Here is a 230,686-nt window from a genome sequence, read left to right on the forward strand (position 1 = left end):
ATAATCTTCAAACTATCGCAAGTCTTCTTAGAATTCAGATAAGAAGACTTGAATCTGAAAGTGCAAAATTAGCACTCCAGGAAAGTATAAACAGAATAAATAGTATTGCCTATGTGCATGAATCTCTCTCAAAATTTGAAGAAGATAGAGTAGATATAGTTGAAGTTGCTGAAAAACTTCTTAATGCTTTTAAGCAGACTTATGAGCATCTTCCATGTAAGTTTAATTTTTATAAAAATAGAAAGAGTGTCTTCTTATCCTCAAAAAAAGCCACTTCAGTAAGCTTAATCATGAATGAACTTTTACAAAATGCAACAAAGCATGGAGCTTACGAAGATGTAGAAACTGAGATTAATTTACACCTTTACCAGGAAAATCAGGATATAATAATGATAGTAGAAAATAAAGTCTTAAAGGATAAAAATGTTTCTTTTGATATATCCTTTACTAAAGGTAGTTTAGGATTTCAACTGATACAGATGCTCACCGAAGAAATAAAAGGTAAAATTGATATAGAAAGAAAATTAGACAGTTTAAGTGTGAAAATAAGATTTCCAAAGGGAGAAGAAGATGCCTAAATATCACATTATTACTTATGGTTGTCAGATGAATAAGTCAGACTCAGAAAAAGTAGCAGGAATTCTTGAGAGTCTTGGGTATATTCCATCGGAAAAGATGGAGGAAGCGGACCTTATTTTATTAAATACATGCTCTGTAAGAGAAAGGGCGGAAGAAAAGGTATTTGGAAAGCTTGGGGAGTTGAGAAAGTTAAAGAAGAAGAATCAGAAACTTTTGATAGGTATATTTGGTTGTATGGCTCAAAGGATGAAAGAGGAACTTATTGAAAAATTTCCTCATGTAGATTTTGTGCTTGGAAGTTATAAGTTTACAGAACTTCCTAAGGTTTTGGAGAGTTTAAATGATAATAATAAAAAGATTGTACTTGCAGAAGATAATCCAAAGCCTGAAGAAGTAGATTTTAGAATTATAAGGCGGGAAAATAAATTCCAGGCATGGATACCTATAATTTATGGATGCAATAATTTTTGTACTTATTGTATTGTTCCCTATTTGCGTGGGAAAGAAAAGAGTAGAGATCCTCAAGAGATAATAAAAGAAATAGAACACTTAGCAAATCAAGGTGTAGTCGAGGTTACATTACTTGGGCAAAATGTGGATTCCTATGGTAAAGATCTTGGAAATGTGGATCTTGCTGATTTGCTTGTAGAGATTCATAAAATTCCAGGTATTAAAAGGATAAGATTTCTAACTTCTCACCCAAGGGATGTTTCAGACAAACTAATTAATGTAGTTGCAACTCATCCAAAGATATGTCCTCATTGGCATCTTCCTCTACAGGCAGGGTCTGATAGGATTTTGAGAAGAATGGGAAGAGGATATACTTACAACGAATATAAGGCTTTGATTGAGAAAATAAGAGCTAAGATTCCTAGAGCTTCTTTCTCTACGGATATTATTGTGGGATTTCCAGGTGAGGAAGAGGAGGATTTTCTTGCTACAAGGAGAGCTTTAGAGGAGATAAAATTTGATACAGTAAACCTTGCTATATATTCAAAAAGACCTGGAACTCCTGCTGCAAGTTATGATGATCCTGTCCCTTATGAAACTAAAAAGAAGTGGTTTGATGAACTTGAAAATTTGCAAAGAAAAATCATATATGAGAGAAATCTTTCTATGATAGGGAAGGAAGAATTGGTACTCGCTGAGGGGGTTAATCCTAAAAATCCTAAGGAACTTTCTGGGAGAACAGAAAATTACAGATTGGTGTTTTTTGAGGCAGATAGAAAATTAATAGGCAAGTTTTTGCTTGTTAGAATCATCGAAGCGAGACTTTGGTCATTAAGGGGAGAAGCTATAAGAGAGGTTGACCTGTAATATGGAGAATATGACTCCTTTATATAGGCAATATAAGTCCATAAAAGATCAATTTTCCGACGCTATTCTTCTTTTTAGGTTGGGAGATTTTTATGAGGCTTTTGAAGAAGATGCAAAGATAATCTCTCAAGAGCTTGATATTGTGTTAACTTCCAAAGAGATTGGTAAGGGCAAAAGAATCCCTATGGCTGGGGTTCCCTATCATTCCTTGGATAGCTATTTGTCTAAATTAGTACAAAAGAAGTATAAGGTGGCAATTTGCGAACAAGTCGAAGATCCAGCATTAGCAAAAGGTCTTGTGAGAAGAGAAGTAGTAAGAGTCATTACACCAGGGACTTTAGTAGAGGATACATTACTTGAGGATAAAAACAACAATTTCCTTTCTTCAATTTATGCTTTGAATAGAGAATATTTAGCTCTTGCTACTATTGATGTCTCTACGGGGGAGTTTTTTGCTACTGAATGGAGAGGAAAGGATGCAGAGGAAATAATTTATTCTGAATTGGTTAGGTTAAAGCCTAAGGAGATAATATTACCCTTTTCATTAAAAGATCTTCTCTCAGAGTTATTAAGTGATCTAAAAAGAGAGGTAGATCCCAAAATTACTCTTTTAGAAGATAGTTATTTTGAGCCTTCAGATCATCAAATTAGTTATTCTGAACCAGAAGAGAACTATCCTCTTGCTGAGAAGTCTATAAATGGGGTTTTAAGCTACATAAAAGAAGTAATGTTTACTATTCCTACCCACATTGAGAGGGTAGAATTTTATAAACCTCAGCAATATTTGATCCTTGATAGTACTGCAATAAAACATTTAGAGCTTCTTGAGACAGTAAGAGAAGGACAAAGAAGAGGAAGTCTAATATGGGTACTTGATAAGACTTTGACTTCCATGGGAGCAAGACTTCTAAAAAAATGGCTCTTGCAACCTCTTTTAAATGTGAATGCCATAAAAAAGAGGCAAGAAGCTATAAAGGAGTTCTTAGACAAGGATCCTTGGAGAAGAGAAATGGAAGAGATACTAAAAGAGATGCCAGATCTTGAGAGGATAAACTCAAGAATAAATTATAATACTGCGACTCCAAAGGAATTAATATATCTAAGACAAGCTTTATCTTTTTTACCCTTATTGAGAAAGTCCCTTGAAAAAGCAGAGTCCAACAGATTGAAGGAGCTGAAAGAAAACTTACCTAATCTTGAACCTTTATACGAAGAGCTTGATAGAGCTCTTGTAGAAAGTCCTCCTTCTCATATCAAAGATGGAGGATATATAAAAGATGGTTATGATCCAAATCTTGATGAGCTGAGGAAACTTCTAAGAGAAAGTAAAGATTGGCTAATTAACCTTGAGAACCGAGAAAGAGAAAGAACGGGTATAAAATCTCTCAAGATTGGATATAATCAAGTTTTTGGCTATTACATAGAGGTAACAAAGGCGAATTTAAATTTGGTTCCTTCGGATTATATAAGAAAGCAGACCCTAGTCAATGCAGAAAGATTTATTACGCCAGAGTTAAAAGAGTGGGAGAATAAAATCCTTCATGCGGAGGATAATATTAAAAAAATAGAAGAAGAACTCTTTCAAAATCTAAGAAAGAAGGTTATTAAACATTCTAAGGACATTACCACTTTTGCTCAGACCATCGCGGAGATTGATGTGTATATATCTCTTGCTAAGGCAGCAAGGGAGTATAATTATGTGTGTCCTCAAATTACTAATGATTATGAGGTAATAATAAGAGAGGGAAGACATCCAGTAATTGAAAGAATGCTTCCTCCAGGAACTTTTGTACCTAACGATGCTTATCTTAACAAAGACAAGTTTATTGATCTAATAACAGGACCTAATATGGCTGGAAAGTCCACCTATATAAGACAGATTGCTTTAATCATTATCCTTGCTCAAATGGGTTCTTTTATTCCGGCCAAAGAGGCAAAAATTGGAGTGGTAGACAGGATCTTTACAAGAATAGGAGCATGGGATGATATATCCTCTGGGGAAAGCACTTTCCTTGTGGAGATGAAGGAGGTTGGAAACATACTTTCTCATGCTACAGAAAGAAGTTTAATAATTCTTGATGAAGTGGGTAGAGGAACCAGCACCTACGATGGAATAAGTATTGCATGGGCTATAGTGGAGTATATCCATAACAAAATAAAGGCTAAAACTCTTTTTGCTACTCACTATCATGAACTTACAGAGCTTGAAAAAGAGCTAAAACATCTTAAAAATCTTAGCGTAGCAGTACAGGAAAAAGGTAAAGACATAATCTTTTTACACAAAATAGCGGAAAAACCAGCTGATAAAAGCTATGGAATCTACGTAGCTCAACTTGCAGACCTACCGAAAGAGGTCATTGAGAGAGCAGAAAAGATTTTGTTTGAACTTGAAAAGGGAAGGGAAATTAAGAAGAAAGAAATTGTACAACTTCCGCTGTTCTCAGAGATTACTGATTCTAAGCTTGAAAAATTAAAAAATGAAATTCTATCTTTAAATACTAATGAGCTTACTCCAATCCAGGCTCTTTTAAAAATCCATGAATGGAAGGAACTTATAAAGTAAATCATGGGAAAAGTAATCTTATTGCCTGAAGAAATAAGAAATAAGATAGCTGCAGGAGAAGTAATAGAAAGACCTGTATCTGTGGTTAAGGAACTTGTTGAAAACTCTATTGATGCAGGAGCTAAAAGGATTACTGTGGAATTTATAAATGGTGGAGAGACCTTGATATCAGTTATAGACGATGGTGAGGGAATGACAAAAGAAGATGCTATTCTTGCCTTGAATAGGTTTGCTACAAGCAAAATTAAGACAGAAGAAGATCTATATAATATAAAAACCCTTGGTTTTAGAGGAGAAGCCCTTGCAAGTATAGCAAGTGTATCTAAAGTGGAGGTAAGATCAAAGACTGAAACAGAGGATGGAGTTTTTATAAAAGTTGAAGGAGGAGTCATTCAGGAAATAAATCTTTGGCAAGGTTCAAAAGGGACGGTAATTAAAGTTTTTGATCTTTTCTATAATGTGCCTGCAAGGAGAAAGTTTTTAAAAAGTAAAACCACTGAGACAAATTTAATTGTGGATTTCGTAAAAAGAATTGCTATGGCCTATCCTGAGATCTCTTTTCAACTTATTCAAGATGGAAAAAATAAATTTATAACATCGGGAAACGGTAAGTTAGAAGATGTAGTTTCACTACTTTTTGATATAGAGATTCATAACAATTTAATATTTTTACAAAGAAAAGAAGGAAATTACATTATAGAGGGATTTATAAGTAAGCCTGGAAAGCTTATTTCTTTAAAGTCTCAGGATTATTTTTATGTAAATAGAAGGTGGGTTAGAAATAATATTATTCTTCAAGCTATAAAAGAAGGATATAAAAATAGACTTCTTGAGGGTTATTTTCCTTTTTCTATAGTTTTCTTAACCCTTCCATACCATGAGGTTGATGTTAATGTGCATCCTACAAAAAGAGAAATAAAGTTTGAAAAAGAAAAAGAAGTATACGAATTCGTGTCGAAAGCTATAAAAGAGGCATTGGATAGTGAAGATAAAAGATTTTTTAGTGGGGTAAAAGCATTAGAGGGCAAAGAACATAAGAATCATGTTGGGATAAAAACAGAAAAAGAGCTTCTTTCTTTGCCCATGGAATTTGAGCATAAGTCAGAAAATAAACTCTCTGAGGATATAAGTGAATACATCTCTTTAAAGTCAGGATTTAGGATTGTAGGACAAATATTTGACAATTATATAATTGTGGAGACAAAGGATAGGGTTTATATAATAGACCAGCATGCAGCTCATGAGAGAATTAGATACGAAGAGTTGAAGAAAGAGTTAAGTTTAGGGTACCTTCAAAATGTAGAGATCCTTTTCCCCTTAGTTATTGAGGTTTCGGAAGAAGAAAAAGAATTATTAAATAAGCACAAAGATCTGCTGGAAAAGTTTGCTTTCTCATGGGAAGATTTTGGGCCTTATCATATAAGAATTATAAGAGTACCTTACGAGTTTTTGAAATTTGATTCTAAGTCTATAGAAAACCTCTTTCAAGAGATAATATCTGATATAAGTGAGAAAGATCTCTCTAAGTTGGAAGACAAAATAATTAAGAGTATGGCATGTCATAGTGCTATAAGGAGTGGAAATATTCTTGTAAGAGAAGAGATGGAAGTGTTAATAAACTTAATATTTGAAAGAAAGATTCCTTTAACTTGTCCTCATGGAAGACCTTACATATGGGAAATTAGTAAGGAAGAGTTAGAGAGGTACTTCCATAGAAGATGAAGATACCATTAGCGGTTATTCTTGGGCCAACAGGAACTGGAAAAACTAAGCTTTCTCTTGAGCTTGCTAAATATCTTCCTGTGGAAATTGTTTCTGTAGACTCCATGCAAATTTATCAAGGAATGGATATTGGAACCGCAAAACCTTCCTTAGAAGATAGAGAAAAAGTTCCTCATCATTTAATAGATATTGTTCTTCCAGATTATTTCTTCACGGTGGCAGAATTCAGAGAGAGGGCCCTAAAAGTTATAGAAGAAATATATGCGAGAAGAAGATTTCCTCTCCTTGTGGGGGGCACACCTCTTTATTATAAAGTACTATTTGGAGAATTTTCTATTCCTCACGTTCCTCCTGATCTTGAATTTAGAAGGAAAATGAAAGAACTTGCAGAAAAAGAAGGAGAATATAAATTATATGAAGAATTAAAAAAAATAGATCCAAAAACTGCATCTAAAATTCATCCAAGGGATTTAAAAAGAATAATTAGAGCTCTTGAAGTCTATTATAAAGTAGGGAAACCAATAAGTGAGCTCGCTGGTGAGAAAAAAGAAGATAGATTTTACATTTCTAAGATAGGTCTTTATATGCCGAGAGATTTACACTATAGGATTTTAGAAGAAAGAGTTGATAAAATGATTGAGCAAGGGTTGGTTGATGAGGTTAGAAATCTTTACTTGAAAGGTATCAACGAAAATTTTGTCTCTATGCAAGGAATAGGATATAAAGAGATATTAAGGTATTTAAGAGGAGAACTTACTCTTGAGGAGAGTATAAATCTTATAAAGAAGAGAACCAAGGAGTTTGTAAAGAGGCAATATACATGGTTCAAAAAATACAAAGATATTCATTGGTTTGATGTCTCTCAATATTCTCTTTCACAACTTGCTAAATTAGTTTATAATACCATAATAAATGATTGGGAGAACCAAGGTTATAAATATCAAAATCGGGAAGGAGTGAATTATTTTAATGATTAAAAAGGCAAAAAGAATTGAAAATCTTCCTCCTTATCTATTTGCCCGTATAGATCAGCTAAAAGAAGAGGCTATAAATAGAGGTATAGATGTGATTAGTCTTGGGATTGGTGATCCTGATCAGCCTACACCGATGCCTATAGTACAAAAATTATGTGAGGAGGCCTTAAATCCTGCTAATCATAGATATCCATCCTACGAAGGCCTTTTGGAGTATCGTCAGGCGGTAGCAAACTGGTATAAATATAGATTTAACGTAGATCTTGATCCTAAAAAGGAAGTATTGTCTCTTATAGGATCCAAAGAAGGATTAGTACATATGATATGGGGCCTTGTGGATAGAGGAGATATAGTTCTGTGTCCAGATCCTGGATATCCTGTGTACAGAATTTCTACTCTTCTTGCTGAAGGAGAACCTTATTCTATTCCCCTTAAAATTGAGAATAAATTTCTTCCAAAGTGGGAAGATATTCCGACCGAGATTGCTAAAAAAGCTAAAGTTATGTTTTTGAACTATCCTAGTAATCCCACGGGTGCAGTTATAGACAAAAAAGGATTAGAAGAAGCTGTAAAATTTGCCAAAGAATACGATATTATTATTTTATATGATAATGCCTATTCAGAAATAACTTTTGACGGCTTTGTGGCTCCTTCTATTCTTGAAATTGATGGTGCTAAGGATATTGCTATAGAATTTAACTCTTTGTCAAAGACTTTTAATATGACTGGGTGGAGAATAGGCTATGCAGTGGGAAATGCAGATTTGATCTCTGTACTCTCAACAGTGAAAACCAATGTGGATTCAGGGGTTTTTCAAGCAATCCAATATGCTGCTATTGAGGCTTTAAATAATTTAAGAGATTTTTCAAAAGAAAGTGTGAAAATTTATCAAAGAAGAAGGGACATGGTACTTGATGCCTTCAAAGGTATGGGAGTTGAGATATTACCTCCCAAGGGTACTTTTTATGTATGGGTATCTGTTCCAGAAGGATTCACTTCTACAGATTTTGCAGCGTTTCTCTTGGAGGAGATTGGAGTGCTGGTGGTACCTGGAATTGGTTATGGTGATTATGGAGAAGGATATATAAGAATTTCTACAACTATAAGTGAGGATCGATTAATAGAGGCATTGAAAAGAGTTAAAGAATTTTTTGGGAGGGATGATTGGAAATCGAAAAAGCCATCCTTGTTGCTAAAATAAGCGATTTAGAAGAATTAGAGGAACTTAAACTACTCTCTAAAACTGCTGGTGTAAAAGTACAGAATGTATTACTTTTTGGAGGAGAGCCTGATCCTGCCTCCTTTTTGAGAAGTGGCAAATTAGAAGAATTGAAATATTTGGTAATGGAACAAAGAGCTGACTTAGTTATATTTAACAATGACCTGAGTCCTGTTCAACTTAGGAACATAGAAAAAGAGATACCTGCGAGGATAGTAGATAGAACTATGTTAATCCTTGATATTTTTGCTCAGCATGCAAGAAGCAAAGAAGGTAAAATCCAGGTTGAGCTTGCCCAATTGGAATATTTGCTTCCTAGGCTTACGGGAAGAGGGGAGACTCTCTCAAGACTTGGAGGAGGAATAGGTACAAGAGGTCCAGGAGAGACTAAGCTTGAGATTGATAGAAGAAAAATAAGAAAAAGAATACATACTCTCAAAAAGGAACTTGAAGAGATAAAAAGAGAACGAGAGGTCCAGAGAAAACAACGATTAAATCTTCCTCAGATAGCTCTTGTAGGTTATACTAATGCAGGAAAGTCAACATTATTTAATCTATTGACAGGAGCAAATGTCAGGGCTGAAGATTTACTTTTTGCTACTTTAGATCCCACAGTAAGAAAGGTTAATTTTAAAAATAATTGGGAAGTTTTGATATCTGACACTGTGGGATTTATAAGAAACTTGCCTGAAGAGCTATTAACTGCTTTTAGAGCAACTCTTGAGGAAATATACTACGTGGATCTCATATTGCATGTAATAGATATATCAGACAAAGACTTTAGAAAACAGATTGAGGTGGTGGAGTCTATATTAGAGGATATGGGTATAGAAGATAAAACTATAATTAGAGTATACAACAAAATTGATCTCTTAAGTAAAGAAGAGGTTAGATATTTAAAGCAGGAATTAGATTATAAACCTTCAGTTTTTATCTCAGCAAAGGAAGGAATAGGGATAGAAAAACTTAAAGATCTAATTGTTAATGAACTTTTAAAGGGAGTGAGAAGATATAAAATCAACATTCCATATAATAAGTTTAATTTGTTTCAAAAATATAGGGGAAAATTGTACATTGAGGAGGAAAATTATAAAGAAAATTTTGTGGAGATTAAAGCTCGGGTTCCTAAGGAATATAAAAAACTGCTTGATGAACTAAGATGATAATAATTTATACATAACTATTCCATTTTCTAACATGTAATCGTTGTTGAAAAATATATAAACTTTATCTGCGTTTAATTTTTTTATTCTCTCAACATATTCCCTTAACTCATCCTCATTATATTTATAGGAATACCATCTATCTTTTCCATGAAATCTTATATAGGCTTTTTTTGTAGTCACAATAATTTTGTCGGGGAGTTTTGGTGCACTTACTGAGACAAAAGTTATATTATTCTCTTTCATTTTTTCTAAAATGCTCTCATAAAACCAATCAGCCCTTCTTGGTTCAAAAGCAAATTTATCTCCTAGCTGAGTGAATCTGTGAAAATCTATTAACTTTGAGATATTTTCTGAGCTCATACTTGGAGGAATTTGAAAGAGATAAAGTTCTATAAAGGGTTCTAAGGTTTTGAAGAGATTATAAAATCTTATCCAATTTTCTTTGGCATCCTCATTAAACTTATAAAGATGAGTTATAGATCTATGTACCTTTATTACAAATCTTAACTTATTTCCATATTTGACCCATCTCAAAATGGTTTTTTCTCGAGGAAAGTGATAAAAACTGCTATTTACTTCGATAGCATTAAATGGTGTGTTTTCTATATACCACCCTAAGTCCCTTTTAGGATTCCAGCTATAGCTCCACCCAGAAGTACCTATAAAAATCTCCATGATTTTATTATATACTATAATTGACTTTTTAAAATAATTGTTTTATACTATCATGAATTTTCAGCAATAACTGTATTTGTACCTTCATAACTTTTATTCTTTCCTAAATATGTTTGTTTATTAAAACTTTTAAGAAATCTTTTCCAAAAAGGAGGTTAAATAAAGGGATGTCTTATGAGGATTTAGTACTCAAAACCAGAGCAGAATTAGTAGAAATTGCCAGAGAACTAAAAATACCTGGGTATTATCGTATGACAAAGGAGGAAATGATTGAAGCAATTAGCAGGAAATTAGAGGAGGGAGAGGTGGATTTAGAATCACCTAAGAGTGAGGTTTCTTCTTTACTTACTATAGAAAAAGGTGCTGGAATAAAAGGACTAGAGATTGAAGAGAAAAAAGAAGAGAAGGAGGAGAAAGAGGAAAAGCAAGAGCAAAAGGATAAAGTTATTATTGATGGCTTTGAATGCATATATAGGGAAGGTTATTTAGAGATAACAGAAGATGGCTATGGGTTTATTAGGAAAAATTTTAAGCCAAGTGATGAAGATGTATATATATCAGCCTCTCAGATTAAGAAGTTTGGTCTAAGATATGGAGATCTGATTGGAGGAATGGTTCGTCCACCGAAGGAAAATGAGAGATGGTATGCTATTCTAAGAATTGATACTGTAAATGGAAGAGACTTAATGCATTCAAGGCAAAGACCCAAATTTGATGATTTAATTCCTTTCCATCCTACTGAAAGATTAAAGCTTGAAACCACTCCTGATGAGGTAGACACAAGATTAATAGATCTTCTTGCCCCTATAGGAAAAGGGCAAAGAGGATTAATTGTTTCTCCTCCTAAAGCTGGTAAAACTACACTGCTTAAGAAAATAGCGAATGGTATATCTGCAAATCATAAAGAAGTAAAATTGTTTATTCTTCTAATAGATGAAAGACCAGAAGAAGTAACAGACTTTAGAAGATCAGTTCAGGGAGAAGTTATTGGTTCTACTTTTGATGAACCGCCTGAGAGGCATATACAGGTAGCAAAACTTGTTCTTGAAAGAGCAAAAAGACTTGTGGAATATGGAGAACATGTGGTGATTCTGCTTGATAGTATCACAAGACTCGCAAGAGCTTATAACTGGGCTGTACCATCCAGTGGTAGAACTCTTTCAGGTGGAGTTGAGCTTGCTGCATTGCACCATGCAAAAGAATTTTTTGGGGCTGCACGTAATATTGAGGGGGGCGGTAGTTTAACCATTCTTGCTACTGCTTTAATAGAGACTGGTAGTAGAATGGATGATGTGATTTTTGAGGAGTTCAAGGGAACAGGAAATATGGAACTGGTTTTAGACAGAAAACTTGCTGATAGAAGAATTTTCCCAGCGATAAGTATATCAAGATCTGGTACTAGAAAAGAAGAGTTACTGTATCCAGAGGACCAGTTGAAGAAAATTTGGTTCTTAAGAAGGACCTTGATAGGACAAGAAGAAGGTGAAGCTATTGAGGGATTAAAGAGGATGTTGAGGGAGACAAGAAATAACGAAGAGTTCTTGAGGGTTATTGATGGTATAATTAAGAAAGGTAATACTATTAGAAGATAATTTTTAGATATTTGGGTAATGAGGTAAGAAAAAGTGAAGAAGATAGTAGTTGGTATTTCGTTTAGTCTTTTGTTAATATTTGTTATTTTTTTATTGTTCTTTTTTCCTTTTAAAACCAAGGTAGTACTCTATACCTATGATTCTAATAATCAGAGTTTAAGAAGAACCGATTCTGAGATTGAAGTAAGTTTGGCGGAAAGGTTGGTTTTTAAAAATAATCTTTATAAAAAAGTTATTTTAAAACTAATTGAAGAATCAGATAGTAATAAAGATCATTTCCCAATACCTAAAGGTACAAGGCTTTTGAGTGTGAGTTTAAAAGATGAAGTAGCGTATGTTAATTTTTCGGAAGAGTTTAAGAGAAATCATCCAGGCGGAAGCTTAGGAGAGATTTTAACGATTTATAGTATTGTAGATACATTGACTGAATTTCCTGAAATCAAAAAAGTTCAAATACTTATTGGGGGAGCAGTGGTTGAAACTCTTGCTGGACATATTGATCTTACTTCTCCCCTAGAACGAGATTTGTCAATGGTTAAGTGAAGATGAAGATTGGTATAATATCAGATGTACACAGTAATCTTCCTGCTTTGGAAAAGGTATATAAAAATCTCGAAAGGGAGGTTGATGAAATATACTTTCTTGGAGATATAGTTGGATATGGGCCTTTTCCTAACGAGTGTATGGATTATTTAAAAAAATTTAGGCATAAGGTAATTGGCAATCATGATGCAGCTACAGTAGGAATGAGAGGATATGATGATTTCAACGAATATGCCAGATTTGCTATTGATTGGACTAAGGAAAACATATCTAAAGAAAATATTGAGAAATTAAAGAATTTACCTCAAATTGAAGAATTGGAAGATTCTTATCTTGTTCATGGAAGTTTGAGGGATCCTTTGGATGAGTATCTGATTAATTATTATTCTGTTTTTGCAAATTTTGAGTTGATGAACAAAAATATTGCCTTTTTTGGCCATACTCATCTTACAGGGGTTTTTATTTTTTCTGAAAAGGATAAAGAAATTTATTACGTAAGCTTTGTAAATGGAGGTGAATTAAAAATAGAGAGAGGTTATAAGTACTTGATAAATCCTGGGAGTGTTGGGCAGCCAAGAGATGGTAACTGGAAATCAAGTTATGCAGTTTATGATACAAGATTAAAGGTGATAGAATTTTATAGAGTAGAATATAATTTGGAGAACTTACAAAAGTATATGAAAATGCTGGGATTTCCTAAATATTTATGGGAAAGGTTACAGTATGGGAGGTGAATTTATGAGGATTTTAGTGATGAGCGACACTCATGGTGATACTACCTTTTGGGAATACATAAAGGAACTCCTGGAAAAGAGTGATTATGTAATTCATGCGGGAGATGTCCTTTATCATGGCCCAAGAAACCCTCTTCCTGCTGGATATAATCCTCCCAAACTTGCTGAACTGATAAATAATTCTAAACCCTTTTTTATTGCTAAAGGAAATTGTGATGCTGATGTGGATCAATTGGTTTTAAACTATCCTATAGCTTCTCCATATGTATTTCTTCATTTTGAACCATTCAAGATCTTGGTGACCCATGGGGAAGATAAAAGGGAAGAAGATTTATGGGATATGGCAGAAAAATATAATGTGGATATTTTGATCTTTGGACATATACATACTCCTATTTTAAAGAAAGAGAATAATAGAATAATATTGAATCCAGGCAGTCCCTCTCTTTCTAAGACCCCTAATAAGACTGTAGCTCTACTACAAGATAATAAGATAGCAATTATTGATATAACTGATAAGACAGAGCTCTATTCTTTAGAAGTATAGATAAATTATTGATATCTCTTGACTTAAGAAAAATTTTTTTATAATATTATCTTAGCTATCGGGGCATGGCGCAGTTGGTTTAGCGCGCCTGGTTTGGGACCAGGAGGTCGCTGGTTCAAGTCCAGCTGCCCCGACCAGGTAAAAATGAAAGAGCGGGAGTAGCTCAGGGGTAGAGCATCAGCCTTCCAAGCTGAGGGCCGCGGGTTCAAATCCCGTCTCCCGCTCCAAAATTTTAAATAGTTAGAATATTAGTGGGCCACGCGCCCATAGCTCAGGTGGACAGAGCGGCAGACTTCGAATCTGCAAGTCGGGGGTTCAAGTCCTCCTGGGCGCGCCAGAAATTGAGATATGGGATAAAGATGGTGAACGTAGCTCAGTATGGCAGAGCGCTGGGTTGTGGCCCCAGTGGTCGCGGGTTCAAATCCCGCCGTTCACCCCAAATATAGAAAAAGCGCCCGTAGCTCAGTAGGATAGAGCAACGGACTTCTAATCCGTGGGTCGGGGGTTCGAATCCCTCCGGGCGCGCCATTCTTGGGCCGTTAGCTCAACTGGCAGAGCACCTGACTCTTAATCAGGGGGTTGCAGGTTCGACTCCTGCACGGCTCACCAGTTGTGCGAGGGTGGCGGAATGGCAGACGCGCTAGACTTAGGATCTAGTGGGAGTTCCCGTGTGGGTTCAAATCCCACCCCTCGCACCAAACAACAAGAAAAATTAAGGTGCGGGAGTAGCTCAGGGGTAGAGCGTCTCCTTGCCAAGGAGAAGGCCGCGGGTTCAAATCCCGTCTCCCGCTCCAAAATTTTATATAGAGATTTAGAGACCTCAGATTCATATCTGAGGTATTATTTTGTTATAGGGAGGTTAGATTAATGCCAATTAATGAATCAAGTGTCAAATATGATATAGAAAAACTACAGGGTAGCAGAATTAAGGTAAATGTAGAAGTAGATGCAAGGGAAAGAGAAGAAAGTTTAGAAAGAGCGTATAAAAGTTTGGTAAAAAGGTATCAGGTTCCTGGTTTTAGGAAGGGTTATACCCCTCGTCCTGTTCTTGAAAGGTATTTAGGAATTGAGGCTTTTGAAGATGAGGCAATAAGAATAGTCGCAAGGGAAGTTTTAAATATGATTCTTCAAAATGAGAATTTTACACCCCTTCAGGATCCTTATTTTGACTTACTGCCTCAGGAATGGAAGGAAAATGAGAACTTAAAATTTTCTTTTGTGATTGAAGTGCCACCTGAATTTAAACTTGGAGATTATAAAGGATTTGGATTAAAAAAAGAAAAGGTTGAGGTCTCAGAGGAAGAAATTAACAGGGTTATAGAGCAGATTGAACTTCAGCTTAGTAAATTAAATACTGTGGAAGAAGGAAGTATAGAAAAAGGAGATGTGGTTTATCTTGAAAGGGAGAGGGAGGATGGTAGTCAGCTTCCTCCTTTATGGTTTACTCTTAATGGGCAGATGTTACCAGAGTTAGAAGAAAAATTAATTGGAATGAAGCCTGGAGAGGAGAAAGTTATAGAGATATCTTTTCCTGAAGATTTTTATGAAAAGGAACTTGCAGGTCAAAGTTTACCTTTGAAGTGGAAAGTAAAGAAGATCTGGAGGTATGAGAAACCAGATCAGGAAATATTTCTCCAAAAAGTAAATGCAAGTTCTATAGAAGAATTTAGAGAGAAGGTAAGAGAGAGTATTAAAGAGGAAAGAGAAAAATTAGAGGAAGATAAACTTTTTTCACAGATTTTGGATAAAATATTAGAAAACACAGAGCTGGATCCTCCGTTAAGTTATGTTCATTATCTTGCAGAAAACATCTTAAGGGAATTCTTGACCGAACTTAACAAAAAAGGAGTACAGTTAGAAGATTATCTTTCTCAAAGGGGAATTAGTAAGGATGAGTTTGTGAACAATGTAATTGAAGATGCAAGAAAAAGAATTAAAATAGAGATGATCCTTGACAAGATTGCTGAAATTGAGAATATTAATATTTCCGATGAGGAAATTAATAATGTTATAAAAGAGATTGCTGAAAATGAGGGTAAAGAGTTTAAAGAAATTAAAAGGGAATTAGAGAGGGAAGGTACAATAAACACATTAAAAAGAAATCTACTTAGAGAAAAAGTAAGAGAATTTTTAATAAAAGAAAATGTTGTAGAGGAGGAATGATAGAATGTTAGTTCCAATTGTAATTGAGCAGACACCAAGGGGCGAAAGAGCCTATGATATATATTCTCGTCTTTTAAAGAGTAGAATAGTCTTTTTAGGTACCACTATTAATGATGAAGTAGCAAATTTAATTGTTGCTCAACTTTTATTTTTAGAGTCAGAAGATCCAGAAAAGGACATATACCTTTATATAAATAGTCCTGGCGGAGAGGTTTCTGCAGGTCTTGCTATATACGACACTATAAGACATATAAAGCCTAAAGTAGCTACAGTATGTGTAGGACAAGCTGCTAGTATGGCTGCAATTTTGCTTGCTGCAGGAGATAAAGGTAAACGATATGCACTACCCCATTCAAGAGTAATGATTCATCAACCCCTTGGAGGGGCATATGGTCCTGCAGCTGACATAGAAATTCATACACGAGAAATTTTAAAAATTAAGAGAGTTTTAAATGAAATTTTAGCATACCATACTGGTCAGCCCATAGAGAAGATTGAAAAAGATACCGATAGAGATTTCTTCATGTCTGCTTATGAGGCTAAAGAGTATGGAATTGTTGACGAGGTTTTAGAGAGTAAGAAAGAATAGGAGACAAAATATGAGCGATAAAAATATTCGTTGTTCCTTTTGTGGAAGGACTCAGAAAGAGGTTAAAAAATTAATTGCAGGTCCAGGAGTATACATTTGTGATGAATGCGTGAAGTTAGCCTATGATATTATAGAAGAAGAGGATAGTGAAGAAATAGAAGAGGAAAATCAAGAATTTGTTTTACCAAAGCCTCATGAGATAAAAAATTTCCTTGATCAGTATGTTATAGGACAAGAAAGGGCGAAAAAGATCTTATCTGTTGCTGTTTATAATCATTACAAAAGGATATTTATGAGATCAAAGATAACAGAAGATGTAGAAATACAAAAAAGTAATGTTTTGCTTATTGGGCCTACCGGTGTTGGAAAGACCTTATTGGCAGAAACTCTTGCAAAATTCCTTAAAGTACCCTTTGCTATAGCTGACGCCACTACATTAACCGAGGCTGGTTATGTTGGTGAAGATGTAGAAAATATTCTTCTGAGATTAATTCAAAATGCAGATTGGGATATTAAAAGAGCCGAAAAAGGTATTGTTTATATAGATGAGATTGATAAGATCTCAAGGAAATCTGAAAATCCATCAATAACGAGAGATGTTTCAGGAGAAGGAGTTCAACAAGCTCTTTTAAGAATAGTAGAGGGTACTATTGCTAATGTTCCTCCTCAAGGAGGAAGGAAGCATCCTTATCAAGAATTTATTCAAATAAATACTAAGGACATATTATTTATAGCTGGAGGATCTTTTGAAGGAATAGAAAAAATCGTAGAAAAAAGATTAGATGTATCAAATATTGGGTTTGGGGCCCAAATAGAACCTAAAAATCGTAAGTCATTAACTCAAATATTAAATCATATTATACCTGAAGACCTCATTAAGTTTGGGATGATCCCTGAGTTTGTAGGAAGATTTCCTGTAGTTGCTGTCTTAGAGCCTTTAAGTGAGGAGGCTCTTTTAAAAATTTTAACTGAGCCTAAAAATGCCCTTGTAAAGCAATATAAAGCTTTGTTATCTATGGAGGGTGTAGAAATTAATTTTACTGATGAAGCTTTAAAAGCTATAGTAAAGGAAGCTATAGATAAGGCTACAGGAGCAAGAGGACTTAGAGCAGTTATGGAAGAACTGATGTTAGATTTAATGTATGAACTTCCCAATCTTGGTATTAAAAAATTTACAGTAACTCCAGAATTAGTTTATAATCGTAATAAAATTTCTCAAGATTTATTAAAAAAGCTTGCTGGATAGGGGGATTGTAGATAATGAAGGAAAACATTCCATCGGTTTATTCTTTTAACGAGGTGGAGGAAAAGTGGTATAAATATTGGCTTGAGAAGGATTATTTCCATGCTGAAGTAGATAGAAGTAAAAAAAACTATTCTATTGTCTTACCTCCTCCTAATATAACTGGATCTCTTCATATGGGACATGCTCTCAATGCTACTATACAGGATATTCTTATAAGATGGAGAAGAATGCAAGGATTTAATGCTTTATGGATACCTGGAACAGACCATGCTGGTATAGCAACCCAAATGGTGGTAGAGAGGGAACTTTTGAAAGAGGGCAAAACAAGGTGGGATCTTGGTAGGGAGAAATTTTTAGAGAGGGTATGGCAATGGAAGGAGAATTATGGCAATACCATTGTAGAGCAGTTGAAAAAACTTGGAGTTTCTTGTGATTGGAAGAGATTTAGATTCACTATGGATGAGGTCTATTCTAGAGCCGTTATAAAAGCTTTTGTGGAATTATATAAAAAAGGATATATTTATAAAGGGGAAAGAATTATTAATTGGTGTCCTCGTTGTAAGACTGCTCTTTCTGATCTTGAGGTAAGATATGTGGAAGAAAACTCTTTTCTTTGGTATATAAAATATCCTTTATATCAAGAGGATGGGTATATTGTTATAGCTACTGCAAGACCTGAAACTATGCTTGGAGATACGGCTGTAGCAGTGAATCCTGAAGACGAAAGATATAAGGCTTTAATAGGTAAAAAAGTGGTGTTACCTCTTGTAGGGAGAATAATTCCTATAATTGCTGATGAAACTGTGGATCCATCTTTTGGTACAGGAGCTTTAAAAGTTACACCCGCTCACGATATAGATGACTTTGAGATTGGAAAGAAACATAATTTAGAATTTATATCAGTCATAGATGAAAATGGAATAATGAGTGAAAATGCAGGAAAATATAAGGGATTAAGTGTTTTGGAGTGTAGGAAAAAGATTGAGGAAGATTTAGAAAAAGAGGGATACCTTTTGAAAAAAGAGCCTTATTTACATGATCTTGCTACTTGTGATAGATGTGGAACTCCCATTGAGCCTTTAATCTCAGAACAATGGTTTATGAGAATGGAAAATCTTGCAAAACCTGCTATTGAAGTAGTAGAAAAAGGGGAAGTTAAATTTATACCTGATCGTTGGAAAAAGGTTTATTTTGATTGGATGTATAATATAAAAGATTGGTGCTTATCAAGACAACTTTGGTGGGGACATAGAATACCAGCTTGGTACTGTGAAAACTGTGGTCATGTTAATGTAGAAGAGCAAAAACCAGAGAAGTGTGAGAGATGTGGGTCCGAAAACTTAAGGCAGGATGAGGATGTGTTAGATACATGGTTTAGCTCTGCACTCTGGCCTCTTGGAACTTTGGGATGGCCTGAAGATACGGAAGATCTAAATTATTTTTATCCCACTTCAGTCTTAAGTACTGCAAGGGATATCATTAATCTATGGGTTGCGAGAATGATTATGATGGGACTTGAGTTTAGGAAAGAGGTACCTTTTTATTATGTTTATGTGCATCCTACAGTTCTTACAAGAGAAGGCAAGAGAATGAGTAAATCTAAGGGGACAGGTGTTGATCCCTTAGAGCTTATAAATAAATATGGTGCTGATGTGACAAGGTTTGGACTTGCGATTCAATGTACTGAAATGCAAGATCTGCGTTTCCATGAGGAAAACTTTGAGAATACGAAGAACTTTACAAATAAAATATGGAATGCAGCAAGGTTTGTAATTTCAAATTTGGACTTTAATATAGACTATAATGAGGTAGACCTTACTAAACATTCTTTATCTTTGAGTGACAAATGGATATTGAGTAGACTTCAAAAGACAGTTTATGAAGTTACTGATCATCTTGAAAATTTCAGATTTAGTGAGTATGTCAAGACGATTTACACCTTTTTCTGGTCAGAATTTTGCGATTGGTACATCGAACTTTCAAAACCAAGGCTTTCTAATACTGAAGATCCAGAAAGCAGACTTATAGCTCAGGTTATCCTCTGGAAGGTATTAAAAGAGAGCATGCAACTTTTGCATCCTGTGATGCCTTTTATAACTGAGGAGATATGGCAAAAATTACCATCAACTCATGAAAGCATTATGATTTCAAAATGGCCAGAAGTAAATGAATTATTTATAGATGAAGAGGCTGAAAAAGATATGGAATTTATAATGGAATCTATAAGAAGCATAAGAGCAATAAGGTCAGAATTTAATATATTACCTAATGAAGTTATTAATGTAGAGTTTCTTACTCCCAATAAATATAAGGAAATTCTCCTTCAAGGATATTCTGGATATTTCTATACCTTAGCTAAGGCGAAACTTTCAACTATTTTGGAGAAGAGAAACCTAAAACATGTGGCTCATAAAATTGTTGAAGATGTGAATTTTTATGTCAATTTAGAGGGCTTAATTGACATAAGCAAAGAAAGAGAAAAAGTAAAAAAGGAGTTAGAGGAACTTTATCTATTAATAGATAAAGTAGAAAAGCGCTTATCTAATAAAGATTTTATAGAAAAAGCTCCACCTGAGGTTGTGGAGAAAGAAAAAGAGAAATTAGAAAGTCTTAAGAAAAAAGTTGAATTTTTGCAGGAAAGATATAGAATCTTAAAGTAAGGTAGAATAGGAGGTTTATATGAAGATACTTAGTTTTAAAGGTGGTGTACATCCTCCTGAGAAAAAAGAGCTTTCTAAAGATAGTCCTATTTCTAAATTGCCTCTTCCTGAAAGACTAATAATTTTTACTTGGCAACATACAGGAGCCTCTAATGATCCTTTAGTAAAGGTAAAAGATTATGTATATAAAGGTCAAAAAATAGGTGACAAACAAGCTTATGTATCAGCTCCTATTCATGCTCCTACCTCAGGCACTGTTAAGAGGATAGGACTCTATCCTCATCCAACGGGTAAGCAAATGGTAGGAATAGAGATAGAACCTGACGGAAAAGATGAAGTTTATCCTGATCTTCCTCCTTCAGTGAATTGGCAAAATCTTTCTCCTGAGGAGATTAAAAGTAGGATTAGAGAAGCTGGTATTGTCGGTCTTGGAGGAGCTGCTTTTCCTACTCATGTAAAAATTTCGCCTCCTCCTGAAAAGAAGATAGACACTGTTATTTTAAATGGTGCCGAATGTGAGCCTTATCTAACTATTGACTATAGGTTGATGTTAGAAAAGCCAGAATTAATAATCGAGGGATTACATATATTAATGTATGTGCTTGGAGTGAAAAGAGGAATTATAGGTATCGAGGATAATAAGAAAGATGCGGTGGAAGTTTTGAAGAAATATGCTGACAGTGACATTGAAATAGTTACTTTACCTACTAAATATCCTCAGGGTTCTGAAAAGCACCTTATAAAGGCAGTGTTGGGAAGAGAGGTTCCATCGGGTGGGCTTCCAATGGACGTGGGGGTTGTGGTAAACAATGTGGGAACAGCAGTGGCTATAGCTGAGCATTTTAGGACAGGTCTTCCTTTAATATCAAGGGGGGTTACGGTAACAGGTGAGGGAGTTAATTCTTCAAAAAATTTAGAAGTTTTAATAGGTACACCTGTAATAAAGCTTATAGAATATGTGGGAGGATTTAAAGGTAAGCCTGGTAAGATTTTGTTTGGGGGACCGATGATGGGAGTTGCAATATATGATTTAAACACGCCAATAGTTAAGGGTACTTCTGGGGTAGTGGTATTTCCCGAAGATAAAGTTGAATATTATGATCCAATTCCTTGTGTAAGATGTGGAAAGTGTCTTGAGGTATGTCCAATGGGACTTATGCCAACCACATTGGCAAGATATGTAAAGAAGGGTAAATTAGTTGAGGCGGAAGAGTTAGGAATCTTAGATTGTATTGAGTGTGGTTCCTGTAATTACATTTGTCCATCAAGAAGGCCTCTTCTTCAATGGATTAGGGTAGGGAAAACTGACATCTTAGCAAGGAGAAGAAAGTAAAAGGAGGAGAACTATTTATGGAGTTAGAAAATGAAAAACTGATTGTTTCCTCATCTCCTCATATTTTTACAACAGAAGATACCTCCTATGCAATGAGACAGGTTATTCTTGCTCTTCTACCTGCTACTTTAGCAGGTATATATTTTTTTGGGTTTTATGCCCTTATAGTAATACTTGTTAGTGTTGTTTCTTCAGTTCTGTGGGAGGCTCTTGCTCTGTATATTAGAAGAAAACCTTTAAGTATTCTTAAAGACTACAGTGCTGTAGTAACTGGACTTTTGTTAGCATTAATCTTACCTCCTAATGTACCTTTTTGGATTCCTATTATTGGAACGGGTGTTGCCATTTTACTTGCTAAGCAGGTCTTTGGGGGAATTGGAGAGAACTTTTTAAATCCCGCTCTTGTAGGAAGAGCTTTTCTTTTATCTTCTTATCCTCAGATTATGACTTCCTGGGTTAAACCAATAGGCGGATTAGGCTTTATGTCTAACCTTTCTACTGCAACTCCTCTGGCTATAGAAAAACTCAAACTTACAGGATACTCTTTACCAAGTTATTGGGATCTTTTTATAGGAAATAGAGCAGGATGTATTGGAGAAACATCAATTCTTCTTTTGCTTTTAGGTGGTTTATGGCTGATCTATAAAAATATTATTGATTGGAAGATTCCAGTTTCCTTTATTTTAACAGTGTTTATTATGTCTTTTTTATTAGGAAAAGACCCGATTTTTCAAATACTTTCTGGAGGACTTTTCTTAGGAGCATTCTTTATGGCTACTGATTGGGTAACTACACCTCTTACTTCTAAGGGAAGATTGATCTTTGGTATAGGAGCAGGGTTGTTTACCATAGTTATAAGATTTTGGGGTGCTTATCCGGAAGGTGTCTCTTATGGAATTCTTGTTATGAATGCTTTAACTCCTTTGATTGATAATCTTGTAAAGCCTCATAGATTTGGAGAGGTGAAAAAATGAAAAACATTTTGAGATATGGTTTAACTTTAATGCTCATATGTGCCATAGCTGCAGGTGTTCTTGCCTATACTTATGAGAATACTCAAAAGGTCATAGAACTTAATAAAGCAAAAGAGAGAAATTTATTGCTCAAAGAGCTTCTCCCTGAAGCAATTGAGTTTGTACCTTTGTCAAATAAACCAAAGAATATTGATCCTTTGGTTAATATAAATGAAATATACATAGGGAAGAGGGATGGAAAAGAGGTAGGGAAAGTTTGGGAGGTAAGCACTAAAGGATATAGTAGTGATATAGTACTACTTGTTGCAGTGAATGACAAGGGAGTGATAGAAAAAGTAAAAGTGGTATCTCAACAGGAAACTCCAGGACTTGGTACAGAGGTTACTAAGGATAATTTTTTAGGACAATTTATAGGGAAAAAAGAACCAAATTTGGAGGCTAAAAAAAATATCACGCCTGTTTCTGGAGCAACTATCTCTTCCTCTGCGGTAGTTAGAGCAATTAATGAGGTTTTGAAACATAACAGAATTTAAGGGGGTTAAAATATGAGAAATTTCTTTAAGTATGTAGTAAATGGTATTTTCAAAGAAAATCCTGTTCTTATATTGATGATAGGTTTGTGTTCAGTGCTTGCTGTTTCTACCAGTGTGGAAAACGCTATTGGAATGGGTCTTGCTTTTTCTTTTGTGATGATCTTTTCTAATCTTTTTGTTTCTTTGCTAAGACCTATAACCCCAAACGAGATAAGAATACCTATTTTTATCATTGTAATTGGTACTTTTACTACAATCGTAGATTTAGTTATCTCTGCATATTTCCCAGAACTATATAAAGCGTTAGGTATATTCATACCTTTAATTGTGGTGAATTGCATTATTATTGGAAGAGCAGAGGCTTTTGCATATAGGCATAGTGTTTTAGAATCTGTTGCCGACGGAATTGGTATAAGTTTAGGTTATATCTGGGCTATAGTAGCCCTTGGATTGATTAGGGAATTTTTGGGAAATGGTACTATTTTAGGTAAAGTAATATTTAGTGGTTTTGATCCAGCCAAAGTATTTACAATGCCCCCTGGTGCTTTTTGGGGAATAGGCTTACTAATAGGGTTACTAAAATGGTTTGAGAAGAGAGTAAGTAGGAGGTAATTATAACTATGAATATAATTGGAAAACTCTTTATGCTTTTTATTTCTGCCTCCTTAATAAACAATATTGTCTTTATGAGATTTTTAGCCTTATGTCCCTTTGTAGGTATGAGTACTCAAATTGAGACCTCAATAGGTATGGGTGCAGCTGTTACTTTTGTTATGGTGATGGCTTCAGTGGTTACCTTTTTCATTTATTATTATATATTGGTACCTTTAAATTTATTATTCTTGAGAACTATTTCTTTTATTCTTGTTATTGCAGTGTTGGTTCAGTTAGTGGAAATGGTTATAAAAAAGTTCTTATCGAGCTTATATAAGGCTATGGGAATATACTTACCATTGATAACTACTAACTGTGCTATTCTTGGTGTTACTCTTTTGAATATAAACTATGGTCATAACTTAATAGAAGCAATTGTATATTCATTAGGAGTCTCTTTGGGATTTACAATTGCTTTAATTTTACTTGCAAGTATTAGAGACAGATTATCTTATTCGGAAATACCTGAGTTTTGGAAAGGATATCCTATAGTTTTCATTTCTGCTGGACTTCTTGCTCTTATTTTCTTAGGATTTCAAGGATTAGCCCATTAAGGAGGATTAAACTTATGGGATTAGTACTTATTTCAGTAATAGTATTAGGGGCTATAGGGCTCTTGTTTGGAATAGGACTTGCTATTGCAGGAGAAAAGTTCAAGGTAGAGGTAGATCCTCGAATTACTGAAATTTTAAATGTGCTTCCAGGGGCTAATTGTGGTGCTTGTGGTTATCCTGGCTGTGAGGGTTTTGCAAAGGCAGTTGTAGAGGGAAGAGCTCCGTATACTGGTTGTGTAGTAGGGGGAGAAAAAGTTGCTAAAAATATAGCTAAGATCTTAGGAGTAGATGAAAATATAACAATGGTTAAAAGTGTAGCTTTTCTTACTTGTCAGGGAGGAAAAGGAATAGCTCAAGAGAAATATGTTTATAAAGGTGTGGATACCTGTAAAGCTGCAAATCTGGTTCAGGGTGGATATAAGGGTTGTCCTACAGGATGTTTAGGATTTGGAGATTGTGTTAAGGCATGCCCATTTGATGCAATTCATATGGGTGAAGATGGACTTCCTAAGATAGATATGGAGAAGTGTACTGGATGCGGTTTATGTGTAAAAGCATGTCCAAGGGGGATTTTAACCCTTCTTCCTGTTGATATACCTCTTCTTTTGGGATGCAAAACGGAACTTCCAGGTCCTGAGGCAAGAAGAGTATGTTCTAAAGCATGTATAGGTTGTGGGATTTGTGAGAAAGTATGCCCTAAGGGTGCTATAAAGATGGATGGAAGATTTCCTGTGATTGATTATAATCTTTGTGATGGTTGTGGAATTTGTGTAGAGAAATGTCCAACCAAAGCTCTCATTTTGCTAAAGAAATAAAAATATTAATTTCTTTTTTATTTATAGGAGCTTTATTTTTTCTCTTTATAAGAAACTTTGATGAAAGTAGAGAATATTATAGAAATGGAATCTTAATGGATACCTTTATAGAGGTTAGGATATGGGGAAGGGATGGTGAGAGGGCTTTAAATGAGTGTTGGGAGAATTTAGAATATCTGGCTAAGCTTTTGGATAGATTTAGCAATAATAGTGATATTTATAGAATAAATTCAAAGGCGGGAAGTTGGGTAAAAGTAGCAGAAGATACTCTTGAGATTATAAATAAAGCAATATATTACGCAAAAATGACTGATGGATATTTTGATCCTACAATTGCTCCTCTCTTAAAATTATGGGGATTTTATGACAAAAGATATAGGATACCTACGGAGGATGAAGTAAAGAGAGAATTAAGAAAAGTAGATTTTCGAAGGATTCAGATAAGAGAAAAGATGGTTTTTATTCCTAAGGGTATGGAGATTGATCTTGGGGGAATAGCAAAAGGATACATTTTAGATAGGTTATTATCCTCTCTGAAAAGGTATAAGATAGAAAGAGCCTTATTAAATATAGGTGGGCAAATTGGAGTATATGGTAAACCTAAGGATGGAAATGAATGGGAGATAAGAATTAGAAATCCTCGTAAGTTAGATGATTATATAGGATTAGTTTATATTAATAAAGGTTCTGTGGCTACTTCTGGAGATTATGAGAGATATTTTATAAGAGATGGAATAAGGTATTGCCATTTAATTGATCCTAAAACAGGATATCCTGTAAGAGAGGTTATGAGTGTGAGTATAATAAGTGAAAATGCTACTAAAGCTGATGCTTTATCTACTGCCTTCTTTGTTATGGGAGCAAAAGCTATATCTTATTGGGAAAAATTTACGGATTTAGGGGTTGTTATTGTCTTTAGTGATGGGAAAATCTGGTATTCTCCTAATATACATTTTGTGAAAAATGAAGATTACAAATATTAGGAAAAATAAGATATATTATATTTCTCTATTGGGCTTATTACTGTCTCTCGCCTGTACTCTTTATTATTTAGAGAGTCTATTTATAACTCCCTTTTTTCCTCTTCCAGGGGGCAAAGTAGGCATTGCAAATATAATTTCTCTTATTGCCATATATATGTTAGGTTTGAAAGAAGCTCTTGTTATAACTATATTTAGAGTTATTATAGTAAACATTATACTAGGAGGATTTTTGAATATATCTTTCTATTTAGGGTTTTTTGGGGGAATAGCAAGTACATTGGTTATGGGGGCGTTAGCAAAATCTAACATCAGTTTAATTTCTAACAGTATAATAGGAGCTCTGACTCATAATTTTGTACAGCTTCTTATAGTTATGTTTTTTGTTTTTCATTCTGCAATTTTGTATTATGCACCTTTTTTAATAATTTTCGGAATTATTACGGGGTTTTTCAATGGAGTGGTAGGGGGGTATGTATTAAGATTTATTAAAAAATACTCTGGGGGTGAATTATGAGAAGAAACAAGACTTCTACAAGAATGTTTATTCTCTTACTAATTTTAGGATTCTTGGTAGGAGGAGTTTTGGCTGAGGCATTATCAGATAAGCTTGAAATTTTAAAAAAAGGTATAAATATTGGTTTTTCTCCTATTAATCTTGATTTTTATTTTTTTGTTTTTACCTTAGGCTTTGATTTAAGATTAAACCTGGGAAGTGTAATAGGAGTCTTAATTGTATTGCTTTTCTATAAGATATAGAGGTATAATTTATACATGTCAGGGGCTAAAGAGTTTTGGGAAGGAATAAAGAGTAAGGGGATATTTTTATATTTAGGGTTTATAATTTTATATGTTGTATTTTTTGCCATTGTGATTTTTATTACTGCTATGAATGGTTCTTTAAATATGTGGATTGAGAAGATTAAGATTTATGCTTTTATAAACTCAAAAACCCCTGACTCTCAAATATTAAAGCTCATTGATGACTTAAAAAATAACTTTCATATAAAGGAAATAAACTATATTACTCAAAAAGATGCATGGGAAAAATTAAAAGAGATTATTGGAAGAGAGAATGATATATTTGCCTGGGGATCACCTGATAATTTGCCTAAGGCCTTGGAAATAACTCCTTTAATTCTCGACAATATTGAAAATATATTGAGTTTTGTTATGAACTACAACTTTGTGGAGGAAGTAAGGTATTCTGAAGATATGGTGAATCAATGGCATAAGCTTAATAATCTTATAAACTGCATCAAAAAACTATTTATATATCTAGGAAGTTTTGCCTTTTTGATAATCTCTGTAGAACTTCTTGCTCACGCTCATTTGGCCTTTCCAAACTTTTCAGTACCTTCTCAAATATGGGAGAATATCTTTGTGACCTTTACGTCGTCGGTCATAGCCTTTTTGTTAATCTTCTTAATCTCCTCCTCTATTAAAAGCTACATAATTGTATATTTACCTTATTTTGAATTTATATTTGACCTAAGACATTCTCTTGTTTGGGTTTTGTATTTTATACTTTCAAGTATTATTGTGAGTTTTACTTCTGCACTAATAAGTTTTCAGAGACTAAGATGAGAAGATTTGTAATCATAATATTAATATTATCCTTGATGTTAGTTTCAATTTATGGTGCCGATACGTCCTCTATAATTCTTCAAAAGCAAAAAGAATTACAACAAAAACAAAAACAAATCCAATCTCTTAAGCAGCAGATCAAAAATTTAGAGTCTGTAGAAGTTAATATTGTTCGTGAAATAACTAAAATTGATCAGGATCTTGATAGGGCAGAGAGAGAATTAAATGTTGCCGAGTCAAGATTAAGAGAGGCACAAGCAAAATTAACAGTGTTATCTACTCAATTGAGTATACTTCAGAGAAATTTGAAGTATAGGAGTTTAAACTTTAAAGAAAATCTTGGTGATTCTTATAAATTATTGCAAATTAATAATTCTTTCAGCTTGATATTTTTAAATGATGCTTTTTTTCAAATAGCAGTACCTTATTATTTAAAGACTCTTATGAAACTTGAAGCAGGAAGATTAAATAATTTAAATACTCAATGTAAAGATATACAACAGACAAAGAAAAGATGGGAGGAAGAGGAAAAAAGGGTTGAGGCTTTGGTTAAAAGCATAGCTGAAAAGAAAGCTTATATAGAGAAAAAGAAAAAAGAAAAATTGGCATACTTGGAGAAGGTTAGAACTCAAAAGAGATACCAACAACAAGTAGTAGCGACCCTTGAAAGGGAATCCAAAGAGATAGAGCAAATGATTAGAAGATTAGCCTCATCAAATATTCAGAAAGCCCAAAAAGGTAAACTTTCTTGGCCAGTTATCGGAGGTATTACTTCAGGATTTGGAATGAGAAGGCATCCTCTTTTAGGTGGTGCACCTCTCTTTCATACTGGGATTGACATAAGCGCATCTTATGGAACTCCTATTAGGGCTGCGGCTTCTGGGAGAGTTATTTTTGCAGGTTGGTATGGTGGATATGGAAATATGATTATAATTGATCATGGAGGAAAAATTTCAACTGTTTATGGACATCTTTCTAAAATTGTGGTAAAAGTAGGAGAAGAGATTGCAGAAGGTGATGTGATAGGCTATGTGGGATCAACGGGTCTTAGTACTGGACCTCATTTACATTTTGAAGTAAGAATAAACGGGGATCCTGTGGATCCTTTAACTTGGTTAAAATAGAAGGAGGATAAGATGAGAATAAAAATAAGAGTTTGGCTTTTACTTTCAGTTGTGATAATTGGAATAGGAGTATTTCTTTTACCAAAGTTTACCATTGCAAAGGATTCCTTAGAGGATATTATTTCCAGTGTAAAAGTATACATAGAGGCACTATATTATGTGAGAAATGCTTATATTGAAAAGAATTTAGATAACAAAAAATTAGAGTATGAATCCATTAGGGGAATGGTAAAGGCTCTTGATGATCCATATACAGAGTTCTTTGATCCAAAGTCTTTTAAGACTTTTACTGAGGACATGCAGGGAGTATTTGGAGGGGTAGGGATAAGATTGGAGTCAAAGGATGGTAAGATTCTTGTGGTTTCTCCTATAGAAAATACTCCGGCCCATAGAGCAGGGATAAAGCCAGGAGATCAGATTGTTGAGGTAGATGGACAGTCTGTTATCAATAAGCCTTTAGATGTGGTTGTCTCTTTGATTAGGGGAGAAATTGGAAAGGAAGTAAAAATTAAGATCTATAGGGAATCTGAAAAAAAATATTATGAATATACTTTGAAAAGGGAATTGATCGAGGTTCCTGTTGTTGAATATAAAACTTTAAAGAATAATATTGGTTATATTAAGTTTTATGAATTTACTCAAAATTCTCCCCAAAAGATTATAGACGCGTTAAAGAAATTAGAAAAAAGTTCTGGGTTAATACTTGATTTGAGAAACAATCCTGGTGGAGATTTAAGATCTGCAGTCATGATCGCCAGTATGTTTATCTCTGACAATGATCAGGTAAAAACCGTTATAAAGAATGGAGAAACAAAGACATTCACTACTAAAGGTGTAGTAGTATATAGAATGGATAGGAATCAGAACTTATATGGAGAAAAAGTTGTTAAGGGATTATATAGATGGAATAAGCCTCTTGTAGTACTTGTGAATAGGTATTCTGCGAGTGCATCTGAGATACTTTCGGGAGCGCTAAAAGATTATGGAAAAGGAATTCTTTTAGGAGAAAAAACCTTTGGAAAAGGCGTGGTTCAAACTATATTTACTCTCTCTGATGGTTCTGCCCTTAAGCTGACTACTGAAAAATATCTGCTTCCATCTGGTAAAGATATTAATAAAGAGGGGATTCAACCTGATGTAATAGTAGAAATGGCACCAGAAAATGTAGGGAAGGATAATGATATACAATTAGAGAAGGCTATTGAAGTACTTTTAAAACAACTATCGAAATTGAAGGAAAAGGAAAAATTGGTTTTAAATAAAAAATAAATGTTTGAGAAGAAAGAAAAATTTCTTTTGGTTATTTTTGTTGTAATTTTAGTAGGGGTTTTATTTTCTATGGTCTCTAATTTAAGTGGTGGTAATAATATTGATGTAGACAAAAACGAATTTATTATTGTTCACATAACAGGAGAGGTAAAAAATCCAGGAGTTTATAAATTGGAAGAGGGGGCAAGGGTGATTGATGCTATTAATTTGGCAGGTGGATCTTTGCCCTCTGCTGATTTGGATAAAGTTAATCTTGCAGATTTCTTAAGAGATGGTTCTAAAATTTATATACCTTCAAAATTAGAAAATTCAGAGAATGAGCTAAAATCTCAAGCGATTTTAAGTACAAGAAAGATAGATACTTCTAAAAGTGATAAGGTCAATATAAATACCGCCAGTAAAGAAGAGTTAGAATCTCTTCCGGGGATTGGCCCTACTTTAGCCCAAAGAATTATTGAATATAGAGAGGAGAATGGTCCTTTTGGTTCTGCTGAAGATTTGTTAAATGTAAAAGGAATTGGAGAAAAAAAGCTTGAGAGAATAAGAGATCAAATTACGTGGTGATTCTTTGAAATTTCCTTATTCTTTTTATTTTCTAATTTTCTATATATTGGGAATTATATTTGCCAAAATTAATCTGAGTTTTGTTTATTTCTTTTTATTTTTACTCCTTTTAGTTTTTGTAATTAACAGAAAATCCAAGATTTATTTTTACATAACTTTAATATTCTTGTTTTTACTTGGATTTTATTTATACAGAATCAGCTTTCCCCAATTTGAAGTTTATAGTAATGCTAAGCTTAAAAGCTTAACTGGAATAGTAGAAGACTCTTTTGAGGGGAAAGATTTCAATAGTTATGTGATTAAAATAGAGGGATTTAAAGAGAAGGGAAAACTCAATATTAAAAATAGGAAGTTTGAAATAGGAGATAAAATACTATTAGAGGGAGTAGGGTTATATCCATTGAATCAAGGGAATTTATATTCTCTGTGGGATGAAGATATCCTTTATCTTATTAAAGCTGAGAAAATTTATTTAATTAAAAGAGGCTATAAGAATTCTTTAGAAAGAATTAGGAATAATTTAAGAAATAGAATAAGTAACGTATATTCAGTTTTTGAGGATTATAAAGAACAATTTTTACTAGCAATAGTTATGGGAGAGAGAAGAGGTCTCTCAGAAGATGTAAAAAATCTTTTTGTAAATACAGGGACCTCCCATTTACTTGCTATTTCAGGACTTCATCTTTCTTTTCTCATAAATATTTTCAGTGCTTTAATTCCTCTTCGTAGAATTCTTGTCAGAATTGTTATTCTTCCTCTTTTGGTATTTTATGGATGGATAATAGGAGATAATCCTCCTGTGTGGAGAGTCATAGGACAATATGTTTTTATACTTCTTGCCTTTCTTTTAAGAAGGGAAGAGGATAATTTAAATGCTATTTTTTGGGTCGCTTTTGTTAATCTTGTTATTTCCCCTTTAAAATTGTTTAACGTAAGTTTTCAGCTTTCCTATTTAGCAATGCTAGGGCTTTTGTATAAGCCTAATTTTTCTAAATTCTTGCCGGCTTATCTCCAAGAAATTTGGGAAAGTTCTTTTTGGCTCATGATATTTTTAGCTCCTTTAAATATCTATTATTTTGGTAGCTTAAAGCCTATAAGTATTATTGCTAATTTTTTTGCCATACCTATTTTTAGCTTAGTCCTTTTCTTCTCTTTCCTCTATTTAATAGGCTTCTCTTTGCCTATGGGTTTTATTTTTGAAAAAATTCTATCTAAGTTGATTGATATTTTATTTGAGAGTTTGCAATTGATTGGAGAACATTATAAAATAAGCTTGTTAATTAGTGTATCTCTTATTTTGCTTCCTGTTATATTAAGGAAAAGAGAAGAAAATGAACTACTGGGAGTTTAAACATTCAATTAAAGAAAAAAAGTTTTCTCCTGTATACCTATTTACAGGAGAGGAAAAGTTTCTCATGGAAGAAGCTCTTGAGGAACTTAAGAAAGCAAGATTTAAGAATGCAAATTACGTGGCTTTTTTTGCCGATGAGATTAGTTGGGATAATCTTGTTCCTTATTTGGAATCACCCTCTCTTTTAGGGGATCAATTAATAGTAATAAGGCACGCTCAAGAGTTGAAAGATCAAAATATGCCTAAAAAACTTGATTTGCTATTTAAGAGATTAACTAATACTTGTATTGTTTTTATGGCTAATGCTGAGGAAGAAAAGGCTAAGAGAATGAGCTATGCTAAATATATTCCTCCTGAGGGATTAGTGGAATTTACAAAATTTAGAGCTGATGCTTTAAGAAGATGGATTAAAGAAAAGTTTCAGGAAAAGGGTAAGTCTATAGATGAAGAAAGTATATATTTCCTTTCTATTAACTATGCCGATAAAATAGGTATTTTAATGCAGGAGATAGAGAAAATTTGTGCCTTTGTAGGAGAAAGGAATGAGGTTACTATAGAGGATCTGAAAAAAGTCTTAGCCACACAGGAAGTTGCCTTTTATACCTTCTTGGATGCTCTACTTAGGAGAGATTTTCTTATTGCCTTCTCAGGAATAGATGCTTTGTGGAGTGAAGGAGTTTATCCTCAAGTTATACTTGAAATAGTTATAAAACAGATAAGACAACTTCTTAGGATAAATGCTCTTCTTAAGGATGGGTACTCATCTGATGAAATAAAGGAAAAGTTGGGTTTACATCCTTTTGTAGTTAAAAAATCTATAGAAGCGTTAACAAAGTACACTGCCGCAGAACTTATGGAGATTTATTTCCTTCTGCGGCAGGTTGATATGGACTATAAAACTACAAGTAAGGATCAAAGAATACTAATAGAAAAAGTTATACTTAAATTAGGAAGAAAGGTTAGCTGAAAGTTTTTGATTAAGTAATTTCATGAGTTTTGATTTTTTCCTTGCTGCTGTGTTTTTGTGCAAAGTACCCTTTTGTGCTGCTTTATCAATAGCACTTATTACTTCGGGAAGTATTTTCTTTGCTTCTTCAATATTGTTTTCGTTTAAGAACTTTAGAAACTGTTTAGTGTAGAACTTGATTTTACCTAATCTAACCCTGTTTCTGATTCTATTTCTTTCGCTAATTTTAATTCTTTTAATTGCTGATTTTGTATTTGCCATCTTTTATTTCCCTCTCCTTTATTTTAAAATTTTTTATGGTTTTATTTTTGACAGACTGAATTATAGCATAAAATTTCGTAAAACAAAAGATTAGGTAAAATGTTATATAATTTAAGATATAGAAAAAGGGAGGAAGGAAATACCGATGAAAGACACATCTAAAATAAGGAATTTCAGTATTATTGCTCATGTAGACCATGGAAAATCTACTTTAGCAGACAGGCTTTTGGAATACACTGGAACAGTAGAAAAAAGAAAAATGAAAGATCAAATTCTTGATACCCTTGATGTGGAGAGAGAAAGAGGAATAACCGTGAAAGCCCAAGCAGTTAGGCTTTTATATAACTCAAAGTCTGGAGAAACTTATGAACTAAATTTGATTGATACTCCTGGACATGTGGATTTTACCTATGAGGTTTCAAGAAGTCTTGCTGCTTGTGAGGGTGCCATATTAGTAGTAGATGCCTCACAAGGTATTGAAGCACAAACTATAAACAATTTACTTCTTGCCCTTGAAAATAATTTGGTCATTATACCTGTAATAAATAAAATTGATCTTCCTAATGCAGAACCCGATAGAGTTGCTAAGGAGATTGAAGAATTATTAGGAAAGGATTATATAGGTGAGACTTTTTTTGTGAGTGCAAAGGAAGGGTGGGGTATAGAGGAACTTTTAGAGGGTATAGTTAAATATATTCCATCTCCTAAAGGTCATCCCTCAGATCCTCTTCAAGCTTTAATCTTTGATGCAAAATACGACTCTTATAGAGGAGTAATAGTTTATGTAAGGATATTTGAGGGAGAAGTAAAAATCGGAGATAAGATTAAACTTATGTCTACGGGAAGTGAATATGAGGTTCAGGAATTGGGAATTTTTTCTCCTGAGATGAAACCTGTAGAAAGTTTAGTAGCTGGAGAGGTGGGATATATAGTAGCAAACATTAAAGAAATTTCGGAGGCAAGGGTAGGGGACACTATAACTTTATCAGAAAGACCAGCTAAGGAGCCTCTTCCAGGTTATAGAAAGCTGCAACCTATGGTTTTTTGTGGAATTTATCCCATTGAAAACGAGGATTATGATAAATTAAGAGATGCTCTTCAAAAGCTAAGCTTAAATGATGCATCTTTATATTATGAGCCTGAAACTTCTCCTGCTTTAGGGTTTGGTTTTCGTTGTGGCTTTTTAGGCTTGTTACACCTTGAAATTGTGCAAGAAAGATTGGAGAAAGAATTTGATTTAAATATAATTACTACAGTACCTTCAGTAGCATATGAGGTCATAACCAAGAAAGGAGAAAGAAAAATGATTCAAAATCCTTTAGAATTGCCACCACCTTATGAAATTGAGGAGTTTAGAGAGCCTTTTGTTCTTGCGAGTATTGTAACTCCTAATGAATATGTAGGAGGAATAATGGAACTTATTGATAGGAGACGGGGAATTTTTAAAAATATGGAGTACTTAACTCCTACCCGAGTACTTATTACGGCAGAGCTCCCTCTTTCAGAGATAATTACTGACTTTTTTGATATGTTAAAGTCTATAACCAGAGGTTACGGATCTATGAATTATGAATTTATTGGTTATAGACCAGAAAATCTTGTAAAGCTTGATGTCTTTATAAATGGAAAACCAGTAGATGCTCTTTCTATTATTGTACACAGGAATAAAGCTTATGAAGAAGCAAGAAAGTTGGTTCAAAAACTTAAGAATGTTATTCCAAGACAACTTTTTGAGGTTGTGATTCAAGCTGGTATAGGAAGTAAGATTATAGCAAGAGAAGAGATAAAGCCTTTGAAGAAAAATGTTCTTCAAAAATGTTATGGTGGAGATGTTACAAGAAAGAAAAAACTTCTTGAGAAGCAGAAAGAAGGGAAAAAAAGGATGAAGAAGATAGGACATGTGGAAATCCCACAAGAAGCTTTTTGGACTGTACTAAAGAGGGATTAGGTCAATGAGAAAGTACCGAATTTTGATCACTAACGATGATGGAATAAACTCTCCTGCTCTGAAAATAATGGGGAATAAACTTAGTATATTTGGGGAGATTTACATTATTGTGCCTGAAAGAGAAAGAAGTGGAGGAAGTCATGCTATAACCCTTCACAAACCTTTAAGAATAAACGAAATTAATTGGTCTCTTGAAAAAGTTAAAGTATGGAGTACTAATGGAAATCCTGCTGACTGTGTACTTTTAGGACTTTATGCTATATTAGCTCAAAAACCAGATTTAGTTATTTCAGGCATAAATAGGGGATATAACTTAGGAAACGATATAATCTATTCAGGTACTGTTTCTGGAGCGAGAGAGGCTTCTTTAAATGGCATTCCCGCTATAGCTATATCGGTGTATCAGGATGGAAAGGAAGAAGATTTTGAAAAAGCCACCGATTTATTAATCAGCTTATTTGATAAATTTTTGAAAATTATTCCCGAAGGAACCTTTTTGAATATAAATATACCCCCTAATGCTAAAATAACAGACATTTGTCTTACTTACCAAGGAAAGTTTCACTACAGGAATATAGTTGAAAAAAGGCTTGATCCAAGAAATAAAGAATATTTTTGGTTGCATGGATATGTTGAGGAAAACGGAGAGGAAGGATCTGATATATGGGCTATCAAAAATGGAAAGATTTCCATAACTCCTCTTCAATCAGATATGACCAATTATTCTCTTCTTAACGCTTTAAAATCTTATGATCTCCTCTAATCCTATTGGCATATATATTCATATACCCTTCTGTGTGAGAAAATGTCCATATTGTGATTTTGTGTCCTTTAGATATTCTAAAGAGGAGGAGGAGAGGTATATAAGTCATCTTTTAAGAGAGATAGATATGAAATCAAAAGGAGAGACAATTGATACCATATATTTGGGGGGAGGTACACCTTCTATTCTTTCTTTGAAAGGTTTAGAAAAGATTTTTGAGTTTATACAAGAAAAGTTTAAGTTAAGTAAAGGTGTTGAAATTTCTATGGAGGTTAATCCTGGAACAGTAGATAGAGAAAAAATAAAAGTATGGAAAGAACTTGGTATTAATAGGATAAGTATAGGGGCCCAATCTTTTATTGAAAAAGAGCTTAAAATTCTTGGTAGGATACATGATACGGATGATATCTATAAAACATTCCATATGCTTAGAGAGGCTGATTTTAAAAATATAAATATAGACCTAATTTATTCTCTTCCCTTTCAAGAACAAGAAGATTTTTATTTTTCCTTAAAGGAGGCTGTAAAATTAAATCCAGAACATATCTCTATCTATAATCTTATGATCGAGGAAGGAACACTATTTTATAAGATGTATTTAGAGTCCAAAATAAAACTTCCTGATAGTGATATGGAAGCAGAAATGTTTTCCTTTGCTATGAATTATCTTAAAGATAATGGCTTTATTCATTATGAGATATCAAATTTCTCTAAGAATGAAAATTATAAGTGCAAGCATAACCTTAAATACTGGAATCAGGAGAAATATTATGGCTTTGGGGTTTCTGCTTATTCTTATGATCCACCGGTTAGATATGGAAATTGTAGAAATCTTTATGTATACTATGGAAAAATAAAAAAAGGAATTCTTCCTATTGAAGAAAGAGAATTTTTGACTGGCGACAAACTTGCGAAGGATTTTCTTTTTTTAAGATTAAGGCTTATGGAAGGGATTTCAAAAAAGGAGTTTGAAAATAGATTTGATAAAAGGATAGAATATTTTATGAAAAATTATTCTGTTTTTTTAGAAAATGGGTTAATTAAAGAAGAAGGTGATAGGGTAGCTTTGACAGAAAAGGGAATTCTTCTTGCTAATGAGATTTTTCAAGATATCCTTTAAGGAGGATGAGAGTATATGAAGACTGTAAGAGTATTAATAGCAGAGGATGAACCCATAGTTAGAATGGATTTGAAAGAACTTTTAGAAAGTCAAGGATATGAGGTAATTGGGGAAGCCTCGGATGGAAAAATAGCAATAGAGCTTGCAAGAAAGTTAAAACCCGATGTGATTATAATGGATATAAGAATGCCAAATTTGGATGGCATTGAGGCAGCAAAGATTTTGACCCAAGAAGAAATAGCACCAATTATTTTCTTAACCGCTTATTCTGATAGGGAGCTTGTAGAAAAGGCAAAAGAGGTAGGGGTAGTTGCCTATATTGTGAAACCTTTTAAGGAATCTGATTTATTTCCTGCTATAGAGATTGCTATTGCAAGATTTAAAGAATTTCAGCTTTTAAGAAAAGAAGTAGAAGATCTTAAAGATGCTTTAGAAACAAGAAAATTAGTAGATAGAGCTAAAGGTATTCTTATGGATAGGGAAGGTTTAAAAGAGCATGAAGCATTCAGATTAATTCAAAAAGCAAGTATGGATAAACGTAAGCCTATGAAAGAAATTGCTCAAGCTATTATATTAGCATACGAATTGAAGGATAAGAAAGAAAAATGAATGTTTTTTTTGCATTTCTTTTATCCTTAGTAATATCTGTTTTACTTACTCCTTGGGTTAAAAAGATTGCTTATCAAGTAGGAGCGGTAGATATTCCTAATGATAGAAAAGTACACTTAAAGCCTATACCCAGAATTGGTGGGGTGGCATTTTTCTTGAGCATTTTAGTAGTAAATGTAATATTTAATAAATCCCCTGTAGTAGAAAAAATAATATTTGGCGGACTTTTAGTTTTTCTTGTAGGACTTCTGGATGATTTTGTAGAGTTAAAGCCTAAACCTAAATTTTGGTTAACCTTTTTAGCAGTCTTAATAGCTGTGATATTGGGAGTAAGAGTAGAAATTTGGAGAGTACCTTATACTAAGATAATAATTAAAGGTTTTTGGGCTGATGTAATAACTTTTGTATGGCTTTTAGGAATCACCAACGCTATGAATTTTATAGATGGTCTTGATGGGCTTGCTGGTGGTGTTTCTGTTATTTCTTCCTTTTCTCTTCTTATAATATCACTTATTTTAGGAAGAATTGAAATGGCTCTACTTCTTTCCAGTATCTTAGGGGCTGTGTTAGGTTTTCTGTTTTATAATTTTCCTCCGGCTTCCATTTTTATGGGAGATTCGGGAGCAATGTTTTTAGGATTTATTTTAGGGGCTATTTCTGTAATTGGGGTACTAAAAATTAGTACAGTTATTAACTTATTTTTCCCAATTATTGTTCTTGGTTTTCCAGTCCTTGATACTGCCTTTTCTATTATAAGAAGAATACTCGAAGGAAGAGCTCCATGGAGATATGATAAAGATCATATTCATCATAGGTTTTTGAGACTTGGTATGTCTACAGAACAAAGTATAGCATTTATTTACTTAATCACTATTTGTATGGCTCTTCTTGCAGTTATAATTTCCTTATTGCAAGATCCATATATTTCTGCTATTTTACTTTTTGGTACTCTGTTCTTAATCATATTTATTCTTAAAAAACTTGGAGTATTAGAGGTTAGGAAAAATGGAAAAGTATGATGTAATTGTGGTTGGCGGAGGACATGCTGGATGTGAGGCTGCCTATGCAGCCTCTCGTCTTGGTGTAAGAGTATTGTTGATTACCATGAATTATGATACCGTAGGTTGGCTTCCTTGTAATCCTGCTATGGGAGGACCAGGAAAAGGGCATCTCATTATGGAAATCGATGCTCTTGGAGGACTTACAGGAAGAATCACCAATAGGAGCATGATTCAAGTTAAGATGCTAAACACATCTAAAGGGCCTGCTGTGAGGGCTCTAAGAGCTCAAGTTGATAAATGGATTTATCCTGCCAAGATGAGGGAATTTCTTGAATCTATTAAAAATTTAGAGATCTATCAAGGAGAGGTAGTAGATCTAATTGTAGAGGACAACGAGGTAAAGGGAGTAATTTTATCCACAAAAAAAGAGTTTTATGCAGAAAGAGTAGTTATAACTCCTGGTACTTTTATGAACGGTGTTATCCACATAAGTACCTGGTCAAAACCTGCTGGTAGAATGAACGAATTTCCCTCGGTGGGGCTTTCTGATGCCTTGAGAAGATTGGGGCTCGAGGTAGGAAGATTTAATACAGGAACAACCCCGAGGGTTGATAAGCGAACTATAGATTTTAGTAAAACTATAATCCAGCCTGGTGATGAGGAACTTCACTCCTTCTCTTTTTGGGAGGAACCAGAACCAAGAGAACAAGTGCCTTCATATCTTACAAGAACTACTCAAAAAACTAAGGAAATTGTTCTCGCTAATATTCATCTAACAGCTTCCAGAATTGGCGGAATGGTGAAAAAAGGGCCAAGATATTGTCCTTCGATAGAAGAGAAATATATATGGTTTCCTGATCATGAAACTCATCAAGTATTCCTTGAACCTGAAGGAAGAAATTCTGTGGAAATATATGTGCAAGGTATATATACAAGCCTTCCTGAGGAAATTCAGATACAGATTTTAAGGAGTATTCCAGGTCTTGAAGAGGTGGAGTTGATAAGACCTGGGTATGCTATTGCTTATGATATGGTTTATCCTCATCAACTGAAATTCACTCTTGAAACTAAGAAAATTAAAGGTTTGTATCTTGCTGGTCAAATAAATGGAACTACAGGATATGAAGAAGCTGCTGCTCAAGGACTTGTTGCAGGTGCAAACGCAGCTTTAAGTCTTATCGGTAAAGAGCCTTTAATAATAAGGAGGGATGAAGGATATATTGGAGTCTTGATAGATGATCTTGTTACAAAAGGGGTAGATGAACCTTATAGGATTTTAACTTCAAGAGCAGAATACAGGATATTACTAAGAGCTGATAATGCAGACCAAAGACTTACTCCTAAGGCGTATAAATTAGGGCTTATATCGGAGGATATGTGGAAGATGTTCCAAGAGAAAATGGAGAGAATAAAATATGAAAAAAAACGCCTTGAAAGAGTTTCAGTACAACCCGAAGAGATAAATGGAATCCTTTTAGAAAAAGGAACTAGTCCTATTGTCCAACCTATTCCTTTAGTACGAATCATAAAAAGACCGGAAATAACATATGATGATTTGGAAAGAATAGGTTTGGCAGGGGATCTTCCTAAAAAGTGGAGGGATACCGTGGAAACGGATATTAAGTATGAAGGATATATTAAAAAGGAATTAGATAAGGTTAAAGAATTTCAGGAGTACGAAAGTTTAGAAATCCCTCACGATATAGATTATGGAAAGATACCTCACTTGTCTCGTGAGGGAAGAGAGAAACTTGAGAAAGTTAGACCTTATACCTTTGGACAAGCTATGAGAATTACAGGTGTTAATGCAGGTGATTTGACAGTATTACTCTATTACCTTAGGGAGAAATATGGAAGAAAATAAAGATTGGCGGGACATATATTTTAGTAGAGATTATTACTTGTACCTTGCAAAGCATCTAACTCCCGAGAGAACTCGTAAAGAAGTTGACTTTCTCGAGTCTACTCTTGCTATTAAGCGAGGTTATCTTATTTTGGATCTTGGCTGCGGCTTTGGTAGGCATACTCTTGAACTTGGAAAGAGAGGATATAGAGCTATAGGAATAGATAGATCCGAAGACTTAATTGAAATTGCAAAAGAGGAAGCAAAAAAAGAGAAGGTATTTAATGTAGAGTTTTATATAATGGAATATAAAGATATAGAGAAATTAGGATATAAGTTTGATGTGGTTTTTTCTCTATATACTAGTTTTGGTCTTTCTACCTATGAGGAAGATAAAGAAGCTATAGAGAAAGTTTATAATATCCTTAAAAAGGGAGGTAAATTTCTGATAGATATTGAAAACAGAGATGCCTTGTTAAGGTACTTTATTCCATATTCATGGGATATCTTGAATGATTATATTTTACTAACAGAGCATCATTTTGAACCCGAATCTGGCTACTATATATCTAATAGACTTGTTTTTGATCTAAAGAACAACACTAAGAAGGAGTTTGTAAGAAAAATATACTTGTATACCCCGAGTGAAATAGCTCATATTTTAGAAGAAAAAGGATTTACAATAGAGAAGTTTATAGGAGATTATGACGGGAAAAGATTTCATATAGGGTCAAGACGTCTGATTGTGGTAGGAACAAAAAAATAAGGGGGAAATTTATTTTTCCCCCTCTGATTCGCTGGAGCTTTTAGATTCTGAATTTTTTCTTTTATAATCTGTAGTATAGAAGCCTGATCCTTTGAATACTATTCCCACAGGGGAGAATACTTTTCTGAGATTTCCTCCACACTTTACACAGGTTTTGGGTAATTCTTCACCAATATTAGTCATAATCTCGTATCTTTCGTGGCAGTTTTCACACTCAAATTCATATATTGGCATATTTCCCACCTCCTTCTTTGTTTTCCTTCATATTTTTTAATCTTTTATAATTTTATTGTCAAGAAGCCTTGTTTTAGGTTAAAATGTATTAGTGTGAAACTATTAATGTTTTAGAGGTGTGAATAAAGATGAAGGTAGAAACAAAAAGGTTACTTTTTTTGTCTCTTTATTTAATTTTGTTATTATACGTTGGGGGCTGTATAAGACCTATTCAGGTTTTTCCACAAAGTACAACCATAAATGGAGTTACTATAAATGTTGAAATAATAAGAGACTTTAAATGGTACAGTCTATCTCAAGATATAATGGTTTTAAATTTAGAGGTAATAAACAATTCTAACGAAGGTATTTGGATTTATCCCTTAGGTAAATCAGTGATCATATCTGCTAATGGAAGACAGTACATGCCTATAAGGGAGTTTTATTATCAATCTACAGGAGCGCCAAAAGTTTCCTTTGAAGTTTCTTTTAAGAGCAATGAACCACCAAGTTTTTCTCTCTTGCTGAGTAGCAATGATGAAGAAAAAAAGATTAATGAACTTATAAAAACATACGAACTCTTAAAATTTAAAGATGGTAAGGTATTTCCTGGTGCAAGGGTCAGTGGAATTTTAGCTTTTTATACTCCTTATGTTAAGTATCCTCTAAGATTTATAATACCTGAGGTTTTCTGGGAAAATTCACTTCAAAAATATGATTTTGAATTTATTATAGGAAGATGAGGAGGTAATTATGCGTAAGGCTGTAGGAGTGGATCTTGGAGGAACTAAAATTAATGTACTTCTTGTTAACGAGAAGGGAGAGGTTTTAGGTAGGGATAAACAGCCTACTGAGGCGGATAGGGGAAAAGATTATGTTATAAATAAGATTAAGGATATGATTCATAATGTATTACAGCAAGGTAGAGTGAGTGAAAAGGATATTGAAGGAATAGGAATTGGTTTTCCAGGTCTTATGGATAGAGAAAAGAAATCTACTTTGTATGCTCCTAATCTGGGGGATGAATGGAAGAAAGAAGTTTTTCTGGGAAGAGAATTAGAAGAATATTTTAATGTTCCTACTTATTTAGAGAATGATGTTAACCTTATTGCTTGGGCAGAATGGCTCGTGGGGGCAGGGAGAGGTACAAAAACTATGATCTGTGTAGCTCTTGGAACAGGCATAGGCTCAGGTATCGTACTTAATGGGAAATTATGGATTGGAGCTCATGGGATGGCGGGTGAGTTTGGGCATATCACAGTACTCCCTGACGGACCTATTTGTGGGTGTGGAAATAGAGGGTGTATAGAAGCTATAGCCTCTGGAACAGGCATAGAAAAATATGCAAGAAGTATTCTCCCTCAACATACTGATAGTTTAATATGGGGCCTTTGCAATGGTAATCTTGAAGAGGTAACAGTTAAGACTATTTATCAGGCGGCAGAGCAGGGAGATAAATTGGCTATTGATATTTTCAATCACGCAGGGTATTATTTAGGAATTGCTCTTGCTAATTACGTGCATATTGTAGATCCAGAGAAGATTGTAATTGGTGGAGGAGTTGCAAATGTAAGGGAATATATAGGAAAGCCCATGAGAGAAGAGTTTTATAGGAGGGTTTTGCCAAGTTTTAGGGATAAAGTTACTTTTTCATGGGCAGAGCTTGGAGAAGATGCAGGTGGTATTGGAGCAGCATTATTAGCTTTGTATAGGTGATAAATCTAAGATGACTATACCTAATATAATTACTTTGATAAGATTGGTTATAATACCGTTTTATACGTATTTCTTACTTACTCAAAAACTTTTTATAGCAGCAATTCTCTATGGGATTGCTGCTATAAGTGATATTTTGGATGGTTATTTAGCAAGAAAGTTAAACCAAACGTCAGAACTTGGCAAAATTATTGATCCAATAGCAGATAAGCTTATTGTTATAATAAGCTTAGTATATTTAGGGTACAAAAATATTCTTCCCCTATGGGGAGTACTGATCCTTCTTACTAAAGAATTTTTAATGCTTTTAGTTGGTCTTTTCTTCTTAATAAAGAAGGTGGAGATTATCTCATCTAAAATATACGGTAAATTGGCAATGGTATTAATATCCATATCCATACTAATGGCTCTTTTAAGTATCCCTTTTCAAAATGTTGTATTTCTAATAGGTTTAGTAATTTCTTTGATAGCTGGAATTGATTACTTGTTTTTTTATTTGAACAACCTAAAAGCTAATAAAATCTGATAGTATCAATTATCAGTTTGCCCTTTACTCCCATTTGATTTAGCCCTACAACATAAATACTTTCCAATTTTATTGGAAACACGGGTGAGACAAGCACTTTACTTGTTAAGGGTTTTAAATCTTTTAAGTCTCTTTCTACAACAGTCCATTTAGGAAAATCAAAACTTGAGGTATTTGTTATATCTATAACCCAGGGTTGATTATCGTTATCATAAAATAAAGCTCTAATCCAGCCCTCACCACTTCCTTTTAGGGAAATAGAGAATTTTGTTATATTTTGTGGTACTAAAATGTTTAGTTCCAAATATATAAAGGAATTATTTGTCTGCGAAGAATAGGTAACTGAGATGGCGCTATTTCCGGAATAAGAATCGCTGGTTAGGGTATAAGTGGTAGAACTTATATCATAATTTTTACCTTTTATAATCCAATTTTTATCAATCTCAAAGTCCTCAAAGATTATATTCTTTTTATCAAATATTTCAATGGGAACAGAAACCCATAGATTATTAAAAGTATATTCTAAGTTGGTCTTTCCAACATTTATGGCAGTAAATTTTTCTCTGTTTTTTATAAAAAATTTTGGGTCAAATTTTAAATTCTCAATAGGAAGTTCTATTTTTCTATTGAAGTTATCTACCACGTACACTTTAGGGATAAAAGTATCTCCAAGAAAGAATTGATCTCTTCCTGTATTGATTTCTAAATTTACAAAATCCCATACGAATATTTTTTTTGTAGTAGTTAACCCATTTAAGTTCAAGGTTAATAGGCTTTCTCCTAAATCTATTCCCTCTAAGGTCATATTACTTATGTCAAAATTTAATATAGGGTTTGAAAAAGTCCAAGTTAGCATAGAAGTATCAATAGGGTAAGGGTGATAATTTTCATCCTGAAGTAGTAGTTCTACTTTTATCTTATCCCCTTTTTTGATATAAATATCATCATTTTCTGTAAAAGCTAAGTATTTAGGCTGTGTATAAGGATAGACATTTCTAATCCCTAAGGCTACAGGTATTGGTCTTTCTATTTCTTGATTCATCAATTTTCCCCATATTAACTTCTGACTTGATCCTCCGCCGTCCATATTTATAGCATCAGAAATCCCCATTTCCTTAAGAATTTCACATGACTCTTTAAGGGTTACACCTATGGAGCTTTCTTTTCTTCCCTCAATAACAATAAAATAAATACTATTTTCTTTTGTACCTATGATGGTCCTTGGGTGTCTTGAATTTACAATATTGTCATCAAAAGGTAATTCCTCAGTCTTTCCAAGTACTATTTCTTTGTTCTTGAGCAATATTGGTCCTCCGCCTATGGCTTCTTTTAAGGGTATTTGGGGAGTGCATTCACTGATGATTTCAAGTTTTTTTCCTACAGAAAATAGGGGAAGATATTTTAAAGAGGTACCTCCAAGAGATATAATACATGTATTTTCTTTTATAGGAGTTCTTTTAACCCCATAGTAGATATTTGTTATTACTCCACTTGTTTTACCTAAGGAGGGAATCTTATCTTCAAGGGCTACCTCGATATCAACTCCAGCCGAGGCATTTTCTCTAATTTGAGTCTCTTTTCCAAAATATCTTGTAAATATATTTATACCGTCTATACCCCTTGGAGAATTAATAGCGTTTATAGGAATTATATTCTCATCAACTTTTATCTTTAAATTAATGTTAAATATATCAATTATAGGTTTATTATCAAAGGTCAAACCAAAGATTCCTCTTTTTATAGGAAGGTGTATTAATTCTCCGTTTTTAATTACTAATCCTACAGGTTCAAAGGTTTTTGGATCAAAAAAATTACCATTTATTATAAGATCGTAGTTTTTATATTTGAGAATCTCAGATAATCTGTTTTGAGATATAATTGTTTCTATCTCCAAAAGGGGATCCATATCTACCTTAGTTATATGGTAGACTAATTTATCCCTTACCACCTTTTCGTAAGTAGCGTTAGGGGCTATATTGAATTTCTCGACAGTAAAAGATGGAGAGATAAACAATAATAGGCATATAAAGAATACAAGTTTAAACATTATCTTCCTCATATTAGAAATTATACTTTTAAAAGTTATTCTTGACAAAAATTTTTATGTACTATATAATTTTACCACTTTAAATTATTAAATAGATAAAGGAAAATGAAAAGAGAGAGTCTAGAAAAGATTATAAGAAGAAGACTTGAGCTTTGGGGTTATAATGAAATAAGAATACCCATCTTATATGAAGATATTTGGGGAAAGGAAAACCTTATTTATTTTGAGAAAAATGGAAAGTTTTTAGCCTTAAGACCTGAAATTACTCGAGAGATATTAAAGTCTATAAGATATGACAAGATTCCTAAGAGAATGTTTTATATGGGACCAATTTTTAAATTAAATGGGAGAGAAGTAGAAGAGAATTACCAGATTGGTTGGGAGCTGATCTATAAACCGTCGCTTTGGAGAGATGTGGAAGTCCTTCTTATTATCAAGGAGGTTTTTGAGGATATAGGAGTAGATGATTACATTATTGAGCTTGGAAATACTAAAATTTGGGATTTTATTTTGAGGTTTATAAAGGATGAGGAGAAAGTAAAATCTCTAAGAGAATTTCTTGTTAAGAGAGATTATGTATCTTTTTTAGATAAATCAGATCTATCCAATTCTGAGCTTAAAAGTGAGATTTTGAACCTCTTTTATTATGACAGTTGTGATGAAGATTGTGTTTTTTTAAACTCTTCTCTTAGAGATGAGATTAATTTTTTGAATAGTTTTAAAAAGCTTCTCGTTAAATTAGGATTTAAAGAAGATAAACTCATAGTTAACCCTGCTTTAATGAGACCTTACGAATACTATGATGGGATTATTTTTGAAGTCTATTTGAAAAACTCTAAAACATCTTTAGGTGGTGGAGGAAGTTATATTGAAAGGAATAAATATAACGAACTTCTATATGGATTTGGGTTTGCTTTTGTAGAAGAAAAACTATTGGAGTTAGTTAATGGAACTTTTTTGGAGGAAAATATAAGGTATTTTGTTTATCCTGAGGAACAATTTATAAGGATCTATGAGGATATGCGCAAGGAAAGAGAAAAAGGTATAATTTCTGTATTCATTCCTAAGGATGAGGGAGTGTTAGAATGATAAGGGTTGCAATACCTACAGGAAGAATGCTTGAACAGGCATTAGATTTTTTAAGAAATTTTGATGATAGACTTCTTGATGAAGAAAAGGGGCGTAAGTTGAGGATACATGGGGAAAGATTTGAGGTATTCCTCGCCAAACCTTGGGATCTTCCCTTGTATGTTGAGGAAAGAGTAGTAGATCTTGGAATTATTGGAAGGGATGTAATTTGGGAACAAGAAAAAAATGTGGTTAATTTGATCTCTCTTCCTTTTGGTTATTGTAAAATGGTTATAGCAGGTTATCCTTATGTTTCTCTTAAAGGAAATGGAAAGGAGATTAGAATTGCTACTAAGTATGAAAATATTACTAAGAAACTTCTTGAAAACAGATGGGGTAAAATTAAGATTATTAAACTTAACGGTTCCGTAGAACTTGGTCCTATTTTAAATATATCAGATCTTATTGTAGATATAGTGGAGACGGGGAAGACATTAAGGGATAATGGACTTGAAGTTAAAGAAGTATTGTTTGAGTCTTCTGCGTGTTTAATATCGAACGTGGTAAGTTTTGCATATCTTCGGAAAGAAATTTTGAGTTTTGTAAAAGAGGTGAGAAAATTAAATGATAAATGTAATTAAGGGACTGGATTTTAATTTAAAACTTTTGAGAATGGAGGAGTCAAAAGTTAAAGAAGTAGAAAAAGAGGTAGATTTTATTGTAGAAGAGATTAGGACCAAAGGAGATTTAGCTCTTCATAATTTCTCTTTAAAATTTGATAACTACGATTCTAAAAAATATGGGTTCAAAATAAGTGTCCCGGAAATTGATTTATCTAATGATTTTGCTACAGCAATTAAGGTAATGATTGAAAGGGTTAAAAATTATTATATCCATGAATATAAAAATTCATGGTTTTATAAAGATGGGGAAAGTATTTTAGGGCAGCTAATTGTGCCTGTGGACAGTGTGCTTCTTTATGTTCCAGGTGGAAAGGCTTCTTATCCTTCTACAGTAGTTATGGGGCTTATTCCTGCTATGATTGCTGGAGTCAAAAATTTATATGTAACGACACCCCCTTCTAAAAGAGAGGATAGAAACTTATTATATACTTTAAGACTTCTTGGCATAAAGGAGTTATATGTTCTTGGCGGAGCTCATGCTATTTCAGCTTTTGCTTATGGTACAGAGTCTATTCCTAAGGTGGATATGATTATTGGACCTGGAAACTTATATGTGGCCCTTGCTAAGAAGAGGGTTTTTGGAGATGTAAATATTGACGGGATATTTGGTCCCAGTGAGATTTTAGTGTGGATTAATTATAGAGGTAAAGATCTAAATCTGAGAAAAATAGTGTGTGATTTTTTGGCTCAGTTAGAACACTCTCCTTATGATAGGGGGTGGATGATCTTACCTGAAGAATTACTTGATAAAGTAATGGGCTTAATTAAAGAGGAAGTTGAAGGATCGGGAAGAGGTGATATTTTGAAAGAAGCAATAAAAAATTCCTTTCTGATAATTGAAGAGGATGAGGAAAGAGCTATCAATTTAATAAATCAAATTGCCCCAGAGCATCTTGAGATTATTGATTTTTCAGGGGAGAGACATATCCCATATATCAAAAATGCTGGAGCCATATTTATAAACCATTCCTCCATATTTGGAGATTTTATTGCAGGGCCGAGTCATATTTTACCTACAGGCGGATCTGCAAAGTTTTCGTCAGGGCTTTCTGTTAATTCTTTTTTAAAGAGAATAAGCTTTGTAAAGCTTAGTGCAAAAGAGCAAAAAATACTTGCGGAATACGGAAGTATCATAGCAAGAGAGGAAGGTTTCTATATGCATGAAAAGAGTTTAAGAAACTATAAGGAGGAGTGAAGAAATTGAATATAGAAAAACTCTTGAAAAGTAATTATGTAGGGTATAAGGCTAATGTTCCTGATTTGCCTATTAAGCTTTCAAGAAATGAGAATCCTTATGATATCCCTAAGGAGATAAAGGAAGAGATTCTTAATGAATTATTAAACACTCCTTGGAATAGGTATCCGGATGGGCAGTCTTTAAGATTAAGAAATAAATTAGCAGAATTTCTAAATTTATCTGCAGAAAATATTTTGGTGGGTACTGGTTCTGGAGAACTGATTCAACTGGTTTTTAATGGATTCCTTGAAGAAGGAGATAGAGTTATATTGCCTGTACCTACTTTTCCTCTTTACGAGAAACTTTTACAGCAAAGAAAAATAGAGATAATAAAGGTTTTTCTGAATAAAGAAGATTTTTCTTTAAATTTTGATTTGCTAAAAAATTATTTCCAATATAACCCTAAAATTCTTGTGATTACTAATCCTAACAATCCTACCGGAAATTTTTTGTTAAAAAAGGAAGATTTTGAGAAGATTAAAGATTTTCCAGGAATTATATTAATAGATGAAGCCTATTATGAATTTTCTGGCTTAACTTTTTTGTCTCACACAGAAACATTTCCTAATGTGATTATTTTAAGGACCTTTTCTAAGGCTTTTTCTGGCGCAGGTATAAGGTTAGGATATTTGATTTCTAATTCCAAAATTGTTGGGTATTTGAACAATTTCAAGCTACCTTATAATGTGAATGTTTTTACACAGATAGCAGGGGAAAGGTTAATTGAAAAATGGGATTTGTTAAAAAATAGAATAGAAATTATTAAAAGAGAAAGGGATAGAGTGTTTGAAGAGATGCAAAGACTTAAAGACATAAAAGTTTATCCTTCTGAAACAAATTTTATTTTGTTTAGGTCTAAAAAGATATATGAAATATTGAAAAAATGCGAAGAAGAAGGAATAGCTCTAAGAGATTTTAGTAAAGAACCCCTTCTTGAAAATTGTCTAAGAGTATCCATTGGGGATAGAAGGGAAAACGATATTTTCATAAGAGTATTAAAAGAGGTGTGTATATGAGAAAATCGGAGATTGAGAGGGAAACAAAAGAGACTTATGTGAAAATATTATTGAACCTTGATGGAAGTGGATCTTTTTTAGGAGATTTTCCTGTCCCTTATTATAAACACCTATTTTCTGCGTTTTGCTTTTATGCAGAATGGGATGTGGAGATAATGGCTAAGGGAGATGTTGAGGTAGATCCTCATCATCTCATAGAGGATACAGGTATAGTGTGGGGAAAGGCGTTTTATAGCGCAGTTTCTAATTCTAATTTTTTGCGATTTTCGAGTAAAATTGTTCCTATGGATGAAGCCCTAGTTATGGCAGTAGTAGATATAAGTGGAAGGCCTTATTTGGAGATAAGAGATGACAAGGGGATTTTAAATGGAAGACTTATAAAGGAGTTTTTGAGAGGATTTGTAAATAATTCTCAGATAACCTTACATATATGGTTGCTCTCAGGAGAAAATTTACATCATATTGAGGAGGCTATTTTTAAAGCTTTGGGTCTTGCTTTAGGGGAAGCTTCAAAAGAGGTACCTAATCTTAAGTCTACAAAGGGGAAGATATGGTGAAAGCACTTATTGTGGATTATGCTGCAGGAAATTTATTCAGTATAATTAAGGCTTTTAAATATATTGGTATTGATCCTATAGTAAGTAATAATCCTAAAGACTGGGAAAAGGCAGATCTTCTTGTGTTTCCTGGACAGGGAAATTTCTCACAGGCAATGCTAAACTTAAGAAATGAAGAAAAGGATGCAATTTTTAGGGAACTCTTGAGAAAGAAACCTTTTCTTGGAATATGTCTTGGTATGCAAATACTTTTTGAGGAAAGCGAAGAAGCACCAGGTGTTCCTGGTTTTGGATTATTTAAAGGTAAGGTTAAGAAAATTCCAGTGAATAAGATTCCTCATCTTGGTTGGAATGAGGTAGATTTAAAAAGAGAGAGTACCTTTTTCAAAAACATCCCTAATAGATCTTTCTTTTATTTTGTCCATTCTTACTATGTGGATACAAAAGAGGATATTATTTATGGATTTACCGAGTATGGGATAGCTTTTCCATCCTTTATTGTAAAGGATAACATCATTGGGGTACAATTTCATCCAGAAAAAAGTAGTGATAAGGGAGTAAAGTTTTTGAGTAATGTACTGGAGGAAATCCAAAAATGTTAATTATTCCTGCTATTGATATTTATAAATCTAAAGTAGTGAGAATGGAGACTGGTAAAAAAGAAAAGATTATTCTTGAATTTGATAATCCAATAGATCTTGCTAAATATTGGGAAAAGAAAGGAGCAAAAGCTCTGCATCTTATTGATCTTCAGAGTGCCATTGATGGAATCGATGAGAACAAAAATATAATAAGAGAGATAATAAAAAATGTTTCAATTCCTGTGGAGGTAGGTGGGGGATATAGAGATAAGGAAAAAATTGAAGAGGCTATAAATTGGGGAGTATGGAGGGTGATTGTAAGTAGTATTTTAGAAAAAGATTTAGGTTATCTTTCTGATCTTTTCTCAAAATACAAAGAGAAAATAATTCCAAGCATAGATTGGTATGATGGAAGAGTAGGGATCAAGGGATGGCAGGATTTTGTAGAATGGAGAAATATTAAAGATAAACTTGACCTTCTTAGAGTAAAGGAAGTAATTTTTACAGATATATCCCGGGATGGTACCTTAAGAGGGATAAATGTGGAAAATATTAAGACTTTTTTGAGGCTTCATGATTATGATATTTGGATAGCGGGGGGAATATCTTCTATAGAAGATATAATTAAGATTAAAAATATCTGGAAAGAAACAGAAAGGATAAAAGGGGTAATAATAGGAAGAGCTCTTTTGGAAGGGAGAATTAACTGGGAGGAGGCAGAGGATATTATAAATGCTGGCTAAAAGAATAATTCCCTGTCTTGATACTATTGGGAAGAAGGTAGTAAAGGGGACAAGTTTCATAAATGTAAGAGTGGTGGGTGATGCTAAAGAACTTGCAAGAAGATACGAAAAAGAGGGAGCAGATGAGATAGTACTTCTTGATATAACTGCTAGTGAAGAGGGAAGAAGTACTTTTGTGGATGTGGTTACCGATGTTGCATCAGAGCTTTTTGTTCCTTTGACAGTAGGTGGTGGAATAAAAAACATAGAGGATGTAAGGAGACTTCTAAAGGCAGGAGCTGATAAAGTTTCTATAAATACCTCGGCTGTAGAGAATCCCGATCTAATAAATCAGATTGCTTCAGAGTTTGGGAGTCAATGTCTTGTAGTAGCCATTGATGTAAAAAGGAGAGGGAAAAAATCTTGGGAAGTATATATAAAAGGTGGGAAAGTCCCTACTGGGATTGATTTTAAAGATTGGGTAATTGAGGTAGAGAAGAGAGGAGCTGGTGAAATTCTTTTAACTAGTATAGATGCAGATGGACATCTTTCTGGATACGATTATGAGCTTCTTGAATATGCTTTAAGTTATTCAAATCTTCCATTAATAGCTTCTGGTGGTGCGGGATCTTTGGAGGATTTATATAAAGCATTAAAAATTGGTGTCGATGCAGTTCTTGCTGCCTCAATTTTTCATTTTGGCACTTATTCTATTCCTGAAGTTAAAAGATATTTAAGGGAGAAGGGAATATGGGTGAGATTAGATTAGAAATTAATGAGTTGATTGAAGATCTAAAATTTGATGAAAAAGGACTTATTCCTGTGATTGTGCAGGATTACAAGACAGGAAAAGTATTAATGCATGCTTATATGAATGAGGAGGCTTTAAAGAAAACCATAGAAACAGGAGAAGCTTGGTATTATAGTAGAAGTAGAAGAACCTTGTGGCATAAGGGGGAAACCTCTGGTAATTATCAAAAAGTGGTAGATATAGCAGTAGATTGTGATAAAGATACTTTACTCCTTCTTGTGGAACAGATAGGCGTTGCTTGTCATACTGGAAATTTTAGCTGTTTCTATAGATCTTTGAAAGGAGGAGCAAGTTTTATCTTTCACCTTGAAAATCTTTTAAGAGAAAGGAAAAAAACTCTTCCTGAAAATTCTTATTCAGCAAAACTTTTTAGAGAGGGAAAAGAAAAAATCCTGCAAAAATTAGGGGAAGAGTCTATTGAGACTATAATTGCTGGAATGAACGGGAAAAAGGATGAATTCATATACGAAGCTTCAGATTTATTATTTCATTTTCTTGTTTCTCTTATAGAGGAAAATGTGGAATTTAGGGAGATTATTGAAGAGTTAATTAGGAGACATAAATAACTATTATTGGGTGTAGGTTAGAGTATAGGTTTCTGTTTGAGTCTCTTCTTTTTGAGTTTGTTCCTGAGGGATAGGTTGAGACTCTATGAGAAAGTCAAAATCTCTTGGTGGTATATTTTTCAAAGCATTTTGCATGAATTCCTTCCAAGTCATAGCGGGCAGTAATCCTCCAGGAACCTTGTTAGTTGGGGTATAATCGTCATTACCCATCCAAATTCCAGCGCAAAGATCAGGAGTAAAACCAATAAACCAAGCATCTCTGTAATCATCCGTAGTTCCTGTTTTACCTGCAGCAGGCCTTCCAATATTCGCTCTGGTTCCAGTACCATTAGTGATCACTCTTTTCATCATTTTAACAAGAGTTGCTATCACATCCTTCTCTATTACTGGGGTAAGTTCTGGGGCACTGTTATATAAAATATTTCCCTTTGAATCTTCAACCCTTAAAATAGCTATTGGGGTTATCCTGTTCCCACCATTTGCAAATCCAGAATAGGCTCTTACCAATTCATATAAGGTAACTCCAGAAGTGCCAAGGGCAAGAGCAAGACTTGGTTCGAGGGGACTTTCTATACCAAGTTTTCTTGCATTTCTTATTACATCTCCAACGCCTACTTCTTCCAGCAAGAGAATAGTAGCTAGATTGTATGAATTTTCTAAAGCTTCCTGGAGGGTGATTGTTCCATGTAATTTTCCATCATAATTCTTAGGCTTCCATATTTTCTTGTTAAAAGTGTAAGTTACCTCTTTTTCTTCAATAAGATCATATGGTTTAAATCCCTTTTGTATAGCGGTGAGATATACAAAAGGTTTAAAAGCAGAACCAGGTTGTCTTACAGCCATAGATACCCTATCAAATTGACTTTTCGAGTAGTCTATCCCTCCAACCCATGCCTTTATGTATCCTGTGTTAGGATCAATAGCAAGCAATGCACCTTGACTTACTTTATACTTTTTACCATATTGTTCAATGATCTTTTTAAGAGAGGCTTCTGCGTAGCTTTGGAGATTCGTATCCAAGGTAGTGTAGACCTTAAGTCCACCGCTATACACCATATCTTTTCCAAATTTGTTTATTAGCTCTTTTAGGACATAATCAAAAAAATAAGGAGCAATATTTTTTGCCTGAGGAGAATCATCATCTCTCTTAATTATTCCTAAAGGTGCTTTGATTGACTTTTCATAATCGGCCTGGTTTATATAACCCTCTTGATACAGTTTCTCAATTACTATATTTCTTAGCATTAAAGCTTTATCGGGATTTTTATAAGGAGAAAGAAGTTCTGGAGCAGGAATGATAGCTGCGAGTAATGCAGATTCTGGTATAGTTAAATCAGAAGCACTTTTTCCAAAATAGTATTGGGAGGCAGCTTCTGCCCCATAATTCCCATGTCCCCAATATATTAAGTTTAAATACATTTCAAGAATTTGCTGTTTTGTAAAATATTTCTCTAATTTTGTAGCTATATAAATTTTTTTGATCTTTTTATTTATAGTCCTTTCGGGAGACAGAAAAAGAAGCTCTGCAACTTGCTGGGTAATAGTACTTCCTCCTTGTTTTTTTTCTAAATGTAAAAGATCCACAAGGATTGCTCTTACTAATCCTCTTATGCTTACTCCTGAATGAGTATAAAATTCTTTGTCTTCTGAGACTACTACTGCTTGCTGAAGATAAGGAGATATTTTGTAGAGTGGAACATATATACGATTTTCCTTATACAGTCTTCCTAAAATCTTATTGTCTATGGAATAGATTATAGTGGTTTGGCTTGGTTTGATCTCCACCCATCTATCTATTGGAGGTATATCTCTAATTACCGTCAATACGTAAATAGAAACTCCAACCAAAAGAATCAAGATAAAACTGAAAATCCCCAGAAGAACATATATAAAATTTTTTCTTTTTTTATTTCCACTTATTTTTATCTCTTTCACATACTTGTTTTTCATAGTTTTTAGTTTTAGTTCCTCCTTCAAAAAATATGATATTATAGTATTATATAAAATAATAAGCGTATTTTACAGGTGACTTATGGATTTTCAAGTATTTATAATAACAGGATTATCTGGGGCTGGAAAATCACAATCCTTAAGAATTTTGGAGGATCTTGGTTTCTTCTGTGTAGATAATATACCTCCAAAATTAGTACCTACCCTTATTGATCTTTGTTTAGCTACAAATGGTAAAATTTCAGGCCTTGCGGTAGTAATAGATATACGCACTGAAAATTTTTTGGAAAGCTTTAAAGAGATGGTAGAGATAATCAAATCTCGAAATATTCCATATAAAATCCTCTTTTTAGAAGCCAAAGATGAGGTTATAGTTAAAAGATATAACGAGACCAGGAGAATACATCCTCTTTTAAAAGAAGGGGGAACTATTCTTGAAAGTATTAGGCTTGAGAAGGAAAAACTTTGGGAGATTAGAAATTTAGCTACCGATATTGTAAATACTTCTGATTTCTCTATAAAGGAGCTTAAAGAAGTAATATTAAAAATAGTAACCTCATTAAATACGACTGTTAAGCCTAATTTTCTAATTACAATAACTTCCTTTGGATTTAAGTATGGAGTACCTATTGATGCTCATTTGGTTTTTGATGTCAGATTTTTACCTAATCCTTTTTATGATCCAAAACTTAGACCTTTTTCTGGTAAGTCTGAAGAGGTAAGAGGCTTTGTGTTAAGTAAAAAAGAAGCACGTGATTTCATTGAACATATAAAGAAACTGCTTGACTTTTTGATACCTCTATATGAGGAAGAAGGAAGAACAGTTCTTAATATTGCAATAGGTTGTACAGGAGGAAGACACCGAGCAGTAGTAATAGCTGATGAGATATTTTTCTATTTAGCTCCAAAGTATAATACTCATCTCCTTCATAGGGATATAGAGAAAGATGTTCATATATTAAAATAATAATATGGAAGGGCGCAGAATTTTAACAGTTATAGGTGGTGGAACAGGCCTCTCTACAATATTGAGAGGACTAAAGAGGTACAATTTAGATTTGAACGCTATTGTAACTGTGAGTGATGATGGTGGAAGTTCGGGTAGATTAAGTAAGGATTTAGGAGTACTTCCTCCTGGGGATGTAAGAAATTGTCTTGTAGCTTTAGCTGATGAGGAGTCTTTAATGGCAAAGTTGTTTCAGTATAGATTTACTAATGGAGATTTAAAGGATCATTCCTTTGGAAATCTTTTTTTGGTAGCTATGTCGGCTATTTTAGGAGATTTTCTTTTAGGGGTTAAAGAAACAAGTAAAGTTCTTGCTATAAGAGGGAGAGTCTTGCCTTCAACCTTGAAAAGGGTAAAACTAAAGGCTTATTTTGAAGATGGATCTATAATTTTAGGGGAGACTTCTATTTCTTCCTATGGAAAAAGCAAAATAAGAAAGATAGAATTGGTGCCTATAGATACTGATGTGAATATATCAGCAACTTCTGAGGCGGTAGAAGCCCTAGAAAAATCTGATTTGATAATTATAGGCCCAGGAAGTCTCTACACTAGCATAATTCCTAATTTGCTCTTAGAAGAGATTAAAGATACTTTAAAAAATATAGATAACAAGAGAATTTTGTATATATGTAACGTTATGACTCAACCGGGTGAAACTTTAGGTTATAAGGCTTCAGATCACTTAAGAGCAATTGTGGAGCATATGGGATTTAATCCTATTGGATATGTTTTAGTAAATACAAAAAGACCCTCCGAAGAAGTATTAAAGAGATATAGAGAAAAAGGTGCAGATTTTGTGGAACCCGACTTGGAAAATCTTAGAAGTCTTGGGGTTGATATTTTAGCTGGGGATTTTATTAATGAAGGAGACTTAGTAAGACATGATCCTTTTAAGGTAGCGGATTTTATTATGGAGAGGTTTATAAACTCAAAGGAGTTTTAAAAATTGACAAAAGATTGTATATTTCTATAATATAAATCTATAAAGGAAGGGAGGATTTTTTTAATGGCTAAAAAGACGATTTTAGATTTAAGAGATGAAGATTTAAAAGGTAAAAGGGTTCTTGTAAGAGTTGATTTTAATGTACCTTTGAAGAACGGAGTTATTACTGATGATAGAAGAATAAGAGAGGCCTTACCAACTATAAAATATCTCATGGATAAGGGTGCAAAGGTAATTTTAGTATCTCACCTTGGAAGACCCAAAGGATTTCAGGATGATTTAAGATTAGACCCAGTAGCTAAGAGATTAAGTGAACTTCTTGGCAAACCTGTGAAAAAACTTAATGATTGTATTGGCGAAGAAGTGGAGAGAGAAATTTCAAACATGAAAGAAGGAGATGTGATACTATTAGAGAATATAAGATTTTATAAAGAGGAAGAAGCGAATGATCCAGAATTTGCTAAGAAACTTGCAAGCCTTGCAGATTTATATGTAAATGATGCTTTTGGAACCGCCCATAGAGCTCATGCCTCTACCGCAGGTGTTGCTCAATATATTCCTGGTGTAGCAGGGCTTTTAATGAAAAAAGAAATCGAAATTATGGGAAAAGCTTTAGAATCTCCAGAAAGACCATTTATATGTATTCTTGGTGGAGCAAAAGTATCGGATAAAATAGGAGTTATAAAGAATCTAATGAATAAAGTAGATGGATTTCTTATTGGTGGCGGAATGATGTTTACTTTTTTGAAGGCTTTGGGTTATGAAATTGGAAAATCCATAGTAGAAGAGGATAAGCTTGATCTTGCAAGAGAGATTATGAATATGGCAAAAGAAAGAGGAATTCAGTTTTTGCTTCCAAAGGATGCTGTAGTAGTAAAAGAAATCAAAGAAGATGCTCCTACCTCTATAAAGGATATAGATAAATTTGAAAAAGATGATATTGGGGTTGATATTGGACCGAAAACAATTGAACTTTTTAGGGAAGAAATTTTAAAGGCAAAAACTATAATTTGGAACGGTCCTATGGGAATATTTGAAATTCCTGCTTTTGCAAATGGAACTCGCAAAATAGCAGAGGCGATAGCTGAGAATAGAAATTGTGTAAGTATTGTAGGAGGAGGAGACAGTGCTGCAGCTATACAGACGTTAGGTTTAGAAGATAAATTTACTCATATTTCTACCGGTGGTGGAGCTTCTCTTGAATTCTTAGAAGGAAAAGAACTGCCAGGGGTAGCAGTTTTACAAGATAAATAACTAAATTAAAGAGGGGGAGAAATTGGCTAGTATAAGAGAAACATTAGAAGAAATATCAAAATTAGATGGGGTGCAGGTCTCTGTACTTGTAAGTGATGATGGTCTCCTTATTGAAAGTGTTGCGAAGGATAGTTCAAATACTGAGTCATTAGCAGCGGTTGCTTCAGGAAGTTTGAGAGCTTCAGAAATGATAGGAATGGAACTTGCAAAGGGTTCCACAAGGGAGATGGTCATAATTTTTGAGGATGGAGCAGTATTTATAGTACCATTAGAGGGAAAGCCTGCAATACTTGTGGTAGTTTCTAGTAAAGGAGCAAATTTGGGAAAAATCAGAGTGGGTATTAAAAAGGGCGCTTTTCAATTGGCAAGATTGATATAAATCTTTGTTGTAGGAGGGAATAAATTGAGAAGGAAAATTATTGCTGCTAACTGGAAAATGTATAAAACTTGTGCGGAAACTGAGAGTTTTATAAAAGAATTTAAAGAACTTTCAAAAGGTTATGAGGAAAAGGAGATTGTAATATGTCCACCTTTCACATCTTTATATGTAGCAAATAAGCTTCTTGAAGACACTCCCATTAAGCTTGGTGCTCAAAATATGTTTTGGGAAAAGGAAGGTGCATACACAGGGGAAATTTCTCCTATAATGCTTAAGGATTTAAATTGTAGTTATGTAATAATAGGGCATTCAGAGAGAAGACAATATTTTTCTGAGACTAATGATATGATAAACAAAAAGCTTAAATCTGCATTTGAGTATGAGCTAATACCCATATTTTGTGTGGGAGAAAAATGGGAAGAGCGAGAAAAGGGAAAGACAGAGGAAGTTATTACTGAGCAAGTAAAGAAGGGATTACAAGGTTTGGAAAAAGAAAAAGTAGAAAAAATTGTAATAGCCTATGAGCCAGTTTGGGCCATAGGAACAGGTCATTCTGCAAAAGGGGAAGATGCTAATGAAGTAGCAAAACTAATAAGAAGAATAATTTCTGAAATATATGATGAAGAAGTCTCTCAAAAGGTGAGGATACAATATGGTGGAAGTGTAAATCCCCAAAACATTAAGGAATTCTTAGCTCAGAGTGAGATTGATGGGGCTTTGGTTGGTGGAGCGAGTTTAAAACCGCAGTCTTTTTGGGATATAGTTAGAAGTTAGAAAAGAGGTGAATAAGAAATTATGACTATTGTGCTTTATATTTTACATTTTTTAGTATCCATAGGTATGATAGCGGTGATACTTTTTCAGTCAGAGGTTGGAGAAGGATTAGGTTTTATTGGGGGTGGAGAGACAACTTTTTATAAAGCAAAAAGGCAGATGGAGAAGGGATTGAAACAAGCAACAGTGGTCCTTGCTGTATTATTTATGATAACCTCTGTGCTTATCTTTGTTATTCACTAAAAATTTTAGGAATGGGAGGTTAGCAGAGATGCGTAAGATTTATTTGGTGGTTTTGTTAGTTTTTTTAATTTTCTTATTGGCAGGAATCTCTTCCGCAGAAACACCTCAGTATGGTGGTGTATTAAGAAGAAGCCTTGTTAATGATCCACCAACTTTGGATCCCGCAATGATAACAGACACTGCTTCCGATGAGGTAGCAAGGCAAATTTTTGACGGTTTAGTGGAGTATGATCCAGATGGGAAAGTAGTAGGGTCTATAGCCAAAAGATGGACTATTTCTAAAGATGGCATAGTTTACACTTTTTACTTAAATAATAATGTATACTTCCACAATGGTAGAAATGTTACAGCAGAAGATTTTGTCTACTCTATCAAGAGAATTATGGATCCTAAGACTGCCTCTCCAAGAGCGAGCTTTGCAGAACCCATTAAAGATGTAGTAGCAAAGGATAAATATACTCTTGTAATTACTCTTAAGAGACCTTTTGCTCCATTTCTTTCTACTTTAACTTATTCCTGCTTCTGGGTTGTGCCTAAGGAAGAAGTAGAAAGGCTTGGAAAAGATTTTGCAACAAAACCAGTTGGAACTGGAGCTTTTATGTTTGATGAATGGAAACATGATGTGAAAGTAAGATTGAAAGCAAACCCAAAGTATTTCCGTGGGCGTCCCTATGTGGATGCTATTGAGTGGATGATAATTCCCGATGAAAATGTTGACTTTATGAATTTTGAAAAAGGACAACTTGATATAACTGGTATACCAGATCCAGAGTGGGATAGGGTAAGCAATGATCCAAAGTATAAACCATATATTTTAGAGAAACCCATGATTGGGATATACTATTTAGGATTTAATGTACAGAAGAAGCCCTTTGATAACAAATATTTGAGACAAGCTATAACCCGCGCAATAAATAAAGAAGCAATAGTAAAAGTTATTAGAAGAAGCAGAGCTCAGGTGGCTTATACCATATTGCCACCATCTATGCCAGGGTTTAGTAAAGCCAATTATAATTGGGCAAAGGAAAAATTTAGCTATAATGTTGAAGAGGCTAAGAAACTTCTTGAAAAGGCTGGTTATCCAAATGGAAAAGGACTTCCTGAAATAACTATTTACTACAATAGTAGTGTGGCACATAAAAGGATTATGGAGGCAATTCAGGCTGATCTTCAAAAGATTGGTATAAATGCTAAATTGCAGAACTATGACTGGGCAGTATATCTTGATCTCCTTGATAAAGGAGAGCTTCCTGTTTATAGGCTTGGGTGGGTAGCAGACTATATTGACCCAGATAACTTCTTATGGGTTCTCTTCAATTCTTCTAACTTTGGACCTGAGGGGAATCATAGTTTCTATAAGAATCCAAAAGTAGATGAATATACAAACAAGGCAAGAGTTGAGACCCTCTGGTCTGTAAGAGCTAAATATTATGAAATGGCTGAAAGAATAGTTCTTGAAGATTGTCCGATAGTTCCTATCTATTACTATATTTCCCAAGTTATTTATCAGCCTTGGGTGCATGGACTCTACTTAGATCCATTAACAGGAATCTCTGGAGTAAGATACAGAGTAGTGTGGCTTTCTAAGTAGTAGATAAATATTTGAGGGAGGAGAAGTTCTCCTCCCTCTTATCTTATTTAAGAAAGGAGGACAAAGTTGTTAAGGTATATAATAAGAAGATTACTACAAGCTATACCAGTATTTATAGGTGTAACTCTAATAACTTTTATTCTATTCTTCATCGCTCCAGGAGACCCAGCAAGACTTATTGCTGGACAGAGGGCAGATGCTGAAACCATAGCAAGGGTTAGAGCGATGTGGGGATTAGACAAACCTCTTCCTGTACAATACCTTCTCTTTTTAGGTAGGATAGTTAGATTAGATTTTGGTAGATCCTTTAAGACCAATATTCCAGTAATTGTATCTATTGGGGAGAGATTACAAGCAACAGCTGTACTTGCATTTTTTGCCTTCATAATAGCGGTTTTTTTAGGAGTTACTGCAGGTATTATCTCTGCAGTAAGGCAGTATTCATTATTTGATTATACCGCTATGGTTGTTGCTTTATTAGGGGTTTCAGCTCCTGTATATTGGGTAGGAATAATTTTACTTTTGATTTTTGGTTTTAATTTGGGATGGTTACCCTTAGGTGGTTATATCTCTGAGTATGGTATTAAAGCAGTAATACTTCCTGCTATAACCCTTGGAACAAGACCCGCAGCTTATTTTGCAAGATTATCAAGATCTTCCATGTTAGAAGTAATAAGACAGGAATATATTACAACAGCAAGAGCTAAGGGATTGCCAGAATCAAAAGTTATATTTAAACATGCTTTACGTAATGCTTTAATTCCTGTAGTAACATATGCGGGTATGGTAGTAGGAGATCTATTGACTGGAGCAGTTTTGACTGAAACCATATTTGCATGGCCAGGAATAGGAAGATTAGTTGTTCAGGCTATACTTGATAGAGATCTTCCTGTACTTCAAGGTGGGGTTATTGTTATAGCTCTTATCTATATTTTGGCAAATTTGATTGTGGACTTATCTTATGCTTTAATAGATCCCAGAATAAGGTATGAGTAATTTTGGAGGTTTAGAGTATGGCAGCTAAAGCTAAAGCACTAAAAGAGGATAGAAAGCCAAGAAGTTTATGGAGAATCGCCTGGAAGAGATTGTCTAAAAACAAGCTTGCTCTGTTAGGACTTGGAATAGTTATTTTCTTTGTCATAATTGCTCTTTTCGCTCAATACCTTACGCCCTATTCATGGAATGCAGTTGACCTTTCAAATGCTTTACAACCTCCAAGTTGGGAGCATCCTTTGGGAACTGATGAATTTGGAAGAGATATCTTAAGTAGGATTATATATGGGACTAAAATTTCATTGCAATTTGCTTTTTTTGCACAACTTATTTCTATCTCACTTGGAACAGTTTTAGGCCTTATTGCAGGCTTTTATGGAGGGTGGATTGATGATCTAATAATGAGAATTGTTGAAATCCTTTTTGCCTTTCCATTTTTGTTGTTCGTTATTGCTGTTGTCTCTACTTTGGGTACTGGAATCCAAAACTTATATATTGCGGTAGCAATTATTGGATGGGCAGGAGTATCAAGGATAGTGAGGGGACAAGTACTCAGTTTGAGAGAAAGAGATTTTGTCGCATCTGCTCAAGCAATTGGAGCTTCTACTTGGAGAATTCTTTTCAGACATATATTGCCCAATGCTTTATCTCCGATTATAATTGAGACAACCATTGGAATGGGTGGTATGATTATGTTGGAGGCAGGGCTTTCCTTTTTAGGATTAGGAGTTCAGGCTCCTACTCCTAGTTTAGGGTCTATGGTACAGGCAGGACTTGCCTATTTAAGGAGCTGTTGGTGGTACCCAATAGCTCCAGGTCTTGTTATAATGATAATAGTGTTTGGTTTTAATCTTTTAGGAGATGGTCTCAGAGATGCGTTGGATCCAAGACTTTATATCTAAGAAAGAAAAGAATAAGCAAAAATACTTTACAGGGCTTGGATGGGTAGAAATATCCCCAAGTGCAATTGCAACTTTGGCGAGTATTGCTACTCTTCAAAGTTATGGCGTGGTAGGAATGGCAGCGAGTAATATTGCTGATGGAATAAGTGAGTTGTTAAAGTTAGAGGAAGTTAGCAGAGGAGTTAGAGTGGAAATAGATGAAGATGGTATAAAAATTGATCTTTATATAATTGTAGCTTACGGTGTTAGAATCCCAGAAGTAGCGCATAATGTTATGGAGAGAATTAAGTGGAGTTTAGAAAGAACCACAGGTCTTAATGTGAAAGAGATAAATGTAAATGTGTGGGGTATAAGGGTTAAAGAAGAAAAAGAACCAATAGTGTGGGAAGAAGAGGTATGATGAGTTTATATAAGATTGATACTAATCTCCTAATTAAGCTTTTTGAGTATGCCACTTATGAGTTAGGAAAACATAGAGAAGAAATAGATCTGCTAAATGTATTTCCTGTGCCTGATGGGGATACCGGAACTAATATGCTTTATACTATGCAGTCTACTTTGAATGAAATTAAAAAAGTAAAAAACTTGACTATAAAAAACATAGCCGATGCAGCAATAAGAGGATCCTTAATGGGAGCAAGAGGAAACTCTGGAGTGATCCTTTCTCAGATTATAAGGGGATTTTGCGAAGTTATTAAAAATTGTGATGAAATAGATGCCAAAATATGGGTTAAGAGTTGGCAAAATGCAACAAGAGTTGCTTATAGGGCAGTTCTTAAACCTACGGAAGGAACTATATTGACAGTATTAAGAGATGGAGTAAAAGAAGCGGTATTAGCATTAAGGGAAACTCAAGACATTTTAAAGATAATGGAAAGAACCCTTGAAAAAGCTAAAGAATCCCTTCTAAATACTCCTAATTTATTACCTATATTGAAAGAAGCAAAAGTGGTTGATGCAGGAGGACAGGGACTTGTTTGGATCTGGACTGGTTTTTATGAGGCACTTTCCGGAGTTGAATTAAAGTTGGAAGAGAAAGAGAAACCTACAGTGGAAATAAAAGAAAAACCCGAAAAAGAAGTCTTAGAAAGTTATGTGTTAACTTATCAATATTGTACTGAATTTATAATAAATTCTCATGAAAACGTTGATTTTACAAACTTTAAGAAATGGCTTGAAACTCAAGGAGATAGTATAGTAACTTCAGAGGCCCCTGGTCTTTTAAAAGTTCACATTCATACTAATCATCCTGGATTAGTACTTGAGAGAGCATTAGAACTTGGGAGTTTGTCGAGAATAAAGATTGATAATATGGCTGAGCAACATGAAGAGAGATTAAGAGAAGAAATTTCTGAAGACGAAAAAACACCATTGAAGGATGTTGGCTTTGTAGCTGTCTCTTGGGGAAAGGGAATAAACGAAATATTTAAGAGTTTAGGGGTAGATATAATCATAAATGGGGGACAAACGTTAAATCCTAGTGTAGAGGCTCTTTCTAATGCGGTTGAAAAGGTTCGAGCAAGAAAAGTTTTTATTTTACCTAATAACAAAAACGTGATTTTAGCAGCAAAGCAATTAGAGAATATTCATAAAGATAGGGTAGTTATTATTCCTACAAAACATGTCCTTGAGGGTATCAGAGCTCTGTATGATTACAATCCAAGAGATACTTGGGAAGTTGTGAAGGAAAAAATGGAGAAAGCTATGCAAAAAATTAAAATAGGGGAGATAACAAGAGCTATAAAAGATTCCTTTTTGAATGGATTAGTTATAAAAGAAGGAAATTTCATTGGCTTAGCTAATGATGAAGTAAAAGTAGCAGGAGATGATATTTTCGAGATTTCTTTAGATCTTTTAAATTTACTTTTAGACGAAACTTCGGAGCTTATAAGTATATACTATGGAGAGGATATAACAAAGGAAGAAGCAGAGAATTTATTATTAAAAATAAAAGAACGATATCCAGAGTACTCTATTGACCTTATATATGGAGGTCAACCTTTTTATTATTATTATTTCGGCATAGAATAAACCTATAATAATGCCTACAGAGATAAAACTTCTTAAGGGACTCAAAAACATTTTAGAAAATGAAATCTCTTCTAATTTTTCTGATAAGAGTATTAAATATGGATTAGAAAAGGCACTTGCTGTAGCTCTTAAACAGTTTCCTCTTTGGAATGGTTTTTGGACTCAAAAGGTCTTGGACCTAATAAAGGATTATTCCAAAAGGACTTATGAGGAAAGAGCACAAGCGGTAGTAAGGATTAAGGATATTATTGAAAGAGCAATAGAATTCTATACCGATGAAAATTTCTGGGAGAAATCTGTTCAGTTTGCAAAAGGGGTTGGTCCTCACAGAGCTAAGCTCTTAAATAGACTTGAAATACATACTATTTATGATTTAATTACCTATTATCCACGGGATTATGACGATAGGTCTAAATTAAAGAAGATTTCAGAAATAAAACCTGGTGAGAGGGTGACCATAAAAGTAAAAATTATAGATTATGAAGAAACAAAAACCCTTTACAAAAAGATCCCTATAATAAAGGCAAAGATAAGCGACAATACAGGATGGGCATATGCAGTATGGTATGGACAGAAGTATATTAAGCAGGTTCTTCCACCTGGTACAGAGCTTCTTATCTCTGGAGAAGCCAAAAGGCTCCTAAAACACATAGAGTTTGAAAATCCTGAATATGAGACTTTGGATGAGGGGGAAGATAAGGAGTTTTTAAACGTAGGAAGAATAGTACCTATTTATTCGTTAACTTCTGGTCTTACTCAAAAAGTCCTGCGAAAAATCATATACGATGCATTGACAGATTATTCTATTTTTCTTGAAGATCCTTTACCTAAGTATTTGAGAGAAAAATATAATCTTATGGATAAACCTGTAAGTGTATGGGAGAAGCATTTTCCAACCTCTTTCCTAACTATGGCAAGTGCATCCAAGAGGATAACCTTTGAAGAATTATTCTTTTTACAGCTTAATCTTGCAAAAAAGAGGAGAGAGATAGAGGAATTATCTGCTCCTGTCTTTAATATTCAAAGTGAATTGGTAGAAAAATTCTTAGGCTCTTTACCCTTTAAGTTAACAAAAGCTCAGGAAAAGGTATGGGAAGAGATAAAAAAGGATTTGTCTTCAGGAAGACCTATGCATAGGCTTTTACAAGGAGATGTAGGTTCGGGTAAAACAGTAATTGCAGCTCTTGCTACAATCCTTGCTTATGATAATGGATATCAGACCGCTTTTATGGTGCCCACAGAAATCTTAGCAGAGCAACATTATAATAGGCTCAAGAATATTTTTGAACCCTTAGGCATAAAAATAGCATTACTGACTAGCAGTACCCCTAAAAAGGAAAAAACTTATATTTATCTTGATCTTGCAGAAGGGAAACTTCCAGTAGTGATAGGAACCCATGCTTTGATTCAAGAAGAGGTGACTTTTAAAAAGTTAGGTTTGGTAATCATAGATGAACAACATAGATTTGGCGTAATACAAAGGGCAAAGCTATGGAAAAAAGGTGAAGCTCCACATCTCCTTGTAATGACCGCAACTCCTATTCCTAGGTCTCTTGCCTTGGTACTTTATGGAGAATTAGATATCTCTATAATTGACGAGCTTCCTCCTGGGAGAAAGCCTGTTATAACTTATCTCTTCTCTAAAAAGGAAAGAAGAAAGGTCTATTCTTTTGTAGAAAAGGAAATTGAGAAAGGCAAGCAGGCTTTTGTAGTGTGCCCATTAATAGAGGAATCAGAGAAGTTAGAGGCAGAATCCGCAAAAAAACTATACGAAGAACTAAAAAAATTTTTTCCAAGATTTAATATAGGTCTAATTCACGGGTTAGTACCAAGAGAAGAAAGGACAAGAATAATGGAGGAGTTTCAAAAGGGAGAAATACAAATTCTTGTTGCTACAACAGTTATAGAGGTGGGTGTAGATATACCTAATGCATCTATAATGGTTATAGAAAACGCAGATAGATTTGGACTTGCCCAACTTCATCAATTGAGGGGAAGAGTGGGAAGGGGAAGCGAACAATCTTATTGTTTTCTTATTGCAGATCTGAAGGGTGAAAATGCTAAAGAGAGATTAAAAGTAATGGTAGAAACTAATGATGGATTTGTTATAGCTAATAAAGATTTGGAAATAAGAGGCCCAGGAGAATTTTTTGGAACAAAACAACATGGTACTTTAGATGTTCTTTTTGTAGATTTAACAAAAGATATGAAACTTTTTGAGATAGCGAGAAATGAAGCTTTTGAGGTCATAAAAAATCAGAATGAAAGAATAGAGGAATATGAGAAAGTTTTATTGAATAAATGGCTAAATAAATATCTAAGGGGAGAGTTAAAAGAAATTGTCCTCTGAAATAAAAGTCTCGGGAGGCTTTTTAAAAGATAAAAAAGTAAAAGTTTTGAGACAAGGAAATTATAGGATTACTATGGAACAAGTAAGAAGGTCTATGTTTAATATTATATCCGAAAAGGTTTTGGGAAGTTTTTTCCTTGATCTTTTTGCAGGTTCTGGTATTGTAGGTATTGAAGCTATAAGTTATGGAGCAGAAAAATCTGTATTCGTGGAGAATCACATTCATGCAGTAAAACTTCTAAGGGAAAACCTTAAAAATCTTGGAATACAAGAAAAAACTAAAGTAATATATAAAGATGTTTTTGAATTTCTAAATAAAACTCCAGAGGAGAAGTATGATATCATATTTGCAGATCCGCCGTATGAATTGAGCGAAAAGATTTTAAATGTGGTAGAATATGTCAATAATTATAACTGGCTAAAGATTGATGGTATATTGATCATAGAGCATCATAAAAAGACAATTTTACCAGATGATCTTTTTAATTTGTCTAAATTTTTAGAAAAAAATTATGGTGAGACCGTACTGTCCTTTTATAAATATTAAGGGAGATAAAAAATGATAAAAGCTGTTTATCCTGGAAGTTTTGATCCTGTTACTAACGGACATATTGATATCATACAAAGGGGAGCAAAAATTTACGATGAGGTCATAGTTCTTGTGGCCGAAAATATATCTAAAACTCCTCTTTTCTCTCTTGAAGAAAGACTTGACATGTTGAGGCACTCATTAAAAGACATACCAAATGTTAAAATAGACCACTTCAGTGGATTGTTAGTAGATTATCTAAAAAAAATTGATGTGAAAATTATAATAAGAGGTCTTAGGGCGGTTTCTGATTTTGAGTATGAATTTCAGCAAGCTTTAACTAATAAAAAGTTATATCCAGAGTGTGAGACCGTTTTCTTAGTAAGTGATTTGAAATATACCTTTTTAAGTTCAAGTATGGTTAAAGAGATTGCAAAATTTGGAGGCTGCATAAAGGGACTTGTTCCTGATTATGTAGCTGAAAAACTTTATGAGAAATTTAAAGTTAAGTAAAGAGGTTTAGTAAAATATGGAAGAAATTATAAAGACTTTAAAGGAGTTAAGAGATATTCTTGAAAATTCACCTGCTATTCCTGTGTGGGATAAGGTTCTTTTGGATAAAGACAGATTAATGGAACTAATTGAAAAACTTGATAAATCCATACCTGAGGAATTTTATGAGGCAAAAAAAATAGTGGAAAATAAAGAGAAGATTATAAATAAAGCCTATATAGAGGCAGAAGAAATAATAAAGCAAGCTCAAAAAGAAGCTGAAATACTTGTAAGTAGCAATAATATCACCCTTGAGGCTCAAAAAAGAGCAGAGGATATAATTAGAAATGCAAAAAAGGAAGCAGAAGAAATAAAAAAGGAAATGGACGCCTATATTGAGAGTTTATTAACTAAGGTAGAAGATCTTCTAAAAAAAGAAATAGAGCTTATAAGAAAGTGCAGATCAGAATTGTAATAGTGATTATTGGGTTTTTTTTAATTTTAGAAATTTTAGCCTCTTTCTTTGTATATTTTGACGAAGGTAAAGTTGTAAATGTTAAAGAATTGTTTTTAAATATTCCAGAAGATTTTCCGTCAAATTTTTACATATTAGTTCTAAAGGCAAAAAATCCACATTTCTATGATTTCTTCTACCATCTTATTTTGGGAGATCTCTATTCTTACTCTCAAGTTTCTAAATACAAATTAGTAAAGTTTGAAGGGTTTAATGTAAAAGATGAAGTTCAATTTTATGGTAGATCAGAAATGTTGTGTTTGATTTTAGCTTTTTGGGCTTATAAAAAGGGCCTTAAATTCTCTGATAACTTAAAAATAGGCGTAATTGGAGATGTTTCAAAGGAGGGAGAAGTCTTATCTGTGGCGGGAGCAAGTATTAAGTACTCTACAGCCTTAGAGAATGATATAAATATTTTAATAGCACCTATCCAAAATAAGAAAGAAATAAAAAATTTTGATAATAAAAGTTTATACTGTCTTTTTGTGCGCCATGTAGAGGATGCAAAAAAGAATTTATTAAAGTTTGTTTCTCCTAAGGTTGTCAATGTTAAATAATTTGTGTTAAAATATAACTAACCTATAGTGATGGGTTACCATTACTATAGGCGATTTTTTGTAATATAAAAGGAGGTAAAGTATGGCTCTAACGAAGGAAGAAAAAAGACAGATCATTGAAAAATTCAGATTAAATGAGAATGATTCTGGATCACCAGAGGTACAAATTGCATTACTTACAGAAAGAATAAAAAAGCTTACAGAACATTTAAAGGTACATAAAAAGGATTATCATTCTCGTGTAGGACTACTTAAAATGATTGGCCGTAGAAGAAAATTACTTAAATATTTACAAGAAAAAGATTTTGAAAGGTATAAGAAACTAATACAAGAGCTGGGGTTAAGAAAGTAGTAAATTATGCGACAGACATATTCATTTAAAAAGGATTTTGCAGGAAAGACATTAAAAATTGACATAGGAAAGGTTGCTTGGCAAGCTACAGGAGCTGCTCTTGTGCAGTATGGGGAAACCACTGTACTTGTTACAGTAGTTGCCTCTGAAGAGAAGAAAGAAGATGTTGATTTTTTCCCTTTAACGGTCGAGTATGTGGAGAGATTATATGCTGCTGGGAAAATTCCAGGAGGATTTTTTAAAAGAGAGGGAAAACCTACAGAGCCTGAGATTCTATTTGCTAGGTTAATTGATAGACCTCTAAGGCCATTATTCTCAAAGGACTTTAGAAACGAAGTCCAAGTAATAGTAACAGTACTCTCTTACGATCATGAAAACTCTACAGATATACCCTCTATAATTGGTGCTTCTTGTGCCATAATGCTTGCGGGATTACCCTTTAAGGGTCCCATCGGAGCAGTAAGAGTGGGTTGGGATGGTAAAGAATGGTATATAAATCCGTCGGTTGCTTTAAGTAATTCTTTACTTCTTGATTTGGTTGTAGCTGGCACAAAAGATGCTGTCTTAATGATAGAGGGTGATGGAAAAGAGGTACCAGAAGAGATCTTCTTAGAAGGAATAATAAGAGCTCACGAACAAATAGGAGAAGTTATTAATTTTCAAGAAGAAATTTTGTCCATGGTAAATCCTGTTCCTTTTAACTATGAGCCTTTTGTAGTGAATGAAAACTTAAAGAAAGATGTGTTGGAATATGTCACTGTTGATCAGATAAGAGATGCTATTTTCACTCCAAGTAAGTCTGAAAGACAAAAGGCTCTTGAAGATCTTAAAAAGAGAGTAATAGAACATTTTAAGCCTATTTATGGAGAGATAACAGCGCAGATTGATGAGATAATCAATCAAGAGGCGAAAGCAATATTAACTAAAGTGATCCTTGAAGAGAAAAGAAGAGTTGATGGTAGAAGACTTAATGAGTTGAGACCTGTAAGTTGTGAGGTCGGAGTTTTAAGTAGAGTACATGGCTCTGCTCTCTTTCAGAGGGGAGAAACTCAAGTTCTTTCTGTGGTAACTTTGGGGGCTGGAGAAGAACAGATAATAGAAAGTGTTATAGAGAGCGAGCCTAAGAGATATATTCACCATTACAATTTTCCACCCTTTTCGGTTGGAGAGGCAAAACCCCTTAGAGGTCCTAAGAGAAGAGAGATAGGCCATGGAGCTCTTGCAGAAAGAGCATTGCTTCCTCTTATTCCTAAGGAAGAAGAATTTCCTTATACAATTAGAGTTGTCTCTGAAGTATTAAGTTCCAATGGTTCTACCTCTATGGCAAGTGTTTGTGGTAGTAGTCTCTCTCTGATGGATGCAGGTGTTCCTATAAAAACTCATGTAGCTGGAGTAGCTATGGGATTAATTAAGGAAGGAGAGAAATTTGAAGTACTTACAGATATCCAAGGACTTGAAGATGCTTTAGGAGGTATGGATTTTAAAATAGCTGGAACTAAAAATGGCATTACAGCAGTGCAATTGGATATTAAAGTAGATGGACTATCTTATGAAATTATTGAAAAGACTTTGAAACAAGCAAAAGAAGCAAGATATCAAATTCTTGACATAATGGAGAAAACTATTTCTCAACCGAGACCAGAAATTTCTCCATATGCACCACGAATAATGGTTTTAGAAATTAATCCAAATAAGATTGGAGACCTAATTGGTCCCAGCGGAAAGAATATAAAAAAGATAATTGAAGAAACTCATACAACTATAAATATAAAACCTGAGGGATTAGTTTATATTTCAGCACCAGATCAAGAATCTGCAGAAAAAGCTGCTCAAATGGTACAAGAGTATACAAGAGATATTAAAGAAGGAGATATCTTCTTAGGAAAAGTTATAAGGGTTACAGATTATGGTGCTTTTGTAGAGATATTGCCAGGTAAAATAGGGCTTCTTCATATCTCAAAATATAAGACTACAGGAACAGGTAAAAATCAGACAAGGGAAGAAATTAATTTAGGAGATGAAATTCTTATAAAGGTGGATTCTATAGATCCCAGTGGGAGAATAAGCTTAAGTAGAAAAGACCTTTAATTTGGTAGATGAATATATCTGAGATTGAGTTAAAAAATGGCCTAAAAATTATTCATGACTATATACTCTCAAGAAAGACCATAAATATAATTGTAGCAATTAAGGTAGGCTCAAGGCATGAGGAGAAGATAGAACATGGTCTTGCTCATTTTGTGGAACATCTTTTGTTTAAGAATAACTCTGGAAGGGGTATAGATGAGATACGAAAGGAAATTGATCGGTTAGGTGGAGAGCTTGATGCTTTCACGACTAAAGAAACCACTTACTTTACATTAAAGATTTTAAGTTATCATTTTGTCTCAGGAGTAAAGCTTCTTAGTGATATTATTTTAAGGCCAAGGTTCTCTGAAGAAGAGATAAACTTGGAAAAGTCTGTAGTTAGAGAAGAGATTAGAATGTATAAAGATTCGCCAGAAGAATTGGTATTTGATAATTTCTTTAAGGCTTCTTGGGATAGTCATCCTTTAGTGAGAGAAATATTAGGTACTGAGAAGTCAGTGTCAAATTTTAATAAAGATCTCGTAATTTCCTTTTATAATAAACATTATAAATTAAATAACATGATTATTGGGATTAGCGGGGATGTTCCTTCAAAAAGGATAGAAGAGGTTCTTGATTTTTATTTTACCCAAAACACCTCAAGTAAATTCTTAATCTCAAGTGCTCAAAAACCACCTAAATATAGACCAAAATCAGTTTTTTTAAAGCGAAATTTTGAACAAGTACAAATTCTTTGGGGGACAGAGGGATATGTCCCTGGAGACCCTAATAGAGAATCTCTTGCTTTACTTTCGGTAAGTCTTGGAGGAGGTATTAGTTCGAGACTATTTAGGGAGTTAAGAGAAAAAAGGGGACTTGTTTATAGTGTAGAGACCCATATTTTAAGTTTTAAAGATGCTTCTTTATTTGGTATTTATACTGCTACTGCACCTCAAACAGTGGTTGAGACCTTTAAAACTTTAGCTCAGGAGAAAGAAAAATTAATTAAAGAAGGTTTATCAAAAGAAGAGCTAGATCTTGCTAAGAGGCAAACTATAAATAGTATTTTAATGGCTATTGAAAGTCCTTCTCAGCGGTTATTTTATCTTATAGACTCTTATATTACTTATGGAAAAATTGTCCCTTGGACTGATAAAATAAAGAAAATAAGAAAAGTGACTTTAGAAGATATCAATAGTACGATAAAAGATATATTTAGTAAGCCCTTTGCTATGTCTGTGGTAGGTCCTATAAATTCTCAACATAAAGAGATTTTAAAGGGGGAAGTATAAAATGATTAAAACAGTCTTATTTGGAGCTTGCGGAAAAATGGGAAAAGTTATAGGTAAAGCACTTATTGATGCTACTGATATAGAACTCGTAGGTGCTATAGATCCTTATTTTAAGGGAGAAAAATATGAAAAGATTATTGGGATAGATAAGATTTCTCTTGAAGTTGTGGAAAGTATAGATGAACTCCAAGAAGATTTTGATGTGGCAATAGATTTTACTAATGCAGAGGCAGCCTATCAGAATATTAAAAAGGTTCTACAAAAAGGAAAAAGAATGGTGGTAGGGACCACAGGACTTACTCAAGAAATGATGGAAGAATTTAAAGATCTTGCTGTTAAGAATAAAACTGCAATTTTAATCGCTCCTAATTTTGCATTAGGAGCTGTATTAATGATCCAGCTTGCAAAACAAGTAGTAAAGTATTTCCCAGATGTTGAAATCATTGAATTACATCATAATGAAAAAGCTGATGCACCCTCCGGAACAGCTATATTAACAGCAGAAGTACTTAGAGAGGAGATGAAAAAATACAACTTAACCCATAAAGATGCAACAAAGATTGAGAAATTACCAGGTGCCCGTGGAGGAAAATTAGATTCAATCAATATACATAGTGTAAGACTTCCTGGTTTAGTAGCTCATCAAGAAGTAATATTTGGGGGGCTGGGACAGACTCTGAGTATAAGACATGATGCCTTGAGTAGGGAATGTTATATTCCAGGAGTATTGATGGCTGTTAGAGAGATAGTTAAGAGAGAAGGATTCTTTTATGGACTTGAATCTTTCTTAAATAGGGAGGAGGCTTAGATTATGGTCCATTTTGGTAGTTTGATTACAGCCATGATAACTCCTTTTGATGAATATGGGGAGATTAACTGGAGTGAAGTGGATAGGATTGTGGAAAAACTGATTGAAGATGGAAGTGATAGTATTCTTGTCTCGGGTACTACAGGAGAAGCTCCTACATTGTCTAATAAAGAGAAATTAGCTCTTTTTGAGAGGGTAAAGAAGGTAGCAGGAGATAGAGTTAAAGTAATCGCAGGGACAACAAATTATTGTACAAAGGAATCAGTAGAACTTACGAAAGAAGCTGAAAAAATTGGAGTAGACGGTATCTTAGCTACTGCCCCTTACTATAATAAGCCTCCTCAGGATGGGTTATATCTACACTTTGCCAAAATTGCATCAGAGACTTCTCTCCCTATCATAGTTTACAACATACCATCAAGAACTGCGGTAAATGTTCTTCCTGAGACCTTAAAGAGACTTGCTCAGGATTGTCCAAATATTGTAGGAGTGAAAGAGGCAAGTGGAGATATTAATCAAATTGCAATGATAAGAAAGCTTCTGCCACATCCCTTCTTACTTTATAGTGGTGACGACTCTATGACTTTACCCCTTCTTAGTGTAGGAGGAGATGGGGTTATAAGTGTGGCGTCCCACATAGTAGGAAAAGAAATAAAAGAGATGATAAATAGTTATTTTAGTGGAAAAGTGGAAAAAGCCGCAGAGTTACATTTAAAACTATTACCTATATTTAAAGGTTTATTCCTAACTACAAATCCCATTCCCCTCAAAGAGGCTTTAAATCTTCTTGGATATAATGTTGGAAAGTGTAGGTTGCCATTATCTCCTATAGACAGCAAAAATAGAGCAGAACTAATAAAAATCCTGAAGGAGTACGGTTTTCAAGTAAATGAAACATAGATTGAAAGTTATACCCATTGGTGGTTTCGGAGAGATAGGGAAAAATATGCTTCTTCTCCAGTATGGAGATAGTATTATTGTAATAGATGCCGGCTTAATGTTTCCTGATGGAGATATGCTTGGTATTGATTTTGTTATTCCTGACATTTCTTATTTGTTAGCTAATAAAGATAAAGTTAAGGCTTTAATTCTTACCCATGGACATGAGGATCATATAGGAGCACTTCAATATATATTAAAGGATTTGAATGTACCCATATATGGTACTTCATTAACTCTTGGTTTAGTGGAGAAAAAATTAGAAGAATTTAGACTCAAAGCTAATCTTAATAAAATTAAACCTAATGAGACTATAAATATAGGTCCTTTTACCATTGAGACTTTTAGACAGACTCATAGTATTCCTGATACCATTGGACTTGCTATAACTACCCCTATAGGTTTGATCGTAATAAGCGGAGACTTTAAACTTGATCAAACTCCTATAGATGGTAATCCTCCAGATTTTAATAAATTAGTAGAGCTTGGAGAAAGAGGAGTTCTTGCCCTATTTTGTGATAGTACAAATGTGGAACAACCTGGAATAACCCCCTCAGAGAGTTTAGTGAAAAGCACTTTTGAAGGTATATTTAGTTCTACAAAAAGCAGAATATTTCTTGTTACTTTTGCCTCCAATTTTCATCGTATTCAGCAAGCTATAGATATGGCATTAAAATTTGGAAGAAAGGTTGCTATAGCTGGAAAAAGCTTGATAAATAATATAGAAGTTGCCACAAAATTAGGATATTTACACATTCCCGAAAATATACTAATAAACATTAAAGACGTAAACAATCTTCCTGATGAAAAAGTTCTTGTCCTTACCACAGGAAGCCAGGGAGAGCCATACTCAGCTCTGTCTCTTCTTACTAATCATTCGTATAAACAACTTTTTCTTAAACCAGGAGATACAGTAATATTATCCACCAAGCCCATACCTGGAAATGAAATTATGGTTTATAAGATGGTGGATCAATTGTTCAGAAAAGGTGTAGAGGTTATATATGGAAAGGATGCAGGAGTCCATGTTTCAGGACATGCTGCCCAAGAAGAAATAAAGATGTTTATAAATCTCTTAAAACCTAAATATCTCATACCTTATCATGGAGAATATAGACATTTAGCTTTGCTTAAAAAAATAGGTTTAGAGTTAGGAATTTCAAAGGAACACATAATAATAATAGAGAACGGTACAGTTCTTGAATTTGATGAGGAAAAAGCCATAATAAATGGTAGGATTAACTTAAATAATATATATGTAGATGGGCTTAGTATTGGAGACATAGGAAATATCGTGTTGATGGAACGTAAGAAGCTAGCTGAAGACGGAGTATTAATTGTAGGGGTACTTGTAGATGGTGAGACAGGCCTAATTTTGGAAGGGCCAGAGATTATTTCAAAAGGATTTATTTTTGTAAAAGAATCAGAGGAATTGATAGAAACAGCAAAAGAAAAAGTAAGAGAAGCTTTTAAGAAGAAAGTTGGAAGAAATGGGGGTATAAATAAAGAGACTCTTGTTAGAGAAGTTCTTGAGAACTTTTTCAATGAAGAGTTAAAAAGGAAACCTGTAGTAGTCCCTTTAGTATGGGAGATTTAAAAATGCATAAAGAGAAATTAATTGGGATTTTTTTGCTCTGTATAAATATATTTGGCTTATTATCTTGGGTATTTCCAGAATCAAGCGGAGTTTTAGGGAGAAGTTTTGTCAATTTTATAAAAAACTTCTTTGGTGTATATTTAATTCTTTTCATTGTTTTCGAGGGATTTATAATGTATTATCTTCTATTTAAAGAAATTGAAAAGCAAAAACTAATCTCTTTAAGTTTGTACTTCCTCTCTTTTTTAGGTGTTTTTTCTCTTCTTATAAAGGTTTTGAATCTATCAAAGTATCAAGGACAAATAGGAAGTCTTTTGTTAGAACTTTTTCCATATATTGGGTTTTCAGGATACATTATATTTTCCTTTATTACCCTTGTTATAGCTGTGTTTTTATCTCCTTCTCTTAAAGATATTTCAAAAAAAAGGGTTAGAAATTTAAATACGGAGACCCTAAGAAAGCCTGAAAGATCACCAAAAAAAGTTGTAAAAGAGGTATCGAAGGAAAATCTTTCAATGACATTTCCTAGGGAGAGAAAATTAAAGTGTGATTTTGCAATTCCTACCTCTATATTATCTTATTCCCAAGCTAAATTTGAGAATGAGGACTATGAACAAATGGCAAAGAATTTAGAGGAGACCTTAAAAAGTTTTAAGATAGAGGCAAAAGTAAAGGATTGGAATGTGGGACCTTCTGTGATCAGGTATAATATTGTTCTTTCCCCTGGTATTAGAGTGAGTAAAGTTTTGAGTCTATCAAATGATATTGCTCTTGCCCTTGCTGTTCCAAGTGTAAGGTTTGAAGCGCCTGTTCCTGGAAAATCGGTAATAGGAGTAGAAATTCCAAGAAGTAAGCCAGTGAAAGTATATCTTAGAGAAATACTGGAGAGTGATGTTTTTACTGAGTCAAAGCATCCGTTAACTTTTGCCCTCGGTAAAGATCTCATAGGTAATATAAAAGTTGCAAACTTATCTGAAGTATTACATCTTCTTATTGCAGGAACTACGGGTTCTGGCAAAAGTATGTTTATAAATTCTCTAATTATAAGCCTTCTGTATAAGAATACCCCTGAAACGTTGAGCTTATTAATGATTGATCCTAAAAGGGTAGAACTTTCCATCTATAATAAACTTTTAGGTAGGTATCTAAGACATCCAGTAGTAACGGAACCTAAAAAGGCAGTATTTGCTCTTAGATGGGCTGTTGGGGAGATGGAGAGAAGATATGAAATTTTTGAAAGAAAGGAAGTAAGAAACATAGAGGAGTATAAGAATTTAAATGATGAAGAAAACTTACCTTACATTGTGATAATTATTGATGAGTTAAATGATTTAATGATGACATCTCCAAAAGAAATAGAAGATTTAATATGCAGATTAGCTCAAAAAGCGAGAGCTGCTGGAATTCATTTAGTGGTAGCTACCCAAAGGCCCTCAGTAGATGTAATAACTGGCTTAATAAAAGCTAATATTCCATCAAGAATTGCCTTTGCAGTGTCGTCTCAGATTGATTCAAGAATAATTTTAGATGATGGTGGTGCAGAAAAACTAATTGGTAAGGGAGATATGCTTTATCATCCTATAACCAGTAGCCATCCTGTAAGGCTTCAAGCTCCTTATGTAGATGAAAAGGATATTAAAAACGTGGTTAATTATATTTTAGAAAACACCTCAGAGCTTTTAATGGAGCCCATATCTCTTGAAAGTTTAGATAAAGAAGAGGAGAAAGGAGAAATCTCTGATTTTAACGATCCCCTGCTTCCTCAAGTAATAGAGCTCTTAAAAGGAAGAAAAGTTATCTCTACTTCATATATTCAAAGAAAGTTTAGTATAGGTTATAATAGAGCAGCACGACTTTTAGATACATTAGAAGAGAAAGGATACGTGGCATCTCAGGGAGAGGGAAAACCAAGAAAAGTTTTGCGGGGAGGTGATGAGGTTTAAAAGATTAGTTTTTCAATTTAATTTTCCCAAAACTCTACTCAATGAAGGAGGTTTTAAGTATGCGTAAAATTTTTGTGCTATTTTTGATTCTTTCCTTTGTGGGCTTAATGAGTATTGGATTTTCAGCTAAGACTGTAAGAGTAGGTATTGTCTATGATGTAGGTGGAAGAGGTGATAAATCTTTTAATGATGCTGCATATGCTGGACTTCAAAGGGCTATTAAAGTTCTTAAGGTAGAGGGGAAAGATTTAGAGCCTGGTCCTGGTGGAGCCAACAGAGAGGAACTTCTTAGAACTCTCGCAGAACAAAACTATGACTTAGTAGTAGGCGTAGGTTTCTTATTTACTGATGCTATTACTGCGGTGGCAAAGGATTTTCCGAAAGTAAAGTTTGCTATTGTAGATGGAGTAATAGAAGGATTGCCAAATGTTTCTTCCTTGGTATTTAATGAGCATGAAGGATCTTTTCTTGTGGGAGTTGTCGCAGGGTTAATGACCAAAACTAACGTCATAGGATTTGTAGGTGGTATGGATATGCCATTGATCCATAAATTTGAGGTAGGATATAAAGCTGGAGCTATGTATGTAAATCCAAAAGTAAAGGTTTTAATAAACTACATAGGAGTTACTGGAGAAGCATTTAAGGATCCTGTTAAAGGAAAGGAATTGGCATTAGCTCAATATAAACAAGGAGCAGATATAATTTATCATGCTTCTGGAGCATCGGGGGAGGGAGTTTTTGAGGCAGCAAAAGAAACCAATAAATACGCTATTGGTGTGGATTCTCCCCAGTCCTGGATAATGCCTGATAGAATTATTACAAGTATGTTAAAGAGAGTAGATGTAGCAGTATATGAAACTATAAAAGACGTGAAAGAAGGAAAATTTAAGAGTGGAATAAGAGTGTTCGGTTTACAGAATAACGGTGTTGACTATGAGAGAACAAAGCTTCTTCCTCTTGGTGTAGTACAAAAAGTTGAACAAATAAAGAAGGAGATTATAGCAGGAAAAATAGTAGTGCCATACGATGATAAAACTTTTGAGGAGTTTAAAGCAAAATATTTGAAGAAATAATAAAATTCTTATTAAGATTAGCCCCCTCTTGTTTAAGGAGGGGGCTTTTATAAGGAGGTTTTTCTGTGGAAGAAATCATAAAACTTGAGGGCATTACAAAAACTTTTCCTGGAGTTTTGGCAAATGATAATATAAATCTTTCCATATATCAAGGTGAGATTCATGCTATTGTAGGAGAAAATGGGGCAGGAAAGTCCACTTTAATGAAAATTCTTTATGGACTTTATAAGCCTGACAAAGGAAATATCTATATCAAAGGGAAAAGAGTGGTTTTTGACTCTCCAAAAGATGCAATAGAGAACGGAATTGGTATGGTGCACCAACATTTTATGTTGATTCCACCATTTTCTGTAATTGAAAATATAATTTTAGGATCTGAAGTAAAAAATGGAGTCTCTCTTAATTTTAAAAAGGCCGAAAGTTTAATAAAAGAATTGATGGAAGCTACGGGTTTTAAAGTAGAGCTTTATACAAAAGTCGAAAATTTATCTGTAGGAGAAGCTCAAAGAGTAGAAATATTGAAGCTTCTTTATAGAAGAGCAGAGGTTTTAATCTTAGATGAACCTACCGCTGTTCTTGCTCCTCAAGAGGTAGAGGAACTTTTTAAGGTTTTGAGAAGATTGGCTTCTCAGGGTAAAACGATAATTTTTATATCTCATAAGTTAAATGAGGTTTTAGAGATCTCTGATAGAGTTAGTGTAATGAGAAGAGGTAAATTAGTTGAGACTCTTGAGACTAAAAATACTAATAAATATCAACTTGCTCAACTCATGGTAGGAAGAGAAGTGTTCTTAAGAGTAGAAAAAGAGAAAATAGAAAAAGGAGAAGAGATCTTTAGGGTAGAGAATCTTTGGGTAAAAGGGAGAAAAGGAATTGAGGTAGTAAAGGGGATCTCTTTTAATATTAGAGCAGGGGAGATTGTAGGTATAGCAGGTGTAGAAGGAAATGGCCAAACAGAGCTTATAGAGAGTATAGTAGGATTAATTCCCATACAGAAGGGAAGAATTTACATAAAGGGTAAAGATATAACATTGAAAAACATAAGACAAAGACGTCTGCATATAGGTCATATTCCTGAAGATAGACATAAAAGAGGGCTTATACTTGACTTTTCTGTTGCTGAAAATTCTATTCTTGGTTTACACTTCTATAAAGATTTCTCAAAGGGAGTCTTTTTAGACTATAAAAAGGTAAATTCACATGCAGAAAGAATTGTAAAAGAATTTGATGTAAAAACTCCTAATATAAAAACACCTATTAGGCATCTTTCGGGCGGTAATCAACAAAAAGTAGTAGTGGGAAGGGAGATTAGCTTTTCTCCTGAGTTTTTAATAGCTTCTCAACCTACAAGAGGTTTAGATATTGGAGCTACAGAATTTATACATCAATTATTAATTAATTTAAGAAATCAGGGTAAAGCAATCTTATTAGTATCAGCAGATCTTGATGAAATACTAAGCTTAAGCGATAGGATTATTGTGATGTACAATGGAGAGATTGTAGGATCTTTCTTGGAAGGTGAGGTAGACGAAAAAGAGCTGGGTTATTATATGATGGGTGTTAAAAAACAAAAAGAGTTAAAGGAGGCTCTAATTTGAGAAATAGGGAGTTTATAGAAAACTTGATCTTAAATATAATAAGTCCGACAATTTCCATATTTATTGCTCTGTTTTTTGGAGGTATCATCATATACCTGTTGGGGCATAATCCCATAGAAACTTATAAAGAGGTAATAAATTTTGCTCTTGGAAACCCTAATGGGTGGGGATATGTTCTATTTAACGCTACTTCTTTTATATTTGCTGGACTTGCTGTGGCTGTAGCCTTTAAAGCTGGACTTTTTAACATTGGAGCTGAGGGACAGATTCTTGTTGGAGGATTTGTATCGGCAATTGCAGGTCTCTATATTGCTCCTTTATTTCCACCTTTTTTACATTTATTTATAACTCTTCTTTTTGCAGCTATAGGAGGAGCTTTATGGGCTTTTATTCCTGCAATTTTGAAGGCAAAATTAGGGGCTCATGAAGTGATAAATACCATCATGATGAATTGGATAGGTTATGCTCTTACTAATTATCTTGTGATAAATACCTTTAGAGAGAAAGGTGTAGTATATCCTCTCCCTCAGACAGCTAAATTACCAGCTTCTGCCACTTTGCCAAAACTTTTTGCTCTCTTTCAGAAAGTTGGCATAAATATTCCTGAAAGTAATCCTTTAAATAGCTCATTAATATTCGCTGTTCTTGCCGTCTTGTTTACTTATTATCTCCTTTGGAGAACAAAATTAGGATATGAGATAAGAGCCTTAGGGTTAAACCCTTATGCCTCAGAAAATGCTGGAATAAGTTCTCAAAAGATAATCTTCGTATCTATGTTAATAAGTGGTGCTTTAGCGGGGCTTGCTAGTATTAATGATGTTTTAGGTTATAGATATCGCTTCCTTGATAACTTTACCCATGGAATGGGATTTACTGGAATAGCGGTAGCCTTGTTGGGGAAAAATCACCCTGCGGGTATAGTATTTTCTGCGTTTCTTTTTGGGGCATTAGATAGAATGGCTATAGGAATGGATGTTTTTACTCATATTCCCCGTGAGATAATATCTGTACTCCAAGCAGTCATAATATTGACTATTGTGGTTAGCAATGAGGTTCTTATCCGCTTCTTAAAGAGAAGGAGGAAAACTATATATGCTTGAGTCTATATTTGCTTGGGAAACTATAGTTTCAGCTATTCGAATGGCAACACCCCTCACCTATGCTTCCTTAGGAGGAGTTTTTTCAGAAAGAAGTGGGGTAGTTAATATTGCGTTAGAGGGGATAATGTTATTTGGAGCTTTTTTTGCTACAGTAGGGACTTACTTTTTTAAAAGCCCAATGGTGGGAATTATATTTGCTATCCTTGCTGGTATGACTATTTCTTTAATCCATGCAGTGGTTTCTATAAGATTTAAAGTAAACCAAATAATAAGTGGTACTGCATTAAATATGTTGGCAGCCGGAGGTACTACTTTTCTTTCTAGATTAATATTCAAAGCTGCAGGATCTTCTCCTCATATTGAAGGATTTAGCCCTATTAATATTCCTATGTTATCTTCTATTCCAGGGATTGGTTTATTATTTAGAGATCTATCACCTCTTATCATTTTGATGATAGTTTTAGTATTCTTCTCTAATTATGTGCTGTATAAAACGGTTTTTGGTTTGAGGCTTAGGGCTGTAGGAGAAAATCCTCAAGCTGCGGATACCTTAGGAGTAAACGTATACAAATATAGATATATAGGAGTGCTAATAAGTGGTATCTTAGGTGGACTTGGAGGAGCTTTTCTTTCCTTAGAGCACGCCAGAGTTTTTGTAGAAAATATGACAGGTGGTAGAGGATTTATTGCTCTTGCTGCTATGATTTTTGGTAATTGGAATCCTGTAGGTGCTTTTGGAGCATGTCTACTTTTCGGTATAGCTGAGGCTATAAGAATAAGGCTTGAGGGGGTTGGAATTCCCACTCAATTTATTCAAATGATACCTTATATATTAACCATGCTTGTTCTTGCTGGTGCTGTTGGAAAATCTACGCCTCCTGCTTGTGATGGAATTCCTTATGAAAAGGAGGAAATATAGTACGAAATTTCAGTTTTTCGTATATAAAAGTATAGCAGGCGTTATAAAGGTACTTCTTAAAAGAATATATAAATTAGAAATAAATGGCCTTGAGAATGTACCTTTGGAGGGACCTGTTATTATTGCCCCAAATCACAGAAGTAGCCTTGATGTCTTGGCTATTGCTGTAAGCTTACCAAGGCCTATAAAGGCACTTGGTAAAGTTGAAAGATTTAAATATCCCTTATTAGGAAGATTTGCTCAATATCTTGGTGGAATTCCTGTAGAGAGAGGACATGCAGATCTTTCTGCTGTAAAGGGTGGTATAGAAGTCTTAAAAAGAGGAGAAATTTTGTTAATTTTTCCTGAAGGAACAAGATTAAGATTGGAAAAGAAAGATATTAAGCCTAAGAGGGGAATTGGATATTTTGCAGCTAAGATGAAAGTTCCTGTTGTTCCTACTGCTATCATTGGAGCTGACTGTATATGGCCTCCTGAGAAAAAGCTACCAGCTCTTAAGGGAAGAATAAAGGTGATTTTTTTGCAGCCTGTTTATTATGAAGGAGAACCTGATAGAATTAAAGAAGAAGAATTTACAAATAAAATAATGAGTCAAATAGAGGAGGTATTAAGGAGAGAATCTTTAAATCATGAGGCAAATTAGAAAGTCTATCTCTCATTTTTTCTACAAAATCTTAATAGTTGTGGTAAGATTTTTATTGAATATCCTATGGGGATACAAGGTAGAAGGAAAGGAGAATATTCCTAATCATTCTTTTATCCTTGTAGCAAATCATGTAAGTATATTAGACCCCATAGTGATTGGTGCTGCTTTTGACAAGAGGTTATTTTATCTTGCTAAAAAAGAACTCTTTAAATCAAAAATATTTAATCCTTTTTTAAGATGGCTTGGAGCAATTGATGTAGATAGAAAGGATTTTAAATACGAAACTTGGAAAAAAATAAACAGACTAATTAAAGAGAATGAAATAATAGTAATATTTCCAGAGGGAACAAGAAATGATCATCCTGAAAAGGGACTTCTTGAACTTAAAGATGGTGCTGCTTCTCTCGCATTAACTCATGGACTTCCTATTCTTCCTGTAGCAATAAAGGGCACCGAGAAAATATGGAAAAGAAAATGGATCTTTCCTCAATTAAGGGGACGAATAAATATTAGAATAGGTAAAGTAATAAATGTATCTAAAATTAAAAAGCCTTCAAAAGAGGATATAAAAGAGGTAAATAATAAAATAAAGGCAAGTTTAATAGGGCTTTTAAGATGAAGGTGTATATTGCTACTCCTTACGGATTTTGTTCGGGAGTAAAAAAATCCATATCTCTTGCTGAAAAAATACTGTCCTTAAAAGGTGAAGTATATACTTTGGGAGCATTAGTTCATAATCCAAAGGTAATAGAGGAATTGTCGAAAAAGGGCATAAAGGTGCTTGGGAAGGATGAAATTGTAGAGGGTAAAGCTTTGATCGTTAGGGCTCACGGTTTACCTCAAAGAGATATAGATTTTTATAAAAGCTTAGGAAATGAAATCTATGATGCAACTTGTCCTCTTGTTAAAAAAGTACAGGTTCTTGCAGAGTATCTTAAGAATAACAAATATAAAGTAATAATAATAGGAGAAAAAAATCATCCTGAAGTGATAGGAATATTGAGTTATACAGATAATCAAGGTATAGTGATAGAATATGAGAGTGATATAGAGAAAGTAGAATATTATCCTAAAATTGGGATAGTTTTTCAAACTACGCAAAGTTTTGATAATGCTATTCAAAAAGTAAATCTGATAATGAATAAGGGTAAAGAGATCAGGATATTTAATACCATATGCCCTGAAACTATTGAGCGACAAGAAAAAGCTAAAAAACTCTCAAAAATAGTAGACGTTGCTCTGGTTCTAGGCGGGAAAAATAGTGCCAACACGAGGAGGTTATATATAACATTGAGTCTAAAGGTACCAACATATCATATTGAAAATTTGGAAGAGATAGATAAAAATTGGTTTAAAGAAGACAGTAAAGTAGGCATAATTACGGGCACATCTACTCCTAATAACTTTGTAGAGGAGGTATTAGCATTATTAAAGAGTCTTTATCCCTTAGAGATTCATTTGGTATAAAGAAAGGAGTTCCAGTAGTAAGTATAGTTGGAAGACCTAATGTAGGAAAGTCTGTACTTTTTAACAGGATTGTGGGAGAAGAAAAGGCTATTGTAGCGGATGAACCAGGAGTGACAAGGGATCCCCTTGTTCACTTGTGTGAACATGAGGGAAAATATTTTTATTTAGTAGATTCCGCAGGATGGGGTTTAACTGATGATTTAAGTGAGCTTATCCAAGAAAAAATACAAGAAGTTATAAACATAAGTGATCTTATACTTTTTGTCGTAGATGGTAGATCGGAGTTAACAGCCTTGGATCATGAATTTGTAGATATTCTGAGGAAGTCTGGGAAAAGAGTTATATTAGTAGTAAATAAAATGGAAGGAAGGATTGATCGGGAAGAATATCTTGCTCCTTTTACCGCCTTAGGACTTGGAGAGCCTTTCCCGATTTCAGCACTACATAAACAAAATCTATATGAGCTTTTAGATCTAATAATATCTTTAATACCAGCTCCCGAAGAAGTTTCTTCTGAGGACAAATCTATAAAACTTGCTTTTGTAGGAAGACCTAATAGTGGTAAGTCTTCTCTTCTAAATGCCTTAATTGGCAGAGATAGAAGTATAGTAAGTGAAATTCCTGGTACCACAAGGGATGCTGTTGACCTAATTTGGGACTTTAATGGCAAAAAATACATCATTGTAGATACGCCGGGATTAAGAAGACCAGCAAAAGTAGAGGAAGGCTTAGAAGAACTTTCAGTTCAGAAGACTCTACAGACCATAAGAAGAATTGACATTGCTATTATGGTGATCGATTTATCGGTAGGAATAAGGGAGCAAGAAAAAAGAATATTGCATTATATAGAAGATAAAGGAAAATCTTGTTTAATTGTTTTTAATAAGACAGATTTAATCCCATCTCTAAAGGAAAGAAGGGAATTTGAAAAGATAGTACCTCAAATTTTGCAGCCTTTTGACTATTTTCCATTTATTTTTACTTCAGCCATTAGAAATTATAATGTAAAGAAGATATTGCCCTGGGTTGATAAGCTTTTTGAGCTTAGAAATATGAGAATACCTACTTCTCAAATAAATAGGGCTATAGGAGAAGCTCTTTCTAAGACCAACTTTTCTAAAAAAGGAAAGATTTTAAAAATTTACTATGCTACACAAGTTGATGTGGCACCACCAACTATAGTGTTTTTTGTAAATGAACCTGAAATAATGAACAAAAATGTGGTCAAATATTTTGAGAAATTCCTCAGGAATTACTTTGGCTGGGTAGGAACACCTATAAAGATTGAAGTAAGAAAGAGGGAATAGTATGTTTCTAAAAATACTACTTGTGATACTATCTTATCTTATTGGCTCTATTCCAAGTGCCTTGATTGTAGGGAAATTATGGAAGGGGATAGATGTTAGAAACTATGGAAGCGGAAATCTTGGAGCTACAAATGTATTGAGGGTATTAGGGTGGGGACCAGCGGTTATAGTTGCTGTGATGGATGTAGGTAAAGGTATCCTTGCAGTATACTTAGCTCAAAGTTTTTTACATAGTGATTATCTTTTTGTACTTTTATGTGTTATTGCGGCTGTAATTGGACACTCTTTTCCCATATTTGCAGGATTTAGAGGTGGGAGAAGTGTTGGGGTTTCCTTTGGAATACTTTTTTACCTTTTTCCTAAGTCTTCACTGATCATCTTTTTTATTGCTATAATTATAGTAGCAGTTACTCAATACAAATCTGTGGCATCTATTACCTCTGCTCTTATTTATCCTTTTTTGCTTTATCATATAGAAAAGCCTCCGATGGAATATTTTATTGGAGTAATTTTAGTATGCCTTTTTATAATTTATAGGCATATTCCTAATATAAAAAGACTCATAAAAGGGGAGGAACATAAAATAAGTTGGAAGGTAAGAAGATAAAAATTGCTGTGTTTGGCAGTGGCAGCTGGGGAACAGCACTTGCAAATGTATTATGTGAAAAGAATTATAAAGTTGTACTATGGGGTAGAGACAAAGAGAAGGTAAAGAAAATAGAAGAATTAAGAGAAAATATATATTATTTACCTGGTTATAAGCTTGCTCCATCACTTGAAATTACTTCTAATATAGATTATGCTACAAAAGATACAGATATTGCTATTTTAAGCATTCCTATTCAAGGATTGAGGGAGTTTTTAAAGGGAAATAATACCTATTTGAAGAGAGCAGGATTTTTTGTTAATACAGGAAAAGGTATAGAAATTCTTACTTTGAAAAGACCCTCTGAAATAATAAAAGAAGAACTCGATGTAGATTTTAATCAAATTGCAACTCTCTCGGGTCCAAGTTTTGCAAAAGAGGTTATGGAAAAAAAACCTTTAGCTATTGTAATTGCGTCCTCTGACTTAAATACAGCAAAATATTTACAAGACATTCTAAGTCTATCTTTTATGAGAATATATAGAAGTGATGACATAGTAGGAGTTGAAATCGGCGGAGCTTTAAAAAACGTAATAGCTATTGCAGCGGGCATTTCAGATGGTCTTGGTTTTGGATATAATGCAAAAGCAAGCCTTATTACTCGAGGGCTTGTTGAGATAAATAGAATGGCAATTTTATATGGGGCTCATCCCTTTACCATATTAGGACTTTCAGGCTTAGGAGATCTGATTTTAACCTCTACGAGTGCTCTTAGTAGAAATTGGACTGTAGGTAAATTAATAGGTGAGGGTCTAAGTTTAGAAGAGGCTATGAATAAGCTTAATGGTATGGTAGCGGAAGGGGTCTATACTGCTAAATCTGCTTATTATATATCTCAAAAAACTAATGTGTATATGCCTATTACTCAGGAAGTTTATAAGGTGCTTTATGAAAATAAACCCCCCCATGAGGCTCTATCTTCATTACTTTCAAAAGAATTAAAACATGAGATAGATGAGGATTTTCAATTCAACTTGTTATAAAATTTTTGAATTGATATAATTAACTTAAAGAAAAAATCAGAGGTGAGGTATTTAGTGTATGGAGAAAGAAAAAGCTTTAGAGTCAGCTATATTTCAGATTGAAAAACAGTTTGGTAAAGGCGCTATAATGAGATTAGGAAGTCAAGAAAGATTTCAGGTCCCTGTTATTCCCACAGGTATTCTTACTTTAGATTATGCTCTTGGAGTTGGTGGAGTACCAAGGGGAAGAATAATAGAACTTTTTGGTCCTGAAGGATCAGGTAAGACTACTGTTGCACTACAAATTATAGCTTCTGCTCAAAAAATGGGTGGAGTCGCAGCTTTTATTGATGCAGAACATGCCTTTGATCCTAACTATGCAAGGAAAATTGGGGTAAATCTAGAAAATCTTTTAATATCACAGCCAGATACAGGTGAACAAGCCCTTGAGATTGCAGAAATACTTGTGAGAAGTGGAGGGGTAGATGTAATAGTCATAGATTCAGTTGCTGCTCTTGTCCCTCGAGCTGAGCTTGAAGGAGAAATGGGAGACGCCTTTATTGGCCTCCAGGCAAGATTAATGTCTCAAGCATTAAGAAAATTGACAGGAGTAATAAGCAAATCTAAAACTGTTGCTATTTTTATTAACCAATTAAGGGAAAAGGTGGGAGTATTTTTTGGAAATCCTGAAACTACACCAGGTGGTAGAGCATTAAAGTTTTATGCATCAGTGAGAATAGATGTAAGAAAAGCTGAATCTATGAAAGAAGGAAGCGAGGTCACGGGTACAAAAGTCAAAGTTAAAGTAGTAAAGAATAAGGTTGCTCCACCCTTTAGAGAAGGGGAATTTGAACTTATTTATGGGGAAGGAATATCAAGAGAAGGCTGTATTTTAGATGCAGGAGTTGAGGCAAAGGTAATAGAAAGGAGTGGAACGTGGTATATTTACAAAGATATCCGATTGGGACAAGGAAGAGAGAATGCAAAGACATACTTGAAAGAGCATCCTGAAATTGCTGATGAGATAGAAAGAGAAGTAAGAAAGCTATGGGGATTTGAGGAGACGCAAGCGGAAGGTAATAAAGAAAGTTCTAAAGAAGAAGAGAAGGAAGTAAAAGAAGAGAAAACTATAAGAAAGTCTACAAAATAATCTTGACAGGCAAAATAAAGCTTTATATAATCTTTAAAGAAATGCCGAGGTGGTGGAATTTGGCAGACACGTAGCATTGAGGGTGCTATGGGCATAAGCCCGTCCGGGTTCAAATCCCGGCCTCGGCACCAAACCTTAAAAATAAAACTCTTCCCATCTTGGGAAGGGTTTTATTTTAAAAGGAGGAAACACTTGTGAACGATCTACTTCTTGAAGTAAAGAACTTAAAAACGTATTTTTTTACTGATGAAGGGATTGTAAAAGCGGTAGATGATGTAAGTTTTAATCTCCACAAAGGAGAGAGCTTAGGTATAGTGGGAGAATCAGGTAGTGGGAAAAGTGTAACAGCTCTCTCTATAATGAGATTGATTCAAGATCCTCCGGGAAAGATTGTTAGTGGTGAAGTCTGGTATAGGGGAGAAGATCTCCTTAAGAAGAAAGAGAGCGATATGAGAGAAATTCGCGGTAATAAAATCTCTATGATATTTCAAGACCCAATGACTTCTCTAAATCCTGTATTTACTATTGGTGATCAAATAATGGAAGCAATTATTTTGCATCAGAAATTAGATAAGGCTTCAGCAAGAAAAAAGGCTATAGAGATGTTAGAACTTGTTAGGATCCCTGAAGCAAATAAGAGGGTAGATGAGTATCCTCATCAATTTAGTGGTGGAATGAGACAAAGGGTTATGATTGCTATGGCTCTGTCTTGTAATCCTGAAATACTTATTGCAGATGAGCCTACCACAGCTCTTGATGTAACTATTCAAGCTCAGATTTTGGATTTAATAAAACAGCTTCAAAGGGAATTAGGTATGTCCTTAATACTCATAACCCATGATATGGGAGTAGTAGCAGAAACCTGTCATAATGTCCTTGTGATGTATGCAGGAAAAGTAGTAGAATACGCCGATGTTAAAACCATATTTAAAAAACCTGCTCATCCTTATACTATAGGTCTCTTAGAATCGGTTCCTAGACTTGATATAAGAAAAGAGAGATTAAAGGCAATAGAGGGTCAACCACCCGATTTGATATCTCTCCCTAATTACTGCTATTATGCAGAAAGGTGTCCGTATAGAACTTCTGAATGCTTTGAGCAAATACCAGAGCTCGTAGAAGTTGAACCAGGACATTATTCTCGCTGTATATATGCTAAAAACCTCGGGAGGTCCTATGAATAACTTTTCAGAAGAAATTATAATAGAGGTAAAAAATCTTAAGAAGTACTTCCCTATAAAGAGAGGAATAGTTTTATCTAAACATGTAGGTGATGTAAAGGCTGTTGATGATGTGAGTTTTTATATACGTAAAGGGGAAACCCTTGGTCTTGTGGGAGAATCAGGTTGTGGTAAAAGTACTGTGGCAAGAACCATTATAAGACTTCTTGAACCAACAGATGGACAGATTATTTTTGATGGTATTGATATTACAAAACTTCCCTCAAGAGATTTAAGAAAAATTAGAAAAGATATGCAGATAATATTCCAAGATCCATATTCTTCTTTAAATCCAAGAATGACCGTGAGTGAAATCATAGGAGAGCCATTAAAGGTTCATGGTATTGTTAAGAATTCTAAAGAGAAGGAAAGAAGAGTGCAAGAGCTTTTAGATCTTGTAGGACTTGCTCCCTACCATGCCACAAGGTACCCCCATGAGTTTTCAGGTGGACAAAGACAAAGAATAGGAATAGCAAGAGCTCTTGCTTTAAATCCTAAATTCATAGTGGCTGATGAGCCAACTTCGGCATTGGATGTTTCCATAAGATCTCAGATAATCAACCTAATGCAGGATCTACAAAAAGAGTTTAAATTAACTTATCTTTTTATCTCCCATGATTTAGCAGTTATAAGGCATATATGCGATAGAATTGCAGTAATGTACTTAGGAAAAATTGTAGAAATAGCTAATAATGACGATCTATATAATTCTCCTTTGCATCCCTATACTCAAGCCCTACTTTCCGCAATACCTATTCCAGATCCTGAAATGGCAAAAAAGAGAAAAAAAATAGTACTTACGGGAGATGTGCCAAGTCCTGTAAATCCTCCTTTGGGTTGTAGATTTCATCCCAGATGTCCCAATGTGATGGATATATGCTCTAAAGAAGAACCAAAGTTAAAAGAAATTAAGCCGGGCCATTTTGTGGCCTGTCATCTTTATTGAAGCTATGGAAAAAAGAGATTTTAAAGAACAACTTAAGAAAACTGCTCATCTTGCAAGATTATATCTTACTCCTGAAGAGGAAGAGCTTTATGCTAAGCAATTACAGGATATTCTTGACTACTTTAAAAAATTACAGGAAGTGGATACTTCAAATATAGAACCTATGGCTCATGTATTGTCTCTTTCTAACATTTGGAGAGAGGACGAACCCAAAGGGAGTATATCTCAAGAAGAAGCCTTTAAAAATGCTCCTGAGATTGAGAATTTGGGATTTAAAATTCCAAGAATAATAAAGAGGGAAGAATGAAAACTATAAAAGAGATAAAAGATCTTTACAAAAATAAAGAGGTAAGTATTAAAGAAGTTGTTGAATACTACATTAACAAGATAAAAGAATGGGAACCTTATATCAAAGCCTTTCTATATGTACCTTATGATAATATAGAAGAGCAAGTTAAAGATCTGGAGAAAAAAGATTCTAAACTTCCTCTTTATGGTGTTCCCATTGCCATAAAAGACAATATTTTGACAAAGGATATAAGGACTACTTGTGCATCAAAAATCCTTGAGAACTTTATACCACCTTATGATGCTACAGTGATCAAAAGACTAAAAGAAAATGGTGCTATTATAATCGGCAAAACTAATTTAGATGAGTTTGCCATGGGATCTTCTTGTGAAAATTCTGCCTTTGGACCTACAAAAAATCCTTGGGATATAGAGAGAGTTCCTGGAGGATCCAGCGGAGGATCTGCTGCGTGTGTCTCTGCAGGCGAAGTTCCTGTATCCTTAGGATCCGATACAGGAGGATCCATTAGGCTTCCTGCATCTTTTACGGGAGTTATTGGCTTAAAACCGACTTATGGATTAGTTTCCAGATTTGGACTTGTTGCTTTTGCATCATCCTTAGATCAAATAGGACCCTTTGGAAGAACAGTGGAAGATATAGCAATAGTACTTCAGGTTATTGCAGGACATGATCCTATGGATTCTACTTCGTCTCCATATGAAATTCCTAATTATTTGGAATCTTTGGGAAAAAGTGTAAAAGATTGGAAGGTGGGGATTCCAAAAGAACTTTGGCAAAAAGGGGTTTCAGAAGAGGTACTTATCATATTGGAGAAGTCTTTTGATGTTTTTAAAGAAATGGGTGTAAAAGTTGAAGAAATATCTCTACCTTCTTTAGAATATGCTCTTCCTGTTTATTATATAATCTCTACCTCGGAGGCAAGCTCAAATCTTGCTCGTTATGATGGGGTAAAATATGGTTATAGAGATTTTTGGGCTGAAGATCTCATATCTATGTATAAACAAACCCGAGGAAAGGGATTTGGGAGTGAGGTAAAAAGAAGAATAATTCTTGGCACCTATGCTTTAAGTGCAGGATACTATGATGCATATTATTTAAAGGCTACAAAAGTAAGAAGATTGATAAGAATGGAATTTGAAGAAGCATTTAAAAAGGTGGATATTATAGCATCACCTACAAGTCCTGTTTTGCCTTTTAAGCTTGGAGAAAGAATTTCAGACCCATTACAAATGTATTTAACAGATATAATGACTATTCCTGTAAATCTTGCAGGAATTCCAGCTATATCCATGCCTGCTGGTTTTTATAATAATCTTCCTGTAGGAATCCAATTTATGAGCCCCTTCTTTACAGAAGATAGGTTACTACAATTTGCCTATATTTATCAACAGTTCATGAATTTTTCAGAAAAATATCCTGACCTTCCTAATAAGGAGAGAGTATAGATATGTATAAACCTGTTATTGGGCTTGAAGTACACGCTCAACTTTCTACAAAAACCAAATTATTTTGCTCTTGTAGTACTGAACATGAGAACCTACCTCCAAACACTAATGTTTGTCCTATTTGTATGGGATTTCCTGGGACTTTACCAGTGGTGAATAAAAAGGCAGTGGAATATGCTATAAAAGCTGGAATTGCTTTAAATTGTGAAATATCTAATTATTCTAAATTTGACAGAAAGAATTATTTTTATCCTGATCTTCCTAAGGGGTATCAAATTTCTCAATATGATTTACCTCTGTGCAGAAATGGATATATAGACCTTTATGTGGATGGAGAGATAAAAAGAATAAGAATAAAAAGAATTCATCTTGAAGAAGATGCAGGAAAGCTTCTTCATATAGGTTCTGGTGATAGACTTTCTGAATCTGATTATAGTCTTGTAGATTTCAATAGGGCAGGTATACCTTTAATTGAAATAGTTACAGAACCTGATATAAATTCTCCAAAAGAAGCAAGACTCTTCTTACAAGAGTTAAGATTAATACTAAGATACCTTGGTATAAGTAGCGGTGACATGGAAAAAGGCTCACTACGGTGTGATGCTAATATATCTATTCAGACAGAAGAGGGTAAATTTGGAACAAGAACAGAGATTAAAAATGTGAACTCTTTCTTCTCTCTTGAGAAGGCTTTGGAGTATGAAATAGAGAGACAAGTTGAAATATTAAAAAGGGGAGAAGAAGTTATTCAAGAGACAAGACATTGGGATGAAAAGAATCAAAAAACTATAAGTTTAAGAAGTAAAGAAGAAGCTGAGGATTATAGATATTTCCCAGAGCCTGATCTTCCCCCATTAATTGTAACAGAAGAGATGAGGGAGAGATTAAAGAATGAAATTCCAGAACTCCCATCTAAAAGAAGAGAGCGATACTTAAATTTAGGACTTTCTCCCATAGAAGTGGAGATTCTTGTCTCCGATAAAGATCTTTCAGAGTTTTTTGACAAATCTCTAAGGATCTATAACAACCCTAAAAATCTTCATAGTTGGTTATCGGTAGAGATATTAAGTTATTTAAATGAAAACAAAATTGAATTTAAAGATTTGGAAATTGAGCCTGAAAAATTTATAAGGCTTATAGAGATGGTGGATAAAAATGAAATAACAAGACCTGTTGCCAAAGAAGTTTTAAAAAAATATCTCTTCCAAAAAGAAGATCCTTTGGTTATAATAGAAAAAGAGGGGTTAAAGACTGTTTCCGATACTTCTTATTTACAAGACGTAATTAAGAGGGTTATATCAAATAATCCGAAGGCGGTGGAGGATTGGAAGAAGGGTAAAAAGCAAGTTATAAACTTTTTGGTAGGGCAGGTGATGAGGGAAACTAAGGGCAGAGCGAGTTTGGATATAGTTAAAAATCTTCTTGAAGAAGAATTAAATAAATTATGAAAGAAAAAAAGCCTTTAGGTGAATACTTATTAGAACAGGGGCTAATTACTAAGGAACAGTTAGAAAAAGCCCTTGAAGAGCAGAAAAAAACAGGTGCAAAACTTGGACAAATTCTCATTGAAAGAGGATATGTAAAACCAGAGGATATAGGAAAAGTTTTAGAGAGGCAAAGTGAGATTCCATATATTTCTCTTACCGAAGTTCAGATAGATGAAAAGCTTGCAGGAAGCTTTTCGGAAAATCTGCTGAGAAGATATAAATTTATCCCTATAAAAAGAGAAGCAGGAGTTTTGCATGTAGCAGTTGTTCCTCCTATTGACCCTGCAATCATAAACGAGATAAGACGAATTGTCAAATCTCCCATAAGAATTTTTATTACCACTGATAAGGAATTTAACCAAATAATATCAAGGCTTTTCCCCTTAGAAAAAACTACTCTTTCCGTGGTACAAGATTTTCAGAGAACTGCACCAGAACCCATGGTAGAGACTCTACCTGCTATAGGAGTAGAGGAAGCCCCTATTGTAAGGTTGGTTTCTTCCATAATAAATGAGGCAATAAATAGAAATGCCAGCGACATCCATTTAGACCCTCAAGAGAAAGAAATGAAGGTAAGATATAGGATACATGGAATACTTTACGATATAATGGCTATTCCAAAGGAGATCCAAGATGCAGTAGTTACAAGAATAAAAGTAATATCGGGAATGGATATAGCGGAAAAAAGAAGACCCCAAGATGGGAGAGCTACTTATAGATATGAGAATAGGATATTTGATCTTCGTGTAGCATCCATAGGTACCACCTATGGTGAGATGGTGGTAATAAGACTTTTAGATAAGACAAAGGTGCTTATTGAACTTGATAGATTAGGGATGTCAGACTATGATCTGAAGATTTTTGAAAACCTTATAAGAAGACCTTTTGGGATGATACTTGTTACAGGTCCTACAGGGAGTGGAAAAACTACTACTTTATATTCAGCCCTTAATGTATTAAACAAACCTGAGGTGAATATAATTACCCTTGAAGACCCTGTAGAATATGCTTTACCAGGAATAAACCAAATTCAAATACAACCCAAAATAGGCATTGATTTCGCAGTAGGACTTAGAAATATCTTGAGACTTGATCCAAACATAATTATGGTAGGTGAAATAAGGGATACTGAGACATTAAATACATCCATTGAAGCTGCGTTAACAGGACACCTGCTTTTGAGTACCTTTCATGCTAACGATTCTGTGAGTGCTATAGCAAGACTTGTTCAAATGGGAGTTGAACCTTTCCTTATAGCTTCATCCTTAATTGGTATTGTAGCTCAAAGGTTAGTAAGAACCATTTGTCTCTCTTGTAAGGAAGAATACTATCCTTCACCAGAAGAAGCAGAAGAGCTTGGCTTAACAAAAGAAGAGAGTAAAAACATAACCCTTGCTCGAGGGAAAGGGTGTCTCTTTTGCAATTACACAGGATATACAGGTAGAACAGGAGTTTTTGAGATTCTTAGAATTACAAAGAATATAAGAAACCTAATAACCTCAGGTGCATCTATTGATGAGATAAGAAGTGCAGCTCTTAATGAGGGAATGAAAACCCTATTCATAAATGCAAGAGAAAAGGTCTTAAACCAAATTACTACTATTGATGAAGTAAGAAGAGTTATAGCCTGGGAGGAAGATTAACTTGCCTTCTTATAGATATGTAGCAAAAGATCTCCAAGGGAAAATATATAAAGGTATATTAGAAGCTTCTTCTGAAAGAGAAGTAAGAAAACTTTTAAAGGCAAGAAAATTATATGTAGTTTCTATAAAAAAAGAAACAGGACTTTGGAAAACCCTCACTTATAAGAAAAAAGTTACCCTTCCTGAATTAGTACTTTTTACTTCTCAATTTGCCACTCTCCTTAGATCTGGGATTATCTTAACTGAGTGTTTATCAACCCTTGCATCTCAAACTGATAATGCCTACTTTAAAGATGTACTCCTTGATGTGAGAAAGAATGTAGACGCTGGGTTGAGCCTTTCTGAAGCCCTATCTAAATATCCTGATGTATTCCCAAAAATATTTATAAGCCTTGTGAGAACAGGAGAGGTTACAGGAAGCCTTGATTTAATGTTGGATAGACTTTCCAAATATTTTGATTCCCAACATGAGCTTAGAGAGAAAATAAAATCTGCAACTACCTATCCCACCATTGTTATAATTGCAGCCATAGTGGTGGTAATCTTTATGTTGACTTTTGTGGTCCCAACCTTCCAAAGAATTTATGGAAGAACCAATGTTCCTCTTCCTTTTCCTACAAGAATTACCATTTTTCTTGGCAATTTTGTAAAAAATAATATCTTGATTATATTAGTCCTTTTAGCTCTTCTTATTGCGGGAGCAAGACAAAGTTTAAGAAACAAAAAAATAAAAAGATGGTGGGATGAAAATAAGTTGAAAATCCCTAAGATAGGAAAATTATGGAGACAAGTGCTTCTTACAAGATTTTCTGGTACCTTTTATGTCCTTCTCACAGGAGGTATTTTGATAACCCAATCTTTGGAAATATTAGAGGATGTAATAGGAAATCTATATTTTTCAGAACATTTAAGAAAAATACTCTCGGGAGTCCTCGAGGGAAGAAACCTATCGGATATGATGGACGAAGAAGTTTTTACTCCTCTCTTAAAACAGATGGTAGTAATAGGGGAGAGAAGTGGTAGACTTGATACCATGTTAGAAGAATATACAAAATTTGCAGAAAGAGAAATAGATATAGCTACAAAAAGACTTACCGCTATGATTGAGCCTGCCTTGACCATATTCTTGGGGGTTGTGGTATTCTTTATTGCCATCTCCATGTATCTTCCCATGTTCAATATGGTAAGACTCTTTAGAAGATAAATTGAAAGCTATTAAAAATGTGTTATAATAAAAAAAATTTTAAAAATATAATAAGTACGAAAGGAGGTGAATAATTTTGAAGAACAGTAAAGGTTTCTCCCTTTTAGAACTCTTAGTAGTAATTGCAATTTTAGGAATTCTCGTAGCTATTGCTCTACCAAGATATTTTGATGCAGTAGCAGACGCAAAGAAAGCAGCTCAAAAATCTAACGTAGCAATTATAAGAACAAGCCTTGAATATTATAGAAACAAAAATAATAAATATCCACAATTAACAGAATTCAATTCATTTATATCAAGCCAAACCTATTTTGCAGAACCTCTTGTATGTCCATATAACAACAAAACTTATTCAGTAGTTGATCTTACAGCAACTTCTACATACTGGGGAACATCAGGTAATGAACATTATCTAGGATATACAAGCACAGATAACTCATATACTTTAGTCTATACTGCTCCTTAAAAAACTACAACCCGGGGAAACTCCCCGGGTTTTTATTAAATTTAGTAAATGAAGATTTTCTCAATCTTTTCCCTTAGAAGATACAAGAGAGGTATAATTTATGTTATACTTATCAGTGTTCTTCTTTTTTCGTTATCCATGCTTTTTCACATCTTCTATTGGCTAAGGGTAAACACTTTTATTTTATCCCATGAAGTTATTATAAATTCCAAATATGCTTTGGAATTATCTATAACTAAAGGAGAAAGAATAATATATTCCTTTGAATATTCACCTAAACTAAATACTATACTTTTTTATTGGATTTATGGAGAAAAAAGTAAAAAAGTATATCTTCAACCTCAGCTTTTACCTTCGGAAATAAAGGGGATAAGTCCTACAAATACTTATACTTTTTATTTTGACAATGGGAATTTATATCCTGAAGGAGAGATTCTTTTTTCTACGTATTTTTATAAAAAAGGAGTAAAGTTTTATAAAAACGGAAGAGTTGTTTTTGTGGACAAATGATTTCTCTTGTGTAATATTTATTTTTTTATTAAAATTAAAAATATGAAAAGGGGTTTTAGCTTCATTGAGGTTATTGTAATAGTTAGCATTCTTGCTATTCTGCTTGGAATAGCTCTTATATCCTTTAGATCTTCGCCTGACAAAAAACTGATTTTGGAGAACATAGTAAACCAATTTAAAGAAGATATTAGATTCGTAAGACAAAGGGCAATTATAAATAAAACTACTTGGACTCTATCTCTAATACCTTCTCCCACCTATACCACTTATACTTCTTATACTTTTTTAGATGATAAAAATAAAACGGTCTTAAGAACTCTAACAAATCTTGATCAAGTAAAATCTACAGCAACTCTTTTTTCCTTTGACAAAGATGGAATTTTTACAGCGGATGCTTTGGAAACTTCTGCTACTTTAACTTTTCAAATTGAAACCTATTCTGCCACAATAAGGATAAACCCTATGGGCTATATTGAGGTTACAGGATTATGAGGAAAGGTTTAACCTTTTTAGAGGTTCTTATTGCAGTACTTCTTTTAGGTATTATTATGTCGTCAGTAGGTGTTGCAATCTCTTACATATTAAGAGCTGATGAGTATGAAAACATGATGAATATCTGTTTATATCTTACGGAAAAGAAATTAGAAGAATATAGAAAAGCAGTTCTTGCCAATTGGAACATTTCTTTTACTTACTCAGGAAACTTTGCAAATATTGGATATACTGATTTTTTTTACAGTCTAACGGTATTTAATACTACCTATTCTTTAAAACAAATATTTTTACAAGTATGGAAAGAGGAAAACAATAATAATAAATTAGATGATTTTGAGCCAGAGACTATAATTATTACTTATATTTCAAGAAGGAATTAGTATGAAAAAGGGATTAACTTTTATTGAGATTTTAATAACCATACTTATATTAGGGCTTATAGCCATCTTGCTGGTAAATATTTTTTTTAATACTAACGGGTTGTTCTCACAAAAGTTGCAAGAAAGAGAGTCAATAAGTAATCTTCAAATCATTATAGATAAACTTACAAGGGATATAAGACAAGCAAAAGAAGTTTTAGATATAGGTTCTTCTACTCAAACTCTGGGTTACGTAGTTTTATCTTTTCCCTCAGGAGATCAAAGTACTTATTCTTATACTTATTACAACGGAAAGTATTATTTTACTGTTGATGGAGAAATTCTTGCAGGGCCTATAAAAGAAATAATATTTACAGGACTTGATGATAACTTGACATATACCATGTTAACTTCCTCTATAAGAACCCTCTCCATAAGTGTTACTATGGACGATGGAAGGTATATGAGTACTATGGTGGCTTTGAGACCTCAAATAGTTCCTCAAATTACAGGAATATTCATCTCCGAGATCATGTATTATCCTGCTCTAAGAGATAGACAAGGAAATAATGTAAATGAGAACCTAATGGAGTTTATAGTAATTAACAATGCAACTAATTCTCCGCTAAATCTTTTTAATTGGAAGATTAATAACCATGCAATATCTAACACTAGAAGTGGTACTTATACGGTACCAGCCTATGGTTGCGCTATTATAGGGGTTTCAGGCTCAAACTTATCCACTCATTATTTTGTTCCCAAGAATTATATTATCCTTGAAGTAGCTGATGCATATTTAGGTCAGGGGAACAACCCCCTAAACAATAATAGTGATACATTAGTACTTCAAGATAGTAATAATGTAACTATAGATAAATTAACTTATAGTAGTAGCTGGGGAGGACAACCTCAAGGAAATAGATATTACTCTTTGGTAAGAAAAAGCATACAAAATCCATCTCAGGATCCATCTAATTGGATAAGTAGTATCTTTAAGAATTACTCTGTTCAAAATATTGATGTATATTGCCTTGTTCCTCCCGTTTTAATAAACGAAATAATGTATTATCCAGCTCCTTATGATAAAAATCGAAGATCTAGAAATGAAAGAGATATGGAATTTATAGAAATATACAACGCCTCAAATCAGACTATTAATATTCGAAACTGGCGAATAAACGGCAATACATTATCTAACCTTGTTTCTGGAAACTGGGATCTTTCTCCAGGAAGTTATGCAATAATAGGAGGAAGTTGGTCTAGATTAAATAATTATTATAATTTACCGGCAGGTACTACTTACATAAAAGTGAATAACAGGGGGCTTGGTGCAGGTGGAATAGAGCTTTCTGATAGTGGAGCAACTATAACCTTGTCCGATGCTAATAACTTGGTTGTAGATCAGGTAAGTTATTCCTATACTTGGGGAGGTTCTCCTTCAAGTTCTGGAAATTATAGGAATTATTATTCTCTTGAAAGGGAAAAGTGGGATGCATCTCCTAATGATCCTTCTAATTGGGGAAGTAGTAGCAATTTAAATTATTCTGTTTTTATTAATCCTTTAACTTATTATGTATATTGCACTCCGGGAGGAAAGAATTCCAATTCACCATGAATAAAGGCCAAATTCTTATTACAGTTTTATTAATTATTGCCATGTTGAGTCTTATCTTCTCAGGACTTATCATCTTCTGGGAAGGTAATATATCTAAGGTCTCCGCCCAGATTGCGGAAAAGCAAGCTCTCTATTTGGCAGAAGGTATGGCTGAGATGGCTATTTATAGTTTAATCTGGTTTACTGGTATTCCTACCTATACCACTTTTGGTCCTATAACTTTTTCCTATACTAATTTTTACGGTATTGCAAAATCTGATTTTACTTATAGTCCTACAGAGAGCTCCTTTATAATAACTTCTAATGCAATTGTTACTGTTATATATACTGGACAAACTTATACCTATTATAGGTCCTTAAGATTAGAAGGGATAAGAATTGGAACTTCGGTTCCTTATTCTCTTACTATAATAAACTGGGTGGAGGAGTAATATGATTGGAATTCAATGGCTTAATGGAAAATTAAGGATTGCGAGGATTTCTAAAAAAGGAAAAAAAGTAGAGCTGAGAGATTATATTGAAGTAGAAATTCCTACGGGAGATTTTTGGAATAGAGGATTAGAAGAAGTAAATTTAGTTAAAGAGAGAATTGAGAAGGTCTTTAGGGAAAACAAAATAAAAGACAAAGAAATTGTTATGCTTTTTGAAAGCAAAGATATATCTCTAAGGACCTCAGAATACCCTTATATGTCTATAAAAGAGCTTGAAATGGCAATTCTTGATGATCTTGAAGAGTATCAAGCCTTTGATGAAAATTATAGTCTGTTTACCTTTTCCATGCTTGATCAGGATAAAAGTAAGATAAGAACTACTGTAGCCACAATTCCTAAGGTAATAGTTAATACTTGGGAGAGCATCTTTAAGAATTTAGGATGTAAGCTTGTTTCTTTTGAGCCATCTTTTGTCTCAGGGACAAGGTATATTCTTTGGTCGGGTAAAAATAAGTATCCCAATGGAATTATATTTATAGGTAATGAGACCACAGATTTAGTTTTTATAAAGGAAAAAAAGATTAATTCTATTATAAACTTAAGTGTGGGAATTAATGATTTCTATAACTTAGATGAACTATCCTTTGATACTACCTTTTTAAGCTGGCAAGAAGAGTTGATTACTTATTTAAACAGTGCTTTTTATGAACTTGGAGATAAAAATATAGTAATATTTGGAGAAGATGAAAGATATTTTAAGGTTGCAGAGAATTTTGTAAAAAATCTATCCTTAGATTACAAAGTAGATATCATAGAAAATCTCAATATTTCCCTTTTGGGAACAGCATTGTATGACGTAAATATACTAAGGATCAATTTTATAAAAGAGAGGATTCTTATAGATAGAGAATTAATCATAAGATCCCTTATTTCCTTTCTTCTTGCTCTTTCTTTAATCTTTCCTATAAATTTCTATTTTGATTTAAAAATTAGAGATTTGGATAGGAAAATAAACTATCTACAAAGCGAAATTCTCAAATACAATGATCAAATTTCTAATTTGAGGAAAGAAGTTGACAATCAAAATGCAATGGTACAAATACTAGAAAAATGGCTTGAAGAAAGATCTGCAGTATCTCTTCCTTTTATCTTTCTTTCCGACTTAAGATATTTTATCCCTAAAAATGTATGGCTTACAGCTCTTGATATTGGAATTGATAAAAAATTAATTATAGAGGGATACAGTCTTGATACCGAAGGAGTTGCGGATTTTTTGCTTGCATTGTCTCGTTATGAGAGGATTAAAAGTATTAAATTAGAAAGCGCTATTTTAGAAATTATGGAAAACAAGGAAGTACAAAAATTTAGGGTGGTGGGGTATATAAAATGAGAAACAAAATACATCTATACATTTTTACCATCGTTTTACTTCTTGGCTTGATTTTATTTGTAATGCCAAAATATTCTCAGGTAAGTAAGAAAGAAAGGGAGTATAACACAAAAAGATTAGAGTTAGAAAATGCCATAGAAAGCATAGCCACATTAAGGGATACCTTAAATAAAATAGAAGAAAGAAGAAGGGTTATTTTTGCGGAGAGAAATCTTCTTTTTTTAAGAGAAGAGGAAATTCCCATATTTTTTAAAGATCTGAGCATAGTGATAAAAAGAAACAAAATAACGAGCTTTGAGATAAAACCTTCTGATTTTGAGGAGATACAAGATCTTCCTGAAAATTTCCCTTTGAAGCTCAAAAAATTGCCTATTAACTTAAAGCTCATAGGAAATTACAATCAATTTATAGACTTCTTTAGGGATCTTTATGACGAGAGTTATCCTATAAGCTTTAATCAAGTTCAACTCATGAGTAGCGAGAACCTGTTAACTCTTAATGTAATTTTTGACGTATATGTCCTTGAAGGAGGGGAATAATATGAAGAAGATAGACTATTTATTAAGTACTTTTCTAATTGCCTCCTTAGGATTAAATACTTATCTTGTAGTTAATGTTGACAGACTCTTAAGGGAGGATTTTGAAGAGATAGTATTAGCAAAAAAAATATCCTTTGTTAAACAAGATGCAGAAAAAATAGAAGATATTAAGGCAATAAAAACTATGGATGGCATTAGAAAAAATTATAGGTTATCTTTAGGAAGAGATGATCCTTTTAAACCACTAATAAAAGTGGAAAAAGAAAAGATTAGTATCAAGAATTCTGTATCCATTGATAAGACTGTTCCAAAGGTTGTATCTGAACTTGAAAAGCCACCCTTTATCTTAAGAGGAATACTAAAGGGAGAGTATAGCGAAGTAGCAATTTTAGAAAGAGTTGGAAGGGAAGAGAGTTTTGTGGTTGAAAAAGGTAAAGAAATAGATGGATATCATATAATTAAGCTTGATATTAACAATAACACTATTACTCTACGCAAAAATAATAAAGACTACATCCTGAAATTAGTAGGAGATAGGTAATTCCTCTAAGAATACCGTTCCATTGAAGGTAACGTCTCTTGTTCTTACTATATTTTGATACCTTCTTTGAATGCTTAAAGAAACTTGCACCTGTTGAATATTTGTATTTCTTGAAGGAATAGTATCGGTATAAGTAGTTAAAGAGTATGTATTGTTTGACGGATCCAGAGTACTATAATCAATTACATAATAGCTTACAGTAAAGCCGTTGGGTACTATGTAATCCGCAATTATTTTTGGAAATTCTCCAGAAGTAAAGGTTATATTTGTAGGATAATTAGTGATTTTTCCTATCTTTAGAGTCTTAGATGTGCCTGTAAAAGCGACAGTAATGGTATAAGTAGCGTATTGAGGGCTCCAATTTATAAATTTTCTATAATATAAAAGCATTCTTGCATTTGGAAGAGCACTATCTGTAGGAACTCTTGGTCTTGTTAAGTAGACATTTAAAAAGTAACCTCCTGAGGAGGCAGGGGTGATTGTAAGAAGTTTATCATAACCAATTCTTTCATTTATATTAAGATTAAAATTTGAACTATCGGAAAGCCTTATATTTACATTTGGAGGATATATAAAAATACTCTTTAGCACAGAATCAAGGATGTTGGTTTTTGCTGAATTAAGATACTCGTATATTTCTCTATCAAGTTTTTGAGAAATAAAATCCCTCTGTACTGACATCCATATGGCGAAGGTTAATGCAAGTATAATAAATAGTATGAAGAGAGAAATGATTAATTCAACTAAGCTCATTCCTTTTTTCATGGTCTTGTAACTACCCCCGCAAGTTCTGCCAAAGGATTTTCATACCTTTTTGGCGGTGCACCACTTCCAGGCTTATGTATACTGGTATTAATTTCTCCATTTGGCTTCGCATAGTACACCCTCACCGTAATTCTCTTCATTATGGCAATAGAAGATCCCGGACTTTGATAATCTTTGACAAGAAATTGTACTACATATTTAGGTGCTCCATTTACCTTAGGAATGTTATAAAAATCCGTATATAGTCTGTCATTTTCAGGTGGATCTGCAGGAATTGCAGGTCTTATGGTAGGTATTGCAGGGATTGCTCTTGTACTATTTACTTCATTTTCTACTAATGCATCAAAGTTTGCTTCGCTACTTCCCGCCCAAATTTTTGTTGTCTCAATAATATTTTTGGCAATATCCTGAGCTTCAGCTCTATCTCTTGCTCTTTTGTTTAAGGCATAGCTCCAAATAGTAGCCCCCGTTAAACTAAGTACTAATATCATCAAGATAATGGTGAATACCACTACTCCCACTAAAGATTGTCCTTTTTCCTTATCTATTCTCACACCATCACCCCCCAAGATTTTATTCTACAAACTCCACAAAGGGAGGATAAGGACCCTTTTCAGGTGTGTTATTAATATTTAAAGTGTTGGTTGACTTAACTGTGCTTTCAATCTCCAAATTTATATCCTTTTCCACTCTTTCCTTCATCTCCTTTGGTGATGTATATTCATTGAAATTCCTAATTGAAAATATTTTAAAGATCAATATGACTATGAAAATAGCTATACTTATAATTAACAAAACTTTGTCAATATTTTTTATTTCCATATTTCCCTCCAAGAGTCAATGAAAATCCATCTTTGGGTTTGAGGATTGCCTTCTTGTATAGTTCTTCCTGTGGTTGGGAAATAGGGTGGAGCATAGCCTGATCTCATTCTATAATCGTACCAAAAATCTCTACCATAACCACTTGTTGGAATTGGGTTTCCATTTCTGTCTGTGGAAAAGGTACCAAAAGCTCCATAGTTTTTAGAGATAATACCTCCTAAAAGATGTACATCCCCAGCTGGGGGTCTCGTGCTATAATTTGCTACCTGTACCACACCGTTTGGAGCCATAAGTACTGCATGAATATTTGGATCTCTCAATACATTTCCACTACTATCTTTTGGATCAATAATTATATTGCCAGTTTCTGCAAGAAGTCCGAGCACATTTACAGCATCTGGATTGTTTCTTGGATCATCCTCATAGGTCAAATGATTTGTAATGGTAATGTTACTTTTAGCAACCACTGTAATCCTTTGATCTTTCTGTACCATACCTTTTATACTTGTGACATTTCCATTAACATAAATAACTCCATTAGGGGCTTTATTTATCTCTATAATTTGATTTCCTATTTTTACATAGGTTTTGTTATTTTTGACATCAACTGTAAATACATAAGTACTCGATCCCTGGGTTATAGTATAAACTGATCTACCCAAGGAATCCTTTCCAAATTCTATACTGGTATCACCCTGTATATATATTCCACCGCCATTGGCTATAGTTATGGTATATATTCCGTTAGGAGGGGCAGTGTTTCCAGGAGGCAGTCCAAGATAGTTTCTTATTACCGAATAAGTGGGACTGTACGTAGGAAAATTATCATTTGGAAAGTAGGAAAGGGCAGCATAAAGCTGAGTATAAGCTACAGTAGGAAGATTGATTGCAGGAGCTCCCCTTGTAAATCCCTTCGCAAAATAAGGGATATCTCTTGGAGGATTGCTATCTGCTGCAAGTTGTCTTGGATTTCCACCATTATAGAAGTATGCGGTTGTAGCTACCGATGAAACTTCATCAAAAAATTGTGGAGTATAAGCAAAAGCAAATTGTCCATTAGTATGAACAGGTCCATAGAACTTTGTTCTATCAGTAAACCAGACCCTTGAACCATCGCTCATTAAGTGTCTATCGGTAAACAATGCAAACCTAGCAAAATTTTCTTTTCTTAGCACTCCTTCGATTTTTCCCGTGACGGTAACTTGAAGGGTTATGGTAGGATTAAAATTTACTTTTTGTCCGAGACAGGTTATAGTATATACATAAGTATAGCTAACTTCGTCGGTTGTTCCACCTCTTGTTATTGCAGTGTAGTTTGCTAAACTAAAAGAGTAATCTAAAATGGAGTAAACAGTATTAGGATCTACCTGGGAAGTATTTGTATAAATATAATTGATAGTATTAATAAAATTGGTATTATTTTTTGATAAAAGGGAGGATAAAAAATTCTCATCTATGTCTGTTAATTTTCTTCTTGTTAATTGGTCTTTTAAGTAGTATCTTGCAGTGGTGAGAACGGTTTTAATTCCTACTTGAGTAGCGTATAGTACTTGATCTCTTGCTTGACTTCTACGGGTAAAGAAGGACTGTTCAATGGGGAAATTTACCACAAGAGCAATCAAAGCAGTTATAAAAATGGCAAAGGTTATAGCTGTTATCAGGCTAATATCACCCTTTTCCCCTTTTTTGATTCTCATTTGTTAACACTCCTTATTAAAAATTAAGATTTTTCTAAAATAAATTATACACCTAAAAACGTAAAAATAAACACAGTTATTTCCAAACTAATAGGGTTTGAAGTTTAGATTTGGTTTTTTAAGTTTTAAAATATATCTATAGAGATATTTTACCTGTTGCCATTATTTTAATTGAATAGGATAAATTTATACTCATACTCTTGCCTGTTATCACCACCCCATTATTGTCTATATTGCTATCTGAATACAAAGTTCTACCACTTAATAAATTAACAATTTTAGCTTGTCCTCTAATTTCATTAGCATTTCCTCCAGCTTTAAACACAACCCCTAAATAATTTTTGCCGTTAATACTCACAGTAGGAGAAATAAATTGTAACTTTATATTCTTAGGCAGTTTTACAATTTTAAAATAACGAGAATTAGCATCTCCTGGTACAAAATGTATATTGTAAATTTGAGGATTTTGTAACATTCCATATTGCATGAACTCAATATAATACTCATCCTCTCCTATGTAGGCAATAAGATCTTGCTGCTGAACAATTGCCTTTTCTCTTGCAATCCTTAAATCTTGAGCAAGTTGCCACATTATATTTTCCAAAGTCTTTCTCTCATAGAAATTTCTTAGAGTTGGAATACTCGCTATTGCAATAATGGCTAAAACTGCAATGACAATATATAACTCTATTAGACTGAACCCTTTTCTCATAGCTCGGTCCTTACATCTTTATATTTATAATAGGATTTAGAGAGCTTACATAATTCTCAGAAACAGTCTTAGTTATAATCTCTGCCCATCTGTTTCTTAATACTTTTCCTGAAGAGGAAAAGGCTTCAAAAGAAACATTAACATACTTCAATGGCTCTCCCATCAATGGTGGTGGAGAAACAGTATTATTAGCGAGTCTGTTATCATAAACAATATTTTGGCTCCCGTTGAAGGTAACTCCTTGAGTAGTTCCATAACCACCTCCAATAACAGCTCCAAATATGGTAGAGCTTCCATTAAAGGTAATGTTACTGTATGGAGCATACATTAAACCGTGATATTCTACGCTTCCATTAACTACTATTCCTCCATTTGTTCCTTGCCCTAAGGAAACAAGAGCTGAAATACTTTTATCGTCAAGATATTTAATTCCTTGTGCTCCATTGAATTGAATCTTCTTGGTTGATATTATGGTTCCTGAGCCTTTTATCTTAACTATTCCGTTAAAAATTACATCTCCATTTACCCAAATAACTCCAGGAGAATTAAACTCAAGGGTACAATCACCATTAAAAGTGAGATCTCCATTAACATATAGAGCTACAGGAGGATTAGATGAGGTGGAGTTTATTTTTACATTTCCAGTAGCATTTAAGGTCAAGCTACCGTCTATGTAATAAGGAACGTTTGTTCCATCATATTTTCTTCCATTTACTACAAGGGTATAGTTACTATAAGTAGATAGTGATCCTTTTTGGATTGCACCGTAAGAACTTGCTATCTGTTTTATTTGCTCCTCTAAGGGAAGGGGAATTTCTGGTAATGATTCCTTTTGGTTGTAAATTATTTGTCCTTGAATATATGGTGCTCCAGTTATAGTGATAGGATTTACCTCTTGAGGCTGTGAAGTTATCAGATTCCCATATATTCTTGGAGCTCCATTTAAAACTATTTTTCCATCTACATATAAATCTCCATTAGTATATGTAGATGTATAGGTTCCATTTGGAGATATGTTGCCTGAGTATATATCTAAGGCTCCATTTATGGTTAAGCCATTTCCAGACCAAACTGCATGAGTAAAAGCAGGAGGTGTTATAGTGTTAGTATAATCCTTAATAATCTGGGCTAAGATGCTTCCAATTTTGGCAGAAGAATAGATAGATCTAATTCTATTTGGACTACTTAAATAGTAGGCTGTAATTCTTATCTGAAACTCGCCATTACTTCCATTATCATCATTGTATTGCACATTTGTTCTTATTACTATCCATCGAGAATTTATTTTAAAATTATAATCAAGGTCAGAAAGCCTATAAACGTTGCTTGAATAAAACTCCTGCAGCAATGTACTCCCATTTATTTCAGATAAGTTAGGAACTAAATAATATATCCCATTACTATTTAATCCAACTACTTTATACAGCCTTTTATCAGATAAATCGTATAAATATGTTCCATAATTGTCTAAAATATCCCATAATGATCCAGGAGTTTTATTTGCTTGAATATAATTACTATAACTTGCTCCTATATCCTGATAGGGATTTAAGCTGTTGTTTAAATTAACTACTTCGCCACCATTAATTTTTGAGAGCAAAAAGCTCAAAACGTAATATGCTGATGCTTTTTTAATCATGTTTTCATCAGTTAATTTTGTAGATATGATACTCAGGTTTTTATAAATATCTGAATTAACATTACGGGCAGATAGAGATAAAAATTTAGGGAAATCACTTATAGTAAGGAGTGTGTTATCAAGCATTAAATCACAAGCGACAAGGAGATTATCTGACATTTTTTCTTCACTAAAAATGGTATCCTTGGTTAGGGCTGTATTAAGAAGAGTTATTGAGATTCCAAGAAATATTAAACCCAAAACCAATACTAACACAATAGTAGAGTATCCTTTTTCTGTAATTTTAATCATATTAAACTCCCCCCAGTCAGAAAAGATTAATTTACTGTCTTAAAGAGATCAAAAAAATCCTGTACATATTTATTGTATTTCCGTAGGGAAGAAGAGACTCTGCGAAGATCTCCACCTCCACAACTTTTGGATCCCAATAAGGTCTTCTTATGATTATGTTTTTGAACACCTTATTAGTTAAAGGTTGACTGCTGATGACACTTTGATATGTAAATCCACCATCGGTAGATAGATTTAGACTATAAAGCACCTCTCTCATTCCTTTAGAGTTAGGAGCTCCAAAAGAGTAGATTATTTTTCTGATCTGATTTTTATCATCTCTACTATTGAATTCAATTAATTTATTTTGACTAAAATCAGCGAAGTTATCAGAATATGTAGAATATGCCGGAAAGGTTATAGTATAAGCCTGTCTTAACTCATTGGACAATTGTTGAATAAAAATATTTATATCATCAAGAATTTCATCATATACTTGTTGAGATCGAGATATTTGAAAAGAGTAGAGAAGAGCACCAAAAATAAGGGAGAAGATAATCATAAATATGATAATAACTATCAATGTTTCTATAAGAGTAAATCCCTTTTCTCCTTTCCTCATGTTATTCTCCCCAGGTCATTATTTGGCTTGATACCTCATAAGAATATTCTCTATTCCCATAAACCCAAAAAACTTTCACAAGAACATCATAAAATTGCACATGGTCTGGCTCGTTGGGGTATCTTTTTCTTGCCACTATTCGGGTAAGAACCCTAAAACCCTCATAATTTGTTGTGTTCTTTAGTAAATTACTATCATTTGTGTAGTGAGGATCATAATCAAAGGAAGTAGGATCAGTTTTTCGTGTGTCATCTGTGTAGATCTTTGGAGTATAATTTTCTTTTGCCCTAAAAATATATTTTGGTATATTTTTTGAGTACTTAATTATGGGGAGTAAGTTGGTGCTTTTATCTCTATTATTATTAAGATTGGGATCAGAAACTCCATAGGGTACAAAACCTTGTAATACAGAGTAAAAAGCTTGAGGATTATTGTTATAAGTTTGGTAGGGAAGGCTAGGGCTAATATTAATACTTAAAGGATTTCCATTTATGTCTACCAATCCAGGATAATAATGAGAAGAGTCATTTCCTAAAGTATAACTGTTTCCATAGCTTAAGCCATATTTAGCATCTATAATAGATCCTTTTTCAGGATTGTTTTGACAAGTTATGTTTCTTGCCTTTATATACTCCATTGTATAAAAAGCTATGTTTTTAGCTATTTCTGAAAGTTCAGTCTTTTTAATTTTCTCTCCAGAGGAGACAAAAACTGGAAGAGAAAAACTCATAATGATAAGTAGTATGGTCATACTAACGAGAAGTTCTACTAAGGAAAAGCCTTTCAAATTTTTAAATAAGCTCACATCTTTCCTCCGATTTGTATCTGTTTTCTTATGGAACTGATTTCTTTCTTTTTTTAATTTATACCCAAAATTTTTAAAATTTATTCAACTATTTAAATAAATAAAGAAAATTGACTTATTGTTCTATAACTTTACATAATATATATTATCGGAAGTAAAATAGAAAATTTGAAAATTCTTTTATAAATTTATCTCATACCCTCTTTACAAAAAAAACATACTATGATATCATTACTGACTAAAATAAATCCTAAAAATCAATGGCGATGAAGAGGAGTAGTACGTAATTTCCCATATTTACAGAGAGCCAGCATAAGGTGAAAGCTGGTAATATGGGATTACGGAACTCGCCTCGGAGCTGAGATCCTGAATGAGTAAAGTAGGGATCTCCGTATACCTGCGTTAAAGGTTAGAGTTGCCTTGAGTTCTTTAACTTGAGGCAAGAAAGGTGGTACCGTGGGAAAGCTTCTCACCCTTTATGGTTGAGAAGCTTTTATTTTAAGAAGGGAGGTAAAAAAAATGTTAATGACTGTTGCCGAAGCAATCATAAAGTATATGCAGGAAGAAGAAGGCATAGAAGTAATATTTGGATATCCAGGCGGCGCAGTAATAGGTTTTTATGATGCCCTTCATAATTCCACTCTAAAACATGTTCTGGTAAGGCATGAACAAGGTGCGGCTCATGCGGCAGACGGATATGCAAGATCTACCGGTAAGGTTGGAGTTTGCATAGCCACATCTGGTCCTGGTGCTACAAATCTCACCACTGGAATAGCTACTGCTTATATGGATTCGATACCAATCGTAGCTATAACAGGACAAGTTAAAACTTCTGCTATTGGAAAGGATTCTTTTCAAGAGGTAGATACAAGAGGCATAACCATGCCAATTACGAAGCACAATTATCTTATTACTAATCCCCACGAAGCTCTAAGAATCATAAAGGAAGCTTTTTATATTGCAAAAACAGGAAGAAAAGGTCCTGTACTTGTAGATATACCTTCAGATGTTTTCTTATCTAAAATAGAATATTCTGTCCCCTCAAAGGTTGACCTTTTGGGATATAAACCTAACTATGACCCTCATCCTTTGCAAATAAAAAGAGCTGCTCAGTTAATTAAGGAGGCAGAAAGACCAATAATTCTTGCAGGAGGTGGAGTGATAGCATCAGAAGCCTCACAAGAATTAATAAAATTTGCCGAGAAAATAAATGCTCCTGTGGTTACAACTCTGATGGGAAAGGGTTCAATTCCGGAAACCCATGAACTGTCTTGCGGATTCATAGGAATGCATGGCGCAGCTTATGCAAACTACGCGATTAATGATAGTGATCTTATTATTGCCATTGGCGTAAGATTTTCCGATAGATCTACGGGAAAAGTAGAAACCTTTGCTCCTAATGCCAAAATTATACACATAGATATTGATCCTGCTGAAATAGGTAAAAACGTTAATCCTTACGTTCCTATTGTGGCCGATGCTAAGAGAGCTCTAGAAAGACTTGTAGAAGTGGTTGAACCAAAGATAAATGCTATGTGGTGGGAGAAAATAAAGGAATGGAAAACCAAATATCCATTAAGATATAGAATGAGTAATGATATAATCAAACCTCAATATGTTATAGAAAGAATATATGAACTTACCAAGGGCGAAGCTATAGTAGTAACAGAAGTAGGACAAAATCAAATGTGGGCTGCTCAATATTATAAAGTGAAAAGGCCAAGACAATTTATAACATCTGGCGGACTTGGCACTATGGGGTTTGGATTTCCAGCGGCTATTGGAGCACAAATTGGTAATAGAGATAAAATTGTTATTGATATTGCTGGAGATGGAAGTATTCAGATGAATATTCAGGAGCTCGCCACAGCAGCCTCAGAGAGACTTCCAGTTAAGATTTTTATTCTTAATAACAGTTGCCTTGGTATGGTAAGACAATGGCAAGAATTATTTTATGAAAAAAGATATTCTTGTACTCTTCTTGATGTTGCTCCTAATTTTGAAAAACTCGCAGAGGTTTATGGAGCATACGGAAGAAGAGTTGAAAAAATAGAAGAATTAGATGAAGCCATTGAATGGGCATTAAATATTAATGATTCCCCTGTAATAGTAGACATCCAAGTTAATAGAGAAGAAAATGTATTTCCTATGATTCCTGCAGGCGGGTCTATTGACAAAATGCTTATTGATTAGAGGAGGCGATATTATGCAACATACCCTTTCCTTAATTGTGGAAAACAAACCAGGGGTACTCGCAAGAATAGCTGGTTTATTTAGTAGAAGAGGATATAACATTGAGAGTCTTGCAGTAAATACTACTGAAGTTCCTCATCTTTCAAGAATAACCCTTGTAGTTAAGGGTGATGAAAAAGTATTAGAACAAATCACAAAACAAGCCTACAAGTTAATTGAAGTAGTTAAAGTTAATGATTTTACTGGAGTTCCTGTAGTGGAGAGAGAGTTGGCTCTGATTAGGGTTAAATCCGATGCTACCACGAGAAGAGCGATAATTGATCTTGTAGAAATTTTTAGAGCCAACATTGTAGATGTTAGTGATAAGGATTTGATAATTGAAATTACAGGTGATAGCGAGAAAATTGACGCTTTTAAAAAGAATTTAGAACCTTATGGGATTAAAGAGATGGTAAGAACAGGAAAGATCGTTATGGAGAGAGGATTAAAACTCTATTAATTAGGGAGGGTTTAAAAATGGCAAAAGTGTATCATGACACAGAAGTTAGTCTTGAGGCCTTAAAGGATAAAATTGTCACCATTATAGGATATGGAAGTCAAGGAAGAGCCCATGCCTTAAATTTAAGAGATAGTGGAATAAAGGTTATAGTCGCAGTAAGACCTAATGGAGAGTCCTGGAAAAGAGCTCTTGAAGAAGGTATGACGGTAGAAAAAATAGAGGATGCCGTTCAAAAATCTGATGTTTTAATGTTCCTAATACCAGATACTGAACAGCCTACAATTTATAAAGAAAAGGTTCTCCCCTATTTGAGACCAAATCAAGCATTAGGTTTTGCTCATGGTTTTAACATTCACTTTTCTCAAATAGTACCACCCCCATTTTTAGATGTATTTATGGTAGCCCCTAAGGGCCCTGGACCGTTAGTAAGAGATTTATATGTAGAAGGGAAAGGAGTCCCTGCCCTTTTTGCTGTGTATCAAGATTATACTCAAAAATGTAGAGATATAGCTTTAGCTTATGCTAAGGGAATTGGTGCAACTCGAGCTGGAGTTCTGGAGACTACTTTTAAGGAGGAAACTGAAACTGACCTCTTTGGAGAACAAGTGGTACTTTGTGGTGGGGTGACAGCCCTCATAAAAGCTGGTTTTGAAACTTTGGTAGAAGCAGGTTATCAACCAGAGGTGGCTTATTATGAGTGTCTCCATGAAATGAAACTCATTGTAGATTTAATAAACCAAGGTGGAATAAGTTTTATGAGGAAAGCTATTTCTGATACGGCAAAATATGGAGATATTACTAGAGGTCCAAGGATCGTAAATGAAGAAACAAAGAAAGAGATGAGGAAAATATTAAACGAAATTCAGAGCGGACAATTTGCTAAAGAATGGATATTAGAGAATCAGGTCGGAAGACCTGTTTTTAATGCTCTATTGAAAAAAGATGAAGATCATCTTATAGAAAAGGTTGGAAAGGTTTTAAGAGAAATGATGCCCTGGTTAAAACCTAAGAAATAGGGTGGTGATTTTGATGGGTAAGTTGTATATCTTTGATACTACTTTAAGAGACGGAGAGCAAACACCTGGGGTAAACCTGAATAAAGAAGAAAAATTAGAGATCGCAAAACAACTTGCAAAACTTAATGTAGATATTATTGAGGCGGGATTTCCTATTGCTTCTCCTGGTGAATTTGAGGCAGTCAAAAACATTGCGGAAAAGGTAAAGGGACCTATTATTGCAGCCTTAGCAAGAGCAATTCCTATGGATATTGACAGAGCCTGGGAAGCTATAAAATATTCTGAGTCTCCAAGAATCCATACTTTCATTGCTACTTCTGATATTCATATTGAGAAAAAATTAAAGAAAACCCGTGATGAAGTTTTAGAGCAAGCGGTCTCTGCAGTAAAATATGCAAAAAGATATTGTAGCGATGTGGAATTTTCTGCGGAAGATGCAGTAAGAAGCGACTTTAATTTTTTAGTAAAAATCTTTGAGGCAGTTATTGAAGCAGGAGCAACAGTCATTAATGTGCCAGATACGGTTGGTTATGCCCTACCCTGGGAATTTGGGGAATTGATAAGGAGGTTAAAAGAAAACATCAGAAACATTGACAAAGCTAGAGTGAGTGTTCATTGTCATAATGACTTGGGTTTAGCTACTGCTAATTCTCTCTCTGCTATAGTAAACGGAGCTGAGCAGGTAGAGTGTACCGTAAATGGACTTGGCGAAAGGGCTGGAAATGCAGCTATGGAAGAGATTGTTATGGCAATAAAAGTAAGAAGACTTCCCTTTGAGGTTAGTATAAAAACCGAAGAGATATATAAAACAAGCAAGTTAGTGAGTAATCTCACAGGCATACCTATACAACCCAATAAAGCAATTGTAGGTGAAAATGCTTTTGCTCATGAATCAGGAATACACCAACATGGGGTAATTCAAGATCCAAGTACCTATGAAATAATTGATCCAAAAACTATTGGAATTCCTGAGAGCAAAATTGTTCTTGGAAAACATTCGGGCAAACATGCCTTTGAAAAAAGACTGCAAGAGCTTGGATATTCTTTACCTCCTGATCAATTAGAAGAGGCTTTTAGAAGATTTAAAGAACTTGCTGATAAGAAAAAGGAAATTACTGATAAAGATATAGAAGCTTTAGTATCCAATCAAATAAGAATAATACCTGAGTATTATAAATTGCGTCATTTACAAGTAGTAAGTGGAATTGGTATTGTACCTACTGCAACTATAATAATTTCTGAGAATGGAGAAGAAATAAAAACTGTAGAAATTGGTAATGGGCCTGTAGATGCAGTTTATAAAGCTATAACAAAGGCAGTTAAAGTTCCCCACTCTCTTGAAGACTTCTCTTTAAAATCTGTGACTGGTGGAACCGATGCACTGGGAGAAGCTATGGTGAAATTATCTGATAAGGATGGGAACATATATGTAGGGAGAGCTACCAGTACTGATGTTATTGAGGCAAGTGCTTTGGCTTACTTAAGGGCATTAAATCAATTGGTAATGTTAAAAGGAAAAGATTAAAAGGAGGAAATGGATTCATGGGAATGACTATTACAGAAAAAATATTGGCTGATCATTCAAGCAAAAAAGAAGTATTTCCTGGTGAATTGATATTTGTTAAATTAGATTTTCTATTAGCTAATGATATAACTGGTCCCCTTGCTATAAAGGAATTTGAAAAAATTGGAGTGGAAAAGGTTTTTGATAATGAGAAAATAGCATTAGTACCTGATCATTCTACGCCAAATAAAGATATAAAATCAGCTATGCAAAGTAAAATACTGAGGGAATTTGCTAAAAAGCAAGGTATAAAATACTACTACGAAGTAGGTAGAGTAGGAATAGAACATGCATTGCTTCCTGAAGAAGGCTTAGTCCTTCCTGGAGATGCTATAATTGGCGCTGACTCCCACACTTGTACCTATGGTGCCCTTGGTGCCTTTTCTACTGGTGTTGGAAGTACGGACCTTGCTTATGCGATGGCAACGGGAGAAATATGGTTAAAAGTGCCTGAAAGCATAAAATTTGTGTATTATGGAAAACTTTCTCAGTGGGTTACAGGTAAAGATCTAATACTTTATACCATTGGACAAATAGGAGTGGATGGCGCAAGGTATAAAGCTATGGAGTTTACTGGTGAGGTAATAAGGAATTTATCTATGTCCGATAGGTTAACTATATGTAATATGGCTATAGAGGCGGGAGCTAAAAATGGAATAATTGAGCCTGATGAAATCACCTTGGAGTATGTAAGGAATAGAGCTAAGAGAAACTTTAAAGTATATAAGAGTGATGAGGACGCTCATTATAAAGAAATCTATGAGTGGGATGTTACAAATTTGGAGCCTATTGTTGCTTTTCCTCATCTTCCTAGTAATATTAAAAAGATCTCTGATATAGGGAAAGATATCTATATTGATCAAGTATATATAGGATCATGCACTAATGGAAGAATTGAAGACCTAAGACTTGCAGCAAAAATCTTAAAAGGACATAAAGTTCATAAGGATGTGAGATTAATAGTAACTCCTGCTACTCCTAATGTATATATGCAAGCATTAAAGGAGGGTTTAATAGAAATATTCCTTGAGGTAGGAGCCTCCATAACTCCTCCAAGTTGTGGTCCATGTTTGGGAGGTCATTTAGGAGTTTTAGCAGAGGGAGAGAAGGCAGTAGCTACAACCAATAGAAATTTTGTGGGAAGAATGGGACACCCAAAGAGTGAGGTTTATTTATCAAATCCTGCAGTTGCAGCAGCCTCAGCTATTTTAGGAAGAATAGCTGCTCCTTGGGAAGTGGAGGTGAAGGAATGATGATATATAAGGGTAAAGCATTAAAGTATGGAGACAATATAGATACTGATGTTATTATTCCTGCAAGATATTTGAATACTACGGATCCAAAAGAACTTGCAGAACATTGTATGGAAGATTTGGACTTAAATTTTAAAGAGAAAGTAAAAGAAAAAGATATTCTTGTAGTAGGAGAAAATTTTGGTTGTGGATCTTCAAGGGAACATGCACCCATAGCTATAAAAGCTTCAGGGGTGAAGTGTATAATTGCAAAGTCTTTTGCAAGAATCTTTTATAGGAATGCTATAAACATAGGACTTCCTATACTTGAGATTTCAGAAGCAGTAGATAGGATTAATGAGGGGGATGAGTTAGAAGTAGATTTTGATAAAGGTGTTCTCAAAAATTTAACTACAGGGGAAACTTTTACCACTTTCCCCTTCCCTCCCCTTATTCAAGAGATAATAAAAAAGGGTGGATTGATTAATTTTGCAAGGGAGAGGGTAAAAGGAGGTAGTTTATGAGGGTAAAGATAGCTGTACTTCCTGGTGATGGTATAGGTCCTGAAGTGGTAAAACAAGCAATAAAAGTAATAAACGTGCTTTCTAAAAAGTTCCACCATCAGGTAGAAATAAAAGAAGGTATTGTAGGAGGTGCCGCCATAGATAAATTTGGAGACCCCCTTCCCGAAGAAACCTGGAAAATATGCGAAGAAAGTGATTCAATATTATTAGGTGCTGTTGGAGGACCAAAGTGGGATAACCTTCCTGGAGACAAAAGACCTGAAAAAGCATTGTTAAAATTAAGATCAGGATTTAATCTTTTTGCCAACCTAAGGCCAATTTCTATTTTTGATGAATTGATTTTTTCCTCTCCAATTAAAGAAGAATACTTAAAGGGAGTTGATTTTATAATTGTAAGAGAACTTACTGGGGGTCTATATTTTGGAAAACCTAAGGAAACCAGAATAGAAAATGGTGAAGAAATTGCTATTGATACCATGATATATAGGACTTCTGAGATTAGAAGAATAGCACATGTCGCCTTTAAGATGGCCCAAAAAAGAAAAAAGAAAGTGACCTCTGTTGATAAAGCAAATATCCTTGAATGCTCAAGACTATGGAGAAAAATTGTGGAAGAAGTGGCTAAAGAATATCCTGATGTAGCTCTCGAACATATGTATGTGGATAACTGTGCTATGCAAATAGTGAGAAATCCTAAGCAATTTGATGTGATTCTTACGGAAAATACTTTTGGAGATATATTGAGTGATGAAGCTGCAGTGATTACAGGTTCTATTGGAATGTTGCCTTCTGCAAGTCTTGGAGAAACCAAAAAGGGATTGTATGAGCCTATTCATGGTTCAGCTCCAGATATAGCGGGTCAAAACGTAGCAAATCCCATTGCTACTATTTTGTCTGTAGCTTTAATGTTCAGATATTCTTTTGATCTTGAGGAGGAAGCAAAACTTATAGAAAAGTCTGTAAGAAAAGTATTAAGTCTTGGTTATTTTACAAAAGATCTCTATGCTAACAATCCCTATGCTCAAAAAATGGTAACAACCGAGGAAATGGGAGATCTAATATGTAGTGTAATCGAGGGAGGTGCTTAATATTAATGAAGAAAGTTTTTTTGTATGATACCACTCTAAGAGATGGTGCCCAAAGTGAGAGAATTTCATTTTCTCTTGAAGATAAGATAAGAATAGCCCAAAAGCTTGACGAATTTGGGATAGATTATATTGAGGGAGGATGGCCAGGATCTAATCCTAAGGATTTAAATTTCTTCAAGAGGATAAAAGAAGTTCCCTTAAGACATGCTAAAATAGCAGCCTTTGGGAGTACAAGGAGAGCTCAAGTATTGCCAGAAGATGATGCCAATCTAAAAGCTCTTCTTGATAGTGATACACCTGTAGTAACTATCTTTGGAAAAAGTTGGACTTTACATGTAACAGAGGTGTTGAGAACAACTTTGGAGAATAATCTAAAAATGATTTATGACTCTGTAAAATATCTAAAAAGTTTTGGAAAAGAGGTAATATACGACGCAGAGCATTTTTTTGACGGGTATAAAGCCGATCCTGAGTATGCTCTCTCAACCCTTGAGGCTGCATCAGAGGGTGGTGCTGACTGGATTGTACTTGCAGATACCAATGGTGGCACGCTTCCTTGGGAAGTGGAAGAGATCTTGGAGAAGGTAATGGAAAGGATTAAAAAACCTATAGGAATACATGCCCATAATGATTCGGGACTTGCAGTAGCAAATTCTATAGTCTCGGTAAAAAAAGGGGCAACACAAGTTCAAGGCACTATAAATGGATATGGAGAAAGGTGTGGAAATGCAAACCTGTGTACTATAATACCTATTCTTCAATTGAAAATGAATATTGAAGTTGTACCGGAAGAAAAGCTTTCTCAACTTACGGACCTTGCTAATTGGGTCTCTGAGATTGCTAACTTACCTCCTGATCCCTCTTCGCCATTTGTGGGAAGAAGTGCCTTTGCCCATAAAGGTGGGGTTCATGTGAATGCTGTTCTTAAAAATCCTAAATCTTATGAGCATATAGATCCTGCTAAAGTAGGAAATAAAAGAAGAATACTTGTTTCTGAACTTTCTGGAACAAGCACCATAGTATCAAAGGTGAAGGAATTTAATATAGATCTTGACAGAGATTCTCCTTTGGCAAAATTGATCTTAGATAAAATTACTCACTTAGAGAATGAAGGTTATTATTTTGAAGGAGCAGAAGCTTCTTTTGAGCTTCTAGTAAGGCATCTTTTAGGTCAGGAGACAAAATTGTTTGACTTAATAAGCTTAAGGGTTTTAATTGAAAAGATAGGAGACTCTGGCGAAACAATAACTGAGGCAACTTTAAAACTTAATGTAAAAGATCAGATTGTTCATGTAGCTGCCGAAGGAGATGGTCCTGTCCATGCCTTAGATCAGGCTTTAAGAAAAGCTCTAATTGAATTTTATCCTGAATTAAAGAACATTCATCTCTCTGACTTCAAAGTAAGAGTAATCAATGGTAATGCAGGTACAGCTGCAAAAGTTAGAGTATTGATTGACTCTACTAATGACAAAGGTGATACTTGGAGTACCGTTGGGGTCTCTACAAACATTATTGAGGCAAGTTGGGAATCTCTAGTCCAAAGTATAGAGTATGGAATAATGAAAGTGCGGGAGGCTTAAACCTCCCGCACTCCATTAGAAGTCTCCAATATTAAAATATCCGGCTTAAACCCAAATTTTTTTTCATAACTTGTAGTAATCTTCCCTATCCATTCCTCAATAATGGTTTCTGGTACAAGGTTTATAGTGGAACCTCCAAAACCTCCTCCCGTCATTCGAGATGCGAAAGCGCCATACTCAAGAGCTTTTTCAACTAAGAAATCTAATTCTTCGCAGGTTACCTCATATAAATTTTTTAAGCTTAAGTGAGAGTCTAACATATATTTGGGTAGATTTTCCCATTTATTATTTTTCAAGTCATTTACAAAATTTAGAACCCTTTTGTTTTCGTTATAGACGTGGGCAACTCTCTCTTTCAATGGGGAGGGTAGAATTTCTTGAGAAAGCTCAAAAGCTTTTTCATCAAGTTCTCTCAATGAGTTTATATTTAAGTGTTTTTGTAGCATTTTCAGAGCCTCTTCTCCCTCTCTTCTTCTTGTAGAATAACCTTCTCCTGCTATGGAATGTTTTACCTTGGTGTCCACTACTGCGAGTCTCAATTCTTTACTTTTTATATCAAAGGGAATGTGTTCATAATCCAGAGTTAAAGTATCGATTAAAAGAGCAGTATTTTCTCTTCCAAAAGTTGCAATAAACTGATCCATAATGCCACAAGGTGCTCCTACAAAGTTATTTTCTGCTCTCTGAGAAAGTTTTGCTATCTCTTTTTTCTCAATATTTAAATTAAAGTATTCAGAAATTCCATAAGCAACTGAAACTTCATAAGCAGCTGAACTTGATAAGCCTGCTCCCATGGGAATCTCTCCATATAAATAGGCATCAAAGTAAGGAATTTCTCCTTTTATTTTTCTTATCTCGTTTATCACACCCATAAGGTAGTTTACCCAGGGTTTTTCTTTATTAAAAATCAAATCCGAATAATCAAACTCAAAATAATCATTAAAGTTTTCTGAGAAAACTCTAAATTTATTCTCTGTATTTCTCTTCAGGTAGAAATAAAAAAACTTATTTATGCTTATGGGCAGAACAAAACCATAATGATAATCAGTATGTTCACCTATTAAATTCACTCTACCCGGAGCCCTAAAACCCCTAAAACCCTCTTTACTTCCAAAAATTTTTTCGAAGTTACTTCTCATTTTTAGAAATCCTCCTCAAACTTTCTCTCATAAGTTCGGCCGATTCTTCAGGTGGTAAAGGATTTATAAAGGTTCCAGCTCCAGATTCTACGCTTGCAAGATATTTTATCTTATCTTTTGCTCTATGAAGAGAGTAAAACTCTACATGAAAATGATAATTAGGATAATCCCCTTTAACGGGTTTTTGATGAAATACCATCATGTACGAAAAATTAAAGCCATAGACATTATCATAAGCTTTTGTTATTTTTTGAATAATCTCAGCAAGGTACATCTTTTCAGCATAGGTCATCTCGGTGAGAGAACCTAAATGTCGTTTGGAATATATGTGGAGTTCAAAGGGATATTTACCATAAAAAGGCATAAATGCTGTAAAATACTTATTTTCATACACAATTCTTTTTTCTTCCTTTAGCTCCTTTTCTAAAATAGAGCAAAATAGACATTTTTTGTACTCTTCATAAAATTCATTAGTGGCTTTTAGTTCCTTCTCAATTATAGGAGGTATAAAGGGAAAAGCGTAAATCTGACCATGAGGATGATGTAAACTTACGCCTACTATCTCTCCCCTATTCTCAAATATAAGAACATACTGAATAAAGTCTAAGCTTCCCAAATCCTTATATCTATCTTCCCAAACTAGTATCAGTTTCTCTATTTGTTCAAGAGGCATTCTGGACATAGAGGAATCGTGATCCATAGTGTATAAGACTACTTCACAAACTCCCTTACCACCTTTTACTTTGTATATCTCATCTTCCCATTCAGTAATGTCAGGAGTTTCCTTGGTCAAAGAGGGATATCTATTTTCGAAAACTGCTATGTCAAAGGGCTTTGGTACCTCTATTCCACCATAACACAGAGGGCAAGCATTTCTTGCAGGAAGAACAGGTCTCTCTTGTACTTTGCCAGCAACTATTACCCATTCTTTTAAAAATGGATGCCAGCGTAATTCACTGCTCATCTTCTATCTCTCCTTCTAATTCAAAATCATAATAATACATCAATCTTCCATCTTCCTTAACTTCTATTTTTTTTATCATTTTCCATTTTCTCATAGGTTATACCCCACCTTTTGCTTTATTAGATTTTTGATCCAGTTTTTAATGTATTCAATTTGTTCAAGATTTTCAATTTCTTTAAATTCTTTCCAGGACTCTAATGCATATTTGATGAAAGACACTATGTCTTTAAAATTAATAATACCCTTTATAAAAAGTTCCACCAAAACTTCATCAGATATAGCAAATATAGCAGGATAGACTCCTCCTTTCTTACCCACTTCATAAGCCAGTTGTAAAGCGGGAAACTTATCATAATCCACATCGTAAAATTCAAGTTTCTGGTTCTTTAAATCAAAAGGACTCCATTTTATTTTGGGTCTTTGAGGATAGAATAAGGCGTACTGTATTGGTATCCTCATGTCTGGATATGCCATTTGGGCTATAATAGAGCCATCCACAAGCTCTATCATACCATGTACAATACTTTGAGGATGAATCATTACTTTAATAGAGTTATAATCAAAATTAAAGAAGAAATGAGCTTCAATTACCTCTAAACCTTTATTTACTAAATTAGCAGAATCAATAGTAGTTTTGTATCCCATTTTCCAGGTAGGATGTTTCAATACTTCTTCTAACTTAGTTTTTTCCATTTCTTCTCTTGACTTATTCCAAAAAGGACCTCCTGATGCTGTTAAAATTATTTTTTCAATATTCTTCTTCCTAAAAGAGTTTATCAATTGAAATAAAGCACTATGCTCGCTGTCTATAGGTATAAGTTTTGACTTTGATTTTTTTAACCACTTTTTTATTAAATCCCCGCATGCCACAACAATCTCCTTAGTAGCAATAGCAATATTTGCACCTCTCTCTATGGAAATTTTCAAAGGATAAACTGCTTCTATACCTGAAATAGACATTATTACAAGATCTGAATCTAAGTTTGCAAGTTGTTCTAATCCTTCTTTACCATAAAAAGTCTTTGCATTATAAGATAAAGAAAAAGGCTTATTGTCAAATAGGGCAACATAAGGTACCTTGAATTTTTCTGCAATTGCTTTTAATTTGTCAACGTTACCCTTTGAGGCTACTCCTATGAGTTCAAATTTATCTTTATTTTTGTCTATAATTTCAAGGGTTTGCGTCCCTATTGAGCCAGTTGCTCCAAATATGATTATCCTCTTTCTCATAATAGCTTTAATATATAAAGCATATAATAAGTTGTTGGAGCTATAAACATTAGACTATCAAATCTGTCCAAAATTCCCCCATGCCCTGGTAAAAGAGAAGAAGAATCCTTAGTACCAATTTCCCTTTTCAACATAGACTCTACAAGATCGCCAAGTTGTCCCATTATTCCAAGGGTGACCCCAAGAATAGCAGGTAAGAAATATCTTTCATAATATATACCTCCAAAAATCAAAGCCACAATTGCCGACGAAATAATCGCAGCTAAACTACCCTCTATGGTCTTGTTAGGACTTATGGAAGGAGCAAGTTTATGCTTTCCAAAAAATTTTCCAACAAAAAAAGCAGCCGAATCACCGATCCATGTGATTAATATTATTAAATAAGTAAGCTGTTTCCCTAAGGGTAAGTTTCGTAAGACAATTAAATACCCTAATAAGAGAGGTATATAGAAAAAACCTAAAAAGGTTAGTGAAATCTCTATTATAGAGTGTTCTTTTTTTATAAGTTCGTAAATTAAAATTGAAAGAATTAGCAATGGAAGAAAAATTCTCATTGCCCATCGAGTTTCTAAGTATAAAAAGAGAAGGTACAAAAAACCAGCAATTATGCCTTCTAATTTTAAGGTTTTATGTCCCTTTTTTTCAAGAAGATTATAAAATTCGTATAACCCAAAACAGGCTATAATTTCTACCAAAATAAAAAATACCTGATCCCCTAAATAAATATACCAAAGTATTAAAGGAATTCCCCAGAGTGCTGTTAATATTCTCTTAAGCATTATTTTCTAATCCACCAAATCTTCTTTTTCTTTTAGCAAAATCCAAACAAGCCATTCTTAAATCTTCTTCATTAAAATCAGGCCAATACTTGGGGGTGAACCACAATTCGGTATAAGCTATTTGCCAAAGAAGGAAATTACTTATCCTATACTCTCCACTGGTTCTTATTAAAAGATCTGGTTCTGGTAAATCATAAGTAGATAAAAAAGATGAAAATAAGTTTTCATTTACATCCTCAATTTTTAAATTATTCTCCTTTACCTGTAATGCAATCTTTTTTACTGCTTCTAAAATATCCCATCTTCCACCGTAATTAAGAGCAACAGTTAAAACTTTATCTTTACCATTCTTTGTTTCCTCAACCACATAATTGATTCTTCTTTGGAGATAAGTTGGTAGTTCATCCAAATTTCCTATTACTTTTAACCTTATTTTATTTTTCACAAGCTTATCCTTGAATTTATCTATACTTTCATCAAGAAGTTGCATTAACCCTTCAACTTCTTCTCTTGGTCTCCTCCAGTTCTCCGTAGAAAAGGCAAAAAAAGTCAAATAATTAATCCCCCAATTAAAAGCTATTTCAGAAATTTTCTCGACCACTAAAGCCCCCTCTCGATGTCCTATTAATCTTGGAAGGTTTCTTTCTTTTGCCCATCTACCGTTTCCATCCATTATGAAAGCTATGTGTTTAGGTAATTTCTCTTTTGGAACTTCTATCTCTTTCATGCTTTATTTCTCTTTCTTCATAATTTTCATAGGAAAGAATAAAAAACCATTTTTCTCCATCGTATCTTTCAGAGACAATTCTCAGATCACCAAAAGCCTCATTAGAATTTGAGATATAATTTAGTTCATACTCAACCTTATTTTTTGGTAATTCTTTCATCACATCTTTGAACCTCATACCAATATAAGTCTTCATACTTCCATAATTTCCTTTTCCTTCATTTCAATTAACTTTTCTATTTCCTCTATAAACTTATCAGTGATTTTTTGTAGTTCCTCTTGAAGTCTATAAAATTCATCTTCTGAAATTTTACCTTCTTGTTTTTCCTTCTTGAATATTTCTAAATAATCTCTACGGATATTTCTTATAGCAACCCTTCCTGTTTCGGCTTCTTTATGTACTATTTTCACAAGCTCTTTTCTTCTTTCTTCTGTTAAAGGTGGAAATACCACCCTAATAACTTGACCATCATTTTGTGGAGTTAACCCTAACTCGGACTTAAGAATTGCTTTTTCAATTTCTCCAATAATACTTTTGTCCCATGGTTGAATTAATACTGTTCTACCTTCCGCAACCTTTAAAGTTGCTACTTGATTTAACGGCATCATATTTCCATAATAAGAAACTTTTATCTCATCAAATATGCCAACCGACGGTTTCCCTGTTCTTATGTTCTGAAACTCTTTTTTAACAACCTCCACAGCTTTTTTCATCTTTTCTTCTATCTCTTTAAAGTGTTCCTTACCCATTTTCTCCCCCCTTATCCGGAATAATTTCCACATCCCCAATATAAGTTCCCACTTTTTCTCCTAAAATGACCCTTTTAAGGTTTCCTCTAACGGACATATTAAAAACAATAATAGGTATTTTATTGTCCATACATAAAGAAACCGCTGTTGCATCGAGAGCTTGAAGCCTCAATTTTAAAAATTCGATAGGCTCAATAGTCTCAAACTTTTCGGCGTCAGGATATTTTAGTGGATCTTTATTATAAACCCCATCAACTTTTGTTTCTTTTAAAATAACTTCTGCTTTTATCTCTGCAGCTCTTAAAGCTGCTGCTGTATCGGTAGAGAAGAATGGATTTCCTGTTCCTGCAGCAAATATAACTACTCTACCTTTTTCTAAGTGTCTTATTGCTCTTCGCCTTATAAAAGGCTCTGCTATTTGCCTCATCTCAATCCCTGTTTGTACTCTAGTAATTACTCCCATCTTTTCTAGCATATCTTGGAGAGCAAGAGCATTTATTGTGGTTGCAAGCATGCCCATGTAATCTGCTGTAACCCTATCTATTCCCAAGATTTTACTCTCTCTACCCCTAAAAAAATTTCCCCCTCCAACAACAACTCCTATTTCAACTCCAAGATCGTGAACTTCTTTAATATCTTCAGCAATACTCCTTATACAATCTGGATTTAAACCAAAGCCTTGTTCTCCACTAAAGGACTCTCCACTAATTTTTAAAAGAATACGTTTGTACTTCGGCTCCATATCACTCTTCCCCTACTACAAAACGAGCAAATCTTCTTACTACTATATTTTCTCCTAATTTAGATATGGCTTCCGTTATTAAGTCTTTAACTTTTATTTCTGGGTTTCTAACAAAAGGTTGTTCTAATAGACAAACCTCTTCGTAAAACTTTTCTAACTTTCCTTCAATTATTTTTTCTATTACGTGCTCAGGTTTGCCTTCATTCCTCAGCTGAGTTCTATATATTTCCTTTTCCTTTTCTATAACCTCGGGGGGTACATCTTCCTTACTCACATATTGAGGATTCATCCCTGCAATTTGTAAGGCAATATCTTTTGCAAGTTTTCTAAATTCATCGGTTCTTGCAACAAAATCTGTCTCACAATTGATTTCTACTAAAACTCCTAATTTATCTCCCGTATGTATATAAGCCTCAATTATACCTTCTTTTGCAACACGACCTGCCTTTTTAGCAGCTTTTATAACACCCTTTTCTCTTAGAATTGTAACTGCCTTCTCCATATCTCCATTAGCTTCTTCTAAGGCTTTCTTAGCCTCCATAACACCTGCGCCTGTTCTCTCTCTAAGTTCTTTTATCATTTCAATAGTAATTTCCATATCGCTTCAACCTCCTGAAATTATGATATCTCTGATTGGAGATCCTCATCTTTAAGCTGTAAATCTGCTTCTTTTTCTCTTAAGTCTCTTCCCTCTAAAATAGCATCAGCTATTTTGGAAGTAATAAGTTTAATTGATCTTATCGCATCGTCGTTTCCGGGAATTGGATAAGTAATCAACTCAGGATCACAATTAGTATCAACAATAGCTATAATTGGTATACCAAGTTTATTAGCCTCTTTTACAGCAATCTCTTCTCTTTTAGGATCTACTATGTATAAAACATCTGGGATTCTCTCTATACCCCTTAAACCATCGAATACTTTTATTAACTTTTCCAATTCTCTATTAAGCCTATTTGCCTGCTTTTTAGGCAGTTTATCAAAGTAACCATTATTCTTTAGTTCTTCAAGTTTTATCATGTAATCAATACGGGATTTTATGGTGGTAAAGTTTGTTAACATACCTCCTAACCATCTTTGATTAACGTAGAAAGCCCCACATCTTTTAGCTTCTTCCTCAATAGTTTGTTGAGCTTGCTTTTTAGTCCCTACAAAGAGAAAAGTCTTTCCTTCTTTTGCCTGTTCCTTAGCAAACTCATAAGCTTCTTCAAGCTTAACTAAGGTTTTTTGTAAATCAATGATGTGAATACCATTTCTCTCCGAAAAAATATACTCTTTCATTTTAGGGCACCATCTCTTGGTTTGATGCCCAAAGTGTACACCAGCCTCTAAGAGTTGTTTCATTAAAATATGTGCCATATCACACCTCCATTTTGGTTTTTTCCTCCCCTTCTTTCATCTTCTCTTGGGACTTCATTAAGAAGCACCGCCAAGAGAATCCAGAAGGGTGAGTTTTAAAACATTCAGAAAAAAGTATACCACGAAGAATAAGGGTTTACAATACTATTTTAATGAATTTTAATTTATGGTATACTTTCTTTAAAATTATTTTAAAGGAGATGGTACTAAAAATTGACCAATTTCCCTATTTATGTTGTATACGTATGGAAAAAAGATGATAGTATAGATAAATTAGATCTCCCAATAATTGCTATAGGAAATCCGCGGGAAATTTTGCTTCTTTGCCAAAGGATATTAGCTCCTAAGTCAACTATTACTGAATTTTTTCAAGAATATAAAAGTTATGCTCAAAAGATGGGATATGATACCCACAACTTAGAACTTTTATCTTTTTTGAAATTACTCTCTAAAATGAAGATTATTGAGCTTTATGAAGTTCCTAAGGAAATTTTTAGTAGTGATGGTTAGATTTTTAATTTTTTGTAAAATTTTTATTGCTTTTTATTAACATTTAGGGTATACTTATATCAGTAAATTTAAAGTTTTAAAGAAAATTTTTGGTATAAAAAGTGGGAAAACCCACTTTTTATTTTTAATAGGAATAGGAGATGAGAAAAAATGAAAGATCAAATATATATGGAGCTACTTAAAAAATTAAAAGATATTGTGGAGCCAATCTGTGAGAAGTACTCTTACGAACTTGTAGATCTTGAATATAGAAGGGAACCTCATGGTTGGGTTCTAAGGGTATATATTGATAAGGTTGGTGGAGTTACAGTGGAAGATTGTGCCTATATCAGTGAGAAAATAAGTAAAGAATTAGATATAAAAGATCCAATTCCTCATTCTTACATTCTTGAGGTCTCATCTCCTGGATTAGATAGACCATTAAAAAGAAAGAGAGATTTTGAAAGACATATTGGAGAAAAAGTAAATATTACACTATTAGAAGAAATTGAAGGTAAGAAGAAAGTAGAAGGGAAAATATTTAAGGTTGACGAAAAGAATGTTACCTTAAAAGTTGATGATTCTCTTATGGTTATTCCAATCGAAAAAATAAAGAAGGCTCTGCTTATTGTAGAATTTTAAGGAGGATGATATCTTATGAAGTTAGGAGAAGATTTTTGGGTTGTATTAGAGCAAATAATTACAGAAAAAAAACTCGATAAAAATGTGGTTTTAGAAGCTTTAAGAAAGGCTTTGCTCTCTGCTTTTAAGAAGGCATATGGTACCAGTAAAGGAGCAAGGGTAGAGATTAATTTTAATAAACAAGAAATAAATATTTATGTGGTTAAAAAGATAGTTGAGAAGGTTAATGACAATATTTCAGAAATAAGCCTTGAAGAAGCTAAAAGTTTAAAGCCCGATGCTAAAATTGGAGATGAAATAGAAATAGAGATAGAACCACAAGAATTTGGTAGAATAGCGGTTCAAGTGGCAAAACAAGTTATAATGCAAAGCCTCAAAGAGGCTGAAAGAAAAATTCTTTATGAAAAATATAAAGCAAAAGAAGGAGAACTAGTTAATGGCACAGTGGTAAGAGTAGAAAAGGGAAATGTATATGTACGTTTTCCTGACATTGAGGCAATCCTTCCTGTAAAAGAGCAAATTCCAGGGGAAGAATACTGGATTGGAAGAAGACTTAGAGCATACCTTTTGGAAGTAAGAAAAACCACAAAAGATCCGTTAGTAATCCTTTCCAGAAGTCATCCTGGATTTCTAAAAAGACTCTTTGAATTAGAAGTTCCAGAAATTAGGGAGGGTACAGTAGAAATTGTAAGCATAGCTAGAGAGCCTGGAATGAGGTCTAAAGTTGCAGTTTATTCTCATCTTCCAGAAGTTGATCCAATTGGAGCATGCGTAGGGTATAAAGGGGTTAGAATTCAGAATATTATTAATGAGCTAAATGGAGAAAAGATAGATATTGTGCTATGGAGTAAAGATCCTGCAGAATTTGTTGCAAGAAGTCTTAGTCCTGCAAAACCCCTTTCCGTAGAGATAAGAGAAGACGAACATAAAGCTATTGTGATAGTTCCTCCCGATCAATTTTCTCTTGCTATAGGGAAAGATGGACAAAATGTAAGGTTAGCTGTTAAACTAACATCTTGGAGAATTGATGTAAGAACTCCAGAACAATATGCAAAAGAGAAGGAAGAAAAAGAAAAGGTGGTAGAGAAGAGTGAGTAAAGGTAAACATATTCCTTTAAGAACGTGTATAGGATGTGGAGAAAAAAAGCCTAAAAGGGAACTCTTGAGGATAGTTCGTGGAGAAAATAATTCTATTTTTTATGATCCGACAGGAAAAGCTTCGGGTAGAGGAGCATATATATGTCCAAAGATAGAATGTCTTGAGCTTGCTATTAAAAAGAGAGCTTTTTCGCACGCATTAAAGTGCGAAATTTCTAAAGAAGATCTAGAAAGAATCAGAGAAGAATTAGAAAGAGAAATCACAAAACGGGGGGAGATGGTAGTATGAAAAAGAGAATATATGAATTAAGCAAAGAATTAGGAATTGATAATAAGGACTTATTGAAGATATTAGCAGATTTAGGAGTCAATGTGAAGTCAGCATTAAATGTTATTGATGAAGAGGTGGAAGAAATTGTAAAAGAACTTGTTTTAGGAAAAACCGAAATTACAGAGGAAAAAGCCGAGAAACCAGAAACTCCCCCCGTGGAAAAGGAAGAAAGAAAAGTTCAAGAAGAAACTGTAGAAGTTATAGAACTACCAAAAGAGGAGAAGAAGGAAAAAGTTCTAAAAATACAAGGTAGTATGAGGGTAAAAGACTTAGCAGAAGCTCTTTCTATATCTCCTACGGAGCTTATAATGGAACTTTTAAATATGAAAATTTTGGCCAATGTAAATCAAATGCTCGACCCAGATATCATAAAAGAATTAGCAAAGAAGCATGATTATAAAGTTGAGGAAGTAAAACCACAAGTAAGTTTAAAGAAGAAAATCCTTTCTCCCGAAGAAGAAGCAAGATTAAAATCACGTCCTCCTGTGGTAGTAGTAATGGGACACGTAGACCATGGTAAAACTACACTGCTTGATGCAATAAGACAAACAAAAGTAGCAGAAAAAGAGTATGGAGGAATAACGCAGCATATAGGTGCATCAATGGTAGAACATAATGGAAGAAAAATAGTCTTCCTTGATACACCAGGACATGAAGCTTTTACTGCTTTAAGAGCTCGTGGAGCTCAAGTTACAGATATAGCAGTTCTTGTAGTTGCTGCTGATGATGGGGTTATGCCTCAAACAATTGAAGCTATTAATCATGCTAAAGCGGCAAATGTACCTATAATTGTTGCTATAAATAAGATAGATAAGCCAGAGGCAAATCCTGAAAGAGTAAAGCAGCAATTATCAGAATACGGACTAATACCTGAAGAATGGGGTGGAGATACTATAATGGTTCCCATTTCTGCTAAGAGAAAGCAAGGAATAGACCAGCTTTTAGAGATGATATTACTACTTTCAGATATATTAGAGCTAAAAGCAGATCCAGATAAACCTGCAAAAGGAGCAATAATAGAAACGAAAATGGATAAAGGTAGAGGTCCTGTTGCTACAGTGATAATTCAAGAAGGAACTCTCCGATTGAGGGATGTATTTGTAGCTGGAAATGTAATGGGAAGAGTAAGAACTATGTTTGATGATAAAGGTAGACCACTAAAAGAAGCTCTTCCTTCCTGGCCAGTAGAAGTCTCAGGTTTTGATGAATTGCCCCAAGCAGGTGATATATTAGAAGTTGTAGAAAATGAAGAAGTTGCAAAGGCAATTCTTGAGGAGAGAAAACAAAAGAAAGAAACTTCCAATATTGAAGTTTGGGGACTTGGAGAGAAAATTTTGCCTATTATTGTTAAAGCGGATACTCAAGGTTCTTTAGAGGCAATATTGCAAACTATTGATAAGATGCATACAGAGGATATTACCATAAAGGTGATACATTCAGGCGTCGGCGGAATAACAGAAAGTGATGTAATGCTTGCTTCAGCCTCAAAAGGGATAATAATAGGTTTCAATGTTAGACCTGACTCAAAAGCTCAACAGGCAATAGCTAAAGAGAAAGTCATAGCTAAAACCTATAGAATAATTTATGAGATAATTGAAGATCTCCAGAATTATATTAAAGGTCTTAAAGAACCCCAAATTAAAGAAGTAATAATTGGAAAAGGCGAAGTCAAAGCAACCTTTAATGTACCAAAAGTAGGAACCGTAGCAGGAGTTTATGTAAGAGAAGGTAAAATCCAGAGAAATGCTAAGGTTAGGTTGATAAGAGATGGAAAAATAATATATGATGGAAGAATTGCTTCGCTTAAGAGATTTAAAGATGATGTGAATGAGGTATTAACTAACTTTGAATGTGGGGTTGGGTTAGAAAACTTTGGTGATATTAAACCTGGAGATATATTAGAAGTTTATGTTCTACAACAAACTCAATAGAAATGTTGATAGGTGTTTGTAGAGTCATCATATCCATACCCGATAGCTTCTCGCTTAAGGAAAAAAGAAAGGTCAAAAGAAGTATTGTGGATAGAGTTAGAGCAAAATTTAATGTTTCTATTGCAGAGGTAGATTCTCAAGAGATATGGAATGAATTAGTCCTTGGAATAAGTATGGTTTCTACAGAATCAAAACATATATATGAAGTAATGTCGGAGATAATAAAATTAATAGAGGAACAAAAAGAGGCTGAACTAATAGATTACGAAATTGACATCTTATGAAACAGGGAGTGATTGAAATGAGACAAAGGCAAGAAAGATTAAGTGCTCTAATACGACAAGAAGTAAGTGAGATTTTACTTAGAAGAGTAAAAGATCCAAGAATTTCTTCTTTTTTAGTTATAACAGGAGTAAAAATGAGCAAGGATTTGAGATATGCTCATATATACGTAAGTGTCTATGGGTCTGAAGAGGAAAAAAAACAAACCATGAAAGGTTTAGAAAGTGCAAAAGGTTTTATAAGGAGTGAGCTTGGAAAAGATTTAAGAATAAGATTTGTTCCTGAGATATTCTTTGAACTTGACGATTCTCTTGAAAAAGGTGATAGGATTTTGAGAAAACTAAAAGAATTAGGACTTGAAGATGAAGAATATTCGGAATAAGACATTAAGGGTGTTAAAAACAGTAATTGAAGAGAATCAGGATTTTATTTTATTTACTCACCAAAATCCTGATGGAGATGCTATAGGATCAGTTCTTGCCTTTTACTACTTTTTAGAAGAATTGAATAAAAATCCGACAATTTATATGACGGGGGTTGTTCCCTATTTTTACGAGTTTTTATTAAAAAAAGAGGTAAAAATTGTGAAAGAGATAGATAGAAAATATGAGGTGGGAATAGTTTTTGACTCCAGTGACAAAAATAGAATTACTGAAGAATTTGATATATCAGAAAAGGTAAAAGTCCTTATAAACATAGACCATCATCCAACAAATAGTAATTTTGGAAATATAAATATTGTTAACCCTAAAGCAGCTTCAGTAACTGAAATAATCTCTGATATTATTAAAAAATTAGGATATGAAATTTCCATAAATGTTGCCGAATGTATCCTTACTGGATTAATAACAGATACTGGCAGTTTTAAATTTTCTAATACTAATTATAAGTCTTTAAAAATAGCAAGTGATCTCGTAAAAAAAGGGGCTAATATTTCAAAAATCTCAAAAGAAATTTATGAAAAAAGAAAGATGGCTTCATTAAAATTAATGGGAATTGCTCTGTTAAGACTGCAATTATACAGGAACATAGGATGGAGTTTTATTGAAGAAGAAGATATGAAGGTTAATGGTGCCTCTCAAGAGGATATAGAAGGCATAATTGACCTTCTAAGAACTTTAAAGGAAGCCGATTTAGTAGTTCTTTTTTATCCTTATAATAAAGAAAAAATAAAAGTTAGTCTAAGATCAAAGAAAGATAGCATAGATGTAAGTAGGTTAGCTCTCAAATTTGGTGGAGGAGGACATAAAGAAGCAGCAGGTTTCCAAATAGACAAAACTCAGATGAATTCCTACGACGATTTTATAAAAAAAATAGACTCATATATAAACTCCGATGAATGGGTTTATACTCATAAATAAGCCACCGGGAATAACTTCTTTTGATGTAGTAAAAAAAGTAAAAAGACTTTTTAAAGAGAAAAAAGTAGGACACATGGGAACATTAGATCCCAGGGCATGTGGACTATTAATAATAGGATTGGGAAAATATGTAAGATTAGAGGAATATATTTTAAGACTTCCCAAGACTTATATAGTGGAAATTTTGTTTGGAGTTTCTAGTGACACTTATGATAGGGAAGCCTATAGTTTTTTTTATGAAAAGGAAAAAAAACAAATTGATTTAAGAGAGTTAGAAGATGTCTTAAAATATTTCATAGGAGAAATAGAACAAACTCCTCCTCCCTACTCTGCCATCCATATTGACGGAGAAAGAGCTTACAACTTGGCAAGAAAAAACATATCCATAAATCTTCCTAAAAGAAGGGTTATAATATATGAATCCAAAATTCTTGATTTTAATAAAAGTATGAACAAAGCGTTAATTGAATTTAAAGTCTCATCAGGAACTTATATAAGAAGCCTTGTAAACGATATAGGCAAGAAGCTAAACATAAAAGCGTTAGTATCCTTTTTAGTACGAACTCAAATAGGACACTTATCAGTAAATCAAAGTGTTTCTTATAGTAAATTAAAGGAGACGGAGATAAATAATTTATTACTATCCCCTATAGAAGTATTAAGTTTCCCGGTTTATCAGACTTCTAAAGATGAAGAAAAAAAGATATTAAATGGAAATAGCATAGAATCAAGACTTTTCCAAGATGGAGAGTATGTCTCTCTGATCAATGCTCAAAATAGGTTCATAGCAGTAGGTAAAGTAATAGGAAATACAATAAAACCTGAGAAGGTATTCCCTTAAAAATGGAACTCTCAAAATATATCAAGAAAGTCAAATTAAATAAATTAGAAGCCAAAGAAAAATTTGTTATAACCATAGGAGTTTTTGATGGCTTACACTTAGGACACTCTTCTATTGTAGATGAGTTGGTTAATAATGCTTTATTAAATGGATTCAACTCTGGAGTAATTACCTTTGAAAATGCCTTTTCTCAAAACCTTAAAAAAATTTCTTCCTTTTTGTTAACCTATGATGAGAAAATAAACCTTTTATCTTTAAAAGGAGTCGACTATTCTATTATTCTGCCTTTTAGCAAAGAGATTAAAAATTTATCTTCAGAAGATTTTATTAAAGTACTTTTAAATACTATTCCCATTTCATGTATATGTGTAGGAAGTAATTTCTTTTTCGGAAAGGATCGAATGGGAAATATTAACACTTTGTTAAGTCTCGGAGAAAAATATAATTTTAATGTAAAAATTGTTCCCTTAGAAAAGGGAAACTCAGATATTATCTCAAGTAGTCATATTAGAAACCTGCTTCTCAACGGAGAGATAAATATGGCTAATGATCTTTTGGGATATAAATACTTTATTAATGGTGTTGTAGAAAAGGGAGATAACTTAGGGTCTAAAATAGGATTTCCAACAGTGAATGTAAAATATAATAAAGAGAAGTTAATACCAAAGGCTGGTATATACAAGGGAAAAGTAAAAATAAAAAAGAATATTTATAATGCAGCAATCTATATAGGTAAAAGACCAACTTTCCATGGGAAAGAATTAAGAGTAGAAGCCTACATAATAGACTTTAGCGATTACTTATATGGAGAAGAAATTGAAATAGCTTTAGAAGATTACATAAGACCGGATCAAAAATTTGATTCCATTGAGGCACTTAAGAGACAAATTCAAAAAGACTTACAAGCAATAGAGGATAAGATTAAAAAGGAGGAAAACAATATAAAGATTATAACCATAGATGGAACCGCTGGCTCGGGTAAGACTACAATAGCAAAATTTATAGCTGAAAAACTCAAATTTGATTATATTGATAGTGGAGCTCTATACAGAGCAGTAGGACTTATTACCAAAGAGAAAAATCTTTCTACTGAAGAGGAAATTATAGGATTTCTCTATCAAAATCCTATAAAATTTAATTTTGAAGACAAAATATTCAGAGTCTACATCTCTGATAGAGAAATTACATCTATGATAAGAACAGAAGAAATAGGAAAATACGCCTCCATAGTAGGTAGAATGCCAAGAGTAAGAGAATTTCTGACTTCTTATCAAAGAGAGTTTTTGAGAAAAGTAAAAAAAGGACTTGTTCTTGAAGGAAGAGATAGTGGTACAGTAGTTTTCCCTAATGCAAATTTAAAGCTTTTTGTCAATGCAAATATAGATATAAGAGCCCAAAGAAGAGCAAGGGATCTAAGTGAAAGGGATATTGAGAGAATTAAAAAATATATAATTGAAAGAGATAAACAAGACATGAATAGAGATATTGCTCCTTTAAGATTTCCTAATCATGGATATTTTATTGATAATTCCGAATCCCCTTTAGAGGAGATCTATGACAAAATAATATCCTTGTATCTCAAAGCTCTATGAGGTTAATTATTTATTTAGATAAACTAACCTCTACTATGGACATTGCCCACATACTCGCTGAAAAAGGGTATCCTCATGGAACAGTTATAGTGGCAGAAGAGCAAACTCAAGGTAGAGGAAGATTTGAAAGAAAATGGTATTCTCCAAAAGGTGGATTATGGTTTTCCATAATACTAAGGTCCAAAGACCTATTAATTCAGAGCAGCTTTTTAGGGATAATTATAGGAGTATCAGTTTTGGAAGTTTTGGAAAAGTTCTTAAAAGATATTGAGTTAAATTTTAAATGGCCTAACGACATTGAATATAACGGTAAGAAGGTTGCAGGAATACTAATAGAGAGCATTTATGAAAAAGAATTGAAATATATAATAGTAGGAGTTGGAATAAATTTGTTGGTAGATCCTAATGATATTAAAGATTTAAAAGCCTTCTCTCTTAGAGATTACATAACCACTTATGATAAAAACATTGTCCTTATAGAAGTTCTTGAGAAATTAGAAACAAACCTAAATGGTTTTCCTCACAATTGGAAAGAAATCTTCAACTTTTATAAAAACAAATTTCCCTATATTGGAAAAGGAGTTTTTATAAGAAATAAAAATCAAAAAGCCAAGGTAATAGATATGACTGAAGATGGAGGTATTGTGTTGCTTACTGACAATAAAGTACAAAAATATGAATGGGGAGGAGTTAGTCTTGAGTTTGAAGGGACTTCTCATTGATTTAGATGGATCCATATATAAAGGAAATACTTCTCTACACTATAGCAGAGAGTTCATTGAGTTTCTAAGAAAAGTGAATATAAAGTTTCTATTTCTCACAAATAACTCTACTCAGTTACCTATGGATTATGTGAACAAATTAAGAAACATGGACATTGAGACCAAAGAGGAAGAAATCTTAACTTCTGGGATTGCTACTGCTATTTACCTATCAAGTTTAAAAAATGTTGGAAATGCATATGTTATTGGAGAAGAAGCCCTTAAAAAAGCTATAATAAGTGTGAATTGGAAGGTTTTAGAAGACGCAGATTATGTGGATGCTGTAGTTGTAGGACTTGATAGAAGCTTTAATTTTGAAAAGCTTAGAAAAGCCAACTACTTAATAAGGAATGGAGCTAAATTTATAGCCACAAATCCTGATAAGACATTCCCTATGGAAAACCGCATAGATCCAGGTGCAGGGTCTCTTGTGGCAGCTGTTTCAGCGGCTTCGGAAAAAAAGCCCATTGTAATTGGTAAGCCTTCTCCATATATAGGAAAAATAGCTCTATCAAAATTGGGGTTAAAAAGCCATGAGGTTGGAATAGTTGGAGACAGACTAGATACAGACATACTCTTTGGAAAAAGATTAAAAATTAAGACTTTTCTTGTCCTTACTGGAATCTCAAAAAGAGAGGATATGGAAAAAAGTAAGATTAAACCTGATTTTGTCTTTGAAAATTTAGAAGAAATGACTATGTTCCTAAAAGGTTATTTAGAAAATAAATCATAGAAAATATGAAAACAAAGTCATATAATACAATTAGAAATATTGATCCCACACCTTTGTAATTCTTATTGGCTAAAATTTCTAAGATTCGCAGCATTAAAAATACAATTAAAGAATAAAAGAAAGAGAATTTATAATATACAAAAAATATCACCGACCTAAATAAAACTTCTAAATATTTAGACTTTGTTGAAATTCCTTCTTTACCAAAAAAATTTTTAATCCCGAAAGTTTTTACTATATAGAAATAGAATATGGTTCCAGCAAAGCTTACAAAGAAATAACCTATTCCAAGTAATATGTAATAATCGCTGTTGTAAAATCTCTCAATAAATCTAAGAGATTCTGGTAGACTTAAATATAGTACTCTGTTTCCGGAAGGTAAAAGAAAAACCAGCATTAGAGATAAAAAATGCTTAAACTGATCCAATAAAAACTCTTTTAAACCATCCTTTGATAAGAAATTTCTGACCTTCGAAACGTCTATTAGAGTATGAATAGAAAACAAAAATATTAGAAAAATCACTGCATCTAAATATCTCAGGTAAGGAATAGAAAGAATCACAGAAATAAGAAAATAAATTCCAGTATGAGCCAGAATTCCGTATGGAGTAGATCTTTTAAATTCAAATATTTTATTAGTCTGAAGGGGAAAATCGGCTATTAAATGAGCTAAAAACAATCTTAAGAACCAAAACAAAATAGTTTCCCCCTTTGATATAAGCTATTAAGAATGTTTACGATATAAGGGTCAAAATGGACTCCAGATAAACTATTGATTTCTAATAAAGCTGAGTGAACATCTAATCCTTTTCTATAGGGTCTATCAGAAGTTAAAGCATCAAATACATCTGCTACTGAAATTATTCTGCCCAAAAGAGATATATTTTCTCCCTTTAAACCTTTAGGATATCCACTTCCATCATATTTTTCATGATGCTCTTCTACTCCAGGAAGGATCTCCCTCAAAAGGTCAATAGGCTCTAAAATTTTTTTACCAATGGTTGGATGTTTTTTTATAATCTCTATTTCCTCAAGAGTTAGCTTACCTTTCTTGGTAAGTATACTTTCCTCAATACCAATTTTCCCGATATCATGCAATAAACCTGACAATCTGACTTTTTCTATAAAATCGGTAGAGTTATCTATTTCTTTAGCTATCAAGATAGCAATTTCAGAAACTCTCTTAGAATGGCCATGAGTATATGGATCTTTTGCATCAATAGCACTTACAAGAGACTCTATAGTGTCAAAGAAAAGAGTTTTTAGATCTTGATAAAGCAAAGCATTTTTAATGGCTATAGAAGCCTGATTTGAAATTGCTTGTAAAAGTTTTAAATCGCTTTTAGTAAACTTCTTATTGTCCTTCTTATTAATCACTTCCATAACTCCAATGATTTCACCCTGATGTACTAAGGGTACACAAATTAGTGCTTTTGTCTTAAAAGAAGTCAAAAAATCAAATTTAGGGTTAAATAAAGGATTAGTTTCCACCCTATTCTCAATAATTGGTATTCCAGTTTCTGCCACTTTTCCAGCTATACCCTCCCCTACCTTTATGGAATATCTCTTTATCTCCTCACCTTTTTCTCCTAAAGCCACCTCAAAATATAGTTCTTCTTTATTCCTATCCAATAGCAAGAGAGAACAAGCTTCAACATTTAAATTCTCCTTTACCAAACTCATAATAAGATCCAACAACTCATGAATATCTAATTTTGAATTAATTTTAGAACTAATATTCAGAAGTAAAGACAAGTCTTTAATTTTATTTTCAAAATATTTAAGCTTTCTCTTCATCTTTTAAAATTCCTGTAACTTTATAAATATGCACAGGTCTTTCTTTACCTTTGATATTTACATAACCCAAATCTTCTATCATAAATTTATCCTTAATTCTCTCATATGTATTTTCACAGATAAGAATTTCTCCTCCTTTAGCTATACTTTCAAGACGAGATGCAAGATTAACAGTACTTCCTATAGCAGTATATTCTATCTTTTGAGAAGGTCCAACAATTCCTACAAGAGCTTCTCCTGTAGCTATTCCTATCCCTACCTCAAATTTTGGATATCCTTTTAGTTCCCAGTTCTTTTGTAATTCTTTCAATCTACGCTGAATCTCTAAGGAGGAATAAACTGCCCTCTCTACAAAATCTCCATAATATATGGGTGCTCCAAATATCGCCATAATTGCATCACCCATAAACTTATCTACTGTTCCTCCATATTTAAAAATAACCTCTATCGCTAAAGCAAAGAACTCATTTAAAATCTCTACTATTTCTTCTGGTTTCCTTAGATCAGAATAGTAAGTAAAATTTCTTATATCTGCAAAAATTACACTTATGTTGCTTCTCCTTGAATAGACGACAGTTTTATGGTTTAACTCGAGTAATTCATCAATAATACGTGGTGAAATAAATCTTTGAAATAGATCTCTTATTCTTCTTTTCTCTTTTTCTTCCGAAGTAAGATCATATATGAGATTTGAGAGATAAGAGACAGAGGCCCCTATTGGAGGTATATAATAAGGTAAGAGAATATTATGTTTTAGAAAAGTTATGTTAGTAAAGATGAAATATAAAGCTATCATAAGAGTTAGGATGAAAAATCTTAAAAAATTACCAAAACTCACTGGCAAAAATAGAGGAAATATACTTAATATAAAGGAAATAAAAAAAGTTAAAACGTCACTATTTAATAGGTGAATAAAATCTTTTTTAAGTAATGTACCAATAGAGTTTGCGTGAATTTCTACTCCAGGCATCTTGCCTAATCGGACTCTGCTACCTTTCCTAACATACCCGGAAAATGGAACAAAATAGGTATCATGTAATGCTTCAGTGGTAGCCCCAATTAAGACTATTTTATCTTTAAAAACAATAGGGTCAAAATTACCGTTAATTATATCCACAAAAGAAAAGTAAGGATATAAATAAGGTCCTCCTCTGTAATTGATTAATATTTTATTATCTTTCTTAAGAATATTTGCAACATTTTTTAAATATTCCTCCGGGGTTATATCTAAGAACTCACAACTTACTAAGAGTGGAAAGGAATACCAATTATTGTCAAACACATTCTCAATTAATGAAAAACGCCTAATAAAACCATCATTGTCGTACTCATGATTTACAAGTCCAACCTTAGAGTATCTTGAGAAAATGTCTAACGGAAGAAATAATCTCTTTATAGAACCAAACTTAGGATTATCGGTTATAGTATAAAAGGCAGCAATTATTATTCTGTTATTGGTTTTTAATAATTCAGAAAATACCTTATCTGAATCCTTATTGGATTTGATATCAAAATATAAGTCAAAGGCAATTACCTTAGGGTATTCACCTAATTTTTCTATTAAAGTCTTATAAATTTTTCTATCCCAAGGAAAGTTGCCTAGCTCCTCAATTGAAGAATCATCTATACCAATTATTACTATGGGATCTGTTATTTCCTTTTCTCCTCTGAGAGAGAATCTCAAATTAATAGAACTTAGTTCTAAGTTATATAACCAATGTATCTTAAATATGAAAATTGTAAAAATTATACTTGAGATAGTTATTAAAACTCTTGTGTATAGTTTTTTATCCCTAATAATAAATTTAATTCTTTGCACTTTTCTCTATCATAGTCTTATTTTTGTAGTCAAGTAGTATATATCCTTAGGATTTCCATCTGAGTCATAGATTCTTTTAACAGTTAAAATAGCATCTACATTCTGGGCAATAGGATATATCATATTTAATACAAATATAGTATTGTTGTTTATAAATTGAAAAGGTGAAGAAATATTATCCTGTTCATAGGAGAGACTTGCTCTTAATCTTTCACCTAAGCTAAGATTTAAGTTACCATACAAGTTAGGCATTTTATAATCATAGGATTCGTATCTCATGCTTAAGGAAATTATATGTAGTATATTTGAATCAAAACCTAAAATTAAACCATTTATTCTTTTTATAGAATCTGTTATGGTAGGCAGTAGTCCGAGGATTTTATTTCTCTCATAGTATGCATCAAAATAGCCAGGAGTAAAGTTATCAGAGTAGCTTAATCCTTGAACATATAATATCGAATTAAGGGTAGGAACAGACATTTGTAAACCTAAGGCAAAACCATTCTCAGAAAGTACTCTCTTATCCTCTAAAGAAATACCATCGTGAATAACCCTCTGTGCAAAAGTTAAGTAACCTATTAGATTTTTTGTAAAATAATATCCAGCATCTATCCCAACAATACCTTGTCTTTTAGATAAATCACTGTCCAAATCAAACATACCATTTAAGCCAATTTCTAATCTGCTTAGCGGTCTGTAGAATAGTCTTAAAGCATAAGTAGAGGTGATATTTTCGCCTCTATTAAAGGGAGAGGGAAATAGAGTTAAAACACCACCTTTCTTAGGATCTTCTAATCTTAAAACTATGCCATCCATTTCATAGGTGGAGTACCTATCAGCAATTAGTCCATAACCCAAATTAAAACTATCAATCGTTCCATATCTAAAACCTAACCATGGAAGATTTAATTCTCCATATTTAACTTTTGCTTGAATATAACTTATATCTTCCCCATTAGTATAAAGAGAAAGATCTAACCCTAACTTTAACGCTCCAAAGGAAAGTTCAGGAGTTAAAGATAATTTTGTCAAGACTAAAGTATCTCTTTTATAGAGCCCATAATCTAAACTATTACTAAGAATTGAAGCTCTTTGTACTTTTTCTGATTCAGGAGTAGTTTCTTTCTTCTCTTCCTTCTTCTCTTCTTTCTTCCCTTCCTCATCAAACCTTTCTATCTCTTTTATCTCAGAAGGCTCCGAAGGCGGTTCATCAGGTTTTACCACGCTTTGAAATCCTTCTTTTACTTCTATAGTTTTATCTTTTGCAGTAAGGAAGACTATTCCTCTTAAAGTCCAAATTTTTGTTGTTCCATCTTCTGATACTTCCTGAATCCATTCCGTTCCTCTTACCCCAGCCACAGCTGTAGGAGTCTGAATTTCTATTCTTTCTCCCTGAGACAAAAGTCTTTCTACTGTTGCCCATATTTTTCCTATAAGCAATTTGAATATGGAAATCTCTTTTTTAGTGTCTTTCTCATAGTCTAAATTTAAAATATCAAGTTGGGTATTCGAGCCAAGCTTCAATGTAGATTTATCAGAAAACTGTAAAATAGCCTGAGAATTTTGTTGTACCCATACTTTATCTCCTGATGTAAGTTCCATCTTTACCTTAGCAGGAAGCCACAATTCTGAAGTTAGTTTTTTTACATACACATTCCCTTTTATATATGTGATTATGGCTACCCTTGGTTTAGGAGAATCTTGAGAGAACGCCAAGGAAAACAAAAAAATTAGAAAAACTAATACAAAAGTTATAAATTTTTTACTCATTTCCCCACCTCTATTTTAAAGTTTTATTAAATTAAACTTTAGTTAGATTATATCACAGATTTTTTAAGTAGAGGTAATACAATCCTTTTAGAGTAAGATATGGATCTATATCTTTTTCTTTTAAATATTTGGTATATGGAACAATCCTCTTTGCCCATCCTCCCGTACTCACAAGAACTGGTTTATATTTCAATTCTTTAATTTGTCTTTCAAGAATACCATCTACTAATCCAGCAAAACCATAGACAATACCTGCTTGAATAGCTGATATGGTATTTTTCCCCAGAGAACTTTCAGGGGCTTTTATATCCACCTGGGGAAGTTTAGCGGTTTTCTCAAAAAGAGCGAAAGCTGAAGTACCTACACCGGGGGCTATAGCAGCCCCCAGAAATTTTTTCTTTTCTACTACAGAGAAAGTAGTGGCTGTTCCAAAATCCACTGCTATACCACAGTGCCCATATTCTTCAGTTATAGCAACTACATTACAAATTAAATCTGCTCCTACCTCTTTGGGATTTTCTGTCTCAATAGATATTCCAGTTTTTATTCCTGGTTCTACTACAAAAGGAGGCTTTCCAAAAAGATACTTTATAGCATCAATAAAGGCAGAAGTTAAGGAAGGCACCACCGAGGAAAGAGCAACCCCTAAAATATCCTTTTCTTGCAATTTTTCTCTTTTTAGGGTCCACTCAATTATTAAAGCATACTCATAACTTGTAGAGAACTTTTTGGTCTCAAATTCATAGTGGGATACTATTTTATTTCCATTAAAGTAAGCTAAATCAATATTTGAATTACCAATGTCAATGGTCAAAATCAAGCCTAATCACTCCCTTTAAGGAATCTTTCTATAGCTAAAACAATGGGAGGACATATTATAGTAGCTAAAATAGCTTCAGGGATTCCTTGAACAATTCCTATGGTAATAATAACTTGAATAGGAAAAATTTTAGCTATAGCTGCAAGTCCTAAGGTACCAATGGTGTTAGTGATACTTCCTAAAAAAGAAGCCACACCAAGTCCTACAATTTTTGTTTCTTTTTCTTTTATAAGAAACGTTATTAAAATCGAAACCAAAAAAGCAATGAGCGCTATTAAGAAACTATACTCTATGGGATATAAAACAAGCGAACTTGAGAACCACTCATTGAGTATAAAAATTCCCGAAAGATATAAAAATGAAAATACTACTATGCTAATAATTATTAGAGCATAATTTTTAATTCTTTTTTGAGAATTGGTATATCTCATAAAAAAACTGTAAACTAAACCAGCTATTATTCCTATAAAGGGTCTTGCAGGGAGAAGTACCCAAAAAGGAGCAATATAAGAGAAGTATAAAACAGCAGAAAATCCAAACATTAAGCCTGCTAATGCCCCTATCCATGGACCTAAAAGAACACCCGAAAGAATAACAGGAATGTGCATGAGAGTCGCAGCTCCAGCAGGTGTTGGAACAGTTATGTATCCTATACGAGTAAGTCCCATGATTAGAGTTAAGGCAAGGAAGATTGCGGAAAGTGCAATTTTCTTGGATTTCATTTTTATACCTCCCTTCCAGCTCCCCAAAGGGGATGCCGTTTTGATTATTAAAAATCTTTAACTCCTTAAATTTGAGTCCTGCGACCCTTAGGTCTACAGGCTTATATGTATTATAATAGAAAAACATAAAAAATAAAAGGAGTTTAAAAGATGAACTTGGACAAGAAAATGTTAAGAATAGAGCTAAGAGAAAAAAGGAAAAAAATAGAGAATAAAGAAGAAAGATCCCATCAAATATTCCACAATTTGGAAAGACTTCTTATATGGAAAGAGGCAAAAATTATAAATACCTATGTGTCCTTAGAAGAAGAGGTAGATACAAAGTTTATAATCTATCATGGACTAATTGAAAGAAAGAGAATCTTCTGTCCTATAATTTACAAAGAAGAACTAAAATTTGGGGAGATATTTTCTTTTAATGACTTGAAAAAGGGAACATTTGGAATATTACAACCTGAAATTCCTACAGAGATAGATGTCTTTGATCTAATAATCGTACCTGGAATAGCTTTTGACAAGAAAGGATACAGATTAGGATATGGGAAAGGATATTATGATAAATTTCTGAGTAGAACAAAAAAAGGAATAAAAATAGGCCTCATCTTTGATGATCTCCTTTTAGAAGAATTACCTCATGAAGATCATGATCAAAAAGTAGATATAATAATAACGGAAAATAAAGTTATTGAGATAAAGTAATTTCTATTGAATCCCTATACAGGATAAGCATAAGAGAGTACTATTCCTGAAGACTTCTATAACTTCACTTCTTAAGAGTCCGATATAAATAAATATGCCTACTAAAATTATAATTAAAATTCTCAGAGTTAGTCTTTTAACCATTTTTCCAAATCCTTTTTAAATTCTTTTTCTGGTAATATACCTAGATATATCTTTCTCACTACGAACTTTTTATCAATTAAAAAAGATGTAGGAATAGCTAATATGTTATAAGCATATCCTACACTTCCCTTTTTGTCAGAAAGAACAAGAAAACTCACATTGACATTCTTTAAATAATCCCTAAGAGCATTTATATCACTATCAAGGCTAACTGCAACTATTTTAAATTTTTTATCCTTGTACTCTTTCTGTATTTTATCTAACATAGGTACCTCATATCTACAAGGAGGGCACCAAGTAGCCCAAAAATTTAATAATATTACGTTTCCCTTAAAAGAAGAGAGAGAATATTGCTTACCTTTAATGTCAGGCAAAGTAAAGTCCAGTGCTGGTGAATTTTCTGAGATCTGTGTCTGTTTAGGGTATATCGATGTTGTTAGAAAGAATACCATAAAGATAAATAGGATCAGGAATTTAAGGATTAAAGATTTTCTCATATTTAATTTTCACCTCCTTATAGAATAAAACTTCCAGGCGAGGTAGGGGGTGATGGGTGAGGGGGGAAGGGGACCCTCGCCTGGAAGTTTCGTTAACAAACTATTCTTGATTAAAATCATATACCACAATTTTATTTTTGTCAAGATTCCTAACATAATTTCTGATAAAAACTTTTTAAAAAAATTCCCAAATAAAACAAAAAAAAGGGAGGAAGGCTCTCTGGCGATGACCTACTCTCCCACCCCGTCGCCAGGGTAGTACCATCGGCGCTGGAGGGCTTAGCTTCCGTGTTCGGAATGGGAACGGGCGTTTCCCCTCCGCTCTAATCACCAGTAGCCTTCCTCCCTCTCCTTCTTCCATAACTCCCAAGAAGAATCATACAGTAACCAGCCAGGCGTCAAAGCCTCGGCATATTAGTACCGGTCGGCTCCACGCATTGCTGCGCTTCCACCTCCGGCCTATCTACCTCCTCTTCTCGGAGGTGCCTTACCGGGCTTCCCCCGTGGGAAACCTTATCTTGGGGTGGGCTTCGCGCTTAGATGCTTTCAGCGCTTATCCCGTACGGACTTGGCTACCCAGCTCCTGCACCTGACGGCACAACTGGTACACCAGAGGTCCGCCTGCTCCGGTCCTCTCGTACTAGGAGCAGTTCCCCTCAAGTTTCCTTCGCCCGTGGCGGATAGGGACCGAACTGTCTCACGACGTTCTGAACCCAGCTCACGTACCGCTTTAATGGGCGAACAGCCCAACCCTTGGGACCTTCTCCAGCCCCAGGATGCGGTGAGCCGACATCGAGGTGCCAAACCTCGCCGTCGATGTGGACTCTCGGGCGAGATCAGCCTGTTATCCCCGGAGTAACTTTTATCCGTTGAGCGATGGCCCTTCCACTCGGGACCACCGGATCACTAGGCCCGACTTTCGTCTCTGCTCGGCCCGTCGGCCTCACAGTCAGGCAGGCTTAACGCCCTTACACTTCAGGCACGATTTCTAACCGTGCCAAGCCTACCTTTGGGCGCCTCCGTTACCCTTTAGGAGGCGACCGCCCCAGTCAAACTGCCCACCAAGCACTGTCCCCCAAAAGGCTCTTCTTTTGGGGTTAGAACCCCAACACCACAAGGGTGGTATTCCACCGGCGGCTCCACGGAGGCTGGCGCCCCCGCTTCTCTGCCTCCCACCTATCCTCTACATGCAGTGCCAGAGTTCAATGCCAGGCTACAGTAAAGCTTCACGGGGTCTTTCCGTCCTGCCACGGGTAGTCCGTATCTTCACGGACACTCTAATTTCACCGGGCCCCTCGTTGAGACAGCGCTCCAGTGGTTATGCCTTTCATGCGGGTCGGAACTTACCCGACAAGGAATTTCGCTACCTTAGGACCGTTATAGTTACGGCCGCCGTTCACTGGGGCTTCGGTTCAGGGCTTCGGGTTCTTCACCCTAACCCTTCCCCTTAACCTTCCAGCACCGGGCAGGCCTCAGCCCCTATACATCGGCTTCTACGCCTTAGCAGAGACCTGTGTTTTTGGTAAACAGTCCCCAGAGCCACTTCACTGCGGCCCTTTCAGGCTATTCACCTTACTCGGGCACCCCTTCTTGCGAACGTACGGGGCCATTTTGCCGAGTTCCTTAACGAGGGTTATCCCGCGCACCTTTGGATCTTCACCTCGCCCACCTGTGTCGGTTTGCGGTACGGGCACCCACTGACCTCCCTAGGAGCTTTTCTCGGCAGTGTGAGCTCGATGCCTTCGCCCTCTCTCGAGGACTCCCCATCACCCCTCAGTTCAACAGGAGTGCGGATTTGCCTACACTCCCTCCCTTGGGGCTTGGACCTGGTATGTCACCACCAGGCGCACCTACCCTCCTGCGTCCCTCCTTCGGTAATAACGGTCAGTAGGTGGGGCCGGAATATTAACCGGCTGTGCATCACCTACGCCTTTCGGCCTCGGCTTAGCTCCCGCCTAACCCTGGGAAGACGAGCTTTACCCAGGAAACCTCGGGCTTTCGGTGGGAGGGATTCTCACCCTCCTTTTCGCTACTCATGCCGGCATTCTCACTTCCGCCTCGTCCAGCGGTCCTTCCGGTCCGCCTTCTCCCTACAGCGGAACGCTCCCCTACCGCCCTACCTACCCGAAGATAGGTAGAACCCAAAGCTTCGGTGCCGGGCTTTAGCCCCGTGTATTTTCGGCGCAGCTTGGCTCGATCAGTGAGCTATTACGCACTCTTTGAATGATGGCTGCTTCTAAGCCAACATCCTGACTGTCTTCGCCAAGCTACCTCCTTTACCACTTAGCCCGGACTTTGGGACCTTAGCTGTTGATCTGGGCTGTTCCCCTCTCGACTATGGAGCTTATCCCCCACAGTCCGACTCCCAGCCATCCACTCAGGGCATTCGGAGTTTGACTGGACTCGGCAGCGGATCCCCGCCCCTCGCCCAACCAGTGCTCTACCTCCCTGAGCTTCTTCGGCTGAGGCTAGCCCTAAAGCTATTTCGGGGAGAACCAGCTATCTCCAGGCTCGATTAGCTTTTCACTCCTACCCACAGCTCATCCCATAGCTTTTCACTGCTAACGGGTTCGGACCTCCACGGGGGGTTAACCCCGCTTCATCCTGGCCATGGGTAGCTCGCCTGGTTTCGGGTCTGATGCGTGTGACTTAGCGCCCTATTCAGGCTCGCTTTCACTTCGGCTCCGGGACTCCACTCCCTTAACCTCGCCACACGCATCAACTCGCCGGCTCATTCTTCAACAGGCACGCAGTCGAGCCAGCTCAAAGAAGGTGTTTAACCTCCTTTGAGCATCGCTCTCCTACTCCTTGTGGACGTACGGTTTCAGGTTCTATTTCACTCCCCTCTCCGGGGTTCTTTTCACCTTTCCCTCACGGTACTATGCGCTATCGGTCACCAAGGGTATTTAGCCTTAGGCGGTGGTCCGCCCAGATTCGCGCAGGATTCCCCGTGTCCCACGCTACTCGGGAGTAAGGTCCATAGGCTTAGTACACATTTCGCCTACGGGGCTCTCACCCTCTCTGGCTGGCCTTCCCAGACCATTCGGCTATGTGTACATCGCCTACGGGAAAGTCGCGGCTTTCCCCGACCTTATCCCTCTACCCCTGTGTGGCAACGCCCGCGAGCTTCTACACCACACAGGTTTAGGCTCTTCCCCTTTCGCTCACCACTACTCAGGGAATCGAATTTCTCTTTCTTTTCCTCAGGGTACTAAGATGTTTCAGTTCCCCTGGTTCCCCTCCCTAAGAGTTTCCCCTTAGGGATACTCCGGCATTACCCGGAGTGGGTTTCCCCATTCGGATACCCCCGGATCACAGCTTGCTCGCAGCTCCCCGGGGCGTTTCGCCGCCTGCCGCGTCCTTCTTCGGCCCTTGGTGCCTAGGCATCCACCGTACGCCCTTTCTACTTTGACGCCCGGCTGATTACTGTATCATCCCTCTTGGATCTCTTTCCCCTTATCTTTAATTTTCTAAGGTGCAAATGGTGGAGCTGACCGGACTTGAACCGGTGACCCCCTGCGTGCAAAGCAGGTGCTCTCCCAACTGAGCTACAGCCCCACCCTTTACTTTCAAAAATTAATTGGTGGGCCCTCCTGGACTCGAACCAGGGACCTCACCCTTATCAGGGGTGCGCTCTAACCACCTGAGCTAAGAGCCCATCTCTTAAAATTCAGGGAGGAGAGGAAGAAGGGAGAAGAAAGGAAAGCTCCTATCTCTCTCCGTAAGAAAGGAGGTGATCCAGCCGCACCTTCCGGTACGGCTACCTTGTTACGACTTCACCCCAATCATCCGCCCCACCTTCGGCAGGCTCTTCGCCTGACTTCGGGTGTTGCGGACTCTCGTGGTGTGACGGGCGGTGTGTACAAGGCCCGAGAACGTATTCACCGCAGCGTGGCTGATCTGCGGTTACTAGCGATTCCGCCTTCACGCAGGCGAGTTGCAGCCTGCGATCTGAACTGGGGGTGGCTTTAGGGATTCGCTCCGCCTCGCGGCTTCGCTCCCCTCTGTACCACCCATTGTAGCGCGTGTGTAGCCCAGGGCATAAGGGGCATACTGACTTGACGTCATCCCCACCTTCCTCCGGCTCTTCGCCGGCAGTCCCCTTAGAGTGCCCGGCTTTACCCGCTGGCAACTAAGGGCAGGGGTTGCGCTCGTTGCGGGACTTAACCCAACATCTCACGACACGAGCTGACGACAGCCATGCACCACCTGTGCAGACTCCAAATAGGAGAAACCTCCTATTTGGCACTCACCCTTTCGGGTGAGCTTACAGCCTGCATGTCAAGCCCTGGTAAGGTTCTTCGCTTAGCATCGAATTAAACCACGCGCTCCACCGCTTGTGCGGGCCCCCGTCAATTCCTTTGAGTTTTAGCCTTGCGGCCGTACTCCCCAGGCGGGGCACTTATCGCGTTAGCTGCAGCACGGAGAGTCTAACTCCCCACACCTAGTGCCCATCGTTTACGGCTAGGACTACCGGGGTATCTAATCCCGTTCGCTCCCCTAGCTTTCGCGCCTCAGCGTCAGGGACAGTCCAGAGAGCCGCCTTCGCCACCGGCGTTCCTTCCGATATCTACGCATTTCACCGCTACACCGGAAGTTCCGCTCTCCTCTCCTGCCCTCTAGCTTAGCAGTATCAGATGTCCTCCCCGAGTTGAGCCCGGGGCTTCCACATCTGACTTGCTAAGCCGCCTACACGCCCTTTACGCCCAGTAAATCCGGACAACGCTCGCCCCCTACGTCTTACCGCGGCTGCTGGCACGTAGTTAGCCGGGGCTTTTTCCTCGGGTACCGTCATGCCTTCTTCCCCGAGAAAAGAGGTTTACACCCCGAAGGGCTTCTTCCCTCACGCGGCGTCGCTCCGTCAGGGTTTCCCCCATTGCGGAAGATTCCCGGCTGCTGCCTCCCGTAGGAGTCTGGGCCGTGTCTCAGTCCCAGTGTGGCCGACCACCCTCTCAGGCCGGCTACCCGTCTTAGCCTTGGTGGGCCTTTACCCCACCAACTAGCTGATAGGCCGCAGGCCCATCCCAGAGCAGCATAGAGGGTTACCCCTCTATACCCTTTCCTTACCTGAGCATCTCGCTCGGTAAGTATATGGGGGTTTAGCACCCCTTTCGAGGTGTTATCCCCCTCTCTGGGGTAGGTTACCTACGTGTTACTCACCCGTGCGCCGCTCTCACTCCTATCGGCTTTAACCAATAGGAGCTACCGCTCGACTTGCATGCCTTAGGCACGCCGCCAGCGTTCGTCCTGAGCCAGGATCAAACCCTCCATCCGGTTATAATAACTATAACCTTCCTCCTCGGAAGGTTTAATCCTCGCTCTTTTCTCTCGACCGCTTCCCTTTCCTCTTTCTCCTTCTTCCTTCTCTCTCCCTTTGTCTAAGGTTCAGCCGCCCCTTTCCATCGGGCGCTTTAAATTCTACCACATCCCCCTCTAACTTTGCAAGAGGGTATTGGGATCTTTTTTTAATATAAATACAAATTTTTAAAACCCAGATTCTTAGCTATGCTAATAGCTTCTTGATATTCTTTATAATTTATAGTTCTGTTTATCTCAGGATATTTATAAGCCATATATAGAGGACGATATTGCTCCATTATGTTAATAAAAACTTCAGTAGATAATTCTTTTTTAATAAAAATCAACCATTCCCTTAACTCTGATATATGATTGGGCATTAAAAGATGTCTTATAATTAAACCCTTTAAGGCTATGTTTTCTTCGTTGAGAATTAAATTTCCAACTTGTCTATACATTTCCTTCAAAGCACTCTTAGTTACTTCAGGATAATCTTCTGCATTTGCAAATTTTTTAGCAGTCTCAGGATAATAAAACTTGATGTCTGGCATGTAAATATCAACTATTCCATCAAGTAATTTAAGCGTCTCTAAGCTCTCATAACCGCTTGTATTGTACACAATAGGAATTTTCAAACCAAATTCAATAGCTTTTAATAAGGCTTCTATTATTTGAGAAATAAAATGGGTGGGAGTAACTAAATTGATATTATGACATCCAAGATTTTGGAGATATATCATTATGTAAGCAAGGTCTTCTGTTGACATTTCCTCTCCCACTCCTAAATGACTTATAGTGTAATTCTGACAAAAAACACATCCTAAATTACAAAAGGTAAAAAATATGGTTCCAGAACCATTTTTACCCACCAAGATCTTTTCCTCACCAAAATGAGGAAAATAACTAGATATAACCGGTTTATAAGGTGCTTTGCAATATCCAAGTTCCCCCCTCTCTCTGTTTACCATACACTTTCTAGGACAAAGAGTACAATTTTTTAGTATTTCCTTTAGAAAGTTTACTCTTTTTTTGAGTTCTCCAGATTTGTAAAGAGTAATATATGAAGGTAACATACTTACAATGATTTTACAAATTCTCTTACTTTAAACTTCACTCCCAAATCTTTAGCTATTTTTTCGCACCTTTCAATGTCAACCGTAGGTAAGTTAACTACCGAAGCTGCTACATCTTTTATGTATATCTTTGAAAGCTTAATGAATTCAATTACTGCATTGTAAGCATCACTGAAAACAGGTCGGGATATTTTATCATACTTCTCTTTATCTTCTGCATTTAGACTTATGGAGATAGCATCTATGTAAGGGGCAATTTCAGGTAGAATATTTCTCTGATTAAAAACATTACCATGTCCATTCGTATCTATTCTTATAGGGAGATGAGGGAACATATCTTTTATAAACCTTGACACACTTTTTACAACCTCTACCCTAATAAGAGGTTCTCCAAACCCACAAAACACAACTTCTTTATAAGTCCTCAAATCTATCTTATTGAGGGATCCTATTATCTCTTTTGAAGACGGTTCTCTATCAAGTACTAACCTTTTGTTTCCAACCTGATCTGTAAAATTTTTGATACAAAATACGCATCGATTAGTACATCTATTTGTTATGTTTAGGTATAAGCTACTCCCTAAACAGTAGACAATTTCACTCATATTTCTTTCCCAAATAAATTTTTTAAATTTTCTCTAAACTTAATAGATAAATCTTCCAAGCTTACATTTTTCAATTCAGAAATTTTTTCAGCAATTTCAGGTAAATAAGCTGGTTCATTCATTTTTCCTCTACAAGACTGAGGCGGTAAATATGGAGCATCAGTCTCTATAACAATGTATTCAAGGGGAATTTTTTTCAAAACCTCTCTCAAATTTTTAGCGTTAGGATAGGTTATAGGACCAGAAAAACTAAATAAGAAATTCCATTCAGAAACGAGCTTAAAAGTTTCATAACTTCCACTATAGCTGTGCATTATTCCCCCTACTTCCCATACCTTCTCAGCTTTCATTATGTCAATAAGATCTTTCCAAGCATCTCTACAGTGAATTACAATTGGTCTATTAACTTCCTTAGCAAATTGAATAAACCTCGAAAAAACTTCTTTTTGTTTTTCCTTTGGAGAATGAAGCCTATAGTAATCAAGTCCTATTTCTCCTATAGCGAGAGTTTTTTCGGTCACCAAACTTTTCCAATCTAATTCATCTACATATGGGCTTGATGATTCGTGAGGATGAACACCGATAATCGAATAAATTCCTTCAAAAATACTTAAGTGATTAGCTCTCAAACTAGACTCCCAATCATATCCTACTACAAAGAATGAAACAACTCCATTTTTCTTTGCTCTCTCTACGTATTCTCTCCATTGGGGATAAATACGCTCATCATTTAAATGTACGTGCGTATCTGTCCACATATCTTCAATCGGAGCCCAGGGCTATGCCTCCACCGTCGATATGGCCCTACGGGTAGAAAGAGATAGGTAAGCTCCAGTCAGGTACACTGCGGCACCTAAGAGCCACCTCTTACCGTTGCTTCCTTTCGGACCTGGCGGGGTTCGAGGCACCCTTAGTGCACAGTTCCTAACCTTCATAGCTTCCTTTTCTCCTCCTATTCCCACAAGACCATACCTCGGGTGGCCTTTCGGTCCTGCTATAGCGGATTGCAGGTACAGGGCACCGCTAGCTCCCCACCTAAGCATAGCCCTGGGATTCATTCTTGAATTCTTAAAAGTATAAATAAAGAACTCAAAAGAACCCAAATAAAAGACGTAATAAAGAAAAACAATATTACTTTGCCAATAAAAGCTCCTATACTTTTTTCATTTTTAAAGATTTTCGAAAAATCTACTTCTTTGATCACTGCATATGCAGCTAAAAAGCCTACAATAAAACTTATAACCACACTTGAAGTACTCAACAATTCCCTAATACTACTCATAACTCACCTTTATAAAAATATGGCGGAGAGGGTGGGATTCGAACCCACGAGACCGCTTTCGCGGTCTACTCGCTCTCCAGGCGAGCGCCTTCGTCCACTCAGCCACCTCTCCGTTCCCTATTATTTTATCATAAAAATTCATGAACGTGAACTCCGCATATCTTTAAAAAACTCCTTTAGCAAAGACTCGCATACATCCTTTTTAATTCCAGAAATTATCTCTATGTCTTTCCATTTTTTATAATCCCTAATATTTACAAATTGTGTAAAGCCCTCTTCTCTGTTTTCAGTTCCATAAACTAACCTACTTATACGTGAATTCAGAATAGCACCAAAACACATTATACAAGGTTCCAAAGTCACATATAAAGTACAATTGCAAAGTCTCCAACCTTTTAGTTTTTTAGCTGCTTTCTCTATAGCAATCATTTCTGCATGTGAAATTGGATTCTTTTTGCTCTCTCTTAAATTATACCCTCTTCCTACTATCTGTCCGTTATAAACTATAACTGCTCCCACAGGAACTTCTCCTTTCCTTAGCGCTTTTTTTGCTTCTTTAATTGCTTCGTGCATAAAATATTCATCTATTGAAGAGAACTTTTTATCCATTCTAAATATTCAGGTAAACCATAGTTTATTGGAATCCCTATTATTTCAGGCAACTTGTAAGGATGTAATTCTCTTATCCTTTTAACAAGTTCTGAGAACTTACTCTTTTCAGTCTTTATCAACATGATTACTTCCATTTCAACTTTTTTTTCTCCCTGCCAAATATAAATTGATTTTGCTTCAGGAATTATGTTTACACAAGCACAAAGTTTTTCGTCCAAAAGTACATTTGCTATCTTTTCTGCATTCTCTAAACTATTAATGGTAACTACAGTAAGTATCATTGACCAATTACCTCCTTTCAAAATTAAGCACCTGTTGTATTATATAGTGAACAGACTCAGAAGGAGAAGCATCAATAACATAGTCTGCAATCTTCTTTAATCTTTCAGAAGCATTTTTCAAAGTTATGCCTAAACCTGAAAGCTTGAGCATCTCTTCATCATTATCGTAATCCCCAAGAGCTATAACTTCCTCTAATTTTATATCCAAATTTTTAAGCAGTTTTTTCAGTGCCTTTCCTTTTGAAGCCCCTTTAGGTAGAATTTCTAAGTATTTATAAGAGGAAAAAACTACATTTAAATAAATTTTTTCTAATCTATTTTTCAATTCTTTAAGAAGTTCTTTCTCTCCCTCTATAAAAATCTTGATTATTCCATTTTTATTGTCTTTCAGAAATTCTAAAGCCTCACTATCTTCATATAGTTTATCATCGTGGTAAATTCCTAATTTAACAAAACTTAAATAATAGTGTATAACCTTTAAAGCTCCAATCACCTCTTCCTTCGAAAGGTGCTGCAAATATAAAAAAGATTTTCTTAATGGATCATAAATTCCAGCCCCATTGTAAAGTATAACAGGAAGAGTTAAACTTAAAGGTTCCACAATTTTGGAGATAGATGACCATCTTCTTCCTGTTGCAATAGTTATTTCAATATTATTTTCTCTTAATATTTTTATAGCCTTAAGATTCTTAGTAGAAATAACTTCTGACCCATCCATTATACTTCCATCAAGATCTGTTATAAAAAGCTTATACATTTAATATCACTTCTCTTATTTGTTTTATTAATACGGGCTTTATATAAAAAAGCTCAAGAAATTCCTCCCCTCGAAGTATGGTGTTTTCTAATTTAATAGTTTTTAATTTAATCAAAAATATATTATCTCTTAAATTCTGATACGAAATTTCTTTAATATAGTCAAAGGGTTTTATTTCTTTAATACTATTTCCTCTCCTTGCTAATATTTTTCTATGCTCTAAAGAATCTAAATTTTTAAACTCAAGAAGAAAAGGATCCTTTAAATGAGTAAAAATATATAATTCGTAGTCAATGCCATAAGTATCCTCTATAAGAGATGATTTTTTAATTTTGTAGGCTTCATAAAATCTTATATCATTAGGAATTTGATCATTGAGCTTTTTTATCAGTTCTTTTTCCTCCATATCTTCTTGCAGAGTTAAATCAATGTATTCTCTTCTGCTTTCTACTCCTACAGGACAAGGAAAACCTAAAGATATAAGAGGTCTTGGATTATATCCTTCGGAATATTTTACAGGGATATTCGCTCTTCTTAGAGCACGTCCCAAAAAATTAAGAAAATCATTAGCTCCTACATACTTTAAAAGATTCAACTTAAAAAAAGCTAATCGATAGACTACTCTATTCTCCATGTTTTACTCCACAAAAGTCACACAAGACTTTCCACTCACATGCTCCACTTTCTAAGCCTTTATGTGCTTTTTCCCTTTCTTTTATTAAGTAATTTTTAGAGACAACAAAAATGTGATCCCATGGAAGCTTCTCATTTATGTCTATTTCTCTTGTATAAGTTGTAGGATCAATATTATTTTCACTAAAGGCTTCTTTCCAAAGAGTTAAATTTAAATACTCTTTCCATCCTTCCAACCTGCTACCTTTACTCCATGAATCAAAAATTACTTTAGCTAATCTTCTGTCCCCTCGAGAAAACACTGCTTCAAGAAAACTCATATTGTAGTCGTGGATATCTATGACAATATTTTTCTTTTTATTTAAATGCTTAAAAAGAACTTGTTTTCTTGCTTCTATTATACCTTTATCTTCAAATCTTTCCCATTGAAAAGGTGTATGAGGTTTAGGTATAAACACAGAAAAACTAAGATGTAGTTTTACCTTTTTATTTAACTTGAGTATCTTATAAACTAAATCTATAGTTTGGTAAATATCATCATTAGTTTCGGTGGGAAGACCAAGCATAAAGTACAGTTTTATATTATTCCAACCTTTTTGAAAAGCAATTTCAAGAGTTTTTAAAAAGTCTTCTTCTCTTAACCCTTTATTAATTACTTTCCTTAATCTTTCACTTCCAGATTCTATAGCAAAAGTAAGTCCTGATTTTCTTACTTTTGAAATTTTCTCAGCAAGAGATAAGGAAAAATTATCAGCCCTTAAAGAGGGTAAAGAAAAACTTACTAATTCTTTAGAAAATTCTTCAGTAAGCAAATTAACAAGCCTTTCTATCTCTGGATAATCACTACTACTTAAAGAGAGAAGACTTATTTCCTCATAACCAGTATTTTTAATTATTTCCCGTACATAATTTATAATCTTTTCCACACTTCTATACCTCTTAGGTCTGTATATATAACCTGCAAAACAAAATCGACAATTTCGTTGACATCCCCTCATAATTTCTACAAAACCCCTATCGTGAACTACCTGTTGAAGAGGAACAAGAGGTTTCGTTGGAAAAAATGTATTATCAAGATCATAAACAATCCTTCTTTTAATTACTTTTGGAGTCCAATCATATTTGGGGGTCAAATTAAAAAATTTACCATTTTTATATTCTACTTCATATAGAGATGGTATATATACCCCTTCAACTTTAGAAAGAGCCTTAAAAAGTTCTTCTTTAGACCTCTTTGTTTCTTCTTTCCACTTAATATAAATATCCACTATTTCATCGAGGGCTTCCTCAGCTTCCCCAATAAAAATAATGTCAAAGAAATCTGCTATAGGTTCAGGATTTAAAACTGTAGGGCCTCCTGCCACTATTAGAGGGTGACTCTCAGCTCTTTCTTTAGAAAAAATAGGAACATTAGCTAAATCAAGTATGGTAATAATTCCTGAGTATGTTAGTTCATAGGCAAGACTGAAAGCTATCCAATCAAATTCATTAATAGGTCTTTTTGTCTCTAAAGTAAATAAAGGTATTCTCTCATCTCTAAGTTTTCTTTCAAGATCAATTCCAGGAACAAATACCCTCTCACAAAGAACGTCCTCTCTTCTATTTAAAAGATAATATATTATTTGGAAACCCAAATGAGACATGCCGATTTCATACAAATCTGGAAAAGCAAGAGCAACTTTCAGTTTAATATCGCTCCAAGTTTTTATCACAATATTATGCTCGTTTCCTATGTACCTTGAAGGTTTTTCTACATCTGAAAGCAACCTGTCTACATCTATCATATTAGTTGCCTTTCTCCTCTTACATAAATGTTTACTATTAGGCCTAACATAGCATAGTTAGTGATAAGTGAAGTTCTTGCAAAACTTATAAAAGGCAAAGGGATACCCACTACAGGTGATATTCCTGAAACCATACACAAGTTTATAAAAGTTTGGAAAAACCAGCAAAAAAGTATGCCTCCTACTATATATTTGCCAAACTTATCTTTTAAACTCCCCCAAATCTCCCAAGTATATCTGAAAAGTAAATAGTAGAGGAAAACCACAAAAAGGCTTCCTATAAAACCAAATTCTTCTCCTATAGCTGAGAAGATAAAATCAGTGTGTTGTTCTGGTATTAAGTTCAAGTGAGTTTGGGTTCCTTGAAACCATCCTTTACCCCAAATACCCCCAGAACCAATAGCAATTAGCGATTGTATTACTTGATATCCACTTCCAAGAGGATCTTTCATTGGGTCTAAAAAAGTAATTATTCTTTGCTGCTGATAGGGTTTTAATATTAACCAAAAAAAAGGAAGTAATAATAAACCAAGTAGAATCAATCTCAAGAAATATTTAACAGAAATTTCTGATAAGAATATCATAAAAATCCCTGTCGCAAAAATGACAATTGCAGTACCTAAATCAGGTTGGATCATTACAACAATAAAAGGAATAATAACTAATACGAGAGTAAGAATAAATTCTCTCAAACCAAGAGTTTTCTTCTCATAATCTAAGTTAGTTAAAAATCCAGAAAGGGATATTACAAGTAGAAGTTTAGAAAGTTCGGATGGTTGAAAAGAAAAACCAAATATAGAGAACCACCTTTGTGCCCCTAAGCTTTCTTTTCCAAAAAAGATCACCATAACCAAAAGAAACAGATTGATTACATATACGTACTTCCACACCCTTTCCCATAATCGATAATAGGTAGTGGCAAAGAATGCAAAAAAAACTAAGCCTATTAAAAAAGCTATTACTTGTCTCTGTAGAAAAACATATGGGGAAAGTTCTTTTGCTATAAGACGAGTAGCAGTAGTATCATATATAAAGAGAAATCCTATAAAAGTCAACAAAATTACAACTAATATTAGTTTTATTTCTCTTCTTTTCATTTAGATCAACCATTCATTTTCCACAAAATTAATCCAGAAACAGGTTTTGGATAAAAATAAGTAGACTTTTGAGGAAGACGTTCTCTATTAATAGCAAGAGTATATACCATTTCAATAGGTATGGAAGGTAATACAAAGGCCGATCTATAGGTACCGCTATATAGTAAACTCTTAACCTCTTTTATATCATGAGAAAATCTTACTAATCCTCTCTCCTGTAATTCATTTTCCGTTTTTCCAAGAGTTCCTTCCCATATACCTTTATGTAAAAGAGTAGTAGGTAAAACCCACCAAAGTTCTGAATGCTCTTTATTTTCTTTCATGTAGTTAATCTTAGGTACTAATCTAAAAATCTTATTATTTACCACATAATATATATAGGGATTATTGGGTCTAAAAAGCAAATCCAAATTTTCAATCTTATTATCCTCTAAATATAGATCAAAATATCTTCTAAGATCATTAATTTCAATTTCTATATCTTTTAAAATCCTATGAGTTGGAAGAAGCTTAATTCCAGGATCATATAAGTCAGTCATCAAAATCATGATATATTTAGCATTAGGATCTTTAACTTCACTATAATAAAGCCATGAAGCCTCATATCTATGATGACCATCAGCAATTAGAATTTTTTTATCTACGAAAAAGTTCATAATTAGGTTAACATGCTCCGCCTTTTCTATTTTCCATATAAGATGATTCCTATTATCCCAACTGTGAGCTTTAATCATAGGTTCTTCTTTCTCAATTTCTATCCAAATACTTCGCAACATACTACTTTTGTCCTCATATATACCCCAAATTGGTTCTAAATTAGCTCTTAAATTTCTTAAAAGTTCAAGCCTATCAAGTTTAGGGCCAGAAAAAGTATGTTCATGGGGCAGTATATTCTCACCCAGAGGTTCCAATTCCAACAAAACAATTATACTGTAATTATACTCATCTCTATCTCCCCACTGAAATTCCTGTTTGTATAAATAAAAACCAGGACTCTCGCTAACTAATATATGAGAATCAATCCATTTTAAAAAAAGATTTTTTATCTCCCTATAGTCAATGGGAGATGAATCTCCCAAAGTTAAATGAGTTATGTTATATCGATGTTTCTTCAAATATTTCTCCCTATCTTCCTTAGGAATAACATCATAAGGGGGAGAGATTAGATCATTGATAGGAAGTTCTGAATTGAACCTAAATGCTGTGAAGGGATAGACATTAACCATTTTCTATTCCTTCCTTTCTTTTAGGGATTATAATCTCAAACTTTGTTCCTTTATTAACTTTGCTTTCTACTCTAATAGTCCACCCATGCCTTTCAATTAATTTTTTTACTATAGAAAGTCCCAAGCCTGTACTAAATCCATCTTCATTAGTCCTTGACTTACTAACTCTATAAAACCTGTCAAAAATTCTATTTAAGTCTTTTTCAGGTATTCCAATACCAGTATCTCTAATCCAGAGAATTACATTGTCCTCATTTTCATTGACCCCTATTTCTATTAACCCCCCTTGAGGAGTATATTTTACTGCATTCTCAACAATGTTAAAAACTATAGTATCAAGGTGTTGAGGATCAGCATTTATAACGAGCTTCTCAGGAATTTTCAAATTTACTTCTAAATTTTTCTTAGAAATATGTGGAGTTAATCTATCTATAACCTCCATTACTATTTCCGTAAGATTTACCTCTTTAAGCTGTAAGTCTATCACTCCTGCTTCAAGTCTAGACAGATTTAATAAATTACTCACAAGTTTTGACATCCTTTCCACTTCTTTTCTCAAATGTGGAAAAAACTCATTGTATATTTCATCTAGAGTAATCTTTTTTTCAGAAAACAAATCAATTAATATTTGGATCGACGTTAAAGGAGTCCTTAACTCATGAGAGGCATTTCCAAGAAACTCTTTAAAATTCTCTTCCATTCTATGAAGAGGGGTATAATCATTAATAATCAATAAAACCTCTTGATTTCCACTTAGATAAAAAGCCTCAACCTCAAGATATTTCTTTTCCTTTCCCCAAAAATTTAAACTGGTTTTATTATATGTTTTACTTTCAAGAGTTTTTTTGTAAAGATCATCAATTTCATAGTCAGGTATTAACTCTATAAGTTTTCTATTATTCTTACTATTATTTTGAATATCAAATAGCTCTTTTATCTTATTGTTGGCAAAAACTACAACACCATCCTTATCCACAATAAGGATACCAAGTTGAACATTCTCAGTAAGTACTTTCCATCTTTCTTCAATCTTGCTTATTTTCATTCCCCTCCTGGAATTTGTATCCTAAGTTCCTAACAGTAATAATATATTTAGGATGACTTGGATCATCTTCTACCTTTTCTCTCAACCATCTTATATATACATCTACTGCTCTGGGTTCACCCCAAAAGTTCTCACCCCATATGTGTTTTATTATCATATCTCTAGTCCACACTCTCCCTGGAGAAGAAAGAAGAAGCTTCAAAATCTCAAACTCTCTATAGGACAAATTAACTTCTTTTCCTTTTACTTTTACTGTCCTTTTCACAAGGTCCATCTCAAAGGGAGGGGCCACAATTTTTTGACTTTTTGATAAATCTGATTGATACCTTCTAAGTACTGCTTCTATCCTTGCCAAAAGTTCTTTTGCACCAAAAGGTTTAGTAATATAGTCATCAGCTCCCATCTTTAATCCTAATACTTTATCCACTTCTTCGTCTTTCGCGGTTAGCATAATGATAGGAACATTACTTATTTTTCTTATCTCCTTACATACCTCCCAGCCATCCTTTTCAGGCAACATAATATCTAAAAGCACAAGATCTGGATTGAATAGTTTAAATTTGTTTAAAGCCTCTACCCCATCATATGCAACTTCTACCTCGTATCCCTCTTTGTTAAGTAAGAGAGTCAAAGAATTTACAATCCCTTTATCATCTTCTACTAAAAGAATCTTTTTCATCTTCTCACCTCAAAATCTTTTTGAAATATTATTCTACCTAATCTCAAAATATTAGATCCTTCTTCTATAGCTATTTCAAAATCCTCAGACATACCCATAGAGAGATAAGGGAGATCTAACTTTGTTAATTCTATAAGTTTTTTCCATATATTATATAGTTTTCTAAAGACCTCTCTAATTGCATCTTTGTCTTGTGTAAGCGGTCCTATAGTCATAAGTCCCTTTATGTTTAAATTTTTAAGCGCAAAGATTTTCTCATATGTTCTCCAAAACTCTTCTTCCTTAAAACCATGTTTGGTAGGTTCTTTGGAAAGATTTAATTGTAAAAGAATGTCTACTTTTTTTCCTTCCTTTCCTGCATGTTTGTTAATTTCTTCTGCAAGATCAAGAGAGTCTACAGAGTGTATCAGAAAAAACATTTTTACCGCTTTTTTCACTTTATTTCTTTGAAGATGTCCCACCATATGCCACTCGCAGGGAAGATCTGAAAGTAAAGAGATCTTTTTCTCTGCCTCTTGAACTCTATTCTCTCCTATTTTATTTATACCTATCTTAACTGCCTCTCTTATATATTCAGGAGGATATCCTTTAGCAACAGCAACTACTGAAATCTCAGAAGGATCTCTTCCACACTCTTCAGCTTTCTTTATTATCCTCTCTTGAACTCTTTTCCAGTTTTCTGCTATGAAGGAAAGATCATTCATACTAAAGAACCTTTAACACCCTTCCTTTAATTATTCTCTCTTTTAATATTATATTGTCAATCTCAATTGGTAAAGTACTTATTTTGTAAAAATTTTTTAAAACTTCTACTTCTAAAATCTTTACCTTGATTATAATCCTATCATTACAATTAATTATTAGATATTTATTTCTTTCAAAAGGGGCTTTAGAGAAAAGGACTAAATACTTAGGAGGAAAATCTCTAATAACTCCAATTATTTCACCTTTTTTTACCTTCCGGTTTAAATAATACGAATATCTTGCTTTTTTTAAATCCTCCCAAGCCAGAGTCTTCCACTTTAAGTCATTTTTAACAAGGTTATCTATATGAAAAATTGCATAGCCAGATTTTTCTGAGATAATTAAATTTTCATATTTCTTCTTAAGTTTTTGAAGTTCCTCATAAATTGTGTCTAGCTTGATGATGTACTCCTTCCTCAAAAAGGATAACCTTTTTATGTTTTCTACAATCTCATTGTACCTACTAAAATCTCCTAAAAAAGCCTCAATCCTTAGTTCATCTATAGAAAGATTTATTTTTTCTCCTATTTCATCTAAGGTTTTTAATGTGTCTTTATATTTATCTCCTAAAATGTCTTCCTCAGGAGAAGTTCTTTTATTTGTATCTTCAATATATCCAACTACCTGTCCTACTCTTACTTTTTCCATTTCTCTAACATTAGTCCTAAGAATCCCATCTAAGGGAGCTCTAAGAACTTGCTCATCAAAAACAAATATACCTATAATCTCATAGTTCTCTTTCCATCTCGTGATAAGAAAAATAACTAAAGCAAAAGTTACCAATGTTATTAATAAAATCAAAAATCTTTTAGGTCTAAATAGTCTTTTATTTTTTTGAATTTTGTAAAAATCTTCTCTATATAAGGTCATTTTAAAAAGATGTATCCTAAATTTCTATTTGAATTTCTATCTCTACGAAAAGAGTAAAAATTTTTGTCACAAAAAGTGCATATATGAGAAATTTCTATATTTGAATCTGGAATATTTTCTTTTTTGAATTGATAGTTTACCAGCTCTACGAGGTCATAGAAAGTTTTGTGATTTCTTGTTATTATGAACTTTTTATATTCCTTAGGAAGTTGACTTATAAAGTCTTCTTTTACTTCAAAACAACAAGAATGAATACTTGGACCTACACTTATTAAAATCTCTTTAGACTCTATACTATAACTTTCTTTTATATGCTTAATAACCTTCAAAGGAAAGTCTCTTATGGTGCCTCTCCAGCCTGAATGTACTAACCCCACAAGTTTAATTTTGGGAACATATATATAAATGGGCATACAGTCAGCAAAAAACATGATTAATGGTCTTTTTCTTTCCAAACTAAGAAGGGCATCGGTTTTATACGCAATCTTAGGAAAAATTTTGTTTACCTCTTTTTTGACTAAGTATATTTTATCACCATGTACCTGATCTGCGAAAATCCAATTCCCAGAAGGCACTTTAATTAGAAAAAAGAACCTGAGATAATTATACAGGTAACGAAAACCAAATTTAAAGGGAAAAGAAAAAGGATAAGAAACAAACCCATGAGAAATTTCAGAAAACTCACTCAAAAGCTTAGATCTCCAGATCATGTGCATACTCCACAAGCATTACAATTTTTTCTACATGCCATAGTTAGCTTTCCTTCATATGCTTTTTCCCTTTCCCTCCATAAATAGTCCTTTCTCACCCCTGTATCTACCACATCCCATGGCAAAACATCATTTTTGTCTTTTTTATTAAGATAGTTCAAAAAAAGATCCTCATTATTCCTCATAAACTTTTTAAGAATTGAAACAGAAATCTCCTTGTTCTCATATATCTCTTTCCAAAGCTTATTTAAATTCCGGTCTCCTCTACTAAAAACTCCTTGCCAAAAACTCCAAAAATAATCTTCCATCTCTATTCTTACCCTTTTAATTTCCCTCAACTTCTCGGATAAAACTTTCTGCGTAGAAACAATATACTCTTCATTTTCCATTTTCTCCCATTGAAAAGGTGTGTGAGGCTTAGGTATAAAAGTAGAGAAACTAACACTTATTTCTACTTTGGGATTTAATTTTCTTATCTCTCTTACTAAGGAATAAATACCTTCTATATCTTCACTTTTTTCTGTAGGAAGTCCAAGCATAAAATATAATTTCAAGGTTTTGATCTTGTAATTTTTCAATTTATTCACAAAATTTAATATATCTTCATTGGAAAAGCCCTTATTCAAGACTATTCTCAATCTGTCTGTTCCTGTCTCAGGAGCTATAGTCACAGTTTTTTGTCCTGATTTCTCAATTAAACTAAGCAAATCTTCATTAATATCTTCAAGCCTTAAGGAAGAAAAAGAAAGGAGTACTTCCCCATTACAGAACATATTTTCAATTTCTCTCAAGTTTAAGTTAGGATCAATAGCAGGGACAATTAATCCAATTTTAGGCGAAAAATCATAAAACTCTTTTAACTTTTTATTTATCACTTCTATAGTAGAGGATCGATAGGGTCTATAAAAATAACCAGCAAGACAAAATCTGCATTGATATTTACACCCTCTAACCAATTCGCACAAGGCCATATTTGAAAATACGGCATTTTCAGATATTATAGGAGAGACCATGGGATCATTTTCAAAGTTTAAATATATTCTTCGTTTGATAGGTAATTTCTGTTCCACAGAAGGAATATAAATACCTTCGACATTCTTCAGGATTTCAAAAAATTCTTTTTTGTTTAGTTTTTTTTCTTTTTTAAAAATTAAATATTCTGAAAATTCCTTTACCAGCTCTTCTCCTTCTCCTATAAATAGGATGTCGAAAATATCTGCAAGAGGTTCAGGATTAGCACTTAAAGCTATACCTCCACCTACAATTAATGGATAAGAGTCATCCCTTTCGTAAGAGAAAAGAGGAATATTTTCTCTGCTTAAGATGTAGACAATATTAAGGAAGTCTAATTCAAAACTTACAGAAAAAGCTAAAGCGTCAAATTCAGATAAAGATTTAAAACTTTCTATAGAATAAAGTCTAAAGTCAGTTCTTTTCCTCCAATCATTAGGTATATAAGCTCTTTCACAAAGAATCCCCTGACACTTGTTAAAGATTTCATAAATACCTACATATCCTAAGTTGTTAATGCTAACAGAGTAAGCATTTGGATATATTAGTAGTATACTTACATCTCCACCCCTTTTTGTTAACTTAAATCCTTTTTCTTTTTCTCTAAGATTGATTATCTCCTTTTTTATGTTCCAGTTCAATTAATCTTTTTCTCCTTAGAATTGCTGGTATGTCTAAGTCCTCTTCAGAAATACTAGTATAATCTTTTCTTTTAGTACTATCTTCTTGACTCACTACCTCTTCTTGATGATCAAAACCAGTAGCAATTAAGGTGACTTTTATTGTATCCTTCATATTCTCATCTATAACTGCACCAAATTTTATGTTTGCCTCAGGATCTACTTTTGGGGTTATTACTTCTGCTATTTCTTCTACTTCATGAATAGAGAGATCTAAGCCTCCAGTTACATTAAATATAACACCTTTAGCTCCATTTATAGAAAAATCTAAAAGAGGACTATGAAGAGCATTTTGTGCCGCCTCCTTAGCCCTATTTTCTCCCTTTCCAATACCTATACCCATATAGGCAGTACCCGCTCTTGACATTATAGATTGAATATCTGCAAAATCTAAATTAATAAGTCCTGGAACAGTAATAAGCTCAGTAATACCTTGTACCGCTTGTTTCAGAACCTCATCTGCTTTCTTAAAAGACTCTAATATTGGAGTATTTTTATCACCAATCTTTAATAACTTATCATTAGGAATAATAAGTAAAGTATCAACCTTATTTCTTAGCTTTTCAATACCTTCCATAGCATTTACTCTTCTTTTTCTTCCTTCAAAACTAAAAGGTAAAGTGACTACTGCGATTACAAGTTTAGCTATTTCTTTGGCTATCTCAGCAATAACTGGAGAGGCACCTGTACCTGTACCCCCTCCCATTCCAGCAGTAATGAAAATCATGTCAGCATCTTGAAGAATATCTTTAATTATATCTCTACTCTCAATGGCAGCCTTCTCTCCAATCTTAGGGTCGCCACCTGCTCCAAGTCCTTGGGTAACTTGCTCTCCAATCTGAACCTTATGAGGAGCCTTATTTAAGGCAAGAACCTGAACATCAGTATTTATCGCAATAAACTCAACTCCTTGAATTCCAGCCTCAATCATCCTATTAACAGCATTTCCTCCTCCCCCACCAACACCAATAACTTTAATTTTTGCTCTCATCTCATCAAATTTATCTAAATTGTCTGACAACAGTGAGAACAATATAATACACCACCTTCCCCTATATTTACTCCTTAAAAGGACTAAATATATTTTTAAATATTTCCTTTAAATAGTCAAGGAAATTTTTACTACTTTCATCTGTAGAAACTGTCCTTGTAATCCTTTCCAAAGCGCCTACAGCTGAAGAATAAAAAACAGCATCTTTTTCTTCAAAAATATTATAAACCCGAAGACTACGACTAACCCTCACAGGTACTTTCAAATACTCCTGAGCAAACTCTTCTAATCCATCCAAAAGTGCAGTACCACCCGTAATTACTATGCCCCCTGGAATCAATTCTATTGGAGAATTTAACTCCTCTAATTTCTTCAAGACAAAATCTAAAATTTCCTCTACTCTTGGCTGAATAATTTCTCTAACCTGAGAGGTGTTAATTTTTATTCTTTTCTGTTGTAAAGACATCACTTCTAAGGATTCTTCTTTTTCTTCCTTAAGTGTACCTATGATCTTTTTTGCCCTTTCTGCCTCCTCGGTAGGTATTTTTAAAGTTATTGCAATATCTTTTGTAATTCTTTCCCCTCCCAACTTCAATATTCCAATAGCATACAGATATCCTTCCTTAAAAACAGCAAGATTTGTTAGATCTCCTCCAATATCTACTAAAACTACCCCCAAATTTTTTTCTTCTGGTGTTAATACAGCTTCCGAAGCTGCAATTTCTTGGGGAATAAAACCCTCTATATTTATTTCTGCTTTTTGAAAAGCATTTATAATATTTCTTAGCTGAACCTTATCATGGGTTACCAATAACAAGTCTGACTCAAGCCGTGTCCCTATCATTCCTATAGGATTCATAATACCATTTTGTCCGTCAAGCCTAAAACCTCGTACTACATGATATATGACTTCTCTATCTTCTGGAATTGACGTAGCTTTTGCAGCTTCAATTGCTCTTCTAACATCAGACTCTGTTACCTCTTGCTCCCGGCTTTTAACAATAATCATACCCCTACTTGGTATAGCTGTGATTTTTTCCCCACTTATAGTAGCTATCATTTTAGGAATACTTCTTATTCCTGCCATTCTTACTGCCCTTTGTACTGCCTCTTTTATACAAGCGCTTGCCTCCTGAATGTCATTAATAACCCCATAGCTGATACCCTTTGATGGTATCATAGAAAATCCAATTAATTCTAATTCCTCATTTTTTTCACTTAAATTGGCAATTACTACTGCAACTTTTGTAGATCCAAGATCAATAGCTCCTATAAAATCTGACATCTAAGTTCCTCCAATGAAAGGAATACGAAATCTAAAATCTAAGGTTTTTCCTTTCAAATTAAAATTCTTTACAATATCCATGATATATCTCTTTTTTTCCTGATAATCTTCAAGACTAATTTTTAAAATACAGTCTTCTCCGTATATTTCAAAATATTTATCATAAAACTTAATTCTATGGATTCTAAAAAATCCAAAATTTCTGAGTATGTCCTGTATAAGTCCTATATCATTTGTTCCTTCTATTTTTATTGTACCATCAAAAGGTGCATATTTTTTCATTATTGCAAATTTCTGATTATAGTAGTAGTTTTTTTTATTAAATTCAACATAGAGAAAAGTTTTTGCTTCATCATACCTCACATATATTCCCCATGGTATATAGCTTATCTTAGTAATAATGAGATTATATTTTTGCTCTATCTTAGGAACTAATAAGCTTACAAATAAAATATTCCTAAACTTTAAATCCTTTCTTATTACATTTAAAAGCTCATCAACTTTTGGATCTATTCTTATATAGAGGATCCAAGTAGAGGATATGACTATTAAAAGTATAAAAAAAACAAGTAAAAATTTTTTCATGTTACCAAATAATAATCTCTGGCTCCAAATCTATACCATAGGCCTCCTTCACTTTGTCTTTTATAATATTTATAATCTCTAAAACATCCTTACTTCTTGCCCTGCCAACATTTATTATAGTGTTTGCATGCTCATAAGAAACCATAGCATCTCCAATCCTAAAGCCTCTAAAACCTAAGTTATCAATAAAATATCCTGCAGGTCCTTCCTTAGGATTTTTAAATACACTCCCAGCAGACGGATATTTAGGAAGCTTTTTACTTCTTTCCTTTATAAAAAACTTAATCTCTTTTAAAGATTCTTCCTTAGGTTTTTCCTCTAATCTTAACAGCACTTTTTTAATAATCCAGTCTTTTGGAATGTTTGAGCTTCTATAATTAAAATTAAGTTCTTTTTTGCCCAAAAACATTTCCTCAAAATGTTCATTTAAAACATAGACTCCCTCTACAAAATCACCTATAGCTTTTCTAAAGGCTCCAGCATTGCCCATCACCGCTCCTCCTATAGTTCCAGGAATACCCATCATAAATTCAAGCCCACCCATATTTTTTTCAACCATAAAAGAGATTAATTTAGAGATTAAGCATCCCGATTCTACTTCCAGATGGCTATTATCTACAAAATTGATTTTCCCCAGGTTCTGATTCAATCTAATTACTGCTCCTTTAATCCCTTCATCAGGTGCAAGAATATTAGTACCTTGTCCCATTACTTTTGTTGGGATATTATTCTCTTTAAGAATTTGAAGAATTAAGATAAGTTCTTCCCAAGAATATGGAATAATGAATAAGTCTACTTTTCCCCCAATCTTAAAAGAGGTATAATGAGATAAATTCACATCTTTATAGATTTTGGATTTAAAATTATATTTATTGAGAATATTCCAAATTAGCATCTTTTCTACCCCGAGCAAGTAAAGCTTCCCCCACTTTCCATACATTTCCAGCCCCAAGAGTAAGTAATAAATCACCTTTTTTCAAAATACTTTTTGCTTTAGATGCTGCCTCAATAATATTATCCACAAGATACACCTCGAGGTTAGGATATTTTTCTCTTATCTCATCATAAATATTTTTACTACTAACACCAGGAATAGGTTTTTCTCCTGCAGAATATATCTCAGTCAAAATAATCACATCACCTAAGGATAAAGCCTCAGCAATCTCTTTGCTTAAGAAATACGTCCTTGTATATCTATGAGGCTGAAAAACTACCACTAACCTTCTATTATAAAGTCGCAATGTTTCTAAGGTAGCCTTTATTTCTGTAGGATGATGTCCATAATCATCAAAGACTAAAATATCATCTTCAATAATCCCCTTAAGCTGAATTCTCCTTTGCACTCCTTGAAATCTTTCAAGAGCTTTGGTGGTTGTCTCAAAATCTAAACCCAAAATCTTTGATACCGCAATAGCAGAAAGAGAATTTAATATGTTATGCTTTCCTGGCACTCTTAACTTTACCCTTCCTAATTTCTCATTTCTAAAATAAACATCAAATTCTGACCCGGAGAGGTTGAGGACTATATTATCTGCTTTAAAATCAGCGTTAGAAAAACCATAAGTGTAATATTCTTTATTTTTAATTTTTCTAATTATATCTCTGACATTTTCACAGTCTAAATTTAAAACTGCAAAACCACCCTTAGGCACCTTTTCTATTACTTTCAAGAATGTATCTTTGATTTTTTCCAAGCTCTTATAATAGTCAAGATGGTCATTATCTATATTGGTAATTACAAGGATATAAGGATCTAATTTTAAAATAGAGCCATCACTTTCGTCTCCTTCAGCCACTAAATATTCTCCATTTCCAAGTTTTGCATTACCTCCTATATCTTCAAGTTCCCCACCTACCAATATAGTAGGGTCTATTTTATTATTCTCAAGTACTAAAGCAATCATAGAGGTTGTTGTAGTCTTTCCATGAGCTCCCCCTACAATTATTGATTTCTTCTCTTTTGTCAAGTCGGCAAGAAGATCACTCCTATGAAGTATAGGAATATTTCTCTCCTTAGCATAAACATATTCCTCATTATCGGGAGGAATAGCAGAAGATATAACTACTAAATCCACATTATTCACATTTTCAGGATTATGCCCTTTATAGATCTTTACTCCTTTAGATTTAAGTCTTATAGTAGAAATATTTTCTTGAATATCAGACCCAGAAACTTCATACCCTCTTTCTACGCATATATATGCTAAAGCACTCATTCCAGTTCCCGCAATACCAATAAAATGGATCCTTTTAGCATTTAACAAATCAATTCCTCCCTTCTAACTTCTCCAAAATAAGATTCCAAAAATTTTCTCTTCCATTAGCAATAGATATTTTTCTACATGCTTCGGATGCTTTAGCAAGTCTATCCTTATTATCCCATTTATCCAAAAGAGTAATTAGTTTCTCAGAATTTAATTGATTTTCTAAGAGTAACTCCCCTCCACCTACTTTGACTACCACCTCAGCATTATATATCTGATGGTTATCCTTAGCATAAGGATAGGGAATATATATAGCAGGAAGTCCGGCTATCAAGAATTGAGCAATAGTAGTTGCTCCCGCTCTACTTATGGCAAAATCTGCCCCACATATAGCAAGTTCCATATTTTTAATAAAAGGCACAGGATTATAACCCTCTTTCGCCCATTCCTCTATGGGTATTCCTTCTATATAACTTACATAGTTTTTTTCTCCTATCTGATGGAGAATTTGCCACCCATTATTTAATAAATAAGGTATAATCTTTTTAACCTCGTAATTTATCTTCATTGACCCCTGACTTCCTCCAGTTATAAGAAGAAGCTTGCGATTTTCATCAAAGCCTAATTCCTTTTTACAACTTGCTTTATCCATTGTCAATAATTCTGTCCTTACAAAATTCCCAGTAAGATAAATTTTATCTTTATCTTTAAAATACTCCCTTGTTTCAGGAAAAGAAACAGCAACCCCTTGAGAAAATCTGTAGAAGAGTTTTGTTACCCTTCCTGGAATCACATTTTGTTCGTGTAAAAAGAAAGGAAGTTTTTTAATAATAGAAGCAACAATTATAGGAACTGTAATGTAACTTCCAAACACAACTAAAATATCAGGTTCTAATTCTCCTAATATCTTTAAAGCATCTTTTATACTCAGGTAATAACTTAGTTTTTTAATATCTGAACTCTTTATAATGTCTAACCCGTAGAAATCATATTTTCCTGCTATTAACTTTTCTTCAAAACTGTTTTTCCTACCTATAAAACTTATTTTCCAATGAGGAGCCCTCTCAGATATATAGTCAGCCATGTTTAAAGCAGGGATCACATGCCCCCCAGTACCACCTGCTACAAACAAAATATTTATCATTTTTTATCACCCAAAATTGCAATTTTCATGAGAAGTCCAACCTGTGCCCAATTAACCATCATGGAAGATCCTCCAAAACTTAAAAAAGGTAATGGAAGTCCCATTACAGGTAGAAAACCCAAGTTCATTAATATATTCAAGATTATCTCTACACACCAATAAACTAAAACCCCCATGCTTAAAAGTCCAGAAAAAACATCGGTCTTTGATGCTTTTATTGATAAATTGAATAAGGTTAACATAAGAAAAAAATACAGCATCAAGATCACTGTACCCGCCATTAAACCTCCTTCTTCATAAATCACAGGCAATAGAAAATCATTATAAGCCTCGGGGATATAAAATTTCAATACACCCCTTCCCCATCCTTTGCCGAAAATTCCGCCATCTTTTATGGCTTTTAGAGCTTGCTCCTGTTGAAAAGTTTTGAAAAAGGGAATGCCTTTATTTAACACTAATCTTTCCTTCCTATATTCTCCTGTTAATATTCCAAAGCTAAATACCAAGGATATTATTAACAACATAACTAAAACCTGTTTAAAATTCATTTTTGAAACAAATAGTATTACAAAGGTGGATAGGAAGAAAAGAACTATCATGCTCATGTTAGGTTGAAAGTAAAGGACAATGGATATTAAAAGAAGAAAGAGAATAATCCATAAAAATCTTGCACCATCAATTCTCTTTTTTTCACTATTTGAAGATAAAAAGCTTGCTAGAAATATTATCCATGAAAATCTCAAGACTTCTACAGGTTGTATTTGAATAGGACCTATTTCAATCCACCTTGCCACATTTCTTGAAACTTTTCCAAAAGGAGGTATAAAAACTAATATGAGTAAAAAGAGAGAAATAAGCAAAAGTAAAAGAGAGTTTTTGCGCCAAAAATCTAAAGAAAAAGCACTTACAATAAAAGATATTCCAATAGCAAGAGGTAGATAAATAAGTTGATGTTGGAAAAAATAAGAAGAATTATTTAAAGTTAAACTTGCCCATCTCCAACTCGCAGTGTGAATAATGGGAAGACTAAGTAATGATAAAATCAAAGCTAAAATAAATATTAACTTATCATACTTTTTCATTTTTCATTCTCTCAAAAACATCATTAAAAATTTTTCCTCTTTCTTTATAATTTCTAAACATATCAAAACTAGCACAAGCTGGAGAGAGCAGTATTACGTCTCCAGGCTCCGACACTTCGTAAGCTCTCCTTACAGCATCCTCAAGAGAATCTGCAATCACATAAGGAATTTCATACTCCTCAGAAAGCTCCCTCATGATTTCTTTCGTCTCTCCAATTAACACTACTCTCCTTACTTTACTCTTTTTTATATTCTCAAAAAGTTCATGAAAATCAAAATTTTTATTTCTTCCTCCAAGAATAAGTATGATAGGAGAATTTATACTATTAATTGCTGAACTTGTAGACACAGGATTTGTTGCCTTTGAATCATTTACGAAAACTCTTCCGTTGAGCTCTCCAATTCTCTGAAGAGCAAAAGGTATACCTTGAAAATCTTCTCCTGTTTTCTCAATAACCCTTTCTTCTACTCCTAATAATAGTCCTACTAAGGCAGAAGCCATAAAGTTGCTAATCAGTATTCTGTTCCAAATACCTTTTGGAATAGTTAATGAACCATATCTTTCAGATAATTTATAAAACACTTTATTTCTACTCTCATCATAAAATATTCCATCATTTTCATGCTTTTTAAATCCAAAAAATAATTTTTTAACTTTGTAAGGTTTTGCTAAATTAATTATTTCTTCCTGATCATAACTCAGAATTGCATAGTCCTCTTCTTTTTGGTTCATAAAAATTCTTGATTTTGCTAACATATACTCATCCATGCTTGAATACCTGTCTAAGTGATCAGGATAAATATTAATAAATAAAGATATAAAAGGTCTAAATTTTTCAATATCCTCCAATTGAAAACTACTTACCTCAAGAACAAAATATCCTTCCTTTAAGTCTTTTACAACACTAATAAAAGGTAAACCAATGTTCCCAGCTACTATATTAGGTATTCCTGCATTCTTTAAAATCTCACCAATTAAAGTGGTAGTAGTGGATTTTCCCTTAGTCCCTGTTATAGCTATTATGGGCACTTTAGCATACCAATATGCAAGTTCAATTTCACTTATAACTTTTATATCCCTTTTTTTAGCCTCGATATATATGGGATTTGTTTTAGGAATTCCTGGACTTATTACAACAAGGTCTATATTCCTTAGTATTTCTATAGGATGCCCCCCAAATATATATAATATATCATTATTTCTGAAGAAATCTAATAAGTTCTTAAAGTCTTCCTCTTCTTTATAATCATTTACTATAACTTTTGCTCCTTCTTCTTTTAGAAATTTTGTTGTACTTATCCCGCTTTCTCCAAGTCCAAGCACCAATACCCTTTTTCCTTTTAAGTCAAATTCCATAAAATTATTCCCCCAATCATCATAATTAGATGAATAATATAAAATCTCCAAACAACTTTTGTTTCTTTCCAACCCTTTAGCTCAAAATGATGATGAAGAGGGCTCATCAAGAAAACTCTCCTTTTCTTCCATTTGTAAAAAAAGACTTGGATAAAAACAGATAATGATTCAATTAAAAATATACCCCCCAAAAACACAAGCAATAACTCAACCTTATTAATGATCGATAGAGACGCAATAAATCCTCCTAAAGCAAAGGCACCTACATCTCCCATAAATATCTCTGCAGGATGAGAATTAAACCACAAAAAGGCAATAAGTGCTGTTATCATTAAAGATATTTCAAGAGTAAGCTCATTATTAAATTGAAAATTATAAATAAGAAAGAAAAACAGAGTTATAAGAGAAGTACCTCCCGCAAGTCCATCAAGACCATCGGTTAAGTTAATAGCATTAGGTACTGCGATGAAAACAACAAAAAAGAGAATTACATAAAAAATCCTTGAGCTTATAATAAGCTTAGATCCCCAATAAATCTTATAATCGTGGAATGAAAATATGTAAAGAAGAAGAGTTATTATGAACGAGAGAAAGATCTTTCTTAAAGGTCTTATACCATAATCTTTATTTACCATAAGTTTAAAATCATCAAGAAGTCCTAATAGTCCAAATAAGATAGTAGAAAGAGACGGAAAAAAAGTCTCTTTAAAAAATAGAAAAGGAATAGAAACTATCAAAAATATTATTCCTCCCATAACAGGAGTTCCTGATTTTTGAAAATGAGATGATGGTCCCTCTTTTCTAATGTATTTACCAATGCCTTTACTTTTTTGAAAATTAATCCAATACTTGAGAATTAATAAAAAAACAAAAAATGCTACAAGACTAGTAAAAAGTATGATATTCATAACTCATCCTCCAAAAATTTGACAAAATTTTCCATATACATTGCTCGAGACCCCTTTACAAGAATAGTATCCCCAGCACAAAGAGAATTTTTAAGAATACTTTTAATTTCCTCAGGATCTTTAGACCAATATATCCTTTTCTTGTCAAGATTCTGATATGTGTCTAAAGCTTTTCTCATTTCTGGACCATAAAATATAGCCATATCTATATTTCTCTTAAAAACCTCCTCTATTACCTCTCTATGCCCATCAATGCTATGATCTCCAAGCTCCAGCATGTCTCCAAGAAGTACAATCTTTCTTCCTGAACTCTTTAGAAGATCAAGATACTCAATAGCAGTTCTCATAGAGTCAGGGTTAGCGTTATAGGTGTCATCAATAATTACTAAACCATTTTCTTTTCTTTTCAAATTAAGCCTTTGCTTAGGTAAATCAAAATAAAAATCTTTTTCTAAACTATACACACTTTCTGGAGAAATAACCCACAGAACTAATAAGCTCAAAAGGAGATTTCTATATATGTTAAGAGGATAAATCGGCAAGGAAAGTTTTATATCCTTTCCATCCGGAAAGTTAATTTTCAAGAGATAATTTTCTTCATTTTTTTCCACTATCTCCCCTCTAAGATCACTTCTTTCATCAAAACCAAAAGTATATTTCTTAATCTTCAATTTTTCGTAAATCCTCATGGAAAAAGGATCGTCGTTATTCAAAATAGCAACACCATCCTGCTTTATATGCTCAAAAATTTCTGCCTTTGCTTCCATAATTGCTTCCCTTGACCCAAGTCTTCCTATATGAGCCCATCCAATGTTAGTTATTACACCAATATCAGGCTCCGCGATCTTACTCAGTAGACTTATCTCTCCTTTATTCCTCATCGCCATTTCCAATACTAAAAAATCTACATCTTCTTCTGCGTCTAAAATGCTTAAAGGAACACCAATTTCATTATTGAAATTCTCTCTACTCACATAAGTTTTGCCAACTATACTTAAAAGCTTTCCAATTAAATTCTTAGTAGTAGTTTTTCCTGAGCTACCTGTAACGCCAATAACTTTAGTCTTCAATTTTCTTCTATAATAGTTAGCAATATCCTGCAATGCTTTTAAAGTATCCTGAACTCTAATTACAAAAATGTTCCCTTCTACAGCGATTTCACGACTTATTATTATGCCCTTTACACCCTTTAATATGGCATCTTTCACAAAATCATGACCATCGAATTTCTCACCTTTTAATGCAATAAACACTTCATCTTCATTAATATTACGCGTATCAGTACTTATAGAATCTACCTTTTCTCTAATATCCCCTTTTATCAAAACCCCATTAGTAGCTTCTAATATATCTTCTACTGTCAGATCAAGCTTCATTATTTAATCTCTCCAATATATATTTTCTTGCTATTTCCTGATCACTGAAAGGAATCTTTATAGTTCCAATTATTTGATAATCTTCATGCCCTTTACCCGCTATTAAAACCGAGTCATCTTCTTTTGCTATCTCGATAGCCTTTTTGATTGCTTCTTCTCTATTTTCAATCACAAAGTAATCTAATCTTCCTACTCTCTTAATGCCTTTTTCAATTTCTCTTATGATTTTCATAGGATCTTCAGTTCTTGGATTATCAGAGGTAACTATAACCACATCTGCAAGCTTTGCAGATATTTCTCCCATTTTACCTCTTTTTGTAGGATCTCTATCTCCACCACACCCAAAAACTACTATTACCCTCCCCTTAGTAAATTCTTTTATCGTTTGTAAGACATTATAAAGTCCATCGGGGGTATGAGCATAATCTACAATAACATTGAAATTTTGTCCTTCTCTTATAAACTCAAGTCTTCCTTTTACTCCTTTAAAAGTAGAAAGAATCTTAGAAATGTCTTCTAAAGGTTCCCCTAAGCCAATTAGTACTCCCACAGCAAAAAGAATGTTATAAATATTAAACTTCCCTCTCAACTTGGTGTCAATTACAGTGTCCCCCAAAGGAGTCGCTATCTCAAGTATCATACCACTGTTAGTATTTTCATATTTTTTTAAATATATGTCCCCTTCTTCTAGTGATGCCCATAGAACTCTCTTATCGGCTAAATTTATCCTTTTAGTCCATTCATTATCCCTATTTATTACAGCAAAACCCTCATCTTCAAGGTGATCAAATATCTTTAATTTGGCTTGAAAATAATCTTCCATGGTCTTGTGAAAATCAAGATGATCTTGAGTTAAATTAGTAAAAACAACAGCCTTTAAAGACACCCCATCAATTCTCTTTAGAGAAAGAGCATGAGAAGAAACTTCCATAGCTAAAAATTTTACCCCTTTATTTACCATTTTACTTAAAATTTCTTGAAGCTCTTGAGGTTGAGGAGTGGTGAAATTAGAAGGATAAGATTCTTCATCTATTCTATAATCAATAGTCCCAATTAAGCCTGATTTTAAACCCTTACCTTTCCAATAATGGTATAGTAAGCTTGTGGTAGTAGTTTTTCCATTAGTACCTGTAACTCCCACAATATTTAGGTGTTTAGAAGGAAAATTATAAAAGTACAAAGAGACCTTACTTAACACGTCAAATATTTCTTTTACTCTTATTAAGGCTACGTCTCTTTCAAAATTATCAACCTCTCCCTCAAAAAATACTGCTCTTGCTCCTTTTGATATAGCATCACCTATGTACCTTCTTCCATCGTCTCTCGTGCCAGGAAGAGCAAAAAAGATATTCCCTTCTTTTACCTTCCTTGAGTCCGTAGCTATTCCTGTAATATTCCCATCTAAATATCCCCTAGTTTCAATAACATACTCTCTCACATATTCAACTATTTCTTTTAATTTTCTCAATTTATCATCCTCCCATATATTGCCAATCTTTTAATTATTTCTCTAAAAAGTGGTACTACCGTTTCTGCGGCAAATCTTCCTTTTTTAGGCTCTTCCAACATAATTAGAATACTATATTTTTTATCTCCTAAAAAGATATAGCCTACAAAAAAATGATTGTATATATCTATATATCCCTGAGATGTAGAGACTTGAGCAGTACCAGTTTTACCTGCAATATAATATTTTAAACTTGAAAGATTCTTAGCTGTACCTTTCTTTACAACCTCCCTCATCATTTTTAGTACCTCTTCAGAGGTTTCTTTTGAAAAAACCTGTCGGAAAATTTCTCTATGACTTTCTTCAGAAGGTTTTCCAATACCCTTTATTAATCTTAGTTTTAATAAAATTCCATCATTGCCAAAAACGCTTAGAATCCACAACATCTTTAGAGGATTCATAGCAATACCATGACCAAATCCAATAGTTCCCCTATTTACTAAGCTTTTTTCAATATCCGCAACTGTAGCATCCCTATCCACAAATTTAGCATCAATAGGAACAGGATTATTTATACCGAGCAAATCAAAATACTTATTCCAAATCGAATAAGGAATTTTTTTTGCAAGGTGATAAAAGTATATATTACAAGATTTAACAACAGCCTCTTCTAAATTAACTATCCCATGGGGTTCTGTGCATTTAACTTTATATCCGTCACTTATTTCTTCACCTTTACAATAAACAGTCTCTAATGGATCTACTAATTTCTCTTCTAAAGCAATTCCCGCAGTTATGATCTTAAATAAAGATCCAGGCTCATAAAGAGAATATATGGGACACTTTATATTCTGAGAACTATTTATTATTTCTGTTAAGCTTCCATTTGTGTCTATATCGGGAAGAGAGGCTAAGACCAAAATCTCTCCTGTATTAAGATCCATTATTCCAACAAAGCCCCCTTTTGCCTCATATTCTTTAACATAATCCCTAAGATAAAGAGAAACAATTTCTTGAAGATTTTTATCTATAGTAAGATAGATATTTTTACCTTTGTTTAAATAATTATCAAGAAAAGCCTCTAACCCATATAATCCCTGAGAATCTACTCCCACAAAACCCAGTAAATTTGAAGTCCCTATTTTTAAGGGATAGGATCTATAATTTTCTTCTACTACAAAAATCTTTCTTCCATCCACATACTTCTTTATCCTATCATATTCCTTCTCCGAAAGAATTCTTTTAATCCAAATAAAGCTTACCTTTAAATTTAATTTACTAAGAACATCTTTTTTATCTAAATTTAACTCCTTACTCAATAAAGTAGCGATTCTATTCCTTTCTGCATTATTAAGGATAGATGGATTTACTGCCAAGGATTTTCTCTTTATATTAAAGGTTAGTTCATACCCATTTCTATCAAAGATAAGTCCTCTTTCCGAATTTGGAGGAATAAATACTATATTCTCAGGTTTAGAAACCTGAGAATAAATAATAAACCCTTCAACAAAAAACAAGATTAATATCCAAAATGTGAAAAATATTCTTGCCCTTAATATACTCATTCAATCCATTTCTATTTCTCTAAACTCAAAGCATAATATTTTTCTTTATTTATTTCAGATATTCTTCCATTATAAATTCTAAATTCTACCACATTTTTAGGATAAACAAGTCCCATTTCTAAAGCCTTCTTTTCTATTTTCTTTAGATCTAAATTAGATTGAATATAGTTTTCTAAATATGTTTTCTCTTTCTCTAAAATATCAATCTCGTTAATAACTTTCTTAATTTCACTTCGTAGTGCAGAGACCTTGATATTTAAAAAAACAGTACTTAAAAAAAGGAGAAAAAAGAACAAGATACTTAAAAACTGCTTCAAATTTATTCCCTCCTTTCTCCCACCCTTAATTTGGCACTTCTTGCTCTCCTGTTCTCTCTTATCTCATTAACAGATGGTCTTATTACCTTTTTGTTTACAGGAAAAATCTTATCTGAATGACTTTTAAAAAAGTTTTTAACTACCCTATCCTCTATGGAATGGTAAGTTAGCACCACGATTCTTCCCCTTGGTGCTAAAATAAAGGGAATCTGATCTAAAGCCCTTTTAAGAATATTTACCTCGTCATTCACTACAATTCTTAATGCTTGAAAAACCTTTGTTGCTTCATGCCTTTTTCTTTTAGGTATGACCTCCTCAACTACTTCTAAGAGATCCTTAACGTATACAAATTTTTTCTCTTTTCTTCTCTCAACTATTTTCTTTGCAAGTTTTCTTGAAAGAGGTTCCTCCCCATATTCCCAAAAGAGGTTTGAAAGCTCTAATTCATTGAAACTGTTTAATATGTCTGCTGCAGTTAGAGTAGTATCCTTAGAATATCTCATATCTAAGGGCTCCTCAGGTCGCATAAAGGAAAAGCCCCTTTCACTTTTTTCTATATGAAAGGAGGAAAAACCTAAATCAAACAAAATTGCATCTATGAACGACAATTTCAATTCCTTTAATATCTCCTGAACTTTGTCATATGTGGTATTAAATAATACGAAATTATTTGCTATTTTTCTTAGCCTTTCTCTTGCTAAATTAAGAACTTCCTCGTCTCTGTCTATACCTATAAGAAGTCCTTCTCCTTTTAACTCTCTTAAAATCTCACTACTGTGTCCACCAAGTCCTAAAGTAGCATCTACCACTATTTTTCCTGGAGAAAGTTTCAAATAATGAATAACTTCTTTTAACATTACAGGTTTATGAATGATTTCTATCTCTTCCATAATTCAGACACCTTTTCGTTTATTTCTTTCATACTCTCAAGAATATTCTCTTCCTTATTAAACTCTTCCCATCTCTCTTTAGCCCAGATTTCTATATGTCTTCCAGCCCCTATAATTACTACATCCTTATAAAGCTCAGCATAATCAATTAAAAAAGATGGAATAAGTATTCTGCCTAATTTGTCAGTAGTAACCTGTACCGATCCAGAAAACCAAAACCTACAGAGTCTCCTCATTAAATCATCTGTGGGAGAAAAACTACTAATAATTTCAGAAAAATTATTCCAATCAGTAATAGTATAGATATTCAAACACCTCTCAAAACCCCGGGTAAGATAAAAAGTTTCCCCCAAAAGTTGCCTAAAATTATTTGGAACAATTAGTCTTCCTTTTTCATCAAGTGAGTGATAATACTCCCCAACAAACAATTAATTTTCCCCCATCTTTTACCACTTTTTACCACTTTTTACCACAAGTATAGCATAAGACTTAACAAATAAAAAAAAGAGATTTATAAGGATTAGTCTATATTTGGAGTTAGAGAAATTAATATGATTTAACTTTTGTTTAATTTTTGTTTAATAAAAAAGAGGAGGAAGAAGCAGATCATAAGCCGAATTCTGTTCCCCATATATATGGGGCGGCAACCATCTATCTAGGGCAAGAATTACTTCTTGCCTCAAGCGGCCAACCCGAGGGTCGGCGGGCCACCTCAACCCCTCCTATTTGGCCTTGCACCAGGTGGGGTTTGCCAAGCCAGGAAGGTCACCCTTCCTGCTGGTGAGCTCTTACCTCACCTTTTCACCCTTACCCAAGGCAAAAACCTTGGGCGGTTTATTTTCTGTGGCACTTTCCTTCAGGTCACCCTGACTGGGTATTACCCAGCACCCTGCCCTTTGGTGTTCGGACTTTCCTCGGAATCTCTCAATTCCGCGGTTGCCTGATCTACTTCTTCCTCCTCATATAATTTAGTCCAAGGTACAACCTCAAATCCTCTTAAACCCTCTTTTCTAATGATCTTCCAATAAGGAACATTATAGGTAACTCTTTTCTCATATCCACATTCACAATACATAATTTTCTCTTCAACTCCATCTTCAAAAGGTGTAGGAGCTTTTAATAGTCTATACCTTGTGAGCAAAATTTTCCCGCATTTAGGACATTTAGGCGTTGTAAAGTATTTTATCAGCTTATCTCCAAGGTACAGTATTAACAAAGCCCCTACTATAAGAAGAATTGCTTCCATGTTATATCATTCCACCCATAAAATTCTACCACAATTTGGGCAATTTACAATTTCATTTCTCTTTACCCTTTCAAGAACTACCTTAGGAATGGCTATCTTACATCCTTCACATACATCTCTATTTACCCTTGCTATAGGTTTATAATTTTTTTGTTTTGACAATTTATCAAATTCCTCTAAATCATCAGTAGGAATCTCCTTTCTTTTATCCTCAATTTCTATATGTAAAAGCTCTATCTCATTCTCTACATTTTTTATCTTTTCTTCATATTCCTTCACTTTATTATCAAAGGCTATTTTAGACTCATTAAAAGCTTTCTCCAATTCTTTCTCGGTCTTTGTTTTCTCTTCTAACTCAATCATTAGATTCAAAATTTCGTCCTCAATTTTTGAGATTAAACTCTTTAAATTTTCTATCTCCTTCTCCATATGCATTACTTCCTTAGGGTTTTTTAAAATTAATATTCTCCTTTCTTCATTAGTAAGCTTCTCTTTTAATAAAACCAACTGATCTTCTTTTTCCCTTTGTTGATCTCTTAGCTTTTTAATCTGATCTCTAATATTGATTAGATTTTCTTCTTTCAACTTTATTTCTCCTAATTTTTCATTCTTAAAGATATCAAATTCTGCTTGAAGCCCCTTTAAATTTTTTTCAGATTCTCGGTATTTTAATTGTAAATCTTGTATTTCTAATAATTTTGGAATTAACTCTCTCTTCATACTAACTCCCTTCCTAAAAGAACATAAAGATCCTCGTTTATTTTAGACTATAAAGGAGGAAAAGAAAAGAGTAAAAAAATTGGTGGGCGGAGCAGGATTTGAACCTGCGACCTCCTGCGTGTGAAGCAGGCGCTCTAACCTCTGAGCCATCCGCCCACCACAATAGTTCTTTATATAAAAAAATTGGTGGGCCCGCCAGGATTCGAACCTAGAACCAACCGGTTATGAGCCGGCTGCTCTGCCGTTGAGCTACGGGCCCAACCATCGAAGAAAATTATAATATATTCTTCCCTAAAATTCAAGTGCCCTCTAAATAAAACTCATCGGGGAATGGAAGCTAAAAGCCCATTCCCCGACTTTGGATTTTAGATCTTAGGTAGTTCTTTCAATGCCTCTTCAACCTTATCTTTTGGATAGAAATAGTCTTCAAGTTTTCCAGAAAGATATTGATCATAAGCAGACAAATCAAAGAATCCATGTCCACTCAAATTAAATAATATTACTTTCTTTTCTCCTTTTTCTTTTGCATCTAAAGCCTCATCGATGACAGCTCTAATAGCGTGAGTGGATTCTGGAGCAGGTACAATACCCTCAGTCTTTGCAAAGATCACTCCTGCTTCAAATACTTTTGTCTGGGGATAAGCTACAGCTTCTATGTACCCATGGTGATATAAAGCACTAACCAAAGGAGCCATACCATGATAACGAAGTCCTCCAGCATGTATAGCAGGAGGTATAAAATTATGCCCCAAGGTATACATTTTGAGAAGAGGAGTCATCTTAGCTACATCTCCATAATCATAGGTATAAACTCCCTTAGTCAAACTTGGACATGATTCTGGTTCAACTGCAATAATTCTTATTTTTTTACCTTTAAATTTTTCTCTTATAAAAGGAAAAGAAATACCTGCAAAATTGCTTCCTCCTCCTACACAACCTATAACTACATCAGGAAACTCTCCTGCTATCTCCATTTGTAATAAAGCCTCTTCTCCTATCACAGTTTGATGAAGTAAGACATGATTTAATACACTACCAAGGGAATATTTTGTATCATCCCTTTTAACTGCATCTTCCACTGCCTCACTTATAGCAACTCCTAAGGATCCCGGAGAGTCAGGATCTTGTTCTAATATCCTTCTCCCTGACTCAGTATCAGGACTTGGACTTGGTACTACTTTAGCTCCCCAGATCTCCATCAAGGATCTTCTATATGGCTTTTGATAATAACTTACTTTAACCATATAGACTTTACATTCTAACCCAAAGAAATTACAAGCCATAGCAAGAGCTGAGCCCCATTGTCCTGCTCCAGTCTCTGTAGTTAATCTCTTAACCCCTTCAAGCTTGTTATAAAAGGCCTGAGCTACAGCAGTATTTGGCTTATGGCTTCCAGGAGGGCTTACTCCCTCGTATTTATAATATATATGAGCTGGAGTATCCAAATATTTCTCTAAATTAAGAGCCCTATACAAAGGAGTTGGTCTCCATAACTTGTATATTTTCCTTACTTCTTCGGGAATTTCAATATATCTCTCTGTACTCACCTCCTGCTTTATAAGCTCCACAGGAAAAATAGGTGCAAGATCCTCAGGTTTTACTGGTTGCAGGGTCACAGGATGATAGACCGGGGGAAGAGGAAAAGGCAGATCAGGAATAATGTTGTACCAATCCTTAGGTATTTTAGACTCGTCAAGAATAAATTTGACCTTTGACATAATTGTACCTCCCCTATAAAAATTTAAGCCTTCTCATCCTGAAAAGGACGAGAAGGCTTACTCTCGCGGTACCACCTTAATGGAGTCTAAAAAGACTCCACTCTTTGCTCTATAACGGGAGCAATACCGTCTTTGGCTACTCAAACCTTTCGCCTCGAAGCTCCGGGGCCCATTCACTATAAACAGGATAGTTAGCTTTCAGCCTCAGACTAACCTCTCTGTAATCCTGTTTTATAGTTACTCTTCCCCTTCACAGCTTTTGCTAATTTCAAATTGCTTTTTTTATTATTATACAACAAAGATTTAAAAGTGGATATACTATTGATAATTTTAAAACTATATGTTATTTTTATACCAAAGAAGTATAAATTGGGGTGAAAAAGTAATGAAAAAAATTATTGAAACTATAATTGCGGATTACAAAGCTGTCTTTGAAAAAGACCCAGCAGCAAGAAATTTCTTAGAGGTAATCTTATGCTATCCTGGATTTCATGCCATTCTTTTGCATCGTATTGCTCATTTCTTATGGAAATTGAAAATACCTATAATTCCGAGGCTCATATCCCACATAAATAGATTTTTAACAGGAATAGAGATACATCCAGGAGCCAAAATAGGCAAAGGATTTTTTATAGATCACGGTATGGGCGTAGTAATTGGCGAAACCACCGAGATAGGTGACAACGTACTAATTTACCAAGGAGTTACCCTTGGAGGTACAGGTAAAGAAAAAGGAAAAAGGCATCCTACTATAGGAAATAACGTGGTTATAGGAGCTGGAGCAAAGGTTTTAGGCCCTATAACCATAGGAGACAATACCCGAATAGGAGCAGGTTCTGTAGTATTAAAATCTGTACCACCTAATTGTACTGTGGTTGGGGTACCAGGAAGAATTGTAACCCAGGAAGGAAAAAAATTAACCCCTAAGGAGATGTTAGAACATGGTAATATACCTGATCCGGAACTAAGGTTAATAGAAGAATTGAATGCTAAAATAGAAAATCTTGAAAAAAGAATAAATTATTTGGAAAATCTCATCAGAGAAAAAATAAAAGAGATGTGATATAATACACAAAAATTGAAGATGGTTCCCGGGGGAGCCTCTGATCCGAGGCTGAGAGGGTAGCAGGAGCTACCGACCCTTTGAACCTGATCTGGGTAATGCCAGCGTAGGGAAGGGATAAAAAATTTAAGGTTCCCTCCTTATGGCTGGCAGGGAGCCTTAAATTTTTTATGGGAGGTGCTCACATGGAAAGAAAATCTATAAGGATGCTTACTGAAGGTGCCTTAAGTATTGCATTATCTCTTTTACTCTGGTACTTAAGGATAGGAGCTATGCCTCAAGGAGGAAGTATAAGCCTGCAAATGCTTCCTTTATTTATTTTTGCCCTAAGATGGGGATTCGTTCCTGGTTTACTCGTGGGAGTTACTTATGGATTGATTCATTCCTTGCAAGATATGTATGTGGTACATTGGCTCCAATATCTCCTCGACTATCCTATAGCCTTTGGCTTAATTGGACTTTCTGGCATAGTAAAAAACTTAAAAATTTCGAAATTTATTACTTATATAATTGCTGTACTCTTTCTCCTGGGAACAATCTTTTTTGTAGTAAATATATCTTCGGAACTTCCACAAACTCAAACAACTTTAGAAGAGCTAAAAGCGAAACTACAAACTGCTACAGGGGAAGAAAAGTCAAAAATAGAAGAAGATATTAAGGATTTAGAGTTTAAAATCAAATGGTATCCAGTTTCAAGGATTGTATTAATAATAGCAGGAATCTTAGGAACTTTACTCCTTCTTTATGGAGGTTATATAAGAAAAACTCAAGAACCTATAGAACTTGGTGTTTTCATTGGAGGCTTAGGAAGACTTTTTGCTCATTTTCTTTCGGGAATAATTTTCTTCTCCGAATACGCTCCTCCAGGAACTCCAGCATGGATATATTCTCTCATCTACAATCTTTTTGTAGTGGTACCCTCTACCTTTGTATGTTTACCTTTTGTTTTAATAATTATGCAGAGGCTAAGAGAAAATGAATAAAGAAGTTAAAAAAATCTTGATTTTTGTAAACGGAGAAACTAAGATAACTACTTTTGATCTTGATGAAATCCTACCAGTAGATAAAGTAATATGTGCCAATGGAGGAACTAAGATTGCATTAAGGCTTGGAATCTTTCCAAATATTATAGTTGGAGATTTAGATTCAATCACTGAAGATATTGAAAAAAGGCTTGCCAAACACCAAGTTGAGTGGAAAATTTATCCCACTGAAAAAGATGAAACTGATTTAGAACTTGCTATAAGGGAAGCAGTAAAATTTAATCCAAATTCCATATACATCGTAGGGCTTCTAGGAGGACGTATAGATCATACACTTGCCAATATATTTTTCCTTGAAAGAATAAAAGATTTGAATATAGAGCCACATGTTATTGATAGAAAACTTAGGATTTACATTATGAAAGGAGAAGAAGAGAAAACCATCTGGGGGAATAAGGGGGACATTCTCTCCCTTATTCCCCTATCAGAAATAGTAGAAGGGATTTATTTAGAAGGACTTAAATATAGTTTGAATTATGAACCTCTCTACAGAAATCTTACTCGTGGTATAAGTAATGTGTTTACTGATTACCAAGCTAAGATCAGCATACAAAAAGGAACTTTATTGGTTATACATCTATACCAAACCTGAAATTTATGCTAAAATTAAAAGACGTTAGCTTATTTTTTAACCAAGATTAAACAAGAAGGAAAAATATGGCTGAGAAAAGTAAAGTTATCTTAGTTGGTTTAGAAAGAGAAATGGAAAACTCTTACCTTGATTACGCCATGAGCGTAATCGTAGGTAGAGCTCTACCCGATGCAAGAGACGGCTTAAAACCAGTTCAAAGAAGAATCATCTATTCCATGTATGAATCGGGAATACTTCATAATCGACCTTACAGAAAAAGTGCTCATGTAGTAGGTAATGTACTAGGCAGATATCATCCTCATGGAGATGCAGCAGTTTATGAAGCTCTCGTAAGAATGGCACAAGACTTCTCTTTTAGATATCCCCTTATAGATGGTCATGGCAACTTTGGCTCTATAGATGGAGATGAGCCTGCCGCAATGAGATATACAGAGGTTAGACTATCTCCTATAGCCTCTGAGCTGATAGCAGATATCGAAAAAGATGTAGTTGATTTTGTACCTAATTATGATAATTCCTTAAGAGAACCGGTAGTGTTACCTACTAAAATCCCTCAACTTCTTATGAATGGTTCATCGGGAATTGCTGTAGGAATGGCAACAAACATTCCTCCCCACAATTTAGGAGAATTAATTGATGCCCTTTTATATCTTATTGAAAAACCTACAGCTGAAATAGAAGAGCTTCTCAATTTTATAAAAGGGCCTGATTTTCCTACCGGGGGAATAATAATTGGTACTAAGGGAATTAGAGAAAGTTATTTAACAGGTAAAGGAAAATTAACAGTAAGAGGAAAATTAGTCATTGAGGAAACTAAAAAAGGCGATAAAAACATAATAATCAAAGAAATACCGTACATGGTGAACAAATCAAATCTCCTCACTCAGATAGCCGAATTAGTTCAAGAGAAAAAAATAACTGGAATAAAAGATTTAAGAGACGAATCCGACAGGCACGGAATAAGAGTCGTTATTGAGCTTAAAAAAGATGCTGATCCTAAAATCGTTATAAATCAACTATACAAGCATACTCAACTTCAAACAACCTTTGGAGTTATAATGCTTGCCATATTGGACGGACAACCAAAGATTTTTAATTTAAAAGAGCTACTAACTATATTCCTTGAACATAGAAAAGATGTAGTTATAAGAAGAACTAAATATGATTTAGAAAAAGCAAAGGCAAGAGCTCACATATTAGAAGGTTTACTCATAGCCCTTGATCATCTTGACGAGGTAATCTCAATTATTCGGCAAGCAGAGAACTCAGAAAAGGCGAAAGAGAAGTTAATGTTGAGATTTAAGTTGACCCAAAATCAAGCCCAAGCAATCCTTGACATGAGATTACATCAACTTACAAGACTCGAAAAAGAAAGATTAATGGAAGAGATGAAGCAAATAAAGGAAAATATATCAATTCTTGAAAGAATATTAAAAGACGAAAAAGAACTTTGGCGCGTTATTTCTGAAGAGTTAAAGGAGATAAAGAAAAAATATGCTGATGAGAGAAAAACTTCTATAGAGGAAGAAGAAAAAAGCGATATTACTATTGAAGATATTCTGCCTGACAATCCTGAAGTGATATGTATAACTCAAGACGGTTATATTAAAAGACTTCCTTTATCTACATATCAGCTTCAAAGAAGAGGAGGAAAAGGTCTAAATACTCTTGCTAATAATAATGATGATGTAATAACGTCTTTCGTGGTAACTTCTACAAGAAGTACATTATTCCTATTTAGTAATAAAGGTAAAGTCTATTCTATAAAAACCTATGAATTAGATGAAACCTCAAGACAGAGTAAAGGAATAGCCATAAAAGAATATCTTAATATAGAGAACGAAGAAAGAATAACAGAAATAATCTCCCTTAGTGAACTTCCAAAAAATCTCTACTTCTTTTTTATCACATCAAAAGGAATCGTCAAGAAAACTCCTGTAGAAGAATTTGAAAATGTAAGAAAATCAGGAATATATGCTATAAAAATTGGAGAGGGAGATTTTCTTGTAAATGTATTCCTTACCTCAGGAAATAACGAAATAATTATATTTACACGAAAGGGCAATGCCATAAGGTTCCATGAAAAAGACACAAGACCCATGGGTAGAGTAGCCCAAGGAGTTATAGGCATAAAGTTGAGAAAAGACGACTCTGTAATAGGAGGAGTCATACTTCAAGAATCTAAACAGATAGTACTCGTAACCAAATATGGAATTGGAAAAAGAGTTAATCCACAGGAATTTTCAACCCAAAAAAGAGGTGGCATTGGAATAAGAGCAATTAAAATTACATCAAAAACTGGAGATCTTATAGGAGTAAAAAATGTCTCAGAAAATGATGAGATACTAATAAGCACGAAAAAAGGACAGATTATAAGAATTCCAGTAAACAACATTCCTATTCTTTCAAGAAATTCACAAGGAGTTAAGTTGGTAAAACTCAACGAGGATGATAGTGTAGTTAGTATGGATCTGGTGGAAAACGAAACATGAAAAATTATGAACTTTTAGATCATACTGCAGATATAGGAATTATAGTATATGGAGAAACAAAGGAAAAAGCCTTTGAATCAGCTGCTGAAGCAATGTTTGACCTTATGTGCCCCTTAGAAAAAATTCAAGAAAAGGAATGCTTTGATATTGAGGTTGACGGAGAAGATTTAGAATCTCTTTTAGTCACTTGGCTTAACGAACTTCTCTATGTATTTGAAGTACAAAAACTCTTATTTAGAAGGTTTGATGTAACCCTTATTGGACACAATCAACTTATAAGTCATTGTTATGGAGAAAGATTTGACCCTAAAAAACATGAGATAACAAGAGAGATAAAAGCAGTTACCTATAATCTTTTAAAAATAGAACAAAGAGAAGATAAATGGATGATACAGGTGGTATTTGATATATAACTATGGCAAACCTAATTATAGGAGAGTCCCAGTCTGGAAAAACCACATTTTTAAAAGTACTCTCAAAGGGAAGAGCCCATCTTAAATTTTCCGATATTAATGTATGTGCTGTTCCTAAGGAAGACTATAGATTGATTCAACTTTGGAAAACCTTTAATAGTAAATCTATTAATTTCATAAATATGGACTTTATTGATCTTCCTGGAAATGCTAAGCTTTCCTCTCTTACTCCTCAGTTTTATGAAAGAATTCAAAAATCTGAGATACTCTTTTATATAATACCTCTCTTTAGAGAAGATTTGGATATAAAAAATTATACGAATAATGAACAAAATGAAATTATATTGAGAGATTTAGAAATATGTGAAAGACTGTTAAAAAATAGAAAACTTAACATGGCAGAAAAAAGCGTATTAGAAAAAATACAGAAAAATCTTTTAGAGGAAAAACCCTTAAACGAAATTGAACTTAGAGAAGACGAATTAAAAATAATATCTTCTTGGAACTTTATCTCCATAAAACCCATTTTTTATGTAATAAATGTCTCTAACAATCAATTAGAGGATAGTAAATTTATAGAAGAAATTAAAAACAAACTTAAAAACAAAATTTATTTTATATTTCCTGCCCAATTAGAGGAAGAAATAATGGAGCTTTCTGAAGATGAAGTAAAAGAGTATTTATCTATTTATAACCTTAAAGACCCCATAAGGAACCAAGTTCTTGATAAGATTTTTGAATATAATGACCTGATCTCCTTTTTTACAGCTGGAGAAAAGGAAGCCAGAGCATGGAAACTCAAGAAAGGAAGTACCGCATTAGAGGCTGCAGGGACTATCCATTCAGATATAGCTAGAGGTTTTATAAGAGCTGAAGTGATAAGATGGGATGAACTTGTCCAAATAGGGGATTGGAAAAAAGCCTATCAAGAAGGAAAAGTAAGAATTGAAAAGAAAGATTACATAGTGCAGGATGGAGACGTGATTTACATCAGATTCCACGTATAGTTCTTATTTAATCTTTTCTTCTTCCCTTAAGAAGTCAGCAAGGGTGTATTTTGCTAAGGTTTCTTTTAAACTTTTTGTCATCTCCATCCATAAAGGTCTTGTAGGGCAATAAGCCATTCTTTTGCATTTTATCCCATGAAGACAATCTACAAGATTAATCCTACCCTCAAGAGCTTCTACCACGTCAAGAATCTTAATATTTTCAGGGAGCATGCTCAAATAATATCCTCCTTCAGCTCCTACCTCTGCTCTAACATAACCCTTCTGAGAAAGGATCCTCATGATCCTTTCTAAATACCTTAATGGTATCTCCTCAGCTTCTGCTATCTTTCTAACACTTACAGGATTTTCTTCTTTTTGATTTTTAGCAATATAAATCAAAGCTCTTAATCCATATCTTGACCTCGTTGGTAATTTCATTTTCTCTACACCTCATAATTCATACTTTTTTAGACATATTTTAACCTTCTATACTAAAAAAGTCAAATTATTATTTACCTTGTAAAATCCTTTTAAGCCAAAAAATAGACTTATTAGCATAAATCTCATGTCCACCATCAAAGAATTCACAATCTATATTTTCAGAAACCCCTAAAAAATCATATACCTCCTTAATTTTTTTAAAAGCAAAAACAGTGCTTTCTATGGGAAAAATAGGATCCTTTTTTCCATGCTCAATAAATAGGAATCTTGGAGCAATAAGAGAAGCTATATCATACATTTCTCCATATTCTAAAATCCCTGGAATATAATTGCATTCACAGTGAGACATTGACAAAATACTATCTCTAAAGGTATTAAGATACCCACTAATCACTGTAGCTTTTATTCTATCGTCAATAGCTGAGGTAAAAAGTGCAGTGGTTCCTCCTCCCGAGATTCCATAAATTCCAATAGCATCGCTTTTTATCTCAAAATTTTCCAAAAAAAGATCAATAGTCCTTATAATATCCCAAACCCTTAATCCTATTAGAGTCTTGCCTTGCATTAAAGCCCAAAAAGCATAAGTTCTACAGGAGCTTTTATCTTCTCTTTCTTCTATATCTTTTTCCTCTCTTCTTTCTCCAAATCCAAGCTGCTCTATAACAAAAGTTAAAAAACCACTTTGAGCAAGTAGAACTCCAAAATTCTTCATATATCCTGAAGAATCCCCAAAAACTGCATCTTTTGCTCCAACTCCATGTCCAGGAACAGCTATTACAAAAGGAGCAGGAAGATTTATTTCAGGAGTTAAAACATAACCTATAACTTCTATATCTTTTGAGGAGTTAAACTTAATTTTTTCCACACAGATATTTCTAAGCTTACTTTTTTCAAGAATCTCTAATTTAAAATCTGAACTTTCAGGAAATTCTCCTAAAATCCTGATCAAGTCCTTCCTAAAATTTGTTTTCCAATCTTCCCATTCTCTAACATTTTTTGCTTTAAATTCATACTTCCTTTCCCTTCCATAAAGCCTCAGAAAGTATTCAAAGTTCATAGTTCCCTCCCTTGAGAAAATATTAACAATCTAACCAATTTATTATAAACTAATGAGAATAAAAGAGGTGATTTCTTTGAGATTCATAGCAGATTTTCATATTCATTCCAAATATAGTAGAGCCACAAGCAAAGATATGAATTTAGAAGGGATTTCAAAATGGGCAAAGATAAAAGGTGTAGCCCTTTTAGGAACAGGAGATTTCACTCATCCTTTATGGTTTGAAGAATTGGAGGAAAAATTAAAAGAAGAAAACTATGGCATTTACTCTTATAATAGTACAAACTTTATATTAACCTCTGAAGTAAGTTTGGTATATTCTCAGAATAAAAAATTGAGAAGAATTCACCTGATTATTTTCTCACCCACGTTAGAAATTGCCTCCAAGATTAACAAAACCTTAAGTAAATTTTGCGACCTTTCTGTTGATGGAAGGCCTACTATTGGAAAATCAATATTAGAAATCTTACCTCTTCTTTGGGAGATATCTGAGGATGTTCACATAATTCCTGCCCATGCTTGGACACCGTGGTTTTCTCTATTTGGATCTAACTCAGGGTTTGATTCTATAGAAGAAGCTTTTGATAGATATAGTAGTAAAATCTTTGCCCTTGAGACAGGATTGAGTAGTGATCCTCCTATGAATTGGAGATTAAGCTCTCTTGATAAAATATGTCTGATTTCTAACTCTGATGCCCACTCGCCAGGGAAAATTGGAAGAGAAGCTAATGTATTTAACTGTGATATGAATTATAGAGAGATTTTTAACGCTATAAAGACCCAAGACAAAAATAAGTTTTTGTTTACCATTGAATTTTTCCCAGAAGAGGGGAAATATCATTATGATGGACATAGGAACTGCAATGTGTCTTTACATCCTAAAGAAAGCCAAAGATTAGAAAATTTATGTCCTGTATGTAAAAAACCTCTTACCATAGGGGTACTCCACAGAGTAGAAGCTCTTGCAGATAGAGAAGAGGGATTTATACCTCAGAATAAAATCCCTTATGTAAACTTAGTTCCTTTAGAGGAGATTATAGCTCAAGCCATGGATAAAGATGTATCTTCTCCTTATGTTCAAAGAGAATACATGAGGTTTATAGAGAACCTTGGTGATGAACTAAGTATTCTTCTTTATAGAGACATCTCTGAAATTGCTAAAGTATCTGAAAAAGTAGCTATAGGTATAAGACTCATGAGAGAAGGAAAAATTTCTATTAAACCAGGGTACGATGGGGTCTATGGAAAAATTGAAATATTTGGAAATGAAGACAAAAGACAAATATCCTTTTTCTAAAATTGAAATTTGAAAAGATCAAAAATTTTTTCCTTAAGGGAGGTCTCTGGAACAAAATTTTTAAAATCCTCTATTGCTTTGTCAAAGCCTATATCATATCCTCTTTTTTGGCTTTCAAGCCATTTATGATCGGATATGTATACATATAAATCTGATTCGGTTCTTCCAGGAAAAGCATCAAGAAGCTTTTCTTTCCTAATCTTCTCTACAATAGGTAGGTATATATTTTTATACCAATCTCTTGCTGCTTCTTTTATGCTAACTTCCTCTCCCCTTCTCTCACTCATATAATATTTATGTTCTAAAATCTGGCTTAGAAGCTTTCTATACTGCCCTATCTCTGTAAGAATTATATCTCTTAAACCCGTTATTAGTTCAAAATCTGATCTTTCCCGAGCTAATATATTTTCCATACTAGTCTCTGCAGGAATATACTCTATTATATGAGCATCAATTTCCTTTTGTCCTAATTTCTTTGCTACCGCCACTCTATGATTTCCATCTACAACATAATATTCATCTTTTATCTTATAAACTTCAATGGGAGGTAAGATCTTCCCTCTTAATATGGCATTCTCAAGCTCTTGTAATCTGCTTTTTGAGCTTCCCTTTAATGGTCTGAACTCTTCATCAAAATCTCTATACCTTCCTACACTTCCCACAATTTTATCAACCTCAATGGTTTGATAGCCTAAATCTCTCCATCCAATAAAATCTTCCTCTTTTAATTTTTCGTCAAAACTTTTTAGATGTCTTTTTTTAAATAAGCCTCTAAAAAACCTCATCCTCAAAGCTCCAATATCACTATCCCAGAACAATTTATAACCTTAGTTTTTCCAATTTCAGCAATTCTCTGAGAGTTATAAACATAGTTCATATGAGTATGCCCATGTAAAAAATACTTAGGCTGGTACTTTATAATTAATTTAAGAAAAGATTCAAAGCCCTTGTGAGCAAAATCACCCGTTTCATGAACCCCTGCTGGGGGAGAATGGGCAACCACAATATCTATACCCTTTCTTAATTTAAAATAAAGTCTCCTTATTCTTCCTTCCATCTCTTTCTCTGTAAATTGAAATTTCCCATCACTGTACTTAATAGATCCTCCAAGTCCTAATATTTTTTTTCCTTTAAATTCAATTATCCTACCATCAATGTTTTCACAGCCTTCAGGAGGACGTTTCAAATATATCTCATCGTGATTTCCATATACATAAAAAACAGGTACGTTTAACATGGTAGCAATGTAGGTTAAAAGTTCGGGCATAACATCACCACAAGATATTACCCCCTCCACCCCTCTATATGGGCTAATATCAAATCTTTCGTAAAAATTGGGAGACTCTATATCTGCAAGGGCTAATATCTTCAACTTAAAGCCTGTCCAATCCTTAATTTAAGCTCATTTATATAGCCTATGGAGAAGGGATCCTTATCTGCAAGATAAGCAAGGTAGACAGTAGCAAAATCCCCAAGATAAGTTAGGGAGAAAAATTGAGTCAATGGATTATTACCTTCTGCTTGCCAAAGAAATACTGGAACTCCTCTTGCCGAGATCTTCTCTTGCATAAACTCAACTCTTATCTTCATCTCTCCCTCAAGAGATGTGTAAAGGAAAATTAAAGTTAATGGCTTTATAACATTGTCTATAGCTTCCCACGCCATAATTTCGTTATGATTTAATTCGGGAAAGAAATGATAAAAAGCAGGATATTTCGAATTCTCATTTATTTGACATTTCCATCTATAAGCAGCTACCTTCCATTTTTCTTCCACAGCATAAATAACAGGAATATGTTTGAACATCATTTTTGCAACTTTTTTTGCCACATTTTGTTCAGTGGGAACCTCAATCTTAAATTCTTCTCTCTTATTTCTCAAATATGCTACTGTCTCTTCAATATCCTTCTTTTTAGAAGAAATAAGTCCTAATCTTTCCAAAATTACAAAAGATGGTATAGTCACATAACCTATGGCTGCCCTTGGAGCCATTCCACTCGGTATCTCTACAAGGGTAAGATTGTTTTCTTGAGCAAATTCTTTCAATACTCCGCCACTAGTTACAGCAACCACTGATGCACCCCTACTATAGGATAGTTTTGCCGAATTTATAGTTTCTACTGTATGCCCCGAATAACTAACAGCAAAAACTAAGGTGCTTTCATCAACCCAATTTGGTAAATCATAATCCCTATTTACAAAAACTGGAAATTTAGCTTCTTTAAAGAGTACACTTTGTAAGACATCTCCACCTATGGCAGAGCCACCCATTCCAAGTACAAGAACTTTGTCAATTTTATCGGATATGTTCTTAATTTCAGCATTGTATGCAACTTCTGCTGCTCTTTCAATCTGTTCAGGTAGATTATAAACCGCAGAGTACATATCTTTGGGATCTAATTTTTTAAGTTCTTCAATCTGATCTAACTTTTCTACCATCTCTGATCCTCCCTAAAATTATTTTGTTTATCAAGATATTTTATCTTATAATTAAAGCATTGACAATAATTTACCACTCTGTATACTTTTAAAAGTATTAAAAAAATAAAAAACTAAGGAGGGATTTAAGGATGGAAACAAAAGTAGTATGGGATGGAAAAATGCAATTTACAGGTACTACACCATCAAATTTTAATATTGTAATGGACGCAGTTCCTGAGCACGGTGGAGAAAACAAAGGACCAGCCCCAATGGAGCTTATTCCCGTAGCTCTTGGTGGGTGTACTGGTATGGATGTTATTTCCATTTTAAACAAAATGAAGGAAAAAGTAGAGCATTTTGAGATGAGAATTACCACAGAAAGAGCTACAGAACATCCTAAGGTATACACTAAGGTTCACATTGAGTATATTTTTAAAGGCGAAAATCTCAATGAGGAAAATATTAAAAAGGCAATAGAACTATCCCAAAATAAATACTGCTCAGTCTCTGCTATTTTAAGGGGAACAGCAGAGGTAACTTATTCATACAAGATTTTATAGGACCCCAAAGAAGGGAGTGGTGTCACTTAATGGATAGTGTAAGAGTAAGAATTGCTCCAAGTCCAACAGGTTATCTTCATGTAGGTACGGCGCATACCGCTTTGTTTAATTGGCTTTTTGCAAGACACAATAAGGGAACTTTTATTTTAAGAATAGAAGATACTGACCTTGCTAGATCTACAAAAGAATATGAAGAAAATATAATTGAAGGACTGAAATGGTTAGGACTTTATTGGGATGAGGGACCATACTATCAAACCCAAAGATTAGACCTATATAGAAAGTATGCTGATGAACTATTAAGAAAGGGACTTGCTTATTATTGCTATTGTACCCCTGAAGAATTAGAAGAAAGAAGAAAAGAAGCTCTTGCTCAGAAGAAACCACCTAAATACGACAGAAAATGTTTATATCTATCGGATGAAGAAAGGGCAAGATATGAAAGAGAAGGAAGAAAACCTGCCATAAGGCTTCTTGTTCCAGAAGGTAAAACAGTATTTAACGATATTATTCGAGGAGAAATAGAATTTAATAACGAAGATATTGGAGATTTTGTCATTATGAAATCGGACGGAATACCCACATACAACTTTGCAGTAGTGATCGATGACTACACTATGGGAATAACCCACGTAATAAGAGGAGAAGACCACATATCCAATACTCCAAAACAGTTATTTATATACCAAGCTTTTGGATGGAGTCCCCCTGAGTTTGCTCATCTTCCACTTCTTCTTGGCCCTGACCGATCAAAACTCTCTAAAAGACATGGCGTGACATCGGTTACGGAATATAAGAATATGGGTTATCTTCCTCAAGCATTAGTGAATTATCTTGCTCTTTTAGGATGGACTCCCGAAGAGAACAAGGAAATTTATACTGTAGAAGAATTAATTGAGCTTTTTGATCTAAGAAGAGTTACTAAAAATCCAGGCATATTTGATGTGACAAAGCTTGAATGGATAAACACCCAACATATAAGAAGATTATCCTTAGAAGAGCTTGCAGATCTTACATATCCTTTTTTAAAAGAAGCAGAATGGTTCAAAGAGGAAAATTTCAAAAGAGAATACTATCTTAAAGTGCTTACTCTTCTCCAGGAGAGACTGAAAACTCTTGCTCAAATTAGAGAATACGCTGATTACTTCTTTGTAGATGATTTAGATTATGATGTGGAAATAGCTAAAAAGGTATGCAAGCATCCTGATACTCCACTTTATTTAGAGAAAATAAAAGAGGTATGGAGCCAAATACAAGAATTTACTGCTGAAAATTTAGAAAACTCATTAAGAAACTTAGCTGAAGAAAATCAAATTCCTACCAAAAACCTTGTTCATCCAATTCGAGTTGCTCTAACTAACAAAACAGTAGGACCAGGACTTTACGAGATTGCAGAGGTGCTTGGAAAAGATAAGACTTTGAAAAGATTAGAAAAGTTTATTGAATTTTTGAGAAGTCTTTAAAGATTTAACTATGATAAGGCGCTCTCCCTATAAAAACCTTTTAAAATATGAGAAAAAATTATCTACTAATTTAGGAGAGGGAGAGCGTTTCTTTCTTCACTATACATTAATACAAGCAAAAAGTAATTTAGAAATAGGAGAGAAATCCGATTATTTTGTTTCCCCCTTACTATTTTTTTATGGATTAGTAGCTCTTTCCAAAATAATAATTTTAATGAAGTCAAAAACTATCCCACGAGAAGTTCTCCATGGACTTACCGTAAGAGTAGCAGGAGATAAATCTGTAGATTGGACAAAAGATTATGATCCAAGAGTTGAGACTGTACTCATAAAAGAAAAGGGACTTTTTCCTACTTTTTACAAAGCCATTTCTCCCTATTCCCTTCCAGAAGGAGAAAAATATACCTTAGGTGATTTATTTTTATTCCTTAATAGAAAAACATCTCTTGATAACTTAGCTATTCATTACTTAATACTTTTTCTTCTGAGCATGCTTGCAAGATATGAACCTCAGAAATGGGGATGGGCTTATGAAAGATCTTCTTTCTCAAGAGAATTACAGACTTATTTAAAAATTGTGGGAAGAGACATTTATGATCTCTGGAGAGAAAAAATCAAATTATAATAGTCTTCAAAGAGTTTTCTTAGGAGGGAAATATTGTACAAGTCTTGAAAAGATAAAAGTTTTTTATACCCCTCATCAAAATATTTTTCAGCAAGATTGAAGGTCGCCTCTTTAACTCTTTTCCTTTCTAAATGGTCTAAAAGATATTCGATATCCTTCTCTGTAACAATCTCTCTCCCCCATATCTCTTCTATTCTTAATTTTTCTTTTTCAGAAGATTCGGAATATAAATATAGAATAGGATAAGTTTTCTTTTTTCTCCAAAGATCTACAAAAGCATTTTTTCCCGTTTTCTCAGGATCACCCCATATACCTATAGCATCATCAGCAATTTGGAAAAATAAACCAAAATCTCTCCCTATTTCTTGAAATATCTTTGAAAGATCTTCTTTATAGGTAGCCGAGAAAGCACCAAGATAAAAACTTGTAGAAAATAATTTAGCAGTTTTTTTATCTATCATCATTAAATATTCCTTAAGACTAATATCCTTTCTCTTTTCAAAAGAAATATCAAGATATTGCCCTTCGATAAGTTCTCTTATAGTCTCTGTCAGTTCTTTTAAGGATTTGGAAAGCAAAACAGGAGATTTTAAGTTTGTAAGTACCTGAAAAACCATGTTAAAAAGTAGATCTCCCACATTTATCGCTTGAGCCTCTCCCCATATCTTCCAAACAGTCCATCTACCATGCCTTTTCTCATCTCTATCCTGAATATCATCATGAACTAAAGAAAAATTATGTAAAAATTCAATAGCAGAACCTATCTCTAATGCATCATCTAAGAAACCACCTAAGGTTTGATTTACTAAAACACAAAATAGGGGTCTTAATCTCTTTCCCCGCCTAATATTAGCAAGAGGAGTTAAGTCTTCACCGACCCACCCCATATGATAGGCTGTGATTAAATGAATTGATATATTAGAAGAGAATTTATTCCAATTCTCTTGAAGTTTATTTTCTATAATTAACAAAAACTTTTGAATTTCATTCACATCCATAATATTAAATCCCTTAGTAATTTCCTTAAATTCTCATTAGCTAAAGCCTCATTATGGGCAGGAGTAAGACACAATATTTTCCCTTTTCCATACTCATGATACCATCCTGCAACAGACTCTCCATCAAGGGAGGTAGAATACAAGAAAATATTTGTACTTTCTTTATCCACCTCTACAAAATAATGTTCATCAAAAATCTCGAAATATATATCTTTATCCTTATCAGGATACCTACCATAGTATTTTACCATTTTTCTCTCAGGATGATACTTAAAATATCCTCTTGTAAGTTCTCTCACATATTTTCCACTTACGTCATAGGAGGCTAAGCCTGAATGCATCACCAGAAGTCTCCCTCCATTAGACACATAATCTACCAAAAGATTTTCAATTTCGTCATCCATCCAAATAAGAGAATTTTTGTCTTGAGGGTTTAACTTATTTTCTCTTCCTATAATAACTAAATAGGGATCTTCTCTTATTAGCATAGAAAAATTATTAATTGAAGCATAATCAACCCAATAAGTGTTCTTTAAAACAAACTCTAAGGTCTCTTTGATTTTCTCTTCAGGATGATAATAATCTCCAACAATTGCAAGGACCCTTTCCATTTTTAAAAATTCTCAAGAAGCTCAATTATAAATTTTAACTTTTCAAAGGAGTCAAGATAAGTATACTTTCCTCCTGTGTAATCCCCTTTTTGAGCTACTTCAATTCCATAATTTTTAAATCTTCTCACAATTTCGTCTGTTCCTTTAACCAAAAAAGCCAAATGATGAACTCCTTCTCCGTGCTTATCTAAAAATTCTCTCCACGTAGAGGGATTTTCGTCAGGTTCTATAAATTCTATCTCCACATTTTTAAAATTCTTAAAAAACGCAAGCTTCGCTCTTGCAGATGTAGGTTTCCCTTTATACTCTGTATGAGCTTTCTCGTAAACATCAGTAATTATTATTTCTGGTTTTACTACATTAAAAATCCTTGAAAATTCCTCCACAGCTTTCTCTATATCCTTTACAATAATACCAATCTGAACCACCATATCGGTGCCTAAAATTTCATTTGACATCCTTTTGATCCTCCTCACAATATACACTATTTTTAATAATATACTCTTCCACATTCTCAGGAACAAGATATTTTATAGACAAGCCTTTCTTTACCCTATCTCTTATCTCTTTTGCGGATATTGGATAGTAAGGAAAGTCTAAAAAGAATATCTTATTTTCAAAAGTTTTAATAAAGTCTTTCAAATCATTAGTATAATATTCTTCTCCTCTACTTCCAACTATAATACTGACTTTTTCAACAATTTTGTAAGGATCTTTCCATTTCAAAAAATCTCGAAAAGCATCATTTCCTAATAAAAGATAAAGCTCTGCATTAGAGAAATATGTAGAAAGATCTCTAATAGTATCTACCATGTAAGAAACCCCTTCTCTCTCAAGTTCAATAGGAAGAACCTCAAAATAAGGATTATTAAGAGTGGCCAAAAGGACCATTTCATATCTCTGTTTTGAGGTTGCAATAGGGATTTCCCTATGAGAAGGTACTCTATTAGGTATAAAAAATACCTTGTCAAGTTTAAATTTCTCTCTGGCGTATTCTGCAAACCAGAGATGCCCATAATGTATTGGATCAAAAGTTCCACCTAAAATACCTATCTTCATTCTATAAGCTCCAGAGAATTATTTTTCGAATTGTATTTAAACACATAATTTCCTATCTTTATTTCTTCATCGTCCTTTATTTTTGCTCTATTTATCAATTTTATTATACCTCGTCTTTTAGCATAGTTTAAGAAGTATGAAAAAGCCTGAGGATTGTATAAATCAAGTTTATTAGCAAGACTTTCCGTCTTTTTATCTTTTAATATCCAAAGATCTCCCTCTTTAATTATCTCTGGAATCTCCTGCTTTTTATTCTCTTGTTTTAGTTCCTCTATTTCTTTCTCTATTTCAACCACTGGAATACTTTCTTTTTTTTCTTTCACATATTTTTCCATTAGCTCTAAAAGTTTGTCTATATTAATACCTTCTTTTGCTGATATAAATACATAGGGAACACCTTCATTTTTTAGCCATTCTTCTATCTCAGGAATTCTTTCCTGAGCTTCAGGAAGATCTATTTTATTAATAGCTATAATCCTTGGTTTTTCTAAAAGTTTTGGACTATAAAGATATAGTTCCTTCTTCAATATCTCATAAGCCCTCTGAGGAGGATTTACCATATCTGCAGCATCGAGCACAAATACTAACACTGAGGTCCTTTCTATGTGCCTAAGAAACTCATCTCCCATTCCTTTATTTTCATGAGCACCTTCTATAAGCCCAGGTATGTCAGCAACAGTAAAAGTAATATCTTCTCTTTCTACCACGCCTAAGTTAGGAGTTTTTGTAGTAAAGGGATAAGGAGCTATCTCTGGGGTTGCATTTGAAATTCTTGAAAGGAGAGTTGATTTTCCAGCATTCGGAAGGCCTAAAAGTCCCACATCTGCAAGAAGTTTTAACTCAAGATAAAGCCATCTTTCTTCGCCTTTTTCTCCTTTCTCAGCAAAATACGGAGTTTGCCTTGTAGAAGTAGCAAAGTGTGCATTGCCTCTACCCCCTTTACCTCCTTTTGCTACTACAACTCTCTGTCCATGGCTTACTAAATCCGCAAGAAGCTCTCCAGTCTCAACATCAAATATCAATGTCCCTACTGGTACCTTTATCACAAGATCCTTACCATCTTTACCTTTTTGATTCTTCCCCTTACCGTGCTCTCCTCTTTCCGCATAATAGTGCCTCTTATAATGAAAATCAAGAAGAGTATCTAAATTTTCATCTGCCTCAATTATTACATCTCCACCTTTACCACCATCACCTCCAGCGGGTCCACCCTTGGGTACAAACTTCTCCCTACGGAATGCTATACACCCGTTTCCACCATCTCCAGCTTTTACATATATTTTTGCCCTATCAATAAACATTCATCTATTGAATAGAAAGTACATTTACATACTTTTTGCCATGCTTTATGGAGAATTTAACAATTCCAGGCTGCAAGGCATAAAGGGTAAAATCTCTACCCATCCCCACATTCATCCCAGGATAGATTTTCGTACCTCTTTGTCTTACAAGTATATTGCCTGCTTCTACCAATTGTCCCTCAAATCTTTTAACTCCCAAATATTTAGGATTACTATCTCTTCCGTTTCTGCTTGCACCACCTGATTTTTTGTGAGCCATTTAAATTCACCTCCTCTTGCCTAATGAGGTAGAACTATTTCTTTAATGGATAGTTGAGTATAAGGTTGTCTGTGTCCGTATTTTCTTCTGTAATGCTTTTTTCTTTTAAACTTAAATACAATTACCTTGGGATACTTATCCTGTCTAACCACCTTTGCTATGACCTTTGCTCCCTCCACATAGGGTTGACCAATAATTACCTCATCTTCTTTTCCCACCAATAGTACTTTATCTAAAACTACCTCATCACCTACATTTGCTTTTAGTTTCTCCACATTCACCATACTTCCAACACTTACTTTGTATTGTTTTCCTCCTGTCTCTACTACCACAAACATTTCCTAACAACCTCCTATATATAATGAATAATTTTTAAAATATCCTAATCGACATTACAATTTATCACTTTATTATTACTCTTGTCAAGCATTAAGGGAGAGTAAGAATATTTTTCCTTAACAAAATTGACACTTTAATAATAAAGCATTATACTTTATTGTTTATTTAATATAGTACATAATCTTTGCATAATATTAAAATATTAAGACTAGGAGGTTCTCCATGAACAAGGTTGCTATAACAAGGACAAAGGATGATATATACAAATCAGTTGGAGATGCTATAGACCTAATTGGTGGAATAGAAAAATACGTAAAAAGAGGAGACATAGTCTTGATAAAGCCTAATGCATTTATTAGCAAGGAAGAAAAAGGATTCATTTCTGACTCTCAAGTAGTATTATCTCTTGCTAAACTTTGTAAAGAGCAAGGAGCAAAAGAAGTATATATTGGAGAAAGAACTCCTACCGTTTTTAAATGGTACAAGAAAGAAGAGATAAATTTTGCAAAAGTTATATGTTTCGACGATCCTCCTCATAATTTAAAAACTTTACCTGAGGCAGAAGTAATTAAATCTGCAGTTCCTATTCCTCCAATTGTGGAAGAATGCGATGTGTTTATAAATGTTCCTGGACTAAGATTTCATGCTTTAACAATAATTTCTAATGGAATGAAAAATATAATGGGAATTATGCCTAAAGAAACTACTTTGCTAATTCATGTATCAGGTTTAGAAGACGCCATAGTAGATCTAAATAGATTTAGAAAGAGTGACCTTGTAATAACTACTGCAATAAACACCCTTGTAGGAAATTTCCCTGTGGGTGGCTATGGCATAGAAAGCAATACACTAATCGTAGGAGACAACGTGGTAGCGGTAGATTCTATAGCTGCAAGAGTATTAAAAGTAGATCCTTATAAGATAAGACATCTAACTCTTGCAAAGAAATTTAGCCTTGGTCCTATAGATCTTTCCGAGATTGAGCTCTTGGGTGTACCTATAGAATCTCTTGAGTGGAGAGAGAAAATTGTAGAGCCAACATTAGAATATGAAGAATTTAGAGATAAAATTAACATTATTGACCCATCAAAAAGTTGTCCTAGTTGTAAAAGAGCAATGGCAAGTGGAATTGCTGGTATCTTTGAAGAAGATCCAAACGCTGATTTGAAGGATATAACTGTGGTAATTGGACCTGTAGAGGATTTAAACAAATATAAACTCACAAAAAAATTAATCCTTTTTGGAAATTGTACTTTTCCCTATAAAGATCAAGGATTATATGTACAAGGATGTCCACCAAGAGCAAATATGGCAAAACAGGCCATAAAAAAGATCATGGAAGGTAAATAATCTTATTTTTGTCTGCTGATTGCCTAGCTAAAAGAGCTACTTCTGTAGCATAAAAAGACTCTTCTGCTGTTACCATACAGCTCCCATTACCTTTTATTTCTTTCAAAAAATCCACAAATATATTTCCTCTACCTTCAAGGGGAAGCTCTTGATTTTTATAGTCTTTGTTAGTCAAAAACACCTTATTAAATATAACTTCTATTACTCCATCAGTACCTACAATTCTCATACGATCATCATCGTGAGATAAAGCATTTTCAGGACGAAGATAATCTATGCTCAAAGAAGCAAAAATTTCGTCCTCCAACGTAAAATGACAAAGAGCTGTAACTTCAAGATCTCCATGATCTTTATTGTATTTCCTTGAATGGGTTGCATATATAGTCTTAAACCTTTTATGAGTAAACCAATGAATCCAATCTATAGCATGAATTCCCACCCATGGAATAGTTCCACCATAAGTCTCTCTTTTTTTATAAAATTCATCTCTTCTACCCAACTTATAAGACTTTTGAGTATTTATTAATCTTATCTCTCCTATGGCTCCTTCTCTTACGAATTTATAAGCAGTAAAAAACCATGGTTTATACCTTATTCCAAACATAGCACAAAGTCTTTTACCAGACTGATAATAAACTCTTTTTAATGCTTTAAGATCTTCCATTGTAGTAGCTAAGGGTTTCTCTGTAAAAACATGGCAACCATAACTTAAAGCTTTGATATTAACCTTAGCTATATCTCCAAAATGACAGGCAACCACTGCAACATCAGGAGAAAGCTCTTCTAACATTACCTCATAATCACCATAAACCTTTCCCTTAAAATTTTCACCAAGCATATTTAAAACTTTATCTATGCTCTCTCCTTTGGAACCGGGGGCTACCCCAACAACTTCGCATTCTTTATCAAGCCCTATACCTTCGATAGCATAATTTATGTGTCCTGAAGAGCCAATTATAACTATCTTCATAATCTTAAAGTCCTCCTACTTCGGTATTATAAGGTATTATAACAAAAGACGGGTTATTGAAAATTATGTATTTTTTTGGTAGAATACTTGTCGGAGAAGTTAAGGAAAATTTTGTACCTTGGAATTATTGACAAAATAAGACAAATATAGTATATAAAAATACTCGTGTGAGCCGCTAGCTCAGTCGGTAGAGCACCTGACTTTTAATCAGGGGGTCACAGGTTCGATTCCTGTGCGGCTCACCAAGATAAAGCCCTCATCGTCTAGCCCGGCCTAGGACACCGCTCTTTCAAGGCGGTGACGGGGGTTCGAATCCCCCTGAGGGCGCCATAAAGTGGGCGGATAGCTCAGTGGTTAGAGCGCCTGCCTTACAAGCAGGAGGTCGTAGGTTCAAGTCCTGCTCCGCCCACCATCTTTTTTAAACTTAGTTTTCATCTCTATTTTCTCTTTTTTAATCTTATTCTTAAATCTTCATCTCTGCCCCTCTTTTTGAAGGAGGCAGGCGTACTATGAAAAACCAAGTTAAATCCTGGAAATCCCTCCTTGATAATTTTTTCTTTGTCTCCCAAGTGAATGGTAAAAGACCTAAAACCCTTCAGTGGTACAAAGAAACTTTAATTCCCTTCACTAAGTCTGTCCCCTTAGAAGAGCTTTCTGTTTACTCTATCCAGAAATATATTTCATCCCTTAGAGAAAGGGGACTAAAGCCTGCCTCTATTGACACTCACATTAGAGCTATAAAATCTTTTCTTCACTTCCTATATGATGAAGGATATTTAGAAGAAAATATTTCAGCAAAAATTAAAAGATATAAACTTCCAAAAAGTTATCCTCATATTTTAAACGATGAACAAATACTTAATTTACTCAAGGTTTGCGATAAAAAATCATGGGATAGTTTTAGAAATTATGTAATTGTTCTTACCTTTTTAGATACTGGGATAAGGCTATCTGAACTTTTAAACCTCACTGTAAATGATGTAAATTTACCCAAAAGGAGTATTTTCATTAGAAGTGGAAAGGGAGAAAAAGATAGAGAAGTTTACATGGGAAAGACTCTTGTAAGGGAGATGGCAAAGTGGTTAAAAATGAGAGGATATTTTCCATATGAAGAAAGAGTATTTATTACAAAACAAGGATATCCTCTAAATAAAAGAGGAGTAGAAAGGATATTTACAAAGATACCTAAATAAAAAAGGGAGCAAGGATTCTCTCCCTGCTCCCCAACCCGTCACTTATCACTGAGTAGGATATGGTCCTGTATTTCCTTCTGAATCTGTTTTTATTATGTAAAAATCAGCAGATCCTGCACCAAAAGAAGATGTCCCTCCTGCAACTATATATCCTCCATCACTTGTCTGCTGTATGGAATAAGCCCGATCATAACTGCTTCCTCCATAGGTTTTCTCCCAAACCTTATCCCCATTACTGTCAAGCTTTATTATGTAAAAATCCCCATTTCCTGCACCAAAAGACTCTGTATATCCTGCAACTATATATCCTCCATCACTTGTCTGCTGTATGGAATAAGCCTCATCATAACTGCTTCCTCCATAGGTTTTCTCCCAAACCTTATCCCCATTACTGTCAAGCTTTATTATGTAAAAATCAGAACGTCCTGCACCAAAAGAATTTGTATATCCTGCAACTATATATCCTCCATCACTTGTCTGCTGTATGGAATAAGCCTCATCATAACTGCTTCCTCCATAGGTTTTCTCCCAAACCTTATCCCCATTACTGTCAAGCTTTATTATGTAAAAATCATCATATCCTGCACCAAAAGAATATGTCGTTCCTGCAACTATATATCCTCCATCAGTTGTCTGCTGTATGGAACGAGCCCATTCATCATTGCTTCCTCCATAGGTTTTCCCCCAAACCTTATTCCCATTACTGTCAAGCTTTATTATGTAAAAATCAGAACCTCCTGCACCAAAAGAAGATGTCTCTCCTGCAACTATATATCCTCCATCACTTGTCTGCTGTATGGAATAAGCCCAATCCCAAGAGCTTCCTCCATAGGTTTTCCCCCAAACCTTATTCCCATTACTGTCAAGCTTTATTATGTAAAAATCAGCAGATCCTGCACCAAAAGAATATGTCCCTCCTGCAACTATATATCCTCCATCACTTGTCTGCTGTATGGAATAAGCCACATCATTCTCGCTTCCTCCATAGGTTTTCTCCCAAACCTTATTCCCATTACTATCAAGCTTTATTATGTAAAAATCCATATTTCCTGCACCAAAAGACTCTGTCCATCCTGCAACTATATATCCTCCATCAGTTGTCTGCTGTATGGAAGAAGCCCAATCCAAATTGCTTCCTCCATAAGTTTTTTGCCAGACTTGCTGTTGAGCATTTTGCACATTTACAGTTATACTTGCACTTCCTACATTCCCTGCATTATCTATTGCTCTAACCTGTATTGTATGATTCCCATCTGCATATTGAGTAGTATTCCAGCTATACTCATAAGGACTTGATGTATCTTCTCCCACTTTTGTTCCATCAATGTAAAATTCTACTTTTGAAACTCCTACGTTATCACTTGCGGTTGCCCGTATTATGACAGTTCCAGAAACAGTTTGACCATCTTGAGGATTTGTAATTGTTACTTGTGGTGGAGTTGTATCCTTTTTAGGTGAACATCCTGAAATTAAAAGGGAAAAGATAAGGAAAACTGAAAGAAGAAGAAAAAATTTTCTCATTCCTCTTTCACCTTCTTTCTTAACTAAATTAAGATGAGATAAGTAGGATAAAAGATTTAAATTGTGGTTTATTTTAAGCTATATGCCCTAATTTTATCCTTTTTTCACTTTCTATTTTAAGTAGCTCTTTTAAAAAAGTCAATTCTTCTATTCCCTGACCTGTAATCAGTATTTAAAAAAGGATGCCTCCTTGTGGTAGAATTTGAAGGCGATTTTATATGTTTATTTTACCAAATTTACCTCAATAATCGTAGAAGATTTCCGCTAATATTTTTGTAAGAAGATAAAGATAAGCAAGAAAAGAAAGTTAGTCCTAATATTTGAGGGATGATAAAAGTGATTACAGGTCAGCCATTTTATCCCTTCTTTCCATACACAAAATTATTTTATACTACCGGATATGCTGTTGATCCTTTAAAATATGCAAGAAAATTAATAAGTCAAAAGATTGGATAAAAAATATTACACAAAATAAAAAAGGGGAGCAAGGATTCTCTCCCTGCTCCCCAACTTATCACTTATCACTGAGTAGGATATGGTCCTGTATTTCCTTCTGAATCTGTTTTTATTATGTAAAAATCCCCTCCTGCACCAAAAGAATATGTCCCTCCTGCAACTATATATCCTCCATCAGTTGTCTGCTGTATGGAAGAAGCCTCATCATCATTGCTTCCTCCATAGGTTTTCTCCCAAACCTTATCCCCATTACTATCAAGCTTTATTATGTAAAAATCAGAATATCCTGCACCAAAAGACTCTGTATATCCTGCAACTATATATCCTCCATCACTTGTCTGCTGTATGGAATAAGCCTCATCATAACTGCTTCCTCCATAGGTTTTCTCCCAAACCTTATCCCCATTACTGTCAAGCTTTATTATGTAAAAATCCCCATTTCCTGCACCAAAAGAATTTGTATATCCTGCAACTATATATCCTCCATCAGTTGTCTGCTGTATGGAAGAAGCCCGATCCCAAGAGCTTCCTCCATAGGTTTTCTCCCAAACCTTATCCCCATTACTATCAAGCTTTATTATGTAAAAATCAGCAGATCCTGCACCAAAAGAATATGTCCCTCCTGCAACTATATATCCTCCATCACTTGTCTGCTGTATGGAAGAAGCCCAATCATCATCGCTTCCTCCATAGGTTTTCTCCCAAACCTTATTCCCATTACTATCAAGCTTTATTATGTAAAAATCCCCTCCTGCACCAAAAGAAGATGTCCCTCCTGCAACTATATATCCTCCATCACTTGTCTGCTGTATGGAACGAGCCACATCATTCTCGCTTCCTCCATAGGTTTTCTCCCAAACCTTATCCCCATTACTATCAAGCTTTATTATGTAAAAATCAGCATATCCTGCACCAAAAGAATATGTCCCTCCTACAACTATATATCCTCCATCACTTGTCTGCTGTATGGAACGAGCCCAATCATCATTGCTTCCTCCATAGGTTTTCTCCCAAACCTTATTCCCATTACTATCAAGCTTTATTATGTAAAAATCCCTATTTCCTGCACCAAAAGACCATGTATATCCTGCAACTATATATCCTCCATCACTTGTCTGCTGTATGGAATAAGCATAATCAGAACTGCTTCCTCCATAGGTTTTTTGCCAGACTTGCTGTGGTGGAGTTGTATCCTTTTTAGGTGCACAGCCTGAAATTAAAAGGGAAAAGATAAGGAAAACTGAAAGAAGAAGAAAAAATTTTCTCATTCCTCTTTCACCTTCTTTCTTAACTAAATTAAGATGAGATAAGTAGGATAAAAGCTTTAAATTGTGGTTTATTTTAAGCTATATGTCCTAATTTTATCCTTTTTTTACTTTCTATTTTAAGTAGTTCTTTTAAAAAAATCAATTCTTCTATTCCCTGACCTGTAATCAGTATTTAAAAAAGGATGCCTCCTTGTGGTAGAATTTGAAGGCGATTTTATATGTTTATTTTACCAAATTTACCTCAATAATCGTAGAAGATTTCCGCTAATATTTTTGTAAGAAGATAAAGATAAGCAAGAAAAGAAAGTTAGTCCTAATATTTGAGGGATGATAAAAGTGATTACAGGTCAGCCATTTTATCCCTTCTTTCCATACACAAAATTATTTTATACTACCGGATATGCTGTTGATCCTTTAAAATATGCAAGAAAATTAATAAGTCAAAAGATTGGAACCTATAGATTTAGGATTGGAGATTATAGAGTTATCTTTGATAAGGATATTTACAAAGATACCTAAATAAAAAAGGGAGCAAGGATTCTCTCCCTGCTCCCCAACTTATCACTTATCACTGAGTAGGATATGGTCCTGTATTTCCTTCTGAATCTGTTTTTATTATGTAAAAATCACCATATCCTGCACCAAAAGAATTTGTATATCCTGCAACTATATACCCTCCATCTTTTGTTTGCTGTATTGAATTAGCCCAATCATCATTGCTTCCTCCAAAAGTTTTCTCCCAAACCTTATTCCCATTACTATCAAGCTTTATTATGTAAACATCACCTGCACCAAAAGACCATGTCACTCCTGCAACAATATATCCTCCATCGCTTGTCTGTTGTATGGAATAAGCCCTATCATCACTGCTTCCTCCAAAGGTTTTCTCCCACTTCATATTTCCATTACTACCAAGCTTTATTATGTAAACATCACCATATCCTGCACCAAAAGAATTTGTATATCCTGCAACGATATATCCCCCATCACTTGTTTGCTGTATGGAACAAGCATAATCAGAACTGCTTCCTCCATAGGTTTTCTCCCAAACCTCGTCCCCCTTGCTATCAAGCTTTATTATGTAAAAATCAGCAGATCCTGCACCAAAAGACCATGTCACTCCTGCAACAATATATCCTCCATCACTTGTCTGCTGTATGGAAAGAGCATAATCATCACTGCTTCCTCCAAAAGTTTTCTCCCACTTCATATTTCCATTACTATCAAGCTTTATTATGTAAACATCACCCTCTCCTTTACTAAAAGAATTTGTTCTTCCTGCGACAATATATCCCTCATCACTTGTTTGCTGTACGGAAAAAGCCTCATCCCAATCGCTTCCTCCAAAGGTTTTCTCCCACTTCATATTTCCATTACTATCAAGCTTTATTATGTAAACATCATAACTTCCTGCACCAAGAGAAGATGTTCTTCCTGCAACAATATATCCCCCATCAATTGTTTGCTGTATGGAAAAAGCCCAATCAGCATTACTTCCTCCAAAGGTTTTCTCCCACTTCATATTTCCATTGCTATCAATCTTTATTATGTAAACATAGTAAGATCCTGTGGCAAGAGGAGATGTCCATCCTGCAACAATATATCCTCCATCATTCGTCTGCTGTATTGAAGAGGCCTCATCACCAGAATCGCTTCCTCCATAGGTTTTTTGCCAGACTTGCTGTGGTAGAGTTGTATCCTTTTTAGGTGCACATCCTGAAATTAAAAGGAAAAAGATAAGGAAAACTGAAAGAAGAAGAAAAAATTTTCTCATCCCCTTCTCACCCCTTTATTAAGTAAATTAGGAGAAAAAGCAGGATAAAAAGTGGATTAAACGATGCTTTATCTTTAACTCTAATTTTTTATCCTTATTTTTATTTTCTATTTTAAATCTTTCTTGAAAAATTTTCAATATTTTTTCAATCTCCTTCCCCCTCATACACATCTAAAAATTTATAAAGCAAAAAAAATTTGCATGTAGGTCATTAAAAGGAAAAGGAGCACATTCAGGAATTAGAGTAATCTACGCTTATTATGAGGAAAATAGAGAAAGGATAAAAAAATATTATACAAAATAAAAAGGGGAGCAAGGATTCTCTCCCTGCTCCCCAACTTATCACTTATCACTGAGTAGGATATGGTCCTGTATTTCCTTCTGAATCTGTTTTTATTATGTAAAAATCCCTATTTCCTGCACCAAAAGACCTTGTCCATCCTGCAACTATATATCCTCCATCAGTTGTCTGCTGTATGGAACGAGCCCAATCATCATTGCTTCCTCCATAGGTTTTCTCCCAAACCTTATCCCCATTACTATCAAGCTTTATTATGTAAAAATTAGAACCTCCTGCACCAAAAGAATCTGTCAATCCTGCAACTATATATCCTCCATCAGTTGTCTGCTGTATGGAATAAGCCTCATCATAACTGCTTCCTCCATAGGTTTTCTCCCAAACCTTATCCCCATTACTATCAAGCTTTATTATGTAAAAATCATCATATCCTGCACCAAAAGAATCTGTCAATCCTGCAACTATATATCCTCCATCAGTTGTCTGCTGTATGGAAAAAGCCACATCATTCTTGCTTCCTCCATAGGTTTTCTCCCAAACCTTATCCCCATTACTGTCAAGCTTTATTATGTAAAAATCAGCAGATCCTGCACCAAAAGAATATGTCAATCCTGCAACTATATATCCTCCATCAGTTGTCTGCTGTATGGAAGAAGCCCAATCATCCCAATTGCTTCCTCCATAGGTTTTCTCCCAAACCTTATTCCCATTACTGTCAAGCTTTATTATGTAAAAATCCCCTCCTGCACCAAAAGACCATGTATATCCTGCAACTATATATCCTCCATCAGTTGTCTGCTGTATGGAATAAGCCCCATTATCCCAATCGCTTCTTCCATAGGTTTTCTCCCAAACCTTATTCCCATTACTGTCAAGCTTTATTATGTAAAAATCATAATATCCTGCACCAAAAGAATATGTCCCTCCTGCAACTATATATCCTCCATCACTTGTCTGCTGTATGGAAGAAGCCCGATCATAATACTCTCCTCCATAGGTTTTCTCCCAAACCTTATTCCCATTACTATCAAGCTTTATTATGTAAACATCCCTATTTCCTGCACCAAAAGACTCTGTCCATCCTGCAACTATATATCCTCCATCAGTTGTCTGCTGTATGGAAAAAGCCTCATCATCATTGCTTCCTCCATAAGTTTTTTGCCAGACTTGCTGTGGTGGAGTTGTATCCTTTTTAGGTGCACATCCTGAAATTAAAAGGGAAAAGATAAGGAAAACTGAAAGAAGAAGAAATATTTTTTTCATTCCTCTTTCACCTTCTTTCTTAACTAAATTAAGATGAGATAAGTAGGATAAAAGATTTAAATTGTGGTTTATTTTAAGCTATATACCCTAATTTTATCCTTTTTTTACTTTCTATTTTAAGTAGCTCTTTTAAAAAAGTCAATTCTTCTATTCCTTTTCCTCTCTATACCTTTCCAAAAATATCATTAAAATTATCCTTTTTTCCTTCTCAAAATATTTTTTCAGCCTGTAGATTAAAAAGTCCTCGTCATATCCACAAGAAATAAATCTCTCAACTGCGGTATCCATTACCTTTTTAAATTCTTCATATTCCCTTTCAAGATCCAAAAGCTCAATTAAATCTTTTATCTTTACTTCCATTTTATTAGCTCCAAAAATTTTTCCATGTTCATCACAACCAAAAATTCTTTTCTATCTGCCCTTAAAAATAAAAAGTCTTTTCCAAAGAGTCACTTGTAAATCTCTTTGAAGCCTTCTTTCCTTGCCTTTACCTCTCCTATATATTCTTTTCCATTAATGCTTACTCTTCATCACTCCAGCCTATTTCTTTTATTAATGCATGGATATATGCCACTTGTTTAACTGTTGCCTTATCAATTATTTGGGTCTCTTGATAATTTTTCATTTTTTATACCTCCTTACTTCCCATATGGGAATTATATTACAGTATAAATTTCTATTTGGGAATTGTCAATAGGAAAATTTATGTTTACATTTTGGAAAATATGTATTAAAATATACCTAAGTGGAAAAAGTAAGGTGAGAGAGATGGACGAGGACAAAGAAATAAAGATCATAAGTGAAAGACTCAAAGAAGTTCGTGAAAAAAGAGGACTAACTAAAAAAGAACTTGCTCTGAAAATAGGAGTATCTCCCTCCACAATAACAAGATATGAAGAGGAAGGAAGAGTACCAAAGCTTACTATATTAAAAAGAATCTCTGAAGTGCTTGATGTTTCCATAGACTATCTCCTTGGAAAGGAAGAGGTAAAAATTGCAACATGTCTCTCTTATGGAGATCTTTCTGACCTTCCTGAACCCGCAATAAAAAGCATTGAAGAATTCGTTGATTTTGTAAGAAAGAAGTATGGAAAAAAATAAATTAAATGTGAGGTGATGAATGCTTTCTAATCTTCTTGAGATGGTAGAGGAAGAAGGTATTCATTTAGAATGGTGGGACTTTAAGGAACCAATTTCCGCAGTTTATTTAGAGATGGAAGGGGTAAAGGTTATAGGGTTAAGAAGGGATATTAATAGAAGCAAAAAAGAGTTTAAATGTGCACTGGCAGAAGAGCTTGGACACTACTTTACAGGATCAACTTACAGTGATAGGAAGCCAGAAAATTACAGAGAAGAGATTGAAATATCAAGAAAAGAATATAGAGCAATGAAATGGAAAGTATCTTATCTTATTCCTGAGGAAGAATTTTTAGAGGCAGTAAGGAAAGGAATAACAGAAGTTTGGCAATTAGCTGAATATTTTGATTTACCTGAAGAATTAATAAAATTTTATTTAAAGCTTCCTAAGGTGCAGGAAAGTTTAGGAGGGTGATTGAGCCTTTCCTCACAAGATTTACCAACGCCATCCCATATTGGGAGCCCCTCAATGCATAGGAAAATGTAAATTTGGAGGATAAGGAATGAACACCATCCAGAAATTTCAAGAACTATTAAAGAATCTTTTTCAATTTGAATCCTCTGATTTGGACTTCGGAATTTACCGCATTTTAAATTACAAGCGTGAGATGATTGAGAAGTTTATTGAGAAAGACCTTGTAAATAAGGTTGAAACTGCCTTTGCAAGATATAAGGATAAAAGGATTGAAGACATCCAGCAGAGATTGGAAGAAGCAAAAAGAAAGATTATAGATACATTAGGAAATTCCGCTCTTACTCCAACTGGAGAATTAAAACCTGAATATAAAGACACACCTGTCGGTAAGGATTATCTTTCCATAAAAGCACAAAAGGAAGAAGCAGAAAAGATTGATGAGATAAAACTTCAGGTTTTCAACGACCTTTACAACTTCTTTTCAAGATATTATGAAGAAGGTGATTTTGTTCCCCAATACCGCTACTCAATAAAAGGGCATAAATATGCTATCCCCTATAACGGCGAGGAAGTAAAACTCTACTGGGCAAATGCCGAACAGTATTACACAAAGACAGGTCTTCTTTTCCGGGACTATGCCTTCTTTACCGATGCAAGCAAATCTTATAAGGTTTTATTCCGCATAGTTTCAGCAAAAGAGGAGTTGGGCTCAAATAAAGCAACAAAGGAGAGATTCTTCATCCTTGATGATGAAAAACCTGTAGAGTTAGAAGATAAGACCTTAATTATCCGTTTTCAGTATAGAGAGTTAACGGATGAGGAGGTAAAACATTACGAAGTAGAAGGTGGAAGCAACACAGCAAAACAAGAAAAAATCAATCAAAAAAGTTATGAAGAAATTTTAAATAATCTGAAAGAACTTTCACTTAAAGGTTTCTTGATACAAAACAAAAATGATAAACCACTACTTCTTTATCACATCTCAAGGTTTACTGCCAAAAACACCAAGGATTACTTTATCCATAAAAACCTCAAAAAATTCCTCTCCGAGCAACTGGATTACTTCATAAAATCCGAGGTTTTGGATATTGAAACACTGGAGAAAGAAAGATTTTTAGATAAACATATCACCAGGGCAAAGGTGGTAAGGGAAATAGGTTCCGCAATCATTGATTTTCTTTCACAGATTGAAGATTTTCAGAAAAGGTTATGGGAAAAGAAGAAGTTTGTTTTAAAGACAGATTATGTGATTACCATGGATAGGATTAAAGAGTGGACTGATGATGAGTTTTATAAAGAACTAATTGATAAGGTTTTGAGAAACAAGGAGCAGCTTGAAGAGTGGAAAGAACTTGGTTTTGGAGATATAAAAGATGAGAAGGATTTAGAAGGTAAAAAATTTCCGCTTGATACAAATTATTTTGATGAGGAGTTTAAGCTAAAACTTCTTGAAAAGATATCTGAAAAATATGATTTAGATGATGTTTTGGATGGAATTCTAATCAAGAGTGAAAATTGGCAGGCACTGAATTTGCTTTTGAATAAGTATAAAGAAAAAGTTCAAACAATTTATATTGACCCACCATTTAACAAAGAACAAGATGCTGATTATCTTTACAATGTGAGGTATAAGGATTCTACCTGGATAAGCATGCTTGAAAACAGGTTGCGACTTGCCAGGGATTTACTTTCCGATAAAGGAAGCATATTTGTCAGGTGCGATTACAACGGCAATATGTATGTTAGGCTTTTGATGAATGAGATTTTTGGAGAGGAGAATTTTAGGAATGAGATAACTATTAAAAGGACAGAAGGTAAGAGTAGAACAGAAGGACTTTCTTATTCTATTGCTACTGAAAGCTTATTGTTTTACGCCAAAAGCGAAAAACAATACTTTATGATCCCTTCTAGAAAGACTGATTTTTACAAGAATATGCTGGTATTATTAGAGAGGCTGAAAAAAGACGAAGAAAAATTAGAAGTCGTCAAAAATCTTTTTAAAGAAATATTTTGGATAGATTTAGATCACAGACCAGGTGAGCGAACTACTTCATCAGTAGTAAATGTTTTTGGAATAGAGTTTAAAGCTCCTGCTGGAAGACATTGGTTGTATAATCAAAATCGAATAGACGAAGCAATAAAAAAAGGAAAGGTTAGAATAGTTTGCGTTAAGTGTGAGGTTCCTTATTACTCTACAATTTCAAAATGTGAAATATGTGGCAAAAAAGAATTTAAAATTCAAATATTTTATGATGAAGAAAGCTTAACTACAAACTGGACTGATGAGATGAGTTATGCTCAATCTAATTTCTGGGGTATAAAATTCCCCACTGAAAACTCCGAAATCCTTTTAAAGCGTGTTATAGAATCTACTTCTAACCAAGGCGATTTAGTTATGGACTTCTTCCTCGGCTCAGGCACAACAACGGCAGTAGCACACAAACTTAAAAGAAAATGGATTGGAATTGAGATGGGAGAGCATTTCTGGACAGTAGTTTTGCCAAGAATGAAAAAAGTTTTGGCTTATGATAAATCAGGAATTTCAAAAGAAAAAGATGTTAAAGAAAAATACAATGAAAAAACAGCAGGTGGCTTTTTCAAATACCAAATCCTTGAACAATACGAAGACACTCTTGATAACATTGAGCTTAAAGAAAACAAAAAGGCACTGGAACTTTTTAAAGACGAATACCTTTTAAAATACTTCCTTGACTACGAAACAAGGGAAAGCCCATATCTCTTAAATATGGAAAGCCTCAAAGACCCTTTTGCTTACAAATTAAAGGTAAATCTCTCTGAAGTTGGTGAGCCACAGGAAATGGTGGTAGATATTCCGGAGACATTTAACTACCTTTTAGGATTAAAGGTAAAGAAGATAAAAGCAAGAGAAAACGATGGCAAAAGATACCTCTTTATCCTTGGAGAAAAAGAAGGAAAAAACATTGCGGTTGTCTGGCGCAAGTATTGTGATGATTGGAACGAAGAAGATTTCAAAAAGGATAAAGAGTTTATTGGAAGTGAACTAAAAGAATGGCAACCAAGCATTGTATATGTGAATGGGCAGAGTGTTTTGACACCAACAATGGGGGAAATAAGATACATTGAGCCTGAATTTAAGAGATTAATGGAGGAATAAGAATGAACAAAAAATTGCAGAATATAATAAAAACTATTGAAAGCTTAAAAGATAAGATAAAAAGGGATTATAAGGCAGAAATAGTGGGAATATTTGGTTCTTATGTGCGTGGAGAGCAAAAAAGGGGAAGTGACCTTGATTTACTCGTGAAATTTTATGATGGGGCTACTCTTTTTGAGTTTGTAGGGCTTGCTATCTTCCTTGAAGAAAAACTTGGCATTAAAAAGGTTGATATTGTCCCTTATGATACGGTAAAATCTGAAATCAGAGATAAAATTTTTAATGAGGCAATCTATTTATGAACAAAAGAAATGTAGAAATCTATCTAAAAGATATAATACAGGCGATGGAAAATAATGGTAGGTTTTAGAGACAAACTTATTCATTTTTATTTTGGGATCAAATATGAAATTGTTTGGGAGACAATAAAATCAAAAATTCCGGAATTAATTGAAGATTTGGGAAACTAAAAGATGAAACTTGAAAAATATCTCGTCTTAAACAAATATTTTCTCTCGCTTTTCGGCGTGGAGGAGTTTAAAGACTTAAAAAAGGAGTTAGAGAATACAAGTCCGGGCTATGATAGTGATGGCAGAAGTTATTTTGTCAATAAACTGAGGAGCCTGGATAATTTGAAAATCCCTCATGATGATCTTTTAAGATATGACGAAAATATCTCAAATTATGTCAAGAAAATAAATGAGAAGAGAGAGCCTAAGGTTACTCTTAAATACTTTCAATATTTAGCTGTCCTTTTCACGGAGATTTTCCTTGACAACTTAAAAAACAGAAAGCAGGAATTCCTGTATGAGCTTAACGATTTTCTTGGTAAATATAGACAGAAGGAGGAAATCACCCTCCTTGATAACTTCTCTGAGGATGACTTGAAAAAGCTTGCCTTCTGGATGGCAACTGGTTCAGGAAAAACATTAATTGCTCATATTAACTATTATCAATTCTTCCATTACCGATTATTCTCACCGGATAACATTCTTTTTATTACCCCAAATGAAGGTTTATCCAAACAGCATTTTGAGGAATTACAGAAGAGTGGAATCCCCTGCCTGCTCTATGGAGGGAGTCTAAATGGTGGTTTGAAAAGCGAAAGAGAAATTCTTGTCATTGAGATGACAAAATTTGTTGAAGAGAAAAAGGGAGGAGGTGTAACCCTACCCATTGATACTTTTGAAGGTAAAAATCTTGTATTTGTAGATGAAGGACATAAAGGCAGGAGGTCAGAAGAACAAAAATGGGCAAGATTAAGGAATGAACTTGCTAAAGATGGCTTTACCTTTGAATACAGTGCAACTTTTGGGCAGATTTTAAGTGAAAACCAGCCCGATATTCTTAAAGAATATGCCAAATCCATTATTTTTGATTATTCCTACAAATACTTTTATCTGGATGGCTATGGCAAAGACTTTTCTGTTTTGAATGTGAAGCAGGCAAAGATTTCTGAGCAGAGATTCCAGGAAACAATATTTTCTGCAAACCTTTTATCTTTCTACCAACAGCTTCTGGTTTATGAAGAAAACAAAGACTTGGCAAAAGAGCACAACCTTGAAAAACCACTATGGATATTTGTGGGAACAACAGTTACCGGTAAAGAAGAAGAGTCAGATGTTATCCAGATTGTGGAATTTATAAAGAAGGCAATAGAGGAAGAAGACTGGCTAAAAGAACAGGTAGATAACATTTTAAATGGTAAAACTGGATTAAAGGACGATAAAGATGAAGATGTGTTTAGCCGAAAGTTTGAAATTCTCAAGAAAAAAGGGGTTGATTTTGATGATCTTCAGAGGAAGGTTTTTGGTGGGAAAGGGGGATTTGGCATTTATGAGTTAAAAAATGCCGAAGGTGAACTTGGGTTAAAAGTAGGTGAAAATGATTACTTCGGCGTTATAAACATTGGCGATGTTTCTGGATTTAAAAAAGAGTTAGAAAAAAGGGGAATATCGGTTAGCGAGGATGCGATTTCAGGTTCACTCTTTGAAGACATTAAAAGGGAGAGCTCAAAGATTAATATTCTGATTGGTTCTAAAAAGTTTATTGAGGGCTGGGATACCTGGCGGGTATCCTCTATGGGTCTTTTAAATATAGGCAGAGGACAGGGGCCGCAGATTATTCAGCTTTTTGGTCGAGGGGTAAGATTAAAGGGCAAAGGGATGACGCTCAAAAGAAGTAGCGAGGAAAAGATTAAACTTCTGGAAAATCTTAATATTTTTGCAATTAAGGCAGATTATCTGAGCAAGTTCTTAGAGGCAATAAGTAAGGAAGAGATTGAGCTTGAGACCATTGAGATACCTGTTAAGCCACAACATGAAGATAAGTGGGCAAGCCTCCAGATTCCCTGGAAAGATGAAAGCAAGAAATTCGAAGAGGCGAAAGTTTTACCGTTAGAGATTGATAGCACGATTCATTTCACATTAGAGCTTTTGCCAAAGGTTTCTGAGTATTTAGCAAAGGAAAGAAAAGAGGCAGGAATAAAGACAGAGGAATTAAAGGTGGAGCCTGAAAGAGAAAGAATACCTGAAGACATTATAGAACTGCTTAACTGGGAAAGGATTTACCGCGAGATTTATGATTTTAAGATTGGGAGAGGATACTGGAATCTAATTTTTGATAAAGAGATGCTTAAGAATTTACTCATTTCAGATAGATACAAGATCTCCGCACTTCCAGAAATTTTAACTGTTAAGACCCAGGAAGATGTGAGGAGAATAGAAGACATAGCAATTTTGGTCCTTAAAAAATACATAGATATGTTTTATAAGAAATATGCCAGACAATTTGAGACAGATAATCTACACTATTACACTGTGGGGGAACAGTTGCCTCTATTTGCTTTTGAAAGCTCAGATGGACAGTATATCTACAAAGTGCAAGTAGACAAAAAAGAGAAGGAACTTATCCAGAAGATACGAAATCTGGTGAGGGATTTAAATAAATTACTTAAGGATGAAGATGAAACCCTGCCACGGGTTTATTTTGACAAGCACCTCTATGTACCAATCCTTCTTCAAAGTAAGAAGATAGAGAAGATAACTCCACCTGGGCTTGTTGAAAGTGAAGTAAGGTTTGTTAAAGGGTTGCGAGAACATTTAAGATCGCATCAGGAGCGATTTAAGGAATGTGAAATTTACTTGCTCCGCAACTTCCCGAAAATAGGCTTAGGTTTTCAACTTCAGTGGCATGGTTTTTATCCTGACTTTATTATGTGGCTAAAAGCGGGCAATAAACAGACTATTGTCTTTATTGACCCCAAAGGATTAGAACATACCAAAGGATTAGATGACGAGAAGATACAGTTTGCAAAAGAAATCAAAGAATTGGAACGAAAACTTGGCAAAAATAATATAAGACTGGAATCTTTCATACTTTCAAAGACTAACTATCAATCTTTAATAGATGGTATAAGTAGTCCACCAGAAAAAGACAAATACATAGAAAATCATGTCCTATTTTTAGAGGATAACAACTGGCCTGAAATATTATTTAGCAGTTTGATGAGGAAGAATGCACCATGAAGTTTAAAAGTTTAATCAAGAGATTAAAAAGCACGGCACAGCGTATAACACAGCATAAAAGGTTCGTGCCTTACAGTGCTTGCTTAAATTCGATTTTGGCTGGACTTCTTTTATCCGCAAACCATTATGCTTAAAAATCTTGCTTGATTTTTTAACAAGTAGTGTATAATTAAACCATAATTTAGATAATGGCGACCGAAAAATGGTTTATGCTAATCTTCCTCCCCCATCATAAGGGGGAGGATAAAGGTGGGGGTGAGCGGTTAAAAAAGAAATATGACGGAGGCCGAGAAAAAGTTATGGTATAGGAAGTTTACTATGTTTATTTTTATGGATATGTATGATAGAGATTGGTATAGAAAGGAATCTCCTAAAACTCATAGGCGTGTTGATGGTTTTAAAGTTTTAAAAATATTAGGAAAAATCCTTCTTATAATCTTTATTGCCATATTTCTTTATATTAATATCCAACAAGAGGACCTATTTTTAGCGCTTTTCTTATTGTCCTTTTTAGGGCTTATTGTTGGATTAGTCAGCCTAAATTAGTTATTAGATGGGGGAATAAAAGGACACGTGGCAGAGTGCTCTTAACTTATGGTCTGGCCATGTTTGTCTTTTTTATATTATTTGGTATTACCACCAATCCAACCGAACAAAAAGGGAAGGAACTAGCGGTATTATCTTCGCCTAAAGTTACACAAGAAACTCCAACTCAATTTAAGAAAAGTTGCAAATTCATTCCCTACAAAAAACTTGCAAGAAACATAGAGGATTACATAGGAGAAAGAGTCGTGTATAAGGGTCGAGTATTTCAAGTTGTAGAGAATTTTAGAAGTACTACCATTCTTATGAAAGTAACAGGTAGAAAGGTTTTTGACCAAATTATTTATGAAGATGATATCTTTGTTTCTAGAAATGGAGAGAACAAAAATCCCCGTGTCCTTGAAGATGATATCATTAGAATCTATGGGGTAGTTAAAGGGAATACTTCCTATATTACGGTCTTAGGAGCAAAAAGAACTCTCCCTGAGATAGAAGCTAAATATATTGAAATAATAGAATAAAAATGATTTACAGAACTAAAGGAGGGAATAAAATGAAGAGAGTGACTAAGAAATTTTTGTGTATTTCTTTAATAGCTATGCTTATACTGGGTTTCAGTATTCCTATTTATGCTCAAATGGGTCCTAAAGAAATAAGAAAAGATCTTAGAGAAAGAGAAAGAGAAAGAGAATTTAGAAAATTAGTTATACCGGGAGAAAGGTATAAAGGTGACTATGATATTTTTGTGGTATATGTTGAACCTAAGGGCATCATTATTTCAATCGATTTAGGTTATTCTAATTATGAGGGTATAACTGAGGAAGGTTTAAATTCTTTCTTTTCTTCCATATGGAGAGTTTTTGGATATGGAATCTCAAAATATCCACCTACAATAAAAGTCAATTTTTACATTGAATTGGGAGATGAAGATTCTTTGATTGTTGAATTCCCTATAGGTGCTTTACTTGACTTCTTCAAAGAAAAAATAACAAGAGCGGAATTTCTTAAACAATGTGAAATATGGATAAATGGAGAAAAAGCAGTTATAGAAGGAGATGTAATCAAAGTTTTAGGAAAAGAGTTTAAGATGGATTTTACTTTCTAAGTTTAAAAAGATTTTTCTGAGTCAGGCGAACTTTTAAAGTTGACATGGAAGTGATGTTATGGTAAAATCTGACTTGTCAAAAACAAGGGCGAAGCGCCTGCCTTACAAGCAGGAGGTCGTAGGTTCAAGGCCTGCTCCGCCCACCAACGTGTTGTATAATATATAATGCGGGGTCGTGGTGTAGCCCGGTTTAACACACCTGCCTGTCACGCAGGAGACCGCGGGTTCGAATCCCGTCGACCCCGCCATTTTTTTTATTTATAAACCCAATTTTTCTAAATCACTCTTAAGGCTAATCTTGAAAATCCAATTTCAAAATTTGACTTATGATATTAATTGAAGCTATAATTACTTTGAAAACTTGGGGCCGGTGTAGCTCAGTGGCAGAGCAGCCGATTCGTAATCGGCTTGTCGCCGGTTCGAATCCGGCCTCCGGCTCCAAAAGTAAGGTGATAAATCATGAAAGAAATTGGCCAAGTAATTGAAAAAAATGGAATAATACTAAAAGTTAAGTTTAGTTCATCAGAAGCATGCCACAGTTGTGGACTATGTAAGATTAATGAAGAAGACTTAGTACTCGATGTTATTGACGAGTGCAACGCTAAAATAGGAGATTTTGTTATGGTAGAAGTAGAGAGAAAAGATTTTTACCAAGTTACTTTTTTAATATATTTATTTCCCCTTATTTCTTTTATTTTAGGAGTTCTAATAGGATATTTAATTGGAGAAAGGTACAGACTTGATACCCAACTTCTAGGACTTTCCATAGGTTTAGTCTTTACCGTCTTGAGTTATCCTCTAATAAAGTCTATATATAAGAAGCTTTCCCAAAAACAAAAATTTATCCCAGTCGCAAAAAAAATTGTTTAAAGATTTTACCCCTCCTAAAGGATACAGAATATTAAAGATAGCTCCTAACTATATAATAGGAGAACTCATATATAACCTTTTGGTGTCCGAGGGTTTTCATCCCCAAATACTTTCCTCAAGCTTCCCTTATACAGACCCTGTATACATGGGGAGAGGCTTACCTGTATATGTGATAATCCCAGAAGGAGAATTTGAAGAAGCCCAAAAAATCCTTGAAAGTCAAAATTTTGAAGAATAGGGGTGAAAGGCAGTGGAGAATCTTATAGAAAAACTCAAAAAAGCCAAAGTTTCAAGTTATACCCTTGCTCTCCTAAATACTAATGAAAAAAATGAAGCATTACGTGCCATAGCAAACAACATAGAAAAAAATATAGATAAAATCATAAAGGAAAATGAAAAGGATTTAAAAAGAGGCGAAGAAAAAGGACTAAGTAAGGCAGTACTTGACAGAATACTTCTTAACGAAAAAAGACTAAGAGATATAATAAAAAGCATAGATGATGTCATAAAACTCCCAGACCCTGTTGGAGAAATAGTATCCATGCAAAAAAGGCCCAATGGAATCCTTGTGGGACAAATGAGAGTTCCTATTGGGGTCATTGCCATAATTTATGAGGCAAGACCAAATGTAACTGTAGACGCTACAATTCTTGCTCTTAAATCAGGAAATGCCATTGTATTAAGAGGAAGCTCTGATGCTTTAAATTCAAATATCATCATCACTGAGATCATGAAAGAAGCGTTATCAAATACAAAGGTTCCTCCAGATACAGTACAGATAATTGAGTCTCCAGAGCATTCTGTGGTAGAAGAACTTTTACAGATGGTGGACTATATTGATGTGGCAATACCCCGTGGAAGTGCAAAATTTATCAAACATGTCATGAATATCTCGAAGGTTCCTGTAATTGAGACAGGAGCAGGAAACAATCACATTTATGTGGAAGAGGATGCAGATTTTGAAATGGCACGAAAAATAATAATAAATGCAAAAGTTCAGAGACCTTCAGTATGTAATGCTATTGAAAAGCTTCTAATACACAAAAATATTGCAGAAGAATTCTTACCGATAATAGCTAAAGATCTAAGAGAATACAACGTAGAGATAAGAGGATGCAAAAGAACTTTAAAGATACTAACAGATGCTATACCAGCCACAGAAGAAGACTGGTACACAGAGTATTTAGATTACATAATTGCAATAAAGATTGTAGAATCTATTGATGAAGCAATAGAGCATATCAATAAATATAATACCAAACACTCGGAAGCAATTATAACTAAAGACTATTACAAAGCATTAAAATTCCTAAGAATGGTAGATGCTGCAGCAGTATATGTAAATGCTTCTACAAGATTTACTGATGGGGGAGAATTTGGTTTAGGAGCTGAAATAGGAATATCTACCCAAAAACTACATGCGAGAGGGCCTATGGGCCTTAAAGAACTAACTACAACAAAATATGTTATTTTAGGTGAGGGCCAAATAAGAGAGTAAGGAGGATCTAAATTATGAAGCTAGGGATAATTGGTGGAGGAATGATGGGAGAAGCCATTCTTTCAGGAATAATTGATAGCAATTTCTTGAAAAATGATGAAATAATAGTTTCAGAACCTATAGAGAAAAGAAGAGAATATCTAAGAGATAAGTACAATGTAGAAGTTATTTCAGATAATAAGCTTATTGCTAAAAAAGCTAAATACATCCTTATTGCTGTAAAACCACAAAACATTAAAGATGTTTTAAAAGAAATCAGCCCCAATATAGATGAAAATAAAACTATTATTTCTATTGCTGCAGGAGTAAAAATATCCTTGATAAAGAGATATTTAAATAAATTTAAATGCATTATAAGAATAATGCCTAATCTACCTTGTACCGTCAAGAAAGGAGCTATTGCTTTAACTTTTGATAAATACGATAAGGAAGAAGTGGAATTTGTAAAAAATCTATTTTCTACTATAGGAAGTGTTTGGATTGTTGATGAGAAATATTTTGATACTATCACTGCCTTAACAGGAAGTGGTCCTGCTTTTGTTTCTACCATTCTTCAGGGTTTTACTCTTTCGGGGGTTAAAGGAGGACTTTCTTATGACATTTCTAAGGAGATGGTATTAAAGCTCTTTGAGGGAGTAATTGAATATATAAGAGAAAAAAATCTATCTTTTGAAGAAGTAGTAAAAATGACAAGCTCTCCAGCAGGAACAACTATTATGGGACTTGAAACATTGCATAAAGAGGGAATAGTTGGAATAATTATGGAAGCAATAACGTCAGCTAAATTAAGAAGTGAAGAAATAAGTAAATATTTAGAGGAGGGAGAAGCATGAGGAGAGAAAGAGGAGTATGGCAGGTTCTGTTAATCATATTCATACTGGGAGCCTTAATAGGCGGCTTCATTGGAAGTGTAGGAGGATACTATTTATTAAATAAGAATTCCCCTGCATCAAGTGAAACGAAGATAAATAACGTGGTTCCAACCCAAGAAGTGTATATACCAAGTTCTCTTGGAGCTTTTGAAAAGGATATTGTTGCTGTAGTTAAAAAATCAATGCCTGCAGTAGTAAACATAAGTACCATAACCTTAGTTGAAGATTTCTTCTTTGGTATATATCCATCTTCAGGAGTTGGTTCTGGTTTCATTATTGACCCTAAAGGATATATTCTAACCAATTACCACGTGGTAGAAGGAGCAAGAAAAATTGATGTTACTTTATCAGAAGGGAAGAAATACTCAGGAAGAGTAGTTGGATATGACAAGAGATCAGATCTTGCGGTAATAAAGATTGATGCTGAAAATTTACCTGCCCTTCCTTTAGGGGATTCTGATAAATTAGAACCTGGACAATTTGCTATAGCAATTGGAAACCCTTATGGTTTAAATAGAACGGTAACCCTTGGTATTGTAAGCGCTCTTAATAGAACTATTGTGGAACCCAATGGTGTAAGACTTGAAAATCTTATTCAAACTGATGCCGCAATTAATCCTGGAAACAGTGGTGGACCATTAATAAACATTAAAGGAGAAGTTATAGGAATAAATACAGCTATAAAAAGCGATGCTCAGGGGATTGGATTTGCAATTCCTATTAATAAAGCAAAACAGATTGCAGATAAACTAATAAAAGAAGGAAAGATAACCTATCCATGGTTAGGAATAAGAGGCTATGCTATTACCTCTGATATGCTTGATTATATAAAATTCCCTGTAGATAAAGGTGTGGTGATAGCAGAGGTAGTACCGGGAAGTCCTGCAGACAAAGCAGGATTGAAGGGCGGAGATAGAATAATCTATGTAGACAGTACTCAAATCATTGTAGGAGGAGATATTATCACAAAGATTGACGGAAAACCCGTAGAAAGTATGGAGGAACTAAGATCGGAGATCCAAAAGAGAAAAGTTGGAGACACTGTTGTCATTACATATATAAGAAGCGGGAAAGAATATACAGTAAAGATACAATTAGAAGCAATGCCTGATAATTTGAGTGGATAAAATTGCAGTTTAAAATTCTTGTAGTAGGAAAGTTGAGAAACGAATTTATAAAGGCAGGAGTCAATGAATATTTGAAAAGACTCCTGCCTTTTATAAATATAAAAATTGAATTTCTACCGAGTTTCTCAGAACTTCCCGAGAAAATGGCTTTATTAAAGGAAGAAGAAATTATTCTCAAAAATATAAAGAATAATGAATTTATAATAATCTTAGACAAAAATGGAGAAAAATTATCTTCTGAAGAATTCTCAAACAAACTTTTTAAGCTTACCACATTAAATCCACAAATTACCTTCGTAATTGGAGGTATATACGGAGTTTCAGAAAATATTAAAAAAAGTTCAAAATTTCTTTTATCCTTATCTCCTATGACTTTTACCCACGAATTTGCCCTTTTAATCTTATTAGAGCAGATCTATCGTGCTTTTAAAATAAATAGGAATGAGCCTTATCACTATTAGTTAGCGCTTTTTATTTAGAAGGTAAATTCCAATAATAAGAAAAACTATATTTCCAAGCCAAGCTCCCAAAAAGTATGGGACTATACCTGCCTTTGCTAAGGATCTTCCTATGGAAAAAATAATGTAGTATACAAAAATTGAAATCACACTGAGTCCAAAACTTAATGATCTTCCTCCTTTTCCCATGTTTAAGCCAAGTCCAAGAGCAAGAATTGCAAATATAGGACAAGTAAAAGGCAAAGCAATTCTAATATGAAATTCCGTCTTCAAGTTATTTAAGTTCAAACCTGTTCCCTCTAAAAGCCTAATTTGATCTACAATTTCAAATATACTCATCTCTTCAACCGGTTTTGAAGATGGTACTAACTGATATGGAGCTCTATTTAAAGTCACTTTATATTCCTTAAATTTTCCTTGAAATATCATTTCCCCTTCCTTATTCAAGGAATATACTTCTCCATTCATAAAAGTCCATCCTTTAAACTCGTCCCATAATGCTTTCTCGGCATGGATTATTAATCTGACATTACCTTTCTCAAGAAGTTCTATTAAAAGAATATCTTCAAATTTCTTATTTTTAGGATCCA

General features: G+C 34.2%; 231 protein-coding genes, 19 tRNA genes, 3 rRNA genes, 2 other RNA genes, 1 riboswitch and 2 other annotated features (2 of these 258 running past the window's edge). Of the genes, 162 read left to right on the forward strand and 93 right to left on the reverse strand.

Features of this window, described 5'->3' with window-relative positions; translation table 11 throughout:
* The 7 genes in view from DTUR_RS05495 to hflX are tightly spaced (at most 3 nt apart) and all read left to right on the forward strand, a layout consistent with a single transcriptional unit that may run on beyond the window.
* On the forward strand, positions 1-578 hold the end of the coding sequence (locus DTUR_RS05495) for a histidine kinase N-terminal domain-containing protein (RefSeq protein WP_012583437.1). 859 nt of this gene lie to the left of the window's left edge; the window shows 578 of its 1,437 coding nt (coding positions 860-1,437); its start codon lies off the left edge, out of view; its stop codon occupies positions 576-578.
* The gene (gene miaB, locus DTUR_RS05500; protein ID WP_012583438.1) at positions 571-1,896 is read left to right on the forward strand and encodes a tRNA (N6-isopentenyl adenosine(37)-C2)-methylthiotransferase MiaB; all 1,326 of its coding nucleotides are present in this window, start codon (positions 571-573) and stop codon (positions 1,894-1,896) included. The genes DTUR_RS05495 and miaB overlap by 8 nt, the downstream gene beginning before the upstream one ends.
* A gap of 1 nt (position 1,897) precedes the next feature.
* Positions 1,898-4,459: a DNA mismatch repair protein MutS gene (gene mutS, locus DTUR_RS05505; RefSeq protein ID WP_012583439.1), complete on the forward strand. Its 2,562-nt coding sequence runs from the start codon at positions 1,898-1,900 to the stop codon at positions 4,457-4,459.
* A 3-nt stretch (positions 4,460-4,462) separates the two neighbouring features.
* On the forward strand, positions 4,463-6,181 hold the full coding sequence (gene mutL / locus DTUR_RS05510; protein ID WP_012583440.1) for a DNA mismatch repair endonuclease MutL: 1,719 nt from the start codon (positions 4,463-4,465) through the stop codon (positions 6,179-6,181).
* A complete protein-coding gene (gene miaA / locus DTUR_RS05515; RefSeq protein WP_012583441.1) occupies positions 6,178-7,158 on the forward strand; it encodes a tRNA (adenosine(37)-N6)-dimethylallyltransferase MiaA in 981 nt (326 codons plus the stop codon). The genes mutL and miaA overlap by 4 nt, the downstream gene beginning before the upstream one ends.
* The gene (locus DTUR_RS05520; protein WP_012583442.1) at positions 7,151-8,356 is read left to right on the forward strand and encodes an LL-diaminopimelate aminotransferase; all 1,206 of its coding nucleotides are present in this window, start codon (positions 7,151-7,153) and stop codon (positions 8,354-8,356) included. Before miaA ends, DTUR_RS05520 begins: the two co-directional genes overlap by 8 nt.
* On the forward strand, positions 8,320-9,537 hold the full coding sequence (hflX, locus tag DTUR_RS05525; protein WP_012583443.1) for a GTPase HflX: 1,218 nt from the start codon (positions 8,320-8,322) through the stop codon (positions 9,535-9,537). Before DTUR_RS05520 ends, hflX begins: the two co-directional genes overlap by 37 nt.
* On the opposite strand, the gene DTUR_RS05530 is transcribed toward hflX, so the two are convergent.
* Positions 9,529-10,215 carry a DUF72 domain-containing protein gene (locus DTUR_RS05530; RefSeq protein ID WP_012583444.1) on the reverse strand — a complete coding sequence of 229 codons (687 nt, stop codon included), beginning with the start codon at positions 10,213-10,215 and terminating at the stop codon, positions 9,529-9,531. The two genes, hflX and DTUR_RS05530, sit on opposite strands and share 9 nt — an antisense overlap.
* A gap of 167 nt (positions 10,216-10,382) precedes the next feature.
* Here DTUR_RS05530 and rho point away from each other — a divergent pair, with 167 nt between their 5' ends.
* The 31 genes from rho to holA all read left to right on the forward strand — a co-directional run bounded on the left by rho (position 10,383) and on the right by holA (position 32,994).
* On the forward strand, positions 10,383-11,807 hold the full coding sequence (gene rho, locus DTUR_RS05535) for a transcription termination factor Rho (protein WP_012583445.1): 1,425 nt from the start codon (positions 10,383-10,385) through the stop codon (positions 11,805-11,807).
* Positions 11,808-11,840: 33 nt separating this feature from the next.
* Positions 11,841-12,350, forward strand: a complete 510-nt coding sequence (locus DTUR_RS05540; RefSeq protein WP_012583446.1) for a GerMN domain-containing protein — start codon at positions 11,841-11,843, stop codon at positions 12,348-12,350.
* Positions 12,351-12,352: 2 nt separating this feature from the next.
* Positions 12,353-13,084, forward strand: a complete 732-nt coding sequence (locus tag DTUR_RS05545; RefSeq protein WP_012583447.1) for a metallophosphoesterase family protein — start codon at positions 12,353-12,355, stop codon at positions 13,082-13,084.
* Between the two features lie 4 nt (positions 13,085-13,088).
* Complete coding sequence (gene yfcE, locus DTUR_RS05550; protein ID WP_012583448.1) at positions 13,089-13,631, forward strand: phosphodiesterase; 543 nt, start codon at positions 13,089-13,091, stop codon at positions 13,629-13,631.
* 59 nt (positions 13,632-13,690) lie between these two features.
* A tRNA-Pro gene (locus tag DTUR_RS05555) sits at positions 13,691-13,768 on the forward strand.
* A 15-nt stretch (positions 13,769-13,783) separates the two neighbouring features.
* A tRNA-Gly gene (locus tag DTUR_RS05560) sits at positions 13,784-13,858 on the forward strand.
* 33 nt (positions 13,859-13,891) lie between these two features.
* Positions 13,892-13,968 (forward strand) — tRNA-Arg (locus DTUR_RS05565).
* A 25-nt stretch (positions 13,969-13,993) separates the two neighbouring features.
* Positions 13,994-14,070 (forward strand) — tRNA-His (locus tag DTUR_RS05570).
* Positions 14,071-14,082: 12 nt separating this feature from the next.
* A tRNA-Arg gene (locus DTUR_RS05575) sits at positions 14,083-14,159 on the forward strand.
* A 5-nt stretch (positions 14,160-14,164) separates the two neighbouring features.
* Positions 14,165-14,240: transfer RNA gene (locus tag DTUR_RS05580), tRNA-Lys, on the forward strand.
* Positions 14,241-14,245: 5 nt separating this feature from the next.
* Positions 14,246-14,329: transfer RNA gene (locus tag DTUR_RS05585), tRNA-Leu, on the forward strand.
* A gap of 21 nt (positions 14,330-14,350) precedes the next feature.
* Positions 14,351-14,425, forward strand: a tRNA-Gly gene (locus tag DTUR_RS05590).
* A gap of 73 nt (positions 14,426-14,498) precedes the next feature.
* The gene (tig, locus tag DTUR_RS05595) at positions 14,499-15,794 is read left to right on the forward strand and encodes a trigger factor (RefSeq protein ID WP_012583449.1); all 1,296 of its coding nucleotides are present in this window, start codon (positions 14,499-14,501) and stop codon (positions 15,792-15,794) included.
* 4 nt (positions 15,795-15,798) lie between these two features.
* Positions 15,799-16,383, forward strand: a complete 585-nt coding sequence (clpP, locus tag DTUR_RS05600; protein WP_012583450.1) for an ATP-dependent Clp endopeptidase proteolytic subunit ClpP — start codon at positions 15,799-15,801, stop codon at positions 16,381-16,383.
* Between the two features lie 10 nt (positions 16,384-16,393).
* The gene (clpX, locus tag DTUR_RS05605) at positions 16,394-17,629 is read left to right on the forward strand and encodes an ATP-dependent Clp protease ATP-binding subunit ClpX (RefSeq protein ID WP_012583451.1); all 1,236 of its coding nucleotides are present in this window, start codon (positions 16,394-16,396) and stop codon (positions 17,627-17,629) included.
* A 14-nt stretch (positions 17,630-17,643) separates the two neighbouring features.
* The gene (locus DTUR_RS05610; protein ID WP_012583452.1) at positions 17,644-20,289 is read left to right on the forward strand and encodes a valine--tRNA ligase; all 2,646 of its coding nucleotides are present in this window, start codon (positions 17,644-17,646) and stop codon (positions 20,287-20,289) included.
* Between the two features lie 19 nt (positions 20,290-20,308).
* On the forward strand, positions 20,309-21,622 hold the full coding sequence (rsxC, locus tag DTUR_RS05615; protein ID WP_012583453.1) for an electron transport complex subunit RsxC: 1,314 nt from the start codon (positions 20,309-20,311) through the stop codon (positions 21,620-21,622).
* Positions 21,623-21,639: 17 nt separating this feature from the next.
* Positions 21,640-22,596, forward strand: a complete 957-nt coding sequence (locus DTUR_RS05620) for an RnfABCDGE type electron transport complex subunit D (protein WP_012583454.1) — start codon at positions 21,640-21,642, stop codon at positions 22,594-22,596.
* Complete coding sequence (locus tag DTUR_RS05625; RefSeq protein WP_012583455.1) at positions 22,593-23,129, forward strand: RnfABCDGE type electron transport complex subunit G; 537 nt, start codon at positions 22,593-22,595, stop codon at positions 23,127-23,129. The genes DTUR_RS05620 and DTUR_RS05625 overlap by 4 nt, the downstream gene beginning before the upstream one ends.
* Positions 23,130-23,141: 12 nt before the next feature.
* Positions 23,142-23,741 (forward strand): electron transport complex subunit RsxE, encoded by a 600-nt coding sequence (gene rsxE / locus DTUR_RS05630; RefSeq protein ID WP_012583456.1) that lies wholly within the window; start codon positions 23,142-23,144, stop codon positions 23,739-23,741.
* An 8-nt stretch (positions 23,742-23,749) separates the two neighbouring features.
* Positions 23,750-24,337, forward strand: coding sequence for an electron transport complex protein RnfA (locus DTUR_RS05635; protein WP_012583457.1), 588 nt, complete (start codon positions 23,750-23,752; stop codon positions 24,335-24,337).
* A 14-nt stretch (positions 24,338-24,351) separates the two neighbouring features.
* Positions 24,352-25,152: an RnfABCDGE type electron transport complex subunit B gene (locus tag DTUR_RS05640; RefSeq protein ID WP_012583458.1), complete on the forward strand. Its 801-nt coding sequence runs from the start codon at positions 24,352-24,354 to the stop codon at positions 25,150-25,152.
* Positions 25,116-26,135: an FAD:protein FMN transferase gene (locus tag DTUR_RS05645; RefSeq protein ID WP_012583459.1), complete on the forward strand. Its 1,020-nt coding sequence runs from the start codon at positions 25,116-25,118 to the stop codon at positions 26,133-26,135. Before DTUR_RS05640 ends, DTUR_RS05645 begins: the two co-directional genes overlap by 37 nt.
* Positions 26,116-26,649 (forward strand): Gx transporter family protein, encoded by a 534-nt coding sequence (locus DTUR_RS05650; protein ID WP_012583460.1) that lies wholly within the window; start codon positions 26,116-26,118, stop codon positions 26,647-26,649. Before DTUR_RS05645 ends, DTUR_RS05650 begins: the two co-directional genes overlap by 20 nt.
* Positions 26,646-26,891, forward strand: coding sequence for a DUF4321 domain-containing protein (locus DTUR_RS05655; RefSeq protein ID WP_012583461.1), 246 nt, complete (start codon positions 26,646-26,648; stop codon positions 26,889-26,891). The genes DTUR_RS05650 and DTUR_RS05655 overlap by 4 nt, the downstream gene beginning before the upstream one ends.
* Before the next feature lie 15 nt (positions 26,892-26,906).
* Positions 26,907-27,719, forward strand: a complete 813-nt coding sequence (locus tag DTUR_RS05660) for a cell division protein FtsX (RefSeq protein WP_012583462.1) — start codon at positions 26,907-26,909, stop codon at positions 27,717-27,719.
* Positions 27,716-28,843, forward strand: coding sequence for a murein hydrolase activator EnvC family protein (locus DTUR_RS05665; RefSeq protein WP_012583463.1), 1,128 nt, complete (start codon positions 27,716-27,718; stop codon positions 28,841-28,843). The genes DTUR_RS05660 and DTUR_RS05665 overlap by 4 nt, the downstream gene beginning before the upstream one ends.
* 12 nt (positions 28,844-28,855) lie before the next feature.
* Positions 28,856-30,112 carry a S41 family peptidase gene (locus DTUR_RS05670; RefSeq protein ID WP_012583464.1) on the forward strand — a complete coding sequence of 419 codons (1,257 nt, stop codon included), beginning with the start codon at positions 28,856-28,858 and terminating at the stop codon, positions 30,110-30,112.
* Positions 30,113-30,181: 69 nt separating this feature from the next.
* Complete coding sequence (locus DTUR_RS05675; RefSeq protein WP_242603682.1) at positions 30,182-30,676, forward strand: helix-hairpin-helix domain-containing protein; 495 nt, start codon at positions 30,182-30,184, stop codon at positions 30,674-30,676.
* A gap of 4 nt (positions 30,677-30,680) precedes the next feature.
* On the forward strand, positions 30,681-32,027 hold the full coding sequence (locus DTUR_RS05680) for a ComEC/Rec2 family competence protein (RefSeq protein WP_012583466.1): 1,347 nt from the start codon (positions 30,681-30,683) through the stop codon (positions 32,025-32,027).
* Positions 32,008-32,994, forward strand: coding sequence for a DNA polymerase III subunit delta (gene holA, locus DTUR_RS05685; protein WP_012583467.1), 987 nt, complete (start codon positions 32,008-32,010; stop codon positions 32,992-32,994). Before DTUR_RS05680 ends, holA begins: the two co-directional genes overlap by 20 nt.
* On the opposite strand, the gene rpsT is transcribed toward holA, so the two are convergent.
* Positions 32,974-33,255, reverse strand: coding sequence for a 30S ribosomal protein S20 (rpsT, locus tag DTUR_RS05690; RefSeq protein ID WP_012583468.1), 282 nt, complete (start codon positions 33,253-33,255; stop codon positions 32,974-32,976). The genes holA and rpsT overlap by 21 nt on opposite strands.
* Before the next feature lie 145 nt (positions 33,256-33,400).
* Here rpsT and lepA point away from each other — a divergent pair, with 145 nt between their 5' ends.
* Genes lepA through DTUR_RS05725 form a run of 7 tightly spaced genes read left to right on the forward strand, consistent with a single transcriptional unit; the run spans position 33,401 to position 41,305 of the window.
* Entirely contained in the window at positions 33,401-35,203 is a 1,803-nt protein-coding gene (gene lepA / locus DTUR_RS05695) for a translation elongation factor 4 (protein WP_012583469.1), read from the forward strand.
* A gap of 4 nt (positions 35,204-35,207) precedes the next feature.
* On the forward strand, positions 35,208-35,966 hold the full coding sequence (gene surE / locus DTUR_RS05700; RefSeq protein WP_012583470.1) for a 5'/3'-nucleotidase SurE: 759 nt from the start codon (positions 35,208-35,210) through the stop codon (positions 35,964-35,966).
* Positions 35,953-37,086 (forward strand): radical SAM family heme chaperone HemW, encoded by a 1,134-nt coding sequence (gene hemW, locus DTUR_RS05705; RefSeq protein WP_012583471.1) that lies wholly within the window; start codon positions 35,953-35,955, stop codon positions 37,084-37,086. Before surE ends, hemW begins: the two co-directional genes overlap by 14 nt.
* A gap of 15 nt (positions 37,087-37,101) precedes the next feature.
* Positions 37,102-37,695: an ANTAR domain-containing response regulator gene (locus DTUR_RS05710; RefSeq protein WP_012583472.1), complete on the forward strand. Its 594-nt coding sequence runs from the start codon at positions 37,102-37,104 to the stop codon at positions 37,693-37,695.
* Positions 37,692-38,714 carry an MraY family glycosyltransferase gene (locus tag DTUR_RS05715; RefSeq protein ID WP_012583473.1) on the forward strand — a complete coding sequence of 341 codons (1,023 nt, stop codon included), beginning with the start codon at positions 37,692-37,694 and terminating at the stop codon, positions 38,712-38,714. Before DTUR_RS05710 ends, DTUR_RS05715 begins: the two co-directional genes overlap by 4 nt.
* Positions 38,701-40,560: a tRNA uridine-5-carboxymethylaminomethyl(34) synthesis enzyme MnmG gene (gene mnmG / locus DTUR_RS05720; protein WP_012583474.1), complete on the forward strand. Its 1,860-nt coding sequence runs from the start codon at positions 38,701-38,703 to the stop codon at positions 40,558-40,560. Before DTUR_RS05715 ends, mnmG begins: the two co-directional genes overlap by 14 nt.
* Complete coding sequence (locus DTUR_RS05725; protein ID WP_012583475.1) at positions 40,547-41,305, forward strand: class I SAM-dependent methyltransferase; 759 nt, start codon at positions 40,547-40,549, stop codon at positions 41,303-41,305. The genes mnmG and DTUR_RS05725 overlap by 14 nt, the downstream gene beginning before the upstream one ends.
* A gap of 9 nt (positions 41,306-41,314) precedes the next feature.
* On the opposite strand, the gene DTUR_RS05730 is transcribed toward DTUR_RS05725, so the two are convergent.
* Positions 41,315-41,539 carry an FmdB family zinc ribbon protein gene (locus tag DTUR_RS05730; protein ID WP_012583476.1) on the reverse strand — a complete coding sequence of 75 codons (225 nt, stop codon included), beginning with the start codon at positions 41,537-41,539 and terminating at the stop codon, positions 41,315-41,317.
* Between the two features lie 128 nt (positions 41,540-41,667).
* Here DTUR_RS05730 and DTUR_RS05735 point away from each other — a divergent pair, with 128 nt between their 5' ends.
* From DTUR_RS05735 to DTUR_RS05745, 3 genes are read left to right on the forward strand one after another with little or no spacing between them, the layout of a single operon-like run.
* Positions 41,668-42,261 carry a lipoprotein gene (locus DTUR_RS05735; RefSeq protein ID WP_012583477.1) on the forward strand — a complete coding sequence of 198 codons (594 nt, stop codon included), beginning with the start codon at positions 41,668-41,670 and terminating at the stop codon, positions 42,259-42,261.
* Between the two features lie 10 nt (positions 42,262-42,271).
* A complete protein-coding gene (locus DTUR_RS05740) occupies positions 42,272-43,234 on the forward strand; it encodes an ROK family protein (protein ID WP_012583478.1) in 963 nt (320 codons plus the stop codon).
* Positions 43,235-43,244: 10 nt separating this feature from the next.
* A complete protein-coding gene (locus DTUR_RS05745) occupies positions 43,245-43,760 on the forward strand; it encodes a CDP-alcohol phosphatidyltransferase family protein (protein ID WP_012583479.1) in 516 nt (171 codons plus the stop codon).
* Here DTUR_RS05745 and DTUR_RS05750 read toward each other — a convergent pair.
* A complete protein-coding gene (locus tag DTUR_RS05750; protein ID WP_012583480.1) occupies positions 43,747-45,807 on the reverse strand; it encodes a phosphodiester glycosidase family protein in 2,061 nt (686 codons plus the stop codon). The two genes, DTUR_RS05745 and DTUR_RS05750, sit on opposite strands and share 14 nt — an antisense overlap.
* Before the next feature lie 105 nt (positions 45,808-45,912).
* Between DTUR_RS05750 and DTUR_RS05755 the strand changes: the two genes are divergently transcribed.
* Genes DTUR_RS05755 through hisIE form a run of 9 tightly spaced genes read left to right on the forward strand, consistent with a single transcriptional unit; the run spans position 45,913 to position 53,048 of the window.
* Positions 45,913-46,896 (forward strand): ATP phosphoribosyltransferase regulatory subunit, encoded by a 984-nt coding sequence (locus DTUR_RS05755; RefSeq protein WP_012583481.1) that lies wholly within the window; start codon positions 45,913-45,915, stop codon positions 46,894-46,896.
* Positions 46,893-47,516 carry an ATP phosphoribosyltransferase gene (gene hisG / locus DTUR_RS05760; RefSeq protein ID WP_012583482.1) on the forward strand — a complete coding sequence of 208 codons (624 nt, stop codon included), beginning with the start codon at positions 46,893-46,895 and terminating at the stop codon, positions 47,514-47,516. Before DTUR_RS05755 ends, hisG begins: the two co-directional genes overlap by 4 nt.
* Entirely contained in the window at positions 47,500-48,753 is a 1,254-nt protein-coding gene (gene hisD, locus DTUR_RS05765) for a histidinol dehydrogenase (protein WP_012583483.1), read from the forward strand. Before hisG ends, hisD begins: the two co-directional genes overlap by 17 nt.
* Positions 48,750-49,811, forward strand: a complete 1,062-nt coding sequence (gene hisC, locus DTUR_RS05770; RefSeq protein ID WP_164931013.1) for a histidinol-phosphate transaminase — start codon at positions 48,750-48,752, stop codon at positions 49,809-49,811. Before hisD ends, hisC begins: the two co-directional genes overlap by 4 nt.
* Positions 49,808-50,368 (forward strand): imidazoleglycerol-phosphate dehydratase, encoded by a 561-nt coding sequence (locus DTUR_RS05775; protein WP_012583485.1) that lies wholly within the window; start codon positions 49,808-49,810, stop codon positions 50,366-50,368. The genes hisC and DTUR_RS05775 overlap by 4 nt, the downstream gene beginning before the upstream one ends.
* A complete protein-coding gene (gene hisH, locus DTUR_RS05780) occupies positions 50,362-50,970 on the forward strand; it encodes an imidazole glycerol phosphate synthase subunit HisH (RefSeq protein ID WP_012583486.1) in 609 nt (202 codons plus the stop codon). Before DTUR_RS05775 ends, hisH begins: the two co-directional genes overlap by 7 nt.
* Positions 50,964-51,692 (forward strand): 1-(5-phosphoribosyl)-5-[(5-phosphoribosylamino)methylideneamino]imidazole-4-carboxamide isomerase, encoded by a 729-nt coding sequence (locus tag DTUR_RS05785; protein ID WP_012583487.1) that lies wholly within the window; start codon positions 50,964-50,966, stop codon positions 51,690-51,692. The genes hisH and DTUR_RS05785 overlap by 7 nt, the downstream gene beginning before the upstream one ends.
* Positions 51,682-52,440, forward strand: coding sequence for an imidazole glycerol phosphate synthase subunit HisF (hisF, locus tag DTUR_RS05790; protein ID WP_012583488.1), 759 nt, complete (start codon positions 51,682-51,684; stop codon positions 52,438-52,440). The genes DTUR_RS05785 and hisF overlap by 11 nt, the downstream gene beginning before the upstream one ends.
* Positions 52,422-53,048: a bifunctional phosphoribosyl-AMP cyclohydrolase/phosphoribosyl-ATP diphosphatase HisIE gene (gene hisIE / locus DTUR_RS05795; RefSeq protein WP_012583489.1), complete on the forward strand. Its 627-nt coding sequence runs from the start codon at positions 52,422-52,424 to the stop codon at positions 53,046-53,048. Before hisF ends, hisIE begins: the two co-directional genes overlap by 19 nt.
* Before the next feature lie 3 nt (positions 53,049-53,051).
* Here hisIE and DTUR_RS05800 read toward each other — a convergent pair whose 3' ends face one another.
* A complete protein-coding gene (locus DTUR_RS05800) occupies positions 53,052-54,998 on the reverse strand; it encodes a transglycosylase domain-containing protein (protein WP_012583490.1) in 1,947 nt (648 codons plus the stop codon).
* A gap of 82 nt (positions 54,999-55,080) precedes the next feature.
* On the opposite strand from DTUR_RS05800, the gene rapZ reads away from it, so the two are divergent.
* The 51 genes from rapZ (at position 55,081) to DTUR_RS06055 (ending at position 104,023) form a co-directional block, all read left to right on the forward strand.
* Entirely contained in the window at positions 55,081-55,965 is an 885-nt protein-coding gene (gene rapZ / locus DTUR_RS05805) for an RNase adapter RapZ (RefSeq protein WP_012583491.1), read from the forward strand.
* Between the two features lie 4 nt (positions 55,966-55,969).
* Positions 55,970-56,947, forward strand: coding sequence for a gluconeogenesis factor YvcK family protein (locus tag DTUR_RS05810; RefSeq protein ID WP_012583492.1), 978 nt, complete (start codon positions 55,970-55,972; stop codon positions 56,945-56,947).
* Between the two features lie 63 nt (positions 56,948-57,010).
* A complete protein-coding gene (locus DTUR_RS05815) occupies positions 57,011-58,201 on the forward strand; it encodes a phosphoglycerate kinase (RefSeq protein WP_012583493.1) in 1,191 nt (396 codons plus the stop codon).
* A gap of 22 nt (positions 58,202-58,223) precedes the next feature.
* Complete coding sequence (locus DTUR_RS05820; RefSeq protein WP_012583494.1) at positions 58,224-58,580, forward strand: roadblock/LC7 domain-containing protein; 357 nt, start codon at positions 58,224-58,226, stop codon at positions 58,578-58,580.
* A gap of 24 nt (positions 58,581-58,604) precedes the next feature.
* Positions 58,605-59,354 carry a triose-phosphate isomerase gene (gene tpiA, locus DTUR_RS05825; protein WP_012583495.1) on the forward strand — a complete coding sequence of 250 codons (750 nt, stop codon included), beginning with the start codon at positions 58,605-58,607 and terminating at the stop codon, positions 59,352-59,354.
* Positions 59,355-59,375: 21 nt separating this feature from the next.
* Positions 59,376-59,597: a preprotein translocase subunit SecG gene (secG, locus tag DTUR_RS05830; RefSeq protein ID WP_012548001.1), complete on the forward strand. Its 222-nt coding sequence runs from the start codon at positions 59,376-59,378 to the stop codon at positions 59,595-59,597.
* Positions 59,598-59,625: 28 nt separating this feature from the next.
* Positions 59,626-61,188 (forward strand): ABC transporter substrate-binding protein, encoded by a 1,563-nt coding sequence (locus tag DTUR_RS05835; protein WP_012583496.1) that lies wholly within the window; start codon positions 59,626-59,628, stop codon positions 61,186-61,188.
* Between the two features lie 66 nt (positions 61,189-61,254).
* Positions 61,255-62,184 carry an ABC transporter permease gene (locus tag DTUR_RS05840; protein ID WP_012583497.1) on the forward strand — a complete coding sequence of 310 codons (930 nt, stop codon included), beginning with the start codon at positions 61,255-61,257 and terminating at the stop codon, positions 62,182-62,184.
* 17 nt (positions 62,185-62,201) lie between these two features.
* A complete protein-coding gene (locus tag DTUR_RS05845) occupies positions 62,202-63,083 on the forward strand; it encodes an ABC transporter permease (RefSeq protein ID WP_012583498.1) in 882 nt (293 codons plus the stop codon).
* Entirely contained in the window at positions 63,055-63,483 is a 429-nt protein-coding gene (locus DTUR_RS05850; protein ID WP_012583499.1) for an Asp23/Gls24 family envelope stress response protein, read from the forward strand. The genes DTUR_RS05845 and DTUR_RS05850 overlap by 29 nt, the downstream gene beginning before the upstream one ends.
* Positions 63,480-65,114 carry a DAK2 domain-containing protein gene (locus tag DTUR_RS05855; RefSeq protein WP_012583500.1) on the forward strand — a complete coding sequence of 545 codons (1,635 nt, stop codon included), beginning with the start codon at positions 63,480-63,482 and terminating at the stop codon, positions 65,112-65,114. The genes DTUR_RS05850 and DTUR_RS05855 overlap by 4 nt, the downstream gene beginning before the upstream one ends.
* Before the next feature lie 10 nt (positions 65,115-65,124).
* Entirely contained in the window at positions 65,125-67,464 is a 2,340-nt protein-coding gene (gene recG, locus DTUR_RS05860) for an ATP-dependent DNA helicase RecG (protein ID WP_012583501.1), read from the forward strand.
* On the forward strand, positions 67,454-68,011 hold the full coding sequence (gene rsmD / locus DTUR_RS05865; protein ID WP_012583502.1) for a 16S rRNA (guanine(966)-N(2))-methyltransferase RsmD: 558 nt from the start codon (positions 67,454-67,456) through the stop codon (positions 68,009-68,011). Before recG ends, rsmD begins: the two co-directional genes overlap by 11 nt.
* 12 nt (positions 68,012-68,023) lie before the next feature.
* Positions 68,024-68,506 carry a pantetheine-phosphate adenylyltransferase gene (gene coaD / locus DTUR_RS05870; RefSeq protein ID WP_012583503.1) on the forward strand — a complete coding sequence of 161 codons (483 nt, stop codon included), beginning with the start codon at positions 68,024-68,026 and terminating at the stop codon, positions 68,504-68,506.
* 16 nt (positions 68,507-68,522) lie between these two features.
* Positions 68,523-68,960 (forward strand): ATPase, encoded by a 438-nt coding sequence (locus DTUR_RS05875; protein ID WP_012583504.1) that lies wholly within the window; start codon positions 68,523-68,525, stop codon positions 68,958-68,960.
* On the forward strand, positions 68,942-69,556 hold the full coding sequence (locus DTUR_RS05880; protein WP_012583505.1) for a hypothetical protein: 615 nt from the start codon (positions 68,942-68,944) through the stop codon (positions 69,554-69,556). The genes DTUR_RS05875 and DTUR_RS05880 overlap by 19 nt, the downstream gene beginning before the upstream one ends.
* 82 nt (positions 69,557-69,638) lie before the next feature.
* Positions 69,639-69,908, forward strand: coding sequence for a 30S ribosomal protein S15 (rpsO, locus tag DTUR_RS05885; RefSeq protein WP_012583506.1), 270 nt, complete (start codon positions 69,639-69,641; stop codon positions 69,906-69,908).
* Positions 69,909-69,914: 6 nt separating this feature from the next.
* A complete protein-coding gene (locus DTUR_RS05890; protein WP_012583507.1) occupies positions 69,915-71,996 on the forward strand; it encodes a polyribonucleotide nucleotidyltransferase in 2,082 nt (693 codons plus the stop codon).
* 8 nt (positions 71,997-72,004) lie between these two features.
* The gene (locus tag DTUR_RS05895) at positions 72,005-73,267 is read left to right on the forward strand and encodes a M16 family metallopeptidase (RefSeq protein ID WP_012583508.1); all 1,263 of its coding nucleotides are present in this window, start codon (positions 72,005-72,007) and stop codon (positions 73,265-73,267) included.
* A gap of 1 nt (position 73,268) precedes the next feature.
* Complete coding sequence (gene dapB, locus DTUR_RS05900; protein WP_012583509.1) at positions 73,269-74,075, forward strand: 4-hydroxy-tetrahydrodipicolinate reductase; 807 nt, start codon at positions 73,269-73,271, stop codon at positions 74,073-74,075.
* Positions 74,076-74,078: 3 nt separating this feature from the next.
* Complete coding sequence (dapA, locus tag DTUR_RS05905) at positions 74,079-74,975, forward strand: 4-hydroxy-tetrahydrodipicolinate synthase (RefSeq protein WP_012583510.1); 897 nt, start codon at positions 74,079-74,081, stop codon at positions 74,973-74,975.
* Entirely contained in the window at positions 74,965-76,611 is a 1,647-nt protein-coding gene (locus DTUR_RS05910) for a ribonuclease J (protein ID WP_012583511.1), read from the forward strand. Before dapA ends, DTUR_RS05910 begins: the two co-directional genes overlap by 11 nt.
* Before the next feature lie 2 nt (positions 76,612-76,613).
* The gene (locus DTUR_RS05915) at positions 76,614-78,554 is read left to right on the forward strand and encodes a DNA translocase FtsK (RefSeq protein WP_012583512.1); all 1,941 of its coding nucleotides are present in this window, start codon (positions 76,614-76,616) and stop codon (positions 78,552-78,554) included.
* Positions 78,555-78,613: 59 nt separating this feature from the next.
* Complete coding sequence (locus DTUR_RS05920) at positions 78,614-79,627, forward strand: BMP family lipoprotein (RefSeq protein ID WP_012583513.1); 1,014 nt, start codon at positions 78,614-78,616, stop codon at positions 79,625-79,627.
* A gap of 65 nt (positions 79,628-79,692) precedes the next feature.
* Positions 79,693-81,225: an ABC transporter ATP-binding protein gene (locus DTUR_RS05925; protein WP_012583514.1), complete on the forward strand. Its 1,533-nt coding sequence runs from the start codon at positions 79,693-79,695 to the stop codon at positions 81,223-81,225.
* A complete protein-coding gene (locus tag DTUR_RS05930; protein WP_012583515.1) occupies positions 81,222-82,325 on the forward strand; it encodes an ABC transporter permease in 1,104 nt (367 codons plus the stop codon). The genes DTUR_RS05925 and DTUR_RS05930 overlap by 4 nt, the downstream gene beginning before the upstream one ends.
* Positions 82,318-83,244 (forward strand): ABC transporter permease, encoded by a 927-nt coding sequence (locus DTUR_RS05935; RefSeq protein ID WP_012583516.1) that lies wholly within the window; start codon positions 82,318-82,320, stop codon positions 83,242-83,244. Before DTUR_RS05930 ends, DTUR_RS05935 begins: the two co-directional genes overlap by 8 nt.
* A complete protein-coding gene (locus tag DTUR_RS05940) occupies positions 83,225-83,887 on the forward strand; it encodes a lysophospholipid acyltransferase family protein (RefSeq protein ID WP_012583517.1) in 663 nt (220 codons plus the stop codon). The genes DTUR_RS05935 and DTUR_RS05940 overlap by 20 nt, the downstream gene beginning before the upstream one ends.
* A complete protein-coding gene (locus DTUR_RS05945; protein WP_012583518.1) occupies positions 83,874-84,509 on the forward strand; it encodes a lysophospholipid acyltransferase family protein in 636 nt (211 codons plus the stop codon). The genes DTUR_RS05940 and DTUR_RS05945 overlap by 14 nt, the downstream gene beginning before the upstream one ends.
* Positions 84,506-85,357: a 4-hydroxy-3-methylbut-2-enyl diphosphate reductase gene (gene ispH, locus DTUR_RS05950; protein WP_012583519.1), complete on the forward strand. Its 852-nt coding sequence runs from the start codon at positions 84,506-84,508 to the stop codon at positions 85,355-85,357. Before DTUR_RS05945 ends, ispH begins: the two co-directional genes overlap by 4 nt.
* A 23-nt stretch (positions 85,358-85,380) precedes the next feature.
* A complete protein-coding gene (gene der, locus DTUR_RS05955; protein ID WP_164931081.1) occupies positions 85,381-86,664 on the forward strand; it encodes a ribosome biogenesis GTPase Der in 1,284 nt (427 codons plus the stop codon).
* Position 86,665: 1 nt separating this feature from the next.
* Positions 86,666-87,271 carry a glycerol-3-phosphate 1-O-acyltransferase PlsY gene (gene plsY, locus DTUR_RS05960; RefSeq protein WP_012583521.1) on the forward strand — a complete coding sequence of 202 codons (606 nt, stop codon included), beginning with the start codon at positions 86,666-86,668 and terminating at the stop codon, positions 87,269-87,271.
* The gene (locus tag DTUR_RS05965) at positions 87,253-88,293 is read left to right on the forward strand and encodes an NAD(P)H-dependent glycerol-3-phosphate dehydrogenase (RefSeq protein WP_012583522.1); all 1,041 of its coding nucleotides are present in this window, start codon (positions 87,253-87,255) and stop codon (positions 88,291-88,293) included. Before plsY ends, DTUR_RS05965 begins: the two co-directional genes overlap by 19 nt.
* 58 nt (positions 88,294-88,351) lie before the next feature.
* A complete protein-coding gene (recA, locus tag DTUR_RS05970) occupies positions 88,352-89,422 on the forward strand; it encodes a recombinase RecA (RefSeq protein WP_012583523.1) in 1,071 nt (356 codons plus the stop codon).
* Positions 89,423-89,465: 43 nt separating this feature from the next.
* Positions 89,466-89,553: transfer RNA gene (locus DTUR_RS05975), tRNA-Leu, on the forward strand.
* A 63-nt stretch (positions 89,554-89,616) separates the two neighbouring features.
* Entirely contained in the window at positions 89,617-90,606 is a 990-nt protein-coding gene (locus tag DTUR_RS05980; RefSeq protein ID WP_012583524.1) for an ABC transporter ATP-binding protein, read from the forward strand.
* A complete protein-coding gene (locus tag DTUR_RS05985) occupies positions 90,599-91,588 on the forward strand; it encodes an ABC transporter ATP-binding protein (RefSeq protein ID WP_012583525.1) in 990 nt (329 codons plus the stop codon). The genes DTUR_RS05980 and DTUR_RS05985 overlap by 8 nt, the downstream gene beginning before the upstream one ends.
* A gap of 4 nt (positions 91,589-91,592) precedes the next feature.
* Positions 91,593-91,895, forward strand: a complete 303-nt coding sequence (gene gatC / locus DTUR_RS05990) for an Asp-tRNA(Asn)/Glu-tRNA(Gln) amidotransferase subunit GatC (RefSeq protein ID WP_012583526.1) — start codon at positions 91,593-91,595, stop codon at positions 91,893-91,895.
* Positions 91,892-93,343 carry an Asp-tRNA(Asn)/Glu-tRNA(Gln) amidotransferase subunit GatA gene (gene gatA / locus DTUR_RS05995; RefSeq protein ID WP_012583527.1) on the forward strand — a complete coding sequence of 484 codons (1,452 nt, stop codon included), beginning with the start codon at positions 91,892-91,894 and terminating at the stop codon, positions 93,341-93,343. The genes gatC and gatA overlap by 4 nt, the downstream gene beginning before the upstream one ends.
* 2 nt (positions 93,344-93,345) lie before the next feature.
* Positions 93,346-94,791 (forward strand): Asp-tRNA(Asn)/Glu-tRNA(Gln) amidotransferase subunit GatB, encoded by a 1,446-nt coding sequence (gene gatB / locus DTUR_RS06000; RefSeq protein WP_012583528.1) that lies wholly within the window; start codon positions 93,346-93,348, stop codon positions 94,789-94,791.
* A complete protein-coding gene (locus tag DTUR_RS06005; RefSeq protein ID WP_012583529.1) occupies positions 94,788-96,473 on the forward strand; it encodes a GspE/PulE family protein in 1,686 nt (561 codons plus the stop codon). Before gatB ends, DTUR_RS06005 begins: the two co-directional genes overlap by 4 nt.
* A gap of 1 nt (position 96,474) precedes the next feature.
* Positions 96,475-97,677, forward strand: a complete 1,203-nt coding sequence (locus DTUR_RS06010; protein WP_012583530.1) for a type II secretion system F family protein — start codon at positions 96,475-96,477, stop codon at positions 97,675-97,677.
* A 76-nt stretch (positions 97,678-97,753) separates the two neighbouring features.
* Complete coding sequence (locus DTUR_RS09565) at positions 97,754-98,143, forward strand: type II secretion system protein (protein ID WP_012583531.1); 390 nt, start codon at positions 97,754-97,756, stop codon at positions 98,141-98,143.
* Positions 98,144-98,191: 48 nt separating this feature from the next.
* Positions 98,192-98,653 carry a hypothetical protein gene (locus DTUR_RS06020; RefSeq protein ID WP_012583532.1) on the forward strand — a complete coding sequence of 154 codons (462 nt, stop codon included), beginning with the start codon at positions 98,192-98,194 and terminating at the stop codon, positions 98,651-98,653.
* Between the two features lie 42 nt (positions 98,654-98,695).
* Positions 98,696-99,145, forward strand: coding sequence for a GspH/FimT family pseudopilin (locus tag DTUR_RS06025; RefSeq protein WP_012583533.1), 450 nt, complete (start codon positions 98,696-98,698; stop codon positions 99,143-99,145).
* Entirely contained in the window at positions 99,142-99,528 is a 387-nt protein-coding gene (locus DTUR_RS06030; RefSeq protein WP_012583534.1) for a type II secretion system protein, read from the forward strand. The genes DTUR_RS06025 and DTUR_RS06030 overlap by 4 nt, the downstream gene beginning before the upstream one ends.
* A 1-nt stretch (position 99,529) precedes the next feature.
* Entirely contained in the window at positions 99,530-101,122 is a 1,593-nt protein-coding gene (locus DTUR_RS06035) for a lamin tail domain-containing protein (protein WP_012583535.1), read from the forward strand.
* Entirely contained in the window at positions 101,119-101,553 is a 435-nt protein-coding gene (locus DTUR_RS06040; RefSeq protein WP_012583536.1) for a hypothetical protein, read from the forward strand. Before DTUR_RS06035 ends, DTUR_RS06040 begins: the two co-directional genes overlap by 4 nt.
* Before the next feature lies 1 nt (position 101,554).
* Positions 101,555-102,943 carry a PilN domain-containing protein gene (locus DTUR_RS06045; protein ID WP_012583537.1) on the forward strand — a complete coding sequence of 463 codons (1,389 nt, stop codon included), beginning with the start codon at positions 101,555-101,557 and terminating at the stop codon, positions 102,941-102,943.
* Positions 102,940-103,482 carry a hypothetical protein gene (locus DTUR_RS06050; RefSeq protein ID WP_012583538.1) on the forward strand — a complete coding sequence of 181 codons (543 nt, stop codon included), beginning with the start codon at positions 102,940-102,942 and terminating at the stop codon, positions 103,480-103,482. Before DTUR_RS06045 ends, DTUR_RS06050 begins: the two co-directional genes overlap by 4 nt.
* A 1-nt stretch (position 103,483) precedes the next feature.
* Positions 103,484-104,023 (forward strand): hypothetical protein, encoded by a 540-nt coding sequence (locus tag DTUR_RS06055; RefSeq protein WP_012583539.1) that lies wholly within the window; start codon positions 103,484-103,486, stop codon positions 104,021-104,023.
* Here DTUR_RS06055 and DTUR_RS06060 read toward each other — a convergent pair.
* From DTUR_RS06060 to DTUR_RS06095, 8 genes are all read right to left on the reverse strand, one after another.
* Positions 104,006-104,788 (reverse strand): prepilin cleavage protein, encoded by a 783-nt coding sequence (locus DTUR_RS06060; protein ID WP_012583540.1) that lies wholly within the window; start codon positions 104,786-104,788, stop codon positions 104,006-104,008. The genes DTUR_RS06055 and DTUR_RS06060 overlap by 18 nt on opposite strands.
* A complete protein-coding gene (locus DTUR_RS06065) occupies positions 104,785-105,342 on the reverse strand; it encodes a type IV pilus modification PilV family protein (protein WP_012583541.1) in 558 nt (185 codons plus the stop codon). Before DTUR_RS06065 ends, DTUR_RS06060 begins: the two co-directional genes overlap by 4 nt.
* A gap of 19 nt (positions 105,343-105,361) precedes the next feature.
* Positions 105,362-105,610 carry a hypothetical protein gene (locus DTUR_RS06070; protein WP_012583542.1) on the reverse strand — a complete coding sequence of 83 codons (249 nt, stop codon included), beginning with the start codon at positions 105,608-105,610 and terminating at the stop codon, positions 105,362-105,364.
* Entirely contained in the window at positions 105,601-107,307 is a 1,707-nt protein-coding gene (locus DTUR_RS06075) for a DUF4900 domain-containing protein (RefSeq protein WP_012583543.1), read from the reverse strand. The genes DTUR_RS06070 and DTUR_RS06075 overlap by 10 nt, the downstream gene beginning before the upstream one ends.
* 136 nt (positions 107,308-107,443) lie before the next feature.
* Entirely contained in the window at positions 107,444-108,019 is a 576-nt protein-coding gene (locus tag DTUR_RS06080; RefSeq protein ID WP_012583544.1) for a prepilin-type N-terminal cleavage/methylation domain-containing protein, read from the reverse strand.
* Positions 108,020-108,029: 10 nt separating this feature from the next.
* Positions 108,030-109,949 carry a DUF7305 domain-containing protein gene (locus tag DTUR_RS06085; protein ID WP_012583545.1) on the reverse strand — a complete coding sequence of 640 codons (1,920 nt, stop codon included), beginning with the start codon at positions 109,947-109,949 and terminating at the stop codon, positions 108,030-108,032.
* A gap of 31 nt (positions 109,950-109,980) precedes the next feature.
* Positions 109,981-110,550, reverse strand: a complete 570-nt coding sequence (locus tag DTUR_RS06090) for a prepilin-type N-terminal cleavage/methylation domain-containing protein (protein ID WP_012583546.1) — start codon at positions 110,548-110,550, stop codon at positions 109,981-109,983.
* 1 nt (position 110,551) lies between these two features.
* On the reverse strand, positions 110,552-111,355 hold the full coding sequence (locus DTUR_RS06095) for a type II secretion system protein (protein WP_012583547.1): 804 nt from the start codon (positions 111,353-111,355) through the stop codon (positions 110,552-110,554).
* Between the two features lie 257 nt (positions 111,356-111,612).
* Positions 111,613-111,835: a binding site (T-box leader), on the forward strand.
* Between the two features lie 39 nt (positions 111,836-111,874).
* Here DTUR_RS06095 and ilvB point away from each other — a divergent pair.
* From ilvB to cimA, 8 genes are read left to right on the forward strand one after another with little or no spacing between them, the layout of a single operon-like run.
* Positions 111,875-113,548 carry a biosynthetic-type acetolactate synthase large subunit gene (gene ilvB, locus DTUR_RS06100; protein WP_012583548.1) on the forward strand — a complete coding sequence of 558 codons (1,674 nt, stop codon included), beginning with the start codon at positions 111,875-111,877 and terminating at the stop codon, positions 113,546-113,548.
* A gap of 13 nt (positions 113,549-113,561) precedes the next feature.
* Positions 113,562-114,047, forward strand: a complete 486-nt coding sequence (ilvN, locus tag DTUR_RS06105; protein WP_012583549.1) for an acetolactate synthase small subunit — start codon at positions 113,562-113,564, stop codon at positions 114,045-114,047.
* Positions 114,048-114,064: 17 nt separating this feature from the next.
* Positions 114,065-115,063, forward strand: a complete 999-nt coding sequence (gene ilvC / locus DTUR_RS06110; RefSeq protein ID WP_012583550.1) for a ketol-acid reductoisomerase — start codon at positions 114,065-114,067, stop codon at positions 115,061-115,063.
* A gap of 13 nt (positions 115,064-115,076) precedes the next feature.
* Positions 115,077-116,588 carry a 2-isopropylmalate synthase gene (locus DTUR_RS06115; protein WP_012583551.1) on the forward strand — a complete coding sequence of 504 codons (1,512 nt, stop codon included), beginning with the start codon at positions 115,077-115,079 and terminating at the stop codon, positions 116,586-116,588.
* A 17-nt stretch (positions 116,589-116,605) separates the two neighbouring features.
* Complete coding sequence (gene leuC / locus DTUR_RS06120; protein ID WP_012583552.1) at positions 116,606-117,880, forward strand: 3-isopropylmalate dehydratase large subunit; 1,275 nt, start codon at positions 116,606-116,608, stop codon at positions 117,878-117,880.
* A complete protein-coding gene (leuD, locus tag DTUR_RS06125) occupies positions 117,880-118,383 on the forward strand; it encodes a 3-isopropylmalate dehydratase small subunit (protein WP_164931084.1) in 504 nt (167 codons plus the stop codon). The genes leuC and leuD overlap by 1 nt, the downstream gene beginning before the upstream one ends.
* Positions 118,380-119,471 carry a 3-isopropylmalate dehydrogenase gene (gene leuB / locus DTUR_RS06130; RefSeq protein ID WP_012583554.1) on the forward strand — a complete coding sequence of 364 codons (1,092 nt, stop codon included), beginning with the start codon at positions 118,380-118,382 and terminating at the stop codon, positions 119,469-119,471. Before leuD ends, leuB begins: the two co-directional genes overlap by 4 nt.
* 5 nt (positions 119,472-119,476) lie before the next feature.
* Complete coding sequence (cimA, locus tag DTUR_RS06135; RefSeq protein WP_012583555.1) at positions 119,477-121,051, forward strand: citramalate synthase; 1,575 nt, start codon at positions 119,477-119,479, stop codon at positions 121,049-121,051.
* Here the strand turns inward: cimA and galK are convergent.
* The 10 genes from galK to rpsB form a co-directional block, all read right to left on the reverse strand.
* On the reverse strand, positions 121,048-122,190 hold the full coding sequence (gene galK / locus DTUR_RS06140; RefSeq protein WP_012583556.1) for a galactokinase: 1,143 nt from the start codon (positions 122,188-122,190) through the stop codon (positions 121,048-121,050). The two genes, cimA and galK, sit on opposite strands and share 4 nt — an antisense overlap.
* On the reverse strand, positions 122,180-123,154 hold the full coding sequence (gene galT, locus DTUR_RS06145; RefSeq protein ID WP_012583557.1) for a galactose-1-phosphate uridylyltransferase: 975 nt from the start codon (positions 123,152-123,154) through the stop codon (positions 122,180-122,182). Before galT ends, galK begins: the two co-directional genes overlap by 11 nt.
* Before the next feature lie 90 nt (positions 123,155-123,244).
* The gene (gene dxr / locus DTUR_RS06150; RefSeq protein ID WP_012583558.1) at positions 123,245-124,384 is read right to left on the reverse strand and encodes a 1-deoxy-D-xylulose-5-phosphate reductoisomerase; all 1,140 of its coding nucleotides are present in this window, start codon (positions 124,382-124,384) and stop codon (positions 123,245-123,247) included.
* Positions 124,381-125,163: a phosphatidate cytidylyltransferase gene (locus DTUR_RS06155; protein WP_012583559.1), complete on the reverse strand. Its 783-nt coding sequence runs from the start codon at positions 125,161-125,163 to the stop codon at positions 124,381-124,383. The genes dxr and DTUR_RS06155 overlap by 4 nt, the downstream gene beginning before the upstream one ends.
* The gene (locus DTUR_RS06160) at positions 125,156-125,890 is read right to left on the reverse strand and encodes an isoprenyl transferase (RefSeq protein WP_012583560.1); all 735 of its coding nucleotides are present in this window, start codon (positions 125,888-125,890) and stop codon (positions 125,156-125,158) included. Before DTUR_RS06160 ends, DTUR_RS06155 begins: the two co-directional genes overlap by 8 nt.
* Positions 125,853-126,086 (reverse strand): hypothetical protein, encoded by a 234-nt coding sequence (locus DTUR_RS06165; protein WP_164931014.1) that lies wholly within the window; start codon positions 126,084-126,086, stop codon positions 125,853-125,855. Before DTUR_RS06165 ends, DTUR_RS06160 begins: the two co-directional genes overlap by 38 nt.
* Positions 126,083-126,640, reverse strand: a complete 558-nt coding sequence (gene frr / locus DTUR_RS06170; RefSeq protein ID WP_012583561.1) for a ribosome recycling factor — start codon at positions 126,638-126,640, stop codon at positions 126,083-126,085. Before frr ends, DTUR_RS06165 begins: the two co-directional genes overlap by 4 nt.
* Positions 126,633-127,382: a UMP kinase gene (pyrH, locus tag DTUR_RS06175; RefSeq protein ID WP_012583562.1), complete on the reverse strand. Its 750-nt coding sequence runs from the start codon at positions 127,380-127,382 to the stop codon at positions 126,633-126,635. Before pyrH ends, frr begins: the two co-directional genes overlap by 8 nt.
* 1 nt (position 127,383) lies before the next feature.
* On the reverse strand, positions 127,384-127,980 hold the full coding sequence (gene tsf / locus DTUR_RS06180) for a translation elongation factor Ts (RefSeq protein ID WP_012583563.1): 597 nt from the start codon (positions 127,978-127,980) through the stop codon (positions 127,384-127,386).
* Between the two features lie 20 nt (positions 127,981-128,000).
* Complete coding sequence (rpsB, locus tag DTUR_RS06185) at positions 128,001-128,741, reverse strand: 30S ribosomal protein S2 (RefSeq protein ID WP_012583564.1); 741 nt, start codon at positions 128,739-128,741, stop codon at positions 128,001-128,003.
* 213 nt (positions 128,742-128,954) lie between these two features.
* Between rpsB and DTUR_RS06190 the strand changes: the two genes are divergently transcribed.
* The 12 genes from DTUR_RS06190 (at position 128,955) to DTUR_RS06245 (ending at position 138,802) form a co-directional block, all read left to right on the forward strand.
* Positions 128,955-129,251: a hypothetical protein gene (locus tag DTUR_RS06190; protein ID WP_012583565.1), complete on the forward strand. Its 297-nt coding sequence runs from the start codon at positions 128,955-128,957 to the stop codon at positions 129,249-129,251.
* A gap of 150 nt (positions 129,252-129,401) precedes the next feature.
* Positions 129,402-129,872 (forward strand): ribosome maturation factor RimP, encoded by a 471-nt coding sequence (locus tag DTUR_RS06195; RefSeq protein WP_012583566.1) that lies wholly within the window; start codon positions 129,402-129,404, stop codon positions 129,870-129,872.
* A 15-nt stretch (positions 129,873-129,887) separates the two neighbouring features.
* Positions 129,888-130,970 (forward strand): transcription termination factor NusA, encoded by a 1,083-nt coding sequence (gene nusA, locus DTUR_RS06200; RefSeq protein WP_012583567.1) that lies wholly within the window; start codon positions 129,888-129,890, stop codon positions 130,968-130,970.
* A complete protein-coding gene (gene rnpM / locus DTUR_RS06205; protein ID WP_012583568.1) occupies positions 130,963-131,259 on the forward strand; it encodes an RNase P modulator RnpM in 297 nt (98 codons plus the stop codon). Before nusA ends, rnpM begins: the two co-directional genes overlap by 8 nt.
* The gene (gene infB / locus DTUR_RS06210; protein ID WP_012583569.1) at positions 131,256-133,232 is read left to right on the forward strand and encodes a translation initiation factor IF-2; all 1,977 of its coding nucleotides are present in this window, start codon (positions 131,256-131,258) and stop codon (positions 133,230-133,232) included. The genes rnpM and infB overlap by 4 nt, the downstream gene beginning before the upstream one ends.
* A gap of 2 nt (positions 133,233-133,234) precedes the next feature.
* On the forward strand, positions 133,235-133,516 hold the full coding sequence (locus tag DTUR_RS06215) for a DUF503 domain-containing protein (RefSeq protein ID WP_012583570.1): 282 nt from the start codon (positions 133,235-133,237) through the stop codon (positions 133,514-133,516).
* Between the two features lie 17 nt (positions 133,517-133,533).
* The gene (gene rbfA / locus DTUR_RS06220) at positions 133,534-133,896 is read left to right on the forward strand and encodes a 30S ribosome-binding factor RbfA (protein WP_164931015.1); all 363 of its coding nucleotides are present in this window, start codon (positions 133,534-133,536) and stop codon (positions 133,894-133,896) included.
* Positions 133,877-134,875, forward strand: a complete 999-nt coding sequence (locus tag DTUR_RS06225; protein ID WP_012583572.1) for a DHH family phosphoesterase — start codon at positions 133,877-133,879, stop codon at positions 134,873-134,875. The genes rbfA and DTUR_RS06225 overlap by 20 nt, the downstream gene beginning before the upstream one ends.
* Positions 134,850-135,716, forward strand: a complete 867-nt coding sequence (gene truB / locus DTUR_RS06230) for a tRNA pseudouridine(55) synthase TruB (RefSeq protein ID WP_012583573.1) — start codon at positions 134,850-134,852, stop codon at positions 135,714-135,716. The genes DTUR_RS06225 and truB overlap by 26 nt, the downstream gene beginning before the upstream one ends.
* Positions 135,717-135,718: 2 nt before the next feature.
* On the forward strand, positions 135,719-137,308 hold the full coding sequence (locus DTUR_RS06235; protein WP_012583574.1) for a bifunctional riboflavin kinase/FAD synthetase: 1,590 nt from the start codon (positions 135,719-135,721) through the stop codon (positions 137,306-137,308).
* Entirely contained in the window at positions 137,305-138,030 is a 726-nt protein-coding gene (locus DTUR_RS06240; RefSeq protein WP_012583575.1) for a biotin--[acetyl-CoA-carboxylase] ligase, read from the forward strand. The genes DTUR_RS06235 and DTUR_RS06240 overlap by 4 nt, the downstream gene beginning before the upstream one ends.
* Positions 138,005-138,802, forward strand: coding sequence for an HAD-IIA family hydrolase (locus DTUR_RS06245; protein WP_012583576.1), 798 nt, complete (start codon positions 138,005-138,007; stop codon positions 138,800-138,802). Before DTUR_RS06240 ends, DTUR_RS06245 begins: the two co-directional genes overlap by 26 nt.
* On the opposite strand, the gene DTUR_RS06250 is transcribed toward DTUR_RS06245, so the two are convergent.
* Genes DTUR_RS06250 through DTUR_RS06275 form a run of 6 tightly spaced genes read right to left on the reverse strand, consistent with a single transcriptional unit; the run spans position 138,765 to position 145,730 of the window.
* Positions 138,765-139,499, reverse strand: a complete 735-nt coding sequence (locus DTUR_RS06250; RefSeq protein WP_012583577.1) for a DUF3307 domain-containing protein — start codon at positions 139,497-139,499, stop codon at positions 138,765-138,767. The two genes, DTUR_RS06245 and DTUR_RS06250, sit on opposite strands and share 38 nt — an antisense overlap.
* Positions 139,484-140,599, reverse strand: coding sequence for an HD-GYP domain-containing protein (locus tag DTUR_RS06255; protein WP_012583578.1), 1,116 nt, complete (start codon positions 140,597-140,599; stop codon positions 139,484-139,486). Before DTUR_RS06255 ends, DTUR_RS06250 begins: the two co-directional genes overlap by 16 nt.
* Positions 140,583-142,418 carry a CHASE2 domain-containing protein gene (locus tag DTUR_RS06260; protein ID WP_012583579.1) on the reverse strand — a complete coding sequence of 612 codons (1,836 nt, stop codon included), beginning with the start codon at positions 142,416-142,418 and terminating at the stop codon, positions 140,583-140,585. Before DTUR_RS06260 ends, DTUR_RS06255 begins: the two co-directional genes overlap by 17 nt.
* 9 nt (positions 142,419-142,427) lie before the next feature.
* Entirely contained in the window at positions 142,428-144,188 is a 1,761-nt protein-coding gene (locus DTUR_RS06265; RefSeq protein ID WP_012583580.1) for a FecR family protein, read from the reverse strand.
* A gap of 52 nt (positions 144,189-144,240) precedes the next feature.
* The gene (locus tag DTUR_RS06270; protein WP_012583581.1) at positions 144,241-145,008 is read right to left on the reverse strand and encodes a type III pantothenate kinase; all 768 of its coding nucleotides are present in this window, start codon (positions 145,006-145,008) and stop codon (positions 144,241-144,243) included.
* 2 nt (positions 145,009-145,010) lie between these two features.
* Entirely contained in the window at positions 145,011-145,730 is a 720-nt protein-coding gene (locus tag DTUR_RS06275; RefSeq protein WP_012583582.1) for an ECF transporter S component, read from the reverse strand.
* 150 nt (positions 145,731-145,880) lie between these two features.
* Between DTUR_RS06275 and DTUR_RS06280 the strand changes: the two genes are divergently transcribed.
* Positions 145,881-146,429, forward strand: a complete 549-nt coding sequence (locus DTUR_RS06280) for a 5-formyltetrahydrofolate cyclo-ligase (protein ID WP_012583583.1) — start codon at positions 145,881-145,883, stop codon at positions 146,427-146,429.
* Between the two features lie 128 nt (positions 146,430-146,557).
* Here the strand turns inward: DTUR_RS06280 and DTUR_RS06285 are convergent, their stop codons facing one another.
* From DTUR_RS06285 to DTUR_RS06510, 45 genes are all read right to left on the reverse strand, one after another.
* Complete coding sequence (locus DTUR_RS06285) at positions 146,558-147,070, reverse strand: TlpA family protein disulfide reductase (protein WP_012583584.1); 513 nt, start codon at positions 147,068-147,070, stop codon at positions 146,558-146,560.
* 218 nt (positions 147,071-147,288) lie between these two features.
* Positions 147,289-147,405, reverse strand: a 5S ribosomal RNA gene (rrf, locus tag DTUR_RS06290).
* 59 nt (positions 147,406-147,464) lie between these two features.
* Positions 147,465-150,484: ribosomal RNA gene (locus DTUR_RS06295) — 23S ribosomal RNA — on the reverse strand.
* Positions 150,485-150,552: 68 nt separating this feature from the next.
* A tRNA-Ala gene (locus DTUR_RS06300) sits at positions 150,553-150,628 on the reverse strand.
* 23 nt (positions 150,629-150,651) lie between these two features.
* A tRNA-Ile gene (locus DTUR_RS06305) sits at positions 150,652-150,728 on the reverse strand.
* A 68-nt stretch (positions 150,729-150,796) separates the two neighbouring features.
* A 16S ribosomal RNA gene (locus DTUR_RS06310) occupies positions 150,797-152,344 on the reverse strand.
* The 16S, 23S and 5S rRNA genes sit together here with 2 tRNA genes alongside, the layout of an rRNA operon.
* Before the next feature lie 191 nt (positions 152,345-152,535).
* Positions 152,536-153,237 carry a radical SAM protein gene (locus DTUR_RS06315; protein ID WP_242603770.1) on the reverse strand — a complete coding sequence of 234 codons (702 nt, stop codon included), beginning with the start codon at positions 153,235-153,237 and terminating at the stop codon, positions 152,536-152,538.
* A gap of 206 nt (positions 153,238-153,443) precedes the next feature.
* Positions 153,444-154,046: a TatD family nuclease-associated radical SAM protein gene (locus DTUR_RS06320; protein ID WP_012583586.1), complete on the reverse strand. Its 603-nt coding sequence runs from the start codon at positions 154,044-154,046 to the stop codon at positions 153,444-153,446.
* On the reverse strand, positions 154,043-154,804 hold the full coding sequence (locus DTUR_RS06325; RefSeq protein WP_012583587.1) for a TatD family hydrolase: 762 nt from the start codon (positions 154,802-154,804) through the stop codon (positions 154,043-154,045). Before DTUR_RS06325 ends, DTUR_RS06320 begins: the two co-directional genes overlap by 4 nt.
* 21 nt (positions 154,805-154,825) lie before the next feature.
* Positions 154,826-155,091: signal recognition particle sRNA large type (gene ffs, locus DTUR_RS06330), an RNA gene on the reverse strand.
* A 9-nt stretch (positions 155,092-155,100) separates the two neighbouring features.
* Complete coding sequence (locus DTUR_RS06335) at positions 155,101-155,328, reverse strand: ABC transporter permease (RefSeq protein WP_012583588.1); 228 nt, start codon at positions 155,326-155,328, stop codon at positions 155,101-155,103.
* 20 nt (positions 155,329-155,348) lie between these two features.
* A tRNA-Ser gene (locus DTUR_RS06340) sits at positions 155,349-155,440 on the reverse strand.
* A gap of 26 nt (positions 155,441-155,466) precedes the next feature.
* Complete coding sequence (locus DTUR_RS06345) at positions 155,467-155,937, reverse strand: nucleoside deaminase (protein WP_012583589.1); 471 nt, start codon at positions 155,935-155,937, stop codon at positions 155,467-155,469.
* Positions 155,913-156,221 (reverse strand): divalent-cation tolerance protein CutA, encoded by a 309-nt coding sequence (cutA, locus tag DTUR_RS06350; RefSeq protein WP_012583590.1) that lies wholly within the window; start codon positions 156,219-156,221, stop codon positions 155,913-155,915. Before cutA ends, DTUR_RS06345 begins: the two co-directional genes overlap by 25 nt.
* 7 nt (positions 156,222-156,228) lie before the next feature.
* Positions 156,229-156,978: a Cof-type HAD-IIB family hydrolase gene (locus DTUR_RS06355; RefSeq protein WP_012583591.1), complete on the reverse strand. Its 750-nt coding sequence runs from the start codon at positions 156,976-156,978 to the stop codon at positions 156,229-156,231.
* Positions 156,971-157,612: a TIGR03936 family radical SAM-associated protein gene (locus DTUR_RS06360; protein WP_012583592.1), complete on the reverse strand. Its 642-nt coding sequence runs from the start codon at positions 157,610-157,612 to the stop codon at positions 156,971-156,973. The genes DTUR_RS06355 and DTUR_RS06360 overlap by 8 nt, the downstream gene beginning before the upstream one ends.
* A complete protein-coding gene (locus tag DTUR_RS06365; RefSeq protein ID WP_012583593.1) occupies positions 157,602-159,395 on the reverse strand; it encodes a TIGR03960 family B12-binding radical SAM protein in 1,794 nt (597 codons plus the stop codon). Before DTUR_RS06365 ends, DTUR_RS06360 begins: the two co-directional genes overlap by 11 nt.
* Positions 159,392-160,492: a rod shape-determining protein RodA gene (gene rodA / locus DTUR_RS06370; protein ID WP_012583594.1), complete on the reverse strand. Its 1,101-nt coding sequence runs from the start codon at positions 160,490-160,492 to the stop codon at positions 159,392-159,394. Before rodA ends, DTUR_RS06365 begins: the two co-directional genes overlap by 4 nt.
* A 5-nt stretch (positions 160,493-160,497) precedes the next feature.
* Positions 160,498-161,718: a DUF1015 family protein gene (locus tag DTUR_RS06375; protein ID WP_012583595.1), complete on the reverse strand. Its 1,221-nt coding sequence runs from the start codon at positions 161,716-161,718 to the stop codon at positions 160,498-160,500.
* Complete coding sequence (locus tag DTUR_RS06380; RefSeq protein WP_012583596.1) at positions 161,711-162,763, reverse strand: sensor histidine kinase; 1,053 nt, start codon at positions 162,761-162,763, stop codon at positions 161,711-161,713. The genes DTUR_RS06375 and DTUR_RS06380 overlap by 8 nt, the downstream gene beginning before the upstream one ends.
* A complete protein-coding gene (locus DTUR_RS06385; RefSeq protein WP_012583597.1) occupies positions 162,744-163,442 on the reverse strand; it encodes a response regulator transcription factor in 699 nt (232 codons plus the stop codon). The genes DTUR_RS06380 and DTUR_RS06385 overlap by 20 nt, the downstream gene beginning before the upstream one ends.
* A complete protein-coding gene (locus DTUR_RS06390; RefSeq protein ID WP_012583598.1) occupies positions 163,439-164,146 on the reverse strand; it encodes a YggS family pyridoxal phosphate-dependent enzyme in 708 nt (235 codons plus the stop codon). Before DTUR_RS06390 ends, DTUR_RS06385 begins: the two co-directional genes overlap by 4 nt.
* 1 nt (position 164,147) lies before the next feature.
* Entirely contained in the window at positions 164,148-165,056 is a 909-nt protein-coding gene (locus DTUR_RS06395) for an HlyD family secretion protein (protein WP_012583599.1), read from the reverse strand.
* Positions 165,053-165,766, reverse strand: coding sequence for a purine nucleoside phosphorylase YfiH/LACC1 family protein (locus DTUR_RS06400; RefSeq protein ID WP_012583600.1), 714 nt, complete (start codon positions 165,764-165,766; stop codon positions 165,053-165,055). Before DTUR_RS06400 ends, DTUR_RS06395 begins: the two co-directional genes overlap by 4 nt.
* Complete coding sequence (locus tag DTUR_RS06405) at positions 165,763-167,418, reverse strand: radical SAM protein (RefSeq protein WP_012583601.1); 1,656 nt, start codon at positions 167,416-167,418, stop codon at positions 165,763-165,765. Before DTUR_RS06405 ends, DTUR_RS06400 begins: the two co-directional genes overlap by 4 nt.
* Entirely contained in the window at positions 167,381-168,490 is a 1,110-nt protein-coding gene (gene ftsZ, locus DTUR_RS06410; RefSeq protein WP_012583602.1) for a cell division protein FtsZ, read from the reverse strand. The genes DTUR_RS06405 and ftsZ overlap by 38 nt, the downstream gene beginning before the upstream one ends.
* A 25-nt stretch (positions 168,491-168,515) precedes the next feature.
* Positions 168,516-169,733, reverse strand: coding sequence for a cell division protein FtsA (gene ftsA / locus DTUR_RS06415; RefSeq protein ID WP_012583603.1), 1,218 nt, complete (start codon positions 169,731-169,733; stop codon positions 168,516-168,518).
* Positions 169,734-170,318: a hypothetical protein gene (locus tag DTUR_RS06420; RefSeq protein ID WP_012583604.1), complete on the reverse strand. Its 585-nt coding sequence runs from the start codon at positions 170,316-170,318 to the stop codon at positions 169,734-169,736. It lies immediately after the preceding gene.
* A gap of 1 nt (position 170,319) precedes the next feature.
* On the reverse strand, positions 170,320-171,213 hold the full coding sequence (murB, locus tag DTUR_RS06425) for a UDP-N-acetylmuramate dehydrogenase (RefSeq protein WP_012583605.1): 894 nt from the start codon (positions 171,211-171,213) through the stop codon (positions 170,320-170,322).
* Complete coding sequence (gene murC, locus DTUR_RS06430; protein ID WP_012583606.1) at positions 171,188-172,582, reverse strand: UDP-N-acetylmuramate--L-alanine ligase; 1,395 nt, start codon at positions 172,580-172,582, stop codon at positions 171,188-171,190. The genes murB and murC overlap by 26 nt, the downstream gene beginning before the upstream one ends.
* Position 172,583: 1 nt before the next feature.
* Positions 172,584-173,666: a UDP-N-acetylglucosamine--N-acetylmuramyl-(pentapeptide) pyrophosphoryl-undecaprenol N-acetylglucosamine transferase gene (locus tag DTUR_RS06435; protein ID WP_012583607.1), complete on the reverse strand. Its 1,083-nt coding sequence runs from the start codon at positions 173,664-173,666 to the stop codon at positions 172,584-172,586.
* Positions 173,663-174,748 carry an FtsW/RodA/SpoVE family cell cycle protein gene (locus tag DTUR_RS06440; RefSeq protein WP_012583608.1) on the reverse strand — a complete coding sequence of 362 codons (1,086 nt, stop codon included), beginning with the start codon at positions 174,746-174,748 and terminating at the stop codon, positions 173,663-173,665. The genes DTUR_RS06435 and DTUR_RS06440 overlap by 4 nt, the downstream gene beginning before the upstream one ends.
* Entirely contained in the window at positions 174,735-176,105 is a 1,371-nt protein-coding gene (murD, locus tag DTUR_RS06445; RefSeq protein ID WP_012583609.1) for a UDP-N-acetylmuramoyl-L-alanine--D-glutamate ligase, read from the reverse strand. Before murD ends, DTUR_RS06440 begins: the two co-directional genes overlap by 14 nt.
* Positions 176,090-177,013 (reverse strand): phospho-N-acetylmuramoyl-pentapeptide-transferase, encoded by a 924-nt coding sequence (gene mraY, locus DTUR_RS06450; protein WP_012583610.1) that lies wholly within the window; start codon positions 177,011-177,013, stop codon positions 176,090-176,092. Before mraY ends, murD begins: the two co-directional genes overlap by 16 nt.
* The gene (locus DTUR_RS06455; protein WP_012583611.1) at positions 177,010-178,389 is read right to left on the reverse strand and encodes a UDP-N-acetylmuramoyl-tripeptide--D-alanyl-D-alanine ligase; all 1,380 of its coding nucleotides are present in this window, start codon (positions 178,387-178,389) and stop codon (positions 177,010-177,012) included. The genes mraY and DTUR_RS06455 overlap by 4 nt, the downstream gene beginning before the upstream one ends.
* Complete coding sequence (locus DTUR_RS06460) at positions 178,379-179,857, reverse strand: UDP-N-acetylmuramoyl-L-alanyl-D-glutamate--2,6-diaminopimelate ligase (protein ID WP_012583612.1); 1,479 nt, start codon at positions 179,855-179,857, stop codon at positions 178,379-178,381. The genes DTUR_RS06455 and DTUR_RS06460 overlap by 11 nt, the downstream gene beginning before the upstream one ends.
* A complete protein-coding gene (locus DTUR_RS06465) occupies positions 179,854-181,401 on the reverse strand; it encodes a peptidoglycan D,D-transpeptidase FtsI family protein (protein WP_012583613.1) in 1,548 nt (515 codons plus the stop codon). The genes DTUR_RS06460 and DTUR_RS06465 overlap by 4 nt, the downstream gene beginning before the upstream one ends.
* 11 nt (positions 181,402-181,412) lie before the next feature.
* Positions 181,413-181,718 carry a hypothetical protein gene (locus DTUR_RS06470; protein WP_012583614.1) on the reverse strand — a complete coding sequence of 102 codons (306 nt, stop codon included), beginning with the start codon at positions 181,716-181,718 and terminating at the stop codon, positions 181,413-181,415.
* A gap of 2 nt (positions 181,719-181,720) precedes the next feature.
* Positions 181,721-182,608 (reverse strand): 16S rRNA (cytosine(1402)-N(4))-methyltransferase RsmH, encoded by an 888-nt coding sequence (rsmH, locus tag DTUR_RS06475; RefSeq protein WP_012583615.1) that lies wholly within the window; start codon positions 182,606-182,608, stop codon positions 181,721-181,723.
* Positions 182,596-183,036: a division/cell wall cluster transcriptional repressor MraZ gene (gene mraZ, locus DTUR_RS06480; protein WP_012583616.1), complete on the reverse strand. Its 441-nt coding sequence runs from the start codon at positions 183,034-183,036 to the stop codon at positions 182,596-182,598. The genes rsmH and mraZ overlap by 13 nt, the downstream gene beginning before the upstream one ends.
* A gap of 166 nt (positions 183,037-183,202) precedes the next feature.
* Positions 183,203-183,560, reverse strand: an RNA gene (gene rnpB, locus DTUR_RS06485) — RNase P RNA component class A.
* 300 nt (positions 183,561-183,860) lie between these two features.
* Positions 183,861-184,574 carry a zinc ribbon domain-containing protein gene (locus tag DTUR_RS06495; protein ID WP_012583618.1) on the reverse strand — a complete coding sequence of 238 codons (714 nt, stop codon included), beginning with the start codon at positions 184,572-184,574 and terminating at the stop codon, positions 183,861-183,863.
* 80 nt (positions 184,575-184,654) lie between these two features.
* Positions 184,655-184,730, reverse strand: a tRNA-Val gene (locus DTUR_RS06500).
* Positions 184,731-184,758: 28 nt separating this feature from the next.
* Positions 184,759-184,833: transfer RNA gene (locus tag DTUR_RS06505), tRNA-Ile, on the reverse strand.
* A 106-nt stretch (positions 184,834-184,939) separates the two neighbouring features.
* A complete protein-coding gene (locus DTUR_RS06510; RefSeq protein WP_012583619.1) occupies positions 184,940-186,292 on the reverse strand; it encodes a TrpB-like pyridoxal phosphate-dependent enzyme in 1,353 nt (450 codons plus the stop codon).
* Positions 186,293-186,332: 40 nt separating this feature from the next.
* Positions 186,333-186,555, reverse strand: a binding site (T-box leader).
* A gap of 131 nt (positions 186,556-186,686) precedes the next feature.
* Here DTUR_RS06510 and cysE point away from each other — a divergent pair.
* The 6 genes from cysE (at position 186,687) to DTUR_RS06540 (ending at position 192,902) form a co-directional block, all read left to right on the forward strand.
* The gene (cysE, locus tag DTUR_RS06515; protein ID WP_164931090.1) at positions 186,687-187,355 is read left to right on the forward strand and encodes a serine O-acetyltransferase; all 669 of its coding nucleotides are present in this window, start codon (positions 186,687-186,689) and stop codon (positions 187,353-187,355) included.
* A 20-nt stretch (positions 187,356-187,375) separates the two neighbouring features.
* Positions 187,376-187,485, forward strand: a riboswitch (TPP riboswitch).
* Between the two features lie 55 nt (positions 187,486-187,540).
* On the forward strand, positions 187,541-188,338 hold the full coding sequence (locus tag DTUR_RS06520; RefSeq protein ID WP_012583621.1) for an energy-coupled thiamine transporter ThiT: 798 nt from the start codon (positions 187,541-187,543) through the stop codon (positions 188,336-188,338).
* The gene (locus DTUR_RS06525) at positions 188,331-188,990 is read left to right on the forward strand and encodes a thiamine diphosphokinase (protein ID WP_012583622.1); all 660 of its coding nucleotides are present in this window, start codon (positions 188,331-188,333) and stop codon (positions 188,988-188,990) included. Before DTUR_RS06520 ends, DTUR_RS06525 begins: the two co-directional genes overlap by 8 nt.
* A gap of 65 nt (positions 188,991-189,055) precedes the next feature.
* Positions 189,056-191,482, forward strand: a complete 2,427-nt coding sequence (gene gyrA / locus DTUR_RS06530) for a DNA gyrase subunit A (protein ID WP_012583623.1) — start codon at positions 189,056-189,058, stop codon at positions 191,480-191,482.
* Complete coding sequence (locus DTUR_RS06535; protein ID WP_012583624.1) at positions 191,479-191,895, forward strand: archease; 417 nt, start codon at positions 191,479-191,481, stop codon at positions 191,893-191,895. Before gyrA ends, DTUR_RS06535 begins: the two co-directional genes overlap by 4 nt.
* A gap of 2 nt (positions 191,896-191,897) precedes the next feature.
* On the forward strand, positions 191,898-192,902 hold the full coding sequence (locus DTUR_RS06540; RefSeq protein WP_012583625.1) for a DUF933 domain-containing protein: 1,005 nt from the start codon (positions 191,898-191,900) through the stop codon (positions 192,900-192,902).
* Between the two features lie 3 nt (positions 192,903-192,905).
* Here the strand turns inward: DTUR_RS06540 and DTUR_RS06545 are convergent, their stop codons facing one another.
* Positions 192,906-193,322, reverse strand: a complete 417-nt coding sequence (locus DTUR_RS06545) for an RrF2 family transcriptional regulator (RefSeq protein WP_012583626.1) — start codon at positions 193,320-193,322, stop codon at positions 192,906-192,908.
* Between the two features lie 70 nt (positions 193,323-193,392).
* Positions 193,393-194,382, reverse strand: coding sequence for an alpha/beta hydrolase family protein (locus DTUR_RS06550; protein WP_012583627.1), 990 nt, complete (start codon positions 194,380-194,382; stop codon positions 193,393-193,395).
* Between the two features lie 76 nt (positions 194,383-194,458).
* On the opposite strand from DTUR_RS06550, the gene DTUR_RS06555 reads away from it, so the two are divergent.
* Positions 194,459-195,679 carry an endonuclease Q family protein gene (locus DTUR_RS06555; RefSeq protein ID WP_164931016.1) on the forward strand — a complete coding sequence of 407 codons (1,221 nt, stop codon included), beginning with the start codon at positions 194,459-194,461 and terminating at the stop codon, positions 195,677-195,679.
* Here the strand turns inward: DTUR_RS06555 and DTUR_RS06560 are convergent.
* The 3 genes from DTUR_RS06560 to DTUR_RS06570 are packed head-to-tail and all read right to left on the reverse strand — an operon-like array spanning position 195,676 to position 198,118.
* Complete coding sequence (locus DTUR_RS06560) at positions 195,676-196,464, reverse strand: DUF4032 domain-containing protein (protein ID WP_012583629.1); 789 nt, start codon at positions 196,462-196,464, stop codon at positions 195,676-195,678. The two genes, DTUR_RS06555 and DTUR_RS06560, sit on opposite strands and share 4 nt — an antisense overlap.
* A 2-nt stretch (positions 196,465-196,466) precedes the next feature.
* The gene (locus DTUR_RS06565; RefSeq protein WP_012583630.1) at positions 196,467-197,051 is read right to left on the reverse strand and encodes a metallophosphoesterase family protein; all 585 of its coding nucleotides are present in this window, start codon (positions 197,049-197,051) and stop codon (positions 196,467-196,469) included.
* Positions 197,048-198,118: a bifunctional phosphoglucose/phosphomannose isomerase gene (locus DTUR_RS06570; protein WP_012583631.1), complete on the reverse strand. Its 1,071-nt coding sequence runs from the start codon at positions 198,116-198,118 to the stop codon at positions 197,048-197,050. Before DTUR_RS06570 ends, DTUR_RS06565 begins: the two co-directional genes overlap by 4 nt.
* Positions 198,119-198,249: 131 nt before the next feature.
* Here DTUR_RS06570 and DTUR_RS06575 point away from each other — a divergent pair, with 131 nt between their 5' ends.
* From DTUR_RS06575 to DTUR_RS06585, 3 genes are read left to right on the forward strand one after another with little or no spacing between them, the layout of a single operon-like run.
* Complete coding sequence (locus DTUR_RS06575; protein ID WP_012583632.1) at positions 198,250-198,660, forward strand: OsmC family protein; 411 nt, start codon at positions 198,250-198,252, stop codon at positions 198,658-198,660.
* Positions 198,661-198,689: 29 nt separating this feature from the next.
* Positions 198,690-200,123, forward strand: coding sequence for a glutamate--tRNA ligase (gene gltX, locus DTUR_RS06580; protein ID WP_012583633.1), 1,434 nt, complete (start codon positions 198,690-198,692; stop codon positions 200,121-200,123).
* Positions 200,124-200,133: 10 nt separating this feature from the next.
* Positions 200,134-200,748, forward strand: a complete 615-nt coding sequence (locus DTUR_RS06585) for a YaaC family protein (protein ID WP_012583634.1) — start codon at positions 200,134-200,136, stop codon at positions 200,746-200,748.
* Here the strand turns inward: DTUR_RS06585 and DTUR_RS06590 are convergent.
* Genes DTUR_RS06590 through rplU form a run of 7 tightly spaced genes read right to left on the reverse strand, consistent with a single transcriptional unit; the run spans position 200,715 to position 205,314 of the window.
* Positions 200,715-201,746 carry a polyprenyl synthetase family protein gene (locus DTUR_RS06590; protein ID WP_012583635.1) on the reverse strand — a complete coding sequence of 344 codons (1,032 nt, stop codon included), beginning with the start codon at positions 201,744-201,746 and terminating at the stop codon, positions 200,715-200,717. The genes DTUR_RS06585 and DTUR_RS06590 overlap by 34 nt on opposite strands.
* On the reverse strand, positions 201,737-202,357 hold the full coding sequence (locus tag DTUR_RS06595) for a ThuA domain-containing protein (RefSeq protein ID WP_012583636.1): 621 nt from the start codon (positions 202,355-202,357) through the stop codon (positions 201,737-201,739). The genes DTUR_RS06590 and DTUR_RS06595 overlap by 10 nt, the downstream gene beginning before the upstream one ends.
* 2 nt (positions 202,358-202,359) lie before the next feature.
* Positions 202,360-202,815 carry a VOC family protein gene (locus tag DTUR_RS06600; RefSeq protein ID WP_012583637.1) on the reverse strand — a complete coding sequence of 152 codons (456 nt, stop codon included), beginning with the start codon at positions 202,813-202,815 and terminating at the stop codon, positions 202,360-202,362.
* Positions 202,805-203,416 (reverse strand): nicotinate-nucleotide adenylyltransferase, encoded by a 612-nt coding sequence (gene nadD / locus DTUR_RS06605; RefSeq protein ID WP_012583638.1) that lies wholly within the window; start codon positions 203,414-203,416, stop codon positions 202,805-202,807. Before nadD ends, DTUR_RS06600 begins: the two co-directional genes overlap by 11 nt.
* Positions 203,413-204,717 (reverse strand): GTPase ObgE, encoded by a 1,305-nt coding sequence (gene obgE / locus DTUR_RS06610; protein WP_012583639.1) that lies wholly within the window; start codon positions 204,715-204,717, stop codon positions 203,413-203,415. Before obgE ends, nadD begins: the two co-directional genes overlap by 4 nt.
* Before the next feature lie 4 nt (positions 204,718-204,721).
* A complete protein-coding gene (gene rpmA / locus DTUR_RS06615) occupies positions 204,722-204,976 on the reverse strand; it encodes a 50S ribosomal protein L27 (protein WP_012583640.1) in 255 nt (84 codons plus the stop codon).
* Positions 204,977-204,996: 20 nt separating this feature from the next.
* Complete coding sequence (rplU, locus tag DTUR_RS06620; protein ID WP_012583641.1) at positions 204,997-205,314, reverse strand: 50S ribosomal protein L21; 318 nt, start codon at positions 205,312-205,314, stop codon at positions 204,997-204,999.
* A 223-nt stretch (positions 205,315-205,537) separates the two neighbouring features.
* Here rplU and DTUR_RS06625 point away from each other — a divergent pair, with 223 nt between their 5' ends.
* On the forward strand, positions 205,538-206,665 hold the full coding sequence (locus tag DTUR_RS06625; RefSeq protein ID WP_012583642.1) for a DUF362 domain-containing protein: 1,128 nt from the start codon (positions 205,538-205,540) through the stop codon (positions 206,663-206,665).
* On the opposite strand, the gene DTUR_RS06630 is transcribed toward DTUR_RS06625, so the two are convergent.
* Positions 206,649-207,635 carry a Gfo/Idh/MocA family protein gene (locus DTUR_RS06630; RefSeq protein ID WP_012583643.1) on the reverse strand — a complete coding sequence of 329 codons (987 nt, stop codon included), beginning with the start codon at positions 207,633-207,635 and terminating at the stop codon, positions 206,649-206,651. The genes DTUR_RS06625 and DTUR_RS06630 overlap by 17 nt on opposite strands.
* 169 nt (positions 207,636-207,804) lie before the next feature.
* On the opposite strand from DTUR_RS06630, the gene DTUR_RS06635 reads away from it, so the two are divergent.
* The 4 genes from DTUR_RS06635 (at position 207,805) to DTUR_RS06650 (ending at position 208,828) form a co-directional block, all read left to right on the forward strand.
* Positions 207,805-207,880 (forward strand) — tRNA-Lys (locus tag DTUR_RS06635).
* A gap of 7 nt (positions 207,881-207,887) precedes the next feature.
* A tRNA-Glu gene (locus DTUR_RS06640) sits at positions 207,888-207,965 on the forward strand.
* A 6-nt stretch (positions 207,966-207,971) separates the two neighbouring features.
* A tRNA-Val gene (locus DTUR_RS06645) sits at positions 207,972-208,047 on the forward strand.
* Positions 208,048-208,144: 97 nt separating this feature from the next.
* Complete coding sequence (locus tag DTUR_RS06650; protein ID WP_012583644.1) at positions 208,145-208,828, forward strand: tyrosine-type recombinase/integrase; 684 nt, start codon at positions 208,145-208,147, stop codon at positions 208,826-208,828.
* A 45-nt stretch (positions 208,829-208,873) separates the two neighbouring features.
* On the opposite strand, the gene DTUR_RS06655 is transcribed toward DTUR_RS06650, so the two are convergent.
* Complete coding sequence (locus tag DTUR_RS06655; RefSeq protein ID WP_012583645.1) at positions 208,874-210,349, reverse strand: Ig-like domain-containing protein; 1,476 nt, start codon at positions 210,347-210,349, stop codon at positions 208,874-208,876.
* A gap of 327 nt (positions 210,350-210,676) precedes the next feature.
* Here DTUR_RS06655 and DTUR_RS09570 point away from each other — a divergent pair, with 327 nt between their 5' ends.
* Complete coding sequence (locus tag DTUR_RS09570; RefSeq protein ID WP_278007861.1) at positions 210,677-210,805, forward strand: hypothetical protein; 129 nt, start codon at positions 210,677-210,679, stop codon at positions 210,803-210,805.
* 65 nt (positions 210,806-210,870) lie between these two features.
* On the opposite strand, the gene DTUR_RS06660 is transcribed toward DTUR_RS09570, so the two are convergent.
* Positions 210,871-212,073: a lipoprotein gene (locus tag DTUR_RS06660; protein ID WP_012583646.1), complete on the reverse strand. Its 1,203-nt coding sequence runs from the start codon at positions 212,071-212,073 to the stop codon at positions 210,871-210,873.
* 327 nt (positions 212,074-212,400) lie between these two features.
* Here DTUR_RS06660 and DTUR_RS06665 point away from each other — a divergent pair, with 327 nt between their 5' ends.
* Complete coding sequence (locus tag DTUR_RS06665; protein ID WP_164931017.1) at positions 212,401-212,592, forward strand: type II toxin-antitoxin system RelE family toxin; 192 nt, start codon at positions 212,401-212,403, stop codon at positions 212,590-212,592.
* Positions 212,593-212,641: 49 nt separating this feature from the next.
* Here the strand turns inward: DTUR_RS06665 and DTUR_RS06670 are convergent, their stop codons facing one another.
* The 3 genes from DTUR_RS06670 to DTUR_RS06680 all read right to left on the reverse strand — a co-directional run bounded on the left by DTUR_RS06670 (position 212,642) and on the right by DTUR_RS06680 (position 215,768).
* Positions 212,642-213,847: a lipoprotein gene (locus tag DTUR_RS06670; protein WP_012583648.1), complete on the reverse strand. Its 1,206-nt coding sequence runs from the start codon at positions 213,845-213,847 to the stop codon at positions 212,642-212,644.
* Positions 213,848-214,196: 349 nt separating this feature from the next.
* The gene (locus tag DTUR_RS06675) at positions 214,197-215,408 is read right to left on the reverse strand and encodes a lipoprotein (RefSeq protein ID WP_012583649.1); all 1,212 of its coding nucleotides are present in this window, start codon (positions 215,406-215,408) and stop codon (positions 214,197-214,199) included.
* Between the two features lie 147 nt (positions 215,409-215,555).
* Positions 215,556-215,768, reverse strand: coding sequence for a hypothetical protein (locus tag DTUR_RS06680; RefSeq protein WP_012583650.1), 213 nt, complete (start codon positions 215,766-215,768; stop codon positions 215,556-215,558).
* 345 nt (positions 215,769-216,113) lie between these two features.
* Between DTUR_RS06680 and DTUR_RS06685 the strand changes: the two genes are divergently transcribed.
* The 16 genes from DTUR_RS06685 to DTUR_RS06765 all read left to right on the forward strand — a co-directional run bounded on the left by DTUR_RS06685 (position 216,114) and on the right by DTUR_RS06765 (position 230,099).
* Complete coding sequence (locus tag DTUR_RS06685; RefSeq protein WP_164931018.1) at positions 216,114-216,509, forward strand: helix-turn-helix domain-containing protein; 396 nt, start codon at positions 216,114-216,116, stop codon at positions 216,507-216,509.
* A 19-nt stretch (positions 216,510-216,528) separates the two neighbouring features.
* Positions 216,529-216,960 (forward strand): ImmA/IrrE family metallo-endopeptidase, encoded by a 432-nt coding sequence (locus tag DTUR_RS06690; RefSeq protein ID WP_012583652.1) that lies wholly within the window; start codon positions 216,529-216,531, stop codon positions 216,958-216,960.
* Positions 216,961-217,048: 88 nt separating this feature from the next.
* The gene (locus DTUR_RS06695) at positions 217,049-220,096 is read left to right on the forward strand and encodes a site-specific DNA-methyltransferase (RefSeq protein ID WP_012583653.1); all 3,048 of its coding nucleotides are present in this window, start codon (positions 217,049-217,051) and stop codon (positions 220,094-220,096) included.
* 2 nt (positions 220,097-220,098) lie between these two features.
* Entirely contained in the window at positions 220,099-220,398 is a 300-nt protein-coding gene (locus DTUR_RS06700; RefSeq protein ID WP_012583654.1) for a nucleotidyltransferase family protein, read from the forward strand.
* A gap of 54 nt (positions 220,399-220,452) precedes the next feature.
* On the forward strand, positions 220,453-220,566 hold the full coding sequence (locus DTUR_RS06705; RefSeq protein WP_164931019.1) for a HepT-like ribonuclease domain-containing protein: 114 nt from the start codon (positions 220,453-220,455) through the stop codon (positions 220,564-220,566).
* 3 nt (positions 220,567-220,569) lie between these two features.
* Positions 220,570-223,623 carry a DEAD/DEAH box helicase family protein gene (locus DTUR_RS06710; RefSeq protein ID WP_012583655.1) on the forward strand — a complete coding sequence of 1,018 codons (3,054 nt, stop codon included), beginning with the start codon at positions 220,570-220,572 and terminating at the stop codon, positions 223,621-223,623.
* A gap of 318 nt (positions 223,624-223,941) precedes the next feature.
* The gene (locus tag DTUR_RS06715; protein ID WP_164931020.1) at positions 223,942-224,169 is read left to right on the forward strand and encodes a hypothetical protein; all 228 of its coding nucleotides are present in this window, start codon (positions 223,942-223,944) and stop codon (positions 224,167-224,169) included.
* A gap of 245 nt (positions 224,170-224,414) precedes the next feature.
* Positions 224,415-224,687 (forward strand): hypothetical protein, encoded by a 273-nt coding sequence (locus DTUR_RS06720; protein ID WP_164931021.1) that lies wholly within the window; start codon positions 224,415-224,417, stop codon positions 224,685-224,687.
* 32 nt (positions 224,688-224,719) lie between these two features.
* Positions 224,720-225,271 carry a hypothetical protein gene (locus DTUR_RS06725; RefSeq protein ID WP_164931022.1) on the forward strand — a complete coding sequence of 184 codons (552 nt, stop codon included), beginning with the start codon at positions 224,720-224,722 and terminating at the stop codon, positions 225,269-225,271.
* 169 nt (positions 225,272-225,440) lie between these two features.
* A tRNA-Asp gene (locus tag DTUR_RS06730) sits at positions 225,441-225,519 on the forward strand.
* Positions 225,520-225,637: 118 nt separating this feature from the next.
* Positions 225,638-225,712, forward strand: a tRNA-Thr gene (locus DTUR_RS06735).
* Between the two features lie 18 nt (positions 225,713-225,730).
* A complete protein-coding gene (locus tag DTUR_RS06740; protein ID WP_012583657.1) occupies positions 225,731-226,141 on the forward strand; it encodes a SoxR reducing system RseC family protein in 411 nt (136 codons plus the stop codon).
* A 250-nt stretch (positions 226,142-226,391) separates the two neighbouring features.
* Positions 226,392-227,639: a glutamate-5-semialdehyde dehydrogenase gene (locus tag DTUR_RS06750; RefSeq protein WP_012583659.1), complete on the forward strand. Its 1,248-nt coding sequence runs from the start codon at positions 226,392-226,394 to the stop codon at positions 227,637-227,639.
* Positions 227,640-227,653: 14 nt separating this feature from the next.
* The gene (gene proC, locus DTUR_RS06755; protein ID WP_012583660.1) at positions 227,654-228,472 is read left to right on the forward strand and encodes a pyrroline-5-carboxylate reductase; all 819 of its coding nucleotides are present in this window, start codon (positions 227,654-227,656) and stop codon (positions 228,470-228,472) included.
* Positions 228,469-229,638, forward strand: a complete 1,170-nt coding sequence (locus DTUR_RS06760) for a S1C family serine protease (RefSeq protein WP_012583661.1) — start codon at positions 228,469-228,471, stop codon at positions 229,636-229,638. The genes proC and DTUR_RS06760 overlap by 4 nt, the downstream gene beginning before the upstream one ends.
* A gap of 2 nt (positions 229,639-229,640) precedes the next feature.
* A complete protein-coding gene (locus DTUR_RS06765; RefSeq protein ID WP_012583662.1) occupies positions 229,641-230,099 on the forward strand; it encodes a 23S rRNA (pseudouridine(1915)-N(3))-methyltransferase RlmH in 459 nt (152 codons plus the stop codon).
* Here the strand turns inward: DTUR_RS06765 and DTUR_RS06770 are convergent, their stop codons facing one another.
* A protein-coding gene (locus DTUR_RS06770) for an LptF/LptG family permease (RefSeq protein WP_012583663.1) crosses the window boundary here: on the reverse strand, positions 230,100-230,686 show its 3' portion. 484 nt of this gene lie beyond the right edge of the window; only the last 587 of its 1,071 coding nucleotides appear in the window; the start codon falls outside the window, past its right edge; the stop codon is at positions 230,100-230,102.

This window comes from Dictyoglomus turgidum DSM 6724 (assembly GCF_000021645.1).
Lineage (GTDB): Bacteria > Dictyoglomota > Dictyoglomia > Dictyoglomales > Dictyoglomaceae > Dictyoglomus > Dictyoglomus turgidum.

What these genes read in the sequence shown, in the direction of transcription:
- DTUR_RS05945 (WP_012583518.1), top strand. Translation starts at nt 83,874, where the DNA reads ATGAGGCAAATTAGAAAGTCTATCTCTCATTTTTTCTACAAAATCTTA.
- DTUR_RS05625 (WP_012583455.1), top strand. Translation starts at nt 22,593, where the DNA reads ATGAAAAACATTTTGAGATATGGTTTAACTTTAATGCTCATATGTGCC.
- DTUR_RS06700 (WP_012583654.1), top strand. Translation starts at nt 220,099, where the DNA reads ATGAACAAAAAATTGCAGAATATAATAAAAACTATTGAAAGCTTAAAA.
- DTUR_RS05940 (WP_012583517.1), top strand. Translation starts at nt 83,225, where the DNA reads ATGAAAAGGAGGAAATATAGTACGAAATTTCAGTTTTTCGTATATAAA.
- DTUR_RS06400 (WP_012583600.1), bottom strand. Translation starts at nt 165,766, where the DNA reads ATGATCTGGAGATCTAAGCTTTTGAGTGAGTTTTCTGAAATTTCTCAT.
- DTUR_RS05890 (WP_012583507.1), top strand. Translation starts at nt 69,915, where the DNA reads ATGCGACAGACATATTCATTTAAAAAGGATTTTGCAGGAAAGACATTA.
- gatB (WP_012583528.1), top strand. Translation starts at nt 93,346, where the DNA reads ATGTATAAACCTGTTATTGGGCTTGAAGTACACGCTCAACTTTCTACA.
- miaB (WP_012583438.1), top strand. Translation starts at nt 571, where the DNA reads ATGCCTAAATATCACATTATTACTTATGGTTGTCAGATGAATAAGTCA.
- DTUR_RS06365 (WP_012583593.1), bottom strand. Translation starts at nt 159,395, where the DNA reads ATGATAGATGTAGACAGGTTGCTTTCAGATGTAGAAAAACCTTCAAGG.
- rsxE (WP_012583456.1), top strand. Translation starts at nt 23,142, where the DNA reads ATGAGAAATTTCTTTAAGTATGTAGTAAATGGTATTTTCAAAGAAAAT.
- DTUR_RS06385 (WP_012583597.1), bottom strand. Translation starts at nt 163,442, where the DNA reads ATGAAAAAGATTCTTTTAGTAGAAGATGATAAAGGGATTGTAAATTCT.
- DTUR_RS06360 (WP_012583592.1), bottom strand. Translation starts at nt 157,612, where the DNA reads ATGGAGAATAGAGTAGTCTATCGATTAGCTTTTTTTAAGTTGAATCTT.
- DTUR_RS06075 (WP_012583543.1), bottom strand. Translation starts at nt 107,307, where the DNA reads ATGAGAATCAAAAAAGGGGAAAAGGGTGATATTAGCCTGATAACAGCT.
- DTUR_RS05670 (WP_012583464.1), top strand. Translation starts at nt 28,856, where the DNA reads ATGAGAATAAAAATAAGAGTTTGGCTTTTACTTTCAGTTGTGATAATT.
- DTUR_RS06455 (WP_012583611.1), bottom strand. Translation starts at nt 178,389, where the DNA reads ATGAAGCTTGATCTGACAGTAGAAGATATATTAGAAGCTACTAATGGG.
- miaA (WP_012583441.1), top strand. Translation starts at nt 6,178, where the DNA reads ATGAAGATACCATTAGCGGTTATTCTTGGGCCAACAGGAACTGGAAAA.
- DTUR_RS06535 (WP_012583624.1), top strand. Translation starts at nt 191,479, where the DNA reads ATGAAAAATTATGAACTTTTAGATCATACTGCAGATATAGGAATTATA.
- ispH (WP_012583519.1), top strand. Translation starts at nt 84,506, where the DNA reads ATGAAGGTGTATATTGCTACTCCTTACGGATTTTGTTCGGGAGTAAAA.
- DTUR_RS06625 (WP_012583642.1), top strand. Translation starts at nt 205,538, where the DNA reads ATGAACAAGGTTGCTATAACAAGGACAAAGGATGATATATACAAATCA.
- DTUR_RS06030 (WP_012583534.1), top strand. Translation starts at nt 99,142, where the DNA reads ATGAGGAAAGGTTTAACCTTTTTAGAGGTTCTTATTGCAGTACTTCTT.
- hisG (WP_012583482.1), top strand. Translation starts at nt 46,893, where the DNA reads ATGATAAGGGTTGCAATACCTACAGGAAGAATGCTTGAACAGGCATTA.
- DTUR_RS06760 (WP_012583661.1), top strand. Translation starts at nt 228,469, where the DNA reads ATGAGGAGAGAAAGAGGAGTATGGCAGGTTCTGTTAATCATATTCATA.
- DTUR_RS06740 (WP_012583657.1), top strand. Translation starts at nt 225,731, where the DNA reads ATGAAAGAAATTGGCCAAGTAATTGAAAAAAATGGAATAATACTAAAA.
- gltX (WP_012583633.1), top strand. Translation starts at nt 198,690, where the DNA reads ATGGATAGTGTAAGAGTAAGAATTGCTCCAAGTCCAACAGGTTATCTT.
- galT (WP_012583557.1), bottom strand. Translation starts at nt 123,154, where the DNA reads ATGAGCAGTGAATTACGCTGGCATCCATTTTTAAAAGAATGGGTAATA.
- DTUR_RS06020 (WP_012583532.1), top strand. Translation starts at nt 98,192, where the DNA reads ATGAAGATTTTCTCAATCTTTTCCCTTAGAAGATACAAGAGAGGTATA.
- dxr (WP_012583558.1), bottom strand. Translation starts at nt 124,384, where the DNA reads ATGAGAAAGAGGATAATCATATTTGGAGCAACTGGCTCAATAGGGACG.
- DTUR_RS06585 (WP_012583634.1), top strand. Translation starts at nt 200,134, where the DNA reads ATGATAAGGCGCTCTCCCTATAAAAACCTTTTAAAATATGAGAAAAAA.
- mutL (WP_012583440.1), top strand. Translation starts at nt 4,463, where the DNA reads ATGGGAAAAGTAATCTTATTGCCTGAAGAAATAAGAAATAAGATAGCT.
- recA (WP_012583523.1), top strand. Translation starts at nt 88,352, where the DNA reads ATGGAGAAAGAAAAAGCTTTAGAGTCAGCTATATTTCAGATTGAAAAA.
- DTUR_RS05710 (WP_012583472.1), top strand. Translation starts at nt 37,102, where the DNA reads ATGAAGACTGTAAGAGTATTAATAGCAGAGGATGAACCCATAGTTAGA.
- coaD (WP_012583503.1), top strand. Translation starts at nt 68,024, where the DNA reads ATGATAAAAGCTGTTTATCCTGGAAGTTTTGATCCTGTTACTAACGGA.
- rbfA (WP_164931015.1), top strand. Translation starts at nt 133,534, where the DNA reads ATGAGACAAAGGCAAGAAAGATTAAGTGCTCTAATACGACAAGAAGTA.
- rho (WP_012583445.1), top strand. Translation starts at nt 10,383, where the DNA reads ATGTCTTATGAGGATTTAGTACTCAAAACCAGAGCAGAATTAGTAGAA.
- DTUR_RS06525 (WP_012583622.1), top strand. Translation starts at nt 188,331, where the DNA reads ATGAATAAAGAAGTTAAAAAAATCTTGATTTTTGTAAACGGAGAAACT.
- DTUR_RS05800 (WP_012583490.1), bottom strand. Translation starts at nt 54,998, where the DNA reads ATGAAAAACAAGTATGTGAAAGAGATAAAAATAAGTGGAAATAAAAAA.
- murB (WP_012583605.1), bottom strand. Translation starts at nt 171,213, where the DNA reads ATGCTAATTTGGAATATTCTCAATAAATATAATTTTAAATCCAAAATC.
- DTUR_RS05755 (WP_012583481.1), top strand. Translation starts at nt 45,913, where the DNA reads ATGAAAAGAGAGAGTCTAGAAAAGATTATAAGAAGAAGACTTGAGCTT.
- DTUR_RS05915 (WP_012583512.1), top strand. Translation starts at nt 76,614, where the DNA reads ATGCATAAAGAGAAATTAATTGGGATTTTTTTGCTCTGTATAAATATA.
- DTUR_RS06705 (WP_164931019.1), top strand. Translation starts at nt 220,453, where the DNA reads ATGGTAGGTTTTAGAGACAAACTTATTCATTTTTATTTTGGGATCAAA.
- DTUR_RS06335 (WP_012583588.1), bottom strand. Translation starts at nt 155,328, where the DNA reads ATGAGTAGTATTAGGGAATTGTTGAGTACTTCAAGTGTGGTTATAAGT.
- DTUR_RS05810 (WP_012583492.1), top strand. Translation starts at nt 55,970, where the DNA reads ATGGAAGGGCGCAGAATTTTAACAGTTATAGGTGGTGGAACAGGCCTC.
- DTUR_RS06660 (WP_012583646.1), bottom strand. Translation starts at nt 212,073, where the DNA reads ATGAGAAAATTTTTTCTTCTTCTTTCAGTTTTCCTTATCTTTTCCCTT.
- DTUR_RS06590 (WP_012583635.1), bottom strand. Translation starts at nt 201,746, where the DNA reads ATGGATGTGAATGAAATTCAAAAGTTTTTGTTAATTATAGAAAATAAA.
- DTUR_RS06375 (WP_012583595.1), bottom strand. Translation starts at nt 161,718, where the DNA reads ATGGTTAATGTCTATCCCTTCACAGCATTTAGGTTCAATTCAGAACTT.
- DTUR_RS06540 (WP_012583625.1), top strand. Translation starts at nt 191,898, where the DNA reads ATGGCAAACCTAATTATAGGAGAGTCCCAGTCTGGAAAAACCACATTT.
- DTUR_RS05785 (WP_012583487.1), top strand. Translation starts at nt 50,964, where the DNA reads ATGTTAATTATTCCTGCTATTGATATTTATAAATCTAAAGTAGTGAGA.
- DTUR_RS06070 (WP_012583542.1), bottom strand. Translation starts at nt 105,610, where the DNA reads ATGGAAATAAAAAATATTGACAAAGTTTTGTTAATTATAAGTATAGCT.
- DTUR_RS06650 (WP_012583644.1), top strand. Translation starts at nt 208,145, where the DNA reads ATGAAAAACCAAGTTAAATCCTGGAAATCCCTCCTTGATAATTTTTTC.
- DTUR_RS06690 (WP_012583652.1), top strand. Translation starts at nt 216,529, where the DNA reads ATGCTTTCTAATCTTCTTGAGATGGTAGAGGAAGAAGGTATTCATTTA.
- DTUR_RS06725 (WP_164931022.1), top strand. Translation starts at nt 224,720, where the DNA reads ATGAAGAGAGTGACTAAGAAATTTTTGTGTATTTCTTTAATAGCTATG.
- DTUR_RS06280 (WP_012583583.1), top strand. Translation starts at nt 145,881, where the DNA reads ATGAACTTGGACAAGAAAATGTTAAGAATAGAGCTAAGAGAAAAAAGG.
- DTUR_RS05725 (WP_012583475.1), top strand. Translation starts at nt 40,547, where the DNA reads ATGGAAGAAAATAAAGATTGGCGGGACATATATTTTAGTAGAGATTAT.
- DTUR_RS06390 (WP_012583598.1), bottom strand. Translation starts at nt 164,146, where the DNA reads ATGAATGATCTTTCCTTCATAGCAGAAAACTGGAAAAGAGTTCAAGAG.
- DTUR_RS06025 (WP_012583533.1), top strand. Translation starts at nt 98,696, where the DNA reads ATGAAAAGGGGTTTTAGCTTCATTGAGGTTATTGTAATAGTTAGCATT.
- leuB (WP_012583554.1), top strand. Translation starts at nt 118,380, where the DNA reads ATGAGGGTAAAGATAGCTGTACTTCCTGGTGATGGTATAGGTCCTGAA.
- DTUR_RS05530 (WP_012583444.1), bottom strand. Translation starts at nt 10,215, where the DNA reads ATGGAGATTTTTATAGGTACTTCTGGGTGGAGCTATAGCTGGAATCCT.
- DTUR_RS06695 (WP_012583653.1), top strand. Translation starts at nt 217,049, where the DNA reads ATGAACACCATCCAGAAATTTCAAGAACTATTAAAGAATCTTTTTCAA.
- DTUR_RS06005 (WP_012583529.1), top strand. Translation starts at nt 94,788, where the DNA reads ATGAAAGAAAAAAAGCCTTTAGGTGAATACTTATTAGAACAGGGGCTA.
- hisD (WP_012583483.1), top strand. Translation starts at nt 47,500, where the DNA reads ATGATAAATGTAATTAAGGGACTGGATTTTAATTTAAAACTTTTGAGA.
- DTUR_RS06225 (WP_012583572.1), top strand. Translation starts at nt 133,877, where the DNA reads ATGAAGAATATTCGGAATAAGACATTAAGGGTGTTAAAAACAGTAATT.
- DTUR_RS06575 (WP_012583632.1), top strand. Translation starts at nt 198,250, where the DNA reads ATGGAAACAAAAGTAGTATGGGATGGAAAAATGCAATTTACAGGTACT.
- cutA (WP_012583590.1), bottom strand. Translation starts at nt 156,221, where the DNA reads ATGATACTTACTGTAGTTACCATTAATAGTTTAGAGAATGCAGAAAAG.
- secG (WP_012548001.1), top strand. Translation starts at nt 59,376, where the DNA reads ATGACTATTGTGCTTTATATTTTACATTTTTTAGTATCCATAGGTATG.
- gyrA (WP_012583623.1), top strand. Translation starts at nt 189,056, where the DNA reads ATGGCTGAGAAAAGTAAAGTTATCTTAGTTGGTTTAGAAAGAGAAATG.
- leuD (WP_164931084.1), top strand. Translation starts at nt 117,880, where the DNA reads ATGATATATAAGGGTAAAGCATTAAAGTATGGAGACAATATAGATACT.
- recG (WP_012583501.1), top strand. Translation starts at nt 65,125, where the DNA reads ATGCCTACAGAGATAAAACTTCTTAAGGGACTCAAAAACATTTTAGAA.
- DTUR_RS05675 (WP_242603682.1), top strand. Translation starts at nt 30,182, where the DNA reads ATGGTCTCTAATTTAAGTGGTGGTAATAATATTGATGTAGACAAAAAC.
- nusA (WP_012583567.1), top strand. Translation starts at nt 129,888, where the DNA reads ATGAAGTTAGGAGAAGATTTTTGGGTTGTATTAGAGCAAATAATTACA.
- DTUR_RS05910 (WP_012583511.1), top strand. Translation starts at nt 74,965, where the DNA reads ATGAAACATAGATTGAAAGTTATACCCATTGGTGGTTTCGGAGAGATA.
- DTUR_RS06570 (WP_012583631.1), bottom strand. Translation starts at nt 198,118, where the DNA reads ATGGTAGAAAAGTTAGATCAGATTGAAGAACTTAAAAAATTAGATCCC.
- obgE (WP_012583639.1), bottom strand. Translation starts at nt 204,717, where the DNA reads ATGTTTATTGATAGGGCAAAAATATATGTAAAAGCTGGAGATGGTGGA.
- proC (WP_012583660.1), top strand. Translation starts at nt 227,654, where the DNA reads ATGAAGCTAGGGATAATTGGTGGAGGAATGATGGGAGAAGCCATTCTT.
- DTUR_RS06595 (WP_012583636.1), bottom strand. Translation starts at nt 202,357, where the DNA reads ATGGAAAGGGTCCTTGCAATTGTTGGAGATTATTATCATCCTGAAGAG.
- DTUR_RS06600 (WP_012583637.1), bottom strand. Translation starts at nt 202,815, where the DNA reads ATGTCAAATGAAATTTTAGGCACCGATATGGTGGTTCAGATTGGTATT.
- ilvC (WP_012583550.1), top strand. Translation starts at nt 114,065, where the DNA reads ATGGCAAAAGTGTATCATGACACAGAAGTTAGTCTTGAGGCCTTAAAG.
- DTUR_RS05645 (WP_012583459.1), top strand. Translation starts at nt 25,116, where the DNA reads ATGTCCAACCAAAGCTCTCATTTTGCTAAAGAAATAAAAATATTAATT.
- rpsB (WP_012583564.1), bottom strand. Translation starts at nt 128,741, where the DNA reads ATGGCACATATTTTAATGAAACAACTCTTAGAGGCTGGTGTACACTTT.
- plsY (WP_012583521.1), top strand. Translation starts at nt 86,666, where the DNA reads ATGTTTCTAAAAATACTACTTGTGATACTATCTTATCTTATTGGCTCT.
- DTUR_RS05935 (WP_012583516.1), top strand. Translation starts at nt 82,318, where the DNA reads ATGCTTGAGTCTATATTTGCTTGGGAAACTATAGTTTCAGCTATTCGA.
- DTUR_RS06165 (WP_164931014.1), bottom strand. Translation starts at nt 126,086, where the DNA reads ATGAAGACTTATATTGGTATGAGGTTCAAAGATGTGATGAAAGAATTA.
- mutS (WP_012583439.1), top strand. Translation starts at nt 1,898, where the DNA reads ATGGAGAATATGACTCCTTTATATAGGCAATATAAGTCCATAAAAGAT.
- DTUR_RS05855 (WP_012583500.1), top strand. Translation starts at nt 63,480, where the DNA reads ATGATGAGTTTATATAAGATTGATACTAATCTCCTAATTAAGCTTTTT.
- DTUR_RS05520 (WP_012583442.1), top strand. Translation starts at nt 7,151, where the DNA reads ATGATTAAAAAGGCAAAAAGAATTGAAAATCTTCCTCCTTATCTATTT.
- DTUR_RS06685 (WP_164931018.1), top strand. Translation starts at nt 216,114, where the DNA reads ATGTTTACATTTTGGAAAATATGTATTAAAATATACCTAAGTGGAAAA.
- infB (WP_012583569.1), top strand. Translation starts at nt 131,256, where the DNA reads ATGAAAAAGAGAATATATGAATTAAGCAAAGAATTAGGAATTGATAAT.
- surE (WP_012583470.1), top strand. Translation starts at nt 35,208, where the DNA reads ATGAGAAAGTACCGAATTTTGATCACTAACGATGATGGAATAAACTCT.
- DTUR_RS05920 (WP_012583513.1), top strand. Translation starts at nt 78,614, where the DNA reads ATGCGTAAAATTTTTGTGCTATTTTTGATTCTTTCCTTTGTGGGCTTA.
- DTUR_RS06670 (WP_012583648.1), bottom strand. Translation starts at nt 213,847, where the DNA reads ATGAGAAAATTTTTTCTTCTTCTTTCAGTTTTCCTTATCTTTTTCCTT.
- DTUR_RS05875 (WP_012583504.1), top strand. Translation starts at nt 68,523, where the DNA reads ATGGAAGAAATTATAAAGACTTTAAAGGAGTTAAGAGATATTCTTGAA.
- DTUR_RS06060 (WP_012583540.1), bottom strand. Translation starts at nt 104,788, where the DNA reads ATGAAAAAAGGAATGAGCTTAGTTGAATTAATCATTTCTCTCTTCATA.
- DTUR_RS06465 (WP_012583613.1), bottom strand. Translation starts at nt 181,401, where the DNA reads ATGAGTATATTAAGGGCAAGAATATTTTTCACATTTTGGATATTAATC.
- DTUR_RS06395 (WP_012583599.1), bottom strand. Translation starts at nt 165,056, where the DNA reads ATGACCTTATATAGAGAAGATTTTTACAAAATTCAAAAAAATAAAAGA.
- ilvN (WP_012583549.1), top strand. Translation starts at nt 113,562, where the DNA reads ATGCAACATACCCTTTCCTTAATTGTGGAAAACAAACCAGGGGTACTC.
- DTUR_RS05850 (WP_012583499.1), top strand. Translation starts at nt 63,055, where the DNA reads ATGCGTTGGATCCAAGACTTTATATCTAAGAAAGAAAAGAATAAGCAA.
- DTUR_RS06080 (WP_012583544.1), bottom strand. Translation starts at nt 108,019, where the DNA reads ATGAGAAAAGGGTTCAGTCTAATAGAGTTATATATTGTCATTGCAGTT.
- dapB (WP_012583509.1), top strand. Translation starts at nt 73,269, where the DNA reads ATGATTAAAACAGTCTTATTTGGAGCTTGCGGAAAAATGGGAAAAGTT.
- DTUR_RS05660 (WP_012583462.1), top strand. Translation starts at nt 26,907, where the DNA reads ATGTCAGGGGCTAAAGAGTTTTGGGAAGGAATAAAGAGTAAGGGGATA.
- DTUR_RS05985 (WP_012583525.1), top strand. Translation starts at nt 90,599, where the DNA reads ATGAATAACTTTTCAGAAGAAATTATAATAGAGGTAAAAAATCTTAAG.
- clpP (WP_012583450.1), top strand. Translation starts at nt 15,799, where the DNA reads ATGTTAGTTCCAATTGTAATTGAGCAGACACCAAGGGGCGAAAGAGCC.
- rpsO (WP_012583506.1), top strand. Translation starts at nt 69,639, where the DNA reads ATGGCTCTAACGAAGGAAGAAAAAAGACAGATCATTGAAAAATTCAGA.
- DTUR_RS06235 (WP_012583574.1), top strand. Translation starts at nt 135,719, where the DNA reads ATGGAACTCTCAAAATATATCAAGAAAGTCAAATTAAATAAATTAGAA.
- DTUR_RS06035 (WP_012583535.1), top strand. Translation starts at nt 99,530, where the DNA reads ATGAAAAAGGGATTAACTTTTATTGAGATTTTAATAACCATACTTATA.
- DTUR_RS06510 (WP_012583619.1), bottom strand. Translation starts at nt 186,292, where the DNA reads ATGTCAAAGGTCAAATTTATTCTTGACGAGTCTAAAATACCTAAGGAT.
- DTUR_RS06675 (WP_012583649.1), bottom strand. Translation starts at nt 215,408, where the DNA reads ATGAAAAAAATATTTCTTCTTCTTTCAGTTTTCCTTATCTTTTCCCTT.
- DTUR_RS06550 (WP_012583627.1), bottom strand. Translation starts at nt 194,382, where the DNA reads ATGAACTTTGAATACTTTCTGAGGCTTTATGGAAGGGAAAGGAAGTAT.
- DTUR_RS06155 (WP_012583559.1), bottom strand. Translation starts at nt 125,163, where the DNA reads ATGCTTAAGAGAATATTAACAGCACTCTGGGGAATTCCTTTAATACTT.
- DTUR_RS06115 (WP_012583551.1), top strand. Translation starts at nt 115,077, where the DNA reads ATGGGTAAGTTGTATATCTTTGATACTACTTTAAGAGACGGAGAGCAA.
- hemW (WP_012583471.1), top strand. Translation starts at nt 35,953, where the DNA reads ATGATCTCCTCTAATCCTATTGGCATATATATTCATATACCCTTCTGT.
- DTUR_RS05665 (WP_012583463.1), top strand. Translation starts at nt 27,716, where the DNA reads ATGAGAAGATTTGTAATCATAATATTAATATTATCCTTGATGTTAGTT.
- DTUR_RS05610 (WP_012583452.1), top strand. Translation starts at nt 17,644, where the DNA reads ATGAAGGAAAACATTCCATCGGTTTATTCTTTTAACGAGGTGGAGGAA.
- DTUR_RS06050 (WP_012583538.1), top strand. Translation starts at nt 102,940, where the DNA reads ATGAGAAACAAAATACATCTATACATTTTTACCATCGTTTTACTTCTT.
- DTUR_RS05545 (WP_012583447.1), top strand. Translation starts at nt 12,353, where the DNA reads ATGAAGATTGGTATAATATCAGATGTACACAGTAATCTTCCTGCTTTG.
- DTUR_RS05735 (WP_012583477.1), top strand. Translation starts at nt 41,668, where the DNA reads ATGAAGGTAGAAACAAAAAGGTTACTTTTTTTGTCTCTTTATTTAATT.
- DTUR_RS09570 (WP_278007861.1), top strand. Translation starts at nt 210,677, where the DNA reads ATGATAAAAGTGATTACAGGTCAGCCATTTTATCCCTTCTTTCCATAC.
- clpX (WP_012583451.1), top strand. Translation starts at nt 16,394, where the DNA reads ATGAGCGATAAAAATATTCGTTGTTCCTTTTGTGGAAGGACTCAGAAA.
- DTUR_RS06085 (WP_012583545.1), bottom strand. Translation starts at nt 109,949, where the DNA reads ATGATTAAAATTACAGAAAAAGGATACTCTACTATTGTGTTAGTATTG.
- DTUR_RS06215 (WP_012583570.1), top strand. Translation starts at nt 133,235, where the DNA reads ATGTTGATAGGTGTTTGTAGAGTCATCATATCCATACCCGATAGCTTC.
- yfcE (WP_012583448.1), top strand. Translation starts at nt 13,089, where the DNA reads ATGAGGATTTTAGTGATGAGCGACACTCATGGTGATACTACCTTTTGG.
- ilvB (WP_012583548.1), top strand. Translation starts at nt 111,875, where the DNA reads ATGTTAATGACTGTTGCCGAAGCAATCATAAAGTATATGCAGGAAGAA.
- mnmG (WP_012583474.1), top strand. Translation starts at nt 38,701, where the DNA reads ATGGAAAAGTATGATGTAATTGTGGTTGGCGGAGGACATGCTGGATGT.
- DTUR_RS06195 (WP_012583566.1), top strand. Translation starts at nt 129,402, where the DNA reads ATGAAAGATCAAATATATATGGAGCTACTTAAAAAATTAAAAGATATT.
- DTUR_RS05640 (WP_012583458.1), top strand. Translation starts at nt 24,352, where the DNA reads ATGGGATTAGTACTTATTTCAGTAATAGTATTAGGGGCTATAGGGCTC.
- nadD (WP_012583638.1), bottom strand. Translation starts at nt 203,416, where the DNA reads ATGAAGATAGGTATTTTAGGTGGAACTTTTGATCCAATACATTATGGG.
- rplU (WP_012583641.1), bottom strand. Translation starts at nt 205,314, where the DNA reads ATGTTTGTGGTAGTAGAGACAGGAGGAAAACAATACAAAGTAAGTGTT.
- DTUR_RS06680 (WP_012583650.1), bottom strand. Translation starts at nt 215,768, where the DNA reads ATGGAAGTAAAGATAAAAGATTTAATTGAGCTTTTGGATCTTGAAAGG.
- DTUR_RS06055 (WP_012583539.1), top strand. Translation starts at nt 103,484, where the DNA reads ATGAAGAAGATAGACTATTTATTAAGTACTTTTCTAATTGCCTCCTTA.
- DTUR_RS06355 (WP_012583591.1), bottom strand. Translation starts at nt 156,978, where the DNA reads ATGTATAAGCTTTTTATAACAGATCTTGATGGAAGTATAATGGATGGG.
- ftsA (WP_012583603.1), bottom strand. Translation starts at nt 169,733, where the DNA reads ATGTCAGATTTTATAGGAGCTATTGATCTTGGATCTACAAAAGTTGCA.
- DTUR_RS05745 (WP_012583479.1), top strand. Translation starts at nt 43,245, where the DNA reads ATGACTATACCTAATATAATTACTTTGATAAGATTGGTTATAATACCG.
- dapA (WP_012583510.1), top strand. Translation starts at nt 74,079, where the DNA reads ATGGTCCATTTTGGTAGTTTGATTACAGCCATGATAACTCCTTTTGAT.
- gatC (WP_012583526.1), top strand. Translation starts at nt 91,593, where the DNA reads ATGGAAAAAAGAGATTTTAAAGAACAACTTAAGAAAACTGCTCATCTT.
- DTUR_RS06710 (WP_012583655.1), top strand. Translation starts at nt 220,570, where the DNA reads ATGAAACTTGAAAAATATCTCGTCTTAAACAAATATTTTCTCTCGCTT.
- lepA (WP_012583469.1), top strand. Translation starts at nt 33,401, where the DNA reads ATGAAAGACACATCTAAAATAAGGAATTTCAGTATTATTGCTCATGTA.
- DTUR_RS06320 (WP_012583586.1), bottom strand. Translation starts at nt 154,046, where the DNA reads ATGAGTGAAATTGTCTACTGTTTAGGGAGTAGCTTATACCTAAACATA.
- pyrH (WP_012583562.1), bottom strand. Translation starts at nt 127,382, where the DNA reads ATGGAGCCGAAGTACAAACGTATTCTTTTAAAAATTAGTGGAGAGTCC.
- DTUR_RS05750 (WP_012583480.1), bottom strand. Translation starts at nt 45,807, where the DNA reads ATGTTTAAACTTGTATTCTTTATATGCCTATTATTGTTTATCTCTCCA.
- DTUR_RS05845 (WP_012583498.1), top strand. Translation starts at nt 62,202, where the DNA reads ATGGCAGCTAAAGCTAAAGCACTAAAAGAGGATAGAAAGCCAAGAAGT.
- DTUR_RS06520 (WP_012583621.1), top strand. Translation starts at nt 187,541, where the DNA reads ATGGAAAGAAAATCTATAAGGATGCTTACTGAAGGTGCCTTAAGTATT.
- DTUR_RS05740 (WP_012583478.1), top strand. Translation starts at nt 42,272, where the DNA reads ATGCGTAAGGCTGTAGGAGTGGATCTTGGAGGAACTAAAATTAATGTA.
- DTUR_RS06040 (WP_012583536.1), top strand. Translation starts at nt 101,119, where the DNA reads ATGAATAAAGGCCAAATTCTTATTACAGTTTTATTAATTATTGCCATG.
- leuC (WP_012583552.1), top strand. Translation starts at nt 116,606, where the DNA reads ATGGGAATGACTATTACAGAAAAAATATTGGCTGATCATTCAAGCAAA.
- DTUR_RS06045 (WP_012583537.1), top strand. Translation starts at nt 101,555, where the DNA reads ATGATTGGAATTCAATGGCTTAATGGAAAATTAAGGATTGCGAGGATT.
- DTUR_RS05650 (WP_012583460.1), top strand. Translation starts at nt 26,116, where the DNA reads ATGAAGATTACAAATATTAGGAAAAATAAGATATATTATATTTCTCTA.
- DTUR_RS06655 (WP_012583645.1), bottom strand. Translation starts at nt 210,349, where the DNA reads ATGAGAAAATTTTTTCTTCTTCTTTCAGTTTTCCTTATCTTTTCCCTT.
- DTUR_RS05835 (WP_012583496.1), top strand. Translation starts at nt 59,626, where the DNA reads ATGCGTAAGATTTATTTGGTGGTTTTGTTAGTTTTTTTAATTTTCTTA.
- mraY (WP_012583610.1), bottom strand. Translation starts at nt 177,013, where the DNA reads ATGAATATCATACTTTTTACTAGTCTTGTAGCATTTTTTGTTTTTTTA.
- galK (WP_012583556.1), bottom strand. Translation starts at nt 122,190, where the DNA reads ATGAGAAGTAACTTCGAAAAAATTTTTGGAAGTAAAGAGGGTTTTAGG.
- rodA (WP_012583594.1), bottom strand. Translation starts at nt 160,492, where the DNA reads ATGAAAAGAAGAGAAATAAAACTAATATTAGTTGTAATTTTGTTGACT.
- DTUR_RS06495 (WP_012583618.1), bottom strand. Translation starts at nt 184,574, where the DNA reads ATGAAGAGAGAGTTAATTCCAAAATTATTAGAAATACAAGATTTACAA.
- DTUR_RS06715 (WP_164931020.1), top strand. Translation starts at nt 223,942, where the DNA reads ATGTTTATTTTTATGGATATGTATGATAGAGATTGGTATAGAAAGGAA.
- DTUR_RS05620 (WP_012583454.1), top strand. Translation starts at nt 21,640, where the DNA reads ATGGAGTTAGAAAATGAAAAACTGATTGTTTCCTCATCTCCTCATATT.
- DTUR_RS05655 (WP_012583461.1), top strand. Translation starts at nt 26,646, where the DNA reads ATGAGAAGAAACAAGACTTCTACAAGAATGTTTATTCTCTTACTAATT.
- holA (WP_012583467.1), top strand. Translation starts at nt 32,008, where the DNA reads ATGAACTACTGGGAGTTTAAACATTCAATTAAAGAAAAAAAGTTTTCT.
- rpsT (WP_012583468.1), bottom strand. Translation starts at nt 33,255, where the DNA reads ATGGCAAATACAAAATCAGCAATTAAAAGAATTAAAATTAGCGAAAGA.
- tig (WP_012583449.1), top strand. Translation starts at nt 14,499, where the DNA reads ATGCCAATTAATGAATCAAGTGTCAAATATGATATAGAAAAACTACAG.
- DTUR_RS06255 (WP_012583578.1), bottom strand. Translation starts at nt 140,599, where the DNA reads ATGAAGAGAAAGCTTAAATATTTTGAAAATAAAATTAAAGACTTGTCT.
- DTUR_RS05775 (WP_012583485.1), top strand. Translation starts at nt 49,808, where the DNA reads ATGAGAAAATCGGAGATTGAGAGGGAAACAAAAGAGACTTATGTGAAA.
- hisIE (WP_012583489.1), top strand. Translation starts at nt 52,422, where the DNA reads ATGGGTGAGATTAGATTAGAAATTAATGAGTTGATTGAAGATCTAAAA.
- DTUR_RS06090 (WP_012583546.1), bottom strand. Translation starts at nt 110,550, where the DNA reads ATGAGGAAAGGAGAAAAGGGATTTACTCTTATAGAAACATTGATAGTT.
- DTUR_RS06240 (WP_012583575.1), top strand. Translation starts at nt 137,305, where the DNA reads ATGAGGTTAATTATTTATTTAGATAAACTAACCTCTACTATGGACATT.
- rapZ (WP_012583491.1), top strand. Translation starts at nt 55,081, where the DNA reads ATGGATTTTCAAGTATTTATAATAACAGGATTATCTGGGGCTGGAAAA.
- DTUR_RS06265 (WP_012583580.1), bottom strand. Translation starts at nt 144,188, where the DNA reads ATGAGTAAAAAATTTATAACTTTTGTATTAGTTTTTCTAATTTTTTTG.
- DTUR_RS06440 (WP_012583608.1), bottom strand. Translation starts at nt 174,748, where the DNA reads ATGAAAAAGTATGATAAGTTAATATTTATTTTAGCTTTGATTTTATCA.
- rpmA (WP_012583640.1), bottom strand. Translation starts at nt 204,976, where the DNA reads ATGGCTCACAAAAAATCAGGTGGTGCAAGCAGAAACGGAAGAGATAGT.
- DTUR_RS06380 (WP_012583596.1), bottom strand. Translation starts at nt 162,763, where the DNA reads ATGAAAATAAGCAAGATTGAAGAAAGATGGAAAGTACTTACTGAGAAT.
- DTUR_RS06665 (WP_164931017.1), top strand. Translation starts at nt 212,401, where the DNA reads ATGATAAAAGTGATTACAGGTCAGCCATTTTATCCCTTCTTTCCATAC.
- gatA (WP_012583527.1), top strand. Translation starts at nt 91,892, where the DNA reads ATGAAAACTATAAAAGAGATAAAAGATCTTTACAAAAATAAAGAGGTA.
- DTUR_RS05635 (WP_012583457.1), top strand. Translation starts at nt 23,750, where the DNA reads ATGAATATAATTGGAAAACTCTTTATGCTTTTTATTTCTGCCTCCTTA.
- DTUR_RS05730 (WP_012583476.1), bottom strand. Translation starts at nt 41,539, where the DNA reads ATGCCAATATATGAATTTGAGTGTGAAAACTGCCACGAAAGATACGAG.
- DTUR_RS06275 (WP_012583582.1), bottom strand. Translation starts at nt 145,730, where the DNA reads ATGAAATCCAAGAAAATTGCACTTTCCGCAATCTTCCTTGCCTTAACT.
- DTUR_RS05895 (WP_012583508.1), top strand. Translation starts at nt 72,005, where the DNA reads ATGAATATATCTGAGATTGAGTTAAAAAATGGCCTAAAAATTATTCAT.
- hisF (WP_012583488.1), top strand. Translation starts at nt 51,682, where the DNA reads ATGCTGGCTAAAAGAATAATTCCCTGTCTTGATACTATTGGGAAGAAG.
- DTUR_RS06160 (WP_012583560.1), bottom strand. Translation starts at nt 125,890, where the DNA reads ATGAAAGAGATAGAAGTTCCAAAAGAGAAATTACCTAAACACATAGCT.
- DTUR_RS06435 (WP_012583607.1), bottom strand. Translation starts at nt 173,666, where the DNA reads ATGATAAATATTTTGTTTGTAGCAGGTGGTACTGGGGGGCATGTGATC.
- murD (WP_012583609.1), bottom strand. Translation starts at nt 176,105, where the DNA reads ATGGAATTTGACTTAAAAGGAAAAAGGGTATTGGTGCTTGGACTTGGA.
- DTUR_RS05815 (WP_012583493.1), top strand. Translation starts at nt 57,011, where the DNA reads ATGGCTAAAAAGACGATTTTAGATTTAAGAGATGAAGATTTAAAAGGT.
- DTUR_RS06545 (WP_012583626.1), bottom strand. Translation starts at nt 193,322, where the DNA reads ATGAAATTACCAACGAGGTCAAGATATGGATTAAGAGCTTTGATTTAT.
- DTUR_RS06630 (WP_012583643.1), bottom strand. Translation starts at nt 207,635, where the DNA reads ATGAAGATAGTTATAATTGGCTCTTCAGGACACATAAATTATGCTATC.
- cimA (WP_012583555.1), top strand. Translation starts at nt 119,477, where the DNA reads ATGAAGAAAGTTTTTTTGTATGATACCACTCTAAGAGATGGTGCCCAA.
- rsxC (WP_012583453.1), top strand. Translation starts at nt 20,309, where the DNA reads ATGAAGATACTTAGTTTTAAAGGTGGTGTACATCCTCCTGAGAAAAAA.
- frr (WP_012583561.1), bottom strand. Translation starts at nt 126,640, where the DNA reads ATGGGTAAGGAACACTTTAAAGAGATAGAAGAAAAGATGAAAAAAGCT.
- DTUR_RS06345 (WP_012583589.1), bottom strand. Translation starts at nt 155,937, where the DNA reads ATGGATAAAAAGTTCTCTTCAATAGATGAATATTTTATGCACGAAGCA.
- hisH (WP_012583486.1), top strand. Translation starts at nt 50,362, where the DNA reads ATGGTGAAAGCACTTATTGTGGATTATGCTGCAGGAAATTTATTCAGT.
- DTUR_RS06420 (WP_012583604.1), bottom strand. Translation starts at nt 170,318, where the DNA reads ATGAAAAAATTTTTACTTGTTTTTTTTATACTTTTAATAGTCATATCC.
- truB (WP_012583573.1), top strand. Translation starts at nt 134,850, where the DNA reads ATGAATGGGTTTATACTCATAAATAAGCCACCGGGAATAACTTCTTTT.
- rsmH (WP_012583615.1), bottom strand. Translation starts at nt 182,608, where the DNA reads ATGGAAGAGATAGAAATCATTCATAAACCTGTAATGTTAAAAGAAGTT.
- DTUR_RS05715 (WP_012583473.1), top strand. Translation starts at nt 37,692, where the DNA reads ATGAATGTTTTTTTTGCATTTCTTTTATCCTTAGTAATATCTGTTTTA.
- tsf (WP_012583563.1), bottom strand. Translation starts at nt 127,980, where the DNA reads ATGGAAATTACTATTGAAATGATAAAAGAACTTAGAGAGAGAACAGGC.
- DTUR_RS06325 (WP_012583587.1), bottom strand. Translation starts at nt 154,804, where the DNA reads ATGTGGACAGATACGCACGTACATTTAAATGATGAGCGTATTTATCCC.
- DTUR_RS06285 (WP_012583584.1), bottom strand. Translation starts at nt 147,070, where the DNA reads ATGAGAAAATCTTTAATCCTTAAATTCCTGATCCTATTTATCTTTATG.
- DTUR_RS06560 (WP_012583629.1), bottom strand. Translation starts at nt 196,464, where the DNA reads ATGAGGTTTTTTAGAGGCTTATTTAAAAAAAGACATCTAAAAAGTTTT.